The organism is Martinezella sp. CNPSo 3795 (assembly GCF_057784475.1).
In genome coordinates, this window is sequence record NZ_JBXSOQ010000005.1 from 56,659 (window position 1) to 280,807 (window position 224,149).

Sequence of the window (224,149 nt, forward strand, 5' to 3'; positions counted from 1 at the left end):
CGAGACCAGCAAAACGCAAACGGTCGCGAAGGCTGCCAGCCTGCGCCCTGCGTGCCTGATCTGACGGCGAATCCTGCGCCAAAGTCGTCCCTGCCGAACTGCCGCGCATTCAAGCGCCGGCGAAACCGCTGATGATCCGCGCCAGGCGCAATGAGGAGGCGAGGAAAGGCAGCCGTAGCCGTCGATCATGTGATCGAGGCACCGAAGCTCGCTCGTTCATCAAAGTCTATTGCGGACCTGTTTGATGACATGGATACCGGATCGGACCCGGTACGACGGGGCGGCTTCATGCCTGCTGAGAACGAGTCACAATTTTCCCATTCCGACGTTCAGGCTCAATATTTATGGTTAATTCCTTGCCCGAAGGTTAATGACGGAAGAAGGCATGTCTCCTACTGATCTATACTAAATTAGCGATTACTTTCAGATATAGTTTGTCGCCGTGGAAGAACATCGATCGCAAGTCACGAGCAAGCTTCATCCCTTACTACCCAAGGGATAGACAGTTCCGATGTCGCTACGGAGAGAGCAATGATTGTTCTTGGTTTGACCGCCTCGCTGATGGCCAGCTTGACGCTTGCGGCCTTCGTGCTTCTGTCCCGCATCGAAGAGGCGCGCGGCAAAGCTACCCCTCGCATTCTCTAGGCAAGCTTTAACGGACATCTGATATCCGAAATCGGACATATGGCACTTCGCGGCCACACGATGCGAGCGCTGTAGTTCCCGCGGATGGCAGGAGCTAGCTTTGGCCTCAATAGTTCCGTATTAAGCCTCACGATCAGGCACCGAGACTCATCCTTTAATGCTCGACACGACCCATTCCCGAACAAATGCCCAGAAACTTTCGCTGGGCCTCGCCCTTGCGATCATCTTCGGAGTAACGCTCTGGCGCGTGCTCATGTTGCTCCTCAACAGGACGGACCTCTTCGTCGATGAGGCACAATATTGGTTCTGGGGCCAGAATCTGGATTTCGGCTATTATTCCAAGCCGCCGATGATTGCCTGGGTCATCCGCTTCTTCAATACGATCTCCGGCTCGGATTCGACCTTCTGGATCCGCATATCGGCGCCGCTCTTCCATCTTGCCACCGCCCTGATGCTGATGTGCACGACGCGGCGGCTGATCGACGACGAGACCGGACGCGAGATCGCGCCATGGGTCGGCGTCATCTTCATCACGCTGCCGGCTGCCTCGCTTTCCGCCGTGCTGGTATCGACGGACACGATCCAGATCCTGTTCGTGACCATCGCCATCTGGGCTTTTATCGGCCTGACCAGGCGTTCCTCGGTGCTGGAAGCTGTCATCCTCGGTGCCAGCCTCGGCATCGCCTTCCTGACGAAATATTCGGTGCTCTTCCTTCTACCCGGGGTCGGCATTGCCATGCTGACGATGCGTTCGGCGCGTATCGCGTGGCGAGACGTTGCCATTGCCGCCATTATCGGGGCCATCGTCGTTTCCCCCAATCTCTGGTGGAATCTCACCCATGATGCGACGACCATAAAGCACACCGAAAACATCGCCCAATGGAGCAAGAGCGGCGGCGGCAACACCCTGCTGAAGCACATACTCAACGAGCTCAGCTTCTTCGGTGCCCAGTTCGGCGTCGTCGGCCCGGTCGTCTTCTACGCGCTTTTGTGGGCGACGTGGCGATTGATCCGCGGGCAGAGCGACGACCGGGAAAAGCTGCTTTTCTGGCTTTCGGTGCCTGTCGTGGCGCTGATCACGCTGCAGGCCCTACTCGCCAAGGCCTATGCCAACTGGGCCGTCTCGGCCTATGCCGCAGGCACCATTCTCGCCGTCTGGCTGCTCTATCGCCTGACAAAAAAGGGGCTGAGCACCTCGCTGATCATAGGCGCCGTTGTCGCCTTCGTGATCCCGATGCTGACGGTGTTTGCCTATGACATCAGGCTGCCGAACGGCGATCTCGTCATGAAGCGCTATGTCGGCCGCAGCGTCATCAGTGAAGAAATCGCCAATATCGCCACGGAGGCGAAACTGACTGAAATCGTTGCCCAGGACCGCGATATCCTCGCCGATCTCTACTACACGCTGAAAGGCAAGCCGTTCCACATCTATGCCCGCCACTTCGGCGGCTTCCCCGCGAATTATTACGAGCAGGATTTCTCCCTGCCGGTCAGCGTGACCGGTCCGGTCTTGTTCGTCGACAACGATCCGATCGATTGCCCGGAAGGCCAGGCCGAACTCATCAAGAGCTGGTCGCCACCCTATGGCGAGATGAAGGGCAAGACGCTTTATGCCTATCGCGTCCCGGCATCCTGCCTGGCGCCTAAATCGTCGGCAGCGGGTGCGACGGAAAATTAAGAAATCGAGCCGGGACTGTTGACCGGCTCGTGCAACTGCATCATGACAGGCCGCACTAGGAAGACGCTAAGCGTCCTGTTATCATGACCGAACCGCTGGAGTTCGCTCCGGCAAAGGAATGAAGGCATTTTGGACCGTTGAGCCCGCTCGAATTCGGCGCCGCCGACAGCGAAGATAGAGACGACAGGACGCACCGCGCCGGAGCGCGCGTGATCGCCTCGCTGTTCGTCGCATTCTTCGCCTATATCGGATTGGCGCTTGGCGGTGGCATCAACCTTGCCGCGCGCGCCGATGCGGACGCGCTCTCCTCGGGCAAAGACACCCAGCCTCTCTATCTATCACTGCGTGACCCGGTCCGCGGAATCGTCGTTGCCGATCGGCTGGTGACGCCGAAGGCTACATGGCACGATATAGGGCCTGCAACGCTTGCTGCCCTCCCTACCCTCGGATATCCGGCAACCTCGTGGCAATCGTACCGCCCGGATGATGCCACACGGTTCGAATCCCTGGCGTTTCGCGCCTATCTCGCACGTGCGCCTCCAGGCGCGCTCGCCTAAGCGTTTGGCGCAGACGCGCTGAATTTCCGACACGACCTCAAGTCCGCCTGCGGCCAGACCGTCGGCATAAGCCTATTTTCAAGGATAATACCATGCGTACCTCACCATGGCTCGTGGCACTCTATACGGTGATCATCGTCATTGGCTTTCTGATCGCACTGCCGAACGCGCTGCCGCCGTCGGTTCTCAGCAAGATCCCATCCTGGCTGCCTCATAGCCAGGTTTCGCTCGGCCTCGACCTTCGCGGCGGCTCCTATCTCGTTCTCGAAGTCGACGAGAAGGACCTGACGAACGGCCGGCTGCAATCGCTGCAGCAGGACGCGCGCCGCGTGCTGCGCGACAAGAACATCCAGACCCGCTCGATCGTCCGCAATGGCGACCAGATCGTCGTGACGCTCAGCGACGCCTCGCAGAGCAGCGATGCCGTGACGCAGCTGCAGACGCTGGCCAATACGATCACGTCGGGCCTCTCGGCCGGCCAGTCCGATCTCAACATCAAGCCGAATGGCGCGACGATCGCGATGTCCTTCTCGCCGGCCGGTATTTCGGCCAACGTCGATTCCGCCGTTCAGCAGAGCCTTGAAGTCATCCGCAAGCGCGTCGACCAGGTGGGCGTCGCCGAGCCAACCATTCAGCGCGTCGGTCCGAACCGCGTTCTCGTCCAGCTTCCCGGCGCACAGGATCCGTCGCACTTGCGCGAGCTTCTCGGCTCGACCGCGAAGATGTCCTTCCACCTGCTGGCCGATAACGTCGACCCGAACAATCCCGGCCCCGGCGTCACCATCATGAAGGACGAGCAGGGCAACAGCTATCCGGTTCTCGACCGCATCGAACTGTCCGGCGACCGCCTGACGGATGCCCGCGTCAGCTTCGATCCGAACACGCACGAGCCGCTCGTCACCTTCCGCTTCGACAGCGCCGGCGCCAACCGGTTTGCCGAAATCACCCGCGAAAATGTCGGCAAGCCCTTCGCCATCGTCCTCGACAACAAGGTTCTGAGTGCGCCTAATATCCGCGAGCCGATCACGGGCGGCTCGGGCCAGATCTCCGGCAACTTCACCGCAGACAGCGCCACCACGCTTGCAGCCTTGCTGCGCGCCGGTGCCCTGCCGGCCAAGCTCACCGTCATCGAGGAGCGCACCGTCGGCGCCGACCTTGGTAGCGACGCGATCCAGAAGGGCATCTATAGCGGCCTGGTCGGCTTCGTTCTGGTTGCCGCCTTCATCTTCGTGCTCTATGGCGCCTGGGGGATTCTGGCGAATGTTGCCCTGCTCATCCACACAGTCCTGACCTTCTCGGCCCTGACGCTTGTCGGCGCCACGCTGACGCTGCCCGGCATCGCCGGCGTCGTCCTTGGTATCGGCCTCGCGGTTGATGCCAACGTTCTTATCAACGAGCGCATCCGCGAAGAGACCCGCAAGGGCCGCGGCGCCTTCGCCGCCATCGATAACGGCTTCAAGAAGGCTTATTCGACGATCATCGACGGCAACATGACGGCGCTGATTGCCGCCGCCATCCTGTTCTACTTTGGCTCCGGTCCGGTTCGCGGCTTTGCCGTGACCATGGGTCTCGGCCTCATCATCTCGATGTTCACCTCCGTCGCCTTCGTGCGTGTTGTGATGATCGCCATCACCCGTCGTCGCAAGCTGAAGGTGATCAACATCAGGCCGCTGATCCCCTTCAGCCCCTATGACAAGCACATCCAGTTCATGAAGGCCCGATTCTTCGGCGTCACCGTCTCGGCGATCCTGTCGCTCGCCTCGGTGGTCCTGTTCATCCATCCGGGCCTCAACTACGGCGTTGATTTCCGCGGCGGTATCCAGATGTCGGTCAAGACCAAGGACGCGGCCGATCTGGCGACGTTCCGCGAGGGTCTGAACACGCTCGGCCTCGGCGAAATCGCACTGCAGTCCTTCGGCGACAATAACAGCCTCCTTGTCCGCGCCCAGCGCCAGGACGGCGGCGAAGAGGCGCAGACGGCGGCAGTGACCAAGCTTAAAGCCGAAATCGTCAAGATCGACCCGAGCGCGACCATCGAAGGCACCGATGTCATCGGTCCGAAGGTTTCGGGCGAGCTTGCCTGGGCCGGCATCCTGTCGGTCGTGATCGCCAGCCTGGCGATGCTGTTCTACATCTGGTATCGCTTCGAATGGCCGTTCGCGGTCGGCGCCATCGTGACGCTGGTGCTCGACGTCACCAAGGCGATCGGCTTCTTCGCGATCACCGGCCTCGATTTCAACCTGACAGCCATCGCCGCGATCCTGACGCTTGTGGGATATTCGGTGAACGACAAGGTCGTGGTCTATGACCGCATGCGTGAAAACATGCGGCTTTACAAGTCGATGCCGCTGCGCGACATCATCGACAAATCGATCAACGAGACCCTGGCGCGAAGCCTCTATACCAACGCCACCGCCTTCCTGGCGCTGGTGCCGATGGCAATCTGGGGCGGCAGCGCCGTCTCCAGCTTCGCGATCCCGATGGTGTTCGGCATCCTCGTTGCCGGCGCCTCGTCGGTTTTCATCGCGGCACCGATCCTGCTGTTCCTCGGCGACTGGCGCCGCCGTCATGCCAAGCCGGTTGCCAATGATACGGCATCGACAGACGGCAAATCCGGTAAGGACAACAAGCAGATTCCTGCGGCATAATAAATGAAAAGAGGACATGCCCGGCTTCCGGGCATGTCCTCCACCGCCCTACGAAATCGGCGGCATATGCAAAGGCAAGCCCGGACGCGGCGCCGTAATCTTTTCCACGACACCGTTTTCCTGTTCGCTGACGAGCAGATGTTTGCCGTCGACGGTAAAAGCAATATTAGCTGGGCGCGCGCCGTCCGTGCGGATATGACCGGCCATTTTTCCCTCGGCGTCCACCATGGAAATTTCACCCAGGCCGTACATGGCGCAGTAAAGCATGCCACTGCGATCAAAGGCGAGGCCGGCCGGCCCGCGCAGCGCGTTCACGGCGGGCGACGTCATCGACTGGACAAACATTTCCTGCCTGCCGCCAACGACCTGCCGATAGATTTTTCCAGTCAGTGTTTCACTATAATAGAGCAATCCATCGGCATCGAAGGCAATGCCGCTCGCAAAGAGCAGACCGGCTGCGAGGACACGGATGACCCGTCCCTCAGCCGGATCGATCTGATAGACGCAGCCATTGTAAGCCGCCTTGAAGAAATCGGGATGGATGTGGCCGCCTTCGAGAAGATTGGCAAGACGGATGCCAGAATCAGTCATGTAAAGCAGGCCGTCGGGTCCGAAAGCGAGTGCATTCGGATGCAGAAAGGGACCATCCGCGCTACCCTCGATGACTTGCAGGACGCGGCCTTGCGCCGATAATCTGACAAGAGAATTCTCCGGGCCGTTGGCTACCCAGAAACATCCGTCGCCATCGACCGCAATCCCCATCGGCCGGCCGCCGACCCGGCAAAGTTCCTGCGGTACGCCGCTTGTGTCGAAAAGTTTCAGACAGCGGCGACTGGCATCCATTTCCACGACCGCCAGGCGGCCGTCCGGCAAAGCCACGAGGCCGCTAGGCAGACGCAGCCCGGTGGCAATCGTTTCGTTCATGTTTTGAAACCTTCATTCTACGCATTACGAAGCCCCAAAAACTCAAAATGCTGCGCCGGAATGATACATAAGCACGAAGAAGATCCTTTTCGAGCCGGACGAGTGCAAATCCGGATAAGATTCTTGCGCCGGAGGTCACATCCGCGTGCAGGCCCTGTTCATCTTGACAGGCTTTGGCGATTCGGAACATCCATAGAACGTCCCTATATTTCGCGCTTGCGATTCGCCGCATGCCGCGCTCCGCCTGCTGCCGGAGGTACTCAGGAGAGTTGATGACCGCCGCCTATCTGGAAAAGCTGAACCCGGAGCAACGGCTGGCGGTGGAACATGGCACGAGCGGTGACGGCCATATTGCCGGCCCGCTGCTCGTCATCGCCGGAGCCGGCTCCGGCAAGACGAATACGCTTGCCCATCGCGTCGCGCATCTAATCGTTAGAGGTGCGGACCCGCGTCGCATCCTGCTGATGACCTTTTCGCGCCGCGCTGCCGCCGAGATGGGCCGTCGCGTCGAGCGGATCTGCCGCGAGGTGCTGGGGGCCAATGCCGGTATCACCGCCGACGCGCTGGCATGGAGCGGCACGTTCCACGGCATCGGCGCACGTCTGCTCAGGGACTATGCCGAGCAGATCGGCATCGATCCGGCCTTCACGATCCACGACCGGGAAGATAGCGCCGACCTGATGAATCTTGCGCGCCATGATCTCGGCTTCTCGAAGACGGAGAACCGCTTCCCGACGAAGGCGACATGCCTTGCGATCTATTCACGCTCCGTCAATGCGGAAGCGCCGCTCGACGGCGTGCTGCGGGATTACTTCCCGTGGTGCGCCATGTGGGAGCAGCAGCTGCGTGATCTCTTCGCCTCTTATGTCGAGGCGAAACAGGCGCAGAACGTGCTCGATTACGACGACTTGCTGCTCTATTGGGCGCATATGCTGCAAGAGCCGCTGATCGCCGAGGATATCGGCAGCCGCTTCGACCATGTGCTTGTCGACGAATATCAGGACACCAATCGGCTGCAGTCCTCCATTCTGCTGGCTCTCAAGCCCGATGGCCGCGGACTGACCGTCGTCGGTGACGATGCGCAGTCGATCTATTCCTTCCGCGCCGCGACCGTGCGCAACATTCTCGACTTCCCGAAAGCCTTCACACCCTCGGCCGATATCGTGACGCTCGACCGCAACTACCGTTCGACGCAGCCGATCCTTGCTGCCGCCAACGCTGTAATCGATCTCGCCTCGGAGCGCTTCACCAAGAACCTGCGCACCGAACGGCAAAGCACGGAACGGCCGCGGCTAGTGACGGTGCGCGACGAGGCCGATCAGGCGCGCTACATCGCCGATCAGATACTGGAAAATCGTGAGGGCGGCGTAAGGCTGAAGCAACAGGCAGTGCTATTCCGCACCTCCAGCCATAGCGGCCCGCTGGAAGTGGAACTCACCCGGCGCAACATTCCCTTCGTCAAGTTCGGTGGGCTGAAGTTCCTCGATAGCGCTCATGTCAAGGATATGCTGGCGGCGCTTCGCTTCGCCCAGAACCCGCGCGATCGCGTCGCCGGCTTCCGCCTGATGCAGCTCCTGCCCGGCGTCGGCCCCTCCACGGCGCAGCGCGTGCTCGACCAGATCGGCGAAGAGGCAAGCCCGATTACCGCACTCACCGAACTGCCGCCACCGCCGCGCACGGGCGACGACTGGACCGCCTTTGTCGAGACGATGCGGGAGGTCAAAAGCGGCAAGGCCGGCTGGCCGGGGGAAATCGGCCTGGTTCGCCAATGGTACGAGCCGCATCTGGAACGCGCGCATGAGGATGCCGCGACCCGCCAGGCGGATCTCGTCCAGCTCGAACAGATCGCCGCGGGCTACGGCTCGCGCGAGCGCTTCCTCACGGAATTGACGCTTGATCCGCCTGACGCCACCAGCGATCAGGCCGGCGTGCCGCTGCTGGACGAGGACTACCTGATCCTGTCGACTATCCATTCCGCCAAGGGCCAGGAATGGACGAAGGTCTTCATCCTCAACGCCGTCGACGGCTGCATCCCCGCCGATCTCGCGGTCGGATCATCGGCCGAGATCGAGGAGGAACGGCGGCTGCTCTACGTCGCGATGACGCGGGCGAAGGACAATCTCGACCTCGTCATTCCGCAGCGCTTCTTCGTGCACGGCCAGCATGCGCAGGGCGACAAGCATGTCTTTGCCTCGCGCACCCGCTTCATTCCCGCGACCTTGCTGCAGTTCTTCGAGGTTTGCGGCTGGCCGCAGGCACGGGCCGAAAGTGCTGCCGCGATCCGGGCGCGGGAGGTACGCGTCGATGTGGGCGCGCGGATGCGGGGCATGTGGCGGTGAATTTGGCGGTTGTGAGCAGCAGGTCAGGCATGTTTTGTGATGCCGCCTCTTTGTGCGTGGCCCCTCACCCCAGCCCTCTCCCCGCAAGCGGGGCGTGGGGACGACCTCGCCAAGCAGTAGGCGTCTCTTCAAGGTGAAGCCGCTTGGGGCACCAATCCCCCTCTCCCCGCCTGCGGGGAGAGGGCTGGGGTGAGGGGCAATCCGAGATTTCAACTCACTCGATTGTCGCGAGTCATCTTTACTTCGCCTCGCGAAACATCTCGATGATCGCCGAAAAATCGCGACCGCCATTGCCAAGCTTTTCGAAGAGCGCATAAAGCTGCGCCGCCTCCGCGCCCAGGGGTGTCGATGCGCCACTGGAGAGCGCCGCCTCCTGCGACAAGCGCAGGTCCTTCAGCATCAAGGCTGCTGCGAAGCCGGGCTTATAATCATGATTGGCGGGCGACGTCGGCACAGGACCGGGCACCGGGCAATAAGTATTGATCGACCAGCACTGACCAGAGGAAGTCGAGGCGACATCGAAGAGAGCCTGATGAGAGAGGCCGAGCTTTTCGCCAAGCACGAAGGCCTCGCAGACGCCGATCATCGAGATACCGAGGATCATGTTGTTGCAGATCTTCGCCGCCTGGCCGGCGCCGGCATCGCCGCAATGGACGATCTTCTTGCCCATCACCTCGAGCAACGGCTTGGCGGCAGCAAAGCTCTCCGTCGAGCCGCCCGCCATGAAAGTCAGCGTTCCCGCTGCGGCGCCGCCTGTGCCGCCGGAAACGGGCGCATCTAGCGAGAGGCAACCAGCATCACCGGCCATCGCATGCGCCTTGCGGGCGCTATCGACATCGATGGTGGAGCTGTCGATCAACAGCGTCCCCTTGGGCACGGAGCGCAGCACGTCGGTCCAGACGGTGAGGACATGCTGGCCCTTCGGCAGCATGGTCACGACCACCTCTGCATCCGCCAGGGCTTCGGTGAGCACGCTGGCAGGCTTTACCCCCGATGCTTCGGCTGCCTTCAGCACATCATGCGAAAGGTCGAATCCTGTGACGGCGTGGCTGGCCTTGACGAGATTGGCGGCCATCGGCCCCCCCATATTGCCGAGGCCGATGAAGGCGATCCGTGTCATGATGTTTTCCTCCCATGATCGGTTATTTTGCGAAAAGCGGTGGCTGCGCCGGTATGAAGAAGCGGTCGATGGCATCCGTCGTCACTTCGGAGAGGCTCGCCGGCGACCATTTCGGATTGCGGTCCTTGTCGATGACGGCAGCACGCACGCCTTCGTAGAAATCGTGATTATACAATATGCCCTTGCAGGCACCGAGTTCACGATTGAGGCATTCGCCAAGATCGGCGCTCGTTCGCCCTGCCCTGAGAAGCCGCAAGGTCAGCTTCAGGCTGGTCGGCGAGCGGCTGGCGATGACGCCGGCAGCTTCAGCGGCAAACTCTCCGGGCTCACCGGCCAAGGCCTTCAGAATCTCCTCCACCGTGTTTGCCGAAAACGCCCGGTCGATCACATCCCGATTTGCGGCAAGCCGGCTTTCGCTGGCGTCTACCGCCATCGTCCGGATCAGCGCATGCACGTCTGCTGCCGTGGCCGAGGTAGACAATGCCGCAATCGCATCGACCAGAGCCGGCAGTTGCGACGATGCCACACAGTAATCGGCAAAGCCGGCATGGATGACATCGGCGGCGCCGATGGTCAGGCCTGTCAGGCCCATCCAGGTGCCTGCTTCCCCCGGCGCCTGCGGCAGCAGCCAGGTGGCGCCGACATCCGGGAAATAGCCGATGCCGGTTTCGGGCATGGCGAGGCGCGTACGCTCGGTGACCACGCGATGGCTACCATGCGCCGAAAGTCCGACGCCGCCGCCCATGGTGATGCCATCCATCAGCACCACATAAGGCTTGGGATAGCGCGAGATGGCGTGGTTGAGCAGGAATTCCTCGCGCCAGAAGGTTTCCGCTTCATCGGAGCCGTCCTTGCCGCTCTGATGCAGCAGGCGGATATCGCCGCCGGCGCAGAAGCCGCGCTCCCCTTCGCCCAAAACGATGATGCTCGCAATCGCCGGATCGGCGGCGAAATCCGCCAATGCCGGAGCGATGACCCGCACCATCGGCAATGTCAGGCTATTCAGCGCCTTCGGCCGGTTGAGCCTGATGATCCCGGCCGACCCGCGCCGTTCGATGATGACTTCGTCCGTGCTATCCATGCAAATCTCCTGTCCCTGCTGCCATCGATCCTCAGGGATTCATCTGTTGTCGGCAAGGATCATCTCGGCTGCCTTCTCGGCGATCATGATGGTTGGTGAATTGGTATTGCCCGATGTGATCGACGGCATGACGGAAGCGTCGGCGATGCGCAGCCTTGCCAATGCCCTGAGCCGCAGCCGCGGATCAACCACGCTTTGCGCGTCGCCGCCCATGCGGCATGTACCGACCGGATGGAAAATAGTCGTGCCGATATCGCCGGCGGCGCGCTCTAGGTCCGCATCGGTCTCGTAGGTCGGCCCGGGCTTGAACTCCTCCGGTCTGAATCGGGCAAAGGAAGGCTGCGCTACAATCCGCCGCGTCAGACGAATGGAGCGCACGGCGATCTCCCGGTCACGTGCCGCCGAAAGATAATTCGGGCTGATGGCCGGCTGCAGGGCGAAATCGGGGCTGCGCACATGCACCGAGCCGCGGCTTTCAGGTCGCAGATTGCAGACGCTGGCGGTGATGGCTGGAAAAGGGTGGACAGGATCGCCGAATTTGTCGAGCGAGACCGGCTGCACATGATATTGCAGATCCGGCGTTTCCTTGTCCGGCCCGGAGCGCGTGAAGATGCCGAGCTGGCTTGGCGCCATTGCCATAGGGCCTGAACGGCGAACCAGATATTCGAGGCCGATCGCAGCCTTGCCGATCAGCTTGGTCGCCTTCTCGTTCAACGTGGGCACGCCGGTCACCTTATAGGCAAGGCGCAGCTGCAGATGATCCTGCAGGTTCTCGCCGACGGACCGGACCTCGCGGACGACGTCGATACCGGCTTTGCTCAGCACCTCGCCGTTGCCGATGCCTGACAGCTCAAGAATGTGCGGCGATCCGATGGAACCGGCCGATAGTACCGTCTCCTTGTTCGCATAGGCGCGCTTTGCTACGCCATCATGCTGGAACTCGACGCCGGTCACGGCATCGCCCTCGACGATCAGGCGGCGGACCTGCGCCTTGGTATAGACGGTGAGATTGCCGCGCTTCATGGCCGGCCGCAGGAAGGCTTTCGTCGTGTTCCAGCGGATGCCGGAGCGCTGGTTGACGTCGAAATAACCGGAGCCTTCGTTGTTGCCGCGATTGAAATCCGCCGTCTCGGGGATACCGGCCTCCTTGGCCGCGGCCTGGAAGGCGTCGAGCACGGCCCAGCGCACGCGGGCCTTCTCGACCCGCCATTCGCCGCCGGCGCCATGCATCTCATCCTTGCCGCGATAATGATCCTCGGACTTGATGAAATAGGGCAATACGTCGTCCCAACCCCAGCCGGCGCAGCCGAGTTGGCGCCAGAGATCGTAGTCGCGCGACTGGCCGCGCATGTAGATCATGCCGTTGATGGAGGAGCAGCCGCCGAGCACCTTGCCACGCGGATAGTTCAGCGATCGACCGTTGAGACCTGCTTCGGGTGACGTGGTGAAACACCAGTCGGTGCGGGGATTGTTGATGCAATAGAGATAGCCAACCGGGATATGGATCCAGTGGTAATTGTCATTGCCGCCGGCTTCCAGTAGCAGCACCCTGTTGTTGCGATCGGCCGAAAGCCGGTTGGCCAGCACGCATCCGGCACTGCCGGCGCCGATGATGATGTAGTCAAAGCTGTCCATTGGTATGCCCCCTCACCCTAACCCTCTCCCCGAGGGGAGAGGGGACTATTTCGGCATTTGCCTCGGCCCCGTATCCGATCATCGTCAAAGACCGTTCCCCCTCTCCCCTCGGGGAGAGGGCTGGGGTGAGGGGGTGCACAACAAGTACGCATAGGTTTGATCATTACCGCCGATATTCAAACCCCAGCTTCCGTCCCAGCCGCGAGGCATAGAATTCGCCGATAACCCCGCGGCGGAAGAGCAAGACGCAGACCATGAAGACGATGCCGGTGATGATGGTGACGGGGAATTCCGAGGTAGCGAGATAGTTTTCCAGCGTCGCCACGAACCCCGCGCCAAAAATCGGGCCGATCAGCGTGCCGATGCCGCCAAGCAAGGTCATCAGGATGACTTCGCCGGACATCTGCCAGGCGACGTCCGTCAGCGTCGCAAACTGGAAGACCAGTGCCTTGACCGCTCCGGCCAGCCCCGCAAGTGCCGCCGACATGACGAAGGCGCCGAGCTTATAATGCGCGACGGAATAGCCAAGCGAAATCGCCCGCTGCTCGTTCTCGCGGATCGATTTCAGGATCATGCCGAAGGGCGAATTGATGAAACGCCAGATGATCAGCACGCCGATCAGGAAGATCGCGAGGACGAAATAATACATGTTGAAGGAGTTGTTGAGATCGAGGACGCCTAGGAGGTAGCCGCGCGGCACCGACTGAATGCCATCCTCGCCATGGGTAAATGCCGCCTGCAGGCAGAAGAAATAGAACATGTAGGAGAGCGCCAGCGTGATCATGGCGAAATAGATGCCCTGCCTGCGGATGGCGACGAAGCCCATGACGAGGCCGAGCAGCGACGCGCCGGCGACGCCGATCAGGATGCCGAGTTCGGGCGGAAGCCCCCACTCCTTCACCGCATGGGCCGTGAAATAAGCGGCCCCGCCGAAGAAGGTGGCGTGACCGAAGGAGAGCAGGCCGGCATAGCCAAGCAGCAGATTGAAGGCGCAGGCAAACAGCGCAAAGCAGAGCACCTTCATGACGAAGATCGGGTAGATGAAGAACGGCGCCCAGATCAGGCCAACGAGGCCGAGGATCAGCAACAGCTTCTGCACCGAAAGCTTCGGACGCTCCTTGGAACTCAAGCTGATCAATCCAGCCATATCACGCCTCCCGACCGAAGAGACCCGCGGGCCTCAGAAGCAGCACGATTGCCATGATGACAAAGATGACGATGTTGGAAGCTTCCGGATAGAAGACCTTGGTGAGGCCTTCGGCAATCCCAAGCATATAGCCTGTCACGATCGCCCCCATGATCGAGCCCATGCCGCCGACGACCACGACGGCGAAGACGATGATGATCATGTTCGACCCCATCAGCGGCGAAACCTGATAGATCGGTGCTGCGAGCACCCCGGCGAAGGCGGCAAGCGCGACGCCGAAGCCGTAGGTCAGCGTCAGGAGCACCGGCACGTTAACGCCGAAAACCTGGACGAGCGTGGAATTCTCGGTCGCGGCGCGCAGATAGGCGCCAAGCTTGGTCTTTTCGATCAGCAGCCAAGTGCCGATGCAGACGACCAGCGAGGCAATGACCACCCAGCCGCGATAGACGGGCAGGAACATGAAGCCGATATTTCTTGCGCCCGCCAGCTCCGTCGGTACGGCATAGGGTTGGCCGGAGGAGCCGTAGAGATAGCGGAAGGTTCCTTCTATGGTCAGGGCCATGCCGAAGGTGAAGAGCAGGCCATAGAGCGGGTCGACCCTGTAGAGCCTGCGCAGGCAGAACCTTTCCACCAGCGCGCCAAACAGGCCGACGGTCAGCGGTGCCAAAACGAGGGCCGGCCAATAGCCGATGCCGGCATAGGAAAGCAGCAGATAGGCGGTGAAGGCCCCGAGCATATAGAGCGCGCCATGGGCGAAATTGATGACCCTGAGCATGCCGAAGATGATCGCGAGACCAAGGCTCAGCAACGCATAGAAGGAGCCATTGATCAGCCCGATCAGCAATTGACCGAGAAGAGCCTGGGCGGGGATGCCGAATATCGTCGTCATGCTCAGACCCCCAGAACCTTGTGCAGCATATCCATGCGCTCGGAGAGCTCGCCGACCGGGAATTCCGAGATCATCTGGCCGTGATCCATCACATAGAAGCGATCGGCGATGCGGCTGGCAAAGCGGAAATTCTGCTCGACGAGCAAGATGGTCATGCCACGGCCTTTCAGCTTCTGCAGGACTTCGCCGATGCGCTGAACGATGACCGGGGCAAGGCCCTCGGTCGGTTCGTCAAGCAGCAGCATACGGACGCCGGTGCGCAGGATGCGGGCCATGGCGAGCATCTGCTGCTCGCCGCCAGAAAGCCTTGTGCCGACGCTGTTGCGCCGCTCATGCAGATTTGGAAACAGCTCGAAGATCTCGTCGAGCGTCATGCCGCCTGCCGCCACGACCGGCGGCAGCATCAGGTTTTCATAGACGCTGAGCGTGGAAAAGATGCCGCGCTCTTCCGGCACGAAACCGATACCCTGATGTGCCGTCTTGTGCAGCGGCACCTGCATCATGTCCTTGCCGGCAAAGGTAATCCTGCCCTTGCGGGCGCGGACGATGCCGACGATGGTGCGCAATGTCGTCGTCTTGCCGACGCCGTTGCGGCCGAGGATGGTGACGGTTTCCCCCTCGCCCACACGCATGTCGACGCCATGCAGGATGTGACTTTCACCATACCAGGCATTGAGGCCCTGAACGTCCAGAAGCGGCGCCATCGTCAAGCCTCCTCCGTGCCCATATAGGCTTCGCGGACGCGCGGGTCTTTGCTGACCGTCGCATAATCGCCCTGGGCCAGGATTTCGCCGCGCTGCAGCACGGTGACATGATGGCAGATATCGGCAACGACCGAGAGATTGTGCTCCACCATGAGCACAGCCCTGTCGCGCGCCACATCTCGGATGATGGCGGAAACGGTGTTTACGTCCTCCAGCCCCATGCCGGCCATCGGCTCGTCGAGCAGCAGCACCTTCGGATCGAGCGCGAGCGTCGTTGCGATCTCCAGTACGCGCTTGCGGCCATAGGAAAGATCGGCTGCTACAGCATCACGCTCCTTCGACAGACCGACAGAGGCGATGAGCTGTTCGGCGCGGGCATTGAGGCTGTCGAGAGCGGATAGCGGCCGCCAGAACTGGTGGGCAAGATTGTTCGGCCGCTGCAAGGCGACGCGAACATTGTCCAGCACCGTCAAATGCGGGAAGACGGCGGAAATCTGGAAGGAGCGCACGAGACCCATGCGCGCGACCTTGTCGGGTCTTGTCTTGGTAATATCGGTGCCGAGCAGCGTGATCGTGCCGTGCGTCGGCTGCAGGAATTTGGTGAGCAGATTGAACACCGTCGTCTTGCCGGCGCCGTTCGGGCCGATCAGAGCGTGGACCTGGGCATGATGCACGTCGAGATCGACATTCTTGACGGCGGTGAAACCACCGAAATCGCGGCGCAGTCCCCGGGCGGACAAGACCACCCGGGGCTCTTCATGCGGATGTGTCGCTGACATCGCCATGGGCTGTTCCGAGCCCTATTGCTTGACGAGGTCGCAGCCGCTCTTGGCCGGATCGATATAGGCGTCCTTGCCGGGGATCGTCGCCAGCACGTTGAAGTAATCCCACGGCTCCTTGCTGTCTTCCGGCTTCTTGACCTGAAGCAGATACATGTCGTGGATCATGCGGCCATTGGCGCCGACCGTGCCGCCGCGGCCGAAGAAATCATCAACCGGCATTTCATGCAGCTGCTTGGCAACGGCGTCGGTATCATCCGTGCCGGCCTTCTGCACGGCCTTCAGATATTGCATCACGGCGGAATAGGTGCCGGCATGGATCATGTTCGGCATCTTGCCGGTGCGGGCAAAGAAGCGCTTGCCGAATTCGCGGCTCTTGTCGTCGAGGTTCCAGTAGTAGCCTTCGGTCAGCGTCAGGCCTTGCGCCGCCTGCAGCCCGAGGCCGTGCACTTCGGCGAGCGTGAAGAGCAGTGCCGCCAGATGCTGGCCGCCCTGGGTGATGCCGAATTCCGAGGCCTGCTTGATGGCATTCGAGGTGTCGAGGCCGGCATTGGCAAGGCCGATGACCTTGGCGCCAGAGGACTGCGCCTGCAGCAGGAAGGAAGAGAAATCATTGGTCGACAGCGGATGGCGGACGGAGCCGAGCACCTTACCACCGCTTGCCTTGACGAAATCGCTGGTCTGCTGCTCAAGCGAGTAGCCGAAAGCGTAGTCCGCGGTCAGGAAGAACCATGTGTCGCCGCCCTGCTTGACGAGCGCGCCGCCGGTACCGACGGCCAGGGCATGCGTGTCATAGGCCCAGTGGAAGCCATAGGGCGAGCATTGCTTGCCGGTGAGATCGGTGGTCGCGGCGCCGGTGACGATATCGATCTTCTTCTTTTCCTTGGCGACCGCCTGCACGGCGAGCGCGACCGAAGAGGTCGTTAGCTCCATGATGGCATCGACCTTGTCCTGGTCGTACCATTGGCGGGCGATGTTGGAGGCGATATCGGGCTTGTTCTGGTGGTCGGCATCGACGATCTCGATCGGCACACCTAGAACCTTGCCGCCGAAATCCTCGGCGGCCATCTTGGCGGCCGCTACCGACGACTTGCCGCCGAAATCCGCATAGACTCCGGACTGATCGTTCAGAATGCCGATCTTGACGACACCATCGGACGGGCCGGCGGCGAAAGCCGCGGTGCCGGCAAGCAGAAATGCAAGGGACGCAATAAGACTCTTTCGCATATCCTCTCCTCCCAGAGATTTGGCAAAAACGAATCTGTTCAAAATTGGCCAGCCGCTTTCCTCAAAGCGACTTTTCCCGATAGGCAAGATCACGGAATTCGCGCGTTGACGCAAGTCGCGATTGCAACTAATTCCAAACAAGGTCTGTTCATTTTTGAACAGAGGGGGAGGCATGAAGCGCACGCCGCATTTTACCTGGGACGATCTGCAGTTCTTCCTCGCCGTTGCGCGAACGGGGCAACTTTCGACTGCGGCGCGACAGCTGCGTACCAGCCATGCCACGGTCTCGCGCCGTATCGACCGGCTGGAATTCGCCTTGAAGGTCAAGCTCTTCGAGCGCAATCCGCGCGGCTACATGCTGACCGGAATGGGGCAGCGCTTCGTCGATACGGCCGAAAGAATGGAGCAGGAAACCGAGCGTCTGCGGACCGATCTTTCGACGGGATCGGCAGCCCAAGGCGGCGTGGTGCGCATCAGCGCGCCGGAGGGGTTTTCCAATTTCTTCTTCACCGGCGTTCTGCCGGAATTCACTGCGAAACATCCGAACATTTCGCTGGAGCTGATCACCATCCAGCAGATCATGTCGCTCTCGCGCAAGGAAGCCGACATCGTCGTGGTGCTCGACCCGCCGAAGGCGGGACCCTACTTCACCGAAAAACTGACAGACTATCATCTGCAGGTCTACGGATCGCGCGATTACCTTGCCCGCCATCCGCCAATCGAAAGCCGCGACGATCTGCCTGACTTCACCTTCATCGGCTATATCGAGGACATGATCTTCGCGCCGGGCCTGGACTATCTCGATGACGTCCATCCGCGCATCAGGCCGCAATTCCAGAGCTCGAGCATCTTTGCGCAGCTGACGGCGACGAAGAATGGCCAGGGGCTGTGCGTGCTGCCGTTCTTCATCGCCGGCAAACATCCGGATCTGCAGGTCGTGCTACCACATGAGGTGGATCTCAGGCGCCACTACTGGATCACCTGCCACCGCGACCTGCGCCAATCGCCACGCGTGCGCACCGTCATCGATTTTTTGGCGGAAGCCGTACGCAGGAACGCACCGGCGTTTCTGGGCCCCTGGAGAAAAACCGAGAACTGAGATCGCTTCAGGCTATAGCGTGCTCGGGGCAGCATAGATCTTGCCGAGCCCGGCGGCATCGAAGCTCGCCCGCTCGACGAGGCGAAGCTCCCAATCCAGCGACGAACGCACGATCGTTTCCAAGCTGTCGTGTTTTGGAACCCAGCCCAGCTCGCGACGAGCAAGCGTCGCGTCTGCAACAATGCTCGCCATATCGCCAGGCCGGCGCGGAGCGATATGGATACGGAAGGAACGGCCATGGATGCGCATGACCATGTTGAGCACGTCAAGCACGGAATAACCGTGGCCATAGCCGCAATTGGCAACCAGCGAGCGGCCGCCATCGCGCAGATGGCGCAAGGCCACGAGATGCGCCTCAACAAGATCGCTCACGTGGATGTAGTCGCGCACGCCGGTGCCGTCATGTGTCGCGTAATCCGTGCCGTAGATATCCACCTGACGGCGGCGGCCGAGGGCCGCCTCGCAGGCGACCTTGATGAGATGGGTGGCACCATCAGTGGACTGACCAGCCCTTCCCCCAGGATCAGCGCCGGCGACATTGAAATAACGCAGCGCCACATAGCGGAAATCATAGGCCGCGGCGGCATCGCGCAGCATCAGCTCGGACATGAGCTTGGATTGACCATAGGGGGATTCAGGCCGCAACGGCACATCTTCGCTAACCGGTCGATCCGCGGGCTGCTGACCATAGACGGCAGCGGTGGACGAAAAGACGAAATAGCGGATGCCGGCCCTGACGGCGGCGCTCATCAGGGCGCGGGTCTTGCCGGTGTTGTTTTCGTAATAGGCAAGAGGGTCCTCGATCGACATCGGCACGACGGCAGAGCCAGCGAAATGGATGATGGCTTCTATATCGTTCTCGGCGAAAATCGTTTTGAGCAGCGCCTCGTCAGCGACATCGCCGAGATAGAAGCGGGCCGCGGGCGGCACTGCCCAGCGAAAGCCCGTGGAAAGGCAATCGAGAACAACAACGTCCTCGCCCGCGTCAAGCAATCTCCAGACCATGTGGCTGCCGATATAGCCGGCTCCGCCCGTCACCAAGACAGTCATTCTTCGCGTCCCCGCCAAGTCTTATCGGCGATATATGAGGCCGCTTCCCCTGCGAAATTGATTAAAAGCCGGAGGTGGGGCGGGAAAGATTGCGAGAATGGTTAGAGGGGGCTTTCGCAGTTTGATTGGATTTTATGGATTGGGTATGCGACGGCAGGCCTCGCATATATCGGAGAGTGCATACCCCCCTCTGTCACTTCGTGACATCTCCCCCACAAGGGGGGAGATTGGTAACCTGTAGCATCAACCTACCTTAAACCAACTTCGTATCCGCAGAGAGTGAAGCGGATTGTATTGTTAAGGGCGGCTGTAAACTCCCAACGATCTCCCCCCTTGTGGGGGAGATGTCGCGATAGCGACAGAGGGGGGTATCAAAGGTGAGGCAAGCGAGAGGATGCCTTTCGATCGTGGAGCCGGTCGAAGCGAAGCCCTCACAAACTCAAAATATATCTACTCAACCTTTCCGCGGCATCCGCCACCTGCACCGGATCGCGCAGGAAGCAGGCGCGCATGAACAGCTCTCCGCCCAAACCGAAGGCCGTTCCGGGTGCTAGGCCGACGCCGGTCTTATCGACGATGTCAATGGCGGCCTTGCGGCTGTCGGTGACGCCGTCGATCCTGAGGAAGGAATAGAGCGCGCCATCCGGCTTCAGCGTCTGCACGCGATTGGTGGCGATCAGCGCGTCGCAGAGGATGTCGCGCGAGCGAGTGGCCTTTTCGATATTGGAGCGAACGAAATCATCGCCCTCGTTCAGCGCTGCAACCGCGCCTCTCTGCATGAACTGCGCGACGCCGGAAGTCGAATATTGCACGAGGTTTTCGATCACCTGCCCGAGCTCGGCCGGTGCGACGATCCAGCCGACACGCCAGCCGGTCATTGACCAGTTCTTCGAGAAAGAATTGACGAAGAGAATCTTGTCGTCGGCTTCCTTGACATCCAGGAAGCTCGGCGCGCGGCCGCCCGCATAATAGTAGAGCGCATAGATTTCGTCGGCCATGATCCAGAGATCATGCTTGCGCGCCAAAGCGAGGATATCGCGAAGATCCTGATGGGTCGCCGTCCAGCCTGTGGGGTTGGACGGGGTATTGATGAAGAGGCCCTTGGTCTTCGGCGTAATCGCCCCTTCCAGCCGGTTGAGATCGAGCGACCATTTGCCGTGTTCAAACTGTAAGGGTACGGCGACGGAACGGGCGCCTGCGATCTCGAGCGCCGCAGCAATGTTCGGCCAGGCGGGCGACAGATAGACCATCTCGTCGCCGGGAGCGGTGATCGCCTGCACGGACAGCTGGATCGCCTGCATGCCGGAGCCGACGACATAGAAATTCTCCATCGGCAGCGAGGTGCCGAAATGCCGGCCATAATAATCGGCGAGCGCCTGACGCAGCTCGGGAATACCGCGCTGCCAGGTGTAAAAGGTTTCGCCGGCGTTGAGCGAGGCCATGGCGGCGCGGTTGATGAAATCCGGCGTCGGCAGATCGCCCTCACCGACCCAGAGTGGCAGCAGGCCCTCACGGCCGCGGGCATAGTTGACAACTTCCACGATCCCGCTTTCGGGCGCTGCGAGCGCGCGTGGGCTGAGGCTATCTAGTATCGACATGCAAAGTCTCCGGTTTCTGCCTTCATAAAGCAGAGCGGCGGACAAATCCCATGACTTTGCCTTAGTGACCGATCGATTTTGGTGATGAATAAAGCCCCGATCCTTGACGGAACCGGAGCTTTGAAAGAGGTTGAAGCAGGCCTATCAGCGCTTGGCGAGAAGATCGCGGATTTCGGTGAGCAACTGAACGTCGGCCGGCGGCGGAGCTGCCTCGGCAACCTTCTCTTCCTTGCGCTCGAGCTGGGCACGCAGCGTGTTCACGCCCTTGACCATCAGGAAGATGATCCAGGCGAGGATGAGGAAGTTGATGAGGACGGTGATGAAGTTGCCGTAGGCGAAGACCGCCCCCTGGGCACGGGCGGCTGCCAGCGTCGGCGCGTTGACCGCCGAAGAAAGGCCGATGAAATAGTTCGAAAAATCGAAGCCGCCGAAAATCGCGCCGACGATCGGCATGATGATATCGTCAACCAGCGATTTCACGATGCCGCCGAAAGCGCCGCCGATGATCACGCCGACTGCGAGATCCATGACATTGCCGCGGGCGATAAATGCCTTGAATTCATTTAGCATTGAGCAGTCCCCTTCGCGTTGCCGTTGAATTCACTGATGATAATTAGCACCATCTTTTTCCTTATTTTTCAACAGCAAATTGACCAGGAGTCTTGTCCAGGCATGCATATCCCATGATAATTTCACCACATTAGCAACTTTAGGGCGCATATATTCGGCAGCTTGTTCGTCAGTTGCGAGCAACCAAGCCGAGGCCACTGGCTGTACATCAGGGATCTAGGGTCAGTCGTTCGGCATAGTCGGCCGCGCGTCAAGCGCTGACGGCACTCTCCCGCATCACTTCCGCGACGAGCTTGCGAACGTAGTCAGGACCGGGCGCCTGATCGAAGAGAATGCGATAGATGATCGGCGAGATGACGTGATCCATCAGTTCCACCAAAGTCGGAAAGGGCTCGCCAGCCGCCTCCGCCCGCGCAATAAATACGCTTAGTTGGCAGCGTGTATAGGTGCAGCATTTTTCCGCATTTGCGCTATCGGGTACCGCGAGAACATCGCGCAGCAGTTGCCGTCCGACTCCCGAGGCCATTTCATCGGCATATTGCTCGACCCAGGCCTCCAGGTCCTCCCGGGCGCTGCCAATCCTAGCGGGCTCGCCTTCAGGCTGCAGGCGTGAGGCGGCAACATCCGCCAGAAGCTTTTGAAGGTCGCCCCAGCGGCGGTAGATCGTCGACGGCGTGACATTGGCGCGCTGCGCGATCAGCGGGATCGTCACCTCGGCGCGATCCATCGTCGCCAGCATGTCGCGGACGGATTGATGCACGGCCGCTTGCACTCTGGCGCTGCGCCCGCCGGGGCGGGGATTTTCTCTGTAGCCCATAAGCCCTTGCCAATTTTTCCCGTTTTGCGGATCGTGAATGATCCGTGGACATTCACTAACGCAAATTATTTGTTTTTATACATCAGGCGCCCTATATGCGTCTAACGCAATCTTTTAGCTTTAGGTAGGATATAGTCGATGACCGAACTCGATTCCACCGGCAGCGCTCCGATTTCACCAGCCAGACGCCTGGCGCCTTTCTATTATGCCGCAACCAGCGCGCTGTTTTTGGCTGCCTCGTCCGTACCGACGCCTCTCTATCGCCTTTATCAGCAGGCCTTTGCCTTTTCGCCGGTGCTGCTTACGGTGATCTTCGCCGTCTATGCCTTCTCCCTTCTCGCCGCGCTCCTCATCGTCGGCTCGATCTCCGACCATCTCGGCCGTCGGCCTGTGATCTTTGCTTCGATCCTCCTCAATATGGTGGCGATAGTATTGTTTTTAATGGCCAGTGGTTCGGATTGGCTAATTGCCGCCCGCATCGTGCAGGGCTTCGCGACGGGCACTGCCGTCAGTTCCGTCGGTGCCGCGCTTGTCGATCTCGATCCGATCAGAGGATCGATCACCAACAGCCTTGCCCCGCTTGTGGGCATGGCGATCGGCGCGATCGGTACGAGCCTGCTGATCCAGTTCGCGCCGGCCCCGACCGTACTCGTCTATATCGTCACGCTTGCCCTGCTGGCGCTGCAAGCCGCGCTGCTATGGCTGATGCCGGAGACTACGAGCCGAAGGACCGGCGTGCTCGCATCGCTGAAGCCGGAAGTCGCCGTTCCCCAGCAGGCGCGGCGGACGCTGCTAGCGCTGACGCCGATCAATATCGCCGTCTGGGCGCTCGCCGGCTTCTATCTGTCGCTGGTGCCCTCGCTGGTCAGCGCCACGACCGGCAGCACGGCGCCGCTGGTCGGCGGTTCTGTAGTCGGGGCATTGACGATCAGCGGTGCGGCCGCGGTGTTCCTGTTGCGTAAGCGATCCGCCGCCGCGATCATGAAGTTCGGCATACCAACCATGTGCCTCGGCATACTGACCATCATCGCCGGCATGCATGCGGCTGAAGTGTCGATCCTCGCCCTGGGAACTGTGATTGCCGGCTCGGGCTTCGGGGCGGTTTTCCTCGGCACGGTCAGAAGCATCATGCCACTGGCAAAGCCCGACGAACGCGCCGGGCTGCTCTCCGCCTTCTACATCCAGAGCTACCTCGCCTTCAGCGTCCCCGCCATCTTCGCCGGCTTCCTGTCGAAAGCGCTCGGCTTTGCCGAGGCTGCCGATATCTATGCGGTAGCGATCCTTCTGCTCGTGGGTTGGGGCGTCGTTGCGCTGAGGGCGGGGCAAGAGAAGCCATTGAGCAACGCGTAAGCAAAATCTTACGTACTCGCCATTGATCTAGGCTGAACCAATCAACAAAAAAGGGCCGCTCCTGACAGGGGCGGCCCATGATTTGTCGCGAGCAATAGCTCTCCGGTTCAGGCCGCCTTCTTGGCGCCATAGGGATCGAAGCGGCCGTAGAAGGTCTCGCCCTTTGCGGCCATATCCTTCAGAAGCGCTGTGGGCTGGAAATGCGGGCCGTAGGGGGCCGCCAGCTTTTCGCAGAGCTCCACGAAAGCCTTCACACCCATGCCATCGATATAGGACAGCGCACCGCCGGTATAGGGAGCGAAGCCGAAGCCGAGGATGGAGCCGACATCGGCTTCGCGCGGATCGGTGACGATGCCTTCTTCGATGGTGCGGGCAGCTTCCAGCGCGATCGTGACAAGGAAGCGCTGTTTCAGCACGTTGACATCAATCTCATCGGCCTTCTTCTGCGGATAGAGATCCGTGAGGCCCGGCCAGAGCGACTTCTTCGCCGGCTTCGGCGGGTAATCGTAGAAGCCCTTGGAGTTCTTCCGGCCTAAACGACCCTCGCCTTCGACGAGACCGCTGATCAGCTGCATATGACGCGGGTCGACCGCCTTTTCGCCGAGATCGGCAACCGTCGCCTTCAGGATCTTGTAGGACAGATCGATAGCGACTTCATCGTTCAGCGCCAGAGGCCCGACAGGCATGCCAGCCATCTTGGCGGCATTCTCGATCATGGCTGCGGGCACGCCTTCGATCAGCATGTCATAGGCTTCGTGGATATAGCGGAAGACGCAGCGATTGACGAAGAAGCCACGGGTATCATTGACGACGATCGGCGTCTTCTTGATGGCGGCGACATAGTCGAGCGCAACCGCCAGCGCATGGTCGCCGGTTTCCTTGCCGAGGATGACTTCGGTCAGCATCATCTTCTCGACCGGCGAGAAGAAGTGGACGCCGATGAAATCGACCGGGCGCTTGGAATTCTTCGCAAGGCCCGTGATCGGCAGCGTCGAGGTGTTGGAGGCAAAGACGGCGCCGGCCGGCAGCACGGCTTCGACGGCCTCGATAATGGCCTTCTTGACGTCGCGATCCTCGAACACGGCTTCGATGACGAGATCGGCATCTTTGAGATCGGCATAATCGGCCGACGGCGTGATGCGCGAGAGCAGAGCTGCGCCTTCGTCCTGCGTCAGCCTTCCCTTACCGATCGAGTCCTTGACCAGCCCCTCGCCGACGCCCTTGCCCTTGGTTGCGGCTTCGATATCGCGGTCGATAAGCGTGACCGGGATGCCGGCGACAGCCGTGACATAGGCGATGGACGCGCCCATGAAGCCGGCGCCGACGACGCCGACCTTCTTCAGCTCCGTCTTCGGCTGGCCGGCCGGGCGGCGGGCGCCCTTGCCGAGTTCCTGCATGGAGATGAACAGCGAGCGGATCATCGAATAGGCTTCGGTGGTCTGCAGCACATGGGTGAAATAGCGCTGCTCGATCTTCAGGCCGGTATCGAAGGGAACCTGCAGGCCTTCATAGACGCATTTGAGGATGGCGAGCGCTGCCGGATAATTGCCGGATGTCTCGCGACGCAGGATGGCCGGGGCTGCTGGCCAGAGCTGGGCTGCGGCCGGCGTCCAGATGCCGCCGCCCGGTGCCTTGAAGCCCTTTTCGTCCCAGGGGGCGATGGGCTTCAGGCCATCCTTGATCATCTGCTTGGCGGCCGGGATCAGCTGATCCGGCTCGACCACCTGATGCACCAGGTTCATAGCCTTGGCGCGAGCCGCCGTCAGCGACTGGCCCGTCGTCATCATCTGCAGGGCGGATTGCGCATCCGTCAGGCGCGACACGCGCTGCGTGCCGCCGGCGCCGGGGAAGATACCGACCTTGACCTCGGGCAGCGCAATCTTGACGCTCTTGGCGTTTGACGCGACGCGGCCGTGGCAGGCCAGCGACAGCTCGAAAGCGCCGCCCATGCAGGTACCGTTGATGGCCGAAACCCATGGCTTGCCGCAGGTTTCGAGCTTGCGGAACAGGCCGGTCATGCGGCCGACGAGATCGAAGAGCTTCTGCGTGGCAGCGGCCGGATCCTTCGCCTTTTCCTCCTGATAGAAGGAAAACATCGACTTGATCATCGAGAGATCGGCACCGCCGGAGAAGGAGGATTTGCCTGAGGTGAAGACCACGCCCTTGACGGCCGCATCGGCAACCGTGGCATCGATGATGGCGTTCAGCTCCTCGAGGATCTCGGCGGTGAAGACATTCATGGACTTGCCGGGCATGTCCCAGGTAACAAGGGCTATGCCGTCTGCGTCGGTTTCGACGGTGAAATTCGTGTAAGCCATTGGTTTCCCCTCCTCAGACGCGTTCGATGATCGTGGCCGTGCCCATACCGGCGCCGATGCAGAGCGTAACCAGCGCCGTGTTGAGGTCGCGGCGTTCCAGCTCATCCAGCACGGTGCCGAGGATCATCGCGCCGGTGGCGCCGAGCGGATGGCCCATGGCGATGGCGCCGCCATTGACGTTGATCTTGTCATGCTCGATATCGAAGGCTTGCATGTAGCGCAGCACGACGGCGGCAAAGGCTTCATTCAGTTCGAAAAGATCGATGTCGGCAAGCGTCAAGCCGCTGCGCTTCAGGAGTTTTTCGGTGACGTCGACCGGGCCTGTCAGCATGAGCGCCGGGTCGGAGCCGATATTGGCGAAGGCCTTGATACGGCCACGCGGCTTCAGCCCCATGCTTTCACCGCCCGCCTTGGAGCCGAGCAAAACGGCGGCAGCACCATCGACGATCCCGGAGGAGTTGCCGGCGTGATGGACGTAGTTGATGCGCTCGACTTCCGGATGCGCCTGGATGCCGACGGCTTCGAAGCCTCCCATCTCGCCGGGCATCTGGAAGGACGGATTGAGCGAGGCGAGCGCCTGCATATCGGTGCCGGGACGCATGTGCTCATCGCGGTCGAGAATGGTCAGGCCGTTGATGTCCTTCACCGGAATGACCGAATTCTTGAAGTAGCCCTTCTCCCAGGCATTGGCGGCGCGCTTCTGACTTTCGACGGCATAGGCATCGACGTCATCGCGGGAGAAGCCGTATTTCGTGGCGATAAGATCGGCCGAGACGCCCTGCGGCATGAAATAGGCCGGGAAATTGACGGAGGGGTCCATGAACCAGGCACCACCCGACATGCCCAAGCCGACGCGCGACATGCTTTCGACGCCGCCGGCGATGACGATGTCATCAGCCCCTTGAGCGATCTTGGCCGCGCCGAAATTCACGGCATCAAGGCCGGAGGCGCAGAAGCGGGAAATTTGCATGCCAGGCGCCTTGGTGGAATAGCCGGCTTCGAAGGCAGCGCCCCTCGGGATAACGGCGCCTGCTTCCATGACAGGATCGACGCAGCCCATGATGATGTCGTCAACCGTTTCGGTATCGAGGCCGTTGCGGTCGCGGATCGCCTCCAGCGTCTTGGCGGCAAGGCGCACGGAGGGCACTTCATGCAGCGCCCCATCCTTCTTGCCCCGCCCGCGCGGCGTGCGCACGTGGTCGTAAATGAAAACCTCGGTCATGTCTCATCTCCCTGCAGCGGCTGGCGCCGCCTTGATCAAAAGGCTTCCGCCGCCAGTTCCATCATCGTGTCGGCACCGGTTTCGATGCGCGCCTTGCGCAGCGCCGTTTCCGGCATGATGCGCTCCATGTAGAACCGCGCCGTGACAAGCTTGTTCTTCAGATAATCCTCGCGCGCGCTGTCGCCAGCCGCAAGGCCTGCCTGCGCCGCCTTGGCCATCTTCGCCCACATATAGCCGAGAACGACGAGGCCGAAGAGGTGCATGTAATCGGTCGAGCCGGCACCGGCATTGTCGGGCTTGGCCATGGCATTCTGCATGAACCACATGGTTGCGGCCTGCACATCGTTCAAGCCTTTCTTCAGATGCTTGGTGAAGAAAGCCATCTGCTCGTCGCTGCGGTTTTCCTCGCAGAAATCGCCGATTTCCTTGAAGAGAGCCATGACGGCGCGGCCGCCGTTCAGCGCCAGCTTGCGGCCCACGAGATCGAGCGCCTGAATGCCGTTGGCGCCTTCATAGATCATGGTGATGCGGGCATCGCGGACATACTGGCTCATGCCGTGCTCTTCGATATAGCCGTGACCACCGAAGACCTGCTGTGCCATGACGGCATGCTCGAAGCCCTTGTCGGTCAGGACGCCCTTCAGGATCGGCGTCGCCAGACCCAGCATATCGTCAGCTGCCTGGCGGTCCTTCTCATCCGGGGAGCGATGGGCGATATCTGATTTCAGCGCCGTCCAGAGCAGGAAGGCGCGGCCGGCCTCGTTGAAGGCGCGGATCGTCATCAGCGAGCGACGGATATCCGGATGCACGATGATCGGGTCCGCCTTCTTGTCGGGCGCCTTCGGGCCGGAGAGCGAGCGGCCCTGAATGCGCTCGCGGGCATAATTGGCCGCGTTCTGATAGGCGATCTCGGCGATGGAGAGACCCTGCAGGCCAACGCCGAGGCGAGCCTCGTTCATCATCACGAACATGGCGTTGAGGCCCTTGTTCTCCGCACCGATCAGGAAGCCTGTGGCCTCATCATAGTTCATGACGCAAGTGGCGTTGCCGTGGATGCCCATCTTGTGTTCGATCGCACCACAGGAGACAGGGTTGCGATCGCCGAGCGAACCGTCATCCTTGACGAGGAACTTCGGCACGATGAAGAGTGAGATGCCCTTGGTGCCCTCAGGCGCACCTTCGATGCGGGCAAGGACGAGATGAACGATATTGTCCGTCATGTCGTGCTCACCGGCCGAAATGAAGATCTTCTGACCTGATATCTTATAGCTGCCATCAGGCTGTGGCACCGCCTTGGTGCGCAAGAGTCCGAGATCGGTGCCGCAATGCGGCTCGGTGAGGTTCATGGTGCCGGACCAGCTGCCCTCGACCATCTTCGGCAAATAGGTCTGCTTCTGTGCGTCGGTGCCATGCACGAGGATGGCGGCAATAGCGCCCTGCGTCAGGCCCGGATACATCATCAGAGACATGTTGGCGGCGGAGGTATATTCGCCGACGGCGCAGTGCAGCACATAGGGAAGCCCCTGCCCGCCGAATTCTTCCGGCACGGCAAGACCCAGCCAGCCACCTTCGCGATAGGCGCGATAGGCTTCTTTGAAGCCCTTCGGCGTCGAGACGGTGCCGTCGTCATGGCGCACGCAGCCTTCCTGATCGCCGGAATAATTGAGCGGGAAAAGCACCTCTTCCGACATCTTGGCCGCTTCACCGACAATCGCCTCGATCATGTCAGGCGTGGCATCGGCATAACCCGGAAGATTGTTGTAGCGCTCCAGCCCAAGCACATCGTTCAGGACGAAGAGCGTATCGTTCACCGGGGCCTTGTAGACTGGCATTTCTCGAATTCCTCCAATTCGCCGCCGGACCTTGAGATTCCGGCCACTTTCATACTCTTACAAAATATTGACGTTTGCGTAAACGTCAAATTCGTGTCTCGCGGTGAAATTTTAATGAAGCCGATGGGGGGAGAGCATTCTGGATATCGCCGATACCTCCCCTCCGCCCAAGCAAACTGGTGCTGCCTCAGCGCAAGAATATCAGGCGGCGGTACAGCAGAACCAAAATAAAAGGTTAAGACATCAGGCAAACTTAACGAGTTGTTTACCACGTTTCGTAAATTGTACGAGTTGAGCAGCAGTGCTTCGCGTTTCTTCAACTTATGCTTGGAAATCGCGCTGTCTATGCCGCTCTGTTTGAGGAAAGCCAATAGATTTATCCCTTTCCGAACGGCGGGATGCAGACAGCAAGGCGATGCAGCAACGTCTTCTTTCGTCAGCATGACAGCCTGGTGGTCCACAGTTCGAGGCGAGCAAGAGATATGAGCGGATCGCGATCAAATCATACCGGAACCGGTGACTGGACGTCGCTGGATGCTCTGAGCCGCACAATCGAGGGGCTGGAGGCACGCATCGAAGGGCTGATGGGAACCGCCGCCGCGCGCGATACGCGCCAGCGCGCCGCTGCCGGCTATGCGCCTGCTCCCGAACGAGCCGCACCCGAGCGGATGCCGCCCCGCCCCGACCGCGAACAATATGCCAGTCGCACTTACGAGCGCCCGCTCCGCAACGAACGTCACGAGAGCGACCTTCGCTCCGATCCGCTTGCCGAAATCCGTCAGCGCCAGCGCACGCTGGAAGCAAACCGCGAACGTCTGCAGCCACGGCGCGAGGAAATCGCGCATGCAGAACTGCAGCCGGCACGACGTCCGATCGACAGCTATCCCCAGCGCCAGCCGATGCGGGCCGCTGCCGCCGACGCGCCGGTCGATATCGCCCAGGCGCTCGTCAACCTTCGCCAGGATCTGAAGCGCGACATCGCCGATAGCGTGAGCCGCGAAGTCACCGCCTTGCGTGCCGAAATCCGCGATATCCGCGAAAACGCCGAGGACAAGCATTTCGCCGCCGATGTCCGCCAGGACATGGCCAGGCTTGCCGACAGCATCAACCAGCTCGCCGGTCAGCCGGAGACTGCCGGACTGAAAGCAGAATTCGATGAGCTGCGTTCGCTGATGGACGGCCTCGCCCGCGAAGAGTCGCTTCACCATGTCGAGCGTCAGGTGAAGGCGATCGACACGTCGGGCCTGCAGGACGAGCTCGTCTCGCTTGCCTATCGTCTCGATGACATCAAGCAGCATCTCGGCGGCGTGAACGACAGCCCGGCCGTGCATGCGCTGGAAACCAAGCTGCTGACGATCGCGACCGCGATGGAAAGCCTCGGTTCGATGATGCAGCCGCAGGACCAGGCCATGCAGCGGCTGGAAGGCCGCCTCAGCGGCCTTGCCGACCAGATCGACATGATGAGCCGCGATGCGGGCCGGCGTCAGCCTGCCGACGACCTTTCCGGCCGTCTCGAAGCGCTTGCCATGCGCATCGACGAACTCGGCAGCGCCAAGGCCGTCGCCCGCCTCGAGGAGCGGCTGGACCAGCTTTCGTATCTGATGGAACGTTCGCAGAAGGCCACGCCGCAGCCGGAGCTCGTCACCTATCTCGCCGACATCTCCCATAAGATCGATGCGCTGGAACATGGGTCTGTCGGCAACGCGCTGGCCGACCGGCTGGATTATCTCGCTCGCCGCATCGACGAGATCGATTTCCATCCGGCAGCGCCGGCCGCAAGCCTCGACGACAGCATGGCACGCCGGCTCGAAGGCCGCCTCTCCGACATCGCAGCCCGGCTGGAAGCGAGCACTGCCGCTCCGCCGACGGATACGCAGGCGCTGCGCAGTCTCGAAGAGCAGATCGCCCATCTCTCGACATTGCTGACGGCCGAGCCTCGCGCCGGCGGCGATCATCTGCCTCCAGATTTCGATCGCCGCATGAGCGCGATTGAGGACTATATGGCGACCAACGACGAATATATCATCGAAGCGGCCCGCCATGCGGCGGAAACCGTCGTCGAAGCCTATTCGCGCGAAGGCGCAATGGGTCATGGTGCACAGGCGGCCGATATGGCGGCATTGACGGCACTTGCCGAAGACCTTCGTCATCTTGAGGACCTCAGCCGCGCCAGCGACGAGCGCACGCACCGCACCTTCGAGGCTCTGCACGATACCCTGCTGCAGATCGCCGACCGTCTCGATCATATGGAACAGCGCAAGCCGGCGCCCGTCATGCCGGCCGCGACATTCGAAAGCGACGTCTTTGCCGAAGAGGATGCTCCGGCGCTGAGGCCGCCAATGGCCACGCAGCAGAAGGCGGGTCCGATCATCCGCACGATGGCGCCTGCCGAAGCCTCGGTTTCCGCCGAAGTCGCGGTCGCACAGGCGATCGACGCCAACACGAAGGCTGAAATCAAGGCGGCAGCCAAGAAGAGCGGCAAGACCAGCCTGTTTGCCAGCCTCGGCAAGCGCTTCTTCATGCCGGAAAAGGCCGAACCGATCTTTCTGCCGGACCGCCCGGTCATCGAGCAGGCGCCGTCGATCGATCCCGCCGACGTGATGCCCGGCGAAGAGGCCAACGAACTGCTGGAGCCGGGCTCCGGCGCGCCTGACATCAAGAAGATCCTCGAGCGCGTGCGCGCCAGCCAGAACACGTCGCGCAGCGGAAACGCCCGCCAGCCGAGCGAGAACGAACGGGCCGATTATATCGCGGCCGCCCGCCGCGCCGCGCAGGCCGCAGCCATGGAAGTCGACCAGACGCAGCGTTCTGCTCCTGCTTCCAAGAAAGACGCCAAGAGCGGTGCGTTCTCGCGCTTCCGCCGGCCGATTCTGCTTGCATTGGGCGCCGTCATGCTCGCCATCATGGCCTATCCGCTGGCGAACACACTGACACGCGGCCAGAAGGCGCCGACACCGGCCCAGGTATCGACAATGGTCGCGCCTGCCGATAGTACCGCGATCAATACCGTCGCTGCCAACACGAACCCGGCCGCCAGCAATCAGCAGCCTGCTGCAAACCAGGCCGCCGCACCCTCGATTTCCACGACGGAGACGGCGGAAGTCCAGCCTGCACCCACGGCCACCGATCCCGCCGCACCCGCGAATGATCACCTGACGGCAGCTACGCCGCTCGACGGCAACCAGACGGCAAGCGAAGAGTTGGCTCCTGCCGGCAGCGCACCTGCACAGCAGGCCACCGCCTTCGTTCAGACTGAGAACACATCCGCTGTCTCTCCCGCCACCACGCCGGCAGCGCCGGAAATCGCGGTACCCGACGGCATCCAGCCGCCATCGCTCGTCGCTGCCGCTAAATCGGCCGATCCGGTGGCGCTCTTCGAAATCGGCGCACGCTATACGGATGGCCGCGGCGTTGCTGCCGATATGAAGCAGGCTGCAACCTGGTATCAGCTTTCGGCCGACAAGGGTTATGCCCCGGCCCAATATCGCCTCGCCAGCATGTATGAGAAGGGCAACGGCGTCGATCGCGACCTCGTCAAGGCCAAGCAGTATTACGAACAGGCCGCCAATCAGGGCAATGCCAGCGCCATGCACAATCTCGCGGTTCTCTACGCCTCGGGCACAGTAGGACCGCAGGATTATGATAGCGCGGCGAACTGGTTCGTCCGCGCCGCCAACCTCGGCGTCTCCGACAGCCAGTTCAACCTCGCAATCCTCTATGCGCGCGGCAACGGCGTGAAACAGGACCTGCAGGAATCCTACAAATGGTTCGCGATCGCCGCCAAGAGCGGTGACAAGGACGCCGCGCAGAAGCGTGACGAAGTGGCCAACGCCATGAAACCGGCCGATCTCGAAAGTGCGCGTGCCAAGGTCGATCTCTGGAAAGTGCAGTCGGCCGATCCGAAGGCCAACGGCACCGACATCCCCGACGAATGGACCACCGGCAAGGGCGTGAACACGGCCTCGATCGACATGAAGAAGGCGATCCGCAACATTCAGGCCATCCTCAACAAGAATGGCTTCGACGCCGGTGCACCGGATGGCGCCATGGGGGACAAGACGGTAGCCGCCCTGAAGAGCTTCCAAAAGTCCGTCGGCCTGCCGGCGGATGGCCGGGTCACCGATCAAGTGGTCAAGGAGCTGCTCGCCCGCAACAAGTAGCTTCGGGCTTTCGTGCGAAAACGATCAACCAAAATGCCGGCGTCAGCACGCCGGCATTTTGTTTAGGTAGCTCAAAGCTGCCGCATCCCCTGCCAGCACCCACCATTCCGCTATACAGCGTCACAGAAAAGTGGAAAAAGCCGGGTTAGGGTGAATGCGGCAATTCGAAAACTGGGGCAGCTCGGCCTTTCCTAAGGCTCTGGCAATGATTTCAGATTAGAATCCGCCATTTAAGGGGAAATGGGCTTCGGTCACCGCGCCGAAAAGCCTGCAAATGGGAACAAGGCGTGACGATCTATCTGCCGATCGCAGAATTGTCGGTGAATATTTTGATTATTCTCGGCATGGGAGCAGCCGTAGGGTTTCTCTCCGGCATGTTTGGCGTCGGCGGCGGCTTCCTCATCACGCCTCTTCTGATTTTCTACAACATCCCGCCTGTTGTTGCCGTCGCCACCGGCTCCAATCAGGTCGTCGCCTCCTCGGTTTCGGGAGCGCTCAGCCATTTCCGCCGTGGCTCGCTCGACCTGAAACTGGGCTCGATCTTGCTGGCCGGCGGTCTCGCGGGGGCGACGTTCGGCCTCTGGCTATTCGTGCTCTTGCGAAGGCTCGGCCAGATCGACCTGATCATTTCCCTGATCTACGTGATTCTCCTCGGCACCGTAGGCTCGCTGATGCTATGGGAAAGCGTGCGAGCCATGCGCCGCGCAGCCGGCAAACTGCCCCCGGCAACCGGCAAGCCGCGCCATCACAACTGGGTACAGCGGCTGCCGTTGAAACTGCGGTTCAAGAAATCCAAGCTCTATCTCAGCGCCATTCCGGTCATCGGTCTTGGTTTCTTCGTCGGCATGCTGACGCCGATGGGTATCGGCGGCGGCTTCATTCTTGTGCCCGCCATGATCTATCTGCTGCGCGTGCCCACAAATGTCGTTGTCGGCACCTCGTTGTTCCAGGTCATTTTCGTGACGGCCTTTACAACAATCGTCCAGGCAGCCACCAACTATTCCGTCGATATCATCCTGGCCTTCCTCTTGATGGTGGCGGGCGTCGTCGGCGCGCAATACGGCGTGCGTGTCGGCCAGAAGCTGCGCGGCGAGCAATTGCGCGCACTCCTCGGCCTCCTCGTCCTGGCCGTCGGCCTTCGCCTCGTCATCACTCTCGTGGTGACGCCGGCGGACGTTTACTCCGTCGTCATGGAAGGGGTGAGCCGATGAGAGGATTCGGACTGCTCCTTGCCGCCGCATTGCTGCTCACTCCGTTCACCGCGCCGGCGCAAGTGCTGCTCGATCAGCCGACGACCTCGACCACGGCGCGGGAGACGATGGAGATCGGCACATCGACGAGCGAAATCGCCATCACCTCGGACTTCACCGGCGCCGATCTGACGATCTTCGGCGCCCTTTCCAACACCGACCAGCTGCTTCTGGCCATCGGCCAGTACGATATCGTCGTCGTGCTGGAGGGGCCGCGCGAGAATGCAACGGTTCGCAGGAAAGAGCGCGTCTTCGGCATATGGGTCAACACCCGCTCGATGACGTTCGAGCATGTGCCGGAAGCCTATTCGCTCTCGAGCACGCGTGCGGTCGACAATATCACCACGCCGCTCGAACTCAGCGACCGCGGCATTGGCGTCGACCATCTTCCGCTGACGCCGGTCGGCTTCGTCGGCAATGTTGGCGATGTCCCGGAATTCCGCAACGCCTTCCGACGCCTGCAGAAAGCCGGCGGGCTCTATGAAAGCGACCCCGCCGGCGTTCGCTTCGTCAGCTCCTCGCTCTTCAAAGCAACGCTCAGGGTACCCGCCGATGTGCCGAACGGGGTGCATATGGTGCGCGCCTATCTCTTCAAGAGCGGCAAGTTCTTGAGCGAGAAATCGCTGCCGCTGCGCGTCATCAAGACGGGGATAGAGCAGACCATTACCGATGCGGCGCATCAGCGGCCGATCACCTATGGCATTTTCTCGGTGCTGCTCGCCCTCGTCACCGGCTGGGGCGCAAGCTTCATCTTCCGGAAGAACTGATCAACCGCTTTTCCGGCGATTGGCGACCTCGATATACGCTTCGGTCAACCGGCCGAGCACCGAGGGCGTGCCCGGGAGCAGCACCTTGCCGAGATGCTTGGCACGCAACTCCTCCATGAAATCATCCCAGAGCTTTGGGCCGCCATCCTCCAGGAGTTCGGCCCGGATCGACAGCTCCTCGGAAACCGGCAGATGCTTGCGGCCCCAGGCACCCATATGGGCAAAAATGGGCACGAGGTCGATCGACATTTCCGTCAGGCTGTAGACGGCCTTCTGCTTGTGAGTGGGATCGCTTTCGCGGGTCAGCAGACCACGTTCCACCAGTCGCTTCAGCCGATCGGCGAGAATATTGGAAGCAATCCTCTCCTGCGAATTCTGCAGCAACTCGCGAAAATGCCGGCGATTGCCGAACATGATGTCCCTGATGACGATCAGGCTCCAGCGATCACCGAGGATTTCCAGGGTCAAATTGATCGGGCAGCCGGAACGATGCACTGCGTCCATAAGGGCCTCCAAAAGACCGCTTGCATTTTGCTATCAGTACGATTAATTTGCAACTACTTTCTTTTAGCAACTAGTTTTGATTATGGTACGGTTATCACAATGGAGGAAGTGATGAGGAAGCTCGTTATCTGGAATCTCATGACGCTCGACGGCTATTTCGAGGGAACCAAGCCGTGGGACCTTGATTTTCATATGCTCGCCTGGGGCGATGAGCTGGAACATTATGCGACCGAGCTCGGCAAGGAAGGCGATCTGCTGATCTTCGGCCGCAAAACCTATGAAGGCATGGCCGCCTATTGGCCGACCGCGACGGAAGCGCCCGACATCGCCGCCTACATGAACGGTATCGCCAAGATTGCAGCCTCGCGGACGCTCGACAAGGCGGAGTGGAACAATACCCGCGTCGTTGGTGACATCGTCGCTGAGGTGAAAAAGCTGAAGCAAGAACCGGGCAAGACCATGTTCGTCTTCGGCAGCGCTGAAGTGACCGATGCATTGCTCAAGGCGGGGCTGGTCGATGAGCTCAGGATCTGCCTCGTTCCTGTCGTCCTCGGTGCCGGCAATCCGCATTTTAAACCGGCAGCCGACCAGCGCCCGATGAAGCTCATCGGCTCCACGCCCCTCAAAACCGGGGCTGTCATCCTGCGTTACGAACCGGCGAACGCGGCCTAGGCCGAGAGATTGCCGAACCGCACGGAGTAGATGCGGTCGCGGCCCAGCAGGTGCGCAATCAAGCTCTCGCGCTCGAAAAGGCCGGCCATGGCCTTGTGGCGAAGATCGAGGCCGCCGGTCATCACGCCGAAGGCGGGCATCAGCAGGCGGGCGCCATCGGTGGCAAAGCACGGGCGGCGCACCGATTTCTCGCGACGCCGAACGGTGGCCGAGGGATGCAGGTGGCCGGCGATCTCGCCGGCCTGCAACCCGGCCTTTGGCTCATGGCGGAACGTTAAACCACCGTAATGCATCTCATCAACCGAATGGCCGGGGAGATCGACGGTGCCATCCGGATCATGATTGCCGTTGATCCAGATCCATTCGCGGCCGCGCGCCATGTTAACGATCAGGCTGCGAAACTCTTCCGGCAAGTGCTGCGAACCGATCCGATCGTGGAAATTGTCGCCCAGCGACACCACGAGTTTCGGATCATAGCGCGAGATGACGGCGGAGAGGACCGTCAGGGTCGCCAACGTATCGTAGGGCGGCAGCATCATGCCTCGGCGGGCAAAGGCCGCGCCCTTTTCCAGATGCAGATCGGAGACGACGAGAATGCCCGCATCCGGCAGATAGAGCGCGCCGAGCGGATCGCAGACGGCGGCGACGCCATGAATGACGACCTCGACACCCAGCGCACTGGTTGCGCCGTTGCCTTCATTCATATCTCGCGCTAGCGCCAGGCGGTTCATCACCGTAACAATCTACCTTCGTCGTCTGCTTTGCGGCATCTCTATTCCATCGCTTCGCGGATCAGGTCGTCAGCCGCTTCCGCAAGCAGAGAATCGTGAGCCTCGCCCGGTACCGGCACCTTGCCAATTTCCAGCATCACCGGAACGGCGAGCGGAGAAATATGGTCCAGCGCGCGATGGCTGATATGGCCCCTGATTCGCTTCAGCATATCCGCAAGACGGCCAATATCCAAAAGTCCGGTCGCGGCATCCTGCCTCGTTGCCTGCAGCAGGATATGATCGGGCTCGTGGCTGCGCAGCACGTCGTAGATCAGATCGGCCGAGACGGTCACCTGCCGGCCGGTCTTTTCCTTGCCCGGATGCCGGCGCTCGATCAAGCCTGCAATCACGGCGCAATTGCGGAAGGTCCGCTTCAGCAGGAAAGATTCATCGAGCCAGGCTTCGAGATCGTCGCCGAGCATATCCTCGTCGAAGAGATGGGAGAGGCTGAGGCGCCCGTTGGCGATCATCAACCCCATATCCTCCAGACCCCAGATGCCGAGCGAATAATCGGTCGCGACGAAGCCCATGGGCTTGGCGCCGGCGCGCTCCAGCCTTCGGGTCAGCAGCATGCCGAGCGTCTGGTGCGCCAGCCTTCCCTCGAAAGGATAGGCAACCATGTAGGCGCGGCTGCCGCGCGGGAATGTCTCAATCAGAAACTCGTCGCGCTTCGGCAGCAAGGACTTCTCGTTCTGAATTTCCAGCCAATCGCGCACCTGATCCGGCAGGCGGTGCCGCCGGTCCGGATCGGCTATCATCGCGCGCACCTGATCGGCCAGATAGGTGGACAGCGGGAACTTGCCGCCGGCATAGGAGGGAATTTTCGGATCCAGCGAGAAGGCCTGCGACGCGAGGCATTCGCTCTCGCGGATGCCTTCGAAGCGCAGAACCTTGCCGGAAAACAGGAAGGTATCGCCGGGTGACAACTGCTCGACGAAATATTCCTCGACCTTGCCGAGCGGCGCGCCGCCTCTTCCGAGCGAGCCCAGCGCGTTGCGCTTTACCAGGCGGATGTTGAGCATCGCCTCTTCGACGATCGTGCCGAGGTTCAGCCGGTATTGCTGGGCGACCTGCGGATTGGAGACGCGCCAGCGTCCATCCGCCGTCTTGCGGATGCGGGCATAGCGCTCATAAGTCCGCAGCGCATAGCCGCCGGTGGCAACGAAATCGATGATGCGCTCGAAGGTCTCCCAGGAAAGCTCGGCATAGGGTGCTGCACTCTGCACCTCGTCATAGAGTTCAAGCATGTCAAAAGGCTCGGCGCAGGCCATGCCGAGCACATGCTGGGCGAGAACGTCGAGCGCTCCGGCGCCAATGGGCGGTGTGTCCTGCGCGCCGGTATAGTTGGCATCAAGCGCTCCCTGGCATTCCATGACTTCGAAGCGGTTGGCGGGCACAAGGATTGCCTTCGAGGGTTCATCCATGCGGTGATTGGCACGGCCGATGCGCTGGGCAAGGCGGCTGGCGCCTTTCGGCGCGCCGACATGAATGACAAGATCGACGTCGCCCCAATCTATACCGAGATCGAGCGTGGAGGTGGCGACGACGGCGCGCAGCCGGTTCTCCGCCATAGCCGCCTCCACCTTTCGGCGCTGGCCGACATCGAGCGAGCCGTGGTGCAGGGCGATCGGCAGATTGTCGTCATTGGCCGACCATAGCTCCTGGAACAGCATTTCGGCCTGCGAGCGCGTGTTGACGAAGAGCAGCGTCGTGCGATGGGCCTTCAGCTCGCGATAGATATCGGGGATCGCATATTTGGCCGAGTGGCCGGACCAGGGGATGCGCTCTTCCGTCGCAAGGATCGAGATATCGGGCTTGGCGCCACCTTCGACGATGACGAGGCCCGCATGGCGCTCCTCCCCCGGCCGCTGCGCTACCAGCCATTTCTGCAGATCTATGGGGTCGGCAACCGTCGCTGAAAGACCGATGGTCTGCACGCGCGGCGCCAGCTTGCGGATGCGGGCAAGGCCAAGGGACAGCATATGACCGCGCTTGGAGGTGACGAGCGAATGCAGTTCATCGAAGACGATGTATTTCAAATCCTTGAAGAAGCGCTCGGCCTCACGATTGGCGAGCAGCAGCGCCACCTGCTCCGGCGTCGTCAGCAGGATATCGGGCGGGTTGAGCTTCTGCCGCTGCCGCTTGCCGCTCGGCGTATCGCCGGTGCGGTTTTCGACCGTGACAGGCAGGCCCATCTCCGAAACGGGCTTCATCAGGTTGCGCTCGATATCGACCGCCAGCGCCTTCAGCGGCGAGATGTAGAGCGTATGGATGCCGGTGAAGGCCGAACCTGGTGGGATCTTGCCGCGCCGAGTGAGATCCGTCAGCGACGGCAGGAAGCCGGCGAGCGTCTTGCCGGCGCCAGTGGGCGCAATCAGCAGCGTGCTTTCGCCGGCTTCGGCGCGGGCCAGCAGCTCCAGCTGATGCGCACGCGGCTGCCAGCCCTTTTCCGCAAACCAGCGGAGAAAAGGGGCAGGTAAGACAAAGGGGTACTGCGCGTCGATCTGGTCCACGGGCTTCAATGTAATGGATATGCGGCGGATGAGAAGCGGGGAGACTTCGTGTCCTTTCGTTTCAGCGTTTGCGGAGAACGCAATACCCCCCTCTGTCACTGTTGTGACAGAGGGGGGTGTCAGACGTCCGACATATTCAAATGCAGCTTACATGCCGCTCATTTCAAGGGCCTTGACTCCCACCATAATCGTGGATAAAAATTATCTACAATTAGAAAGGCACCAAGATGAAGCTCGGAGACGGCGTCGAACAATCCATCCATTGCGTTGCCATGCTGTCGGGTTTGTCCGATGGCGGCGTGCTCTCGGCTGCGGCGCTTGCGGAATTTCACGGCGTTTCGGTCAGTTATCTTCTGAAGCACCTGCAGGCGCTTTCTGGCGCCGGCATTCTCGATACCGTGCCGGGGCCGAAGGGCGGATATCGGCTGGCGCGCAAGCCGGAGGAGATCACGCTTCTCGATATCGTACTGGCGGCTGAAGGCCCAGCACCCGCCTTCCGCTGCGCGGAAATCCGCCAGCGCGGCCCGAACCCGCTGGAAGGGCGCTACTTCGCCAAGCCCTGCGGCATCAATGCCGCCATGCTGGCAGCAGAACGCGTCTATCGGGCCGAATTGGCAAAGACAACGATCGCCGACGTGCTGACCGACCTCCGGCAGACGGACACGGACGGTGGCATAGCCGCGAGAGGCTGCGCCTTTCTCGAGCTGCATGAACGCAAGACCAGAAACTGAACCTCAATTTAAAACCCAAGGAGAAGACCATGCATCCGCGTTTCAATTTCGCCAAAGCCTCCCCGGACTCCTACAAGGCCGTCGTCGCGCTGGAAAACTTCGTTCAGAGCAGCGGCCTTGAGCGCCGCTTCATTCACCTGATCAAGCTCCGCGCCTCGCAGATCAACGGCTGCGCCTATTGCGTCGACATGCATGTGAAGGAAGCCCGCCACGATGGCTTGAGCGAACAGTGGATCAACCTGATGTGCGTCTGGTGGGAATCGCCAGTTTATGACGACCGCGAGCGTGCCCTGCTTCGGTGGGTCGATTCCGTCACCAAGATCGCCCAGACCGGCATTCCGGATGCCGATTTCGAACCGCTGAAACAGCATTTCAGCGAAGAAGAGATCGTCAAGATCACGGTCGCAATCGGCACGATCAACATCTGGAACCGTCTTGCCGTCGGCTTCCGCTCGCAGCATCCGTTGGATGCGGCAAGCAAGGCTGCCTAGAACCGTTATCATCAAAGCAAAAAGCGCGGGACCGGAATCCCGCGCTTTTCGTTTATCTCCGCCTCGGAAAACCGAGATCGAAATACGTCAGGCAGCAACCGAGCCGAAGCCAGCGGTCGGAACTTCCGAGATGGTCTTCAGAACCTGGGAAGCGATCTGGTAGGGGTCGCCTTGCGAGTTCGGGCGACGATCTTCGAGGTAGCCCTTGTAGTCGTTCTTGATGAACGAGTGCGGAACGCGGATCGAGGCGCCGCGGTCGGCAACGCCGTAGCTGAACTTGTTCCACGGAGCCGTTTCATGCTTGCCGGTCAGGCGCATGTGGTTGTCCGGACCGTAAACAGCGATGTGGGCTTCGAGGTTCTTGTCGAACTGAGCCATGAGTGCTTCGAAATAGGCCTTGCCGCCGACTTCGCGCATGAACTTGGTCGAGAAGTTGCAGTGCATGCCCGAGCCGTTCCAGTCGGTGTCGCCAAGCGGCTTGCAGTGGAACTCGATGTCGATGCCGTACTTTTCGCACAGACGCAGCAGCAGGTAGCGTGCCATCCAGATCTGGTCGGCGGCTTTCTTGGAGCCTTTGCCGAAAATCTGGAATTCCCACTGACCCTTGGCCACTTCGGCGTTGATGCCTTCGTGGTTGATGCCGGCTTCGAGGCAGAGGTCGAGGTGCTCTTCAACGATTTCGCGAGCGACATCGCCGACGTTCTTGTAGCCGACGCCGGTGTAGTACGGACCTTGGGGGGCCGGATAGCCGGATTCCGGGAAGCCGAGCGGACGGCCGTCCTTGTAGAAGAAGTATTCCTGCTCGAAACCGAACCATGCGTCTTCATCGTCAAGGATGGTCGCGCGGCTGTTGGATTCGTGCGGGGTAATGCCATCAGGCATCATGACTTCGCACATGACGAGAGCGCCGTTGGTACGGGCCGGGTCCGGATAGATAGCGACGGGCTTCAGCACGCAGTCGGAGCTGCGGCCTTCGGCCTGCATCGTCGACGAACCATCGAAGCCCCAAAGCGGAAGCTGCTCGAGCGTCGGAAATGCGTCGAATTCCTTGATCTGCGTTTTACCGCGCAGGTTCGGTACCGGGGTGTACCCGTCGAGCCAGATGTACTCGAGCTTAAACTTCGTCATTACGCACCTCATAACAGTTAATCAGGCGAAGTAGGAAAAACTTGGCCGGCGCGCCCGCCGGAAAATTCCTCACTACAAACGGCTGCCAAGAGAGATGCATGTGCCGTGCCAGATCGCATCGACACCTAGCCCGCCAGGCGAGATTTTTATGATTGAGGCGTGTTCGGGCAAGATTTCCCAGTGCCAAGCATCAGATTCTTTTCAAATCGCCGCCATGGCTCCAATCGAGCTGCCAAAGTGTCGCAGGCTCGACCAGGCCCTAAAACGGATTGGAAAATCGGCAGGCCAAAGAAACGGCATCGGCGACACCATCGTCGATTTGCCTATAATTTCATCATTTAGCATTTTTTTTAAGCGAAATGGTGATATTCGTCTTCGGCTTTGCTATATATGAGTTGTCTCTTGAAGCGCGCCCGCTTGAACACCAAAAAGGGAGAGACAAAGAATGGCAATCGGTACTCGGCACGAAACCGCAAAGATCTATCAATTCCCCGTCACGGCCCGCCCCACGGCGCTCAGCCAGCGTCCGAAGGTGAACCTCACCCCGGATATCGGCCCGTCCATTGCGACGGCCGCATTCGATAGCTGGTATCACGAAGCCGCGATCGTCGAATCCGACGAGACCCGCAAGCAGTAGGCTTTAGCTTTACAGCGCTATATAGCGATCCGAGCGATGATTGATCGCGACGAAGAGATTGAGCGCGATTGCGCCGATCACCGAGCAGATGACCACAGCAGGCGTGGTCACCGCAAAAGCGACGGCGAGCACGCATAGGTCGATTGCAAGCTGCACTAGCCCTGCCCTGATGCCGAAACGCTCCTGCAGATAAATCCCCAGAATGCCGACGCCGCCGAGGCTTGCCCGATGGCGATAGAGCGCGAGCAGCCCGAAGCCGAGCAGAATGCCGCCGAGCAGCGCCGACCAGAGCGCGTTGATATGCGCGACATCGAAGAGCAGCGGCTGCAGGTTGGTCAGCAGCGAGGTGAGCGCAATGGCGATGAAGGTCTTTATGGTGAAGACCGGGCCGAGCTGCTTCAGAGACAGATAGAAGAACGGCAGATTGACCACGAAAAAGGCGAGGCCGAAATTCACGCCGATCGCGTAGTGCAGCAGGAAGGCGATGCCGGCGGTGCTGCCGGTTAGAAGGCCGGCGCTTGAAAGGCAAAATAGCCCGAGCGAGGAAATCAGGCTGCCGGAGATGATGCCCTGAACATCCTCAATCCACGAATGCCGGGTCGCGGATGTATTCCAGATACCAAATGCGCTCTTTGCGTTTGCCATGTGATTTCCCCTGGGTTTCAAGGCTTTTTGCTGAAAGCTCAGGCGATAATCAAGCGAAAATACGTAAGTAATGCTGACCTATTTCAAATTCGCAAGATTCGAAATTATCAAGCCGATTTCCGGGTAATGAACAGAATGCCGTGGACCGGTTTTCCGCCATCCATGCGAATGACGCCGCGGGTGAGATCCAGCACCGTAAAGCCGTAAGCGGCCAAAATCCGACTGACATAGGCTTCCGAATGGGCGAACCGTAAGGAATCGCGCAGGACATAGCCGTCCGCCTGCTGTGCATCCTCGACCGAAAACGCAAAGATGGCGCCATCGGCCGAAAGTTTCTGCACGATCGCCGTCACGCCATGCAAATCGCCGAGATACATCAGCACGTCGGCGGCGGTGATCAGATCTGCGCGGCCGGCCTCAAACTCACCACCGAAAATGCCTGACAATTCCGGCTCAAGCGCGAGATCGGCCTGGCCGAGGTGATCGTAGACATTCTTTTCGGCCGCCTTGGCGAGCATGCCCTTCGATAGGTCGTAGCCTTCCAGCCGATCGACCCGGGCGCGGATTTCCGGCCCCAGCAGGCCCGTGCCGCAGCCAAGGTCGATCGCGAGACGGAAATGTTTCGGGATACCCGCCGTTTCGGCAATTAGCCCGGCAAGCTTGCCGGGCACGCTGTAGCCGAGCTTCTCGACGAGCGAGGTTTCGAAGCGGTCGGCGTAGTCGTCGAACAGCCGCTCGACATAGAGGCTCGGCGGCCGGTCCGGCACATCGGCACCGCCGAGAACGGCAAGCTTGAGGCGGGCGCCGAAGACATCGCCTTGATCGAGCATCAGCACTTCGTTCAGCGCCGCGATTGCGCCGGATGCATCGCCGGCCTTCTCGCGATAGGTCGCAAGCGTGAACCAGCCCGCCGCCCAGCGTGGTACCAGCTCCAGCGCCTGCTCCATCAGCTCGGCCGCACTCGCGGGTTCTCCGCTCTCGGCAAGCATCTTCGCATAATCGGCGCGGCGGTCGGCGATGACATCGCCGGAGGAAAGCTGGCTTGGCAGCATGTGTTTCATCCTGTTTGATGCTCGCCTTTGAACGCGGCCATAAAAAAACTCAAGTCCTATTTCAGGCAGGCGCTGGTTTAGGGTGTAAGCTGGGCGAAAGTGCTTGCGAGTCGCAGGTGCCGGCCCTATCTCAGCACCGACCGACTGCCATATGGAGACGTCAGTATGTCCGATCAGGTGAACAGATTCCTTGGCGACTCGCCAGGCAGAACGCTGGTGAAGCTCGTCATCGTGTCGCTCGTGGTCGGCTTCGTGATGAAGTTCTTCGGCTGGCGGCCGCTCGATTTCCTCTATGGCGTCCGTCGCTTCCTGCTCGATCTCTGGCACAGTGGCTTCGCTGCGCTTGGCGAGTTCGGCGATTATGTGCTGCTCGGCGCTTCCATCGTCATTCCCATCTTCATCATACTTCGTTTGTTCAACTACCGCCGCTGACATGACCTCCCAGACACTGAACTGCACGCGCCGCGATGCGCTGCGCCTCGCCGCTCTTGCGCTCACCGCATCCGTCGCAAGCTGCGCCACGCCGCCCGCCCGGATTTCCAATATCCCCGCCAGCGACCAGACTGCCTCCGCCCTGCCGCTCGTCAATGCACTGCGCGCCAAGAACGGCCTGCCACCATTGAAGATCGATACCGCTGCCAGCACCGCCGCCGTCTATCAGGCGAGGCGGATGGCGGATGCCGGCAAGATGGAGCACCTGATCGGCCTCGGCGACGATTTCGGCAAGCGGGTCAAGGCAAGCGGCGTCAAGCTGCCGGCAGCGGAGAACATTGCCGAGGGCCAGCGCGACGTGAATGCGGCGGTGACGGCCTGGATCAATTCGCCGAAGCATTTGCACAACATGCTCGGCAAATATGATGGCCTTGGCGTCGCTCTTGCCTATGCCCCCTCTTCCGGCGACAGGCCTTATTGGTCCATGGTGCTTTCCTCGAACTGAGGAGGCGTAAGGCAACATGGATGTCCAGCAGGAGAGCCGGAAGGTTCTGCCCTTCGACGTGACGCATCGGCTCGTGCTGTCGATCGCGATTCCGATGACGCTCGGCTTCATGACGACACCGCTGCTCGGCCTTGTCGATACGGCCGTCGTTGGCCACATGGGCCAGCCAGACGCGCTGGCCGGGCTTGCGATCGGCGCTGTGCTCTTCGACCTTCTCTTTGCCAGCTTCAATTTCCTGCGCGCCTCGACCACAGGGTTAACCGCGCAGGCCTATGGCCGCCATGACCGTCGCGAACAGCAAGCCGTGTTCTGGCGGGCGCTAATATCGGCGCTTACCTGTGGCATCTTGATCGTCATTCTTTCGCCGCTGCTGCTCTGGATCGGCATTAAGCTGATGGGGCCGGAAGGCGGCATTGCCGACGCAACGCGAACCTATTTCTCCATCCGCATGCTCTCCGGCCCGGCGGCACTTGCCAATTACGCACTCCTCGGTTTCGTGCTCGGCCGCGGCCAAGGCCGTATCGGGCTTTTGCTGCAGACCGTCATCAATGGCGTCAATATGGTGCTCGCCATCCTGCTCGGCTTATACCTTGGCTGGGGTGTCGCCGGCGTCGCCTGGGGTACACTGATTGGCGAAGCAAGCGGCATGCTGCTAGGGCTTGCTATTGTCCTGCGCAGCTTTGCCGGCGAGGAGCGGCCGCCGCGCGTGGAACTGCTTTCCCGCGCCAAACTTACCCAGCTCTTCGCGCTCAATCGCGATATCCTCATCCGCACCTTCGTGCTGATTGCCGCCTTCACGCTGATGACGCGTATCGGCAACAGCTTCGGCGCCGTCATGCTCGCCGCCAATGCGGTGCTGATGAACTTCTTCCTGCTGTCGGGCTATTATCTCGACGGGCTCGCGAACGCAGCCGAGCAGATCACCGGCCGCTCGATCGGCGCCAATTACAGGCCGGCCTTCGAGCGCGGCTTGAAACTGACAGCGCTCTGGTCCTTCGGGCTGGCGCTTGCCGCCGCCATTTTTTTCTTTACGGTTGGGCCGGCGCTGATCCGCCTGCTGACAACTTCCGAAGAGGTGCGCCTCGCTGCGGAGACCTATCTGCCCTGGGCGGCAATCACCGGCCTGACTGGGGCGCTCGCCTTCCTGATGGATGGAGTCTTTATTGGCGCCACATGGTCGCGCGAGATGCGCAACAAGATGCTGCTATCCTTCGGCGGCTATCTCATAGCGCTCGCCGTCTTCGTGCCGACGCTTGGCAATCATGGCCTGTGGATGGCCATGAACGCCTTCCTGCTGTTTCGCGGCATCTTCCTGGCCATGGGCCTGAAGAAGCGGGCGGATCAGACGTTCCGATTCGCCCAGTAGTCCAGCTTGGTATCGCGCAGGTCGCGGATCGAGCCGGCGCGCTCGCGATCGAGCAACTTCGAGAGATCCGCCACGACGCGGCCCGGCAATCCCGGGCCTTCATAGACCATGCAGGAATAAAGTTGCACGAGATCCGCGCCGGCCTTGATCTTCTCCAGCGCCGTTTCCGCTGAGGAAACGCCGCCAACACCGATGATCGGCAGTGCGGCACCGACGCGGCGGCGCATCTTGGCAAGCACCACAGTCGATTTTTCGAAGACCGGCTTGCCGGAAAGGCCGCCTGCCTCTTTCGCCTGACGCTGGTCTTTCAAGCCATCACGCGAGAGCGTGGTGTTGGAGACGATCAGACCGTCGAGCGCATGCGACAATACTTCCGCGGCGATGTCATCCATGCCCTCTTCGGTAAGATCTGGCGCGATCTTGAGAAAGACGGGAATGCGCTTGCCGGCCTTGGCCGCTTCCTCGTCGCGCGCGGCAAGCACGGCCGACAACAGGGCCGACAGGCTTTCGCGCGCCTGCAGATCGCGCAGGCCCGGCGTATTCGGCGAGGAGATATTGGCGGTGAAATAGCGCGCCACGGAATAGAAGCGGCGGATACCGGCGACGTAATCAGCAATTCGGTCGGCACTATCCTTGTTGGCACCGATGTTGACGCCGATGATGCCGTTGCCGCGGATGGCCTTTAGCCGTCGGAATGCTGCCTCATGGCCCTCATTATTGAAGCCGAGGCGATTGATGACGCCTTCGTCTTCGACTAGCCGGAAGATGCGTGGGCGCGGATTGCCCGACTGCGCCTTCGGCGTCACCGTGCCGATCTCGGTAAAGCCGAAACCGAGCTTCAGCAGCGCCTCCGGCACTTCGGCATTCTTGTCATAACCGGCGGCCATGCCGATGGGATTGGCAAATTCGAGCCCTGCCACGGTCTGGCGCAGGCGGGGATCGTTGCGTGTGCGGCAGGTCGGCACGAGGCCGGATTTCAGCGCAGCTATCGACATGCCATGCGCGGTTTCCGGATCGAACAGGAACAGGCCGCGCCGGCCGAAATCGCGAAAGGCGCCAATCATTCCGCCATCTCCGGAAAGGTGTGAGAACCATCTTCACCAATCGGCAACGGCTTTTCCCAGAGCACGGCCGAAAGTGGCAGCGGCGCATAGAGATGCGGGAAGAGATCGCCGCCGCGTGAGGGTTCGAACACCAACTTGTCGCCCAGCGCATCGCCGTCGATCGCGACGAGCAGCAGCCCGGTCTGCCCTGCGAAATAGAGCTCGGCGGTTTTTCGTGCCTGCTTCGCGGTGGAGAGATGAATATAGCCGTCAGTCAGATCGATCGCCGCGCCATGAAAAACGCCGGTTTGTCTGGCTTGCTGCCAGAGCGTGTCCGGCACGATCTTGTAAACCACTGGCATGGCGGTCATCATCCCTCTGTAAAGCTGTCCTGATAGGGCTTTGCACGAAAACATCAGCCGATGTCCACGGTTTCCGTGATGGATTTGGGGTTTAACGCAGAAAATCCGGAGGATGACATGACGAAGGAACTGAAAATCGGTCTCGCAGCCATGCTGGTGCCCACTGCTATTCTTCTCTCCACGCCGGCTCTTTCAGCCGAACCGGATGCCGAACGCTTCCAGCTGGAGCGCAGTGGCGATCATTTCATCCGCCTCGACAAGCACACCGGGGCGATGTCCATCTGCCAGGACCAAAGCGGCAATCTCGTCTGCCGCATGGCCGCCGACGAACGCAGCGCCTATGACGACGAGCTCGACCGGCTGGCCGATCGCGTGACGAAGCTGGAAAAGACCGTTGCCGCAAACAAGGGATCGAGCCTGCCCGACGACGCCGAGATCGACCGTACGCTCGGGATCATGCAGAAATTCATGCGTGGCTTCATGGGCATGGCGAAGGAATTCCAGAACGAGCAGCCGGACGCGAAGCCGCAGCCGCAGAAGACTTGAGACCGCGAAAAACCGCGGGCGAAAGCACGGGGATAAAGGACCGTATTCCTATACCGGTCTTTACTCGCCAAAATGCCTCGGTTAACCTTTTCTGAAGAGCAAAGCGCCGGGCGAGCCGGCGCGGATACCGAGCGGCGATGCTGTCACACGAGCAGATATGGGGTGCGATCGACCGGCTTGCCGAGCGGCATGCCCTGACCCCTTCCGGTCTCGCCCGCCGCGCCGGCCTCGATGCCACCTCCTTCAACAAATCGAAGCGGCTGAGCCAAGACGGACGCCTGCGCTGGCCCTCGACGGAATCGATCGCCAAGATCCTCGATGCGACGGGTGCCAGCCTGGAGCAGTTCCTGAGCTTCATCCGGCCCGCCGAGACGCCGGGCGCTACGACTCCACCAAACGGGATTTTGCCGGCCGGCAACGCCATACCTCTGATCGGCTTTGCCCAAGCGGGCGCAGGCGGCTTCTTCGACGATGGCGGATTTCCAGCCGGTCAGGGCTGGGACATGGTGGAATTTCCCGTCGCTGCCGGGCACAGGACCGGCGCCTACGCGCTGGAGGTGCAGGGCGAAAGCATGTTGCCGCTCTATCGCGACGGGGATATTCTGATTGTCGAGCCAGGTGCTCAGATCAGGAAAAACGACCGTGTCGTCGTGAAGACCCGCGAGGGCGAAGTCATGGCCAAGGTTCTGCTGCGGCAGAGCGCCAAGTCGATTGAGCTTTTGTCGCTCAATCCCGAACACCCCAACCGCAGCTTCGATCTTGCGGATGTGGAATGGATTGCCCGGATCATTTGGGCCAGCCAATAGGAAAGTTTTCTCGTTATGCGTCGTAATATTTGGCTTGCAGGTGCGGCAGGCGCGATCGTCGGTTCTTGGTTGACCCTCGTCGCGATTCAGGTCAGCGAGCGTGGTTTCAGCCTGCCCCACCGAGACCACAGCGACACGACGGCTCAAAGCAAGCCGGCTGTGACTGGGCCGGGCGAGACCGCCAAGGCCGGCACCACACCACCAAAGGCTATAGAAGCACCCAAGCCAGCCGAGACCACGAAGCAGAACGACGCAAATTCAGGTCAGGCGCAATCGGAGGGCCAACCGGTAGCGCAAGCCGCCGGCTCGGCCACGCAAGCAGCGAAGGATAAGGCAACGATCCTCGCCACAGCGTCCCCATCGACAAGCAGTTCCGACGGCAGTCCCGAGCTGTCCGCCGCTGCCATGGCGGCGGCTGCGGCGGCGAGCGATGGCGACGAGACTAAGGCCGCGGAAAACAAGACGGCGGCAGCGCCGCCGGTGACGCAACAGGACGACAAGGTTCCGACCGACGCTGCCCGTTCGAACGACGTATCGACGAAGCCAGAGGAAATCCAAAAGCTGCCGCCTGCGACAGATATGGCGAGCGGCAAGGACGCCGCCACGTCCCAGGCCCAGCAGTCAAGCGAAAACACGCCGGGCAAGGCGGTAGCCGCTTCATCGGAGACTGGGTCTGACGACCAGGCCAAGACCGATCCCATCCCGGACAACCGGATACCGGCCGACCAGATCGACAGGGAGACGGCGGCGGCCGAACATCGAACCCTGCCGCCGGAATTGCCGCGGCAGCAGCCAGCGTCTCAGTCCGAACAGGCAGCACTTGATCCCGCATCCAAGCCGCAGGAGCAGACGACAACGATCGAACTCGTCCGCCCCTTCTCGGATCAGGCCGGCATATTGACCATCACCGGTAGGAGCGTACAGCTCACCGGGATCATTCCGACCGATGTCGATCGAATGTGCACCGGCCCGAGCGGGAAGGACTGGCCCTGCGGCCAAGCCGCGCGCACGGCATTCCGCATGTATCTGCGTGGCCGATCGATCGATTGCGATGTGCCCGATGCCAACTGGAAAGGCACCGTCAAGGGCGCCTGCCGCTATGTCCGCGTCGATCTCAGCGCCTGGCTGGTGCGCTTCGGCTGGGCCGATCCGGAGCCAGGTTCGCCGCTTGCATCGCTCGTCGACGAGGCCAAGCAGAAGAAGCGCGGCATGTATGGCGACGATCCGCGCAAGAATGGAAAATCGACGCTCGGGCCGGCCTTGCCCAAGGAAGATCCGCTCAATCCGATCTGACGTCTTGCTTCAGCCACCACAGCGCCGCGCGTCATATATCGCGCGCAAAGGCCGCTACGGCACTTCCAATCCGCCGCATAATTCCTTAAATCGATTCCGATTCAAGGAATTATGCAGTAACTTTTGCCATGGGACGCGCGACTTTTCAGCTTGCCAAATTCAAAGGACTTCGCCTGTCATGAACAAGCCGCTTTCTGCTCACGAGGCCCTGATCTACGTCATGGTACTGGCCTCGGCCGTCGATCGCACGATGAACGACCGGGAGCTCAGCCGCATCGGGGAGCTCATTCACGCCCTGCCGGTCTTCAAGGGGTTCGACGACGAGAAGCTGATTTCCGTCTCTCGCGATTGCGCCAAGCTTCTTTCGAACAATGAGGGATTGGACATCGTGCTCGAAACCGTGCGCGATACGCTTCCCGCCCGTCTTTATGACACAGCCTACGCCCTTGCCGTCGAAGTCGCTTCGGCCGACCTGTCGGTCAAGGCCGAGGAATTGCGCCTGCTCAGCCTGCTTCGCGACCGTCTCGGCCTCGACAAACTGACTTGTGCGGCCATCGAACGCAGCGCAATCGCCCGTTATCGCAAGGCCTAGAGGCTTTTTCCGAAATTGCGCTAATCAGTAAAGCCCATAGGGAAAATAGCGCAGATAAATTTCCTGCAGCCTGCCATCGCGAGACAGCGTGGCAAGCGCATGGTTGATCGCCGCCGTCAGATCGGCGTCCTGCTGGCGCAGCATGATGGTCATGCCTTCGCCGAGAAATTGCTGTGACAGGTAGGGACCGTCAAAAAGAGCGCAGCATTTTTCCGCCGCCGGCGACGAGACCCAGAAGGAAAGCTGCAGGCCATCGGCAAATGCGGCATCGACCTTGCCGTCCTTGACGGCGGCCAGAAGCCCATCCTTGTCATCGAAGGGCACCGGCTTGATCGCCGGGAAGAAGGCCGTCAGCATTGCCTCATGCACTGTGCCCTTGACGACGCCAACAGGATGTCCCGAGAGCGAGGCAGCTGTCGTGCCGCCGATCAATGCCTTGAGATTGCGCACGAAACGGGCAGGCAACATCAGGAACGGCCGTGAAAAGGCGAAGGTCTTGCGCAGTTCGGGCGTGACTGCAACGCCAGCGATGACGGCATCGCCTTGCGAAGCGGCAAGTGCGCCCTGCAATTCGCCAAAGGGCAAGGCCTGGATCTGGCACTTGTCCGCTATTGCCAGCTCGTCGCAGATCTTGCGCGCCAGCTCGACATGGAAGCCGGTGAGCTTGCCGTTCTGATCGAGGAAATTGAAGGGCGGAAAGTCGATCGACGTCAGGAAGCGCAGTCTGACCAGCGAAGACAGATCCGGCTTCGGCAGGCGCTCACGCGCATCGAACAGGATCGGCAGGCTCGGCGGCTTCGTCTCCTGAGCGGCAAGCGGCAGGGTGCAGGACATGGCGATCAAGGCCGTAAGCGCAAGATGCCGGGCGGCCGACATGATCGAGGAAAGGCAAACACGCATGGTCTGGATCCGGCCTCCGGTCGTGGATGCACATTTCTGGTTTCACGAATCCGATGTAGCAGAGTCATGCCGCAGGGGGAATATCGCGGCCTACTGATGGTCGAAGCGGCTCCGGGATGAGCGGCGTTCGAGCCTTTTACTTTTTCGGCAGAACGAGCCGTTCAATCTTTGCCGATCGGGTGCCGCCCGCCTCCCCGCGCCGCTTCAACAGCCTTGCCGGGGTACCGACATAGATGCCGTAAGGCTCGGTCCTACCCTTGACGACGGCATTCGCACCGATGACGCATCCTTTGGAAATATGGGAGCCACCGAGGATCTTGGCGCCCGCTCCGATCCAGACATCGTCTTCGATGACGATCGGCTTCTTCGTCACGCCCTGAAGACGAATTGGGCGGGAAATATCATCGAAATTGTGATCGAAGGAAACGATCATCGCATGCGCAGCGATGCGTACATCATTGCCTATGACGATCCCGCCGCGGCCCAGCAGAATGCTGTAATCGTTGAAGGAGACGTGATTACCGATCTCGATGCTGCCTTCCTGTGCATCGATGACGACTCCCTTGCGGAAATGCACTCTTTCCCCGATGCGAACGTCGCCGCGCCGCCAGATGATCCTGGTGCCGAGAGGTACTTTCGTGCTGCGGGCAATCTTCAGCGCACCGCTTCGAAAGAGCGCCCTCAGCCTGTAAACCCAAGCTATTCCACGCATTCCGACGCTCCTGACAAGGGGCGCCTGTTTTTGCATGCTTGTCTGGCGGCCACCTGAATGCGTCACAGATGGCGATGCGGCAGCGCAGCCACAAGTGCTGTCCTTGCATTGCTCAGGTGCGCGCAGCAAGACCCGTGATCAATGCAATCACGCCAAAGCCCGCCGCCCCTGCGCATACGGCAGCCCAGCCGCCGAAATCCCATGCCGTGCCGGCGAGCGCCGATCCGAGAGCCCCGCCGAGGAAGAAGATGCCGACGAACAGACCATTGATCCGCCCGCGCGCCTCCGGCTTCAGGAGATTGACGGCACGGCGACCTAAGGTCTGATCGCCGGTGACGCCGACATCGAGCAAGACGGCGCTCATGCCCAGAAGGATCAACAGGGCCACGGAGCTGCCCGAGCGTATTCCACCCACCCAGGCGGCCAGCGCCATCGCGGCAAGCACGATCACATGCGAGGCCAATGTCGCCGTCCGCGTCCATCCCCTGTCGCCCATACGGCCGAAGACGGAGGTCGCCGCGGCACCACCGGCACCCACAAGGGCAAACAGCGCGATGCCGGATTGGCCGAGCGAGAACGGCGGCTGCGCCAGACGCAGTGCGACGGAAGTCCAGAACAGGCTGAAGCTCGCCATCATCAAGGCTGCCGTGAAGGCGCGCAGCCGCAGCACCGGTTCCTCCTGCAAAAGCTTGAAGAGCGAACCGATCAAGGCCCCGTAGCTCGCGCTGATCAGAGGGCGCCGCTCGGGCAGGCGTAGGGCGAGCACAGCGGCGAGGAGCGCAAGCGTTGCGGCGCTCAACGCATAGAAACTTCTCCAGCCCCAGAAATCGGCAATCAGGCTCGCCAGCGGTCGCGAGACAAGAATGCCGACCATGACGCCACTCATGACATTGCCGATCACCCGGCCGCGATGCTCAGGCGGCGCCATCGCTGCCGCGATCGGCACGAGGATCTGGATGGCGGAACAGGCCGCTCCCAGAAGGAAGAGGAAGATCAACAGGCTCCAGCCGGTCGGCGCGAAGGCGGCGGCAACGGCCATGAGCAATGCGGAGAGAAGCATGCGCAACACCAGCTGCCGGTTTTCCATGAGATCCGCCAGCGGCACCAGAAAGAACAGGCCGGCGGCATAACCAAGCAGTGAGGCCATGGCCACCAAGCCGGCGCCGCTTTCGGAAAAGCCGAGCGATGGGCCGATGATGCCGACCAGCGTCTGAGGTGCGAAGAGATTGATGATGATGACGCCGGTCGCGATGGCAAACAACAAGGTCGAGGGAGCGGCCGTTGCTGCGGAAACCGCTTCCTCCGGCTCGCGCGTGACGCATTCGGGGACTTGCGACATGATCTCTCCAATAAATTCTGATAATAAAGGTAGCCATCATTATCGCTTCGTTGCATAATGCGACAACTGAAATGAACTAATAATGATTATGCGAGTTAAGCATGAACATTCATGACCTGGAAGCCTTCGTCGCAGTGGTGGAAACAGGTTCGATCGTTGCCGCCTCCGCGCGCATCAATCTGACCCAGCCAGGCATCACCCGGCGCATACAGAACCTGGAAGACAGTCTCGGCATCGCTCTCCTCGACCGGCAGTCCAAGCCCTTGCGGCCGACGGCGGCAGGACGCGAGGCCTATGAGCATGGTCGCCGGGTATTGCGGTCGCTCGACGATCTCAAGGCCGGCGTTTCGCCCGGCGGCACGATCGGCGGCGAATTCCGTCTCGGGATCATGCCTTATCTCTCCGAAGCAGCCTTATCCGCCCCGCTTGACGAATTGCGCAGCCAGTTTCCGCAATTGACGCTGCGCGTCGTCACCGGCTGGTCGCCGCAACTGATCGAACAAGTCGCTCACAGTCAGCTCGATGCGGCAACCGTCTGCCTGGCGGAAGGGCTGCAGCCGCCGGATAATGTCGTCGGCGAGATGCTCGGAGTCCATGCCGTCATTCTCGTCGCGGCACCGTCGCTGGGCGTCCCCAAGGAACCGAGATTGGAAGATCTCTCCCGCTTCCCCTGGATCATGAACCAGAGCGGCTGCGGCTTTCGCGCCTTCATTCAGCATCGCTTCGAAGCCGAACGCCTGCCCTTCGACGTCGGCGTCGAGGCCATGAGCGCCGATCTCAGAATGTCGCTGGTCGCGCGCGGTCTCGGCATCGGCGTCTTGACGCCGGCCGCACTAGCAGACAGCCGCTGGCGCGATTTGGTCGAAATCGTCGAAGCCCCGGATTTCAGCCCGAAAGTCGTCAACTGGCTGGTGCATCGGCCGCCGGCGGGGCGGCTGGCGCGGCCGATCGCAATTTTTGGGGAAGCGCTGAAGGAAACGCTGAAAACGAAGAGACCGCTTCTGGCGTGAAGATTATGGAGCGGGTGAAGGGAATCGAACCCTCGTATTCAGCTTGGGAAGCTGCTGCTCTACCATTGAGCTACACCCGCCTGACATCGTGAGATGTCCAACAGTTACCGGCCTCTGTCAAGGCCGGTCGGCAATCGATCAAAGCCGGAAGTGCTTGGAGAGCTTCAGGCCCTGTGCCTGGTAGTTCGAGCCGAGGCCGGAGCCGTAGAGGCTGCTTGGCTGTTCCAGCATGTGTTCATAGATCAGGCGACCGACGATCTGGCCATCCTCGAGGATGAAGGGCACTTCGTGGCTGCGCACTTCAAGCACGGCGCGGCTGCCGCGGCCGCCGGCCGGGGCATGGCCGAAGCCGGGATCGAAGAAGCCGGCATAGTGGACGCGGAATTCGCCGACCAGCGGATCGAACGGCGTCATCTCGGCGGCGAAATGCGGCGGCACATGCACAGCCTCGCGCGAGACGAGGATGTAGAATTCATCGGGATCGAGGATCAGCTCGGTGCGGCCGCGGCTATAGAGCGGTTCCCAGAAATCGAAAATATCGTGCTGGGCCTTTTTGTCGACGTCGACGACGGCGGTATGGTGCTTGCCGCGATAGCCGATCAGGCCTTCCTTGTCGCCGGCAAGATCGATCGAGAGCGCGATGCCGCCGCCGGTGATATTCGGCTTCTTGCTGGCGACCAGCGTCTCGCTCTCGTGTAGCGCCAGCAGTTCCGGCTCGGTGAGCAGGGCCTGGCCGACGCGGAAGCGGATCTGCGACAGGCGCGAACCGCGGCGAACGACGATCGGGAAGGTGCGCGGGCTGATTTCGAGATAGAGCGGGCCGGAATAGCCGGCCGGGATCTTGTCGAACTCCTGCGCCCGGTCGGTGATGACGCGGGTGAAGATGTCGAGACGGCCGGTCGAGCTCTTCGGATTGGCGGAGGCCGACATATCCTCGGGTAGATCCAGCCGCTCCATCAGCGGCACAATATAGACGCAGCCCGTTTCCAGCACAGCGCCTTCGGAGAGATCGACCACATGCAGTTTCAGCCGGTCGAGCTTGTCGGCGACGAGATGTGATGGACCGGGCATGAAGCTGGCGCGGACGCGGAAGGCATGCGAGCCGAGCCGCAGGTCAAGGCTTGCCGGCTGGATCTGATCGACGTCCAGTTCTCTCTCGCTCGTCAGCCGCCCCGTTTCAAACAGCGCTGCGATGGCGCGATCGGCCAAAATTCCAGTATTGCGAGCCATCATGCTTCTCTCATAATTTGTCGCAGACAAAACCAAACTCGGGGAATTGACGCAAGCCGTCAACGGCAGTATTGCAACTTATCCCGTGGTGATTTGGCCGGTCGGCTTGCAGCCACGTTAAACAAATGGCTAAAAAGACCGGGGTTGAACCGGTCTGCTTTTGCGACCGGTTTTTTTGTTTTGAAAGTGGTGATGGCATGAGCAAGACTTGGCGCCCCGCAACCCAGCTCGTACACAACGGAACGCTCCGTTCGCAATTCGGCGAGACCTCCGAAGCAATCTATCTGACCCAGGGCTTCGTCTACGACACGTCGGAAGCGGCGGAAGCCCGTTTCAAGGGCGAGACGGACGGCTTTATCTACGCCCGCTACGGCAGCCCCACCAACGACATGTTCGAAAAGCGCATGTGCGCGCTGGAAGGCGCTGAAGACGCCCGCGCCACCGCGTCCGGCATGGCCGCTGTCTCCGCAGCCATCCTTTGCCAGCTGAAGGCCGGCGATCATATCGTCGCTGCCCGCGCCCTCTTCGGCTCCTGCCGCTGGGTGGTCGAGACGCTGGCTCCGAAATACGGCATCGAATGCACGCTGGTCGACGGCCGCTTTACCGAGAACTGGGAAAAAGCCATCCGCCCGAACACCAAGGTTTTCTTCCTCGAAAGCCCGACCAACCCGACGCTGGAAGTGGTCGATATTGCCGCCGTCGCCAAGCTCGCCAACCAGATCGGCGCAAAGGTCGTGGTCGACAACGTCTTCGCCACGCCGCTCTTCCAAAAGCCTTTGGAACTCGGCGCCCATATCGTCGTCTACTCCGCCACCAAACATATCGACGGCCAAGGTCGTTCGCTTGGTGGCGTCATCCTTTCCGACAAGCAGTGGATCGACGAGAACCTGCAGGACTATTTCCGCCACACCGGCCCGGCCATGTCTCCCTTTACCGCCTGGACGCTGCTGAAAGGCATTGAGACGCTGCCGCTGCGCGTTGCGCAGCAGACGGCGAACGCCTCCAAGGTTGCCGATTTCCTCGCCGAGCAGACCAACAAGGTCGCCCGCGTGATCTATCCCGGCCGCAGGGACCATCCGCAGGCCGATATCATCGCCAAGCAGATGAGCGGCGGCTCTACGCTGGTCGCCTTCGAGCTCAAGGGCGGCAAGGAAGCGGCCTTCAAGCTGCAGAATGCGCTGGAGATCGTCAAGATTTCCAACAATCTCGGCGACTCGAAGAGCCTGATCACCCATCCTGCCACCACGACGCACAAGAACCTCACCGACGAAGCCCGCGCCGAGCTCGGCATTTCGCCGGGCACCGTGCGCTTCTCCGCCGGCATCGAAGACAGCGCGGATCTGGTCGAGGACTTCGCCCGCGCGCTCGAGCACGTTTCCGCCTGATATCAATCGAGCCGCCCGGATTTTTCCGGGCGGCTCGACCTGCCCTCATCGGGCAATCTCGCGAGAGATAGGGTAGCTCGTCAGTTAGCGGCCTTGAATTCAACCTGACCGTTGTTCAGAAAGACCATTTTATCGAACAGCTTGAGATCCAGTGGATTCGGCAGGCGGACGTCCGAGAGATCGGGCACTGGTTTCAGCGCCGGATCATAGGAACGGTCGATCTGCGAGACAAAGACGACGATCATGCCTCTGGCGCGCGCAAACGCCTTCAGCGCCCGGACCTGGACCATCAGTTCCGGCTTTTCCCGCTTCTGATCGAGCAGCTGCAGAAAATCGACCACCGCCAATGTGCCGCGCGGCGCCCCGGCCAGCCTCTCGACGATATGATCGGCGCTGATGGCATCCGAATTGTCGAATTCGAACAGATCAGCAAACTCCGCATGATCCGCACCGATCACCGGAAATCGCTCCAGAACCACCTTTTCCGTATCCTCCAGCGTGAAGAAGATACCGCGATTGCCAGCCTTCATGGCTTCGACGGCGAGCCGCAGGCTCATCAGGGTCTTGCCGTGGCCCGGCCGCGCGCCGATCAGCACCAGATCGCCCGGGCTTAAACGCGAATACAGTTCGCTGACAGATACGGCCGTGTTCGTTTTACTTGCAAGCAAGCTCCAGCCTCCAAAGCCTTCGCCAGCCGCGACGCGATCCAGCGCAGCGTGCAAGGGGATTTTCTGCTGGCGAGACAGGAGCCTAGCCTTGCGCTTTAAATGATAAACAGGGGCAGAAAGCCTCATCTAAACCTCCTATTGCGAGCAATGACCGCAACCCCTCCTTATGCCAGGCGCTCAAACAGTCGGTTTTGATATCGACGGCCCCGCATGAAATATACTTTCCCGAATGGAGGGGGGAGGCACGGGCCATGCCAGAATCAGATGATAGCCGAAATGCCTTCCGATGAAAATTGCGGTCACGCCCCCAGGGAACATAAGATGAAATGAGGAATTATATGAGCTGGAGATTTTGATCGGCGGGCTGCAGATATGACGAGCAACCTACAAGTGCACCTTTGGCTGCGGCAAGCGTTTCTTCTCACCAAAAGTGGAGAGAGAGGCTTCATGTCAGAGAATACCAAATGACAGACGATTTGAGATACTTCTTTCGACGTCTCGTTAACCTTCGTTATTAGCTGTAATAGCTAAATGCCGGGAAGGCTCTACCCGTTCACGCAAGTTTTCATCACGCCGTTCCTTGACGGAGCGGGCTGGTTATAGGATACCGCTAGATATCCCGCTCTTGGCGAGGGTGGTGGAATGCGGATAATATGCCGCGGATGTGGAAATGCTGAAGCGGCAGTGAGGCTTGGAGAAGCGCTCGGCGCTTCAGGGCAGTGGCAAGGTATCAGGCATGTATCGCGCCCTAACACGCGACATCGAGGTTGTCGTCGAACCTTTTTATCTGGAGGAGCAATCCGATCCGGACGACGATCGCTATGTCTGGGGATACCGCATCGTCATATCCAACCATTCGAAGAAGGCCGTGAAGCTGGTGACGCGCTACTGGCACATCACCGACATGAATGGCATGGTGGATGAGGTGACGGGGCCGGGCGTCGTCGGCGAGCAGCCGCATCTGAAACCCGGCGATACCTATGAATATTCATCGGGCTGCCCGCTGGATACGCCGTCAGGCATGATGTTCGGCCATTACCAGATGGAAACGGACGACGGAGAGCAATTCCATGTCAAGATCCCCGCCTTTTCTCTGGACACGCCCAACCTGTTGCGCACGCTGAACTGAGCCGACAAAATCGGCAACATCAGGCCGCCTCTATCTCCGACACTTCGAAGCGATACGTCGTAGAGCAGAATTCACAAGTGACGGCGATCTCGCCATTCTCCTGGCTGGCCTCGATCTCCTCGGCCGTGAAGCCCTTCAAGACGCCCTTCAGCTTGTCGCGCGAGCACGAACAGCGGTCATAGACGGCCTTCGGCTCGTAGACGCGTACGCCACGCTCGTGGAACAGGCGATAGAGAAGGCGCTCGGTGCCAACCTGCGGATCCGTCAGCTCATCGGCATCGATGGTTTCCACCAGGCTGCGTGCCTCCGCCCAGGCATCGTCTTCGACATGATCGCGCACGCCGGTATCGCCATCGCCGCCATGCAGGTCCGGCTGACGCATACGCTCGGGCGCTTCGGGCAGGAACTGCGCGATCAGGCCACCGGCCCGCCAGCGGTGACGCGGCTTGCCGTTCTCATCGCGGTCGAAAAGTTCTGCCGCCCCCAGACGCACGCGCGTCGGGATCTGCTCCGACTGGCGGAAATAGGTGCCGGCAATCTCCTCGAGCGAGGCGCCATCAAGCGCGACAATGCCCTGATAGGGCTGGCTGAAACGGCCCTGATCGATGGTGAAGGCGAGGACGCCTTTGCCGAGCAGCTGTTCCGGCTCGGTCCGGCCTTCGGCGACTGCCTTTTCCAGTGCTTCTTCGTCGAAACGGGCATAGGCGCGAACATTTTCCGGCGTCGTGAAATCGGCAACCAGCAGGTCCACGGGTCCGTCGCCCTTGGTCTGCACGGTGAACTTGCCTTCGAATTTCAGCGACGTGCCGAGCAGGACGGTCAGGACGATGGCCTCGGCCAGAAGGCGTGCAACCGGCGTCGGATAGTCATGCCGGGCAAGGATCGCGTCCAGCAGCGGACCGAGCTGTACGGCACGGCCGCGCACGTCCAGACCTTCCACCTGGAAGGGAACGACATGATCGTCACCGGCGAAATCAAACTGACCCAGCGTTGCGGCATTTTCGGCCATTGCTTTACTCCTACTGCGCCCGCGCCCCTGAGACGCGGTTTAATATCTTCAGATCGCGCCCAGGCACCAAGCAAGAATCGACTTTTGCGCATGAAGGCGGTTTTCCGCCTCATCGAAGACAACGGATTGCGGGCCATCGATCACCTCGTCCGTCACTTCCTCTCCGCGATGGGCGGGCAGGCAATGCATGAACAAAGCGTCTTTGCCGGCCTGTGCCATCAAAGCCTTGTTGACCTGATAGGGCTGGAAGACGTTGTGACCGCGTGCCCGGTGCTCCTGATTCATGGAAACCCAGGTATCGGTTACCACGCAATCGGCGCCGGCGACCGCACGGTCTGCATCATGCGAGAGCATGATTTCGGCGCCCTCGTTGCGGGCCCAGTTCAGATAGTGATCCTTCGGCTCAGAACCAAGGGGTACCGCCATATTCATGCGATAGCCGAAGCGTGCCGCACCTTCGATCAGCGAATGCAGCACGTTGTTGCCGTCGCCCGTCCAGGCAAGCGTCTTGCCCTTGATCGGGCCGCGATGCTCCTCGAACGTCATGATATCCGCCATGATCTGGCAGGGATGCGTATCGTCGGTCAGCGCGTTGATGACCGGAACGGTCGCATGTTCCGCTAGCTCCAGCAGGCGCGAATGATCGGTCGTGCGGATCATGATCGCATCGACATAGCGCGACAGCACCTTGGCCGTATCGCCGATCGTTTCGGCGCGGCCAAGCTGCATTTCGGTGCCGGAGAGGAACAGCGTCTCGCCGCCCAGCTGTCGCATGCCGACATCGAACGAAACGCGGGTTCGGGTGGACGGCTTCTCGAAGATCATCGCCAGCATCTTGCCGGCGAGCGGCTTGTCGGCAGTGCCGGCCTTCTGCGCGCTCTTTCGCACGATCGCGTCATCGATGATGTTGCGCAGATCGGCAGCCGGAACGGCAGAGAGGTCGAGAAAGTGTTTCGGAGAAGCCATGTCCTTACCTGTGCTCCAGAAAAAACAATAACGCCCGCGTGGGGCAGGAACGCCCCGTCAGCGGGCGTTGAACTCAAGCCGATTTCTTGGTGCGGGCAGCGCGCGCACGCTCGGCGGCACGCTCCAGGCGGGCAAGACCTTCGCGTGCTTCTTCGGCGGTGACGACCAGCGGCGGCAGAAGGCGGATGACGTTATCGCCGGCCGGCACGCCGAGCAGATGCTCGGCACGGATAGCCTGCAGCAGCTCTGCCTGCGGAATGGCCGCCTTGATGCCGAGCATCAGACCTTCGCCGCGAACGTCCTCGATGATGTCAGGAAAACGATCCTTGAGCGAGGCGAGCCCCTGGCGGAAGACCAGCGAGACATCGCGCACATGCTGCAGGAAGCCTTCGGCAAGCACGATATCGAGAACGGCATTTCCGACCGCCATGGCGAGCGGATTGCCGCCATAGGTGGAACCGTGGGTGCCTGCCTTCATGCCTGAGGCGGCTTCTGCCGTCGCAAGGCATGCACCGAGCGGGAAACCGCCGCCGATGCCCTTGGCGACAGCCATGATATCAGGCTTGATGCCGGCCCATTCATAGGCGAAGAGCTTGCCAGTGCGGCCGACGCCACACTGTACTTCGTCGAGGATCAGCAGCAGGCCATGTTCGTCGCAGATCTCACGCAGCCCGCGCAGGAATTCGTTGGTGGCCGGACGGATGCCGCCCTCGCCCTGAACCGGCTCGATCAGGATTCCGGCCGTCGCATCCGTGATGGCGGCGCGCACGGCATCGAGATCGCCGAATTGTACCTGATCGAAACCCGGTGCCTTGGGTCCGAAGCCCTCGATATACTTCTCCTGGCCGCCTGCGGCGATGGTCGCGATGGTGCGGCCGTGGAAGGCGCCCTCGAAGGTGATGATGTGGAACTTTTCGGGATGCCCCTTGGCGAATTGATAGCGCCGCGCCGTCTTGATGGCGCATTCCAGTGCCTCGGCGCCCGAATTGGTGAAGAATACCTTGTCGGCGAAGGTCGCTTCCGTCAGCCGCTTCGACAGCTTCTCCTGACCGGGCACCTCGTAGAGGTTCGACAGGTGCCAGACCTTGTCGGCCTGGGCCTTCAATTCGGCGACGAGATGAGGATGGGCGTGACCGAGCGAGTTGACCGCGACGCCGGCTGCGAAATCGAGGTAGCGCTCGCCATTTTCGGTGACCAGCCAGACGCCCTCGCCTCGCTCGAACCGTAACGGAGCGCGCATATAGGTGTCATAAAGCGGCGTGGTCTCGGCCATGGCCATATCTCCTGATCACAACTTTAAGGACCGATCGCTTCGATTTGATGAAACGGGTCCGAAAAAATCAAAAATGCCGCCTTGCGGCGGCCCGGGCACTATTGATGTTTTGCATCGCGATGTCAACAAAACTGGCGTTTTAGCAGGTGCGAGATAGCGCTTGCGGGCAAAAGAGATAGGTTCGGCGGCGCCTATTGCAGAAATGCCACGCCTAGGCAGCAAGTTGGGGAAAACCTCGAAATCGATTCCTCAAGATTCTCGCGACTCTTGTCACGGAGTCAGCCTCACACTAGGTTAAAAAGCAATTGCTAGACTGCATGCGGCGGAACTAGTCACCACAATTTTAGAGCGTTTCGCGCCTCGTTCCCATGCGAGGCAATGGTGAGGGATTCTGCCATCGGAAACGCGACAGCGGAGACAGGGCATGAATTGGACAGACGAACGCGTCGAGAAGCTGAAAAAGCTATGGTCCGAAGGGTTGAGCGCCAGCCAGATCGCTGCGCAGCTCGGTGGCGTGAGCCGTAATGCCGTTATCGGCAAGGTGCACCGCCTGAACCTTCCTGGCCGAGCGAAGGCGGGCGGCACGGCAACCGCGACGCGCACGCCAAAGCGCAGTGCCGCGGCTCCCCGCGCAACGACCTACGGCTCGCGCGTCGCTACCCGCACCGTGGTCGCCCGCCAGCAGGGTGCAACCATGCTGAAGGAAGAGATCGAGATAGATTCCGTCAATGAAATTCAGTATCGCCCGGCATCGAACGTCGTCGTTCCGATCTCCCGCCGCCTCGGCCTGACGGAGCTGACGGAACGCACCTGCAAATGGCCGGTCGGGGACCCGCTGAAGGACGACTTCCACTTCTGCGGCAATGACAGCCCGGATTCGTCCCCCTACTGCACCTATCATCAGCGCATGGCCTACCAGCCGGTGCATGACCGCCGTCGCAACAACGGCTGAAAGTTACCGCAAGACAAAGAGAAACGGGCCCCTCGAGGCCCGTTTTTCTATTTCCGCCGCTATTTAGTAACACCCGAGCGGCGAGCCGCTCAGGCTTCCATGGAATAGCCCGCGCCGCGAACGGTGCGGATGACATCCTGCATATTGGAGAAATTGAGCGCCTTGCGCAGACGGCCGACATGGACGTCGACCGTGCGTTCATCGACGTAGATATCGTGCCCCCATACGCCATCGAGCAGCTGCGAACGCGAGAAGACGCGGCCTGGCGAGGACATCAGGAACTCCAGCAGGCGGAATTCTGTCGGCCCCAGCCGGACTTCGCGGCTCTTGCGGTGGACGCGATGGGTTTCGCGGTCCAGCTCGATATCGCCGCAACGCAGCACCGTGGAGAGAACCTCCGGGCGGGCGCGCCGCAGCATCGCCTTGACGCGGGCCATCAGCTCCGGCGTCGAGAACGGCTTGACGACGTAATCGTCCGCGCCGGTCGAAAGTCCGCGCACGCGCTCGCTTTCCTCGCCGCGAGCCGTCAGCATGATGATCGGCAAGCGCTCCGTCTCCGGCCGCATACGCAGCCGGCGGCAGAGCTCGATGCCGGACACGCCGGGGAGCATCCAGTCGAGGATCAGGAGATCGGGGATGCGCTCCTGGAGACGCAGCTCGGCCTCATCACCTCTGAGGATCGTGTCGACCTCGAAGCCTTCGGCCTCAAGATTGTAGCGCAGCAGAACGCTAAGCGCTTCCTCGTCTTCTACAACAGCAACTCTCGGAACCATGCGCCTATGGTCTCCTTTCTTCGCTTCCAGATTATTCCGTCACTGCGCCGACGGTGTTGGCGGTATCGTCCTTCGGGCGCTCGCCTTCCGGCTGAGCACCGGTCGCCATGTAATAGATCGTCTCGGCGATGTTGGTGGCATGGTCGCCGATGCGCTCGATGTTCTTGGCGCAGAAGAGAAGATGCGTGCAGGTGGTGATGTTGCGCGGATCTTCCATCATGTAGGTCAGCATCTCGCGGAAGAGCGAGGTGTACATGGCGTCGATTTCCTCGTCGCGTTCGCGGATCGACACGGCTTTGTCCGGCGAGCGGGTGGCGTAGACATCAAGAACTTCCTTGAGCTGGCTCAGTGCCAGTTCGGAGAGGTGTTCGATGCCACGAGCGAGACGACGCGGCACGCCCGTGCCCTGAACGGCGATGACGCGCTTTGCGGTATTCTTGCCGAGATCACCGACGCGCTCCAGATCGGAGGCGATGCGGATCGAGCCCATGATTTCGCGCAGGTCCGCTGCCATCGGCTGACGACGAGCGATGGTGACGATCGCCTTGTCACCAACTTCGCGCTCGGCATGGTCGAGAACGACGTCGTCGGAGATGACCTTCTGGGCCAGGGCCGCGTCGCTGTTGACGAGAGCGCGTACGCTGTCGCTAACCATCTGCTCGGCCAGGCCGCCCATTTCGGCAATGCGGCGCGTCAGAAACTTCAGGTCTTCGTCATAGGCAGAGAGAATGTGAGTGGAGACCATTTTTCTATCCTCAAGTGAACTGTGTGAAAGGAGCCGCGCGCCTGCCATCATCAACCAAAACGGCCCATGATGTAATCCTGCGTGCGGAAATCGTCGGGATTGGTGAACATCTTATCGGTGTCGTTCTCCTCGACCAGGTGGCCGAGATGGAACATTGCGGTACGCTGCGAGACACGAGCGGCCTGCTGCATGGAATGCGTCACGATGACGATGGTGAAATTCTCCCGAAGCTCGTGGATGAGATCCTCGACCTTGGCGGTTGCGATCGGATCGAGCGCAGAGCACGGCTCGTCCATCAGGATCACCTCCGGGCTGACCGCAACGGCGCGCGCGATGCAGAGGCGCTGCTGCTGGCCGCCCGACAGGCTCGTGCCGGCGTCATGGAGCCGATCCTTCACCTCACCCCAGAGACCGGCCTTCTGCAGACTGGTTTCGACGATATGCTCGAGATCGGCCTTCGAGCGATGCAGGCCATGGATGCGCGGGCCGTAGGCGACATTCTCGTAGATCGACTTCGGAAACGGGTTGGGCTTCTGGAAGACCATGCCGACGCGGGCGCGCAATTCCACGACGTCGATGCTGTCGTCGTAGACATCCTGATCGTCGAGCGTGATCTTGCCGGTGACGCGGCAGGTCTCGATCGTATCGTTCATGCGGTTGAGGCAGCGCAGGAAGGTGGACTTGCCACAGCCGGAAGGGCCGATCAGAGCCGTGACCGTATTGGCGCGGATCTTCAGATTGACGTCGAAGAGCGCCCGCTTGTCGCCGTAGAACACAGAAACGTCCTGGCCGATCATCTTGTAAGGGATCGTCGTCATCTTCTTGGCCAAGGCTCTTTCGCTGGCAGCTTCCGTCATCATGTTCATTTCGTGCGCCCTCCCTTACCAGCGCCGCTCGAAGCGGCGGCGCAGCAGGATGGCGCCGATGTTCATCGCGACGAGGAAGAAGAGGAGCACGATGATGGCGCCGGACGTCCTTTCGACGAAGGCCCGCTCGGCTTCGCTCGCCCACATGTAGATCTGCACCGGCAGCGCCGTCGAGGGATCGAGCGGCGATGCCGGATAATTGGCAACGAAGGCGACCATGCCGATCAGAAGCAGTGGCGCGGTCTCTCCGAGCGCATGGGCAAGCCCTAGGATCGTGCCCGTCAGAATGCCAGGCATCGCGAGCGGCAGAACATGATGGAAGACCATCTGCATGCGCGATGCGCCAAGACCGAGCGCTGCGCTGCGGATCGACGGCGGCACTGCACGCAAGGCGGAGCGCGTGGCGATGATGATCATCGGCAGCGTCATCAGGCTCAGTACAAGGCCGCCGACCAGCGACGCCGAGCGCGGCAGCCCCATCATGTTGATGAAGACCGAGAGACCCAGCAGGCCATAGACGATCGAGGGGACAGCAGCGAGATTGTTGATGTTGACCTCGATCAGATCCGTCAGCCGGTTCTTCGGTGCGAACTCTTCCAGATAGATCGAGGCGGCAACGCCGACCGGCAAGGCAAGTACGAGAACGGTCAGCATCAGGTAGAGCGAGCCGATCAGCGCGACACCAAGCCCGGCGGCTTCCGGCCGGCTCGAATTGCCCGACAGAAAGAGACCGCTGTTGAAGGCCTTATGAAGCGCGCCGCTTTCGCTGAGTTGCTTCATCCATGCGACCTGGCGGTTGGAAATCTTGCGATCCTTCTCGCTGACGGTCAGATCGATCTGCCCCTTGTTGGCGGAATCGATGTTGGCGCTGGCCCGGAATGTGACGCTCTGTGTCGTCCCTATGATAGAGGGGTTGGCAACGACTCTGTCGCGCAACACGATCCTGGCGCTGTCCGACACCATCGCCATCGCCTCGCGTACAAGCGTGCGATTGGCCGGATCGATGCCAAGCGCTTTCACCAACGCATCGCGCACCAGTACGGGGTAATTGGCAGCGATCAGCACCTTCGGATCGTTCATGCGCTTACCCGTCGGGTCGATTACCTTCTCGGTGAATTCGATCGGCAAGGTGATCGAAGTCTGGACAAAGGCGGTATAACCAGTGCGGACCACGGTCGAGACCAGGATGATAAGGAAGACGAGACCGAAGATGACGGCGGTCATCCCATAGGCGCGAAAGCGACGCTCGGCGGCATAGCGCCGCTTGATGCCGATATCTCGGTGCACAGACGCACCCGGCGTCAGACCGCGCGGCATGTTGAGCTGAGAGGAAGATACGACGCCGCTCATTCGTATTGCTCCCTGTATCGACGGACAATGTAGAGCGCATAGACGTTGAGGCACAGCGTCAGGCAGAACAGCGTGATGCCGAGGGCGAAGGCGACGAGCGTCTGCGGCGAGGTGAATTCCAGATCGCCGGTCAGCTGATTGACGATCTTCACCGTGACCGTCGTCATCGGCTCGAAGGGATCGAGCTGCATGCGCGCGGCAACGCCTGCGGCCAGCACCACGATCATGGTTTCGCCGATCGCCCGCGACGCGGTCATCAGCAGCGCGCCGACGATGCCGGGAAGAGCGGCCGGCAGCAGGACGCGCTTGACCGTTTCCGAGCGGGTGGCGCCGAGGCCGAGCGAGCCGTCGCGCAGCGACCGCGGCACGGCCATGATGATATCGTCCGACAGCGAGGAGACGTAAGGGATGAGCATAACGCCCATGACGAAGCCAGCCGTCAAAACGCTCTGCGCCTCGATGAAGCTTCTGTAGTTTCCGGTCATAAGCCCGTCGATCTCGGCGGAGATATCGCGCAGGAAGGGGCCGACTGTGACAAGGGCGAAGAAGCCGTAGACGATCGTTGGAATGCCGGCCAGAACCTCCAGCATCGGCTTGGCGATGGAGCGAACGCGAGCCGAGGCATATTCGGCCATGTAGATCGCGGCGAACAGGCCGATAGGCACGGCAAAGAGCATGGCGACGAAGCCGATATAGACCGTACCTGCCAGGAGCGGGATCAGACCGAAGGTGCCCGAGGTCTGCGCGCCGGCGCCGGTGAAGCGCGGGTCCCAGACGGTACCGAAGAAGAACTCGCTGGCCGGCACCATACTGAAGAAACGCGCCGCTTCCGAAAGCATGGAAACGACGATGCCGACCGTTGTCAGCACCGCGATGGAGGAGGCAACGATCAGGGCTCCGAGGATGACTTGCTCGACCCGGTTGCGGGCGCGAAAACGCGGCGCAATCGCGTGAAGGCCATGGGCCGCGCAAAGCAACGACAGGACGATCGCCGCCGCCGCCATGACCATGCGGCTCAATTCGCGCATGCCATTATATCTATTCGCGGCCTCGATCATGTAGCCCGTGGGGCGTACGGCGAGTGGAACGCCCTTCTGCGCCAGCAGCAACTGAAGATCGGCCTTGCCGCCATCGACATCGGCAAGCTCCTGGCTATCGAGCATGCGCATGCCGCGGGCGATGCTGCGCACCATGCCGTAGCTGAGATTGAGCTCAGCCGGCGGCAGAGACTGAACCTCCTCGGGAAAGGATTTGGTCACCAGGCGGTCGATGACGATGGGACTGACGATCAGCCAGGCGCAGATGAGCGCCAGGGGCGGAAGTACCGCCCATATGGCGGCATAGGCACCGTGATAGCCGAGCCGGGAATGCATGGACGAAGACCTGCCGCCCGACAGCGCGGCCGCCCTCACCCGCCCCAGCACGAAAGCGGAGGCGCCGAAGACCGACAAGCAGAGCAGCAGCAGCGATACACTCATTCCCATTCCCCGGCGAACCCCGGGGCAGCGGAAAGCCGCACCGGTGCCCGACCCTTCAGCAGTCACATGATCTTCCCGCCCGCGAAGTCCTTGCGGATCTGGTCGCGCTCAGCATCCGGCGCCGGCACGAGGCCATATTCCGCCAGCGGGCCGTCCGGTCCGATCATCTGATCGCTCGTGAAGAAATCGACATATTCCTTGAGCCCCGGGACGACACCCAGATGGGCTTTCTTGACGTAGAAGAACAGCGGTCGCGATACCGGATAGGTGCCATCGGCGATCGTCTGGCCCGAGGGTACGATGCCGCTGACGGTGGCGACCTTCAGCTTGTCGGCGTTGTTCTGGAAGAAATACAGGCCGAACACACCGATGCCATGCTTGTTGGCATTAATGCGGGCCAAGGTCTCGGGATAGTCGCCATCGATATCGACTGCGGCGCCATCCTTGCGCACGGCAATGCATTTCTTCGCCTGCTGAGCGGCATCCGAGAATGCTGCCTTGATGACATCGGCCGCGCCGGAAGCCTTGCAGCCGGCAGCAAGCACCTTCTCTTCGAAAACTTCGCGCGTGCCATGCTTCTCGCCCGGAATATAGGCGGCGATTTCAAAATCCGGCAGCGATGGATTGATCTCAGACCACTTCTTATAAGGATTGGCGACGAGCTTGCCGTCGACGACGACCTCGGCAGCAAGCGCCTTGTAGAGATCGACCGGTTCGAACCTGATATCCGGATTGCTCTTGTCGAAGGCAAAGACGATGCCGTCATAGCCGATCTTGACCTGCTGGATGTCAGCGACACCGGCAGCCTTGCAGGCTGCGACTTCGCTGTCCTTGATCGGACGAGAGGAATTGGCAATGTCGATCGAATCCGTTCCCACACCCTTGCAGAATTCCTTCAGGCCGGCTCCGGAGCCGCCGGACTCGACCACCGGGGTCTTGAAGTTGGTGAAGGTCTCGCCGAAAGTTTCGGCCACGATCTTGGCATATGGGAATACGGTCGATGAACCGGCGATCTGAATTTGATCGCGAGCGGTTGCAGTGCCGGCAAGGGCAACCGATGCAACCAGCGCAAGAATGGATATTTTCAAAGCATTCACAACGAATCCCCCTGATGAGCTTTGAAGAGCGCCGAGGTGGAGGCCACATCCACTTTTTCAGCAGTCCATTCTTACTGGCGAAAACACCGCCCTTTTATGTCAGGCGAGTGAAACAATTATGACAGGCTATATGCCTGATATAATTTGGATAAATCGCCACCTAAACCGGGGCAGGTAGAGCTTGTCAGAAGCGAACCGTAAAGTCGGTTCCCTTTCCGACTTCCGACTTGACGATCAGTCTGGCGCGATGGCGGGTCAGAATGTGCTTGACGATGGCAAGCCCGAGACCGGTTCCCTTCTTGGACCGGCTATCCTCAACGTTAACGCGATAGAAGCGCTCGGTCAGGCGCGGCACATGTTCTGCGGGTATCCCCGGCCCCTTGTCCGAGACGACGACCTCGACGGCCTGGCCGGCACCGTTCAGCAGCGAAACCTCGACCGACTTGCCTTCCTGGCCGTATTTGCAGGCATTCTCGATCAGGTTTTCGAAGACCTGCACCAGCTCGTCGCGATCGCCCAATACTTCCACCTTGCCCGCCGGCAAATGCAGATTGATGCTGACATCGAGATCACCGGCCAGCGGCAACAGGGAGTCTCGCACGTGGCCGAGCAGGGGCACCAGATCCACCTTCTGATCCGGCGCGATATGCGACTTCAGCTCCAGGCGCGACAGCGACAGGAGGTCGTCGACCAGCCTGCTCATGCGCGTCGTCTGATCGAGCATGATGCCGAGGAAACGCTGCTGCGCCTTCGGATCGGCTTTGGCAGGTCCCTGGATCGTCTCGATGAAGCCTCGCAGCGACGCCAGCGGCGTGCGCAATTCGTGGCTGGCATTGGCGACGAAATCGGATCGCATGCGGTCGATGTGGCGCAGCTCCGATATGTCGCGGAAGGAGAGCAGGAAGAGCGCATCTTCCTGCCTGTCGATCTCCGGCAGATCAATCGGCGCGATGCGGACGACATAGACCCGTTCCGAAGGCAGGCGCTCGGAGTGCTCGATCTGGTTCGGCGTATTGGTCGCGATGGTCTCGCGCACCATGTCGAGCAGACCCGGCGAGCGCAGCTTGGAGGAAATATGTGCGCCGATCGGAAAGGCACCGAAGGCTTTTTCGACGGCCATGTTCTGCACCAGCACCGATGCCTCTCGGTCGATGATCAGCACTGGCATATCGAGTGCTGCCAGTCCTGCAAAGGCGGTGCGGAGCAGGGCTTGCGCATCAACGGACGGAGTCTCGGCCTGCGACGGAACCTCGACCCGCTCGACGAGCGGCGGGCGAAGCAGTGTGACGATCATGACAATCGCCCAGATCCAGAATACGGCGCCGGTATTGATGCCTTCAAACAGGGCGAGTGCGGCAATCAGCGTCGCCAGAACCAGGATGGCGCTCTCCTGCCGCAGCCGAACTGCCAACCTCCTGACAAATGACCATTCGTCTTCCAACTGCGCCGTCCTTCGCCTGCCATCATGGAACGCTGGATTCCGCGTCTTATCTGCGATTCATGACAGAAGTATTCGGCTCTATCCACAGAAGCCAGTAACTGACAAAAATAAATGTAGCCGGCAAAGGAGGGTAGCCGTAAAGGGCTTGAAACTATTGAACAAAAGCTCCAGTTTCCTGGCCAAGCTTTTTTACCGCTGCCAGCGGTAGGGTTAACGCCGTGTAAACAGCCGAGGAGCCGACATATGGGGGAGAAGACAGAAAGCCGGGCAGTAGAGTTGGATATCCATGGCATCAAGCGCATATTCGATGTCGATGACCCCGTGCTCCCAAGCTGGATCGAAGACGAGGCGCTGACCTCGGGCGGCTATCCCTACAAGAAGAAGCTGAAGGAAGACGAATATCTCGACGAGCTGAAAGCGCTGCAGATCGAACTCATCAAGGTGCAGTTCTGGCTGCAGGCGACCGGCAAGCGAGTGATGGCGCTCTTCGAGGGGCGTGACGCCGCCGGCAAAGGAGGCTCGATCGCCGCGACGTCAGCCCATATGAACCCCCGTCTGGCGCGCGTGGTGGCGCTGACGAAGCCGACCGATCGCGAGGCCGGCCAATGGTATTTCCAGCGCTATGTCGCCCAGTTCCCGACGGCGGGCGAATTCGTGCTCTTCGACCGCTCATGGTACAACCGCGCTGGCGTCGAACCGGTCATGGGCTTCTGCACGCCGCAGCAATACGAGCAGTTCCTAAAGCAGGCCCCAAGGATGGAAAAGCTCATCGTCCAGGACGACATCTACTTCTTCAAATTCTATCTCGATATCGGCCGGGAGATGCAGCTGAAGCGCTTCCACGACCGGCGCCACGATCCGCGCGCCGTCTGGAAACTCTCCTCGATGGATATCGCCGCCCTGCCGAAATGGAAGGACTATAGCGAGAAGCGCGACCGCATGCTGAAGGATACGCATACGGACCACGCACCCTGGACTGTCCTCCGCGCCAACGACAAGCGGCGCGCACGCCTAAATCTTATCCGTCACATTCTGCTGACGCTCGACTATGACGGCAAGGACAAGGAAGCCATCGGCAAGGTCGACGACAAGATTCTCGGCATGGGATCGGATATCCTTGCCTGACGAGGTCGAGGCATCGCCCCGGGGTTATTGCCCGGGCAGGACGCGGATGGCGTAGATATTGATGCCGCGGGCCTTGCCATCGACATCGCTGTTGATGATGAGGCGTCCCGAACCCGTCGGCGCCATGGCGCGATCGAACTTGACCTGGAACAACGAATCCGTTTTTTGCCGGCTGACGGTGAAACGGTGCCGGCCGCAACGACCGAGAGAACCGAAATCGCACTCCACGGTGATCTGCGTCGGCGCATCCGAGGTGGACTGCAATGTCAGCGCGACCGTCGAAGCCTTGCCGGCCATCTGCTGCAACACATTGACGGGCACCTCGACCGAGCCACTGCCGTCCGGACCGCTGCTAAGCGAGGTCAGCCTCACGGCCGGCCCTTCGTTTTCCGATACATTCTCGGCCTTCGATTGCGAGCCGGTCGTCACCTTCGGCGCGTCGGTGGGCTTCAATACCTCCAACCATTCCGCGGAGAAGCTGTTCTGCGGATCGATGGTCGCAAGGCCCGGATTGACCGGACCGCTATTGTCGTCCTGGTCCGAGGTATCGTCATCGTTGCTGTTGCCGCTGAAATCCTGCGAATCGACATGCGCCGGCGGATTGGGCACACTCGTATCCCTCTGGGATGCAGACATGAGCAAGCCCGAGGTCTTGATCCACCAGGCACCGACGCCGAGGAAGGCCAGCAGAATGCAGAAGACGAGCAGGCGCGAGAAGAACTTGCGCGGCTTGCGGCGCACGGCCGCCCGCTCCGGCTTGAAATTCATCGACCGCGGCGGCGGCGCATCAGCCGTCGGACGCACATCACTGTCCGCCCCGAGATGATCGGCCGGGCCGGCGCGCATATCGCCGAAATCGTCTTCACGTGCCGCCAGCTCGGTCGAGGTCGGCTCGGGCGGAACGGCCGGGCCTGCCGACGTTGGCGGATCACGTGTTTCTCCGCGCACGCTCATGACAGGCTCCTGCGGTCGTGCCGCTGCCTGCCTTGCATCGGACCTGGGTACGGAAGGAGAAACATGCGGAGCATCCAGCTCCGGTGAAACCGGCATCGCCTGCATGGGGCGGGCGCGTTCGTCGGCCTCAATCTCGCGGATCGTCGCCTCCAGACGCTGACGCTGGGCTGCAATGACGTTGATATCGGTAATGTCCTGCTTGCGAAGGCCGGCTTCCAGAGCCTGACGCGCCGATTGATAGATGCGAGCGCGAATTTCCGGATTGGCGCGATCAGACCGATCCAAGGCGCTTCTGATAGCCGTTTCTAATCCGCTCACATCCGATCCTTTACGCTCACTCGCAACATACGCGCATACTCTACCGATAAGGCAGCCATATTTTCATCATCCGTTAACCGGATTCGGTAACGCCCCGTTTTGCAATACGCAAGCCTCCGGCATGGGCTAAGGGCACTCGGGCGGGGATAAACGGCAAAGACGACGCAAATGGGGTGGAGGTGAGGCAGTGGGCAGTAGGCAGTAGGCAGTAGGCAGTAGGCAGTAGGCGAAGGTATCGGACCGGGGCGGTCAAGCGCTATTACTGTTGCCTGTTGCCTATTGCCTATTGCCTACTGCCTTTCCCTGCCTCTTCCACCCTCTTCCCCTCTCGATAGACATCTGCTATCCCTTTTGACGTTTTCGTAAACGTCAAAAGGGATGATGTTCATGGCCCTCCCCTCCATCCTGACCGAGCGTCTGCGCCTGCCGGTTGTGGCTTCGCCGCTTTTCATTATCTCGCACCCCGCTTTGACGCTCGCGCAATGCAAGGCCGGCGTTGTCGGCTCCTTTCCGGCGCTGAACGCACGTCCGGAAAGCCAGCTCGACGAATGGCTTGCCATGATCACAGAGGATCTTGCCGCACACAATGCCGCAAATCCGGACCGTCCGGCAGCTCCATTTGCGGTCAATCAGATCGTCCATACGTCGAACAAACGCCTCGAGCACGATCTGATGCTTTGCGTGAAATACAAGGTGCCGATCGTCATTTCCTCGCTCGGCGCCGTGCCCGAGGTGAACGCCGCCGTGCATTCCTATGGCGGCATCGTACTGCATGACATCATCAACAACCGGCATGCCAATTCGGCGATCCGCAAGGGTGCGGACGGGCTGATTGCCGTCGCTGCCGGCGCCGGCGGCCATGCCGGCCAGCTTTCGCCCTTCGCGCTGGTGCAGGAAATCCGCGAATGGTTCGATGGGCCGCTGCTCCTGGCCGGCGCCATCGCCACCGGCGGCGCCGTCCTGGCCGCCCAGGCGTCCGGCGCCGATCTTGCCTATATCGGCTCGCCGTTCATCGCGACGGAGGAGGCCCGTGCGGTTGACGCCTACAAGCAGGCGATCGTCGAAGGTTCCGCCGCCGATATCGTCTATTCCAATTATTTCACCGGCGTTCTTGGGAATTATCTGAAGCCCTCCATTCGCGCCGCCGGCCTCGATCCGGACAATTTGCCAGAGGCCGATCCTTCCAAGATGGATTTCGAGGCCGCCACGACCGGCGTGAAGGCCTGGAAGGATATCTGGGGGGCCGGCCAAGGTATCGGCGCCGTCAAATCCATCCAGCCCGTATCCGCCCTCGTCGACAGGCTTGAGAGAGAATACCGACAGGCGCGCGCCCGACTGGCACTTTGATCGGACGCGAAAGGCGGTATTTTTTCACAAGCATCTCGCTTTTTTGCCAATTGGCAATTTGAGCGCTTGAAATCTCGCCACATAGACTGTATCAGCGCCATGCAAATCGCGGGGCCGAACCGAATGCTCCGCAGAATGCCGCTTTAGCTCAGTCGGTAGAGCACATCATTCGTAATGATGGGGTCACGTGTTCGAGTCACGTAAGCGGCACCACTTATCCTGTCTGCCCCGAATACCCTCAACTCTATTCCAGGCATCGCCAGTCCTCAGCAAGTTCGCCCGCGCCGTCGACCAAATTTGCCGCGAGAAGTATCGATCCTGGCGTGATTGGTCAGCGCCCCACTCAGGCGCGATTTTGCTGATATCGCAGGCGTGCGGGCGAAGATTGATCACATATGCCTCAAAGCGGCCGGCGGATTAAGAAAGTTAAATGCGCGCCCAGTGGCAAAAGGGCCAAAACAGCCTCTGCCTTGACGGAGTCTGCTATCATGAACATCGTGCCGCACTTCTCTCCCATCCGCGTCATTCGCAACGGTTCCGGTGAAGCGAAGTCCGTAGGCTCGGCCGAGGAAGTCTGGAAGACGCTTCTCGATGACTGGCCTTCGGAGGAAGGCGACTGCTTTCTGTCGGCATTGCTCATCTGCATCGACGTCCAGCGCGGCTGGCGAGCGCCTGAGGAAGCGCGCGTCGCCTTCATTGCCGCAGCGGCCGAAGCGGGAGTTCCCTTGCTGTCGTGACGGCGCGGATCCGGCCGACGGGGCTGCGGAACATTCCAGCCAACGGCACGTTGACCGCGGAAGGAGAAACTCATGGCCCAATGGTGGAGCAAACCCGTAATCGTCGAGACCCGCAAAACGGGCGACCGGCTGGTGATATCGAATGCGGAACGCGCCATGGAATACATGGCGAAGGAGTGGCCGACGCTCGAGGACGGGCAAGCCTACAGAACCGCCAGAAAAGCGCTGCTGGACGCGCATGAGGGTAAGCTTGACGCGGAGAAAGCCAGGGAGGCCTTCATCGCGGCTTTGCAGGAAGGCGACATCTTTATTTTCGAGGATTGAGCCTGCATCGGCCCATGATCGGCCGGTCGGCCGCTGCAATCATCTCATGTCAGGCGCCGAACGGCAGCGGCCTTATTGAGCCCGCATCGGCGACGGGGGTGCCTGCCGATCATAGGCCATGACACCCAAAGCGCGGCGCGATCTTTCAGATTCGCTTTTCGCGCTTCAGATCTTTGATTTTGCGCATGTCATTGTCGCAAAACCGCTGCGCATTTTTACGCGACATGCTTCAAAGCCGTTTCAGCGAGAACGAAAAATGCCCGTGGGATTCCAAGGTCATGTATTCGAACTGCCAATGGAAATCCTTGCAGAACTTGGTGCAGGCTTCGACCACGCCATATGGAATGGCATCGACGACATTGCCGGTGCAGAAGTCGTGGCCGGCAATGCGGCCGTCCTGCTTGACCTTGAAGTGGCTGATCTGCAGTTCCTCCAGAGTCGTCTCGTAGCTGTGATTGGTGTCGACATAGACCCAATCGAAAAAGCTGTTGGGAAATTCAGAAAGCCGGACGGTGGAGTAGCCCTGGACGATGCGCAGGCGGCCTTGATCCAATGCGCCGCGGAATTTTGACCTGATCTGCTCCAGGCCCTCCTGATAGCGGGGCGTATCCCACGCGTCGATCAGGTAAAGCTCTCGCGGCGCGTTCTTTTCAAAAATCTCGGCGGTGAAATCGCCGAAAGCCGCGCCGATCTCGGCGCAGACGCCGCCATGCGGCAGGCGGTGCAGCAGCTCGCCGCGATCGGGCAGCAGTCGGGCATTTTCCATGTGATGCAGGCCGAGCTGCGTATGCGGCATGCCGCTCTTGTACTGAAATCTCGAGTCGCGCGTTTGCATTTGGCAGCGGATACCTTCGATATTGGCTGAAGGGCAGATCGCATGGACGACCTGCTTCTGGACCGTGGGTGCTGTAAGTCTTGGCATTCATGGCTTGCGTCAGGCATTCGAGCCGATCGCAAATGCCGGCCCGCGAGACGGCCCCCTCTTTCGAAACGCTCCATCGACGGCTGTAAATGGGTCGGCCGCCGGCAACGAAACAGCTTTCGCGCGCAATCCGTTGAATGCATGCGATTAGCACAACCAAAGATTCAGCTTTTGGTGGTTCCGTGCGCCTTAGGATCATATTCTGGGGATGCATCATGAAAATTGCCGTTGGCGTGGCGACATGCGGTCGCAAGGCGATTCTGAGGGCGATGATCGAGAGGCTTGCCGGACAGGCGCGCAAGCCGGATCATCTCTTCCTGTGCCCGGTCAAGAGTGACGACATCGACACGGAACGCTTAGGTTCTGCGCCTTTTCCGGTGACGATCGTCTCCTCACCGCAGGGAAGCTGCCCGCAGCGCAATGCCATCATCGATGCGGCCGTCGGCATGGATGTGGTCGTATTCTTCGATGACGATTTCTTCCCGGCAACGAACTATCTCGCAGAAACGGAAGCCCTGTTCGAGGCGGATGAGGAGATCGTCGTGGCGACCGGCGAAGTCGTCCGCGACGGTATCCTTGGACCGGGCCTGACGGCGGACGAGGCGGACGAGGCGCTCGCAGCCGATGCCACTCCCTTTCCGGCGCCAACGATCGAGGACACGCACAACGCCTATGGCTGCAACATGATTTTCCGCCGGAAGCAGATGCTCGCAAACGGCATCTATTTCGACGAGGATCTGCCGCTCTATGCCTGGCAGGAGGATGTGGATCTGTGCCGGCGGCTGCGTCCTTTCGGCAAGATCGTCAAGTTCAATCGCCTGCGCGGCGTCCATCTCGGGGTCAAGGCCGGGCGCACATCGGGCCTGCGCCTCGGATACTCCCAGGTCGCCAATCCGCTCTATCTCGTCAAGAAGCGCTCGGTCTCGCTGAAATGGGCGCTGAAGCTGATGGGCGGCAATATCGCCTCGAATGTTGTCGGCTCCGTCAACCCACCGCCCTATGTCGACCGGCGCGGCCGCCTGCAGGGCAATCTCCTCGCGGTCGGCCATCTGCTGAGCGGATCGCTCGATCCCAAATACATCAATCGGATGTGAACGCCGCGATCCAGCAAGAATCTCATGCGCGATAAAAATTGAAGTTCGGCGTTCGGATGAACCTGTTCCGTGGTAATGGTTGAAACCGGCCGCACATCCGGTGGCGTCCGTTATTCTCCATCCGTATTGAACATCGCTTCAAGGACATCTCCATGATTCACGTACTCGCCATCCTCACCGCCCATCCCGGCAAGCGCGCCGAAGTGCTCGAAGCGTTCCAAGCGAATGTTCCGGCCGTCCACGCCGAAGACGGCTGCATCGAATATACCGCCGTCGTGGATGTCGAAGGGGCCGATCCGGCCTTTGGGCCTGACACCTTCGTCGTGGTCGAGAAATGGGAAAGCCTGGCGGCGCTGAGGGCGCATGCCGCTTCCGCGCATATGGCCGCCTACGGCGAGAAGGTGAAGCATCTGATGGCCGATCGCGCCGTTCACGTCCTGAACCCGGCGTGAACCTGTCGCTGCCGGACAGCTTCTGATGTCATCATGAAACGGCGCCCCGGAGGCGCCGTTTTGCCAGCGGCCAGGCCGTCAATTGTGCGAGAAGTGCGGCTGGCTGTAATAGCGCCAGTGGCCACCGCCGCCGTGCCATCCGCGATGGCCGCCGGCATACCAGCCGTGATGGTATCCGCGCCCGCCATACCAACCGTGGTGGTGGCGATAGCCGCCATAGCCGCCGAAAACACCGAATACCCCTAAGGGGTAGTAGGGCTGGTAATAACCGTAATAGGGTCGATCATAGCCATAATACGGCGCGTAATAGCCGTAATATGGGCGATAGTAGTGATGGCGGTAATAGTAGTGGTGATGATAATACCGATGGACGACCATCCGATGGTGGTGCCCATGGTGATGGGGACGCGCCTCGGCATAGGTTGCCGGCAACACGACCATACCTAGCGCAACCAGCGCTGTTGCCAGAATTTTCATTTCCAGCCTCCTTCAATGCCGGACGTAAACGCTACTCGTATTACTCGCGTCCTCCGGACGATATAGTAAACGCAACAGCGCCTTCGAAAGTTCCGTTATCCCTTGGAGAGCAGGCGTTTTCGCGACATCGCCATAGGTCCGCCGAAGCACGATCACGCGCTTGCCGGCCGATGGTTTCAACCGGCATCGTCAAGACGGAATGAGGAGGACGCAAGGGATGGGACAGTCGCAAAAACGGCGCCCCAAGGCGCCGTTTTCATACCTGTCCGCAGCCATCAGGCATGCGAGAAATGCGGCTTGCTGTGCCAGCGATGATGGCGATGTCCATGCCGCCATCCTTCGTGGCGATGCCAGCCATGATGATGAGGGCGATAGTCGCGATGGTGATGTTGATGCCAGCGGTGGTGGTGATGATCACGCGCCTCGGCATAGGTAACGGGTAGAACAATAATGCCTAATGCGACGAGCGCAGTTGCAAGAATTTTCATCTATGGTCTCTCCTTGGGTGCCGAACGAGCCCCCCGGCTGCGTACGCCCGGACTAACCTAACCCACCTAAACGCGAATATGCTACGTTTGTTCCGCTACCCGCGAGACGACAGCCGCTTTCGTGCCGTTCCCATCTCTCCAACCAGTTCACGAACCGCCTGCTGGATCAACCGGCAGGCTTCCACCGAGGCTTTGCGGCCGTTATGGGCGAGATGATAGGACAGCGGCAATATCTCATCCGGATCGACGATGCGGACCTTGTCGGCAATCGGAATGGCGCTGACGCGGCCGAGAAACGAGACGTAGCCGTGATTGGCAACGAGGTCGACGATGACGGGCAGCGAGTCGGCCGAGGTAATGTCGCGGCCGCGAAACCGGCGGCGGTCGCGACTGTCATAGCCGAAGGCCGTCGCGGCATTACCGATACCGGTCCGGGGGCTCGGCACGCAGAGCGGATGATTTTCGACGAGCGCGGCGAATGTCTGCTCCGTGCTGTCGGGCGGGGCGATCGCCACCATGTCCGTGGCGATCAGTTCCACATGTTCGAAGGCATCGAGGCCGAAGACGGAATCGACGATGGCGACATCGATACGGCCTGATCGAAGCGCCTCGCGCAGATCATCGGCCGTCATCAGCATTAGCGACAGCATGTTGCGGTTGCCGCCGATGTTCCAGCGCGACACCAGGCTTGCAAGCGAGCGGGCGACCCAGCTTTCCGAACCGGTTGGAATGATCGAGCCGATGCGGACCGCGCGTGCAGTGCGCTGAAAGCGCTCGTCCGCCGTCGATTTCATCTCGTCCCAGGCCTGCGCAATGGCGGAGAGAATGGCGTGAACCTGCTGTCCGGCCTCCGTCAGCACGGAGCCTTGCGCCTGCCGCGCGAACAGGCGGCAGCCGAACAATTCCTCCAGATTGGCGATCTGCAACGAAAGCTGCGGCTGGCCAAGACGCAGGCGGCGGGCCGCCCGATTGATACTGCCCTGATCGGCAACCTCCAGAAAGCGTTCTATGGTGGCGATCTTCAGCGGCAGGCGCGCGGCCCATTGGTCATAGTCCCCGGGCGCCGGCGGCTCCTTCACCAGGGTGGAAAGCTGACGCATGCTCGCGAGAATAGGTTGCAGGCCCTTTTGAACCTTCGAACTCGCCAGAAGGGTTGCAAGCTCGCCGGAGGCGCGCTCGACAAGCTTCATGGCCAGCTCGGTCTCTAGCCGGCGCAACGCGCTTGAGACGGTCGAAGCGGAAAAAGACAGCCGCCGCGCGGTCTCCCTCACCGAGCCGACGGAGAACACCATATCGGCTATGAACAATGCGCCGAGATACAAATCAGATCTCCTCAGCGGCAGCGCGCATCCTGGCTCGACCGCAGCAATATCAACAATATCCCGACGATATGATGTGTTCTCGAAAAAAGATATCCCTAAGCCGAAAAGCGACGGCTATCGTTTCCTTGCCGCCTTACCGATCCAGCCGCAAAAATGAGATCGGAACAGCGCCAAACGGGTAAGGGGAACAAAAACAAACGCACTTGCCCCCGAAAAAAGAAATCCAATTTCGCGCGAATGTCGAGTACGCTCGTCATAATCGCGCGACTGCAACGGGTATCCGAAGCACATCGACTTTTCCGCGATGAGCGCTACCTGCCTGAAGCAGCCACGAATTCGCCTGTGGGCTAGCCGCCCGCTCCAAGCCTGCCTGTCCGGACTGCGGCCCTTCAAGGCGGCGCGGGCAAGCAGAAGAACGATTTAACGGGGTACAAAGGGAAACATCATGTTCAAGAAGCTTGCACTTGCCGCCACGCTGACGGCTCTCCTTGCCAGTGGCGCCAGCGCCGCCGACGTCGTCGTCTCCTCGAAGATCGACACCGAAGGCACGCTGCTCGGCAACATCATCCTCGCGGCGCTCAATGCCAACGGCATCAAGGCGCAGGATCGCATCGCTCTGGGCACGACGCCGGTCGTGCGCAAGGCGATTACCGCGGGCGAAATCGACATCTATGCCGAATATACCGGCAATGCCGGCTTCTTCTTCAACAAGGCCGACGATGCGGCCTGGAAGAACCTGCAGCAGGGCTACGATCTGGCCAAGAAGCTGGATTATGACGCCAACAAGATCGTCTGGCTGACGCCCTCGCCCGCCAACAACACCTGGGCGATCGCCGTGCGCAGTGACGTCGCCGGCCCGGCCAAGTTGAAAACCATGTCGGACTTCGGCAAGTGGGTTGCTGGCGGCGGCTCTGTGAAGATCGCAGCCTCTTCTGAATTCGTCAATTCGCCGGCAGCCCTGCCGGCCTTCGAAACCACCTACAGCTTCAAGCTGAAGCCGGATCAGGAAGTCGTGCTTTCGGGCGGCGATACTGCGGCGACGATCAAGGCTGCTGCCGACCAAACCAACGGCGTCAACACGGCGATGGTCTATGGCACCGACGGCGCCATCGAAGCCGCCGAACTGACCGTGCTCGAGGACGACAAGAGTGTGCAGCCGGTCTATGCGCCGACGCCGATCATCCGCGAGGCTGTGCTGAAGGCCAATCCGAAGATCGAAGAGGTTCTGGCTCCGATCTTCAAGGGTCTGACCGCCGACGTGCTGCGCAAGCTCAACGGCCGCATCCAGGTCGATGGCGAGCCGGCCAAGGCTGTTGCCGAATCCTACCTCAAGGATAATGGCTTCCTGAAATAAGGCATTGACGCTGCTCTCGAGCATGATGCCGAAAAGTGTCAACGGTTTTCGGACGACATCATGCTCTACTCCTCTGGTTCCGGAGCGGATTCAGATTTTAGGTCTAGCAGACCTAAAATCATCCGTTCCGGCGGCTCCATTTTGATAAGGTGGAGCCGCGGACATTCGAATGGGCATGATCTTGTCCGAACCCGCCTTGAATTCTGGGCTCATGCGCTGACGGAGCTTGCCTGATGGAAGATGCGCTAGCGGTCCGCAGAGTGGACCGTCTCGGAGTGGTATTGGTGGCCGGCGGCGTGCTGGCAACGGCCTGGATGCCGTTCATCATCGTCAAGGCAAACCGCATCGCCGCCGGCAAGCCACAACTGCTGACGCAGCTTCTTGCCCAGCCGTCGGCCCTATGCCTGCTGGTCCTTCTGGCCGCAGCCGCGCTCGCCGCGCTTTTCCTGCGCAACCAGGTCATTCGCCTCGGGATCGCAACACTCGCGATCGCCATGCTGATCGTAACCCTCGGACTGGTCTCGACGGCCGCAACGCCTGCGGGCAGCACCGTGGCACGTATTACGCCCGGCGGCTGCTTCTGGGTGCTGCTCGCCGTCGTGGGATTGATGATTTCGGACGCGCTGGTCAAGCTGCGGCTGACACCCTGGTTGCGGGTCGCGGCGCTGGCTGTTTATGCAGCGCTGCTTGCCGTCGTCCTGCGCTCCGGCCTGCTCAACAATCTCTCGATCATGAAGGAATACGCCAACAATGCCGACAAATTCTGGCATGAGGCGCTTAACCATGTCTTCCTGTCTCTGGGCTCGGTCGCCATCGCCATCGTGCTGGCGCTGCCACTCGGCATCTTCTGCTATTGGCAACCTGGCATCCGCGCCGTGGTGCTGCGAGCGCTGAGCCTGGTGCAGACCATCCCCAGCCTTGCCCTCTTCGGCATTCTCATGCTGCCGCTCGGCTATATCGCCGCCAACGTGCCTTTCGCCGCCGAGATCGGCGTCAAAGGTATTGGCGTGGCGCCGGCGCTGGTAGCGCTCGTCATCTATTCTCTGCTGCCGATCGTCGCCAATACGGTCGTCGGCCTTGCCGGCGTCGACCCTTCCGTGCGCGATTCCGCCGCCGGCATGGGCCTAACGCGCCGGCAGATCCTGACCGGCATCGACCTGCCGCTCGCCTTCCCCGTCATCCTCACGGGCATCCGCATCGTGCTGGTACAGGCAATCGGCCTCGTCACCGTGGCGGCATTGATCGGCGGCGGCGGCTTCGGTCTTTTCATCTTCCAGGGCATCGGCCAGACGGCCAATGACCTGGTGCTGCTCGGCGCCGTGCCGACGGTCTTTCTCGCCTTCTCATCGGCCGTCATCCTCGATGCGGTCATCGACAGCATCCGGGGACAACGCGCATGACCAGCATGATCGAGCTCAAGGGTGTCACCAAGCGGTATGGCAACGCAACGGTCGTCGACAATGTCAGCATGAGCATGGAGAAGGGCACAATCACCGTCATCGTCGGCACCTCCGGCTCCGGCAAATCGACGCTGATGCGCATGATCAACCGGCTGGTGCCGATATCGGGGGGCCACATCTCCGTTGCCGGCGAGGACATCATGAATGTGCCGGCGACCGAGCTTCGCCGCCGTATCGGCTATGCCATTCAGGGGCACGGGCTCTTTCCGCATCGCACCGTTGCGCAGAATATCGCTACCGTCCCCGAGCTGCTCGGCTGGGAAAAGACGCGCATCGACGGCCGTGTCGAAGAGCTCCTCAATCTTTTCCATCTCGACCCCGGCACCTTTGCCGGCAAATATCCAAGCCAGCTTTCCGGTGGCCAGCAGCAGCGCGTCGGCGTCGCACGCGCGCTTGCAGCGGAACCGGAATTGCTGCTGATGGACGAGCCCTTCGGCGCACTCGACCCGGTCATCCGCGGCAAGGCGCAGGACGACCTGCTCGCCATCCAGAAGCAGTTCGGCACGACCATCGTCCTTGTCACCCACGATATGGACGAGGCCTTTCATCTCGGCGACCAGATCGCCGTCATGAGCGGCGGCAAGCTGCTGCAATGTTCCGAGCCTGAGAAAATCCTGACCGAGCCGGCCGATCCCTTCGTGCAGCAACTGACCGGCACATCCGACCGTGCCTTGAAGCTGATGTCCCTGCTGCCGCTGAAGGAAAGCATGCAGCCGCCGCGGCCGGGCCTAGGCTACAGCCTGCCGCAAACCCTCAATCTTCGCGACGCTTTGGCCGAACTGATCTGGCAGGGCGCGGACGAGGCGACGGTCGAGGACGAGCGCAAGGTGCCCGTCGGCTCGATCTCGATCCAGCACCTGATCGAGCTGGGCCGCAAAGCATGAAATTTCTCGCCGCCAATCTCTTTCGCCTCCTGGCTCTGGCGCTGCTGCTGGTGATGCTCTTCCGTCCGGAATGGCTGATACCTGTTCTGGCACCGCTGACCAAATTCGGGGCGTCTCCGATCTATACGCAGAACAGCCTACCGAGCCTGGCGCTCAGCCATCTCGAGCTGATCCTTGTCTCGATCGCCGCAAGTGGGATCTTGGCCGTGCTTGGCGGTATCTTCGTCACGCGGCCGATCGGCGCCGACTTCCTGCCGCTGTCGCGAGCGATCGCCAATGCCGGCCAGACCTTCCCGCCGGTTGCCGTGCTGGCGCTTGCGATCTCAACCACCGGCTTCGGCGCCGTCCCGACATTCATCGCGCTGTTTCTCTACGCGCTGCTGCCGATCTTCGAGAACACGGTCGCAGGCTTGCAGCAGGTACCCGCCTCGGTGCTCGATGCCGCCGACGGCATGGGCATGAGCGGCTGGCAGCGGCTCTTCCGCGTCGAGCTGCCGCTCGCCCTGCCGCTCATCATCGAAGGGCTGAAAATCGCGACCGTGATCAATATCGGTACGGCGACGATCGGCTCCACCGTCGCCGCCAAGGGGCTGGGTGAAGTCATCATCGCCGGGCTCATCAATGACAACACCGCCTTCATCTTGCAGGGCGGCCTGATCGTCGGCCTCATGGCGGTGCTGATCTATGACGGCATGGAGATGATCGAGCGGTCGGTCACCAGCAAGATCGGCCTTCAACCTCATTGAGGTCGACGCCGATCACAGCTCCCCATCCTTGCCCTCGCCTGACGGCAAGGATGCGCCCGGCAGATAAAGCAGGACCGGCCTGATTTCGTAGATGGCTGTCGGATTGGCGCGGCGCAACTCGCGCGCGGCCTCCACCGCGCCCTCAATCGTCGGAAAATCGACGACGTAGAAGCCCAGCAGTTGCTCCTTGGTTTCTGCAAACGGTCCATCGATCACCATTCCCGCACCTGGCCCCCGCAAAGTGACGGCGTTTTGGGTCGATCCGAGACGCGCAGCCGGCCCCAGCGATCTCTGCGCGACCATGCGGTCATTGATCTCCAAAAGCTCCTTCATGAGCGCGGTATCCTCCTCCTTGCTCCAGGATTCGACGATACTTTCCTCGTGGTAGGCCAGAATGGCGTAGTACATGGATTCTCCCCCTTGAGCCCTATACGTGAGCGCCGGGAGTTAAGCAGACCGATCGCAATCCGGGAACCCCCGGATCTATGCTCGGCTGGAGATATGGCGAGTTTCCCCATGCTTGCCTTCACTGGCTGCCGATGGCATTGGCTGCAATGATATGTCCCGACGATTTATGGAGGCACCGATGGCCAAGATGATTCACTCGATGATCCGCGTGCTGAACGAGGCGCGCTCGATCGAATTCTACGACAAGGCTTTCGGCCTGAAGGTTGCCGACCGTATTGCCTTCGAGACCTTTACCCTGGTCTATCTCAGCAATGCCGAGACCGGCTTCGAGCTGGAATTGACCATCAATCAGGGCCGCATCGAGCCTTATGCGCAAGGGGATGCCTACGGCCATCTCGCGGTTTCAGTTTCGGAACTGAAGGACGAGCATGCGCGTATGACCAAACTCGGGCTCAACCCCGGCAAGATCATCGAACTCAATCGTGATGGGAAGCTTTTTGCATTGCTGTTCTTCGTCACCGACCCCGATGGTTACAAGATCGAGGTGGTGCAAAGGCTTGGGCGGTTCAACTAGCCCAAACAGGGAGCAAGCCCCGCATCGGCGGGGCATCCGGCAGTTCCGCCAGCGCGCTCACATCCAATAGGGCGGCACGCCAAAATAATCGTGGCTCTTGTGGCCATGATTCTTATGGTCGTGGTCGTCCTTGGCAGCGAAGCGGCACGCCTTTTCGATGTCATTCTTGGTCATGCTGACGCGATAGCCATCAATGTGGGCATCGTAGCGCAACTTCTCCCACGGCAGCCGGTAGTGCTCCTGGCCGATGCCGAAGAAACCGCCGAAGCTCAGAATGACGAAAGCGATGCGTCCATCACTTTTTTCCAGCATCAGCCGCTCGATATGACCAATCTGTTTGCCGTCCGAGCCGTACACTCTCGACCCTTCGACGCGATCGCAGGCGACCAGCATCGACATGTCCTTGATGTAAAGGTCACGACCCGAAAAATCGGCACTCTCTTTATGCATATGCGCACCTCCTTTTGGATACGCGTCACATAAACTATGGAGCGTCCGATCTGCTCTTTGGGGCAGCACGATGCTCCGATGGGTTTAAACCCATGGCGCTATTAACGCTCCGTTGTCATAAAAGTTCCAGTACTTTTTTCAAGATTGTAAAAAAACGTGAGCGCAAGACGATTATTGACGTTTACGTCAAGGTTATTGTAGCGTCGGTTTCGCTCCAATGATTTAGTTGAGAGCAAAGACTGCGGCGATGTGAAAAGCGGGAGACTTTTTGATCGTCCAATGACACTCTGCATAGCCGCCGCATATGACGGCGGGGCGTGGTGATGGTGCGTAGAGGAGGAAATGCGCATGAATTCAGTCTCCGCTCCTTCGGATAGACCGCAGGTCAAGAAAATATGGCTCGCCTCCTATCCGGATATCGTACCGGCGGAGCTGCCGCCGCTGGAACATGCATCGCTCGCCGAACTGCTGGAGGAAAGCTGCGCGCGCTATGCCGACAGACCCGCCTTCACCAGCATGGGCAAATCCATCACCTATCGCGATCTCGATCTGCAGACGCGCAAGATTGCCGCCTGGTTGCAGAGCCTCGGCCTGCAGAAGGGTGATCGCGTTGCCGTCATGATGCCGAACGTGCTGCAAAATCCGATCGCAGTTTATGGCATTCTTCGTGCCGGGCTCGTCGTCGTCAACGTCAACCCGCTCTACACGCCACGCGAACTCGAACATCAGCTGCGCGATTGCGGCGCCAAGGCGATCTTCGTTCTGGAAAACTTCGCCCATACGGTCGAGCAGGTTCTGGCCCATACGGATGTGCGCCATGTCGTCGTCACCGCGCTCGGCGACATGCTCGGCGCCAAGGGTCACATTGTCAACTTCATCGTCCGTAAAGTGAAGAAGCTGGTTCCAGCCTGGTCCATTCCCGGCCATCGCAGTTTCAAGAGCGTGATCGCCGAGGGCTCGCGTCTGCCCCTGAAGCTATCGGAACTGACCGGCAGCGACATCGCATTTCTGCAATATACCGGCGGCACGACCGGCGTCGCCAAGGGCGCGATCCTTACCCATGCCAATCTGCTCGCCAACCAGCTGCAATTGCTGCTCTGGCTCCAATCCGCCTATATCAACAAGCCGCGCCCGGAGCAGCTGACCTTTGTCTGCGCCTTGCCGCTCTATCATATCTTTGCGCTGACGGTGAATTCGCTGATGGGCATGTCGCTCGGCGGCCATAATGTGCTGATCGCCAATCCACGCGACATACCGGCCTTCATCAAGGAGCTCGGCAAATACAAGTTCGACATGTTCCCCGGCCTGAACACGCTATTCAACGCGCTGATGAACAATCCGGAGTTTAGCAAACTCGACCTGTCCAATACCGCAACGCTTGCCGGCGGCATGGCGGTGCAGCGGCCCGTCGCCGAACGGTGGCAGAAGATGACGGGCGCCTGGATCACGGAGGGCTACGGCCTTTCCGAGACGTCGCCGGTTGCCAGCGCCAATCGTTTCGACAGCCCGGAATTTACCGGCACGATCGGCCTGCCGATCACGGGTACGGATTTCGATATTCGCGACGAGAACGGCAATTCCCTGCCGCTTGGCGAAGTCGGCGAAATCTGCATTCGCGGGCCGCAGGTCATGGCAGGCTACTGGAAGCAGCCGGCAGAGACCGCGCGCGTGATGACGCCGGACGGCTTCTTCCGCAGCGGCGACATGGGCTTCATGGACGAGCGCGGTTATACTAAGATCGTCGATCGCAAGAAGGATATGATCCTGGTCTCGGGCTTCAATGTCTATCCGAACGAGATCGAGGAAGTCGCGGTCATGCATCCGGGCGTTCTTGAGGCCGCGGCAATCGGCGTGCCCGACCCGCATTCCGGTGAAGCGGTGAAGCTCTTCATCGTCAAGAAGGATCCGGCTTTGACGGAGGCCGACGTCAAGGCTCATTGCGCGGAAAACCTTACCAACTACAAGCGTCCGCGCTTCATTGAATTCCGCACCGAACTGCCGAAATCGAATGTCGGCAAGATCCTGCGCAAGGAGTTGCGCGGCTGACATAATTCGATGTCATTCAGGAAGCCGCTCGTGCTTTTTCACGAGCGGCTTTTTTCGTTTTGGGCGATAGGTGAACTTGATTTACGCCCTACATAGGGAATAGTTTTCGCGACCAATCTCAAAGCGCTTGGCCCGGTTTTGAAGGCCAGCAGCGCGAACCGCAAGGAGCCTCCCATGAACGCCCTCGTCGACCAACTGAAGAGCACCGCATCGGCAACGAAGGCCACGGATATTCGCGCCGCCTTCGCCGCCGATCCGAAACGCTTTTCCCGCTTCAGCGCCTCGTTCGACGATCTGTTGATGGATTACTCCAAGACGGCTGTTAACGACGATATCCTCGCCCTGCTCGAGAAGCTCGCAGCCGAGGGCGGCGTTGCCGCCAAGCGCGAGGAAATGTTTTCCGGCGTCGCGATCAACTTCACCGAAAATCGCGCCGTTCTGCACACTGCGCTGCGCAACCGCTCGAACAAGCCGGTGCTCGTCGATGGCAAGGATGTCATGCCTGATGTCAACGCGGTTCTGGCCGCGATGGGCAAGTTCGCCGACGGCATCCGCTCGGGCGCACTCAGGGGCTCGACGGGCAAGGCGATCACCGATGTCATCAACATCGGCATCGGCGGCTCCGATCTCGGGCCGGTCATGGCAACGCTGGCGCTCGCCCCCTACCACGACGGCCCGCGTTCGCACTTCATCTCGAATATCGATGGCGCCCATATCGCCGATATCCTGAAGCTCGTTAAGCCGGAAACGACGCTCTTCATCGTTGCTTCGAAGACCTTCACGACCATCGAGACGATGACGAACGCCCAGACGGCGCGCAAGTTCATCGCCGACGCGCTCGGCGAAGCTGCCGTGCAGCATCACTTCGCCGCCGTTTCGACGGCGCTCGATAAGGTCGCCGCCTTCGGTATCGACAGTGAACGCGTCTTTGGCTTCTGGGATTGGGTTGGCGGCCGCTATTCGATCTGGTCGGCGATCGGCCTGCCGCTGATGATCGCGATCGGCCCGGAAAACTTCGGCAAATTCCTCGATGGCGCGCATGCGATGGACAACCATTTCCGCCAGGCGCCATTCAAGGAAAACCTGCCGATGCTGCTCGGCCTTATCGGCTTCTATCACCGCAACGTGCTCGGCTATCCGACGCGTGCGATCCTGCCCTATGACCAGCGTCTCTCGCGCTTCCCGGCCTATCTGCAGCAGCTGGATATGGAATCGAACGGCAAGGGTGTCACCATCGACGGCACGCCGGTCGAAGGCAATTCCGGCCCGGTCGTCTGGGGCGAGCCCGGCACCAACGGCCAGCACGCCTTCTATCAGCTCATCCATCAGGGTACGAGCATCATCCCGGCCGAATTCATGATCGCCGCCAACGGCTTCGAGCCGGAGCTGCGCCACCAGCACGACCTGCTGATGGCCAACTGCCTGGCACAGTCGGAAGCGCTGATGAAGGGCCGCACCTTCGAGGAAGCCAAGGCTCAGCTCACCTCCAAGGGCATGGACGACAAGAAGGCTGATTTCATCGCGCCGCACCGCGTCTTCACCGGCAACCGCCCGTCGATCACCTTCGTCTATGACAAGCTGACGCCCTTTGCGCTCGGCCGCCTGATCGCGCTTTACGAACATCGCGTCTTCGTCGAGGGCGTGCTCTTCCGCATCAACTCCTTCGACCAATGGGGCGTCGAGCTCGGCAAGGAACTGGCAACAGGCCTGCTTCCGGTCATCGAAGGCAAGGAAAGCGCCGCCGGCCACGATTCCTCGACGCAAGGGCTGGTGGCAGCGCTCGCAAGCCGCGCGAAGTAAGCTGATTATCCACCTCCTCCTTGACGGGGGAGGTCGCCGCAAGGCGACGGGTGGGGGTGATTGAGCTCTCCGCATCGGAACGACCAAAGGATCACCCCACCTCGGCATGACGTGTCGACCCTCCCCTCAAGGGGAGGGTTTTGCTGGCTGAACGCTCTATCCAAATATGTCGTGAAAGTACCCCCCTCTGTCAGCTTCGCTGACATCTCCCCCACAAGGGGGGAGATCATTGGGAGTTTGCCGCGCGCTCCGCAAACAAAGCAAGCGCAGTCGGTTCGATATCAGCTTGAGGTGATGAAGCGCCGCGAATTACCGATCTCCCCCCTTGTGGGGGAGATGTCACGACAGTGACAGAGGGGGTGCAGTACTCTCCCCGCTTCCGAAAGCCGATAAACGATTACAGCCCGATCTCATGTGCCCAGGGCGGATTTGCACCCGCGCGCGACACAGTCACCGCCGCAGCCTTGGCGCCCAGAGCAAGCGCATCCTGCAACGCCTTCTCGTTCAGCGATGCCACCTGCGCCTTGGTCAGCAGATTGTTCATCTTCAGCGATGCCAGGATGCCGGCATCGAAGGTATCACCAGCCCCGACCGTATCGACGACAGTGACGCGCTCGCTCGGCACCGAGACCTTCAGCGACTTCGTATAGCCGGTTGCGCCTTCGGCACCCTTGGTGATGACGACGAGCTTGGCGCCCTGGTTCAGCCAATGGGCGGCGAGTTCGTCGTGATTGCCAGCAATACCGAACCATTCCAGATCCTCATCGGAGAATTTGAGAATGTCGGACATGGCAGCCATCCGGCTGATGCGACCCATATGAGCCGCCTTGTCCTTGATGAAGCCCGGACGAATGTTCGGATCTAGCGAGATGACGCGGCTCTGGTGCTCGCGCTTCATCAGCGCCTCATAGGTCGCGCCGCAGGGATCGGGGATGAGGCTGATCGCACCGAAATGCAGAGCTTCGCAATCAGTACCGAGCGTCGGGAGATCCGCCTCGGTGATCATGCGGCCAGCCGTGCCTTCATCGTAGAAGGCATAGGTCGCCTGACCATTGACGAGCTTGACGAAAGCAATCGTGCTTGGACGCGGCGTGATGGCGCAATAGCTGAAATCCACCTTGGCGGCCGACAACGTGTCGCGCAGGATTTCGCCCATCATGTCATCGGCAATGCCGGTGAAGAAGCCCGTGGGAATGCCGAGACGACCAAGCGCGATCGCAGTGTTGAAGATCGCGCCGCCGGCGTAAGGGGCGAAGCCCTTCTCACCCAGCGTCGTATCCCGCGGCAGCATATCGATCAAAGCTTCGCCACAGCACAATATCATTCCGGCCTCCCAAAGAGCGCGTCTGTCTTATCCAGTTACATAAATCGATTAGATAGATTCAATGCAAAAGCAAAGTGTCAGTTTGTCGGCAGCTCCGAAATGCCGCCATTCCAGCCGGACCAGGCGAGCGGCGCATTGAGAAAGGCCTCGACTTCTTCCAGCGTCTTGTCGTCGAACAGCTTCTGCTCCTTGGCGACGGCGAGCACTTCGCGCCAGGTCGTGATGTATTGCAGGCTGACTTTCCGGTTGGCAAAGCGTTCGACCGCCTCGGGAAAGATGCCGTAATAGAACAGCGCCATGCCGTGATCGACGATGCCGCCAGCCGCACGAATGGCGTCGATGAAGGTGAACATGCTGCCGCCAGCCGTCGTCAGATCCTCGATGACGAGCACGCGGGCGCCCTCCTTCATGTCGCCTTCGATCTGGGCATTGCGGCCATGGCCCTTCGGCTGCTTGCGCACATAGATCATCGGCAGGTTCAGGCGCTCGGCGAGGAAGGCGGCAAAGGGGATGCCCGCCGTCTCGCCGCCGGCGACGCAATCGAACTGCTCGAAGCCGACATTGCGAACGATGAGGCTTGCGGCGAAGTCCATGACTGTCGAGCGGATGCGCGGATAGGAAATCAGCTTGCGGCAATCGATATAGACAGGACTCGCCATGCCGGACGCGAATTTGTAGGGCTTGTCGGCATTGAAGTGGACCGCCTTGATCTCCCAAAGCATCCTGGCCATCAGCTCGGCCATGACAGTGCGATCGGTGAATATCATCTGGGTCATACGAGGCCTCCTTCGCGAGCGCTAATGTTCCAGCGGCAATAGCAGCAAGCGGCCCGAGTTTCCAGACGTATGAAAGCTTTTGCCAATATCCTCTCGGCTGGCGCCCGCAGGGCGAGCCGAAGCAATCAGCGCAGTATACCAAGATCGGCAAGAAGCATGGCCTTGAACAGCTCGATGACCTTATCGCCTTCTTCTCTTTCGATCGAAATCGCATAGCGCACCGCGGCCGCGACGAGCTGCATGGTCAATCGGGCCGTTCTTGCAAGTTCGGAATCGTCGCGCTCCGGCCATAGGCGTTTTAGGACGGTCAGAAACGCCTGCGAATGCCATTCCATGTCTTCAGCATCGACCTGCTGCAGCAGCTTGTCGGCCTGAGTGGCATGCCAAATGTCGCGCATGACCGGCTCATTGAGAAACATGGCGTAGTAGCCATCGACAACGCGGCCAAGAGCGGATTGGAGCTGATCGCGGCTCTTGATCGTCGCCAACTCATCCTCGACGCATTGCCTGCCCTGCTCGTTGAAGCGCTCAGCCAGCACGCGGATGATCGCCGTCTTGTCGGGGAAATATTGGTAGAGCGAACCGAAGGAGACGCCTGCCTTTTCGACGATCTCGCCCATGCGTAGCGCATCGCTGCCGTTTTTCGCAATCAGCTCGGATGCCACCGAAAGGATGAGGTCGACGCGCTCGCGGCCGCGCTGCTGGCTGGGTATGCGTCGTGGTGTGCCCGCCTCATCCTTGCTGCGCCTGCGTCTCGCGATCAGTTCCCGCGCCATACCATTCCCCGCCTGTGCCTGTTGACAGGCAATATAAGAGAGTTTATCACATTTCGCAAATGAGAGAATTTATCACGTTTTGCGCTGGAGGAGCTTGAAATGCAGATCTCGACAATTGCCATCATCGGTGGATTGGGAAAAACCGGCGGCCGGGTCGCCGAGCGGCTGAAAGAGCGCGGCATCGCGGCTCGCGCAGCCTCCCGCTCAACGACACCACGCTTCGATTGGCAGGACCGCAGCACATGGCGGCAGGCACTGGAAGGCGCTTCTGCCGCTTACGTCACGTTCCAGCCGGACCTTTCGGTCGATTGGGCGGCAGAAACCATCGGCGCTCTGGCAAAAGCCGCTATCGAGGCTGGTGTGGAACACATCGTGCTGCTTTCCGGGCGTGGTGAAGACGGAGCCGTTCGCAGCGAGGAAAAACTCAAGGCCAGCGGCATCGGCTATACGGTGCTGCGCGCCAGCTGGTTCAACCAGAATTTCAGTGAGGGCGCCTTCGTGGACGGCCTTTTGCAGGGCAAGCTCGCTCTACCGGCCGGCGATGTCCCTGAGCCTTTCATCGACGCAGACGACATCGCGGATGCGGCCGTCGAATGTCTTATCGATCCGCGTCATCGCAACCAAACCTACGAACTGACGGGACCCCGCGCTTTAACCTTCCGTCAGGCGGTTTCCGAAATCGCGACGGCTTCGAACAGGCCCATAGAATACGAAACGGTTCCGATCGACGCCTTTATCGCCGAGATGACCGCCTACGGCCTGCCGCGAGCGACGACGGACCTTCTGCATGAGCTTTTCACGCAGGTTCTTGATGGCCGCAATTCACCTGTCATGCACGGCATAAGCCAGATCCTTGGCCGACAGCCTAAAGATTTTTCCGATTACGCCCGTGAAACCGCCGCAACCGGCATCTGGAGTGTCCAGTCATGACTTTTCCGATCACGAATATCGCCCTCGTCATCGCAGCACTCTGCAGCGGCCTTCTCGCCGGCGTCTATTTCGCCTTCTCGACGTTCGTTATGCAGTCCCTCGCCCGCCTTCCGGTCGATCAAGGGATTGCTGCCATGCAATCGATCAACGTTACGATCGTGCGTTCGCCCTTCATCGTGTTGTTCCTGCTGACGGCCGCGCTGTCGCTCTTCATCGCCGTTATGGCCATCATCCATTGGCGAGGCAGCGTGAGCGTGATGATGCTCACGGGCGCCGCGCTCTATATCGTCGCGAGCTTTCTTTCGACCATGGTGTTCAACGTGCCGCTGAACGACGCGCTCGACAAGATCGATGGCCATTCAGCCGAGGCGGTACAATTTTGGTCGACCTATCTCAGCGACTGGATGCGATGGAACCATGTGCGCACGGTCGCCTCGCTGCTCGCCGCATGCGCCTTCGTGAAGGCCATGTTCTGAAAACCTGGAAACGATCGGGCACCAGCCAAAGCGACCGGCTAGACAGCCCGCAGATAGGCCGCGACCTCCACACGGTTGCGGCCGTTTCGTTTTGCTTCGTAAAGCGCCTTGTCGGCGGCACGTAACACATCGTCGAAGCCGAGCCCTTTGGCAGTGCCGGTCGCGATACCGGCACTGACGGTGCAGGCGAGAGATTTGTCTTCGATGCTGATCGCCCGTGCTGCAAAGGCATCGCGCACCCGCTCGGCGACCTGCTCGGCCCGGCCCGGCAGCATATTGTCAAGCACGAGCGCGAACTCCTCGCCGCCGAGGCGGGCCACAGTGTCGGACGACCGCAGGCCGAAGGAGAGCTCCTCCGCGAAAAGCTTAAGCACAAGATCGCCGGCAGCATGGCCATGTTGATCGTTGATCGTCTTGAAGCGGTCTATATCGAAAATGATGACAGCCATCGAGGGACCGAAGGACCGGCGGCCGTAGAGATCGAACAGCGCGCGGCGATTGAGCAGCCCGGTCAGGGCATCGGTGATCGCCTCCTGACGATGAAATGCTGCTTGGCGCCACTGGTGCAAAGCGAGGGATAGAGCCCCGATCCCGGTCATTCCGGCGATGCAGACGGCGAGGCTGACATCCTCCGCCCAGTTATCCGGCGCATGACCGAGCACGAGCTTACCATCGGCAATCAGCACGGCCGCGCATAAGGCAAAGGAAATCGCCGTCAGCGTGTAAAGCGCCGTAATGCCGTAAAGCGGCGTCGGCGCCTCGCGCCGGCTGAGCCAATATTCGCGCGCCGTCAGAAGCAGCAGCACGCAGATGACAAGATTATCAGCGATGAAAGCCAGACCGTCGTAACCGACAAGCATCGGTCCGATCGATACTGTCATGCCAGACAAGCAACCAAGGGCAAAGCGGATCTTGGAAAGGCGACCCTTGCGAAACTGATAACCCGCCACCCATATCGTCGCGAAGCCGAGGAAGAATAAGACGAACGTCAAAATGGCGAAAATCGGCCTGGGATGGTCAACATAGGCGCCATAGGTGAAGATGCCACCGACGATAGGCACAAGACCGGCAGAACACGTCAGGAGGAAGGTATCGGGCCGACGCGAAAACCAGCTTCCGACCAACGTGACCGCCAGGCATGAGGCGGAAACGCCGAGGGCCAGAAGAAGCGAGTTGTAATCGACCAGCATCATGCTCTTTCAACGGTTTGGTTTCTACCGCAGGGGATTGCTGCCACGCTAGGCCGTCAGGGGTATCAAATTAGTTACGGCAAATAATAAAGAAAATGTATTTCAACAAAATATACGTTTCAAATCCCGGCACACACCAATGGAGTGTCGCAATACGTCTTATATATTTATATTTACTTATGTAGATTAGTCTGAAATTAAATCTCGACGTCCCAGTGCAAAGGGAACATCGGGTCGAAGACGGTGACCGGACCGGCGCCAGTTTCGATCTTTGCCGGGAAGGTTACAGCCTCGGGCCGACGCACGAGGGTAATACTGTCCTCGTTGACCGGCAGGCCGTACCAGGCTGGGCCGTTCAGCGAAGCAAAGGCTTCGAGCCTGTCCAGCGCGCCTTCCTGCTCGAAGACATGGGCAAGGCAGCTCATGGTGTTGATCGATGTATAAATGCCGGCGCAGCCACAGGCGCATTCCTTCAGCGGATCGACATGCGGAGCCGAATCCGTGCCGAGGAAGAATCTGGTATCGCCGCTCGTTGCAGCCGCACGCAGCGCCAGGCGATGGCTTTCGCGCTTGGCGACCGGCAGGCAATAATAATGCGGGCGGATGCCGCCGACGAGGATGGCGTTGCGGTTGATGATCAGGTGATGCGTCGTGATCGAGCCGGCGAGGTTGGCCTTTGCCGATTTGATGTAGTTGATGCCATCTGACGTGGTCACATGCTCCATCGTGACCTTCAGTTCCGGCAAGCGCTGGCGCAAGGGATTGAGCACGGTTTCGATGAACACGGCCTCGCGATCGAAAATATCCACTTCGGGCGTCGTGACCTCGCCATGAACGCAGAGCGGCAGACCAATCTTCGCCATGCGCTCCAGCACGGGCATTGCCTTGTTCAGATCGCGCACGCCGCCATGCGAGTTGGTCGTCGCGCCGGCCGGATAGAGTTTGACGGCGGTGATAAGGCCGCTCTTCTTGCCCTCTTCGACGTCGTCGGGGCTGGTGTGTTCGGTAAGATAAAGCGTCATAAGCGGTTCGAACCGATCGCCCGCCGGCAATGCCTTTAGGATGCGCTCGCGATAGGCCGTCGCATCCGCCGTGGTCACGACCGGCGGCACGAGATTGGGCATGATGATGGCGCGGGCGAAATGCCTGGAGGTATCAGCAATCACACCCTCTAGCATGGCTCCGTCACGCAAATGCAGATGCCAGTCGTCAGGACGGCGGATGGTAAGCTTTTGCATGGGCGCGACCTCTGGAAATGTGAGCGCAATCTCGTCAGGAAACCGTCTCGGCTTCTTCGGGATCGTGCTCTTTGATATCGCGCTTCGATAGCACCATACGCCCCCGCAAAACAATCCGCGACGGCGCTTAAATGATAGATGGTCAATCCTGCACGATGTCGATGGTGACGTCGGCCGGGCGGCGGTTCTCCAGAATCAGCCGGCCATTCGGCAGGTCGTTGCCATAGACCTTGGCATGAGCGGCCTCCTCATCGAGCTTGTAGCCCCGCCAGCGTGCCCATAGCCGCTCTTCCAGCACTTCCATCGGCGGGGCGAGCATGATCGAATAATCGAACATGCCTTCCAGTTCCGCCCATTTTCCCTGGCTGAACAGCAGATAATTGCCCTCGATGACGATGAAGCGATGATCGGCCGAGACGATGCGGGCAGAGGCGATCGCAATCTCCCGCGAACGGTCGAAGACCGGCACGAGGACTTCCTGATCGGCTGCGCGCACGGCCTTGACGATATCGAGGAAGGCGCGCACATCGAAACTGTCAGGCACGCCCTTCCGTTTCAAAAGTCCCTTCTCGATCAGGACGGCATTGTCCATATGAAAGCCGTCCATCGGCAGGACTTCGGCGCTCTCGCCCCTCGCCTTCAAGGCCTTGGCAACATTGTCGGCCAGGGTGGACTTGCCGGCACCGGGAGGGCCGGCAATCGCGACCAGGAATCGTTTCCTGTTGCCGGCGCGTGCGATGATCTCGCCGGCAACATCGTCAAGAGAGACGCTCATGCAGCAACATTCTCGACCGGCGGGGCTTTGGCGCCGGTCATGAAAGCAACAGCATCGGACATGGAATAATCCTTGGGATTGATGACGGTCAGGCGTCGTCCCAGGCGATGGATGTGAATACGGTCCGCAACCTCGAAGACATGCGGCATATTGTGCGAGATCAGGACGATCGGCAAGCCGCGGGCGCGTACGTCGAGGATGAGTTCGAGAACCTTGCGGCTTTCCTTGACGCCAAGGGCGGCCGTCGGTTCGTCCATGATGACGACCTTGGAGCCGAAGGCGGCGGCACGCGCCACGGCGACACCCTGGCGCTGGCCGCCGGATAGCGTTTCCACCGCCTGGTTAATGTTCTGGATCGTCATCAGACCGAGCTCAGAGAGCTTGTCGCGGGCGCGCTTTTCCATAGCCGGGCGGTCGAGCATCCGGAACACGGAGCCGAGAATGCCCGGCCTGCGCACTTCGCGGCCTAGGAACATGTTGTCGGCGATCGAGAGCGCCGGCGACAGAGCCAGGTTCTGGTAGACCGTTTCGATGCCGGCCTCCCGCGCCTCCATGGGCGAGCGGAAGTGAACGGGCTTGCCTTCCAGCTTGATCTCGCCCTCATCGGGGGTGACCGCGCCGGAGATCGCCTTGATCAGCGAGGACTTGCCGGCGCCGTTATCGCCGATCACGGCAAGGATCTCGCCGGGATAGAGGTCGAAATCGGCATTGTCGAGGGCGGTCACGCGGCCATAGCGCTTCACGAGACCGCGGGCAGTGAGGATGGGTTCGACGGTCGTGGTCATGCCGATACCTTTCTGATCCATTGATCGATCGCGACGGCGCCGATGATGAGCACGCCCGTCAGGAGCACCTTCCACTGCGGATCGGCGCCGAGCATGTTGAGGCCCATGGAAACGACACCGACGATCATGGCGCCGAAGAGCGTGCCGAGGATCGAGCCGCGGCCGCCGAAGAGCGAGATGCCGCCGATCACGGTTGCTGTGATTGCCTGAAGATTGAAATCGGTCACCGCGGAAGACGGCGAGACCGACCCGTTGCGGCCGATGGAGACCCAGGCGGCAAGCGCTGCGATCAATCCCGAGACGCCATAGACGGCAAGAAGCACTTTCTTGGTCTGGATACCGGCGAGTTTCGCCGCTTCCGGATCGTCGCCGACGGCATAGACATGCCTGCCCCAGGCGGTGTGATTGAGGACATACCAGAGGCCGATGACGAGGAGCACCATGGCGATGACGCCGAGGGTGAGCACGGCACCGCCGACGCGGAAGCTCGCTGCGAAAAGATGCAGCAGCGGCGCCTTTTCATCGACATCGGTGTCGCGGATGGTTTCATTGGCCGAATAGATGAAGTTCGTCGCCATGACGATATTCCACGTGCCAAGCGTCACGATGAACGGCGGCAGCTTCATATTGGCGACAAGGAAGCCGTTGAGCAGCCCGCAGATGCCGCCCACGACCAGGCCGGCGACGATTGCTACAGGTGTCGGCAAGCCGTATGTCACGGCGACATTGCCCATGACGACCGAGGAGATGACCATGATGACGCCGATCGAGAGATCGATGCCGGCGGTCAGGATGACCAGCGTCTGGGCCGCGCCGAGAATGCCGACGATGGCGATCTGCTGCAGGATGAGCGTCAGCGTATAGGCGGAAAAGAACCTCCCGCCAATCGCGATACCAAAGATCACGATCGCCAGCACCAGGACGATCAGCGGCACCGCCGCCGGCGTCGAATGCAGAAAGTGCTGCACGCGCTTCAAAAGAGAGACATCGTTGTGCTCGAACGAAGCGACGTTCTTGTCGCTGCCGTCGAGAACACGTTCGAATTCCTGTGCTCCGGACATAATTATTCCTCCGCCACCGCGCACATGCGCGGAAACCGCCGGCTGTTGGGGGCCAGCCAGGATCTGAGCCCGACCGACGTGACTGTTGCGATTGTCTTCTCCCTGTCAAAGAGCCGCGCCATGAGGCGCATGACGCGGCTCCGAAGGGACTATATCACATTCATGAGGGGCTTAGCCCCAGCACTTGTTGAGACCTTCCTTGGTGTCGATGGACTTCAGACCGGAGACCGGCTTGTCCGTCACCAGGGAAACACCGGTGTCGAAGAAGGTCTTGCCTTCGGTCGGCTTCGGCTTCTCCCCCGAGTCGGCGAACTTCTTGATCGCCTCGACGCCGAGGGCCGCCATCATCAGCGGATACTGCTGCGCAGTCGCGCCGATTACGCCATCCTTGACCGACTTGACGCCCGGGCAACCGCCGTCGATCGACACGATCAGCACCTGCTTTTCGAGGCCGACGGCCTTCAAAGCCTGATAGGCGCCGGTTGCAGCCGGCTCGTTGATCGTGTGGATGACGTTGATGCTGGAATCCTTCTGCAGAAGGTTTTCCATGGCCTTGCGGCCGCCCTCTTCGTTACCGTTGGTGACGTCATGGCCGACGATGCGCGCATCGGTTTCGTCACCGATCTTGTTCGGATCCTTCGGGTCGATGCCGAAGCCGATCATGAAGCCCTGGTCGCGCAGAACGTCGACCGACGGCTGCGACGGCGTCAGATCGAGGAAGCCGATCTTGGCGTCTTTGGCCTTGTCGCCCAGCGTTTCCTTGGCCCACTGGCCAACGAGTTTGCCGGCGAGCAGATTGTCCGTGGCAAAGGTGGCGTCGGCCGCATCGGCCGGCTCAAGCGGAGTGTCGAGCGCGATGACCAGCAGGCCGGCATCGCGTGCCTTCTTGACCGAGGGAACGATGCCCTTGGTGTCGGAGGCGGTGATCAGGATGCCCTTCGCGCCATCTGCGATGCAGCTCTCGATCGCAGCAACCTGGCTTTCGCTATCGCCATCGATCTTGCCGGCATAGGACTTCAGCGTCACGCCGAGTTCCTTGGCCTTGGCGGTCGCGCCCTCTTTCATCTTGACGAAGAAGGGATTGGTATCGGTCTTGGTGATGAGGCAGGCGGATACGCCGGCAGCCTTCGCAGGTGCGGCAAAAGCAACGCCGAGCGCCAGGGCGGCGACGGCGGCGGAAATAACAGATTTCTTCATTCAATCCTCCCGATGTTTAAAAGCCGGACCTTCCGGCAGCCCCGGGCCTCAACCCGGCTTGAAGACGCGCCATGCCTGTCGGATTATTTCCAGTGAACCTCCTCCACGGCCATATGCGCATCTCCTACCCCCATATCTGAACCTAAAGATTTCCAGCTGTCAATAAATAAATCGGATTGAATTATTAATTCGATGTGGCATTCTTGAAAAAAATCAGGCATGGCCATGATGGAAGGAGCAGGCCCATGTCTCTCGTGCGGGACCCGGAGGACACACCCACAACACCGGCGATTCTCGACCCCTCCGGGGGCGCGAACCAGCTTGGCGTGCGCGCCCATAACGAGCGGCTCGTGCTTTCGCTCGTTCGCCGTCACGGCGCGCTGTCGAAGGCCGATATCGCGCGGCGCAGCGGGCTTTCGGCGCAGACAGTCTCCGTCATCATGCGCGCGCTGGAGAAGGACGGGCTGCTATCCCGCGATGCTCCGGTGCGCGGCCGTGTCGGCCAGCCATCCATTCCCATGCGGCTCAACCCGGATGCGGTGCTCTCCTTCGGCGTCAAGATCGGCCGGCGCAGCGCCGACCTTGTGTTGATGGATTTTGTCGGCGGTATCAGGATGCAGCTGCATCAGACCTACCCATATCCGCTGCCGCAAGACATCATCGCCTTCGTCACGGCCGGCATCAGGGAATTGGAGGGACGCCTCCATGATGACCAGCGCCGCAAGATTGCCGGAATGGGCGTCGCGGCACCTTTCGAGCTCTGGAATTGGGCCGAGCAGGTAGGTGCCCCGCCCGGTGCGATGGATGCCTGGCGCGGCTTCGATCTGAGAACCGAAATCGCTTCGCGCGTCGCTTACCCTGTCTTCCTGCAGAACGACGCCACCAGCGCCTGCGGTGCCGAGCTGGTCTTCGGCGTCGGCCCGCATTATCCTGATTTCGTCTATTTCTTCATCGGTTCCTTCATCGGCGGCGGCATCGTCCTCAATTCATCCGTCTTTGTTGGCCGGACCGGGACGGCCGGCGCGCTCGGCCCTCTGCCCGTGCGCGGCCGCAACGGCGAGAACCGGCAGCTTCTGGAAATCGCCTCGATCTTCGTGCTGGAAAACCTATTGCGGGATCACGGTTTCGATCCACGCCCTCTCTGGTATTCGGCGGATAATTGGATCGATTTCGGCGAGCCGCTGGAGATCTGGATCCAGGATACGGCCAAGGCACTGGCACAGGCGATCGTCGCCTCTGCCTCCGTTCTTGATTTCAGCGCTGCCGTCATCGATGGCGGCTTCCCCGGCTGGGTGCGGGAACGCGTGGTGCGCGCAACCATCAAGGCAGCGGCGGAACTGGATCTTCAGGGTGTCGTCATGCCCGAGATCATCGAGGGCGCCGTGGGGCCGCAGGCCCGCGCCATCGGCGGCGCCAGCCTGCCGATCTTCGCGCGCTACCTCATCGACCAAAACGTTCTTTTCAAGGAGATTGAGCATGCTGAAGGGCATTGACCCGCTGTTGAGCCCGGAACTTCTGGCGACGCTACGCGCCATGGGCCACGGCGACGAGATCGCCCTTGTCGACGGCAATTATCCCGGTCTCGAACATGGACGCCGCCTCATCCGCCTCGACGGCCATGGCGTCATTCCCGTGCTCGATGCAGTGCTAAGCGTGCTGCCGATCGACGATTTCGTGCCGCAGGCGATTTTCCGGGCAACCGTCAAGCAGGACCGCGATGCCGTCGACCCCGTTCATGCGGAGATGATCGAGTGCTGTGCCCGTCATGTGCCAGATATGAATGTCGTGCCGCTACTGCCGGCGGAATTCTACGAGCGGGTGAAGCAGGCACATGCGCTGATCCAGACCAGCGAGCCCCGGCTCTATGGGAATATCATTCTGCGCAAGGGTGTGATTTATCCAGCAAAATAGCAGGCCCGCCGCTCATCCGGCCTTCGGCCACCTCTCCCCGCATGCGGGGAGAAGGAGATGGGCGCAACCGCAGCCTTCCTTCCCACACTTTACTCAGACGAGGATACAGGACTAGTCCCCTCTCCCCGCCTGCGGGGAGAGGGTTAGGGTGAGGGGCGAAACTCTCATAGATGGCAGAAGCTAATCATCCGCCTACCCTCAAATATCTCCAGCTGAAGGCCCCCAGACATCCGTCATGGCAAAACCTTCCGCCATCGGGTCGAAGGGATCGAGCGCCACCTGGCTCAAGCCAAAGGTGAAGCCGCGGCCGGTGATGGTCGGGATGACGGCCGGCTTGCCGGCAACTTCGGTCTCCGCCAGCAGGCCTACCTCGAACTCCGAACCGATGATCGAGCGGGATTTAAAGACATCGCCGACCTTGGCCTTGCCGCGGGCATGCAGCGTCGCCAGATTGGCGGAATTGCCGGTGCCGCAGGGCGAACGGTCGGCGCGGCCGGGCCACATGGTCGTGCAGGTGCGGATCGCGCCATCGGCGTCGATATCGCGGAACATGACATAGGCGACGCCGGAAATTGCGGGAATTTCCGGGTGGACCACGGTCATCGCCCGGTTGATCGCTTCCTTGAGGATCATGCCGGCCTGCACGAGGGCGGCTGCATTGGCCTTTTCGATCTTCAATCCGATCTGGCCGACATCAACAAGCGCATAGAAAATCCCGCCATAGCAGAGATCGAGCTTGATCCTGCCCCATTGCGGCGTCTCAAGCTCGACATCCAGCTCATGCACAAAGGACGGCACCATAGTCAGACGCACCTTTTCGCAGCGGCCGTCGCGGCAGGTCGCAGTCGCGCGCACGAGACCGGCGGCCGTATCGAGCGTGACGACGGTTTCAGGCTCCTTCATCTCGACAATGCCGGATTCGAGCAAAGCGGTGGTCACGCAGATGGAGTTCGAGCCGGAGCTTGCATGTGCCTGATCCGGCTGCAGGATGATGAAACCGGCATCGGCTTCAGGATGCTTAGCCGGCAACAGCAGGTTGACGGAGCCGATCGGCGCACCGCGCGGCTCCAGCACAAGGAAGCGCCGCAGTTCCTGACCCTTCGGATCCGTGTTCAGCCAATGCAGCTGCTCGGCAATGCTGTTGCCGGGGATTTTTGGGACGCCGCCGATGGCAACCTTGCCGATTTCACCTTCGCAGTGGACATCCAGCAGCTGGATTGTGCGCTTCCATCTCATTTCACAGGCTCCCATCGGACGTGTTGCGTCATGTCGCCGCCAACGCAGGCATTCTGGAGGGTAAACCGAGCGAGCGCCATGCACACCCCTCTGATATATCAGATCGAGCGGCGTGGCTATGGCGTTTTGCGGCGGCGCTGAAACGCCTCCGCTGAGGGACATGCCGCGACAGCGCTATTGCTTCAATGCGTCGCCGACATTGTTGCCGGTCGCCTCGACGCTATCGCCGAGCGAGCCGACGGTATTGTTCGCCGACGCACCGACGCGACGCCATTGCTCGCCGTAATTCGCCCGCGTCCGAGGATCGAAAATGGCAATCGGAGCGCTGACGGCAGCACCTGCGACACTGCCGACCGTCTGGGCAGCACCCATGGCGACCGCGCCGACGGCATCGCCGATGCCGACATCGGAATCGGTGATCGTCTGGCCCTCAATCAGCCGCGCGCCGATCAGCTTCACCACTTCCGGGCTTTCGGCGAACTTGCCGTGATTGAGGCCATCGCCAGTCTTGAGCTTGGTGAGATCCAGCACGGTGATCCCCTGTTTTTCCAGCTCGCTGCGATAGGGTTCAGCCGTCGGATCGATCTGGCCGAGGCGATCGATATTGCCGGAGATGCGCCGCGACAGCGAAAGCGCGCGGTCATCCCGCGAGACGAACAGCGTGAAATGCGGCTTGTCCTTGCCGAGTGCCGCGAACTGCCTTCCGAAGACATCGACGTCGAGATCGGGCGACGCCAGGATGACGTTCTTGATCTTCGGCGCGACGCGGCCATTGCGGATCGCCATCTGCCGCAGCGATTCGACCGCGAGCCAACTGCCCATCGAATGCGCCATGACGGTGATGTCGCCGACAGCCGGATCGGCCGCAACGCGACGCAACAATTCCTCAAGCGAGTCGCGGGAATAGTTGGTGCTCTCCTTGTCGTAGGCATAATCGAAAATGCTGGCGCGCGACGGCCAGGTGAACACGATCGGCGCGACGTCGGCGTGCGAATCGTGAACGATCTGCGCGAAGCGGTAGACGGCATCCTCGTAGCGGTTGTTGAAGCCATGCACGAAAATCAGCACACGCTTGTTTTTCGGCAGTTCCGCATGCACCCAGGCTCGCCCGTCCGCCTCCGTCGCCAAAGGCTTGACGGCCGTCGTGACGAAATTCTTCAACGGATCGCCTGGCAGACGGCTCGGCCACTGCACCTGACCGACCTTGCGATTGGCCTCCGGCGGAATGGAAACACTGACGGCATCCACCTTGAGCCCCGGCCCGCGCTCGCCGGAAAACAGAATGGCCGGGTCCTTGTCCGGCAGGCGTGTCGTCGCGACGAGGAGATCGACCTTGGATGTGCCAGGCACGTTTTCACTGATGGGCTGCATAACCCCGATGGGACGGCCGCATCCGGCCAGCGACAATGTGGCAACGACAGCTACAGTTCGGAAAAACAGCTTTCCCCATCGGTCCGAACCCGCCATGCGCTGCATCATGCAACCCTTCCTTACCGCCGTAACGTCGCGCCACTCTACGCATGCATGTCCACGGCGCAAGCGACTCCAGCGGTTCTTTGGCTCATGACGCAATGCTAATTCGCGACAGCATTGCAAAGGCGCAACGCAATCATCCAACACCGCTAACTGATGATCCGACTGGAAATAAAAAAAGAGCCCGATGCGGGAGGAGGATGCATCGGGCTCTTGATCCGGATTGGCAACTGGGAGGAGGAGTGTTGCCAATCATTGAAGGAGCGCTGGGAGGAGGAGTGCGCTGCCTTCGAGGGATTAGATATAATGCTCGTGACAGCATGAACAGATCATCTTTCGCATTGCAGCAATGCAATGAGCGCATTGCTTTCTCCGCAGATGCCAAAAATATCGCATAGCCACGGCATTTCCGAGGTTCCAACGCCTATTTTGCAGTCGTTATCGACCTAAATCCTGAGATTCACATGATTGTGATCGGCGTTTCTGCATGGGAAAGCACCCTCGCCGACGCTTGTCCGGTCAGCAACCGCCGACCGGACGAACGAATTTCGGCTTATGCGGCCTTGAAGGCTTTCTTGCCCTCGGCATCGAGCGCAGCAAACTCCTCGTCGGATAGAACGATATCCACCGCTGCGGTGTTTTCTTCGAGGTGCTTGACCTTACCGGTTCCAGGAATCGGCAGCATTACGGGGCTGCGCTTCAGCACCCAGGCAAGTGCGATCTGGCTCGGAGCAGCATTGTGCTTCTTCGCGATGGTATCGAGCAGCGAGCCTTCCTTGGCGAGGTCGCCGGCGGCCAGCGGGAACCACGGGATGAAGCCGATGCCGTGCTTTTCGCAATAGTCGAGCACGTCTTCGCTGGTGCGATCGACCAGATTGTAACGGTTCTGCACCGTCACGACCTTGAAATGCTTCGAAGCGGCTTCGATGTCGGCAACGGAGACCTCGCTCAAGCCCGCATGACGGATGATGCCGTCATTTAGCAGCGATTTCACGGCATCGAATTGCTCCGCCGCCGGCACCTTGGAATCGATGCGATGCAATTGCCAGAGATCGATGCGATCGACGCCGAGGTTGCGCAGGCTCTTGTACGCCTGCTGGATCAGATATTCAGGACGACCCACGGGCACCCAGACATTCGGGCCGGTTCGGGTCAAACCGCCTTTGGTCGCGACCACGAGGCCATGACCGTAGGGATGGAGAGCCTCCTTGATCAGACGTTCGGAAACATCCGGACCATAGGAATCGGCCGTATCGATGAAATTGATGCCGAGTTCCGGCAGGCGCCTCAGCGTACGGACGGCTTCGTCATGATCCTCTGGCTCACCCCAGATACCGGCGCCGGTAATGCGCATGGCGCCGAAACCGAGACGATGAACGGGAAGGTCACCGCCGATCTTGAACTGACCGGACTTGGCTGCGTCGAATTCTGACATGGTTATAGTCCCTTTTGCTGATCTGAAATGTAGCTGGCGTTTCCGGCATCCGAGGGGAGCCGAGATTCGAGGGGCAAATCGAGGGTTTCGCGAGGGAGAGATACAGTCGCGATCCGATACTAGATGGGTCTGCATCGCGGCATATGCAATGCATCGATACGCGATGCGTCGCGACCGATCAGGACGGTTTCCCTTAGTCTAGCCAGGTGCCATCATGTACGCCGTTGCACCTGTTTGCCGAGATCGGCAAGCGTGGCCCAAAGCTCATCGAAGAGGTTACGAGCGAACTGCTCTACGGAAACATCCTGCGGAGATTGCATCCAGCGCTCGCTGCCGATGCGCAGCATCGTCACGACCGCGGCCGCAAGCATGCCAAGACGAAGACGCTCCTCCTCGCTGCCGCTGCCACGGGCAAACAGTGCATCCGCAAGCTTCTTCTCCAGCTTGGCATATTTGAGTTGGTCGCGTGCTTGAAGCGTCGGCGTATTGTGAATCAGGGCAGCCAGAGCAAGGCTCTGCGGATCGGCGATGGCAGCACGAAGGGCAGAATTGACAGCCCTCTCGATGACGTCGACGATCGAAGCATCTTCGGGCTGGGCCGCGACCGCGCCGATCAGCTCGCGGGCAAAACCATCCTGCCAGGCGGTGACTACATCTTCTTTGCTGGGGAAATAATCGAAGAAGCTGCGCTTGGAAACATCGGCAGCTTCCGTGATGTCCTCGATGGTGGTGGCCTCGAAGCCACGATCGAGAAACAGCCGCAAGGCGGCGGATTCGATGCGTTCGCGGGTTTGACGACGCTTGCGTTCGCGCCGGCCTTCCTTCACCGCGCCATCGACATCCGGCTTTTTCGCCATCCGCTACCCCCGGAACTCACTTCGGGCCGCCCCAAATCGGCCTTGCCGGCTTCCGGCGCTTAGGCGCTGATTCCGGCATTCTCTCCGGTGCTACGATATTTGGAGCCAGCAATCGAGAGCTCCAGAGGATTTTGCCGCGATATCCTGTAGACGCCGGCCGGCGGAATGTTGCGCACCGTACCGCCGATGCGCTTTGCCGTAAGCCCCAGGCTTTCAAGGATCGGTTTCTGCACCGGACAGCGCGGGCCGTAGGTGAACTGATAGAAAGCTCCTCCCGGCTTCATCGTTTCAAAGGCGCCACCGACAATGGCCACCACCTTGGAGGGCGGCATGGACAGCAGCGGCAGGCCGCTGATGACGGCGCCGAAAGGCGCGTCATCGAAAAGTCCGCATCGGCCGAGCTGCGCCGCATCCATATGCACCACCCGCGCCGCCGGAAAACGCTCCCGCAGGCGGACAGCGAACTCCTCGCCGAATTCGACGAGTGTCAGCGCACTTTCGGGGACGCCACGCGCCAGCAGCGCCCGCGTGAATACGCCGGTGCCCGGACCAAGTTCGAGGATCGGACCATCGAACGGCTCGATCTCCTGGGTCATCAGCCTTGCCAGCCTCTCACCGGAGGGCGCCACAGCCGCAACACGCAGGGGATCGCTGACCCAGGAGCGGAAGAACTGCACAAAATCAGCGCATGAGGTCTTTGTCGTCATTCCGCAAATCCAATCTTCGGTCACATAATTTTATGAGGGCCGAACAGCGTGGCAATTCGAAGGCATGCCACGCCATTAGACCGTCGAAAGCCATTGATATGCAAGCATCATCGCATATTTTGCACTTACATATTTTCATTTATTGCAAACTTGCATTTAGTGTAGAAATTACCAGATACAATGGGCAATGCCAAAATCTCTTCACAGGAGCTCCGCAATGCCAGACTGGACAATAAAAGATATTCCGCCGCAGACGGGCCGCATCGCAGTCATTACCGGCGCCAACAGCGGTATCGGCTACGAAGCAGCAAAGGCTCTGGCAGGAGCCGGCGCAAAGGTCGTCATCGCCTCACGAAACGAGGCCAGGGCCAATGAGGCACTCGCCAAGATCCGTGCGGCGACACCGGGCGCAGACGTGACATTCGAAGCGCTTGATCTTGCCAGCCTCGATTCCGTCGCGCGCACGGCAACCCGCATCGGAGATAGACTGCCGCATATCGATCTGCTCATCAACAATGCCGGTGTCATGGCCATCCCGGACCGGCATGAGACCGAAGATGGTTTCGAAATGCAGATGGGCGCCAATTATATCGGCCATTTCGCCTGGACGATGCGGCTGTTGCCAAAGGTTTCTGCTGCGGAAAATCCGCGAGTGGTCACGGTGAGCAGCCTGGCGCATCGCAGCGGCAGGATCAATTTCGACGATCTGCAGTGGCGCAAGCGCTATCGTCCCTGGCCCGCCTATTGCCAATCGAAGCTGGCAACGCTGCTGTTCAGCCTGGAGCTCGATCGCATCGCCCGCGCCGAAGGCTGGAAGCTGAAAAGCGTTGCCGCTCATCCCGGCTATGCCGCGACCGGCCTGCAGACCACGGGTCCGCGCATGGGCCGTGATCGGGCCGGCGGTCTCGAAATCGCGACAAAATTGCTGGGGCCGTTTCTATCGCATACGGCAGCAGCCGGCGCCCTCCCGAGCCTCTTTGCGGCCACCTCGCCTACGGCGGAAGGCGGCGCCATGTATGGCCCGAACGGTTTCTATGAGCTCAAAGGTCCGCCGGTGCGTGCCAAGATTGCCGCTCATGCCCGTGATCAGGCGATCTGGCGGCGGTTGTGGGACGTCTCCGAACAGTTGACCGGTTGAAGACAGCCTTCCCGCGACAGTCTGAAAAGAAATCCCCCTCCGCGAAACGGAGAGGGATTTCGATCCATTTCGTATTACGGGCTGACGCACTGGCGGCGCGGACCATTGGTCGGCTGATAGGTATTGTCCGACGCACGATAGGTCTTGTAGCGGCTTGCACACCAGCGGACATGCGCACTGCCGCGCGGCGGCTGCGAAACGGCTCCGCCAATGATCGCGCCGGCGGTGAAGGCGGCCATCGGATACCACCAGCCACCATGACGCCGGTAGCCCGGACGGTGATAGCGATAGCCGCGATGGCCATGCCAATAACCCGGGCGATGATGCGGACGGTAGTGAGGACGATAATGCGGACGGTGACGCCCGCGATAGTGCCTGTTGTGGTGGCGATATTGAACTTCGGTCAGGCCAGCGAGCTGATTGTCGGTCTGCTGGATTGCCGGCTGGATCAGCGGCTGAATCGGTGCAGCGGCCGCGGGGTCGAAAGACACTACCGCAAGCAGGGCGCTCAGGGCAGTCACTGTTACGGTTGTCAGGAATCGTTTCACAGCTCTTCTCCTCCTATCGAGTCGTAATACTGATGAACAACGCGCAATGATTGAAAATCTTTCACAATATTATTGCTTGCGCAAGTACATGCCGCACGATAGGTATATAGATAGGAAGCCTATCTATCTAGATGTGAACGAGTCTATCGATGAGCAAAGCCGACCGTCATCACGGAATCGAGGAAGCCTACGCGCTGGCCGAGGTGTTGCGTCCTGCCCTCCATCGCCTGCATCGACAATTGCGGCGCGAGAGCGACGAGGCCGGACTGTCGCCGCTGCATGCCTTGTTGCTCGTCGCCATCATGCGCCAGCCGGGCATCGGCGTTGCCGAATTGGCGCGGATGGAGAAGCTGCGCGGACCGACGATTTCAGGGCATGTGAAAGCCATGGAGCGGGATGGCCTCATCGCCCGTTCGGAACCGGACCCGAGCGACCGGCGCCGCAATGGTCTGGTGGCGACGGAGAAAGGTGAGGACATCATCCGCAGCCTGAAACGGCGGAGAACCGACTGGCTCGCCTCCGAACTCGCCAAACTGTCGCCGCAGCAGCGTGACGCCATTCGTGCCGCAATCGAACCGCTCATGGAGATCGGACAATGAATACCGCTCGCCCGAATGTTGCCCCACCATCCGCTCCGGCGGCAGGCGACCCGCCCGATCGTCGCGAGATTCGCGCCGTCATCCTCGGACTGATGATCGTTCTCGGCCTCGGCGCCATAGACCAGAGCATCGTCGCGACGGCGCTGCCGCGTATCGTCAGCGATCTCGGCGGGCTGACGCACCTCTCCTGGGTGGTCAGCGCCTATGTGCTCGCCTCAACCAGCACCATGCCGCTCTACGGCAAGCTCAGCGACCAATATGGCCGGAAGCCGATGATCTATGCGGCGATCCTCATCTTCCTTCTCGGCTCGGTGCTGAGCGGCATCGCGCAGACGCTGCCGCAGCTCATCATCTTCCGGGCGATCCAGGGTATCGGCGCCGGGGGATTGCTGCCGCTGGCCCAGATCATCATCGGCGATATCGTGCCGCCAGCCAGACGCGGCCGCAATCAAGGTTCGATCGCAGCCGTCTTCGCCATCTGCAGCGTCATCGGCCCGATCGCCGGTGGCGTCATCACCGATCTCCTGTCATGGCACTGGATCTTCTACGTCAACCTGCCGATCGGCGCCGTCGCGCTCGTTATGATCGGCCGGGCACTGAAGCGGCCGCATCAGGCGCGCAGCCGCCGCATCGACTATCTCGGCGCGGCGCTGCTGACCAGCTGCACGACCAGCTTCCTGCTGGTGCTGGCCCTCGGCGGCAATGAATGGTCCTGGAATTCGCCTGAGATTTTCGGGCTTTCCGCCCTTGCGTTCGTTCTCTTCGTCTTTTTCATTCTGCATATCCGGCATGAACCAGAGCCGGTGCTGCCGCCCGATCTCTTCCGCAACCGGCTGTTCGTCGTCGCCTGCACCGTGCTCGCCCTGACCTTCATGGGAATGCTGGGCGCAAGCCTCTTCTTTCCGCTGTTCTTTCAGATGGTCATGGGGGTCAGCCCATCGCATTCCGGCCTGCTCACCGGCCCGCTGATGATCGGCGTCGTCATCTCCTCCATGGTCAACGGTCGGGTGCTGCTGCATCGCTTCGGGCGCTACAAGCCGGCGCAGCTCTGCGGTCTCAGCCTCGCAACCGCTGCCTTCGCCGTACTCGCCTGGGCTGCAGCCACCAGTCAGGGCTTCTGGATCATCGAGCCGACGGTCTTTGCACTCGGCCTCGGTCTTGGCCTCGTCATGCCCACAATGACGATCGCGGTGCAGAATGCCCTGCCCCTAGCCCATCGCGGCGTGGGAACGGCGACGCTCGCCTTCTTCCGCTCGCTCGGCGGCCTTATCGGCGTTACCGGCTCCGGCGCCATCCTTGCCTATCGCGTTCAGAACGCTGGCGGCGCGCTGGATGGGATGCATGTATCGTCCTTGACCGAGGCTGGCATGAAACAGCTCGCTACGGTCTCTCCCGAGGCTCATGCCGCCGCGATAGCACTCTATCGTCACGCGATCGCCATGACCTTCGCAACGGGAACAGCCATCGTGGCGCTGGCGCTGATCGTGCTGTTGTTTCTGCCGGAATTGCCGCTGAAGATGGAGCATGGGCCGGAAAAGGCACGCCCAAGCTGAGCTGCGCACAATATGGCCACGGAAGCAGTAGTCCGGCGTCCCCATGCTTATTCGCAGGGACGCCCGCTTCGCTGGGTTCTGAAGAGTGCGTCAACTCTGCAGCTTACGCTGAGCTTCCGCTTTGCCGTCCTCGGGCAGGTCCATGTTGTGCATGACGGCGATCGACCAGACATCGTGTTCGCGCACGATCACCATGTTGATCAGCCCATGGCGTTCAGGCCATTCATTCCCTTGCGGATCGCGCGCGCCCGTCATGCTCCAGTGAATGTCGAGTGCGGCAACATCGGAGCGGATAGGACGCATTTGGGTTTTGGTGGCTTTGAGCTGACTGTCCTTGAACATCGTCTCGAATATGGGCCTATGAAACTGCTCGATCGATGATCGGCCCGTTGCCTTCATTCCAAATACGTTCGTGAAATCGGCGTCTTGCGCAAATATCGCGGAAAAGGCGCTGGCATCGTGGCTATTCCATGCGGCAACGAACGCATCAACGATTTGTTGCGCGGCCTGTCCAACGTCCGGATGCAGTGACATCTCACACTCCCTCCTTTAGTATGAATACCATACTATATGGCAACCGGACTTATTTGGAAATATGGTAACACCCTACACGCAATCACTTCTGCTCTACGCCTACCAGGCTTCCGCACAGGCGCTCATCCAGACACTGCACGAGCGCGGTCATCCAGCCATCAGACCGAAGCATGGCGCAGTCTTTGCCAATATTGATGAAGAAGGAACCAGAGCCAGCCTACTTGCCGAAAGGGCGGGCATGGGCAAGGCCGCAATGGGCGAACTGATCGATGACCTGGAACGTCTTGGCTATGTCAAGCGGGTGCCGGTTCCTACGGACAGGCGCGCCAAGCTCGTCACCGCCAGGCCGGAGGCGCGGCAGGTGATGCAAATCGTTCACGAATTTAACGACGGGATCGAACGGCAATATCGTGAGCTGTTGGGAGAGCAAGCCTATCAGATATTGCGCACCGCCCTGCGGACCATCGCGGCAAAGGAGGACATACAGCCCAGAATTCGTTAAGGCAAAGAAGCAGGCAGATATTCAGGCGGCGCAACATCGCTGACAGCGCCGACCGCGCAGCGGCATGGACATCACAGGCTATTGCGAATGCTTGCGCAGGTCGAAGCTAAGACATGTCGCGCAGAAGTGTTCGGCGGCTTTGCTGCAGCGACTGCGCAATATCAAAGACCCAACGCGCGAGAAGCGAATCTCAAGGATCGCGATACGCTTTAGATAAGAAGATGCCAAGCTTGTTCTGGAATAGTGAAAAAATGGCGCACCCGAAGAGATTCGAACTCCTGACCCCCAGATTCGTAGTCTGGTGCTCTATCCAGCTGAGCTACGGGTGCGTGGCCGAAACGGAAGAAACCGTTGGCGTGGGCGGTTCTCTAAAGCCTCCCTTGAGGGAATGCAAGTGGATTTCTGAAAAAGATCGCGATTTTCGTGCATATTGACGCCAAGCAGCTGAAAACAATCAGTTTTCTTGGAGGCTTCTGCTGCGATAGTCATCGAGGGATACCGGGCGGTCGGGAATTTCGATGCGAAACTGCGTGCCGGCCGCCGGTTTTTCGACGAGCGCAATGGTGCCGCCATGGGCAAGGACGAGTTCACGGGCGATTGCCAGGCCAAGGCCGGTGCCGCCCGAGCGGGCTGAACCACGGAAAGCCGTGAACAGGTTCTCTCGCGCCTTTTGCGGCATGCCCGGCCCCGTATCGTCGACGGTAATGCTGACGACACTGCCGATTCGATGCGCCGAAACCGTGATCCGCCTGACGCTGTCGGGCTCCGCCTCGCCGAAAGCGATCAGCGCCTGATGGGCGTTGCGGCAAAGATTATGAATGACGCGGAACAGCTGCTCGCTGTCGGCATCGACCTCCAGGTCAGGGCTGAGCTGTTCGATGAACTCGATGCCGCTATCCGGATCGATCGCCAGAATATCGCGGACCTCCTCGACAAGCTCGAATATGCGAATCTTGCGCCGGCGCGGCGCCGATTCGGAGGTCTGGCCAAAGGAAAGAACTTCGGTCGTATAGCCGACGGCACGATCGATGGTGCGCAGCAGCTTCGGGGCGAAGCGCTTGACCATCGGGTCATCGACATCGACCAGGCGGTCCGACATCAGCTGCGCGGCCGAGAGAATATTGCGCATGTCATGGTTGATCTTCGACACGGCAAGGCCGAGGGCGGCAAGATTTTTCTGTTGCTTCAGCGTCTTCTGCAGCTGCGATTGCATCGAGGCCAAATGGCGTCCGGCAACAGCAAGCTCATCGCCGCCCTTGTCGGGAACGAGAACGCGGCCGGGATCCTCCGGATCATCGGAATAGGCCTGCATGCTGTCCGTCAGCCGGCGGATGGGACGAATCATCATGCGGTTGATCGCAAAGAAGATCAGTGTTGCGGTGAACAGCGAGATGAGAATGGACACGAAGAAGACGCTGGTCGAATAGGCAAGCATCGCATTGCGGAGACGTGTATCCTTCAGCACAACCTCGATACCGGTGTTGGCATCGCCGCCGACGGGGCCGAACACGCGGATGATGCGATTGCCGCCGAACAGCAGCGTATCGAGCGCATCCTTGATGGCGGTGAGCTGCGACACGTCGCTGAGATCGTATTTCTCATCGACAGAGGCTGGCATCTCGACCGTCGCCAGCAGGCGCGACGTGCCGTCCTTGCGCAGGACGATGGCCCGCGTGCCAGTCGCCATCAGCGTCTCCTTTTGCAGAGCACGCGGCAACTCGGCCGGCTGCAGGCCGTCGATGACGATGGCGGCGGCGGCGGCGGTGTTCAGCCGATCCTCCAGCCATCGCAGCCGCATGTTGGCGACCGACGGCACGAAGATCAGCACTTCCGCCAACGAAATGAAAACGACGGTGAGAATGAGAAGCTTGCCGGAGAGGCCGCCGAAAATGCCTGTGGGACGGCAAAGCTGGGACAGGCGGCGTTTTTCAACCTTGCCGTCCTTTACGGCACCCTTATCCTGCCCACTGTCCATTTCAATTGTCCCGCTTCGCCGCAAAGCGATCTGATGCGACCTGATCGAAACTAGATAATAGGCGATTGTCGGCTTTTTTCCAATCGGCTCCGGATTTTGGCACAAGACCAAGGCCGGCAACGATGCCCAAGCGCCGCAACCAGCCTCATATTGGTGAGATCAGATCGGCAGGATCAGAACTCTTCCCAGCCCTGCGCAGCGGCAGCCGGAGCAAGCGCTCCTCCGCCAAATGCAGTCGCGACTCTGTCGATCATGCGCCGGGCCGGCGAAGCAGCCGGGCGATGCGTCTCGGGGCGCGCTGGAACGGGAGCGGAAACATTGGCTGCGTCGACCTTGAAGCGCGAAACGAGGTGGACAAGGCCATCCGCCTCGGCTGCCAATCGATGGGTCGCGGCCGAGGTTTCCTCGACCATGGCGGCGTTGCGCTGTGTGACTTCGTCCATCTGGTTGACGGCGTTGTTGACCTCGGACAGGCCAGTTGCCTGCTCGCGCGCCGCCGTTGCGATCGAGTGTATGTGGTCGTTGATCTTGAGGACACGCGCTTCGATGGACGACAGCGCCTCGCCGGTCGCCTGCACAAGCTTGACGCCGATCTGCACCTCGCCACCGGACTTGCCGATCAAGGCCTTGATATCCTTGGCAGCTGTTGCGGAGCGCTGCGCAAGCTCGCGTACCTCCTGGGCAACTACTGCGAAGCCCTTGCCTGCCTCGCCGGCACGTGCGGCCTCGACGCCCGCATTCAATGCCAGAAGATTGGTCTGGAAGGCGATATCGTCGATCACACCGATGATCTGGCTGATCTCGCCCGATGCCTGCTCGATGCGTCCCATGGCGTCGATAGCGTTACGCACGACCGTGCCGGAACGGGCCGCATCGTCCTTGGCTTCGCTGACCATGACACTGGCTTCGCGCGCCCGCTCCGTGGAATTCTGCACGACGGAGGTGATCTGATCGAGCGCCGCCGAGGTCTCTTCCAGGGCGGCCGCCTGCTGTTCGGTGCGCTTGGAGAGGTCGTCGCTGGCGTGGCGGAGCTCGTTGGTGTTGGAGTTGATCGAACCAGTGGTCGCGCGTACCTCGCTCATGGTGCTCTTCAGCGTCGCAAGCGTCGTATTGACGTTCTGCTGCAGCTCGGCAAAGGCGCCCTGGAATTCGCCCTTCATCGCCTGGGTCAGATCTCCGTCAGCCAGGCTTGCAATGACGCGGCGGACCTCGCCGATTCCCGTGTCGACGCTGATCAGGAGCTCGTTGACGTTGCGCGCGAAGCGGTTGAGATTGACGTCACCGTAGTCCTTCTCGATGCGCTGGCTGAAATCGCCGGCTGCCGCGGCAGAAACTGCGAGAGACATGCTCGATTGAAGCTCGTCGCTCTTGGCGCGCATGGCTGTTTCTTCGGCATTCATGCGGCGCACGGCATTGCCGTTTTCCTTGAAGACGTCGACGGCCGCGGCCATCTCGCCGATTTCGTCCCGGCGGCCGGCAAACGGCACCTCGATATCGAACTGGCCGTTGGCGACATTCTTTATCGCATCCGTCACCTTGCGGATCGGGCGGCTCAGGTGGACGGTTCCGATATAGGCTCCGAGGCCGACGCCCGCCACGATACCGGCAATCATGATGCCGAGGACGACCCACAGGACGTTGCTATGAAAAGCTGCAATCTCGGCTTCGGCTTTCGCCAGCTCCGCCTTGTCGGTCTGGACGATCGCATCGATCTCGGCCTGGAAAGCCTTGCGGTTGGCGCGGTTCGCCTCGTTGTTGCCCTGCTTGCCGGCGGCGTCCGGGCCATCGGTCACGCCGAGCCTGGCCGTTTCCGTGCGAAAGACGCGGAACTCCTGGGCGCGGGCCTGCAGCTTTGCGAATTCGGGCTTCTGCATCTCCGGCACCAGAGGCGCCCAGCTCGTCAGCACCTTGTCGATTTCGTCGAGATCGGCCATCAGCCCATCGGCAAAGGGTTTGGAATCCTTTGCCGCGGCAGCGGCATAGATGCCGCGCGCCTCCATGACCACTGCGGTCACGTAGCGATTCAGGCGCTCGCCCATGTAAGCGCGGCTCGCCGTCTGCTCATAGCTCTGTAATTTCTGGTCATATTGATGCAACGCATAGAGGGCAGTGGCGCCAATCAGAAGCGCCGCCCCGGCCATGACAGATACAAGCAGATTTATTTTGCCGCGAATTTTCACAATACCCCTCCGGCGCAGATCCCATCCCCCATAAATCGATGGGTTTTACGACATAGAGCTAGATATCGGCTAAAATCATTAACGTTATATTGAAGTATTTTTAATCTAAACGTACGGCATTCCTAACTATACTTTCCATATATTTTAGAATATCCTCAATCTATATTTAAGGTTGCGCACATTCCGGCGAGCATTGCCGCCAAAGCACGTTGCCGCGGCCGATTGGCGCGAATTTGCCTGATTTCAAGGAATCTGCGCTCCTATAATTGACTTCCGGGGCCTTGATCCGTATAAGCCCGCGCACGTCCGGTCATGGAGCCTGCTTTTGCGGGCCAAGTCCGTTCGCCATAATCAACAACGCTCCTTGCTATTCAAAGCAAAGCTCAAGAAGGGCCGCACTCCGCGGTGTTTAAATAAATGAAGCGTACCTACCAACCATCCAAGCTTGTCCGCAAGCGTCGTCACGGCTTCCGTGCGCGTATGGCCACCAAGGGCGGCCGCGCGGTTCTTTCCGCTCGCCGTAACCGCGGCCGCAAGCGTCTTTCGGCCTAAGGGCCGAAGTGCCCGATAATCCAGGATGGCGGGCAAATTGACGAATGAACGACCCAAAAAGACTGTCGGGCGGCTGAAAAGCCGGCCGCAGTTTCTTGCAGTCCGCGAAGGCGAGAAGCGCAGAGGCAGCTTCTTTCTCATCGAAATGCTGGATCGCAAGACCGCCGACGCCGAACCCCGCGTCGGTTTTACCGTCACCAAAAAACATGGCAACGCGGTGGAGCGCAACCGCATGCGGCGCAGGCTGAAAGAAGCCGTGCGGCTTCACGCCGGATTTGCAATGCAGCCCGGACACGACTATGTGGTTGTCGCGCGACGCGAGGTGCTGACCGCGCCTTTCGAAAAACTGGCGAGCGAACTCGTAAGCCGCATCGAAACCAGGCCGAAACACCGGCGGTCGGAAAAGGACCGCTCCAGGAAAGTATGATGGAAAACAACCGCAATTACTTCATTGCAATTGCACTGTCTGTGCTGATTGTTCTCGGCTGGCAGTTTTTCTACATGAACCCGCGCCTTGAAGCGCAGCGTCAGGCCGAGCAAGCCGCCAAGCAGCACCAGCAGGCGCAGCAGGCCCAGACGACGCAGCCAGCTCCCGCGGGCACTGCGGTCAACGGTTCGCTGCCGGCGAATGGCCAGACGACCTCGGCGGTCCTCACCCGTGACCAGTCCGTCGAAAAGACCGCATCCGCGCGCGTTGTCATCGATACGCCGGCCCTTGCCGGCTCCATCAACCTGGAAGGCGCTCGCCTCGACGATCTCCGTCTGAAGGCCTATCACGAGACGGTCGACAAGAGCAGCCCGATCATCACCCTGTTCAGCCCGGCCGACACCAAGGACGGCTATTTCACCGAACTCGGCTATGTTGGCAGCGATGCGACCGGCGCAGTCCCAGGCCCTTCGACCCTGTGGAAGCTCACGAGCGGCGACAAGCTGACCGACAAGACGCCGGTGACACTGTCCTACACCAATGACAAGGGCATCACCTTCAGCCGCACGATCTCCGTCGACGATCGCTATATGTTCACGATCACCGACAAGATCGCCAACGCCAGCCAGGCGCCGATTGCACTGTCGAGCTATGGCCGCGTCACCCGCTACAACAAGCCCGAGACGCCTTCCGCCTACGTCCTGCATGAAGGCTTCATCGGCGTTATCGGCGATGACGGCCTGATCGAGACCAAGTACGCGTCTACCGAAAAGGAAGCCACGACGCCCGCCAAGGCGACCGGCGGCTGGCTCGGCATGACAGACAAGTATTGGGCTGCAACCATCGTGCCGCCGCAGTCGACCGCTTATGACGCCCGCTTCTCGCATTTCGCGGATGGCACGCCGCGTTACCAGGCAGACTACAAGCAGGATGCGATCACGGTTGCCCCCGGTCAGTCGATCGACCTGAAGAACCTCGTCTTCGCCGGCGCCAAGGAAGTTCCGGTCATCGACCGCTATGAGACCAGCTATTCGATCCCGCGCTTCGACCGCCTGATCGACTGGGGCTGGTTCTATTTCATCACCAAGCCGATGTTCAAGCTGATGGATTTCTTCTTCCGCTACTTCGGCAATTTCGGCGTCGCCATCCTCTGCACCACCATCGTCGTCAAGGCGCTCTTCTTCCCGCTCGCCAGCCGGCAATATGCCTCCATGGCGAACATGAAGCGCGTGCAGCCGAAGATGGAGGAGCTGAAGGCCAAGTTCGGCGACGACCGCATGGCCCTGCAGCAGGCGACCATGCAGCTCTACAAGGAAGAGAAGATCAATCCGATCGCGGGTTGCTGGCCGGTGCTCTTGCAGATCCCGATCTTCTTCTCGCTCTACAAGGTGATCTACATCACCATCGAAATGCGCCATGCGCCGTTCTTCGGCTGGATCCAGGATCTTTCCGCGCCGGATCCGACCTCGATCGTCAACCTGTTCGGCCTGCTGCCGTTCGCGGCTCCGACCTTCCTGCATCTCGGCGTCTGGCCGCTGATCATGGGCGTCACCATGTTCCTGCAGATGCGCATGAACCCGACGCCGCCCGATCCGACGCAGGCGATGATCTTCAACTGGATGCCGCTGGTATTCATGTTCATGCTGGCAAGCTTCCCGGCCGGACTCGTGATCTACTGGGCCTGGAACAACACGCTCTCGGTCATCCAGCAGTCGATCATCATGAAGCGCCACGGCGTGAAGGTGGAGCTCTTCGACAATCTGAAGGGCCTCTTCAAACGAAAACCGGCACCATCGAAATGACGACAAAAGCCCTGCTCCGGTGGGGCTTTTTCTTTATCCGGCGGAGGTGCGATCGACGCGACCTCCAGCACCGATACGCCGCCCATAATGGTCATCGCAATGCTGCGATGGAAGATAGCGCAACGATGGAAAGCCCGCCGAGAGCGGCCGTGACGGCGAGTGACGGCGTAATGCCGATATTCTCCATCGCGAAGGCCAGAGCGAACGGGGCAAGAGCTGAAAGGATCAGCCGCGCCGCCATCATCTTCCCCTGAAGCTTCCCGTAGCCGTCACTGCCGAAAAGATGCAGAGGCAGCGTGCCGGTGACGATGCTGAGGAGGCCGTTGCCCATGCCGAAGATTATCGCGAAGGCCATGGCGCCGGGCACGGAGGGAGCCGAAAGCAGAAGCACCAGCAGCCCGCCCGGAATCAGCGTCGAAGCGATCACGGCCAGATGGAGTGCTGGCAGGTTCTTGCCGAACACCATATTGGTGAGGCGGCTGCCGACCTGCGATGGGCCGAAGAGCGTCCCTACGAGAACCGCGGTCGCACTAAGACCAAGGCCGGACAGCAGCGGCACCAGATGCACCAGAACGGCCGAACTGACCAGCGACATCAGCGAAAAACCCGTAACCATGATTGCAAAGCCAAGGCGACGGCGAGCAGGTGGCAACACACCCTCTACGCGCCGAGCTACGGTCGATGCCTTCACCCCGCGCGAGACTCCCTGATGCGACAACCAGGCGTGGATTGGCAGGCAGATACAGAGGTTGAGCACGGCGAAAGCCAAATAGACGTTCTGCCATGTGAGATGCGCATGAAGTGCCGTGGTCATCGGCCAGAAGATTGTCGAGGCGAATCCGCCGATCAGCGTCAGATAGGTAATACTGCGGGAGGCGACCTGCGGTCGGATTTGCACGAGCAGCGCAAAGGCCGCGCCATACTGGACCAGGTTGGCGGAAGCTTCGATCGCAACAAGCGCAGCGACATAGGCTGCCTTGTTGGGTGCAAAGGCACAGGCGGCCAGGGCGACAGCCGCCATGAGGGAGCCGATCGTCATCACCCGGGCGGCGCCGAGCCTGTCGAACAGCACGCCGAGCCACGGTGCGGTGAGGCCGCCGATCAGAAGCGCGACCGACAGCGCACCGAAAACCCATTCACTCGACCACGCGAACTGCGCGACCATATCGGGCGCGAGGATGCTGAAGCTGTAGTAGAGAGTGCCGTACCCGATGATCTGCGTGATGCCGAGCGCAAGCACTGCAAGAAGAGGCACCCGTTCAGACAAGGCGCTTGCCGTCAGCATCGAGAACCTGCTCGCCATCTTCCTTGGCGAACGGGCCTTTATGCGTATCGGGCAGGATATCCAGGACGACTTCCGAAGGCCGGGCCAGACGCGTGCCCATGGGCGTGACGACGAACGGGCGGTTGATCAGGATCGGATCCTTCAACATGGCATCGAGCAACTGGGCATCGGTCAGGTCCGGATTGTCGAGGCCGAGTTCGGCATAGGGCGTGCCATTTTGGCGGATCGCCTGCCGGACAGTCAAACCCGCATCGGCTATCATCTTGATGAGATCATCGCGACTTGGGGGATTGCTCAGATATTCGATGACGGTGGGCTCGATGCCGGCATTACGGATCATCGCCAGCGTGTTGCGCGAGGTGCCGCAGTCTGGATTGTGGTAGATCGTGACATCCATGGTCATGGGGCAAGTTCCGTTTCAGCGAGAGTTTGAGGATTGCGGGCTTCCATCAGTAGCCAGCTCGCGAGCAACACCGCCAGCAATGCGCCGAGGATTTCCGCGACGATGAAACCCGGCAGATCGACAGGACGGATGCCGGCGAAGGTGTTCGTCAGCGAGCGGGCGATTGCGACAGCCGGATTGGCGAAAGAGGTGGAAGCGGTGAACCAGTAGGCAGCCGTGATGTAGAGGCCGACCAGCCATGCCACGGCGTCGGCGCGAAACCGCAGGCCGGCGAGGATGAAGAAGACAAGGCCGAAGGTGGCCGTCACCTCGGCCAGCCATTGCGCGCCGCCGCTGCGAATGGTGGTCGAGGCCTGCAGCAACGGCAGTTCGAACATGGCATGCGCAAGGATCGTTCCCAAAATCCCGCCAAGGATCTGGGCGACGACATAGCCCGAAGCCGACATCGCGGTCAGCTCGCGGCGTATCGCAAAGACCAGCGATACGGCCGGGTTGAAGTGAGCGCCGGATATCGGCCCCAGGACGGTGATCAGCACGACGAGGATCGCACCCGTAGGCAGCGTATTGGCGAGCAGAGCAAGCGCCGTATCGGTTGTCAGCCTGTCCGCCATGATGCCCGAACCGACCACCGTCGTGACCAGAAGACCCGTGCCCAAGGCCTCCGAGACAAGACGGCGCGAAAGCGGAAAAAATGTCATGGTTTCAGGCCCGAGATCAGCATATTCATGGAACGTTTCTCGCAGCTGGTACGCAGCAGGCAGCGACTTGCGTCGCCGGCGCGCAGACCTCCGGGTGCCCCGCGCAGCAGTCTTCCATCAGGAAGCGGACGAGACCTCCGAGCACATGGTAGTTGGCGGTGTAGACGATAGAGCGGGATTCCCGTTGCTGGCCAATGAGGCCGGCCCGATCCAGTTCCTTCAGATGGAACGAGACATTCGAGGGCGATACGCCGAGCTTCTCCGCAATCGCGCCCGCAGCCATGCCGTCAGGACCGGCAACGACGAGCATGCGGACGATCTGCAGGCGGGTCTCCTGAGAGAGAGCGCCGAACGAAGCGAGGGCTTGACCTTCATCCATATTTCAATAATCCTTGAAACGTTGAAATATGGAGTACCTCAAATGAGTGCGATCGACAAGACCCCAGCTTCGGATATCAGCATCGGCGTTCTGCTTGAGACCTTGGCCGCTTCCCGCGATCTGCCCCTTGTATTCCGTTATAACGGACGGCCGGTGAGGCCAGGCTATCATGTCACAGAAGTCAAAGCCGGGCAGTTTTCGGCACTGGACTGCGGGGCCAATCCGGAAACATGGGCGGAGATTTTCGTGCAGCTTTGGGATATCGACGAAGGCAACCGCACGCATATGCCAGCGGGCAAATTCGCCGCTATCATCCGCAAAGTTTCCGAGCACGTCCAGCTCGACGGTTCCGCAAGGCTGACCTTTGAGGTAAGCGACGGGATGCAGCCCATGCAGCTCTACTGCGCATCGACTCCCGCTATCGGTAACGGTGCGGTGCATGTCAACCTCATTCCCCGCGCAGCTAGCTGCAAGCCACGTGACCGGTGGCTGGTCGCTCAAGCGGCCGCTTGCTGTGGCCCAGCAAATGCCGTCACGTGTTGCGGTTAGCCATTACCGACTCTTTGAGGCGGCATCGAAGCTCGGCGGCACGAAGCCAAATGCCGATCCAAACTTGACTTTCGCGGATAAAACCTCGAAGCCAATCCACTCATTCAAGCAAAAGACTGAGTAAATGGCAGATCAGACGACAAAAGACGACAAGCCGCTTTTCGGGCGTCCGTGGATTTTCATCCGTGGCGTGCCGTCGATGAAATTTCTGCCGCCGGAAGGGCCGCCGGAAATTGCTTTTGCCGGCCGCTCCAATGTCGGCAAGTCGTCGCTGATCAATGCCCTGGTCGGGCATAAGGGCCTGGCGCGTACCTCGAATACGCCGGGGCGCACGCAGGAGCTCAACTATTTCGTTCCCGACGGCTTTTCCGGCGAGGGCGGCGATCTGCCGCCGATGGCTCTGGTCGATATGCCGGGCTACGGTTATGCCGAAGCGCCGAAGGATCAGGTCGATGCCTGGACGAAGCTCGTCTTCGACTATCTGCGCGGGCGCACGACGCTGAAGCGCGTCTATGTGCTGATCGACAGCCGCCACGGTATCAAGAAGAACGATGCGGAGGTCCTGGACCTTCTCGACAAAGCTGCCGTTTCCTATCAGATCGTGCTGACCAAGACCGACAAGATCAAGGAAGCAGGCATACCGAAGCTGCTAGCCGATACCGCTGAAAAAATCCGCAAGCGCCCCGCCGCTTATCCCGGCATCCTCGCCACCTCATCGGAAAAAGGCGCTGGCCTTCAGGAATTGCGCGAGGCCATTGGCCTGACGGTCGGCATCCAGGTCTGAAGACCGACCGGTCGAATGAGGCCGCCGCCCCCGACCCCGCATAAGGCGACGGCGGCCGTGTTGCCGCTAAGGATTACATCTTCGGCAACAACACCTTGTCGACGACATGAATCACACCGTTCGACTGCTTGACGTCGGCGATGCTGATATGGACAATGCTGCCGGCTTCGTCGGTCAACGTCAGCTTGCCGCCCTTGTCCACGGCCTTGATCGTGCAGCCGCCGACCGTCTTCAGATCGTATTCGCCGCCCTTGCTCATTGCCCATTTCTTGATGGCGGCGGCCATGTCATCACCGGCGACGACGTGGCAGGTCAGCACCTTGACCAGCTTCTCCTTGTTCTCGGGCTTCAGCAGGGTTTCGACCGTGCCTGCTGGCAGCTGCTTGAAGGCTTCATTGGTCGGAGCAAAGACGGTGAATGGGCCTTTGCCTTCGAGGGTATCGACGAGGCCGGCCGCCTTGACGGCTGCGACCAGGGTCGTGTGATCCTTGGAATTGACGGCATTCTGGATGATGTTCTTGCTGGCATACATCGCAGCACCGCCCACCATCGGGTCCTTGGCATAGGCTAGGCTGCTTGCGGCCGACAGGATTGCGGCAGCGGCGGCAATGCGAAACACAGTCTTGATCATAACGTACCTCTTCCTCTCTGTTGCCCCGATCAGGCCGGGTCGAAAGAAGATACGGAGCATGCTGTCAGGGAGTTTCAGCCGCGATCGTTTTTCGGGAGGCGAAATTCCTCAGGGCAAATGGATCGTGCCGGAAGCAACCACATCGCCCGTTGGTTTGCCGGTCGGCGAGCCGCCAAAGGGCTCGACACTGACGGCGATGATGGCGCCTTCAGTCAATTTGGCGTGAAGTTCCGGCGACAAGACGATTTCCCCATCGCCGGTCGGTGGCAGTATGCCCAGCGCCTCGGCGGGATCGCTGCCGCGAATCAGCCAGAGCTCCAGCGATTTCTCCTCGGGTTTGCCGGCGGCGACCGGCGTAATTTTCAGGCGCCCATTGGCGACGTCGTAATTGGCGAGGAGATTGAAGGGACTGTTCTGGCCGGAAAGGGATGCGGTGAGCTGCTTGCCCGGGCTCGTGCGCAAGCCGCCTTCATTCGTGATGGCGAAGACGAGTACGCCGGCCGCCAAGAACAGCGAGCCGAAGGCGACCGAGCGCCACAGCATCAGCGAATTCCAGAGATGGGCGCCGAACGCCGCTTCGCCGAAAATCCGCTTTTCGATCTTCGGAAATACGGCGGCCGCAGGCGTCACCGCCTCATATTCCTCGTTGAATTCCGAGAGATTCTGCTCCCAGCGGCTGACGATTGCGGCGAACTGCCGGTCGCTGCGCATGCGGCGCTCGACCTTCTGCCGGTCTTCCAGGGAAAGCACGCCAAGCACATATTCTCCGGCCAGGACTTCATCGCGGGAGCGGCCTCCCTTGCTTTGATCGGGCGTACTCATCGGTCCATGCACTCTCTCAGTCTGATTAGGCTTCGGCGCAGCCAGGTGCGCATAGTATTCAATGGCACAGCGTGTTGGTCGGCGAGCTCCTGGTAGCTCAAGCCCTCGACATAGGCGCTGCGAACAGCCCGCGCACGATCAGCTTCCAACTCTTCCATGCACCTGTCAATCCGCCTTCCCTCTCCCTTCACGATTGCTTGCTCTTCGGGGCCGGGTTCCAGGTCGGCGAGATCGTAAGCGCTGTCTATTTCGTCAGCTACGGGCTTGCGGGCACGGACGAAATCGATGGCGCGATTGCGCGCGATCGTCATCAGCCAGGCCATTGCCGGCCCTTCCGCAACAGCAAATTGCTCGGCCCGCTGCCAGACCTTGATATAGACCTCCTGCAAAACCTCTTCAGCATCCGCCTTGTTGCCAACGATGCGCAGGCAAACACCGAGAAGTTTCGGGCTGGTACGCTTGTAGAGTGCGGCAAAGGCTTTCTGGTCGCGCATGGCAATGCGGCCAATCAGCGCTTCCGTCTCCTCGCTCGCCATCCAAATCCCCGGGGTACAACGCCTGCACCATCTTTAGAAGAAAACTCCGCCTCGGCAAACGCATCCGCACCATCAATTTCGGCGACGCTAATGTGACATAGCGTCAACGAAAGTGCAGCGCGATCTTTCAGATGCACTTTTCGCGCTTTAGGTCTTTGGTTTTTCGCATATCGTTGTCGCAAAACCGCTGAACACCTTTGCGCGACATGCTTTAATCCCGAGATCATTATTCCCTCTGTCAAAAACTTGAGATAAAAGGCCGCGATCAATTTCGAAGGGTGCACCATGTCCGAAGCCCAAAGCGAACTCCAAGCCAACCTGCTCGCACAGGCGCTGCCCTATATGCAGCGTTACGAAAACAAGACCATCGTCGTGAAATATGGTGGTCATGCCATGGGCAATGTCGAACTTGGCAAGGCCTTTGCGGCCGATATCGCGCTCCTGAAGCAGTCCGGCGTCAATCCGATCGTCGTCCATGGCGGCGGCCCTCAGATCGGCGCCATGCTGACGAAGATGGGCATCGAATCGAAGTTCGAAGGCGGCTTGCGGGTCACCGACCAGAAGACGGTCGAGATCGTCGAAATGGTGCTCGCCGGCTCGATCAATAAGGAAATCGTCGCGCTGATCAACCAAACCGGCGAATGGGCGATCGGCCTTTGCGGCAAGGACGGCAACATGGTCTTCGCCGAAAAGGCGCGCAAGACCATCAAGGACCCCGATTCCAACATCGAACGCGTACTCGATCTCGGTTTCGTCGGCGAAGTGGTCGAAGTCGATCGCACGCTGCTCGATCTGCTTGCCAAGTCCGAGATGATTCCGGTCATTGCCCCGGTCGCCCCCGGCCGCGACGGCGCGACCTATAACATCAACGCCGATACCTTTGCCGGCGCGATCGCAGGTGCGCTCAGTGCCACGCGCCTGCTTTTCCTCACGGATGTTCCCGGCGTCCTCGACAAGCAGGGCCAGCTCATCAAGGAATTGTCCGTCGCCCAGGCCCATGCGCTGATTGCCGACGGCACGATTTCCGGCGGCATGATTCCGAAGGTCGAGACCTGCATCGACGCCATCAAGGCCGGTGTTCAGGGCGTCGTTATCCTCAACGGCAAGACAGCCCATTCCGTGCTGCTCGAGATCTTCACCGAGCGCGGTGCGGGCACGTTGATCGTTCCCTGATAGGGCACACTCATTGAGAAAATTCAGGCGCTCCGCAAACAAGATTGCGAAGCGCCGAGGGCTCGTCAGGACGGCCGATAGATCGCTTCGGCCTCGCTTTTCAGCATTCCCATGACCGAACGATAGGGAGCCGGCCCATAGCTGATGCGGCTGACACCCAGCCTTGCCATGGTCTCATTGTCCGGCGTGGTCGGCCGCACCATAATGTTAACAGGCAAAGGCGAGCGTTCGCAGAGGGCGCCGATCAAATCCGGTTCGACCAGGCCCGGCGCGAAGAAACCGCTGGCACCGGCCTCGGCAAAAGCATCGGCGCGCTGAAAGGCATCGTCCAGCAGCAGCTGATGATGCGCCGTATCGCTTTCCTGCAGGAAAAGATCGGTACGAGCGTTGATGAACAAGGGCATTTCCCGGCGATCGGCCATCTCGCGGATGGCGCGGATGCGTGCTGCCTGCGTTTCGATAGGATGAACGCCCTGGCCGCCGATCACCTGATCTTCGAAATTGATGCCGATGGCGCCGTGATCCATGATCTTTTCGACATTGGCAGCGACTTCCTCAGGCTCGACGGCATAACCGCCCTCGAAATCGACCGATAGGGGCAATGGGCTCGTCACCGAAATCAGCCTGGCGGTCACCGCCAGCAGCGATAGCGGGATTGCTTGGCCGTCTCCGAAACCATTGGCAGCGGCGACCGACCAACTCCCCGTTGCAAGCGCCTTGGCGCCGGCTTCAGTGACAGCCTTGGCAGAGCCCGCATCCCAAATATTGAAAAGGATCAGCGGCTCACCCTTCTTGTGCAGCCGCGCGAATTCTTGCGCCTTTTCCACCTGACTCATCGCATCCCCTCCGAAAAGTCCGGCCGGGTGATTTCTCCTCCGCGACCCAAAAGAGCGTAAGCTCTCCCTCACATGGCAAATAGAGTAAAACCCCGGAAATCAATGGTAAAATCATAGCCGGCATTAGATCGCACGGCAATCTCCCCAAAATGGTTGAGATGCGGCAGCATGAATATTTCCCTTCCCCCGTCCGGAGCGGGCGTGCCATAAGACAGGCATGAGCCAGACAAAAACACTATCCGAGCCAGCCGATTTCTCCCACATCCGTGATTGGGTATTCGATCTCGACAACACGCTCTATCCGCATCATGTCGATCTCTTCGCGCAGATCGATAAGAACATGACGGCTTACGTCTCCGCCCTTCTGCACATGGAGCGCGAAGAGGCCCGCAAGCTGCAAAAGCAATATTATCTCGATCACGGCACGACGCTGCAGGGTTTGATGATCCATCACGGCATCGACCCCAACGACTTCCTGGAGAAAGCGCACGCGATCGACTATTCGGCGCTGACGCCGCAGCCGGAGCTCGCCGCCGCCATCAAGGCACTGCCGGGACGCAAGTTCATCTTCACCAATGGCAGCGTCAAACACGCCCAGGCGACGGCCGGTGCACTCGGCATCCTCGATGGCTTCGACGATATTTTCGATATCGTCGCGGCTGACTATGTGCCGAAGCCTGCCGGCAGCACTTACGACAAATTCATGAGCCTTCATCGCGTCGATACGAAGAAGGCCGCCATGTTCGAGGACCTGCCGCGCAATCTCACGGTACCCAAAGCGCTCGGCATGAAGACGGTACTTCTCGTACCGCAAAATCTCGAGACGACCATCGTCGAATGGTGGGAACGGACCACCGGCGAAGACGACCACATCGACTACGTGACCGACGACCTCACTACCTTCCTGAAAGCGCTGGTTTAACTGTTCATTAGGACGTGGTTACCAAAGTTTCATGCGCCTTACAGAGGTTTAATTCGTCGTTTTCGACCGCCAGCCGTATCGTTTGACCATTCCTCGACACGAAAGGAAAAACGATGAACGGGAAAAAACTTCTTTTGGCCGGACTTTCCGCAACCCTGCTTCTCGGCGGTGCCGCACAGGTGGCGCTCGCTGCTTCGCGTGACGGCGATGGTGGGGGCAGGCATCATCATCACGGCCGCTGGCACAGACCGCATATTTCGCCAGAAGTCCTTTACGTGCGCATGCTGAAGGAATTCGGCAATCCCGGTGACACGAAGCTCACCAAGGATGAGGTCAAGGCTGGCGTCGACAAGATCTTCGACCAGATCGACGTGAACCACGACGGTGAGATCACCCCCGGCGAATATCGCGCCTACCGCCAGGAGCAGATGAAGCAGTGGCGAGCCGAACATGCCAAAGCTGAGGGCGACAAGGCTCAAGATGGCCAGGCTCAGGGCGGCGATCAGACTCAAAGCAATCAGGCTCCGGCCGACCAGTCCAAGAGCGATCAGGCTCAAAACGACAATGACAACGACAAGGGTGGCGAAGCCCATCGCCATCACAGACCGCATGGCCGCTTCATGCACGAAGCTATGGTCTTCCGCTTTGCCGATACCGATCAAAGCGGCCAGATCAGCAAGAAGGAGGCCGAAGACGCCATGAACAAGCTCTTCGACCGGCTGGATCGCAATCATGATGGCGTCGTCAACCTTGACGACATGCCGGGCCGCCCGCTGCTCTAAGCCGATCGCTCCGGCAACAAACCCATGAACAAAGGCCCGCCCTCGCCCAAGCGACGGCGGGCTTTTCGTTATCAGTGCCCGTTGTCGTGCTCGTAGAAATCGGCGACGATCTTCCAGGCCTCGTCGGCGGTATCGACGAAGCTGATAAGGTTCACATCGTCCGGCGCGATGGTGCCGAACTCCGCCAGCGCATCGAAATTGATGATGCTGCGCCAGAACTTTTCACCAAAGAGAATGAGCGGCAGGCGCTCCATACGGCCGGTCTGGATGAGCGTCAGGCATTCGAACAGTTCGTCGAGCGTGCCGAAGCCGCCCGGGAACACCGCGATCGCCTTAGCTCGCACCATGAAGTGCATCTTGCGGATCGCGAAATAATGGAAGTTGAAGCTGAGTTCCGGCGTCACATAGGCGTTCGGCGCCTGCTCGTGCGGCAACACAATGTTGAGGCCGATCGAGGGCGCGCCTTCTTCTGCCGCGCCGCGATTGCCCGCTTCCATCACGCCAGGGCCGCCGCCGGTGACGACGACGTACTCATGGAAGTCGAAGCCGGCGGAATAGCGCGAGCAGAGTCGGGCGAACTTGCGCGCCTCCTCGTAATAGACCGATGCGGCTTCGAGATTGGCGCGCTGCACGTCATTGCGAGCAGCCCAGGCATTGGTGCCGGGGGCGGGAATACGTGCGCCGCCGAACATCACGACAGTCGACTTGATGCCGCGCTCGGTCAGCGACATTTCGGTCTTCAGCAATTCCAGCTGCAGGCGGATGGGCCGCAATTCCTCACGGCAGAGGAAATCCTCATCGGCATAGGCAAGCCGGTAGGATGGCGACATCGACTGCGGCGTGCGCGGCACCGACTCGGCCCGCTGCTTGTCCGCCGAGCTCGTCTTCAACGGGTCCCAAACCCCGTCCTTGCGCCTCAGCCTGCCGTTCTTCCCCTTGCTCATCTACTCATGCCTTTCAAATCGATCATGACGGGCAGTTTCCGTCCGCGAACGGAAATAGCCAAGCTCTTGCATATGCCCCTACAACGCCTTGAATCCAAGCTCAATCGGCGCGGAAAAGACATTCCATTTTCGGCATGCATGCTATAGGACCAATCGACCGCATCCGGAGCTTTATCCGGAAAACACGATAGGCCCTGACGTTGTAAGGAATTCCCATGAGCGCTACCGATCTCGCCTCCCTCGAAAAGTCCATCGAGGCTGCCTTCGACAATCGCGACAATGTGAACACGTCGACGCGCGGCGAAGTCCGCGATGCCGTCGAAACGGCGCTCAATCTCCTCGATAGCGGCAAGGTTCGCGTGGCCGAACGTGGTGCCGATGGCAACTGGACCGTCAACCAGTGGCTCAAGAAAGCGGTTCTGCTCTCCTTCCGCCTCAACGACATGAAGATCGTCGAAGGTGGCTCCGGCGGCGCCACCTGGTGGGACAAGGTTCCCTCGAAGTTCGAAGGCTGGGGTGAGAACCGCTTCCGCGAAGCGGGTTTCCGCGCCGTGCCGAACGCAGTCGTACGTCATTCCGCCTATATCGCCCCCAACGCCATCCTGATGCCGTCCTTCGTCAATCTCGGCGCTTATGTCGGCGAAGGCACCATGGTCGACACCTGGGCGACGGTCGGCTCCTGCGCTCAGATCGGCAAACATGTGCATCTTTCCGGCGGCGTCGGCATCGGCGGTGTGCTGGAGCCGATGCAGGCCGGCCCGACCATCATCGAAGACAATTGCTTCATCGGCGCCCGCTCCGAAGTCGTCGAAGGCTGCATCATCCGTGAAGGCTCCGTGCTTGGCATGGGCGTGTTCATCGGCAAGTCCACCAAGATCGTCGATCGCGCCACCGGCGAGATCACCTATGGCGAAGTTCCGCCATATTCGGTCGTCGTCGCCGGCTCTCTGCCGAGCGGCAACGCCATGGCAAACGGCCAGCCGGCCCCGAGCCTCTATTGCGCCGTCATCGTCAAGCGCGTTGATGAAAAGACCCGCTCGAAGACCGGCATCAACGAGCTGCTGCGCGACTAATCTCGCAAAATTTGGGAAGCGCGGTTGCCATATCGCGCTTCCCTCATGCTTGCCGGGTGAGCATGCCTGTGCGATTGCTGGAATCGCGGCAAAGATTTTCGAGTCGTCACCGATCCTTTGCCATCGCTTTGCCATTTCCCGCCGGATAAGTTGCCTCCGATGACTGTTACCAATCCCATTACGAACCTGCAGACTCTGATCCGCTGCGCCTCCGTCACCCCGGCCGAAGGCGGCGCGCTGACCGCGCTTGCCGATATGCTGCAGCCACTCGGCTTCAAGATCGATCGCATGACGGCGAGCGAGGCGGGAACGCCCGATATAGAAAATCTCTATGCGCGGCTCGGCACGGACGGACCGCATCTGATGTTTGCCGGGCATACGGATGTGGTGCCGGTCGGCGATGCCGCTTCGTGGAGCCACCCGCCCTTTGCCGCCGAGATCGCCGATGGCGAGCTTTTCGGCCGTGGCGCCGTCGACATGAAGGGCGGCATCGCCTGCTTCGTGGCAGCGGTTGCGCGTCACATCGAGAAGCATGGCAGACCCGCCGGCTCAATCTCCTTCCTGATTACCGGTGACGAAGAAGGACCCGCGATCAACGGCACCGTGAAGCTGCTGCAATGGGCGGCCGAGCGCGGCGAGACATGGGATGCCTCCCTCGTCGGCGAACCGACCAATCCTGACCGGCTCGGCGACATGATCAAGATCGGTCGCCGCGGCTCGATTTCCGGCACCATCACCGTCCACGGCGTTCAGGGCCATGCCGCCTATCCGCACCTTGCCGACAATCCCGTGCGAAGCCTTATCAAGCTGACGGAATCGCTGCTCGATCCCCCCTTCGATGCCGGCACGGACAATTTCCAGCCGTCGAACCTCGAAGTGACGACGATCGACGTCGGCAATACCGCCACCAATGTCATTCCCGCCAAGGCGACTGCTACCTTCAACATCCGTTTCAACGACACCTGGACCGCCGATACGCTGAAGGCGGAAATCCTGGCGCGCCTGGATGCGGCCGCCGCCGACCAGACGTTGCGGCCCGGGCGTCCGCCGGCGAAATACGACATCGTCTGGTCGGAGCGCCCGAGCCAAGTCTTCCTGACGCGAAACAATGCGCTGATCGCCTCGCTCTCCTCTGCCATCGAAAACATCACCGGTCAAAGGCCGGCGCTGTCGACCACCGGCGGCACGTCCGATGCCCGCTTCATCAAGGACTACTGCCCCGTCGTGGAATTCGGGCTTGTCGGCCAGACCATGCATATGATCGACGAGCGTGTGGCGCTCTCGGATCTCGAAACGCTGACCGGGATCTACCAGACCTTCATCCAGCGCTGGTTCGAGAATGCCGAGCTTTAAGGAAGTCCAATACTACCTGTCCGGCCTGTGGCTGCTGATCCGGATGGATGCACGCGGCTTCCAGTATCTGGACATATCGGACCGCGGCATGATGCGCTCCTTCTGGGCAATTCTCTGGTGCTTGCCGTCGATCGGCATTTCATGGCTGTGGTGGCAAAGGGCCTATCTGACCGCCATGCCGCCGGAGACATCGACGGGCCTTGCTTTCTTTCTGCGCCTGGCCTTGGTCGAATTTGCGAACTGGTTGATCCCGCTCGTGCTTGCTGGCGTGTTGCTGCTGATTTTTCGCTTCGGCGACAAGTTCACGCCGATCGTTGTCGTCGTGAACTGGCTTGGCGTGCCGACATCCTATCTCAATGCGCTGCTCATCGCCTTGATCGCCTTCGTTCCCGGATCCAGCGGGTTGGCGGCGCTGCTGTGGCTGGCACTGATGATGGCGATCATCTTTTCGCTGGCGCGCATGCTCAGAATGATCTGCGGTACGCATCCGCTCTTCATCGGCACGCTGACGCTGGTGCTGCTCATTCCGACCATGCTGCTGACGGACTTCCTGCAGCGCTTCCTCGGCGTCTATCCGCCGGGCTGAGGCAATCGCGTTCTAACGGTTGACGACCTCACCATCTTCCTTGATAAAAGGGCCGATGCCCGGGTTCGGCAGGATATCGAGCACGAGTTCGGAGGGGCGGCAGAGGCGCGCGCCTTTCTCCGTCACCACGATCGGGCGGTTGATGAGGATCGGGTGTTCCATCATCCGGTCAAGCAGCTGATCGTCGGTGAGATCGGGATTGCCGAGACCGAGTTCGTCATAGGGCGTTCCCTTTTGGCGGAGAAGATCACGAACCGTCAGGCCCATGGCGGCAATGAGCTCCACCAGCCGTTCGCGGCTGGGCGGCGTTTTCAGATATTCGATAACGACGGGTTCTTCGCCGGACTGGCGGATCATCGCCAGCGTATTGCGAGAGGTGCCGCAGGCGGGATTATGATAGATCGTCACCGTCATCGATATCCTCCCCTTCACTGCCGGCCGAACCGGCACCGTCACGATAATCCACCTGCATGAAATAGAGCCCATCTGGTGGGGCGACAGGGCCACAGGCCTTGCGATCCTTGGCTTCCAGTGCCGCGCGCACATCCTCGGGTGTCCATTTGCCCTCGCCCGCGAGCTTCAACGTGCCGGCGAAGGAGCGGATCTGATTGTGCAGGAAGCTCTGCGCCGTGGCACGGATCTCGATCAGTTCGCCGCTGCGCATCACGTCCAGCCGGTCGAGCGTACGCACCGGGCTGTTTGCCTGGCAATGCGCGGAGCGAAAGGTGGTGAAATCATGCCGTCCCACAAGGGTCTGCGCCGCGGCGTGCATGACCTCATGATCCATATCCTTCGGCACCCACCATGCACGCCCGGCTTCCAAAGCCAAAGGTGCGCGGCGGGCGACGATACGGTAAAGATAGTGGCGGCGGATGGCCGAGAAGCGTGCATCGAAGCTTTGGTCGACCTCGACGATATCGAGAATGGCGATGCGGTCACCGGCCATCCTCAGATGGGCATTGAGCGCATTGCGCAGGGTGTAAATCTTCCATTCCTTGGAGAGGTCGGCATGCATGACCTGACCCATGGCATGCACGCCGGAATCGGTACGTCCCGCCCCGCGGATCGAAACGGTTTCGCCGGTCAAGGACAGGATGGCGCCTTCGATCGCACCCTGCACGGAGGGACCGTTTTCCTGGCGCTGCCAGCCGACATAGGGAACGCCGTCATATTCGACGGTCATTTTGTAACGCGGCATCAGGCTTGCTCCGAGGCGAGCACGGTGCCCAGCGAGATCGGCGTGCCGCGCAGGAAATCCGCCGCCGCCAAAGGCTTGCCGCCGGCCTTCTGCAACTTCGTGAGCCTGATGGCGCCGGAGGCGCAGGCAATGACGAGATCCTCTGTCAGCACCTGGCCAGGCGCTCCATTACCATCGGCCAATTCCGAACCCAGCACCTTGATGCGCTCGGGACGACCGGCGATTTCGGCCTCGAACCAGGCGCCGGGAAAAGGCGACAGGCCGCGAATATGATTGTGAACATCGGCTGCCGACTTGCCGAAATCGATGCGCGTTTCACCCTTGTCGATCTTTGCGGCATAAAGAACACCCTCGGATGGCTGCGCGGTCAATGGCAGCTCATCGTGCTCCAGCTTGTTCATGGCCTCGGCCATGGCTTTTGCGCCGACGAGCATCAGCTTGTCATGCAGTTCACCCGCGGTCATGGCGTCACCGATCTCGACTTCGCGTGTCAGCGCGACCGGGCCGGTATCCAGCCCCTTGTCCATCTTCATCACCATCATGCCGGTCTTGGCGTCGCCAGCCATGATCGCCCGTTGGATAGGGGCTGCCCCGCGCCAGCGCGGCAGTAGGGAGGCATGGCCGTTGTAGCAGCCGAGACGCGTGCCCGACAGAATTGCCTCCGGCAGCAGCAGGCCATAGGCGACGACGACGGCGACATCGGCATGCAGATCGCGAAAACGCTGGCGTTCGTCGGGATCTTTGAAATTGACCGGCGTGAACACTGGCAGCCCCAACAGCTCAGCCGCTTGATGCACCGGCGATTTCTGCAGATCCAGCCCTCGCCGGCCGCCGGGGCGCGGCGGTTGCGTATAAACGGCACGAATCTTATGTCCGGCATCGATCAGGGACCGCAATGTCGGCACGGAGAATTCGGGCGTTCCCATAAAGATGATATTGAGCGACATGCGATCCATCCGGCTAAGATATCAGGTTTCGAATGACCCCGCGGTGATGGCACGCGCCATCGGGGTCCGACGCTAGCCGCCTTCAAACGGGTTTATGAGCTTGAGATCAAGCCCCTCGAAGTCTTTTGTGTTGCGCGTCGCCAATGTCGCGCCGTTCGCAAGGCAGATGGCGGCGATCATGGCGTCCTTCGTTTCCATCCTTCGCCCAATCTTGTGGCGCTGAGCGGAGATTACTCCGTATTGATGGGCAGCATTGCTCGAAAATCCCAGAACGCGGCCCGAAAACTCTGCCTCTATCGCGTCCAGCTCCGCAATCAACGCCGCCTTGCGCTTCCCGTCAGCCAGGAGCTCCAGTCCGAACCTGATCTCGCCGATGGTGATGGTTGTCAGAAAAACGGCCTCGATGGCGACGCTATCAAGCCAGGACAATATGCGTTCACTATGCAGCCGCCCTTGCAGCTCCGATACGACATTCGTGTCCAGAACGATCATGCGCACGCCACGGGGCTAGTCGAAATGGGGCGGTTCGCGATCCGGCGCATTTCGAAACGTGTTGATCGCCTCAATTTCTTCTTCGCTCAGCTTTTCTACGCCGAGAACAACTCTCAATCGCTGCCCCGCCGACTCGCTTCCATCCCGCTCGCGCCCGAGCGACTGACGCAGCAGTTCGATCGCCTCATCCGAGAGGCTGCGGCCATGCCTGCTGGCATTGGCCTGCAACTGCTTCTTCAAGCTGTCCTCGATGCCGCGCAACAACAGATCGCCCATTCGCGCCTCCATTTGATATCAATGATATCATAGGCATCTCAGGCCGATCTTTCAATGGCCGGGGACTATAGAGCCTTCGACTTGGCGGCCTTGGTGAACTTCTTGATGACCATGTCGCGCTTCAGGCGGGAAATATAGTCGATGAAAAGCACGCCGTTCAGGTGGTCGATCTCATGCTGCACGCAGGTCGCCAGCAGACCATCGGCCTCGGTGAGCTGCTCCTTGCCGTCGCGGTCCAGATGCTTGACGGTGACGCGTGCGGGGCGCTCCACCTCGGCGTAGTAATCCGGAATCGAGAGGCAGCCTTCCTCATAGACCGAGCGCTCATCCGAAGACGCGACGATCTCCGGATTGATGAACACCAGCGGCTTCTTCTCTTCGCCTTCGCGCGCGACATCGATGACGAGCATGCGGCGGGGAACGCCGATCTGGATCGCCGCAAGGCCGATGCCCGGCGCGTCATACATGGTTTCCAGCATGTCGTCGGCGAGGCGCTGAATTTCGGTATCGATCTGCTCGATGGGCTTCGAAGCCTGGCGGAGCAGCGGGTCGGGCAAAATGATAAGTGGCTTGATCGTCATGACGTTTCCCATAACGCATCTTGTTGTGCGATGGAATCGCCAAGATGGCGGTGAGGCAGTGTTTTTTCAACGGCAGCGATCCAAACGGCCACGGATGGCCTCGAAATTTTGTTCACGGTTTGATCTGGATATTCACAACGATTTTGCTATGCTTGCGCGAAGAACTTCATCAGCGCGCCAGGTTTCATGTCTTTCATCATCTTCGGCCAAGCCATTTCCACGGTCCAGCTTCTGACCGGCCTCGTTTTCCTGCTTGCGATCGCAGTCATCGTCCTTTTCGTCCGCGGCAGGGCGCAGGCGGAGGACGATGAGCTCGATGCCGAGCATACGATGGCGGCGCTGCTGCGGTCGCAGGCGGAGATGCAGGGACGGCTTGCCACCATGGCGGAAGTCTTCGGCTCCAGACAGGCCGAGCTCAATCAGGCCATCGGCCAGCGTCTCGACGGGATGTCGCAGCGGATGACGGCGACCATCGGCGAGCAGACGCGCTCGACCCATGAGAATCTGCGTCGCCTGCAGGAAAGGCTTGCCGTCATCGATGCCGCGCAGACCAATATCCAGACGCTGGCAAAGGATGTCGTCGGCCTGCAGGCCATCCTTTCCAACAAGCAGACGCGTGGCGCCTTCGGCCAGGCACGCATGGAAACCATCATCGCCGATGGACTGCCGATGGGCGCCTATGCATTCCAGGCGACGCTATCGAACGGCTCGCGGCCGGACTGCACTGTTCGCATGCCCAATGGCTCGCCGCCGCTCGTCATCGATGCCAAGTTCCCGCTGGAGGCCTGGAACGCCATTCGTGCTGCCGCCAATCCCGATCAAGGCCGGATCGCGGCCCAGCAATTCCGTAGGGATTTGGAGCTGCATATTCGCGACATTGCCGAGAAATACCTCATTCCCGGCGAGACGCAGGATACGGCCTTTCTCTTCGTGCCGTCCGAGTCGATCTTCGCCGAGATCCACGAGAATTTCGAGGCGATCGTGCAGAAGGCCCAGCGCGCCCGCATCGTCATCGTCTCGCCCTCGCTGCTGATGCTGTCGATCCAGGTCATTCAAGCCGTGCTGAAGGATCAGCGCATGCGCGAGCAGGCTCATGTCATCCAGAGCGAAGTCGCGCATCTGATGGACGACCTCTCGCGCCTGGATGAACGCGTGCGCAAGCTGCAGGGTCATTTCGCCATGGCGCAGAAGGATGTCGACATGATCGTCACCTCGGCCGACAAGCTGGCAAGGCGCGGAGAGCGCATAGAAGCGCTGGAATTCGAGACGGCGAAAGAGCCCGCCAAGACACGCGCGGAAGAGCGGCCCAAGCCGGTCGACAACCGCACGAGCCAACTCAAGCTCAGGGTGGTTGACGAAGACTGATCGCTTCGGCAGTGTCGCGCCCAATCGATGCATGATCCGAAAAGACAAAGGCAGCCTTCGGGCAGGATCATGCAGACGCAACACCCAGGGCAGGATATCGCATGATCACTATTTTCGGCTCCATCAACATGGACCTCATCGCCACCACGGATCGTTTGCCGAAGCCAGGCGAAACGGTTGCCGGCAACGGCTTTTCCACGGTCGCCGGCGGCAAGGGCGCCAATCAGGCGCTGGCTGCCCGGCGGGCCGGCGCGACAGTGCGCATGAGCGGTGCCGTCGGCAATGACGGCTTTGCGGAACCCGCGCTGGACCTGCTTCAGACGGCAGGCACGGATCTTTCCACTGTCCGGTGGGTGTCCGAGCCGACCGGTACCGCTCTCATTCTCGTCGGCGGCGACGGCGAGAACATGATCGCAGTCGTTCCCGGTGCCAACGGCACGAATACGGCCGAACACGCAACAGCCGCCGTGGCGGCCCTGAACCCCGGCGATACGTTGATGCTGCAGTTTGAGATCCCGGTCGCAGCCGTCGAAACCGCGCTCAACGCCGCGAAGGCAAAGGGCGTGCGCACAGTGCTCAATCTTGCTCCTCTGATCCCGGAGGCTGCCCGCCTCGGCCGCCTTGCCGATATCGTCATCGCCAACGAGACCGAATTCGAGAGACTGGCCGGCCAGGACAACATGTCGGCATCCGAGCGCGAGGCTGCCCTCGTTCGCCTGCACGGCGAAACCGGCCAGACGCTAATCGTCACGCTCGGCGGCGACGGCGTCATCGCCATCCGCGACGGCGAGCTTTCTCGCGCCAAGGGTCTCGTGATCGAGCCGGTGGACACCGTCGGTGCCGGCGACACCTTTTGCGGCTATTTTGCCGCAAGCCTCGATCAGGGCCTGGATTTCCACGCCAGCCTGCGCCGTGCCGCCGTTGCCGGTTCGCTGGCCTGCCTGAAGTCGGGCGCACAGCCTTCCATACCGGTTGCCAGCGAAGTCGCCGAAAAGCTTTAAAGCTAAAATTCCATAAGCATTGCGAAGCGCAATTAATTAAATTTTTGCGCTTCCGCATCATTCTCCTCTGGCCTGGCGCGCATGACCTTCCACACGCGGCAGGAATTCTCACGGCGGCTCCATGACAGGGCCATCCTGCGCCGACCTTGCATTCGGATAATGTGTATCCGACGCATCGCTTTTTCGAGGAAATGATGTTCATCTTTCGTATGAAGTCGCTTGCGGCCAAACTCATCTTGGTCACTGGACTGGCGATCGCACTCGTTCTGCTGATTTCCAATTTTCTGCTGATTTCTCAAACCCGCGATCGCGTCGAGACGCTGACGATGGATCAGGCGAATACCGAGGCCAAGTCCATTTCCAATGAGATTGCGGCAAATGTCGGCGAACTGGCGAGCGCCGCCCGCTCCATGGCTGGTATCCTCGGCCGCGGTCACGAAGGTCACACCTTCGATCGCAAAGGCATCATCAATATCCTCAAGGCGAATGTCGAACAGAATGCTTTTGCCTTCGGCAGCTGGTTCTGCGAACAGCTCGGCACCTTCGACGGTAAAACGACGGAGCTTGCCAACAACAAGGATCAGGGTGTCAACGACAAAGGCGCCTTTACACCCTATTGGTCAAAGACCAAGGATGGCGGCATCCAATTCTCCACGTTCGATAACGATTATACCGCTGCCTGGTGGAAGCTCGCCGCCACGAGCGGCAAGGGCGCAATCACCCCGCCCTATATGGCCGAAGGCACAGACGTTCCGACGACCATGAGCTCGATCGCCTACCCCGTCATGTCGGGCGGCAAGCTGATCGGCGTCGCAGGTGTCGACATCTCCCTTGCTTCGCTTTCCACTAAGCTTCAGAAGCTGCAGCCGTTCGGCACCGGCCGCGTGCTGCTCGTTTCGCAGGATAACAAGTGGTTGGTCGCGCCGAACGCGAACCTGCTGATGAAGGACTATAATGGTTCCGGCGCCGACACCATCAAGGCCGCGCTGACCTCCTCGTCCGCAAGCATCCTCAGAAACCTCTCCGAAGACGGTAGCGAAGAATTCGACCGTGTCGTCTATCCCTTCGCCGTTCCCGGCCTGAACGCCACCTGGGTCGTTCTGATCGACGTTCCGCACAGCGCAATTGCAGCGCCGGTCCGGGATCAGACCTATATGATGATCGTCTCCGGCTTCATCGTGCTGGCTGCAGTCATGTTGGCGCTCTATGCCGCCGTGCGCGGCTTCGTTCAGAAGCCACTTGCCGGTCTTGTCGCAAGCGTCAATCGCCTCAGCACCGGCAATTATGCCGAACCGGTCGCCGGCCAGGCCGGCGCAGACGAAGTTGGCTCGGTCGCCAAGGCTCTGGAAGGTTTCCGCTTTGCGCTTGCCGACACCAAGCGTCTCGAAAGTGAAGCCAACGACCAGCGCCTGGCTGCCGAGGGCGAACGCCGCCGCTCGGAGAGCGAACGCAACGAGAGCGTCGCCCTGCAGCGCCATATCGTCAGCATTCTCGGCCAAAGCCTCGCTGAGCTCTCCAAGGGCAACCTCACTCAACGGATCACGGACGATTTCCCCGGCGAATATGCCCAGCTCAAGCAGGACTTCAATGCCGCGCTGGCGAGCCTCGAGGAGACGGTTCATACCGTCAATGTCAGCGTCGGCAATATCGGCAGTGGCACGGGCGAAATCAGCAACAGTGCCTCGGACCTCGCCCGCCGCACCGAACAGCAGGCGGCAAGCCTGGAAGAGACTGCGGCAGCCCTCAACGAGCTGACCGCGCAGGTCAATTCCAGCGCCGAAAATGCACGCACGGCGGCCAGCAGCGTCAATGCCGCATCAGAGGATGCCGAGCATTCCGGCGAGATCGTGCAAAAGGCTATCGCCTCCATGCACGGCATCGAGCAATCGTCGCAGGAGGTGTCGCGCATTATCGGCGTTATCGACGAAATCGCCTTCCAGACCAACCTTCTGGCACTCAATGCCGGCGTGGAAGCGGCCCGTGCCGGAGAGGCCGGCAAAGGCTTTGCCGTTGTCGCGCAGGAAGTGCGCGAGCTGGCCCAGCGCTCGGCCAATGCCGCCAAGGAGATCAAGACTTTGATCAACGCCTCGGCGGGACAGGTCAAGGAAGGCGTCGATCTTGTCGGCCGCACGGGCGATGCCCTTCACAAGATTGCCCAGCAGGTCATGGAGATCAACGGCTTGATCCGTCAGATCTCCGCTTCCGCGAGCGAGCAGGCGATCGGCCTGAAGGAAATCAACTCGGCCATGAACCAGATGGATCAGGTCACTCAGCAGAATGCCGCAATGGTCGAGGAAACCACCGCTTCGAGCGTCGCGCTTGCCGAGGAAGCCCAATCGCTCAGAGCGCTCGTTGCACGCTTCCGCACCGGCCGTGCTGCCCAGGACAACGCCAGCGCATTGCGGGCGACTGCTCAGCAGATGCGGGCTCCGGTTACACCGCGCAGACCGGCAGCGGCCGTTAGTGCACCGGCACGTAAAGCAATTCCGCAGACCCAGGGCGCCAATGCACTCGCCCAGGACGAATGGGAAGAGTTTTGAACTATCGACTAAATGAGATGCAAAAGGCCGCCGGATCGCTCCGGCGGCCTTTTGCATAGATCTTGATCAGATGCGAGCGAAGCGCTCCGTCAGAAGCGCGAAGAAGCCATCGGCATCGACATCGCGCATGACCTTGGCGTTGCGCTTGCGGTCGGTAACGTGCCACCAGTCGACGACGGTCATGCCGACGGTCAGTTCCGATGTCACCTCGATCTCGACATTGCATTCGCGACCCTTGAAGAGCTCAGGCTTCAGAAGGTAGGCGATGACGGTCGGGTCATGCAGCGGACCGCCGTCCGAACCGTATTTCTCGATATCGAAGCGCTCGAAGAATTGCAGCATTTCGACCATGGCGTTGGCAGGCGGCGTGCCGACGGCGGCGATGCGCTCGACGCGATCTTTTCGCGTCAGCAGCTTATGGGTGACATCGAGTGGCATCATGACGATGGGAACGCCCGAACGGAACACGACATCTGCCGCCTCCGGATCGACATAGATGTTGAACTCGGCGGCCGGCGTGATGTTGCCGCCCTCGAAGAAGCCGCCGCCCATCATCACGAGCTCGCGCACGCGGCCGACGATGTCAGGCGCTTTTTGGAAAGCCATTGCGATATTGGTCAGCGGCCCGAGCGTGCAAAGGGTCACGGCGCCTTCCGGTTCCTTGCGCAGCGTGTCGATGATGAAATCGACGGCGTGGCCCGGCTGCAGTTCCATTGTCGGCTCGGACAGTTCGGGGCCATCGAGGCCGGTCTTGCCATGCACATGTTCGGCCGTGACCAGTTTGCGCTTCAGCGGCGCATCAGCGCCGGCAAACACCTTGACGTCGCGGCGATTGCAGAGCTCGCAGACGATGCGGGCGTTGCGGCTGGTCAGCGGCAGCGGCACGTTGCCGGCAACCGTCGTGATGCCGAGCACCTCGATCTCCTCGCGGCTGCCGAAGGCGAGAAAGATCGCCGCAGCGTCATCCTGACCGGGGTCGGTATCGATGATGATTTTTCTAGGTTCGGTCATGTCTTCAACTTTCCTCCGGTGCAGATCGACAGGCTTTGTCGCGGGTCCGGTCCGGCTTTGTCAAGCGCTCGCTCGTCATGTCACAAAACGATTTTTCACCACGGAATTCGATCTCGCAAATGCGAAGACCTCATGGCTTGCACTCGCAGGCGCGTACTCCCATATTAGGGACAACCGGGTGCTGAAGATCAGGTCCGGAACGGTCGCTTGACACCCAGGGACTTTGAGACGATGAGCCGGACGACTCCCTTTGCCAGCCCGCTGCTTCTGGGCTTCGACACTATGGAAAAGACGCTTGAGCGGATTGCCAAGGTCAGCGACGGTTACCCTCCCTATAATATCGAAAGAATGCGCGCGGACCGCCTGTCGGGCGAGCCGGAACGTCTGCGCATCACGCTGGCGGTCGCCGGCTTTTCCGAGGATGAGCTTGATGTCACCACGGAAGAGAACCAGCTGCTGATCCGCGGACGTCAGATGGAGCAGGGCGAGCGCGACTATCTCTACCGGGGCATCGCTGCCCGGCAATTCCAACGTGTTTTCGTCCTTGCCGATGGCATGCAGGTGCTCGGCGCCACGCTGAAGAACGGTCTGCTCTCCGTCGATCTCATTCGGCCGGAACCGGACCGCGTGGTAAAGAAAATTAACATTTCGGTCTCACAGTAGAACAACGGCCTAGAGCCGCATGATTCAGGCCGAATCGGTCTGAAGTCTGAATCGGCTCTAGAATCAAAGAACTAGAGCACGACGTCACCTAAAAGCCGCTCACACTTTTGGTCATCATGCTCTGGAGCCGTTGGTCCCTCATACTGGAGGTACGAGCATGTTGTTAAAAGAAGCCACCGCCCGCCTGACCCAATCCGAACTTGCCAATATCGGCACCGGTGAGGTCGCCTACATCAGAAAAATGGATTGGTCCGAAGTATCCCGCTGCTTCCCGGAAGCGCCCGATATAGATCCAGATGTGGATCTCTGGGCGCTTTTTGGCGCCGACGGCACCCCGATCCTCTTGACGGATAATCGTTCCAGCACCTTCTATCGTGCTGCCGAGGACGAATTGAAGACGGTCAGCTTGCACTGACCATGAGCGTCGCCCGACGGTGAACGTCACCGTCCGCAAGGACCGCATCGAACCGGCCCCACCTGGCAACGCGCGCGCATGATCCAGACCGCCCAACGGCGGTCGTCACGCAGGATAGTGTGAATATTTCAATCTGAAATTCTCGCCCGTCATTGGGCGATCAGACCCTCTTGAAGGTCAGATAGGCCGACGAGCGCCCTTCGCGCCTGGCCTTCGCTTCGTAGCGCGTGCTCGGCCAGCCCTCATAGGGCGTCAGCCAGTCGGCGGCGTTCTGCGCGGTCCACTCGAAGCCGCCATGCGCCTGGCAATGCTGCAGCGTCCAATTGACGTAGGTGTCGATATCGGAGGCGAAGCAGAAGAGCGCGCCGGGCTTCAGGACGCGATGGAAGCGGGCAAGATTCACCCGAGAGACGAAACGGCGCTTCCAGTGCTTCTTCTTCGGCCAGGGATCAGGATAGAGCAGATCGATCTGATCTAGGCAGCCGTCAGGCAGCCAATCCAGTACCTGCGTCGCGTCGTCATTGTAGACGCGAATATTGCGTGCACCGGCGTCGTCGACGCTAGCAAGCAACTTCTGCATCGAGTTGACGAAAGGTTCCACGCCGATGAAGCCGGTCTTTGGCTGCTCCAGCGCCCGGTGAATCAGATGCTCTCCACCGCCGAAACCGATTTCGAGGCGCAGACGCTCGGTCGGCACCGGGAAAAGGTCGTTCAGCGGCTGCGGCGCCGGGGCGGAAAGGTCGACGATGAACTGCGGCAGCAATGCTTCCAGCTTTTCAGCCTGCTGGCCGCGCAAGGCTTTACCCTTGCGCCGGCCGAAGAATGCTTCCGTCGCCCGCGACCGGCGCTCGGTATCGATCATGCGGCTTCCCGAAGCTTTACGGCGTCCTTGAGAGCCTTCACCAGGTCCGTACGCTCCCAGGAGAAGGAACCGTCACGGCCAGCCTTGCGGCCGAAGTGACCGTAAGCCGAAGTCTTGGCGTAGATCGGCTTGTTGAGGTCGAGGTGGCGGCGGATGCCGGTCGGCGAAAGATCCATGTTCTTGCGGATGGCCGCTTCGACCTGGTCCTCGGTGACGCCTTTGCCCGTGCCGTGCAGATCGACATAGATCGACAGCGGCTGTGCCACGCCGATGGCGTAGGACAGCTGGATCGTGCAGCGGTCGGAAAGACCGGCGGCAACGACGTTCTTTGCGAGGTAGCGCGCAGCATAGGCCGCGGAACGGTCGACCTTGGTCGTGTCCTTGCCCGAGAAGGCACCGCCGCCATGCGGGGCTGCGCCGCCGTAGGTGTCGACGATGATCTTGCGGCCGGTGAGGCCGGCGTCGCCGTCCGGACCGCCGATGACGAACTTGCCCGTGGGATTGATGTACCACTTGCAATCGGAGGCGATCTTCAGGTCGCCGAGCGCTTCGATGATGTAGGGCTCGACGACGGAGCGAACTTTCTTCGAATCCCAGCTGTCGTCGAGATGCTGGGTGGACAGCACGATCGAAGTGACTTCGGAGGGCTTGCCGTCGACGTAACGGACCGTCACCTGGCTCTTGGCGTCCGGGCCGAGCTTGGCAACTTCACCATCGCCCTTCTTGCGGGCGGTAGCGAGCAGCTGCAGAATCTTGTGCGAATAGTAGATCGGCGCCGGCATGAGATCAGGCGTTTCCTTGCAGGCGTAGCCGAACATGATGCCCTGGTCGCCAGCACCTTCGTCGCCCTGCTGGTCGGCGGCATTGTCGACGCCCTGGGCGATATCGGCAGATTGCGAATGCAGGAGCACGTCGATGCGGGCCTTCTTCCAGTGGAAGCCGTCCTGCTCGTAGCCGATATCCTTAATGGCGCGGCGTGCGGCAGCCTTGAACTTCGAAGGATTGATGACGTCGTTGCCATCCTTGTCCTTCTTCATCAGGCTCGGCGGCAAACGCACTTCACCGGCGATGACGACGCGATTGGTGGTGGCAAGGGTCTCGCATGCAATGCGCACGGTCCATGGGTTTACGCCGGTCTTTGCAGCCTCGCGGTAAACCAGATCGACGATTTCATCGGAAATGCGGTCACAAACTTTATCCGGGTGACCTTCGGCAACAGACTCACTCGTAAACAGATAATTCGCGCGCATGCGGGATTCCCCTCAAAGAACAAATCTCTGCTTTTGATATTCGTCTCCGCCTCGAAAAACAAGCCGCACAAGGACATAAATATATCTTTATATCCCCGTTCAAGTGATAAAATTTTGCCGTAAATAGCGAAAAGGCGGCCAAAATGACCGCCTCTCGACTTTGTCGGTTTAACCCCGCTTCGAAGGGTTATTCGGCATCCGCCTCGGCCGCGAGCGCCTTGACCAGCTCGACAACCTTGCGTCGGACCTTGCCATCGGAAATTTTCACGAAGGCGCGGTTGAGCTGCAATCCTTCGGAAGACGACAGAAAGTCGACGACGTAGTTGGAGCTGGACGCCTCTGCCATGCCGCCCGCACCGGCCGCGTGTTCGCCCGGCGCATCCTCGAAAAAGAAGGAAACCGGGACATTGAGGATGCTGGAGATATTCTGGAGGCGGCTGGCGCCAACGCGGTTGGTGCCTTTTTCGTATTTCTGGATTTGTTGAAACGTGATTCCGAGGCTTTCGCCGAGCTTCTCCTGGCTCATGCCAAGCATCGTGCGGCGGAGGCGTATGCGGCTACCGACATGAATGTCGATGGGGTTCGGCTTCTTTTTATTCTCAATCATCATTTTACCCTAACATAGGTTGAATTCAGGACCTGCCACCCGGTACCCTTCACCACCCCTATAACGCCACGTTGCAGCCGACGCCCCCAAGGCCTCCAGTCTACGTTCGAAAGGCGGACATCTAGCACTATGCAATTTTAGGGTTTTTTGGTCAATTCACCCTGAAAATAAAACCCATGCGCGAAATCACGGCAATCATGCCGACTGCTCCGATGATCAACCAAAAGTATGTTTTTCTGGCTTTATCGTCGATGCGCGATACGGTTGCGCCACCCAAAGTAGTATCTATAAAGCCTTGCTGATTATAATCGATACCGGAAAGCACCCGTCCGTGTGCATCAACAAATGCTGAAATGCCGGTATTGGCGCTTCGAATCAACGGCAGCCCCTGCTCCACCGCCCTCACCCTTGCCTGCTGGAAATGCTGGTATGGGCCAGGCGTATCGCCGAACCAGCCGTCGTTCGTGACGTTCAAGATGGCGTCGGCCTGCTGGATCTCCGGAGTCATCTCGTTCGGAAAAATGATCTCGTAACAGATCAGCGGATAGAATTTCAGGCCATCCGGCATGCTCAGCAATTCCCGTTTGGCGGCCGCTGAAAACCCTCCCGGCAGTTCCACGACGTTCTCGATGCCGAGATAGCTCAGAATGTGCTCGAAGGGCACGTATTCGCCGAAGGGGACGAGATGGGTCTTGTCGGACGCACCGATGATCTGTCCGCGACCGTCGATGACATAGATCGAATTGTAATAGCGCGGCTCGACTCCCGGCCCCATGTCTTCGACGCGGACGGCGCCGGTGATCAGGATCTGATCGTCTTCGAGCTGATCGGCAATCCGCGCCAGCGCATCGCGGTTATCGGTGAGGATGAAGGGCACGGCCGTTTCCGGCCAGACAATGATGTCGGGCCGTTTGCCGCCATTGGCAGGCGGCTGGACCGAGAGCGCCAAATGCTTGTCGAAGATGGCGGCACGGTCGGCGGCCGTATCCATCTTGGTTTCCTGGTCGATGGACGGCTGAACGATACGTACCACAGGTGCCGTCTTGGCATCGGCCAACGGCGCTTCCGGCTGGCCCAATGCGTAATAACCATAACCGAAATGAGCGGCGGCGATGAGGACAGCAAGGCCGATCGCCGGCACCCGCCCCTGGCGCGTGCCGAGCAGCGCAGGTGTCGCAAAGACGAAGACGGCAAGCACGGTCACTCCGAGCACGCCGACGACATGCGCCGACTGCATCATCAGCGGAATGGGCATGGCGCCATAGCCGATTGCATTCCAGGGAAAGCCGGTGAAAAGAAAGCTGCGCAGCCATTCCAGGATACCGAAACTGAAGGCAAGCGCGGCGATACGCCCCATGCCGTCGGACCAGAGAACCCGTGCAAGCACGGTCGCGACGCCGTAAAAGACGGCCAGAAAGGCCGGCAGGCCGAGGATTGCCAGCGGCAGCGCCCAGGCGAACTCATCGGCATCGATCAGCAGCGCATGGCCGAGCCACCAGAGGCCGGCGACAAAATAGCCGAAGCCGAACAGCCAGCCGGTGAAGAAAGCCGGCCAGAGGCGCCCGAGCAGACCGCTATCCGGGCCGGCAGCAACGCCATCCAGCAGCCAGACGAGCAGCGTGAACGAGACGAACATTGCCGCGAAGAAGCCGAAAGGCGGCAGCGCCAGCACGCCGATGGCACCGGCCAAGACCGTAAGCAACGCACGTTTGAAACCCCAGACGAGGATCACCCTGCCCGAAAGCCATTCCATGCGTCAGCTCCGTCCAATCGCGAATCAATTGGGCGCAGTCTTTCAAAAATGCAGCGATTTGTCCCGCTCTCACGCCATTTATTGGCGGGCGGCGTCACGCTCGGCCCGCGTTTCTTCGGCGATCGTTTCCGGTGCCGGCAAATCGCGCTCCGGCGTACCGGCATCGCCTTCCAGCTTGACGGTCGGGCGGCGGCGGGCGGCGTGACGCTTACGCGTGATGCGCACCCGCTTGATGCGGCGCGGATCGGCATCGAGAATATGGAATTCGAAACCGGGAAGCGCCTGCACCAGCTCGCCACGCACCGGAATGCGGCCCAGCGCGGAGAAGATCAGGCCGCCGAGCGTGTCCACCTCGTCCACCTGCTCGGCGATGTCGAAATCCGGACCGATCGCGGCTGCGATCTCCTCCAGCTCGACACGGGCGTCGGCTACGAAGACATCCTCGGAGACGCGCTTGAACATCACTTCTTCGTCGTCGTGCTCGTCATCGATATCGCCGACGACCATTTCGACGATGTCCTCATGCGACGCCAGGCCGTCCGTGCCACCGTATTCATCGATGACGAGGGCCATCTGCGTTCGGTTGACCTGCATGCGGCGCAGGAGATCGGAGGCAAGCATCGAAGGCGGCACGAACAGGATCTTGCGGATGATACCAGCCTCGACCAGCGTCTTCTGCAGATCGACCCGCGACAGATCGAAGTTCGGCTTGGCCGAGCGTGCCGGCTTTTCGGCTGCAGGTGCAGCCGTTGCAGCAGCCGCCGACTTAGCACTGCCGCTGCGGCGCTTGTTGCGGGCCTGTTTGGCGACATAGGACAGCAGGTCGCGGATATGCACCATGCCGCGCGGATCATCGAGCGTGTCGGCATAGACGGGCATGCGCGAGCGGCCGCTTTCCTCGAAGAGGATCATCAGCTCGCCGATGGTGATGTTCTGATCCACGGCCTCGATATCGGCGCGCGGCACCATGACATCCTCGACGCGCACCTCGCGGAAGCGCAGGATGTTGTGCAGCATTGCACGCTCATCGGGCGAAAAGGCATCATCACCGGCAGCGTTGGTCATCAACGCGTCGGCAAGGTCCTCGCGCAAGCGGGCGGCGTCCTGCGCCGGGCGCAGAATCCGCGCGGCACGTGCCCAGAATGAAGAGTGGGATCGCTTGCCGTTGCTACTACTGCCTACCTCGTCGGAGGAGGCTGCGTCGGCTCCGTCTTTGGCCTCGGGGGCCGATCTTGTCGTAAAGTCGCTCATTGTTCCTGGTCAGACAGGGTTCAGATCAAATGGGGTCTTGTCCCGCATAGGGATCAGATAGGCCAAGACTAGCCAAAATGCGAGTCTCCAGCCCCTCCATTCTTTCGGCTTCGCTATTATTCATATGGTCGTAGCCGAAGAGATGCAAGAAACCATGCACCATCAAATGCGTCAGATGGTCGTCAAAACTCTTTTCGAGATCCACCGCCTCACGCTCCACCGTCTCCCTGGCGATGATGATATCGCCCAGCATCGGGCCGGGCTTACCGCCCGGTTCGAGCGGAAAAGCTGGAAAGGACAGAACGTTCGTCGCCTTGTCCTGAGAGCGCCATTCCGCATTGATCTCGCGGATCGAAGCGTCGTCAGTAAAGACCAGCGACAATTCAGGGGCCATTTTTGGAAATGGCTGCTTCTCGTGCTTCTTGAGATAATTTGCAGCTTCGCCCAGCACCCGCTCGGCAAGCGACTGCAACATCTCTTCGGAGGGCCAATCGCCCTCCTCCACGCTGATCTGTATATCGAGTTCGGCCATGAGCTTTCGTAACCGCAGATCAGATCTGCGGATCGCTTTCCTCTGCCTTTGCGGCATAGGTGGAATCGTAGGCCCGGACGATGCGCGCCACCAGCGGATGGCGGACGACGTCCGTATCCTTGAAGCGGACGATGGTGATGCCCTCGACGCCATCCAGCAGCTGCAGCGCTTCCACGAGGCCGGATTTGACGCCGCGCGGCAAGTCGATCTGGCTTGGGTCGCCCGTCACAATCATCCGCGAGTTCTCGCCGAGACGCGTCAGAAACATCTTCATCTGCATGGATGTCGTGTTCTGCGCCTCATCGAGGATAACGGCGGCATTGGAGAGCGTGCGGCCACGCATGAAGGCGAGCGGCGCGATCTCAATGACGCCTGCCGTGATAGCACGCTCGACCTTGTCGCCGGGCATCATGTCGTAAAGCGCGTCATAGAGCGGGCGCAGGTATGGATCGACCTTTTCCTTCATGTCGCCAGGCAGGAAGCCGAGCCGCTCGCCGGCTTCGACGGCCGGGCGCGACAGGATGATCTTTTCAACGGCACCGCGCTCCAGAAGCTGGGCGGCGTGCGCGACGGCGAGATAGGTCTTGCCCGTACCGGCAGGTCCGACACCGAGGACGAGCTCGGACCGCTCCAGCGCCCGCATATAGGCATCCTGGGTCGGCGTCCGCGCAATGATCGTCTTCTTGCGCGTTGAAATCTGCGCCATCGTCAACTTGGCTTTTCTCTCCATGGTCGGCAGCGTCAATTGGTCGTCGGCGGCAACCGCCATGCGGATTGCCCCTTCCACATCGGAACGCTCCACATTGCCGCCTTTTTGCAGCTTGTCATAGAGATAATCGAGCGTGCGGCGTGCCTGATTGGTGGCCAGCACATCGCCTGTGATGACGACGGAATTGCCGCGAGCACGCGCATCAATGCCGAGGCGCTCCTCAAGCAGCTTCAAATTCTGGTCGAACTGCCCGAAAAGCTCACTGGCGAACCGATTATTCTCGAACGTCAGGGTGAAGTGATTGGCGTCGCTCGCGGTGCGGGGCTGGCGCGATGAAGAAGAAACCAATTCCTGTCCGTTCAAGCGGTGCGGCTCCTTGTGCCCGTCCGGAACCTAGAGCAATTCAGCAAAAAGGCTGTTGGTGCTGGTTCCGGTGATTCGTACGTTAATAATGTCACCGATTTGCGATGCTTTTGCATCAACATTCACAGACTGCAGCCAGGGAGAGCGTCCAATCAACTGGCCCGGCATCCGGCCCGGCTTTTCCAGAAGGATATCCACTGTTTTGCCCACACAGGCCTCGGCAAACGCATGCTGCTGCTTCAGCAACAATGCCTGCAAACGCTCCAGCCGCTCGGTCTTGACCTCTTCGGGCACCTGATCCTTCAATTCCGCGCCGGGTGTGCCCGGCCGCGTGGAATATTTGAACGAGAAGGCCTGTGCATAATTCACCTCCTCGATAAGCTTCAGTGTATCCTCAAAATCCTGGTCTGTCTCCCCCGGGAAGCCGACGATGAAATCGCCCGAAAGAGCGATATCCGGGCGTGCAGTGCGGATCTTCTCGATGAGCGTCAGATATTCCGCGGCCGTATGCCGCCTGTTCATCGCCTTCAGGATGCGGTCGGAGCCCGCCTGAACGGGCAGATGCAGATAGGGCATCAGCGTGCGCAGGTCGCGATGGGCGCCGATGAGGCGGTCGTCCATGTCGCGCGGGTGGCTGGTCGTGTAGCGCAGGCGTGCGAGGCCGGGGATCTCTGCCAGGCGATAAAGGAGATCGCCGAGGCTCCAGGCTTCGCCCTTTGGGCCGATGCCGTGCCATGCGTTGACGTTCTGGCCGAGCAGCGTGATTTCGCGCACGCCGCCATCGACCAGCTTCTCGGCCTCTTCGACGATCTGCGCGACCGGGCGGGAGACTTCGGAGCCGCGGGTATAGGGAACGACACAGAAGGTGCAGAACTTGTCGCAGCCTTCCTGCACCGTCAGAAAGGCAGTGACGCCGCGGGCACGTATCTTCGTCTTCTCTGCGATCGGCAGGTGTTCGAACTTGTCCTCGATCGCGTATTCGGTATCGACGACGCGCTGGCCTTCCTTGGCGCGACGCAGCGCGTCCGGCAGGCGATGATACGTTTGCGGGCCGATGACGACATCGACGGCAGGCGCGCGGCGCAGGATTTCCTCGCCCTCGGCTTGCGCGACGCAGCCAGTGACGCCGATCATCATCTCGCGGCCGTCGGCGGCCTTGCGCTTCTTCATTTCGCGTAGGCGGCCAAGCGCGGAATAGACCTTTTCGGCCGCCTTCTCGCGGATGTGGCAGGTGTTCAAAAGGACGAGATCGGCCTCCTCCATGTCCTCGGTCGGCTCATAGCCGTCGCGGGAAAGGGCATCGCTCATCCGCGTGGAATCATAGACGTTCATCTGGCAGCCGTAGGTCTTGATGAAAACCTTGCGGCTGTTGGAGCCATCGCGGGGACCGAGCTGCAAAGCGTCGGCCGCCGGGGCGTCGAGGGTTAGGCTGTCCTTGGTCATGGGCCGCTATGTAGTGGCTTTTGCTTTCGGAGAAAATGGAAAAGTTGGAATCACCTGGAAATCAGGCGATCTCGCGCCCGAGCAGGCGGCTTGCGAGCATATTGCGGATACGCCGCGCAATGGTGGCGCTCACTTCCTTGCGATTGGTGCCGGCGCGATAATCTACCGCCTCGCCAAAGCAGACGTCGACATCGATGGCACCGCACTGGATGATGCCTTTCAGATGCGGCACGAGCTCGATATCGCCAGGCCATGCCGTCAGCGGGCGATAATAGCGGCCCATGGGCGTTCCATGGACGTGGGTATAGGCGACCGCGACCGGCTGGACATGTACGACGCCGTCGGGCGCTTTCGGCAGGGCGGCAGCGGCCGCGCCGAACAGCGAGGACTTGACTTCGAGCAGGCGATTGCCATCCGAAGTCGTGCCTTCGGGGAAAAGCACCATGATCTCGCCGTCTCCCATACGGTCGGCGATTTCGTTCACCTGCGCGCCGGTCTTGCGCTTTTGCTCGCGCTCGACGAAGACGCTTTTCTGCCACTGCGCGAAAAGCCCGAAGATCGGCCAGTCCCGCACTTCCGACTTGGCGATGAAGGAGACATCGGCCACTGCTGAAAGCACGAGAATATCGAGCCAGGACGAATGGTTGGAGGCCAGCATGAGAGGCCGGCTCGTCTCCATCTTGCCGATCACATGGATGCGGACACCAAGCCAATAGCATACGATGCGATGCCAGTAGCGCGGCAGATAGCGCCGGAGCTTCCAGTCAAAGCGCAGACAGAGGATCTGCAGCGGCAGCATCACCGCGCTGACGACACAAATAACCACGGCGGCACAGCCGATGCGCAGCCAGGTCATCAAATCGCTCGCTCCTGCATGAAAGCCTTCACGTCAACCTTCGTCCTTCTTCAGCGGGATGCCGTAAAGCTCCAGCCGGTGGTCGACGAGTTTGAAGCCGTGTTCGCGGGCGATGCGCTCCTGGAGCGCCTCGATCTCCGGCGAGTGGAATTCGATCACTTGACCGCTCTTCAGGTCGATCAGATGGTCGTGGTGCTCTTCCGGCACGGTCTCGTAGCGGGAGCGCCCATCGCGGAAATCGTGGCGGGCAAGAAGGCCGGCGTCCTCGAACAGCTTGACGGTGCGGTAGACCGTGGAGATCGAGATTTTCGCATCCACTTCCACCGAGCGGCGATAGAGCTCCTCGACATCCGGGTGATCGCCGGAGCTCTCGATGATGCGCGCAATGACCCGGCGCTGCTCCGTCATGCGCATGCCGCGCTCGGCGCAAAGCTCCTCCAGGGATTTTACGGCGTCTTCCATCAATCGCTGTCTTCGGTCCAAATGAACTGTGACAAGGGACTAGCGAAGAACGCGGCGCATGACAAGCGCCGTCGATTTCTGTCCGTTTTCGCCGGCATAATAGGCCTTGCGCTCGCCGACCGTCTCGAAACCGAGCTTGCGATAGAGGCCGAGGGCCGGCTGATTGCTGCCGTCGACTTCGAGAAACATAGTTTCGCCGCCGCGATTGCGAGTTTCACGCAACGCCGCCTGCATGAGGCGCCAGCCAAGGCCGGAGCGTCCGAGTTTGGCATTGACGGCGATTGTCAGGATTTCGCCCTCGCCCGCCACATGCCGGGCCAGCACGAAGCCGGGAAGCGCCTTTTTAAGGATGGCATTGGTCTGGCGGGCAACGAAGCCGAAGGTGGTCTCCTGCGAAAGGAGACCCTGAAATTCAGTTTCGTCCCATACCCGCGGGAAGCGTTCGCCATGCAGGAGCGCCACTTCGGCGCAATCCTTCAGTTCCATCGGGACGATTTCGTATTCGGCTTTCAAGGTCAGATAGGATTCGAGCATGTCTATTGCCTGGCAACTGCGTATCCGGCCTGCGGTCTGGCATCGGGTCCGCGAAGATAAAGCGGCTTCGGCTTTTCGCCGGCAGGCTTGCCAGCGCCCAGCCGGGCGACGATGGCAATCGGAAATGCGTCTGGCCGCTCCGCAGGCGGCGCGTCGCTCAACCGGGCGACGGCCGTTCCGGTGACGATGCCATCGAATGCGCCGGCGATTGCCCGCGCTTCATCGATCGTCACGGCTCGAGCCTCGTCCAGCGGGTTGCCATCGGCAGCGAAGCTCTGGAGATAGATCTCCTCGCGCTTGGCATCGATGGCAGCCAGAACCGACTTGCCCGGATTCTGCGCTCTGGCGGTCGCGGCCATGACCTCGAGGGTCGTGACGCCAACCGCTGGAACATTGAGGGAAAGTGCAAAACCACGCGCGGCTGCAACGCCAATGCGGATGCCGGTGAAGGAACCGGGGCCGACGGTCACGACAACACGCTCAATGGCCGAAAGCGTCACACCGGCTTTCGCCAGCGCCTCGTCGACAACGTGCATCAGATGCTCGGCATGCCCCCGTCCGATCGTTTCCGTGACCTCCCCCATCACAGAATCACTGCCGCTATCATACACAGCGGCAGCGCAATCCACACCTGCCGTGTCGAGCGCCAGTACGATCATGTCAATTTTTCCGCTAGGCCGGGATTAGACGGCTTCGACTTCCTGCACTTCCGGAACGAAATGGCGCAGCAGGTTCTGCACGCCATGCTTCAGAGTTGCCGTGGAAGACGGGCAGCCCGAGCACGATCCCTTCATGTTGAGGTAGACCTTGCCGTCACGGAAGCCGCGGAAGGTGATGTCGCCGCCATCCTGGGCAACGGCGGGACGAACGCGGGTATCGAGCAGCTCCTTGATGGTCAGCACGATGGCCTCGTCACCTTCATCGAAGAATTCGCCACCGGCATCCTGCACTTCGGAGAGAACGGATGCCGAGCCCATGACCGGCTTGCCGGACATGAAGTGCTCCATGATCGAACCGAGGATGGCGGGCTTCAGATGCTGCCATTCCTGATTTTCCTTGGAGACGGAAATGAAGTCATAGCCGAAGTAAACGCCGATCACGCCCGGGATTTCGAAGAGGCGAGCAGCGAGCGGCGAAGCTTCGGCTTCCTCGGCGCTGCGGAACTCGGCCGTGCCGTTTTCCATCACCACTTTGCCCGGCAGGAACTTGAGGGTCGCGGGGTTCGGCGTCGCTTCGGTCTGAATGAACATCTTGATCTCCATGCGGCGGGCAGACGCCCGATCCCGACTTTAGAATATTTCAAAAGAAAATAGGCCTTTTGGCCATTCTATTCAAGAGAGTGTTTCTCAAGAAATGGCACACGCGATCAACTCAGCGCGTCGATTTCCTCATTGCTCAGCGTATCCGGGAGCACCGTCACCGGGATCGGGAAAGCAGCGGCACGACCGGCGATCGACGAGACGAGCGGGCCTGGGCCTTCCTTGGCGGAACCGGCGGCAAGCACGAGAAGAGCGATATCTCGATCCTCTTCAATCACGGCATTGATCTGCTCGGCGGCAGCACCCTCGCGGATGACGATTTCAGCGTCGATACCGATGTTTTCGCGCACGGTTTGCGCAGCCTTTGCGGTTGCGGCCTCGGCCTCCTCGCGCGCTTCCGCCCGCATGATCTCCTCGACCCCAAGCCATTGCTGGAAGTCGCCCTCGGGGATCACATAGAGCAGCACGAGGCCGCCATTGGAATTCTTGGCGCGCCGGCCGGCATAATGGACGGCGCGCTGGCATTCAGGCGTGCCGTCGATGACCGCCATGAACTTGCGGCGATGACCTTCGAGCCGTGAGAGACGTTTTGAAACCATGCGGCGACTCTGACACCCGAAGGCGGCGTTTTGCAAGCCCCCGTTTGGGACCGAGAGGCTTGCATGACGATATCATCAATAGAGAAAGCCGATAATGTCGCGAATCTGCTTCATGGTCACGTCGGCGCGGGCGCGGGCACGGGCGCTGCCATCGCGCAGAACGGCGTCGATATGGCCAGGGTCGGCCATCAGGCGGCGCATTTCCATCGTGATCGGCGAGAGCACATGCACGGCGAGATCGACTAGCGCCGGCTTGAAGACCGAGAATTGCTGACCGCCGAATTCCGAGAGAACGTCAGCCTTCGACTTGTCGGCAAGCGCCGCATAGATGCCGACCAGATTGTCGGCTTCAGGCCGGCCGGCAAGACCGGCGATTTCGCTCGGCAAGCCATCCGGATCGGTCTTGGCCTTGCGGATCTTCTTCGAGATGTTTTCCTCGTCGTCGAGCAGGTTGATGCGCGAGAGGTCCGATGCGTCGGATTTCGACATCTTCTTCGTGCCGTCACGCAGCGACATGACGCGCGGCGCCGGGCCATCGATCAGCGGCTCGACCATCGGGAAATAGGCATGCACCGGCTCGTCGCCGACGGTGATGTCGATGCCGTAGCCCGTGCGGCGAATATGCTCCATGTAGTCCAGATTGAATTTCATGGCGATGTCGCGGGTCAGCTCCAGATGCTGCTTCTGGTCGTCGCCGACCGGGACATGGGTGGCGCGATAGAGCAGAATGTCCGCGGCCATCAGGCTCGGATAGGCGTAAAGGCCAAGCGATGCCTGTTCGCGGTCCTTGCCCGCCTTGTCCTTGAACTGCGTCATGCGGTTCATCCAGCCGATGCGCGCGACGCAGTTAAAGATCCAGGCAAGCTCAGCATGGCCGGGCACGGCCGACTGATTGAAGACGATGTGCTTTTCCGGATCGATGCCGGCGGCAAGGAAGGCCGCGGTGATCGAACGCGTCTGGTTCGGCATGTCCTCATGGACCAGCTGCGCCGTCAGCGCATGCATGTCGACGACGCAGTAGATGCAGTCGTTATTGGCCTGCAGGGCCACGAACTTGCGGATTGCGCCGAGATAGTTGCCGAGGTGGAGGTTGCCGGTGGGCTGAACGCCCGAGAATACGAGCGGCTTGAATTCGGTCATGTCGTCCTCAAAAGGCTTGTGGAGGGCCTGGGCGAGTGGCTCTCGACCCCTGGTTTCGAGCGGCTTATGCACGGCGGATAGGTTGGGATCAAGAGGTTATATGGGCAGTCTCAGGAAGAATGCTGGATCAGGTCCCAGGTGTTGCCGTAGGGATCGGCAAAGACCGCGACCGTACCATAGACTTCATGGCGCGGTTCCTCCAGAAAATGCACGCCCTTTGCCTTCATAGCTGCATGATCGCGGGCGAAATCATCGGTCTTGAGGAAGAAGCCGACGCGGCCACCGGTCTGGTTGCCGATCGCCGCGCGCTGGCTGTCGCTGGCGGCCTGGGCGAGCAATAGCGCGGCGCCCTCGGTGCCTTTCGGTCTGACCACGACCCAGCGCTTGCCCTCCGGCTGCACCTCGTCGGCCAAGCACTCGAAGCCGAGGGCATCGCAATAGAAGGCTTTCGCGCGATCATAGTCATCGACGACGAGGGCGACGAGGAAGAGAGATTGGGGCATGGGGACTCCGTGTTATTTCCTGGCGCGCAGCATTAACTACGATTCTCGGCTCGAAATAAAAACCTATAAAACGGATTCAATCTCGCACCGTTCGATCAGGCGAAGGAGCCTTTGTTATTCCCCGTTCGCCACCTCGGCATCTGGAGCGGTCGCGGCCCGCTTGCGCTTCAAATTGCGGCGTACCATGCCCAAATCCACGCCGCCGATCAGGAAGGCGACAATGAAATACACCGCCATCGCAATCAATATGAGCAAGCCCAGGATGCCGGTTTTGATGAGCAGCGACGAGCTCCCCCCCAGAAGCGGCTCCCAGCGATCAGACAAATATACGATAACGCCGCCCATGACGGCGGAGGATACGAGCAGCATCACAGTGCGGCGCGCCAGCGACCATTCCCAGGCGAGATGTCCGCGGCGATAGAGTGTGACGAAGAGCTGCACGGCGTTCAGCCATCCGGCAACCGCCTCAGCGAGCGCAATGCCGCGTTCGGCCAGCACCGGGAAAAGCAAGATGGACAGCGCCGAATTGACGGCGACGGCGACCGCCGTGTAGCGCATCGGCGATTTCGTATCTTCGCGGGCATAAAAGCCGGGCTGCAGTGCTTTAATCAGCACGAAAGCCGGCAGGCCAAGGCCGAAGATTGCGAGGATGGAGCCGACCAGCTTTGTATTTTCCGAGTTAAAGGCGCCGCGCTCGTAAAGCACGCGGATGATATCGTCAGAGAGCAGCCAGAGGGCAATAGCGGCCGGCAGGGTCAGGAACAGCACAAATTCGATCGAGCGGTTCTGGATATTGGCAGCTTCCTTGATATGGCCTGATTTCAGCGAGCGGGCTAGTTCCGGCAGAAGCACGATTCCGACCGCGACGCCGACGACGCCGAGCGGCAACTGGTAGATGCGGTCTGCATATTGCAGGGCGGCGATCGCGCCTTCCTTGCCCGAGGCAATTGCCTGGCCGATCACCAGATTGATCTGAGTGACGCCGCCGGTGATGGCCGCCGGGATCGCAAGAAGCAGGAGCCGTTTGACATTGGGCGTGAAGCGCGGAAAGCGCAGACCGATACTGATGCCGGCATGACGCACGCCGATATAGACGACCGCCAGCTGCAGCACGCCTGCCACCAGTACCGACCAGGACAAGTACCAGGCTGTGCTCAGCGGATCGGCGCCGTAGTAGATCGCATAGAACAGCGCACTGATCATCACTAGGTTTAGGAAGATCGGAGCCACGGCGGCAGCGAAGAAATGATGCAGCGAGTTCAGCATGCCGCTCATCATCGCCGTCAGCGACATCGACATGAGATAAGGGAACATCACGGCGGCCAACCGGACCGTCAGATCGAATTTCTCGGCATCGTCGGCGAAACCAGGTGCGATGACCCAACGCACCAGGAGCGGCATGGCTAGTTCCATGACGATAGTGATCAACAGCAGGACCGAGAAGAGAACGCCGAATACTTCCTCGGAAAACCGCTTGGCGCCGTCGATGCCATTCGCCTCGATCTCTTTTGCAAAAAGCGGCACGAAGGCGGCGTTGAAGGCGCCTTCGGCAAACAATCGGCGGAAGAGATTCGGAAAGCGGAAGGCGGCGTAGAAGACGTCGGCCATCGGCCCGGTGCCGAGGGCAGCGGCCATCAGCGTTTCGCGGGCGAAGCCGAAGATGCGGCTGCCGAGCGTCGCGCCACCGACCGTGATGAATTTCTTGACTAGGCTCATGCGGCTGAACCGGCTTTCTTCTCAGTGTCTGACTTTTCGACGGCGACGCCGCGCGTGGCGGCGGGCGCGATGATGCCGGAGGGCATGCGCTCGCGCATTTCATCCTCTTCGCCGGCCATGACGGCTTTCAGGCGGGCGGTGATATAGGCTCGCCTGTTCTCGTTGGAAATCTTCTGGCCTACCAGGTCGGCGACATAGAAGGTATCGATGACCTTTTCGCCGAAGGTGGTGATCCGCGCAGACTGGATATCGAGAGACAGGTCCGAAAGAACGGCCGTGATTTCCGACAGCAGGCCTGGGCGGTCGAGGCATTCGACCTCGATGACCGTGAACTTGTTGGAGAGGCTGTTGGTGATGATGACCGACGGCGGGATGACGAAAGCCTTATTCTTGCGGCGGTTCTTCGTGCGCGTCGCGATGACCTCCGGTAGCCGCTTGCGGCCGGCCAGCACGTCCTCGATCATCTTGCCGATGGTGCCGGCGCGGCGCAGTTCGTCGGCATCATCAGGAAATTCGCGGCTGACATGGATGGTGTCGAGCGCGCGGCCATCCGATGTCGTGAAGATCTGCGCATCGGCGATATTAGCGCCCGCAGCAGCGCAGGCGCCGGCAATCACGGTCAAAAGACGCGGATGGTCAGGCGAGAGCACGGTGATCTCGGTGATGGCGTGGAAGCTGTCGGTGCGCACCATGGTGGCGAGGACTTTGCCCGCCTTGTCGGATTCACGCATGAACTGCGTATGGCGGACCTGATCTTCCAGCGGCACGGACAGCAGATAGGGCTGATAGTGCAGCTTGACGTAGGCCTTGCGCTCCTTCTGGCTCCAATCCGCGAGTGCGTGTTCCAGCGCTTCGGCAGCGGCTTCGGCGCGTTCCTTGCGCGAGACTTCGGAGAAACCTCCTGACAGCAGCAGCTCGGTTTCATAATAGAGCGTGCGCAACAGTTGGCCTTTCCAGCCGTTCCAGACGCCGGGGCCAACGGCGCGGATATCACAGACGGTCAGGATCAGCAGCATCTTCAACCGGTCAAGCGACTGCACCCGGTCGGCGAAATCGATAATGGTCTTGCGGTCGGTCAGGTCGCGCGTCTGAGCGACCATCGACATGGTCAGATGTTCCGCGATCAGCCAGACCACCAGCTCCGTCTGCTTGGGCGAAAGGCCAAAGCGTGGGCAGAGCTTGCGTGCAACTGCGGCGCCGGCTTCCGAATGGTCCTCCTCGCGGCCCTTGGCAATATCGTGCAACAGGACGGCGACATAGAGCGCGTCGCGATCCTCGATGCCAGGCATCAGCTTGTTGGTCAGCGGATGGATATCCTCGGCCTTGCCCTTGTCGATCTCCGATAGCACCTCAACGGCGCGGATCAGATGCTCGTCCACCGTATAGTGATGATACATGTTGAACTGCATCATCGAGACGATCTTGCCAAATTCCGGAATGAAGCGGCCGAGCACGCCGGCCTCGTTCATGCGGCGCAGGATGAGTGCGGGATCGCGCTTCGAGGTGAGGATGGAGAGGAAGAGCCGGTTCGCCTCCTCGTTCTCGCGCAGATCGTTGTCGATGAGGTTCAGCGAGCGGGTGACGCGCTTCAACGCGTCCGGATGGAATTCCAGCCCATTGATATCGGCAACGAAGAACAGCCGGATAAGGCTGACCGGATCGCGCTTGAAGACATCGGGATTGGCAAGCGCGATGCGGCCGCGGTCTTCGACGAATTCGACGGTGCCGGGGATCTTGCGCGAGCGGTTGGCAAAACGGCTGATGACGCCGGTGAGCCCCGGCGTGGCTTTCGCCTGCTGGTCCTCCAGTGCGGCGCAGAGGATGCGGGTGAGATCGCCGACATCCTTGGCGACAAGGAAATAATGCTTCATGAAGCGCTCGACGGCCGAAAGGCCCGGGCGGGCGTTATAGTCGAGGGCTGCGGCGATATCGCGCTGGATATCGAAGGAAAGCCGCTCTTCCGCCTTGCCGGTCAGGAAATGCATATGGCAGCGCACGGCCCAGAGGAAATCCTCGGCCTTCTCAAAGAGACGATATTCCTGTTTCGAGAGCACGCCGAGCTTTACCAGCTCGGCTGGATCGCGGACGTGATAGTAATATTTCGAGATCCAGAACAGCGTGTGCAGGTCGCGCAGGCCACCCTTGCCTTCCTTGACGTTGGGCTCGACGAGATAGCGGGTGTCGCCCGCCTTGCGGTGGCGCTCGTCACGCTCGGCGAGCTTGGCGGCGATGAATTCCGGGCCGGTATTGGTGACGATCTCCTTGTCGAAACGGGCTTGCAGCTCGCGCTCCAGCGCGATGTTGCCGCAGATATAGCGGGTTTCGAGAATGGCGGTGCGCACCGTCATGTCGGACTTGGCCTCTCGGATGCACTCCTCGACCGTGCGCGTGGCGTGGCCGACTTTGAAGCCCATGTCCCACAGCATATAGAGAATGAATTCGACCGCCTTGTGCGTCTCGCTCTCCGGCTTCGGCCGGAAGAGGAAGAGAAGGTCGATATCGGAGCCCGGCGCCAGCGTATCGCGGCCATAGCCGCCGACGGCGGTGACGGAGAAGGCGCCGGCCTGCTTCGGATAGACGTGATGGACGGTGAAATCGTAGAGGACGGTGATGATCTGGTCCTGCAGCCAGGAAATCCGGTGCGCGCAATTAAGCCCGCTGCCGTCGGCGATCAGCAACCGCCGCGCTTCTTCCCGTCCATCCTGGCTTGCCTTTTTCAACAGCGCCAGCAGTGCGGAGCGCTCTTCATTCTTATCCAGGCCGCGTTTGGTGAGGGTCTCGCACTCCGCCTTCAGCGCGGATACATCGAGAATGGTCGAAAAATCGATATGATGCGTTTCCATGCTCTGCCGATCGGCTTTCTCTTCGCTGACCGCGGTCCGTTGCCGGCGCGCCCGTCTTTTCGTCTGCATGCGCTATAGCCTCTTTGCCCAGCGATTGACACAGGCATTCTACGCCCGCATCCCCAAAGCCAGCTGGAGCCGATCATCTCGAATCGATGATCCGTCAAGATTTCTATCGGGCCAAGGTTGACGAAGCGTGACGGCCATCGACGCAGAAATCGGCAGTTTTAGGGCCTTGCCGGCTCAAGTGCCCGTCTGAGCTCGTTCAAACTATATAGTATGTTTCGCGATTGAGCGCCGATCTGCGTCACCATTTCGCGCTCGCATTCCCAATAACCGGCCTTGGCGATCTTGGAGCAGATATCGGAAATGCGGCTGCAGGACAGCGTGATATCGAGCAGGCCCCGATCGGATTCACAGTCCGGGGCTTCGCCCTCGCCGCAGATCTTGCCGCGCGCGGCGATCGGAGAGAAGCGCTCACCCAGAATGCGGACTTCGGCGAGAAGAACTTCGAGATACATCATATTGCCTTTGGAATATCGCCTGCGGTCAACTGGTCTTGGTAAGCGTTTTCTTCAGTTCATAGAGTACATCCAGGGCGGCTCGCGGCGTCAGATCGTCAAGATCGAGCGTTTTCAGCCGTTCCTCAACCTTGGACGGCTCGCGCCGGCCAACGGCTTCCTCCCGGCGGACGGCCACCTGGAAGAGGGGGAGATCATCAATGAGCTGGCTTGCCGGATTCTTGCGGTCGGCATCTTCAAGCCGCGTCAGGACATCGCGGGCGCGCGCCACAACGGAAGCCGGCAGACCGGCGAGTCGCGCCACCTGGATACCGTAGGAGCGATCGGCAGCCCCCGGCCCAACCTCGTGCAGGAAGATGACATCGCCATCCCATTCCTTGACGCGCATGGTGGCATTGGAAAGCCGGCCGAGCTTTTCCGAGAGCACGGTCAGCTCGTGGAAATGCGTGGCGAACAGACCGCGGCATCGGTTGGCTTCATGCAGATGCTCGACGGCTGCCCATGCGATCGAAAGACCGTCGAAGGTCGCGGTGCCACGACCGATCTCGTCGAGGATGACGAGGGAGCGTTCCGTTGCCTGGTTGAGGATCGCCGCCGTCTCGACCATCTCGACCATGAAGGTCGAGCGGCCACGGGCAAGATCATCGGAAGCGCCGACGCGCGAGAAGAGCCGGTCGACGATACCGATATGGGCCGAAGCGGCGGGCACGAAGGAGCCCATCTGCGCTAGAATAGCGATCAAAGCATTCTGGCGCAGGAAGGTGGATTTACCGCCCATGTTCGGGCCGGTCAGGAGCCAGATCGCGCCATCCTTGCCGTCGGCTTTCGGCGAAAGATCGCAATTGTTGGCGACGAACGGACCGCCGGCCTGACGGCGCAGCGCCTGTTCGACGACTGGATGACGGCCGCCTTCGATCGCGAACATGCGGCTGCCGTCGACGACGGGCCGGCAATAGGCCTGCTCCTCGGCAAGCAGTGCAAGCCCCGCCGCGACATCGATCACCGACAACGCGCGGGCGCCGGTCTTGATCGCCTCGGCAGCAGCCACAACGGCCGCAACCATGCGGTCGAAGGCCTCGAGTTCGATCGCCAGCGCCTTGTCGGCGGCATTGGCAATGCGGCTTTCAAGATCGGCAAGTTCTGTAGTGGTGAAGCGCATGGCATTCGCCATGGTCTGGCGATGGATGAAGCGCGCCTTGGCTTCGCTGGTGTCCGTCATCGGACCGGCATTGCCGGCGGTGACCTCGATAAAGTAGCCGAGCACATTATTGTGCTTGATCTTCAGCGACTTGATGCCGGTTTCCTCGGCATATTGCAGCTGCAGGCCGGCGATGACGCGGCGCGACTGGTCGCGCAGTGCCCGCACTTCATCCAGCTCGGCATTCGCCCCTTCCCGCAGGAAACCTCCGTCGCGCTTCAGCAGGGGCAGCTCGTCGGCAAGATTCGCCGCAAGCATGGCTTCGAGATCAGCCGGTAAAGCTTTCAGTCCGTCCAGTGCGGCGGCAAGCTCTTCCGGCAGCAAGGCGCCATCGAGAAGCCGGGCAAGATCGGCCGCCGCCGCCAGCCCCTGACGGATCGCCCAGAGATCGCGCGGGCCGCCACGATCGAGCGCAAGGCGCGACAGGGCGCGCGGCATGTCGGGCACATGCTTCAATGCCGAACGCAGATCGCTGCAGAGCGATGGCTCCTCGGTCAGAAAGCCGATCGAATCCAACCGTTCGTTGATACGGGCAGGGTCGGTCAGCGGCGACATCAGCCGCTCGGCAAGAAGGCGGGCACCGCCGCCGGTCACGGTACGGTCGATCGCCTTCAGCAGCGAACCGTTGCGATCGCCGGAGAGCGTGCGAACCAGTTCGAGATTGGCACGCGTGGCGGGATCGATGAAAAGTGTCGAGGCGCCGCTTTCGCGCTCCGGCAATCCCAGCGGGGGCCGCTCGGCGAGCTGGGTTTTTTCGACATAGGCAATTGCAGCGGCAGCCGCAGCCAATTCGGCGCGGCTGAACGTGCCAAAACCATCGAGTGTCGACACGCCGAAGTAACGCGTGATCCGTCCCTCGGCGCTGGCGCTGTCGAAGAGCACCGCCGGCTGCGGAACAGCGGTCCGGCCGAGGATATCGAAAACGGGCTTCAGCTCCGGATCATGAAACATCGTATCCGGCAGGATCAGTTCTCTCGGATCGATGCGCAGGATATCGGCGAGCAGCCGCGACGTCTCCGTTTCTGCAAGACGGAAGACGCCTGTCGAAATATCGATCCAGGCAAGCGCCAGCTGCGGCTCGGCGCCACCGCGAATACGGGTGAGCGCCATCAGATAATTGGATTCCGAGGGCGAAAGCAGCTTTTCTTCGGTGATCGTACCCGGCGTCACCAGGCGCACGACATCGCGCCGCACCACCGATTTGCCGCCGCGCTTTTTCGCTTCGGCAGGATCCTCCACCTGCTCGCATACAGCAACGCGAAAGCCGAGACCGATCAGTTTCTGCAGATAATCATCGGCAGCGTGAACCGGAACGCCGCACATCGGGATGTCCTGCCCCATGTGCTGGCCGCGCTTCGTCAGCGTGATGCCGAGCGCACGCGACGCATCGATGGCGTCTTCGAAGAACAGTTCGTAGAAGTCGCCCATGCGATAGAACAGCAGCGAACCGGGATTGTTCGCCTTGATCTCGATATATTGCTCCATCATCGGAGTGGCCGAGGCACGGCTTTCCTCCGAGGCAAGCTCGGCGGCCGAGAAAGCATCGATGCTGGCGTTAATACGTTCGTTCACGGAGGTGCAGTTTTTCCAAAAAAATGAGGTGCCACCCTATCCGCGCGCCGCTATAGAAGACAACAGCTATCGGACAAGAGGGACCGGTCGCCCACAGGAGGTTTGGAGGAACAATGGCTGACAGCAAGAGCAAGTCGCGTCCAGGAACGGGGATCACCGATCAGGAAGCACTGGACTTCCACAAGAACGGGCGCCCCGGCAAGCTTGAGATCAACCCGACCAAGCCGATGGCGACACAACGCGATCTTTCCCTTGCCTATTCGCCCGGTGTCGCCGTTCCCGTAAAGGCGATCGCTGCAGATCCGGCCACCGCCTACGACTATACTTCGCGCGGCAACATGGTCGCCGTCATTTCGAACGGCACAGCCATTCTCGGCCTCGGCAATCTCGGCGCACTCGCCTCCAAGCCGGTCATGGAAGGCAAATCGGTGCTGTTCAAGCGCTTCGCCGACGTCGATTCGATCGATCTCGAGATCGACACCGAGAATGTCGACGAATTCATCAATTGCGTGCGCTATCTCGGCCCCTCCTTCGGCGGCATCAATCTTGAAGATATTAAGGCACCCGACTGCTTCATCATCGAGCAGCGCCTGCGCGAGCTCATGGATATCCCCGTGTTCCATGACGACCAGCACGGAACCGCCATCATCGCCGCTGCCGGCCTCATCAACGCGCTGGAGCTGACCGGCCGCGACCTGAAGACCACCAAGCTCGTCTGCAACGGCGCCGGCGCTGCCGCCATCGCCTGCATCGAGCTGATCAAGTCGATGGGCTTCGCCCCGGACAACATCGTCCTTTGCGACACCAAGGGCGTGATCTACCAGGGTCGCAGCGAAGGCATGAACCAGTGGAAGTCGGCACACGCCGTCAAGACCGACAAGCGCACGCTGGCGGAAGCAATGAAGGGCGCCGACGTCGTGTTCGGCCTGTCGCAGAAGGGCGCCTTTTCCGAGGATATGATCCGTTCTATGGCCGACCGGCCGATCATTTTCGCCATGGCCAATCCCGATCCGGAAATCACGCCGGAAGAAGTCGCCCGCATCCGCGACGACGCCATCATGGCGACGGGGCGTTCGGACTATCCGAACCAGGTCAACAACGTTCTCGGCTTTCCCTATATCTTCCGCGGCGCGCTCGATGTGCGCGCCACGACCATCAATGACGAGATGAAGATCGCCGCCGTCAACGCGCTGGCGAGCCTTGCGCGCGAAGACGTGCCTGACGATGTCGTGGCAGCCTATCAGGGCGCGCGGCCGCGCTTCGGCGCGCAGTACATCATCCCTGTGCCCTTCGACCCGCGCCTGATCTCGGCCATTCCGGTGGCTGTCGCAAAAGCCGCGATCGAGAGCGGCGTCGCACGCCGCGAAATTGCCGACATGGCCGCCTATGCGCGCGAACTCTCTGCCCGGCGCGATCCGATCGCCTCAACACTGGCACAGCTCTACGAGCGTGTCCGCCGGCACCAGAAGCGCATCGTCTTTGCCGAGGCGGAAGAAGAGCAGGTCATGCGCGCCGCCCTCTCCTACGCCAATCAGGGGCTTGGCACCGCCATCCTGCTCGGCCGCGAGGATCTGATCCAGGCAACCGCCGAGCGCGCCGGCATCGATCTCAACCGCCCAGGCCTCGAGATCGTCAATGCCCGCATCTCGAAGCGCGGTGATGCCTATATCGATTATCTCTATGCCCGGCTGCAGCGCCAGGGCTACCTGCATCGTGACGTGACGCGCCTGATCCACAACGACCGCAATCATTTTGCCGCGTGCATGGTCGCACTGGGCGATGCCGACGGCATGGTGACGGGCGTGACGCGCAACTATTCGACTGCGCTCGGCGATGTACGCCGCTGCATCGACGCCAAACCGGGACACCGGGTCATCGGCATATCGATCGTGCTTGCCCGCGGCCGAACCGTCTTCGTTGCCGATACCGCCGTGCATGACATGCCGACCTCCGAAGAACTGGCCGATATCGCCGAGGAAGCTGCCGGCTTCGCCCGGCGCATGGGCTATGAGCCGCGCGTCGCCATGCTCGCTTATTCCACCTTCGGCCATCCCCCAGGCGAACGTTCCGAGCGGGTGCGTGAAGCGGTTAATATTCTCGACAAGCGATACGTCAACTTTGAATTCGACGGCGAAATGGCGGCCGACGTGGCGCTTGACCGCAAGCTCATGGAAAGCCTCTATCCCTTCTCGCGGCTTTCCGGACCGGCAAACGTGCTTGTCATGCCCGCCTTCCACTCTGCGGCGATCTCCACCAAGATGCTGCAGGAGCTCGGCGGCTCCACGGTCATCGGGCCGCTGCTCGTAGGTCTCGACAAGCCGGTGCAGATCACATCGATGGGCGCCAAGGATTCCGATATCGTCAACATGGCCGCCATCGCGGCTTATGGCGCGGGCTCGTAACCACTACCCCATAAGACTGAGCCGGCGACCCAACAAAGGTGATGGGCTGCCGTATCAATTCGGTGTAAAATAGGGGGATGAGTGAAGCTCAGGTCCTGTTCGGAGTGCTGCGCCATTCAGCGCAGCCTGACATTGTCGATGCTATCGAGCGGCTCGTTCTTGAGGCACCCGACCGCAAGCTCAACCGTGTGAATGCGCTCGCCTTTGCGGCAGGCCACGGCTTCGATGAAGAACAGGCCGTCAATGCCTTTCTGCACGCCTCGCGCCTCGGCCTGTTCGAGATGTCGTGGAATGTTCTTTGCCCCGGCTGCGGCGGAGTGTTGGATGCTAATACTTCACTCAAAACTGTGCAGAGCGATACCTATAACTGCACGCTTTGCGCCGCCGGATACGAGCCGACGCTCGACGAGATGGTCGAAGTCACCTTCACCGTCAGTCCACGCGTGCGCCACATAGAAGCGCACAATCCGCACGACCTGCCGCCGCTCGAATATTTCCGCCAGATTTATTGGGGCTCAGGTATCGACCTTCCCGACGAGGGTTACGAAGAAAAAGTCGATCAGTTCGTTTTGGAATCCCTGGAACTGCCGCCGGGCGAGAAAGCGGTCATATCGCTTCAATTGCCGGCGGAATTCACCATCATCTTCGAGCCGGTCACGCATGCGGCGCAATTCCTCGACGTGAAGGGAGAACCATCGAAGGAGCGGCAGGCTCTCTCGCTCGTTTTCGATCGCATGCATCGCCATAGCGAGGCCATAGAATTGCGGCCCGGCCCGCTACGCGTCCAGATGGAGAACCACACGGACCTTCGCGTGCTGCCATCGATCTGCGTGGCCAACGACGCTCTTCACACGCTGCTTGGACAACGCCGGCCATTTCTGACCGCCAAGCGCCTGCTTTCCAACCAGACCTTCCGTGACATCTATCGGACGGACACGATTGACATCGATCAGCGGCTGAAGATCACCAGCCTGACCTTTCTGTTCACCGACCTGCGCGGTTCGACGGAATTATACGAAAGGGTTGGCGATCTTGCGGCCTTCGATCTGGTCAAAACGCATTTCGGCATCCTGCATGAGATCGTGGCGGCAGAGGCGGGCGCGGTCGTCAAGACGATCGGCGATGCGGTCATGGCAACCTTCCCGACCCCGGACCGGGCGCTCACTGCGGCGATGCGGATGCGAGAGGCCATGCTCAACCTCAACGAAGAGCGCGGCAACGACGACCTTCTCCTGAAAATCGGCATCCATGAGGGGCCGTGCATCGCCGTGAGCCTGAACGAACGACAGGATTATTTCGGGCAGACGGTCAATATCGCATCCCGCGTCCAGCACCTCGCCACGTCACGCGAGATCTTCGCCACCAGCTCGGTGCTCGATCATCCTCGCGCTGCCGAACTGATGACAAGGCGCGGCCTCACGCCGCAATCGCATCATGTCGCGCTGCGCGGCATCACGGATGCGATCGATATTTTCGCGATCCCTTGATAGTCCTCAGCTGGCGAAGCGACCGGCATCCGCGCCGTAATAATTCACGTAGCGGTTGGAAATGCTGGCGATCGGCAGGACGATCAGAACGTCCGTCGTGTTGAAGGCCTGATCGACCACGGCGGTCGAGCCGACCATGGCGCCGAGACGCAGATAGCCCTTGATCAAGGGCGGCAGCGACATCAGCGCCTTCTTCGGATTGACGGCCTCGACCGGCATCAGATCCATGTTGCGTGCCAGCGATGGCAGCGCACCGACGGCCCATTCGTCCTTGGCGAGAACATTGTGATAGAGGAAGGAAAGCGCCAGCGCATGCTGCTCCGGCAGAATGCCCGGGAAGGATGCGCAACCGAACATGGCGCCCATGCCATGCTTCAGCGCATAGGCCCAATTGCCCTGCCAGAGCAGTTCCACCGTACGCTTGTTGCGGTAATCCGGCAGCACGCAGGAACGGCCGAGCTCCATGAAGCGCTTATCGGGATGACGGGCGAGCAGCGCATCGATGTCAAATTCCGATGAGGAATAGAAGCCGCCATTGGCCATGGCCACTTCCTGGCGCAGCAGGCGATAGGTGCCGACGATCTGGTCTTCCGGATCGCCCTCAAGCGAGCGGTCCAGCACCAGAAGATGGTCGCAAATGTCGTCCCAGCTGTCGACATCACGCTGACGACGCATGGCGTCAGCCGGCAGTTGCGCGTTCATCTCTTCGACGAAAACGCGGTAGCGGACGGCCTGAGCGGCATCGATTTCGCGCGCCGTGCGGGCAAGGCGCGTTTCGAGATTTCCGATGCGTCCAAGCACATCGCTGGCAACTGGCTCAACCGTTGCCTTTGAAGACTGAACCATTTCGCCCTGAGCTTCGCGATTCAAAATTTCGATGGACATGGCGATTCTCCCCCTGCGGGCCGATATAGCGCCATAAACCAAATTCGTGCGACAGGAAAGTGACACGCAGCTTGGCTAAAAGCAAGAACCGTGCCCGTTGCAATTTTTCGAATGGACGCGCCATCCCCAACTTAGCGAGGACGATTGCCATAAGTTGAGCCATGTCAACCGCCGCTATCAAGCATTGATGAGCCGGCTTTGCAATTTTCATCCGCAGATAGCCGATGATTTCTAGGCGCGTTCGAAGACCGATCTCGACAGGCCGCGTAGCGCGGCCGTCAGCTTTTCGGGATCGACCGGCTTGACGATGACGGCATCGGCTCCGGCCAACAGTGCCTGACGACGTATCGAATCGCGGCTGTCCGCGGTCAGCACTATGATCGGAAGCGGCGGCAGGCCATGCCTGCGCTCATGAGCGCGCAATTGCGCAAGCACAGCCGCACCCGTACCGCCCGGCATGTTGAAATCCGTCACCAGCACCTCCGGCCGCGCTTCGCCGTCTTCGGTGCGGGCTCGAAGACCATCGAAATCCTCGACGAGGCGAACCCTGTGGCCAGCCTTGGAGAGCATGGCCCGGACCAGCATCGCATTGACCGGGTCATCCTCACCCAGCAGAATATCGAGCGCGCGGTCTTCCGACTCTGGTGTCGTTATGCCGATCTCGGAGACTGCCTCGATCAAGGCTTCGCGCTTTTCCATACCGCGCATGCGGCCTCTCAGCACATCGATCAGCGACTGTTCGCGCAGCGGCCGGATGAGCCAGGCGTCGAAAAGGTCGAGCGGATGGGTGTTGCGCTCCTCGGGATTGACCAGGAAGATCTTGCGCAGCCTTGGCACCGCAAGCGCATTTCCCTCGCTGAAGTACCAGGGCGCCATGCGATGGTCGACGATGAGATCCGTCCAGACCCCGCCCTCGCCCATCGGAAACGAAGGCAGCAGGTCATCCATGTCGCCCGGGCCGATCAGCCGGCAATGGCCGCCAAGGGTCTGGATGGTTCGCATGATGGCCGTGCTTGCCGCCCCTTGGGGAGCCAGCAGCAGGATACGAGATCCCCTAAGCATGGTATTGCGCCGATCGTATCCGTCTTCGCCGGCAATCAGGCCGACCGGGAAGGAGATGACGAATTCGCTGCCCTCGCCGCGCTCGCTGGCAACGCTGAGCCCGCCGCCGAATTCGCGCAGGATGCGGGCGGAGATTGCAAGGCCAAGGCCGGTGCCGGCGCTTCTTTCCACCGTGGTGCCGGCCTGCTCGAATTCGCCGAAGACGCGGGCCTGTTCTTCTTCGGTCATGCCGGGACCGCTATCGCGCACCGATATCGTCAAATCCGGGCCGTTGAGGTCGACACTGACAAGCACACCGCCGGTCTGGGTGAACTTCACCGCATTGCCGATGACGTTGAACAGGATCTGGCGCAGCCGGGCTGGATCGAATTCCATGCTCTCGGGAACGTCGGCCGCAACGCTCGCGGCAATTTCGATGCCCTTCTCATGGGCTCGATGCGCAAGCATCTCGATGACGCCTTCCAGCAGCGGCCGCAAAGCCTCCGTGCGCGGATGCAACTGGAAGCGACCGACTTCGATCGTGGAGAAATCAAGGAGATCTTCGACCAGCTGCACCAGCGCGTGACCCGACTGACGAATGCCCGTCAGGTAATTTGCCTGCTCCAGGGTCAGCGGCGTCTGGGCAAGCAGATGGTTCATGCCGAGAATGCCCGACAGCGGCGTGCGGATCTCATGGCTGACGGTAGCGAGCAGCCGGGATTTGGCAGCGCTGTTATATTCGGCCTTCAATCTCGCGTCTTCGCGCAGGCGGGCTGCCTGCCGCTCCTCCGTCACGTCGCGCGCGATGCTCTGTATGCATAATTGCCCGGTCGTCGCATCGCGGAACATGACATCGTGCCAGGCGAAGATGCGCCGGCCCTCGGGTGTCGCGATTTCCGCATCCTGATGCTTCGCATCGGTGACGGCACGGAATACGAGGCCAGCTTCTTCCAGCGTCAGGCCTTCGGGGTGCGACCTTCCGGTCAATCTGCTGAAGGTGGCGTTGGCGTGCAGAATCCGGCGATCGATACTGCGCGTGACCGCGATGTCGCCAAGCGCATCGTGGACGGTGGCAAGGAGGCTGGTGCTTTCCTTGTGCTCCCATAGGCGATCGTGATCGCTCTCGCTGAAATCAGCAGCGTCAATCTCGGGCTCGCGCGCAGCGCCTCGCGTTTTGACGATGCCGACGGCTGCCAGCGCAAGGGCTGCGAGGCCAAGAAAGCCTAAAAGCACCAGAGGACCTCCGGCGAAGCCGATCGCGAGAAAGGCGGCCCCGGCCACAAGACCGCCACCATTCAGCCAATGGCTTTGCAGCCACCAGGCTTGCGCAGGCGGCGCCGAGTGCCGGCCTGCCTCACGCGATACGGTCGATTTTGCAAGCGACGACTCGTCGGCGGCCGACCCATCGATCGGTCCCGTTTGATCGTGAACTGCCGCCGCGGCAAGCTTTTCCTGCAAATCTGCCAGAGTGCTCATGCAGTCTGGCTAACATGGGCATTCTTCCTGATGCCTTCAGGGATTCGCTAGAATTTTAAACTTTTGCCTTTTTGGGCATCAGAAGCTCGTCGAGAATGACGCAGCCTGCCCCGACGGTGATGAAACTGTCGGCAAGATTGAAAACCGCGAAAGACCATGTCTGCGTATGAAACAGGATATAATCGATCACGTGACCGTAGAGAAAGCGATCAAGCAGATTGCCGAGCGCGCCGGCAATGATCAGGGCAAAGCCCATATGCGCGAGCCAGCGATGATCGGGCGTGCGCCGCCAGAGCCACAGCACGAAGGCGACGATGACGAGCCGCATCCCGACGATGAACCAGCCGTCCATGCCCGAAAGCATGGAGAAGGCCACGCCTAGATTATAGGTGCGATAGAGCGCCAGCATCGGAATGACCGGCACCATCTCCTGCAGCGGCAGCCAATGATCCACCATAATCTTGATGGCCTGGTCGAGAATGACCGCAACCACGATGAAGATCAGGATCGGCAGGGGCCGTGAAAACAGGGCCGGCTTTGCAGTCGGCTGCTCATGGGTCTCGCTATCGGTCATCGGGTCTCGCTCAGGGTCAGGATATGGCGGCGTGCTTCGAACAGCATGACTGCCGTCGCGACCGCCAGATTGAGGCTATCCGCGCGGCCGGCCTGCGGGATACGGGCGAGCGCGTCGGCCTCTTTCGCCAGGGCATCCGGCAAGCCGGACTGCTCGTTACCCATCAGGATGACGACGGGCTTCTTCTTGTAATCGATGGTGCGGTAATCGACGGCGCCCGCCAGATGGGTGGCGACGACAGCGACACCGGCCGTCTTCTTCCAGATCAGAAACTCCTCCGGCGTCGCTTTAACGACAGGAACGGCAAAGACCGAGCCCATGGTGGCACGCACGGTTTCCAGCGAAAACGGATCGGTCGTTTCTCCGACGAGGATGACACCGGAAGCGCCGGCCGCATCGGCAGTGCGGATGATGGTGCCGAGATTGCCGGGATCGCGCACGCGATCGAGCGCCACCCAGGTCTCGCCCGCCTTCGGCTTGACGTCGCGAAGCGGCCGCCAGCGCTGCTCGAAGACGCCGACCACCATCTGCGGATTGTCGCGGCGTGTAATGGAGCCAATGACCTTTTCGCTGACCTCCAGCACCAGCCCGCCGGCCGCGACCGTCTTGGCGGCGACCTGTTCGACGAGAGGCTTGCCCTTGGCGGCCTTGGCGTAAACAAGCGTGCGGATCGTCCAGCCGAGCTCGAGCGCATCGATGACGAGCTTCAGTCCTTCGGCCAGGAAGGCGCCGCTTTCCTCGCGAGACTTCTTGACCGTCAGCGCCTTGATATCCTTGACGATCGGATTGGCAAGCGAGGTAACCTCTTTGACCTGTCCGACCTTGCGCGGGCCGTCACTACGAAAATCCTGGTTCATTTCGGCACCCAGCGGCTGAAGAGAGAGGTGGAAAGCGCCCTGCCCGGCGTGCGGCCATCGAGGCCGGCCTCGCGGATGACGAGTTCGCCGGATTCGACGGCGCCGCCGGCACCGCGCATCGTCTCGCGCATCAGCTCATGTATAGAATAGAAGCTGGCTCGGATGGAATAGGCCGTCAGCACCAGGCCGAGCGCCTTCGGCGACAGGATCTCGCGGCAGATATCGAGCATCAGCGGCAAGTGTTCGAACAGATGCCAGACCTCGCCATTCGGGCCGCGGCCGAACTTCGGCGGGTCGGTGAGAATGATGTCGTATTTGTTGCCGCGCCGCTCCTCGCGCAGGATGAACTTCATCGCATCCTCGCAGATCCAGCGGATCGGCAGTTTTTCCATGCGGCCCAAAGCCTGGTTTTCGCGCGCCCAGCCGATCGCCTTCTTCGAAGCGTCAACATGCGTCACTTCAGCCCCGGCAGCAGCCGCCACCAGGGAGGCGACGCCGGTGTAGCCGAATAGATTCAGGACCTTCAGTGGCCGTTGCGCCGCCTCGACCTGCTCCTTCATCCATGCCCAGTGCACGATCTGCTCCGGGAAGACGCCGACATGGCGAAATGCGGTGAAGCGACCGAGAAAATCGACACCGAGCAATTGCAGCGGCCATGTCTCGCCGAGCGCCTCGCGCGGAAAACGCCAGCGGCCCATGCCGTCCTCATCGGTATCGCCGGTGAAGATCGCATCGGCATTATCCCAGATATGCGCGGCAAGCGACGGCGGCCACAGCGCCTGTGCCTCAGGCCGGACGATGCGGTAGGGACCGTATTGCTCGAGCTTGAGGCCATTGCCGCTGTCGATCAGGTGGAAATCACCGGCACCGAGCGATTCCAGGATAACTGGCACGCGCTCCGGCGGACGCTCACCGGTTCGGGCGATCAGCGGGCGTTCCGGCGCGGCGACGGCAGGTGCTGCAGAACGCGACTCGGCAACACGCTCGCCATGATCGCGCGGAGGCTTGGCTGGCCTTGAAGCATGCGCGGGCTTTGCCGGCGGCTTGCCGGGCATGTCACGCCGGGGTTTCGCCCCAAGGCCGCCCGTATTTTTCTGGCCGGGCCGGCTTTCCCTATGTTTCACCATGCTTATCTCAAAATTGATATGTGCGTGCAAATAGCATCTGGCCGCCACTTGGCAAAGCGCTTTCCGATCTGCGATGATCCATGCACAAAATGTCACATTGGGAGGATTGTGCATGGACATGACCGGTGAGGAACGGATCGCAGCACCCAGAGACGCCGTTTGGGCTGCGCTGAACAATTCCGAAATCCTCAAACAATGCATTCCCGGCTGTCAAAGCCTCGACTGGGTCTCCCCGACGGAGCTGACGGCAACCGTCAAGCTGAAGATCGGCCCCGTTTCGGCTTCCTTCAACGGCGAGGTCAAGCTTTCCAACATCAATGCGCCGGAAAGCTATACGATCTCGGGAGAAGGAAAGGGCGGCATTGCCGGCTTTGCCAAGGGCGGCGCGGACGTCATACTCAAGGAAGACGGCAACGAGACCATCCTGCAATATGAGGCGAAGGCGCAGGTCGGCGGCAAGATCGCGCAGCTTGGCTCCCGCCTGGTCGATTCCAGCGCCAAGAAGCTGGCGCAGCAGTTTTTCGCCGATTTCACCGCTGCCATCAACGGCCAGGCGAGCGCCTGATTGCCAGCGGAATATTTCGGCCCCATATAGTCGATCATGACATCGAAATTCGAGACCTGGGCCGTCCGGCCTGCACGCGAACGGGACATGCAGCAGCTTGCGGAGATCTATCTCCGTGTCCGTCGCGAAACGTTCCTATGGGTCGATCCCGGCCATTTCGCCCTCGAGGATTTCGCCATTCATACCAATGGCGAACGCCTGTTCGTCTGCGAGGACGGGCATGGTGTAATTGCCGGCTTTGCCGCAGTCTGGGAGCCGGATGACTTCATCCATATGCTGTATGTTCTACCGGCCTTCCAGGGCCGCGGCGTCGGCAAGGCACTGCTTGCCGGCCTGCCGGATTGGCCTCGGCGTCGCTACCGGCTGAAATGCCTGGTCAAAAACATCCGCGCCATGGCCTTTTATAGGAGGCTCGGCTTCGAGATCGTCGGCGACGGCGCCTCGCCGGAGGGCGACTATAAAGAGATGCGGCTCGCCGACTTCACGTCACTTTGACGGCAGCTGCCCGGCGATTTCTTCGGCACGCGTGCGATGCTTATCGGCTTCGGCCTGCCAGCGCACCGCTTCCCGCGACTGATTGCGGGCACGTTTGCGATGCTTTCCCTGATTGAACCAGGTGACCGCGGCCCCGACGATCATACCGAGGATCAGCGCCACAAATAGCAAAACGAACAGCGGCGCATTCAGCGACAGCACCTGATCTTCCGGTCGGAACGGATTGAGGGCCAATGTCACGGATTGCCTGTTGGCGACGCAGAATATGATGAGGATGATGCCGAGCGGCAGCAATATCAGCAGATTGACGATCTTCTTGGCCATTGCGCAGCTCCTTTGTCCGCGGCCATGGATGTCCCGCACCCAAGCCGCCTTCAGCCGCAGAATAGAAAAGAGGCGGCTGAATTCAAGTGCCACCGCGTCGCGGCACAATCATGTCCGACAACTATTTCCGTCGGCGCATTTGGGGAAACTCGACCGGACTGGCCCGATCAGTTGTCGTCTTCCTCATCGTCGCCGGCGCCCGGATTCAGGCGCTCGCGCAATTCCTTGCCGGTCTTGAAGAAGGGAACCCATTTTTCTTCGACGAAGACCGTATCGCCGGTGCGCGGGTTGCGACCGGAGCGTGAAGGCCGGTTTTTGACGGAAAAAGCACCGAAGCCGCGAAGCTCAACCCGGTTTCCCGCTGCGAGCGCATCGGTGATCTCATCCAAGACAGCATTGACGATATTTTCGACGTCGCGGTGATAGAGATGCGGGTTGCGGGCGGCAACAATCTGCACCAGTTCCGACTTGATCACAGCTATCCCCTTAAATCATTGATTTATCAATTGGCTGCACCCTGCCAAACAGAAAGCAGGCCGTCAAGAAACAACTTATCGGTCATGATTTTCTGGAGACTCTCTCCTTTAATAAAATCATCATAACCGAGACGATTTAGCAACCAGGAAGCGGCACCCGGCCAAAAGAAGGACGAAGTTTTGTCTTCCGGCTTCCAATCGACGATCGGCAGATCCTTCTTGACCTTGCGCGTTTCGAGATAGGCGAGGATTTCGTCCTCGCCGCCGAGTGTGTCGATCAGCTTGTTCTGAAGCGCCTGGCGGCCGGTGAAGATGCTGCCGTCGGCAAGCTTCAGCACTTCGTCGCGCGACAGCTTGCGGCGATCCGCCACCAGATCGACGAACCAGCCATAGCTATCCATGACCATGTTGCGGATCATGTTCTTGGCGTCTTCGCTGGCAGGATGGAAGGGCGACGGTTCGGCCTTCAGCGGTGCCGACTTGATCTCATCGAGCGAAACGCCGACCTTGTCGAGCAGGTCCTTGACCTGCGGATACTGGAAGATGACGCCGATCGACCCGGTGATGGAGGTATCGCCCGCAACGATATCATCGCCGGCTGTCGCTATCATGTAGCCGGCAGAAGCTGCGACGGTGCGGATGTCCGATACGACCGGCTTCTTGGCGGCGACGGCGCGGATTGCCTTGAAGATGCGTTCGCCGCCATAGGTCGTTCCGCCGGTCGAAGAGATCGACACGATCAGCGCCTTGACCTGATCATTGTCGCGGATCTTCTTCAGCCGCTCCAGCAGCTCCGGATCATCCTGAATGAGCCCGGAAATCTTGACGCGGGCGATCTGCGGGCCCCGCGCATCCGGCAGGTCGGCCGAAACAAAGCGATAAAGCGCAAAACCCAATGCCACAAGGAGCAAAACGGCAACAATGCGCCAGAAACCAACCTTGCGGCGCAATTGTCGCCGATCCGCGATTGCAGAACTGTCCATCACGCCTTATTTCTCCCTGCAACAAATTGAAAGCGCCACAAACCGGATGTATGACACCTTGAAACGGGCACAATCCTTAGAGAAAAGCGTTTCCCGTTTTCGATGTCGTCGACGGACGCCGCTCTGCTGGTTCATGAGATAGGACATCGCCCGACCTGATGAAACCGGCTTATGGTATATTTTTCTGCTAAAATTCGCCTACAGCAGGAAAAAATCCATATTGGCAAGCCAGTGCAATAATGCGAAACGATCCGATAGGCTTTTTGGCACAGCCTCGCATAGCGTGAATGCGGTTCTCCGGATCATAAAAGACGGACCTGTTGCATGCTCAATACGATCGAGCCCCCCGGCGAGGCAATACGCTCGGTGCCGGAACGGAACGCGTATAAAGACGCGATTTTCCATTCTAACCGCGTAAAGCGGCTCAGGGTGCTGCTGCCGCTTGCCGCCATCATCATCTCGCTCCTTTTTATTGCCGTCTCCGTCATCCGCGCCTATCTGCCGGCAAACATCCAGATCGAGGGCGCCAAGATCGAGGATGGCAAGGTCGTCATGGAACGCCCCGCCATTGCCGGGCGCAACAAGGACGGTATCAACTACTCGCTGCTTGCCGAAAAAGCGCTTCAGGATATCAAGAATCCCAACATGATCACGCTCAAGACCATCAAGGCATCAATGCCGGTCAATACCGACGTGATCGCCCATGTTACGGCCGCGAGCGCGGATTTCGACCGCCAGGCCGATACACTGAAGCTGACCGAGCCCTTTACCATCCTGATGGACAACGGGCTGCACGCCGAATTCAAGACCGCCTTCCTGGATGTGAAGAAGGGGGACCTTTCCAGCCAGGACGAGGTTGCTATCACCCGCGGTGGTATGTCGGTTGTTGCGCGTTCGCTCAAGATGACGGATAAGGGGAGCGTAATCGAATTCGACGGGCAGGTTCGGATGAACATCGAACCTGCCGCTCTCCATAATTCAGATAGCCAACAGAAGCCGGGCGGTTCATGATAAAGTATTGGCCTAATTCAATTTTCAATTCCGGCTTGCGCAAGGCCGGCCTTCTCTGTGCTTTTGGCGCAGCCGCCTTCTTTGCGGCCGCAAGCGCCGGCGCGCAGTCGACGACCAGCTCGATGCCGGGTCTTGCCCTCTCCAAGGATCAACCGATCCAGATCGAAAGCGACAAGCTCGAGATCCATGACCAGGAGAGCCAGGCGGTCTTCACCGGCAATGTCAAGGTGGTCCAGGGCACCACGACCATGCAGGCCGGCAAGATGACGGTCTTCTATAAGAAGAAGCAGGCAGGAGATGCCAAGCAGCCCGACAATCCGGTCGCCAAGGCTGCCAAGGAGCAGAACCAGTCGCTCGTGTCGGGCGATGCCAACATCGACCACATTCTGGTCACCGACAAGGTCTACCTCGTTTCCGGAACGCAGACGGCGACGGCGGAGGACGGCTCCTTCGACATGGCCAACCAGCTTGCGATCCTCAAGGGCAAGAAGGTGGTTCTGACCGACGGACCGAATGTTTTCACAGGCTGCCAGCTCACCGTGCATATGGCGACGGGTGAAGCACAGCTGGATTCCTGTGGCGGTCGCGTCCAGATTCAGCTCGACCCGAAGTCGCAGCAAGTGCAGCAACAACAACAAAAGAAAAACTGATACCGGCCCCCTCGTGACGACATCGACCACATCCACCTTGCCCGGCGTGCCCGGGCCGTCTTCTGCGGCATCGAGCGCACCGGCCGCGGACAAGGCACGCTATAAGGGCACGCTGATCGCCCGGGGCCTCACCAAGACCTACCGGACGCGACGTGTCGTCAACGGTGTTTCGCTGGTGGTGCGCCGCGGCGAGGCAGTCGGGCTGCTGGGGCCGAACGGCGCCGGCAAGACGACGTGCTTCTACATGATCACCGGACTGGTACCGGTCGATGAAGGCACGATCGAGATCGACGGCAACAATGTTACCTCGATGCCGATGTATCGCCGGGCGCGGCTCGGTGTCGGCTACCTGCCGCAGGAAGCCTCGATCTTCCGTGGACTGACCGTGGAAGAAAACATCCGCGCCGTGCTCGAAGTCCACGAAAGGGACAAGACGAAGCGGGAGCGCAAGATCGACGAATTGCTGGAGGAATTCCACATTCGCAATCTGCGCAGCGTGCCGGCGATCGCGCTTTCAGGCGGCGAGCGGCGGCGCCTGGAAATCGCCCGCGCGCTGGCCACCGATCCGACCTTCATGCTGCTCGACGAACCTTTTGCCGGCGTCGACCCGATCTCGGTCGCCGACATTCAGAACCTCGTGCATCACCTGACGGCGCGCGGCATCGGCGTGTTGATCACGGACCACAATGTGCGCGAGACGCTCGGCCTGATCGACCGCGCCTATATCATCCATGCGGGTGAAGTCCTCACCCATGGCAGGGCGAACGACATCGTCAGCAATCCTGAAGTACGCAAGCTGTATCTGGGTGACAATTTCAGCCTCTGATAGGCTGAAATTCCTTCCTCCCATCCGCCAATATTAGCGAATGCTACCGCGCGCCGGAAATTTACTTCGGCTTCACAGTTCCGCTTGACCAAATCCAATAAAAAAGCAATTTTTGGGCCAGTTGGAATTTCGCGAGAATTTTAGTGAAAAGAGGCGCGGATTCCCGAGGAGTTCAAGGGGAGTCCCGCGTCCGCCATGGCATTATCGGCCAATCTTTTCCTGCGCCAAAGCCAGAGCCTGGTGATGACACCGCAACTGATGCAATCCATCCAGTTGCTGCAGATGACGCATTTCGAGCTCACGCAGTTCATCGCACAGGAAGTCGAAAAGAACCCGCTGCTGGAATTTGCGTCAAATGACGAGGATATAGGCAGCGGCGGCGATCGCGAGGCCAGGGACGAACGCTTCGAGACCATGGAAGAAGCCCATGGCGAGGATGGCTCCGAACGCAATGCCGGCGATCTTGCGAGCGACTGGTACGAGAGCGACAATACCGGCAACGCCAACCGGCTAAGCGACGAGCTCGACACCAATTTCAGCGACGTCTTTCCCGATGACGGCAACCCGCAGCGCGCCGATGCGCCGGAGCTGCTCAGCCAGTGGAAATCCATGCCCGGCGGCGATGCCGGTGAAGGCTACGACCTGGACGATTTCGTCGCGGGCCAGGTGTCGCTGCGCGATCATCTCAACGAACAGATTCCCTTCTCTCTTCCCGCCATGGGCGACCGGCTGATCGCCCAGCATCTCGTCGACCAACTCGACGACTGTGGCTATCTGCGCGGCGAACTCGGTGAGACGGCCGAACGCCTCGGTGCGACGCCTGCCGACGTCGAGCGCGTGCTGGAGGCCCTACAGCAACTCGATCCGCCCGGCGTGTTTGCCCGCTCCCTCAGCGAATGCCTGGCAATCCAGCTCCGGCAGAAGGATCGCTTCGATCCCGCCATGGAGCGGTTGATCGAGAATCTCGAGCTGCTTGCCCGGCGCGATTTCGCCACGCTGAAGCGGCTCTGCGGCGTCGATGAGGAAGACCTGCTCGACATGATGGCGGAAATCCGCCAGCTCAACCCGAAGCCCGGCAGCGGTTTCGAAACAGACATATCGGAGGCGATCATGCCCGATATCGTCGTGCGTCCCTCTGCGGACGGTAGCTGGCTGGTAGAACTCAATCCCGATGCGCTGCCGCGGGTATTGGTGAGCCAGTCCTATTTCGCCTCCGTCTCCAAGACCAGCCAGGACCATGCCTTTCTTTCGGAATGCCTGCAGAATGCCAACTGGTTGACCCGCAGCCTGGACCAGCGCGCCAAGACGATCATGAAGGTGGCAAGCGAGATCGTGCGGCAACAGGACGCGTTCCTACTGCATGGCGTCGACCATCTGCGGCCGCTCAACCTGAAAACCGTGGCGGATGCCATCAAGATGCATGAATCGACGGTCAGCCGCGTGACCTCGAACAAGTACATGCTGACGCCACGCGGGCTGTTCGAGCTCAAATATTTCTTCACGGTTTCGATCGGCGCCGTCGAGGGCGGAGACAGCCATTCTGCAGAGGCCGTGCGCCACAAGATCCGTCTGCTGATCTCGAACGAGAGCCCGGATGCGGTCCTCTCCGACGACGATATCGTCGATACGCTGAAGAAGGGCGGGATAGAGCTTGCTCGCCGCACGGTTGCAAAGTACCGCGAAGCCATGAACATCCCCTCCTCCGTGCAACGGCGCCGAGAGAAGCGGGCTCTAGCCAAAGTTTCTGGTTTCTGACGGCCGGCAACCTTCAACCACCGGATGTCAAACTCCTAACGGTCCGTTAAGATGCAGTTGACTTTCGTATGAGGCAGGGCTAGAAGCCCGCCGCAATCGCTGCAGGACAGCACGACCATGAAACTTATCCCCACCATCCAAAAGGCGGTCGATATACGCAATTTGCCTTTGACTGCGTGAAGTGCTTGGATGAGCTTGAGGCTTGGCGTAAACTGATACGCGCAATAACCACTACAAGAAGGGAAACTCCATGAGTGTGCGTGTCTCCGGTAAACATATGGAAATTGGCGACTCCTTCCGTCAGCGGATCGAGGACCAGATCGGTATGGCCGTGACCAAATACTTCGACGGGGGGTATTCGGGTCAGGTAACTGTGCAGAAGTCCAGTTCGCGTTTTGCGGCCGATTGCAAGCTTCACCTCGATAGCGGTGTCGTATTGCATGCTGCCGGCGAAGCCATGGATCCGCAGCTTGCTTTCGACGCTGCCTCCGAGCGCATCGAAAAGCGTCTGCGTCGTTACAAGCGCAAACTCAAGGACCATCAGGCAGGCAACCACGTGAACGGTCAGGCGGAAGTCGCCTATACCGTCATGGACGGCGTTCCCGATGACGACGAGGAGATCCCTGCCGACTTCGCGCCGGCAATCGTCGCAGAGAGCACGAAACAACTGAAAACCATGTCGGTGGCGACCGCCGTGATGGCGCTCGATATGACCGACGAGCCGCTGCTGCTCTTCCGCAGCCCCGGCAACGAACACTTGAACATCGTCTACCGCCGTCAGGACGGCAACATTGGCTGGATCGACGCAGCCAATATCAAAGGCTGAGAATAGAAGATAAGCGGCGGCTGCGCATCATCGCAGCTGGCCGCCGCTTGCCCGTCATCGGTTCTCGGCGACACGAAGGATAAAGAGAATGGCATTGGCAGATTTGCTACAGCAAGATGCGATCATCCCCGCCTTGAAGGCAAATTCCAAAAAACAACTGCTTCAGGAGCTGGCCGCCAAAGCCTCCAAGCTCACCGGACTGCCCGAGCGCGAAATCTTCGATGTCGTGCTGCAGCGCGAGCGCCTCGGCTCCACCGGCGTCGGCAACGGCATCGCCATTCCGCACGGCAAGCTTGCCAGCATCAAATCCATTGCCGGCATTTTCGCGCGCCTTGAAGCGCCTGTCGATTTCGAGGCGCTGGACGACCAGCCCGTCGATCTCGTCTTCCTGCTGCTCGCACCTGAAGGTGCCGGCGCGGACCACCTGAAGGCGCTCTCGCGCATCGCCCGCGTTCTGCGGGACCAGGATCTCGTCGCGAAGCTCCGCGCCACCGATTCCGCCACCGCCATCTACGCCTTCCTCAACGAAGAGCAGGCATCCAACGCCGCCTAACCGCTTGGATTACACTGGACCAAGGCAAAAATAAGAGCCGGATGATCCGAGATCGTCCGGCTCTCTTCTTTTATTGGCGTTGCCAAAAAAGATCAGGCGTCTTTCTCGTCCAGCGGGCTGTTGGCGCCCTGCTCGGCATTTTCGACGATCTTCGGGCCACCCTTGGCGACGCCGACCATGGCCGGGCGCAGAACGCGGTCGCCGATGACGAAACCGGCCTGCACCACCTGGACGACAGTGTTGTTCGGCACTTCCGGGTTCGGCACTTCGAACATGGCCTGATGGAAATTGGGATCGAACTTCTGCCCGATCGGCTCGAGCTGACGCACACCGTGACGCTCAAGGGCCGAGAGCATTGAACGCTCGGTCATCTCGACACCTTCGATCAGCGTCTTCAGGCCGGCATCGGCGCCATCACGGGCGTCGGCCGGAATGGCATCCAGCGTGCGGCGCAGGTTGTCGGCCACCGAGAGCATGTCGCGGGCAAAGCTTGCCACGGAATAGGACTTTGCATCCTTCACGTCGCGCTCGGTGCGGCGACGGAGGTTGTCCATCTCGGCAGCAAGGCGAAGGTAGCGATCACGCAGTTCGCCGTTCTCGGCCTTCAGCAGCTCAACCGGATCTGGCTGAGACGGCTCGGCTGCATCAACGGTTTCCGCTGCATCCTGCGCGAAATCCGCTGACGTGTCAGCCGCCGTGGCGTCAGGTCCGGTTTTTGTTGTTTCGTCGGTCATGACGGTCTCCGAATTGCTTGGTCTTTGGATGTGCCCGATATCGAGGTTTGGCCGGAAAAAATCAAGGCTTTGTCGAGAAGAACAGCCAAATCCTGGCTTTGCGGCGGCGGCAATACGGCTCGCCGCTCCCGGACGCTGTTCAAGACGTCGACTGTTCAGCCCTCCTTCCCGGTGGTATGCTGAACTGCATCTCAGCACAGCGTGAGGTGACATCAATGTCTAATGGCAAATCCCTTTCAGGCAAGTGTTTCTGTGGCGCGGTGGAAATCGCAGTCGATGGCGAGCCAATGGCGATGGGTTACTGTCATTGCGACTCCTGTCGGGAATGGTCGGCAGGGCCGGTCAATGCCTTCTCGCTCTGGCCGCCGGAAGCCGTTCACATCACCAAGGGCGCGGACAAAATCGGCAGTTATCAGAAAACCGAAAAGAGCGTGCGCAAGTGGTGCACGGTCTGCGGCGGCCATCTTTTAACCGAGCATCCGCCGTGGGGCGTCACGGACGTCTATGCGGCAGTCCTTCCCGACCTCGATTTTCAGCCTGTCATGCATGTCAACTACGAGACAACAGTGCTGCATCTGAGAGACGGGCTGCCAAAGCAGAAGGACTTTCCAGCCGAGATGGGCGGATCTGGAACCTTGCTTCCCGATTGACCGCAGCAGCTAAATCCGCTCCTCAGATTCCAGGCCGCGACAGCCGCGAAATCAGCTGGGCGGTATAATCGACCATGGGCACGATGCGCGCATAATTCAGCCGCGTCGGGCCGATAACGCCGACCGCGCCGACGATGCGATCGTCCTCGTCGCGATAGGGTGCGACGATGAGCGAGGAGCCGGACAGTGAGAAGAGCTTGTTTTCCGAGCCGATGAAGATGCGCACGCCCGGTCCGCTCTCGGCAAGATTGAGGATCTCGATGAGGCTGTCCTTCTTTTCGAGATCATCGAAGAGGAGGCGCAGGCGATCCAGATCCTCCGCGCCGCCGATTTCGGCCAGCAGGTTGGAGTGGCCACGCACGATGAGCTGTGTCGGCTTGCCGTCGTCATCGCCGCCGGACCAGACGGCAATGCCGCGCTCGACCAGCTGATGCGACAGGCTGTCCAGCTCCTGGCGCACGCTTTCCTTGAGGCTCTGCAATTGCCGCCGCAATTCCGGCATCGTCTGCCCGGTCATATGGGCGTTGAGGAAGTTGGCGGCCTCCGTCAGCTGCGACGAGGTCGTGCCGGCCGGCAGCTCGATGATGCGGTTTTCCACTTGATCGTGCTCGCCGACGAGCACGGCGAGCGCCTTGGTCGGCTCCAGCCGGATAAATTCCACATGCTTGAGAACGGGATCGCTCTTGGAGGTAATGACGAGCCCGGCACCGCGCGAAATGCCCGATAGCACCCGGCTTGCTTCCGACATCATCGATTCCACCGGCTGGTCACGATTGCCGCCGCGCACCTGCCGATCGATATTGGCTCGATCCTCGGCGGAGAGATCCCCGACCTGCATGAAAGCATCGACGAAGAAGCGCAGACCGACCTGAGTCGGCAAGCGCCCGGCGCTCACATGCGGCGAATAGATGAGTCCCAGCTCCTCCAGATCGCTCATGACATTGCGCACGGAAGCCGGCGACAGCGACATGGGCAGCAGGCGTGAAAGATTGCGCGAGCCCAGGGGCTCGCCATTTTCCAGATAGCCTTCGACGATGCGGCGGAAGATTTCCTTGGAGCGTTCGTCCAGTGCAGCAATGACATCCGAGACCGACGATGTCGTGAATACCATTTCGCTGTCAGATCCATTCCGTTGAGCCTTAGGCAAAATATAATCATTCAGTTAGCAATGGCAAAAGGGAAAAATGTCGCCGTCGCCGCTGAGCGTCTTTGCGGCCTGCTTTTCCTTTGCAAAAGCGGCCTGCGGGTCGTAGAAGCGGTCAACGAACATTCAGGAGAGTGGAATGCGGCCTTCAGGCAGAAAAACCGACCAGATGCGCAAGGTGTCGTTCGAGCGCAATTTTTCCAAGCATGCGGAAGGCTCCTGCCTGGTGAAATTCGGCGATACGCATGTGCTCTGCACGGCAAGCCTGGAAGACAAGACGCCGCCATGGCTGCGCAACAGCGGCAAAGGCTGGGTCACGGCGGAATACGGCATGCTGCCGCGGGCAACCGGCGAGCGCATGAAGCGCGAGGCTGCGGCCGGTAAGCAGGGTGGTCGCACGCAGGAGATCCAGCGGCTCATCGGCCGCTCGCTGCGCGCCGTCGTCGACCTCAAGGAATTGGGCGAGCGCCAGATCACCGTCGACTGCGACGTCATCCAGGCCGATGGCGGCACACGCACGGCCTCTATCACCGGCGGCTGGATCGCGCTCTATGACTGCCTGAAGTGGATGGAAAGCCGCAACATGGTCAAGGTCGAGCGCGTGCTGAAAGATCACATCGCCGCTATCTCCTGCGGTATCTTTGCCGATCAGCCTGTCATCGATCTCGACTATCTTGAGGATTCCTCGGCGGAGACCGACGCCAATTTCGTCATGACCGGCAAGGGCGGCATCGTCGAGATCCAGGGAACGGCTGAGGGCGCGCCCTTCAGCGAAGAAGAATTCGCCACGCTGATGCATCTGGCCAAAAACGGCATTGCCGAACTGGTGGAGCTGCAGAAGCAGGCCATCGCCTGAGGATATCAACGAATGCGGAGCGTGCAGCCTGCCCCTCATCCGGCCTATCGGCCACCTTCTCCCCGTCGAGACGGGGAGAAGGGGCAAGGCGCACCTGCCGTCATCTCTCAGCTTCGCGGGAATCGGGAGGCGCCCATATATGAGGTCGTTCCCTCGCCCCGCGAGCGGGGAGAGGGTGAGGGGCTAATCCGTTGAGCAATGCGACACTCACAGGCGTTCTTGAAACTGCCCTCTATGCAGACGATCTCGATGCCGCCGAAGCCTTTTATAGCGGCGTACTCGGGTTGAAGAAGATATCGCGAGGCGGCAACCGCCACGTCTTCTATCGCTGCGGGCCGGGTGTGCTCCTGATCTTCAACAGTGAAGAAACGGTCAAGCCGCACGAGCTGGGCGCCCTGCCCGTGCCGCCGCATGGGACTAAGGGTCATGGTCACGTTTGCTTCCGTGTCGATGGCAACGATATCGAGGCCATGGCCGAGAGGCTGAAGGCTGCCGGTGTCGATATCGAAGCCGATTTTCACTGGCCGAATGGCGGCCGTTCGATCTATTTCCGCGATCCGGCCGGCAACAGTCTGGAATGCGCCGAACCCCGCATCTGGGGCCTATGACAGGACAGCACATGCGCAAGCTCGATACTAAGACTATCGTCGTCGCCAGCCACAATGCCGGCAAGATCCAGGAAATCCGCGATCTGATCGGGCCGCTCGGCTTTACCGCCAAGTCCGCCGCCGATCTCAACTTCATCGAACCGGACGAAACGGGCACGACCTTCGAAGAAAATGCGACGATCAAGGCGCTGGCCTCCGCCAATGCCTCCGGCCTGCCGGCACTCTCGGACGATTCCGGTCTGGTTATCGATGCACTCGGCGGCGATCCCGGCGTCTATACGGCCAATTGGGCGGAGACGGCTGACGGGACGCGTGACTTCGCCATGGCCATGCGGAAGGTCGAAACCGCCCTGGAAAAGGCCGGCGCCACCACGCCGGAGAGCCGCACGGCCCGCTTCGTCAGCGTGCTCTGCCTTGCCTGGCCCGATGGACATACCGAGCTTTTCCGCGGCGAAGTGGAAGGCACGGTCGTCTGGCCGCCGCGCGGCAGCCAAGGCTTCGGCTACGACCCGGTCTTCCAGCCGGAGGGATACCAGACCACATTCGGCGAAATGAGCGCCGAGCAAAAGCATGGCTGGAAGCCCGGCGACGAGCAGGCGCTGTCGCACCGCGCCCGCGCCTTCAAGATCTTTGTCGAAACCTGCCTGGAGGCGTAAGCTAATCCCGTGGAAATCGTGGACACACAAGATCTGATGCACGGGGCGCAATTGCTGCCCGATACCGGCGAACCCGGTTTCGGCGTCTATGTGCATTGGCCCTTTTGCGCGGCTAAGTGTCCCTACTGCGATTTCAACAGCCATGTCCGCCATCAGCCTGTCGATCAGGAGCGCTTTGCCGCCGCCTTTCTGAAGGAAATGGCGACGATGCGCATGATCAGCGGCCCGAAGACAGTGACAAGCGTCTTCCTCGGCGGCGGCACGCCGTCGCTGATGAAGCCGGAAACGGTCGGCGCAGTGCTCGATAGCATTGCTAGGACATGGCATGTGCCTGATGGTATCGAGATCACCATGGAAGCTAATCCGTCCAGCGTCGAAGCGGAGCGCTTTCGCGGCTATCGCGCCGCTGGCGTCAATCGCGTGTCGATGGGCGTGCAGGCGCTGAACGACCGCGACCTGAAATTCCTCGGACGTCTGCACAATGTCGAGGATGCGCTGAAGGCGATCAGGCTGGCGCGCGAGATCTTTCCGCGTATGTCCTTCGACCTCATCTATGCTCGCCCGAACCAGACCGCCGAGGAATGGGAGCGCGAGCTAAAAGAGGCAATCTCCTATGCGGTCGATCACCTCTCGCTCTATCAGCTGACGATCGAGGAAGGCACGCCCTTCTACGGCCTTCACAAGGCCGGAAAGCTGATCGTGCCCGATGGCGATCAGTCGGCGCTGCTTTATGAAGCGACGCAGGAAATCACCGAGCGCGAGGGCATGCCGGCCTATGAGGTCTCCAATCACGCGCGCCCCGGCGCCGAGAGCCGGCACAATCTCACCTATTGGCGCTACGGAGACTATGCAGGCATCGGCCCCGGCGCCCACGGCCGCCTTACCAGAGGCCCGCAGAAGCTGGCGACCGCGACCGAGCGCAAGCCTGAGAGCTGGCTCGAGATGGTCGAGCGCGACGGCCACGGCATGGTCGACCAGGAAATGCTTGGGTTTGACGAACAGGCCGACGAATTGCTGCTGATGGGCCTGCGGCTGCGGGAGGGCGTCGATCTCGCCCGCTGGCAGCAGCTTTCCGGCCGCGATCCCGATCCGCGGCGCGAGGCGTTTTTACTGGAACACGGCTTCATAGAGCGGATCGGCAATTCCCGCCTGCGCTGCACGCCGGCGGGAATGCTGGTTCTCGACTCGGTCGTCGCCGATCTCGCCTGCTGACCACTTTCCCCTCGAGAGGGGCGTCACGAAGCGGCGGATGGGGGTGATCCCGCATGTGAGATGATGACTCGGCTGTTGACGAGATCGCCCCCTCTCCCCGTCAAAACGGGGAGAGGGCTGGGGTGAGGGGCACCTTCTATTTCATATGCAATGGCCCTACCCTCGAGGGAAGGGTGAAGAGGCGGCCATCGATTGCCGCCAGACCCACCGCGATCAGTGCCATGCCGATGAAATGCTTCGGCTGCAGGCTTTCGCCGAGAATGAGCGCGCCGAGCAGTATGGCGCTGACGGGGATCAGGAAAGTCACCAGCATCAGATTGGTGGCGCCGGCCGTCGCCAGGATGCGGAAGAACAACACATAGGCGATGGCGGTCGACAGGATGGCCAGGCCGGCCAGCGCCGCCCAAGTCTCGGTGGACGGCATTGCCAGCGTCCACGGGCGATCGACGAAGAGCGCGATTGGCAGCAGCATTATCGCCGAGCCCGTAACCTGACCGGCGGCCGGAATGATCGGTGCCAGCCCCATGCGGCGGAAGCGCCGACCGAAAATACCGGCGAGTGAGTAGCTGAAAGCAGCGCCCAGCACAGCCAGCTGCGCCAGCACGTTGGAACCGAGGCTCGTCAGCACCGAGGGGCCGATCATCAGGGCCACGCCGACAAAGCCGACGATGACGCCGAGCAGGCGGTTGCCGGTCATCTTCTCATCCTCCGTCAGGAAATGGGCGACGACGACGGCGAAGAGCGGCGTGGTGGCATTGAGGATGGAGGCAAGCCCGCTGGCGATATGGGTTTGCCCCCAGACGATCAGCAGGAAGGGAATGACATTGTTAAGGAAGCCCATGCCGAAGAAGGCGAGCCAGGTCTGACGGTCCTTCGGCATCGCATGTCCGGTGGCACGCACGATGACATGCAGAGCAATAGCGGCGAGTGCGACGCGCGCCGTGACGATGGTGAAGGGCGGCAGTTCACGCACCAGAATGCCGTTGAACAGGAAGGAGCCGCCCCATAGGACGGATAGCCCCACCAGCATGCTCCATTCGACCGCGCCCATGGATTTCTGTGCCATCTGATCATCTCCAGCATCAGCTGATTGAGTTTTACTTATTTGTTGCCAATCGCGACATGATTGCCAACCACCGTAATTGCTGGAATAATCGCTCTATATGGAGGCTCTGGCAAACGAGTCTTTTTCGAATTATGGTTTAGCTGAGCTCAATCATCATGGATCAACTGCCATCCCTTTCGGCGCTGCGCGCCTTCGAGGCCTCCGCCCGGCATCTCAGCATGACGCTGGCTGCAGGCGAGCTGCGTGTGACGCCAGGCGCCATCAGCCTGCAGATCCGCGACCTCGAAAGCAGCCTCGGGGTACGGCTTTTCGAGCGGCGAGCCCGCAGCCTGGCGCTGACGAGTGAAGGCGCCGAGTATTTCGCGACAATGCGAACGGCCTTCCGCCTCATCCGCGAGGCGACAGCGGCCTTGGCGATGCGCGCCAAGGATACGGTGCTGACCCTTACCTGCACTGCCGGCTTTGCCACGCACTGGCTGGTGCCGCGGCTGCGGCGCTTCGAGGAGGCCCATCCCGATATCGACCTGCGCATCAGCGCTTCCTATCGCATGATGGATTTCCAGCGGGATGGGATCGACATTGCCATTCGCCACGGCCTCGGCGGTTACGAGGGCCTGGCAAGCGAGAGATTTCTCGATGACGAATATGTTCCGGTCTGCACGCCGGAAATGGCAGCGGCGCTTGGCCCCTCTCCCGCTGTCGATGACTTGGCCGGCCTGACGCTGATCCACGATGTCTATCGGCGCGACTGGGAGCTCTGGCTGAAGGCGGTCGGCGCCACGCGGGTGGATGCCATGCACGGACCGGTCTTCACCGATGGCATGGGCGCTTATCACGCCATGAAGGCAGGCCTCGGCATCGCGCTGATGCGCCGGTCCTTCGTGGAGCAGGAGCTGGCTGAGGGCACGCTCGTTGCGCCTTTCCCGACCGGATTTGCGAGCGCGCTTGCCTATCATCTCGTCTATCAGCCGGGTGCGCTGGAAAGGCCGGCCGTCGCGGCCCTGCGCGCCTGGTTATTTTCAGAGGTATCGCGCACGACGCCGCCGACCTAAAGTGCGCTTGGAGCGCAAAAAGAAACGGCCGGCGATCAAGCCGGCCGTAGACTATGTGGTGAATGCCGATCGCTCGGCTTACTCGTTGATGAGGCGCTTCAGCAGCTCGATCTCGTGCGACAGCTTGCTGTCGCCGGCGATCAGTTCCTCGATCTTGCGCACCGCATGCAGAACGGTGGTGTGATCGCGGCCACCGAAGCGACGGCCGATTTCCGGAAAGGAACGCGGCGTCAGCGTCTTCGACAGGTACATGGCGATCTGGCGTGGCTTTACAATGACGCGCGTGCGGCGGTTCGAAACCAGTTCCTGGCGCGACACATTGTAGTGGCGGGCGACGATGCGCTGGATGTCCTCGATGCGGACGCGGCGCGGCTCGCCGGAGCCGACCAGATGCGCCAGCAGCTCGTCGACGCGCTCGACCGTCAGGTTCGGCTCAAAGGAGCGGCGGAAGATAAGCTGGTTGAAGGCTCCTTCCAGCTCGCGGCCGCTGGCGGTGACATTGCGGGCGACATGCGAGAGGATTTCGGCCGGGATTTCCAGCGACGGATCATCCTGACGGGCAGCATCGAGACGGCGCTTGAGGATCTCAAGGCGCATTTCATAGTCCGGCGCCTCGACTTCGATCGCTACACCGCCCTGCAGGCGCGAACGAACGCGGGGATCGAGCGATTCCAGCTCCCAGGGAGCGCGATCGGCAGCAACGACGACCTGCTTGGCGCTGTCGAGCAGCATGTTCAACAGATGGCAGAACTCGTGCTGGATCATCTTGCCCTGCAGGAACTGCATGTCGTCGATGATGAGCAGGTCGATATTGCGCAGCGAGTCCTTCAGCGTCAGCGCGTCATTATCGCGGATAGCGGTTGCGAAGCGCCACATGAAGTATTCCGCCGTCAGATAGACGACACGCAGGCCGCGCGGGTTCTGCACCGCTGCATTGGCGATCGCCTGCAGCAGATGCGTCTTGCCGAGACCAACGGTCGCATGGACGAAGAGCGGATTGAAACGCACGGCGCCGGAGCCGGCTTCGGCGATGGTCTTTGCCGCGGCAAGGCTGACGCGGTTCGAGCTGCCTTCGACGAACGTATCGAAGGTAAAGCGGGAATCGAGCGGAGACCCGAAAAGCGGCGCACCGGCCGTTGCAGGCCGCGCAGCCGCAGCCGCGCTCACGGCCTGGGCGACGACCTGGCCCGCCGGCTGAGCGACGGCGCGACGGATCGGCGCGACAGCCGTTTGATCCGGCACCGCCGGCTGCTCATCGGCGCATGGCTTCGCGCCCTGCCGGGTCGCGGTGCGCACCAGAATTTCGACTTTGAGGATCTCGGCATCCTCAGCCTGGAACAGGCTGGTGATGAGATCGAGATAGCGATTGTTGATCCAGGACTTCAGAAATGTCGTCGGGACCGTGAGGCGAACGACGCTCTTCGATACCGAATGAAGCTTGAGCCGCGCAAACCAGCTGGCATAGACATCGGGTCCGACCTGAGCCTTCAAGCGCGCGCTGACGCGCTCGAACAAGTTACTTTGCGCCACGTCACCCTTTTCCCCCGCCGCTTCTAAGCAAACCGCACCGAACGCCTGCGCATTGTCCCCATTTTCCAACGCACCCGTCGCCCTCGTATGTATCTGCATATAGTGCCGCCTTCCACAGTCTCTTTATAGGGCGGGAGCACATCACTGCCGCCCTTGGTTCTTCGCCATGGCATGACGGTCACGCTCGTTGTCCAAGCTGCGCCGCATACCGGTTCATCAGCCACGCCCGGCCTGCGGGCTTTACAGGAACACTGTGGCAAAAACCGCTCTTTAAAGCAGCCTTCGTCTCGGCGTCTGTAACCGGAGCATCAATCGGCCCTCGTATTCCGACTGACCGCTCCAATGGCTGTCAATTTTTCTCCCCTCCCCGCAGCCACGCCAATGATTTGGGCCGCAAAGGACAGACAAGCTTCCTCGTTCCGCAAGCGTCGCCGCTTCCGGTTCTTACTCGTCAACTGTTTGAAAAAACGGAACTGAACTGCTCCGTCACAAGAGACAAAACCACCTCCACCGCCATACGTGACGGTGTTTGCCGAAGCCGTTTAAGGTGAGATCCGCGCCCCTTGTTGAAATCCATTTAGGCAGGATCGAAGGCAGATATCAACGATGAATTTTACACAAAATTAAGAGGCGGCCATTGACTCCGGAGGCCATTTTTGACTGTCACAAGCCCTTCAAAAAAGAATCGCTGTTGAATCAAAGAGATTCCTGTCGAACGCGATTCCCACAGCTTTCAAAAGAAAAAAAATAAAAAATCCCTTGACTCAGTTGTGAGCCGGCAATGCGTCATGCAGATCACCCAGCGCTGGGATATCCTGCCGCAACCCTTTGTTTCCAAAGGTATATTTCTGTCACGTCAATGACATGATCGACCGGCCATTTTTGGCAATGCGGCATTTTTTTGGCCGAATCCAAAAAGCCCGGCGCGAGGGCCGGGCTTAACTCTAACGATTAAATCGTTAACGAAAGATTATACAGTCGGGGCCGAAAGGGCCTTCACACGCTTGGCAAGACGCGAAACCTTGCGGGAAGCGGTGTTGGCGTGAAGCACGCCCTTGGTGGCTGCGCGAGCCAGTTCCGGCTGAGCAGCAACGAAAGCTGCCTTTGCGCGATCTGCATCACCCGATGCGATGGCTTCTTCGACCTGGCGAACGAACGTGCGAACGCGCGAGCGACGAGCCTTGTTGACATCGGTGCGGCGGGCGATCTTGCGGGTCGCTTTTTTCGCCGAGGTAGTATTGGCCATGTATGCCTCTCTTAGAATTCGAACAAAACTCCATCCTTGCGGCGCGGGCCCCATGGCCACTTCATCCAGCAATGCGGGAGCAATTGCGGAAAACCAGAGCGGCTTTCCAAACTGTGGCGGGCATATAACCGGAATGAGCCGCGGCGTCAACGCGGATTCTCGCCAAACCCGCGTAATTCCTGAATCCCGACCCTTAGCGGTTCTTGAAGGACGGCTTGCGCTTCTCAACGAAGGCCGCCATGCCCTCCTTCTGATCCTCTGTGGCAAACAGGCTATGGAACAGGCGGCGCTCGAAACGCAACCCTTCCTCAAGCGTGGTTTCGAAAGCGCGGTTGACCGCTTCCTTGGCCATCAGCACCGAGGGCCGCGATAGCGATGCGATCTTGGCGGCGGCGGCCAGCGCTTCGTCCAAGAGCTTGTCCGCCGGCACGACGCGCGCCACGAGGCCGGAACGTTCCGCCTCTGCCGCATCCATCATGCGACCGGTCAATACCAGGTCCATCGCCTTCGCCTTGCCGACCGCGCGCGTGAGTCGCTGTGAGCCGCCCATGCCAGGGATGACGCCGAGCGTGATTTCCGGCTGGCCGAATTTGGCGGTCTCCGAGGCGATGATGAAATCGCACATCATCGCCACCTCGCAGCCGCCGCCGAGCGCGAAGCCGCTGACCGCCGCGATAACGGGCTTGCGGGCATTGGCGATCTCGGCCCAGCCGCTGAAGAAGTCATTCTTGTAAGCGTCGACGAAATCGAGCGACTGCATTTCCTTGATGTCGGCGCCGGCGGCAAAGGCCTTTTCCGAGCCGGTGAGCACGATCGCGCCGATGGCATCATCGAGATGAAAAGCGGCATAGGCCTGCTTTAATTCGGAGAGGACCGTTGAATTCAGCGCATTCAGCGCCTGCGGCCGATTGATCCTGATGAGACCGACGGCCCCATGTGTTTCGACGATGAGGGTTTCGTAAGCCACGTCTCTCTCCCTTTTACCAGCTTTGGACCTTCAATCAGCCTTGGCAGGAAGCGCAGTAGAAAGAAGAGCGCCCCGCCTGGACGATGCGACTGACCGTACCGCCGCAACCGGGCGTACTGCAAGGCTGGCTTTCACGATCATAGACGGAAAAGGAATGCTGGAAATAGCCGAGCGAACCGTCCGTCTGGATATGATCGCGCAACGACGAACCGCCTGCGGCTATCGCATCGGCAATGACCTCGCGGATCGCCTCGACCAGCGCCAGCAGCGCTTCGGTCGGTTTGCCGGTATCCATAACCAGCGTGCCGGCGGCACGCAACGGCGACAGGTGAGAGCGCCACAGCGCCTCGCACACATATATATTGCCGAGACCGGCGATGTTCTTCTGGTCCAGCAGCGCGCTCTTCAGCGGCTGCGCCTTGCCGGCGAAACGCTTAGCCAGATAATCGGCATCGAGTTCATTACCCGTGGGTTCCGGCCCGAGATCGCGGAAGAAGGGATGGCTGGCCATCTCGGTCCGCCTGACCATGTCCATGAAGCCAAAGCGACGTGGGTCGTTATAGATGACGCGTGCATCACCGCCAGCGCTCGCCAGATGGAAGACCACATGATCGTGCTTCTCGTCCTTGGAACGGGGATGATGGAATTCGCCCGGCGTTCGCGCCTCCCGACCGGCTTCGACCCGAAACGAACCGGACATGCCGAGATGCGCGACGATCGTCTTGCCATCATCGAGATCGATCAGCAGGTATTTCGCACGGCGCGACAGCGACGCGATGCCGCGGCCCGAAGCGGCCTCAGCGAAATCGACAGGGAAAGGAAAGCGCAGATCGTTGCGGCGCAGCTCCAATTCCTTGAGAACCGCACCTTCCATGGAAGGTGCCAGCCCGCGTCTGACGGTTTCGACCTCTGGTAATTCCGGCATGGCTATCCATCTTTATGTTTCAACCGCTTATGATCTGAGCTATAGGCCAAAGCATTGCGGCTGTTGATCTGGCTGATGAGATAGCGTGGCAAACGCGATTTCGCTATGGTCCGCCGCTGAATACTGCATAATTCCTTAGACCGGAATCGATTTAAGGAGAGAATTGTGCAGCAAGTTTAAAGTGTTACAGCGACCCTTGCGCGCCATAAATGACGCGCGGCGCTGTAATGTAACGGAGTTGAGCCGATGGCAGACAGCCGCACCTCCGCCGATGGCGGCATGGAAACATCCTATGGCTTCCGCGAAGTAGCCGATGGTGAAAAGCAGGGCCTCGTCAACGAGGTGTTCCACAAGGTCGCCAAGCGCTACGACGTCATGAATGATGTCATGTCCATGGGCATGCATCGCGCCTGGAAGGATGCGATGGTCGCGGCGCTCAACCCGCGCAAGGATCCCGCCTACAAGGTGCTCGATGTTGCCGGCGGTACGGGCGATATCGCCTTCCGTATCGTCGAGGCCTCGAACCGGCTGGCGCACGCGACGGTGCTCGACATTAACGGCTCGATGCTGGGCGTCGGTGCCGAACGCGCTGAAAAGAAGAAGCTCTCCGACAATCTCACCTTCGTCGAGGCGAATGCCGAGGAACTGCCTTTCGAGCCGAATTCCTTTGACGCTTATACGATCGCCTTCGGCATCCGCAACGTTCCGCATATCGATGTGGCATTGAAGGAAGCCTATCGCGTGCTGAAGCGCGGCGGCCGGCTGCTCGTGCTCGAATTCTCCGAAGTCGATCTGCCGCTGCTCGACCGCGTCTACGACGCCTGGTCCTTCAACGCCATTCCGAAGTTCGGCAAGGCGATCACCGGCGATGCCGAGCCCTATCAATATCTAGTGGAATCGATCCGCAAGTTCCCGAACCAGCAGGACTTCGCGACGATGATCCGCGAGGCCGGCTTCTCGCGCGTGAGCTTCACCAATTACACCGGCGGCATTGCCGCGCTGCACTCCGGCTGGAAGCTCTGAAGCATGATATCCAGTCACCCGATCCGGCTTTTGGCCTCCATGTTCCGAGACCTTGAGACGATATGAGTGCTTTCAGCGCATATTTCGGCCTTGTTCGGGTCGGCTGGGTGCTCGTGCGCGAAGGCGTGGTCATGGCGCTGCCATCGGAAGGGCTGCCGCCCTCCGTCAGCCTTGCCAAATCCTTCGTCAGCATCTTTGCCCGCCGGAAGGCGAAGAGCCAGGCCCGCAGCGACCGGCTTGCCCAGGCAGTCGAGCGGCTCGGGCCTTCCTATGTGAAGATCGGCCAGTTCCTGGCGACTCGACCCGATGTCGTCGGCGTCGACATGGCGAACGACCTGTCGAAGCTTCAGGACAGGATGGCTTTTTTTCCGCACACTATGGCGACGGCAGCGATCGAGGCGTCGCTCGGGCGGCGGATCGACGATCTCTACGCCAGCTTCGGCGAGCCGATTGCCGCCGCGTCGATAGCGCAGGTGCATCCGGCGGAGGTCGACACGGCCGAAGGGCGCAAGCGCGTTGCCGTCAAGGTGGTCCGGCCTGGCGTGCGCCAGCGCTTTTCCAACGATATCAAGGCAATGTATCTCGTGGCGGGTATGCAGGAGCGGTTCATGCCCTCCAGCCGGCGCCTTCGGCCCGTGGAAGTGACCAAGACGCTCGAGCAGACCACGAAGGTCGAGATGGATCTGCGGCTGGAAGCCGCCGCGCTCTCCGAGATCGCCGAAAACACCGAGAAGGATCCCGGCTTCCGCGTTCCGAAGGTCGACTGGGAGCGTACCGGCCGCGACGTCATCACCATGGAGTGGATCGACGGCGTGAAGATGTCCGACGTCGAGGGCTTAAAAGCCGCCGGACACGATCTCAATGCACTCGCCGATACGCTGATCCAGTCCTTCCTGCGCCATACGCTGCGCGACGGCTTCTTCCATGCCGACATGCACCCCGGCAATCTCTTCGTCGATCCCACCGGCATGATCGTCGCAGTCGACATGGGCATCGTCGCCCGCCTGGGAAAGAAGGAACGCCGCTTCCTCGCCGAAATCCTGTACGGCTTCATCACCCGCGATTATGTCCGGGTGGCCGAAGTGCATTTCGAAGCCGGCTACGTACCTGCCCATCACAATACCGAGAGTTTTGCGCAGGCCATCCGTGCCATCGGCGAGCCGATCCATGGCCAGCCGGCCGAAACCATCTCCATGGGCAAGCTTCTGACCCTGCTCTTCGAAGTGACCGAACTCTTCGACATGGAAACGCGGCCCGAGCTGGTGATGCTGCAGAAAACCATGGTCGTGGTCGAGGGCGTATCGCGCATGCTCAATCCGCGCTTCAACATGTGGAAAGCATCCGAACCGGTGGTCGGCGACTGGATCCGCACCAATCTCGGCCCGAAGCGGATCATGACCGATCTGAAGGATGGTTTGAAGGCAGCTGTGAAGCTCGCCGAAGCCGCGCCTGAGATTGCGGCCAAGACCGAAAAATTCCACCACGAACTGCTGCATATGAGCGAAAACGGCCTGCGTTTCGATCCGCAGACCGCCGAAGCGATCGGCAAGGCCGAGGCCAAGCACAGCCGCTCCGGCCGCTTCGCACTTTGGGTGATTGCGCTGACGCTGCTTTACATCGCCTGGCATCTTGGCTGATCGCCAAGCTTTCTGATGCTTCTCTCTCGCCTCGGCCGAAATAGCTTGGCCGGCGCGGGAAGCCGCATGCGCGCGCAAACATAGAGTTGCGCGATGTGCGCACTCGTCTCAAAATCAGTCTGTCCGGCACTGATCAAGGTGTTCGTCATTTGGGATATCCCATTGACGATAAGGCTCGCATAGCCTTGCAAAAAAGGAGAACAGCAGAGATGGAGCGTCAGAGAGCCGGCATCGAACTCACCGGACAACCCCTTGGGTTCAGCGATCTGGTGCGGATCGGCGCGGGGGCGGTGCTGCCGTCGGCATCGGAAAGCGGCATGGCGCGGGTGCGACTGGCGCGCAACGTTCTCGAAAGCACCATTCAATCGGGCATGCCGGTCTACGGCTCGACAACGGGTGTCGGAGCCATGAAAGATGTCGAATGGTCCCCCGAGGATCTCGATGCCTTCAATCTCGGTCTCGTGCGCGCCCATCATTTCGGCACAGGCGCCCCCTTCTCCATGTCGGTCGTCCGCAATGCCATGGCGATCCGCGTCAACACGGCTCTCACCGGTCAGGTCGGTTGTTCGCAAGAACTGATCGAAGCCTATCTGCAGCTCTTGAGCTCGGATGTCATTCCCGTCGTCAGGCGCACGGGCTCGATCGGCTGCGCGGATATCGGTCTGATGGGCCAGATCGGCGCGGTTCTGACTGGCGTTGGCGAAGCCGTCTATCGCGGCCGGCGCATGCAGGCTGCCGATGCCTTCGATGCCGCCGGTATCGCTCCCGTCAGGATGATGCCCCGCGACAGCCTGGCCTCGCTCAGCGTCAATGCGGTCAGCTTCGCAGCCGCTGCAGAGACGACCCGCAACGCCGCCGCCTCGATCCGCGTGCTGCTTGCGACTGGCATGATGGCCGCTGGCGCGCTCGGCGCCTCTCGCGATCCGTGGATTTCCGTGCGCCATGTCGGCACCGCGCGCGAAGCCCTGATCGGTGCCTGGCTCTGTAACGCCTCGGAAGAATGGCCCTGGCCGGTCGCCACCCATGTGCAGGACCCGCTCAGCCTGCGCATGATCGCCCAGGTCTTCGGCGCCGTCATCGAAAATCTCCTGACCGCCGGCCACAAAATTCTGGCCGCGACCGGCCGTTCGGATGACAACCCGGTCATCGTCGACGGTCGCGTGATGACCTCAGGCGGCTCTCTTCCGCTCGATGTCACCGTGCTTCTGGAAGCGGCGGTCATCTGCATGGCCCATGCCGCCCGCAACGCCTTTAATCGCTGCGTCCTGCTCGGCAACGGCCAGCGGCGCGGCCTGCCCGTCAATCTGGTGCCCGAAGGCAGGATCGCGACCGGCTTCGGCCCCATCATCAAGCTCGCCGGCGAGATCTTCTCGCGCGTTCTCTCCATGTCCAATCCGGTCTCGGCGCAGTCGCTGGTGGTTGCGGCGGGAATGGAAGACGAGGCCGCCTTCCTGCCGCTGGTCATCGAACGTTTCGAGCGGCAGATGCGGGCACTGAAGCGTCTGGCCGCCCTTGAGGCCCTGCTTTCGGCACAGGCAATGGACATTCTCGGCGACAAGCCGGAAGGCGTGGCGCGCATGCTCTACGACGTCGTGCGCAAGCATGCCGACTTCTATGTCGTCGACCGTCCCCTTTCGGCCGAAGTCGAGGCGATCGAGGAGGAGCTCGGCTCGGAGTCCTTCGTCTCTGACTTGATCGCCCACAAGCCGATCATCGCCTATGATGACTTCTTCGCGCTCGGCTCGCTGGAGCGGGTCGAAGAGCGGCTTTATCGCGACACCATTGCCATCTGAACCAACCGACGAGCGAGGGAATGCGCATGGCCGATTTCGATCTTGTTCTGCAAGGCACTGTGGTTCTGCCTGAACGCATCGTGGAAGCCGGCTATGTCGCCGTGCGTGACGGCAAGATCGCCGAGATCGGCATCGGCGTGCCTCCGGCCGCGCGCGAGCGGCATCTGCTCGGCAAGGCGCTGATCCTGCCTGGCGCAATCGACGCGCAAGTGCATTCGCTCTCTCAGAAGGATCAGGAGGATTTCGTCTGGTCGACGCGCTCGGCAGCTGCCGGCGGCGTCACCACCATCGTCGACATGCCCTATGACGAAGGCAATCTCGTCTGCTCGGCAGCGGCGGTGAAGAAGAAGATCGACCATGCCGCGCCGCAATCGCGCGTCGACTTTGCTCTTTATGGCACGGTCGATCCGGAAGAAGGCCCGGCGCGCATCGCCGAGATGGTCGAGGCCGGTGTCGCCGCCTTCAAATTCTCCACCTTCGGCACCGACCCCAAGCGTTTCCCGCGCATTCCGCCCGCCCTGCTCGATGCGTGCTTTGCCGCCATCGCGCCCACGGGCCTGACAGCCGGCGTGCACAACGAGGATGACGAAGCAGTCCGCACCTACATGGAGCAGGTTAAGGCGAGCGGTATCACCGACTATCGCGCTCACGGCCTGTCCCGCCCGCCAATCACCGAACTGCTTGCCATGCACACGATCTTCGAGACGGGCGCAGATACCGGCTGCCCAGCGCATGTCGTGCATTGCTCGCTCGGCCGCGGCTATGACATAGCCCGCGCCTATCGCCGCGACGGCTTCGAAGCGACGGTCGAGTGCTGCATCCATTACCTGACGCTCGATGAGGAAAACGATGTGCGGCGCCTTGGCGGTAAGGCGAAAATTAATCCGCCGATCCGCCCCCGCGCCGAAGTGGAAACCTTGTGGCGCAAGGTGGCGGAGGGCAATGTCTGGCTCGTCTCGACCGATCATGTCAGCTGGTCGGAAAACCGCAAAACCAATCCGGATATGCTGGCGAATGCTTCCGGCGTGCCGGGACTGGAGGTCATGGTGCCGCTCTTCGTAAAGGGTGCTCTGGAGCGCGGCGTGCCGCTGACCTGGGCGGCGAAGCTGATGGCGGAAAACCCAGCTAAGCATTTCCGCCTCGACCATATCAAAGGCGCGCTGACGCCGGGCAAGGACGCCGATATCGTCGTTCTGGAACCGCGCGAAACGATCTATGACGCGGCGGCCAGCGGCAATAACGTCGTCGGCTGGAGCCCCTATAACGGCATCCGCCTGCCCTGGACTGTGTCCGCCGCCTATCTTAGAGGCAAGCAGATCACCGAGGGACAGAAGGTGCTGGCCGAACCCGGCTCCGGCAGCTTTGTCCGTCCCTTGCCTCGCCAAGTCATTGCCGGAGATGCAGCCTGATGACCGAAACCAAGCGCCACAACCTGCCCGTAAACGCCGATCGCATCGCCGAGGATATCGATGCGCTGGCAAGGATTACCGATCCGGGCCACCCGTGGACCCGCCGCGCCTTCTCGCCGCTCTTCCTCGAAGGGCGCGCCTATATCGAGGCACGGATGAAGGCGGCAGGGCTTGAGACCCGCATCGACGCCGCCGGCAATCTGATCGGCCGGCGTACCGGCGCCAAGCCTGGCCTCGGAACGATCCTTGTCGGCTCGCATTCCGACACCGTGCCCGACGGGGGCCGTTTCGATGGCATTGCCGGCACGATCGCAGCGCTCGAAGTTGCGCGCTCCTTGAAGGATCGCGGCATCGAGCTCGACCATGATCTGGAAATCGTCGATTTCCTCGCCGAAGAAGTCAGCATCTTCGGCGTCTCCTGCATCGGCAGCCGCGGCATGACCGGGCAGATCCCCGAGGCGTGGCTCTCCCGCGTGAGCGGCGACCGCACGCTTTCTGAAGGAATTGCCGAAGTCGGCGGTGATCCCTCCGTGCTGCTCTCCCAGAAGCGGCCGGATCTCGCCGGCTTCCTGGAGCTGCATATCGAGCAGGGCCCGGTGCTGGAAGCCGAGAACAAGGATATCGGCATCGTCACCGCGATCGCCGGCATCACCCGCATCGAAATCACCGTGGAAGGCCGCGCCGATCATGCCGGCACGACGCCGATGGACCGCCGTGCAGATGCGCTGGTGGCGGCCTCGCAGCTCGTCCTCGATATTCGTCAACGCGCGGCGGAGCAGGCGAAAACGCCGGGCCATTTCGCCGCGACCGTCGGCGAATTCCGCATCGAGCCGAATGCCGCCAATGTCGTGCCATCCAAGGTCGTGCTGTTGATCGACGGCCGCGCCGAAATCCGCCGCGACATGGAGGATTTCCTGGCCTGGATTGACGGTGAGGTGAAGACCATCGCCGCCGATTATGGCGTGACGATCAACCCGCCGGTGCGTGTCTCCGACAACATGCCGACGCCGGGCGCTCCGGTACTGCTCGAAACGCTCGAACGCGCCTGCGAGACTGTCGGCGCCAAACATCGCCGTATGGCCTCCGGCGCCGGTCACGACACGGCCTGGATCGCTAAGGTCGCGCCGGCCGCCATGATCTTCGTGCCCTGCAAGGAAGGCCGCAGCCATTGCGCCGAGGAATGGGCCGAGAAGGACGACATCGCCATGGGCGCCGCCGTGCTTTTCGAAGCGGTGCGCGACATGGACAAGAACCTCAAACAGAACCGGGAGTAGCCGATGGGACGCATACTCGTTGCCAAGGATGTGGAAGCGGCCGTCAAGGGCGGCTCCGTTTACGCCGCAGGCGGTGGCGGCTGGGCCGATCATGGCCGCATGCTGGGCTATGCAGCCGTCAATGTCGGCAAGCCGGAGCTGGTGTCAATCGACGAATTGAACGACAATGACTGGATCGCCACGGCTGCCGCCATTGGCGCGCCGGCCTCCACCACCCCCTGGGAAATGCAGGGCATCGACTACGTCAAGGCCGTGCAGCTCCTGCAGGACGAACTTGGCGAGAAGCTTTCCGGCCTGATCATCGGCCAGAATGGCAGATCCTCCACGCTGAACGGCTGGCTTCCATCGGCGATCCTCGGAACGAAGGTGGTGGACGCCGTGGGCGATATCCGTGCTCATCCCACGGGCGACATGGGCTCGATCGGCATGGCCGGCTCGCCGGAGCAAATGATCCAGACCGCCGTCGGCGGCAATCGCGCCGAGAACCGCTATATCGAACTGGTCGTGAAAGGCGCGACGGCAAAGATTTCGCCGATCCTGCGTGCGGCCTCCGATCAATCCGGCGGCTTCATCGCCTCCTGCCGCAATCCGCTGCGCGCCTCTTACGTCCGTACGCATGCGGCGCTCGGCGGCATCTCCATGGCGCTTTCGCTCGGTGAAGCGATCATCGAGGCGGAAAAGAAGGGTGGCAGCGCGGTCATCGACGCCATCTGCAAGACAACAGGCGGCCATATCCTGGCCGAAGGTACGATCACAAAGAAGGACGTCGTCTACACGAAGGAAGCCTTCGACATCGGCACCATTACGGTCGGCAGCGGCGACAAGGCCGTCATCATGCATGTGATGAACGAATACATGGCCGTCGAGGATGCCGGCGGCAAGCGCCTGGCAACCTTCCCTTCCGTCATCACCACGCTGTCGCCGGAAGGCGAACCCTTGAGCGTCGGCCAGCTGCACGAGGGTATGACGGTCTTCATCCTGCATGTACCGATGGATATCATTCCGCTGTCTGCCAGCGTGCTCGACCCCACGGTCTATCCCTCTGTCGAAAAAGCCATGGGTATCGAGATAGCGAAATACGCTCTGACCGCCAAGAAGAACTGACGGGAAAGCTTGGAAGCGCGGGAGGCGCAGATGGCTCGCGACGCAGGTCTTGAAGAATTGCTGAGAGAAGAGCTCGGGCGACGGCCCGGGCTCAGGGAGAAAGGAATGTTCGGCGGCTGGGCCTTTCTGCTCAATGGCCATCTCATGTGCGGCGCCCGTGATGATGGGATGCTGATCCGCCTTGGCAAAGGCAACGATGCCTGGGCGCTGGAGCAGCACGACGTCAAACCCATGCAGTTGGGCGGCCGGAAAATGCTGGGATGGGTGCGCGCCGGGCCGGACGCCTATGGCAATGACATGCTGCGCAAGCGGCTGCTTCTGGCTGCGCTGGACTTCGTCGAAGGCCTGCCGCCGAAGTGAACGCGTATTGAAGAACACTCCTCTTCTCCCCAGCGGGGAGAAGATGTCCGTCAGGACAGATGAGGGGGTGAGCGACTAAGGAGCGAACGTCTGAGCGGTACGCGAAGACGATATGTGCCGCATCGCCCCCCTCATCCGACCCTTCGGGCCACCAACCGGGGTCGAGCCACGGGTCTCGACCCGTCCTTCGAACCCCCGCTGGGGAGAAGAAGAGACTATCAAACAAGAGGAAAAGCAATCATGCCGAAAGCCAATCCACGTCACCCGAAATTCCCCATCCCGGGCGGGCCGGAGCTGCGTGCCAAGGGCTGGCGACAGGAGGCCCTGTTGCGCCTGCTCGAAAACGTGCTTTCGGTCGGTGAAGATCCCGACAATCTCGTCGTCTACGCCGCGCTCGGCAAGGCAGCGCGCAACTGGGCGGCGCATAAGGGCATCGTCAAGGCGCTGACCGAAATGGATGAGAACCAGACCCTGCTCATCCAGTCGGGTAAGCCGATCGGCCTGATTCGCACGCATGACAAGGCGCCGCTCGTCATCATGGCGAATTGCAACATCGTCGGGCAATGGGCGAAGGCGGAGGTGTTCTACGAGCTGCAGCGCAAAGGCCTGATCTGCTGGGGCGGCCTGACGGCAGGCGCCTGGCAATATATCGGCAGCCAGGGCGTCATCCAGGGGACTTACGAAATCTTCATGCGCATCGCCGAGCGCCGCTTCGGCGGCGACCTCTTCGGTCGTTTCGTGCTGACAGCCGGCCTCGGCGGCATGGGCGGCGCGCAGCCGCTCGCCGGACGCATGGCGGGGGCTGCGATCCTCTGCATCGATATCGATGCCGATCGCGCCAGGAAGCGCCAGGAAATCGGCTATCTGCAGGAAATCGCACCCGATCTCGATTCCGCGCTGGCGATGATCGACGCCGCCGTCAAGGAAAAGCGGGCGTTTTCCGTCGGCCTCGTCGGCAATGCGGCCGAGATCTATCCAGAGATCGCGCGACGCGGCATCGTGCCCGATATTGTCACCGACCAGACCTCGGCGCACGATCTCGTCTATGGTTACGTGCCGAAGGGCATGAGCCTGCAGCAAGTTCGGGATCTCCGCGATGACGGCCAGGGCCAGCTCATGGCGGCCAGCCGCGCCTCGATCGTCGAACACGTGAAGGCCATGCTGGACTTCCAGAAAAAAGGCTCCGAAGTCTTCGACAACGGCAACCTGATCCGCACACAGGCGAAGGAAGGCGGCGTTGCGAACGCCTTCGATATTCCGATCTTCACCGAAGCCTATCTCAGGCCGCTCTTCTGCCGTGCCATCGGGCCCTTCCGCTGGATGGCGCTTTCAGGCGAGGAAAGCGATATCGCGCGCATCGACGATCTGCTGCTGGAAATGTTCCCGGACAACAAGATCATCACGAACTGGATCAAGCTTGCCCGTCAGCACGTGCCTTTCGAAGGCCTGCCGGCACGCATTGCCTGGCTCGGCCATGGCGAGCGCACCGCCCTTGCCCGTCGCGTCAACGAGCTCGTGGCGAGCAGCGAACTCAAAGGTCCGATCGCCTTCTCACGCGACCATCTCGACGCCGGCGCCATGGCGCATCCGAACATCATGACCGAGCGCATGAAGGACGGCTCCGACGCGATCGCCGACTGGCCGCTGATCGACGCCATGATGCTCTGCTCGTCCATGGCCGATCTCGTCGTCGTCCATTCCGGCGGCGGCGGCTATGCCGGCTATATGACGAGCTGCGGCGTCACCGTGGTTGCTGACGGTACGGCTGCCGCCGACGAACGGCTCGACCACGCGCTGACCAACGACACGGCACTCGGCGTCATGCGTTATGCCGATGCCGGCTATGAGGAAGCGCTTGATGAAGTTGCGAAAAAGGATGTGCCCTATATCCGTTTGGGATAGGCGCGTCTGTTCTTAGCGGCACCGAAAGACTATGGTCCGGGCAATTCAAAATGAGTTGAGAGTTGCCCGTGATCCCCTGGACCTTGCTTGACACTGCGAAAATCCCTGGCGGCGGTGAGCTGCGCCTGAAGCAGCGCGGCCAGGAATTTTCCATCATGCTCGGCACCAACGAGCTGATGAACAGCCGCCTGAGCGGCTCCGAGCGCGCGCTAGCCAGTCTTTCCTGCGAGAAGATCAAGGGCCGGAAGGCGCCGCACATCCTGATCGGCGGCCTCGGGATGGGCTTTACCCTGCGCGCTGCCCTCGGCGAACTCGGTGCGGACGCCAAGGTCACGGTCGCGGAACTGGTTCCGGCTGTCGTGACCTGGGCACGCGGGCCGATGGCAACGGTCTTCGACGGCTGCCTCGATGATCCGCGCGTCGCCATTCATGAAGGGGATGTGCGTCCACTCATCCGCGCTCGCAAGGCGGCCTACGACGCCATCCTGCTCGATGTCGACAACGGGCCGGATGGCATCACATCCGAAGCCAATGACGGCCTTTACGATTATCAGGGCCTGAAAGCGGCGCGCGATGCGCTGCGTTCCGGCGGCGTCCTCGCCGTCTGGTCTTCGGGACCCGACGACCGCTTCACACGGCGGCTGCGCGACAGCGGTTTTGCCGCCGAGGTGGTCAATACGCGCGCCAATGGCAAGACAGGCGCGCGCCACGTCATTTGGCTCGCGACAAGATCGGGATCGTAACGCCTCGAATTGAAATCAGACCTGAGATGCTATATATCAATGTCATATCTCAAGGGAGTTATGGCATGGACACCGCAAAGATCTTCTGGTCCGGCCGCTCGCAGGCCGTGCGCTTGCCGAAGGAATTCCGCCTCGACGGCGAGGAAGTGCGCATCCGCCGGCAGGGAAGGGCAATCATTCTGGAGCCGATCGCCGAAGATTGGGACTGGCTGGAAGCCGTAACAGGACCGGTCGATGATGACTTTGTAGAAGCAGCGACCGAGCAACCGGCTGAGCAGCAACGCCCCGAGTTGGATATATTCAAGTGAAATATCTTCTCGACAGCAATGCCGTCATCGCGCTGATGAAAGGACACCCGGGCTTCGTCAGCGAGCTTCGCAGGCACAAGCCGCAGGATTTCGCCATTCCGGCCATCGTCGCACACGAGCTGTTTTATGGTGCCTATAAGGGGCAGCGCGTTTCCGACAATCTGGCACGTGTCGATGCCTTGCAATTCGAGACGCTGGATTTCGATAAGCAAGATGCCCGTGTAGCCGGCCAAATTCGCGCAAGCCTTGCGTCCCGCGGCACCCCGATCGGGGCCTATGACGTTTTGATCGCGGGACAAGCGGTCGCCCGCGATCTGATCCTGATTACGCGTAATGTTAGGGAATTTGGACGGGTTCAAAAGCTGCGTTTCGAAGACTGGGAGTCCTTGCCGAGCGGCTAAAGATAGCGCGTTTCCTCTGGCGCGCGATCGAAGCGGTCGTCGCGGCCATCGAAGTAGCCGACTGGAAGCGAGGCGAGTTCCTCGTCGGTGGCGTCATCCAGGCAGCTAATGCTGATCGCATAGAATTTTCCGCCGAGGGCCGGATTTTCACCCCAGTTGAAGGAGCTGATGCCGCAAGTCTTGCAGAAGAGGTGATGCAGGATGCGCGGGCCGAACTGATATTCGCCGATGCTGTCCTCGCCCGAGATCAGACGGAAATCGGCGGGCGTGGCGACAGCCAGCCAATTGCGCTTCTTCTTGCAGATCGAGCAATTGCATTTGAAGGTGCCGCCCTGCAGATCGAGATCGGCTTCGTAAGCGACGGCACCGCAATGGCAGCTTCCGTGATAGGTCTTTTTCATCACTCTCATCCTTCCCTTGAGGTGGCTTCTGCGTAAGCGACATATTTGTCGAGCGCCTGTTCCCAGCCGCCGGTCTGAAGCTTCAGCTCTCTGTCGTCAGGCAATTCGGCCTTTCGGAAGACAAGGCGCGTCTTCTCGCCAAGCTCATGGAATTCCACGGTCACCTGCATCGGATGTTCGGCCCTACCCTCCTGATTTTCCCAGGCGAAGGTGAAGACGAGGCGCTCGGGCGGTACGATCTCCAGATAGCGGCCATGGCTCCAATATTCCTTGCCCTCCGGTGTCAGAATGCAGTGCCGCCAGGCGCCTCCTTCCCGCAGGTCGACAAAGACGGATGGCGCCGTCATGTTCTGGGGCGCCCACCAGCGCACCATATGCTCCGGCTCCGTCCAGAGACGGAACAGCAAGTCGCGCGGTGCGGCTATTTCGCGGGTCAGCACGATCTCGCGTAGCGGCCGCATGCTGCCGCCCTCAATTGCTGGGGTCATCCATTCCTCCCTTTTGCAATAGCGCCGCATAGGCTTCCAGGCGATCGAGATTGTCGTTCCAGAACTGCCTGTAGCTTTCCAGCCAGTCATCCACCTGCCGCAGCGGCTTGGGCTCCAGCCGGCAGGGTCGCCATTGCGCTTCCCTTCCCTTCGAAATCAGGCCGGCTCTCTCCAGCACCTTCAGATGCTTGGAAACGGCGACCAGCGACATATCGAAGGGTTCGGCCAGTTCCGAGACGGATGCCTCACCGGTCGCCAGCCGCGCCAGGATCGCCCGGCGGGTAGGATCGGCAAGAGCCGAGAGGGTTGTGCTCAATGTGTCCATACGACTCAATAAACCATGAAGTTAATTAACTTATTGGTTTAATATATGGCGCAAGCAAACGATGTCAAGAAGGGCTTTCTGACGCCCGATCTCAGGGAATGACGTTGGACACTTCGATCAGGTTTTGATCGGGGTCGCGGAAATAAACCGAGAGAATGGGGCCGGTCGCGCCGGTTCGGCGCACCGGGCCCTCTTCAATTACAACGCCCTCTGCCTGCAAGTGAGCAATGACCTCATCCAGAGGCGTTGTGCTGATGAAGCAAAGATCGGCCGAGCCCGGTGTCGGCCGTTCAGCCTTAGGCTCGAATTCATGTCCGGCGCGATGCAGATTGATCTTCTGATTACTGAAGGTCAGGGCCTTGCGGCCTTCCCCGAAAGTTTCAACGCCCATTCCGAGGACACGGGCATAGAAATCGCAAGTCTCCTCGATGCTTGCGACAGTGAGCACCAGATGATCGAGATGGTCGATAAGGATCATGACGGCTCCCCGGCCTCAACGGCGCGCCAGCTTGGCGACGACAAGGGCGCTGACGAGACAGAGTGCCAGCATGACGAGGATGAAGGCAACCACGGCATTCCAGCCATCGGCAAGCCAGAAATAGCCTCCGACCGAGCCCGCAATGCTGGAGCCGAGATAATAGGCCAGCAGGTAGAGCGAGGAGGCATGGCCCTTGAAGCCATGGGCCAGCCGCCCCACAAGCGCGCTGGCAACGGAATGGGTCATGAAGAAACCGATCGTCACCAGGATGATGCCGAGAATGATCAGCGGCAAGGAGCTGGACAGCGTCACCGCCGCCCCGAGCGCGGCGATCAGCACGCCCACCGGCAGCACGACGAAATGGCCGATGCGATCGCCGAGCAGGCCAGCCGCCCAGGACGCGACGATGCCGAAGAGATAGGCGGTGAAGATCAGGCCTAATTCAGTCTGGCTGAGATCATAGGGGTCAGCGACCAAACGGAAGCCGGCATAGTTATAGACGGTGACGAAGGAGCCCATGACGAGAAAGCCGATGGCGAAGAGCAGCGGCAGCGCCGCATTGCTGAAGTGACCGCCCCAGGCCTTCAGGTGGAAGGCAACATCAAAACCCTTGCGCGGGGTGAAATTGCGCGAAGGCGGCAGGAGATAGAGGAAGCCGACGGCGGCGACAAGGCCGAGAATGCCGACCGTAGCCAGCGCCGGCCGCCAACTCAGATATTCGGCGATCGTACCGGTCACCACGCGCCCGGCCATGCCGCCAAAGGCGTTGCCGGCGATATAGAGGCCCATGGCGCCGCCGAGGCCGCGCGGTTCGATTTCCTCGGCCAGATAGGTCATGGCGACAGCTGGCACGCCGCCCAAGAGAAAGCCCTCAAGCGCGCGGACGGCGAGAAGCATATGCCAGCTCGGCGACACCGCGCAGACGATCGTACAGATGGCCGCGCCGAGCAGCGAAATGAACATCAGGCTGCGGCGGCCGAGGCTTTCGGAAACGGCGGCGGCGCCGAAGATCGCGAAGGCCAGGAAGCCGGTCGAAAGCGACAGCGACAGCGAGCTTGCTGCCGGCGTGACACCGAAATCTTCGGAGAAGATCGGCATCAGCGGCTGGACGCAATAGAGCAGCGAGAAGGTGGCGAAACCGGAGAGAAACAGCCCAATGGTCGCGCGGCGGAAGGCAGGCGTGCCGCGCGTTAGAAACTGGCGGGTCTCGGCCGGCGGCTCGTTCCTGACGAGCGTCAATTCGGGGCGGGAGGGAACTTCGGACGCAGTGGTTTGCTGCTGACTTACGGCGCGAAACATTGGTGGCACCTGACCTTTCTTGCCCTGGAATCTAGCCAGACCAGCTCCATTAGTCCAATATATGGAACAGGCGATCTTAATAGCTTTTGGAGATAGCGATGGAATTGCGTCATATCCGCTATTTTCTGGCGCTGGCGGAAGCGGGAAACTTCACCCGCGCGGCGGCCAATCTCGGCATCGGCCAGCCGCCGCTCAGCCAGCAGATCCGGGACCTGGAAAACGAGGTGGGCGCGCAACTGTTCCATCGCGTGCCGCATGGCGCAGAATTGACGGCAGCCGGCGAGGCTTTTCTGGCCGAGGCGAGGACGGCGATCGATGCGGCGGAAAAGGCGAAGCTCGCGGCCCAGCGCGCCAATCGCGGCGAGATCGGCCGCCTGTCGCTCGGCTTCACCGCCTCCTCCGCCTTCAACACCATCGTGACATCAACCATTCGCGAGTTTCGGCGACACTGGCCGGAAGTGCGGCTGTCACTCACAGAGATGAATACCAATGCGCTGATGGAGCGGCTGATGCGCGGCGAGATCGACGCGGCATTCATTCGCCCAGGCCTTGAAGACCCCAGAGACGTACGCCTGAAGCGCTTTGCCGACGAACCGATGCTGATCGCGCTGCCGGCCCATCATCCGCTGGCGAAAAAGGAACGCGTCCCGATCGCGGCGCTCGCGGGCGAACCCTTCATCCTCTTCCCGCGCATGGTGGGGCTCAGCCTCTACGACGATATCGTTGGTGCTTGCCGCGAAGCCGGCTTCGACCTCGTGGTGACGCAGGAAGCGCCGCAGATCCCCTCCGTCGTCAATCTTGTCGCCGCAAACTTGGGCGTTTCCATCGTTCCGGCTTCGATCGCACAGATCAAGCTCGACGGCGTGGCCTATCGGCAAATCGACGGGCCGCGGGTCGTGGCGCGGCTCGGCCTTGCCAGCCTCAAGGCGCAGCGATCGCCTGTTATCGCCAACCTCATGAGCCTGATTGCGTAATTACTTGTTTTCACGCAATTCCGGACGCAAAACCGCTTCACACTTTTACTGGAATTGCTCCCTGCTCCCAATAAGGCGGATCGCCGAACGCCTTCTTCAGATGATCGGCCATTGCGCGCAGCTTGGCCGAGGGATTGCGCCCTTCCGGATGGGCCATGAAGATGAATTCCGGTTCCGGCCGGTAGCCGACGTCGATCTCGACAAGCCGCCCCTCCCTCACCGAGGGCCCGGCAATGAAGGCCGGCAGCAAGGCGATACCGAGCCCGGCAATCGCTGCATCGTGGAGGACATCGCCATTGTTGACGCCCAGCGCCAGCTTCGCACGAATGACGACGGCGCCCTCTGGTCGCTCGAAACGCCAGTCCGCGACGCCGCGATTGGTATAGAAAATCCCGCGGTGATCCTCAAGATCGGAGAGCGACGTGGGTTTGCCGTGACGACTGAGATAATCCGGCGAGGCCACGAGAAGGCGGCGGCTGCGGGCGAGCTTCCAGGCGATGAGGCGCGAGTTGGCGATCAGGCCGTGGCGAATGATCGCATCATAGCCATCCGAGGCGGCGTCGACGCGACGGTCGTCGAGATCAAGCGTCAGCTCGATCTCTGGATGATCGGCGAGAAACGGATAGAGGGCCGGCCCCAGATGCAGGCGGCCGAAGGTGACGGGTGCAGCGATGCGCAGAGGCCCCATCAGCGTGCCGCGCCGCTCGGCAAGATCGGCCGCCGCCTCGCGAACCTCCTGCGCGATGCGGGTGGCGCGCTGCAGGAAGGCGGCGCCATCCTCCGTCAGCGTCAGCTTGCGGGTCGTGCGATGAAGCAGGGTTGCCCCCAATGCTTTCTCCATTTCCGACAGGCGCTCGCTGACCACGGATTTCGACAGGCGCAGGCGTCGCGCCGCCTCGCTGATCGAGCCGGCCTCGGCTACGGTCACGAATGTCACGATCCCGTCGATCTTCAGCATCGTTCGGAAACTCCGAATTCGAATTCCTCTTTTTGAAGACTAATCCGAACGATCGGAAAAGGCCATCTTCCTCGTATCGGACAAACCGAAAGACACGTCCTCACACAGGAGATGGAACAATGAACCGTTTGAATGGAAAAGTCGCAATCATCACCGGCGCCAGCTCCGGCATCGGCCGCGCCACGGCAAAGCTCTTTGCCGCCGAAGGCGCAAAGGTTGTCGTCGGCGCTCGCCGTGTTGCAGAGCTGGAAAGCCTTGCCGCTGAGATCAAGGCGGCCGGCGGAGAAGCAACCGTCTTGGCCGGCGATGTGCGCTCGGAAGACTATCACAAGGCGCTGGTCACCCTTGCAGTCGAGCGTTACGACAAGCTTGATATTGCCTTCAACAATGCCGGCACGCTCGGCGAGGCCGGTCCCAGCACCGAGGTTTCGGAGGCAGGCTTTTCCGAAGCGCTGACGATCAACCTCACCGCGTCCTTCCTAGCCGCCAAGCACCAAATCGGCGAAATGATCAAGCACGGCGGTGGTTCCGTGATTTTCACGTCGACCTTTGTCGGCCACACGGCCAGCTTCCCGGGCGTCGCCGCCTATGCCGCCAGCAAATCCGGCCTGATCGGCCTGACGCAAACGCTCGCCGCCGAATTCGGCCCGCAGAATGTCCGCGTCAATGCCCTCCTGCCAGGCGCGGTCGATACCGATATGTATCGTGATATGAACAACACGGCCGAAAAGCAGGCTTTCATAACCAATCTGCATGCGCTGAAGCGCGTCGCCGGCCCGGAGGAGATTGCCCGCTCGGTCCTTTATCTAGCCTCCGATGACGCAAGCTTCGTGAGCGGCACGGCATCGCTCGTCGACGGCGGCCTGTCGATTACGCGAACCTGACCGAGTGTTTTGCCGACGCAATGATCGCGCCGGCAGCTTCGGAACGCGGACATGATCCCGCGACATATGAAACGGTTGCGAGATCATGTCGCCGGAATGCTTTGCATGAGCCGCGAATTCTATTCCCCCACGGCTTTCCGCTCAGAACATCGTATTGCTGTTCTTCGAGGTCTCGGGGATCGGCTGCACCGAGTCCCAATGTTCCTGGATCTTGTTGTCCTCGACGCGGAAGATATCGACGATGGCGCTGCCGCGGTCGCCCGGCTGGCGAATGGCGTGGACGCGCAGGATCACATAATCGCCATCGACCATCACGCGCTTGATCTCGCTCTTCGACTGCGGATAGTTTTTCTTTAGGTACTCCAGGAAACCGCGCAGGCCTTCGGGGCCATCGGCGGCAAGAGGATTATGCTGGATGTACTTGCCGAGATACCTGGAAGCCGCGTCGAAATCCTTGTCGTTCAGCGCCTTCTGGTAGAAGTCCAGAACGATTTCCTTGTTCTTCTGCTCCTGTGGTGAATAGGCACGCTCGGCAAAGGCCGGCATGGCGGCAGTCATGATTGGCAGGGCGATGACCGCGACTTTCATCAGTTTCAAAGCGTTGCTCCTTTGGTCGTTAACACGTTCACTTTCGTCGAGGGCGAAGATGCCCGCAAATGACAAGTCGGTGATGCCGGCGTGATCATTGGCTGCAAATAGCCAAAAAATCCGATCGCCCGCATCGCAATCACCGACACGCCGAGCTCGATGGAAGCACGCGGCGATTGCCTATGACACACCAAAGGCTTAGGCTTGTCGGCAAAAGAACAGGCGACGGGTTCAGGCATGGTTCTCGCAGGAAAGCGCATCCTTCTCATTATCTCCGGCGGTATCGCGGCCTATAAAAGCCTCGATCTCATCCGCCGGCTGCGCGAGCGCGGCGCAAGCGTCCGGCCGGTCATGACGGCCGGTGCGCAGCAGTTCATCACGCCGCTTGCCGTCGGCGCGCTGGCCGCCGACCATGTCTTCACCGATCTGTTTTCGCGAGAGGACGAGCAAGATGTCGGCCATATCAGGCTGGCGCGCGACTGTGATCTCGTGCTGATCGCGCCAGCGACTGCCGATCTGCTCGCCAAGATGGCGAACGGGCTGGCCGACGATCTCGCCTCGACCATATTGCTCGCCACCGACCGGGCAGTCCTCGCAGCCCCCGCGATGAACCCGAAGATGTGGGCCCATCCCGCCACCAGGCGCAACGTCGAAACTCTACGCAGCGACGGCATCGCCTTCGTCGGTCCTATGACCGGCGAAATGGCCGAGAGCGGCGAGAGCGGCGCTGGCCGGATGGCGGAGCCGCTCGATATCGCCGCCGCCGTCGAGCGTCGGCTGGATGACGGCACCAAGCCGCTTGCCGGCAGGAAGGCGGTCGTCACCTCCGGGCCGACGCATGAACCGATCGATCCCGTGCGCTACATCGCCAACCGCTCGTCAGGACGGCAGGGCCATGCCATCGCAGCGGCGCTTGCTGCGCTCGGCGCCGATGTCACGCTCGTCTCCGGCCCGGTCACCATACCCGATCCGGTCGGTCTCAACGTGATCCACGTCGAACGGGCAGACGAGATGCGCGATGCCGTTCTGGCTGCTCTGCCGGCCGATATCGCCGTCATGGTGGCCGCGGTCGCGGACTGGCGCGTCGCTTCCGCTTCCGATCAGAAGATCAAGAAGCATCCAGGCGAATCGATCCCAACGCTGGCGCTCACCGAAAATCCGGACATATTGAAAACCGTCGGCCATCATACACAGCGGCCGAAACTCGTCATCGGCTTTGCGGCCGAAACCCAGGATGTCGAGAGCAATGCCCGTGCGAAGCTGGAGCGCAAGGGCGCCGACTTCATCGTCGCCAACGACGTCTCGCCCGCAACCGGCATCATGGGCGGCACGCGCAACCGCGTGAAGATTATCAGCCATCACGGCGTGGAGCAGTGGCCGGATCTCGACAAGGATGAGGTGGCGGTGCGGCTGGCGGCGCTGATATCGGAACAGCTCAAGCAGGAATAGCAGCCGGCGTCCGGATCTCTCCGGCGGCATGCTCTTCCGGCTGGAAGGGCGTGACATGGACGCCCGTATCGTCGATCAGAACGGCGCTGCCATCGGGGATCTCGCGCCAGGCATCGACATCGTCGTTCAGCGGCTCCGACACGAGGCAATAGCCTGACCCGACCGGAGAGGCATACAGCGTCGGCGCCTTGCGATCGGTCGCATAGCGGATGGCGTAGAGCGACTTACCGTCGGAGAAGGCCGCCGTGAAGCGCACCAGTACCGAACCCGTCAGATGCAGCGACAGGCCTTCGACGAAGCCGATGGTCTGAGCGATCGCCGCCGTCGGATTTGTCATGAGACCGAATTGCATCGCCAGCAGGAACAGGAGCTCGGAATCGGTGGTGCCGCTGCGGGCATGGAACAGCCGGTCGTCGAGCATGGCTTCCATCGGCCGGCGCAGGCGGTCGAAATTGGAAATCTGGCCGTTGTGCTGGAATGACCAGTTCTCGAAAACAAAGGGATGGCAATTGTCGCGGCGTGTGCCGCCGCCTGTGGCAGCACGGACGTGGGCGAGGAAGAGCGGCGAACGGATCTGCCGCGCCAGGCTCTTCAGATTGCAATCGGACCAGGCCGGCAGGATATCGCGGTAACGGCCCGGTTCCGGCCGATCGCCATACCAGGCGATGCCGAAGCCGTCACCATTGGTCGCCGTCTTGGCGCGCGTGGCGCAATGGGATTGTTCGATCAGGGAGTGGGCGGGCGAAGACACCAGCTCCTCCAGATAGAGGGGGTCTCCACGATAGGCTGCCCAGCGACACATGCGTCTTCTACTCCGATTCCCGCTGTCTTTCTGTCCCGCGGGAGAATGGCAAATCCAGAGCGTGATGCCGAAAAGTGTAGGCGGTTTTCGGACGACATCACGCTCTACTTCTTCGATTCCAGAGCGGCTCAGATTTTAGGTCGAGCCGACCTAAAATCATCCGGCTCTAGGACGATTGTTTATGCGGAATGGGTAATAAAGTCTTAATTTTCCATCCCGTGCAGCGCAAGATGACAGATATTTGACGCTTCGTCCGTTCACGTTTCGCATCGCAACATTTTCTTCGTGAAGGCCGCTACGGCAGGGCTCTGCTCGAGATGCGGCGGGCAACACATTTCACTGCGACAATAAGTGTGAAGCTCCCCGAGGCCGTGCCTCTTGCATCAAGTCAAATTTGAGCTACGTTAAGCTTGTCTGAAACGTAACGAAAGGAAGGTGATCCAATGTCTAGTGAGATTTCGGTCTTTGTATACGGCATGGAAATGGTTGTGAGCGTTGCGAGGCAGCCCTCGCTCTGATCAACACCTTCCCGAAGCGTTCGCCGCTTCAGGTCAGTTACGGGCCAAAGCTCATGGGGGGTCGCTTAAGGCGGCCCCTTTTGATTTTGAGCTGTTATTTTTTGCCTTGCCAAACGAGAAGAGCGCCTTAGCTAACCCAGCATGTCTTCTCAGGAACAGCCCGAACAGGGTGAAGCCAAACAGAGGCCGCTGAACGAGCCGGCCCTTACCGCACTCTCATTGTATCCGCAGGACTGGGCCTTGTTCCTCGATATTGACGGAACCCTGCTCGATCTCGCCGAAATGCCGGAAGCGATCGTCGTGCCCGACTATCTGCCCGGCACGCTGCATGCGCTCTCTCGTCAGCTTGGAGGCGCACTCGCCTTGGTGACGGGCCGCGCCATCGAATTCGTCGATCCCCTTTTTGCCCCATTCCGCTTTCCCGTCGCCGGCTTGCATGGCGCGGAACGCCGCGATGCGGCGGGACGGCTGCGGCGCGCGCATATTCCGCCTGCCTTCCAGGAGATGAAGCAGGTCATTCGGCACGAAGCGCTCGCCTGGCCCGGCGCCATTGTCGAGGACAAGGGGGCTGCGGTCGCGGTTCACTTTCGGCACGCACCCGCATACGAGGCCGAAATCGGCGAAGTCATGCAACGCCATCTGGAGGAAGCCGGTCCCGATTGGAATCTGCAGCGCGGCAAGATGGTCCTCGAAATCTGCCCTTCCCACGCCAGCAAGGGACATGCCGTCGAGGCGTTTCTTGCCGAAACGCCCTTCGAAGGGCGCCGCCCGGTCGCGATCGGCGACGACGTGACCGACGAGACGATGTTTGCCGCCGCCAACCGTCTCGGCGGCCAATCCGTGCGCATCGGCGATGCCAACGGAAAAACGCTTGCGCGTGCATCCATTGGCTCGCCTGCGCGTTTAAGAGACGTGCTGGGAACACTCGTCAAGTAATCCGTCGATCACATCGACACCGATCCCAGCCTTCTCGAAAGGAAGTTACCGTTGAGTCGTCTCATCATCGTTTCCAACCGCGTTTCCGTGCCCGATCACAAGGGCGCAGCAGCTGCGGGCGGCCTTGCCGTGGCGTTGCAGGCAGCCCTTGCCGAGCGCGGCGGCATCTGGATGGGCTGGTCCGGCAAATCGAGCGGCGACGTCGAGCCTGAGCCGCTGCAGATGACGCAGGACGGCAACATCACCTATGCGCTGACCGATCTTACCCAGACCGATGTCGAGGAATATTATCAGGGCTTTGCCAACCGCGTGCTCTGGCCGATCTGTCATTACCGGCTCGATCTCGCCGAATATGCCCGCAAGGAAATGACCGGCTATTTCCGCGTCAACCGCTTCTTTGCCCACCGGCTCGCACCGCTGATCGAGCCTGACGACATTATTTGGGTGCACGACTATCATCTCATTCCACTGGCGGCAGAGCTGCGGCAGATGGGCTTGAAGAACCGTATCGGCTTCTTCCTGCACATTCCCTGGCCGCCGGCGGATGTCGTGCTTGCCATGCCGGTGCATGAGGAGATCATGCGTGGCCTTTCTTCCTACGACCTGCTCGGTTTTCAGACGGACCATGATCTTGAGAACTTTGCAGGCTGCCTGAAGCGCGAGGGAATGGGCATCGAGAAAAGCCCCGGCCATTTCAGCGCGCACGGTCATGACTTTCGCGGCGGCGCCTATTCGATCGGCATCGAGACGGCGGGCTTTGCCGAATTTGCCCGCAGGGCCGCGTCGCATAGCATGGTGCAGAAGGTGCGGCAAAGCATTGAAGGCCGCGACCTGATCCTCGGCGTCGACCGGCTCGATTATTCCAAGGGCATCACGCAGCGCATCGATGCCTTCGAGCGCTTCATTACCAACAATCCCGCGCATCGGCGCAGCGTCACCTATCTGCAGATCACGCCGAAATCTCGCTCGGAAGTGCCGGAATATGAGGCGATGCAGCACGCGGTCGCCGAACAGGCCGGCCGGGTCAACGGTGCGATCGGTACGGTCGATTGGGTGCCGATCCGCTACATCAACCGCTCGATCAGCCGCCCGATCCTGGCCGGCCTCTACCGGCTTGCGAAGGTCGGGCTGGTGACTCCCTTGCGCGACGGCATGAATCTGGTCGCCAAGGAATATGTCGCGGCGCAAGACCCGGACAATCCCGGCGTGCTGGTGCTATCCCGCTTTGCCGGGGCGGCGCGCAAGCTAAAAGGTGCTCTGCTGGTCAACCCCTATGATGTCGACGGCACCGCCAATGCGCTGGCGCGCGCCATCAACATGCCGCTGCAGGAGCGGCAGGAACGCTGGCGCGGCATGATGGATTATCTGCTTGAAAATGACGTATCGCGCTGGTGCGAGACGTTTCTTGCCGATCTTACGGCGGAATAGAGCATGATGATCATCCGGTGGCGGCTTCGGTGAGCAGCCATTGCGCCAGCCGCTCCGCCTGCGGGTTCGCGGCGGCCGGCGGCAGCAGCCAATAACCGCGCTCCGGCGCCTCCAGCATCGGGCCGGCCGTCACTAGCGTCCGGGCGGCAAGCAGAGAATCGACAAGGCCCATCCAGCCAATGGCAACGCCCTGCTCGCTGAGCGCTGCCTGCACAACCAGCGAATAGGTGTTGAAGCGCAGATCGCCGCGGCCGGCATAGGCGTCGCGGGCAATGCCGAAGGCAGAAAGATAGCTTTCCCAGTCGAACCAGGGCGATGGCATCTCCGAATCGAGATGGACGAGCGTGGTGCCTGCGAGCTGCGAGGGATCGGTGAACGGGCCGTGACGCTCCGCGAAACCCCTGGTACAGATCGGCACGACCTTTTCCGGCAAAAGCAAGGTGGCGGCGGGACCGAATTCGCTGCGCGTGCCGAAGAAGACGGCGATATCGCCACTTTCCGGCGCGCCACGATCCAGCCGCTGTGTGGCGACGATCTGGATATCCACTTCTGGGTGAAGCAACCGGAACGCATGCATGCGCGGAATGAGCCACAGCGCGGAAAAAGCATAATCCGTGCGCAGGCGAACGGATGGCCGTTCCGCCTCGGCGCGGAAACTGCGCACCAGATGGTCGACGCTGCCGACGGATTTTTCGACGATCTCGAACAGGCGCTGCCCTTCCGGCGAGAGCACAACGCCGCGATGCTGGCGGCGAAACAGGGGCACACCCATCTGCTCCTCGATGCGGCGGATCTGATAGCTGACGGCCGGTTGCGTCAGGCCAAGCGCTGCAGCGGCGCCGGAGAGGCTGCCGGAGCGGCCCACTTCCAGAAATATCCGCAGCCAACCGAGATCGACAAAACGTTCAGCCATAAAATTTCCTTTTGGCATCTATCGAAAAATGCCTGCTTCACAGCGGCGACTCTAGTGATGTTCAATAAAATAATCCAATAACAAGAGGGAACTTTCGTCATGCGCATGTCTGCAATGGGCCGGCTCGCCGCCGGCGCTCTTCTTTCCGTCCTTTCCCTTGCCGGCATCGCCCGGGCTGATGGCGACAGCTGCAAGACGATCCACCTTTCGGACCCCGGCTGGACCGATATCACCTCGACCAACGGCGTGACCGGCGTGCTCTTAACCGCGCTCGGCTACGAGCCCGACATCAAGACGCTCTCCGTGCCCATCGGCTACCAGGCGATGAAGACAGGCGAGATCGACGTTTTCCTCGGCAACTGGATGCCGGCGCAGAAGGCCTTCGTCGACGATCTCAACAAGGCGAAGGCAGCCGAAGTGCTAAACCGTAACCTTCAGGGCGCGAAGTTCACGCTCGCCGTTCCTACCTACGTCGCCGACAAGGGCATCAAGGATTTTTCCGACCTGCAGAAGTATGGCGACGATTTCGGCCGCAAGATCTACGGCATCGAGCCGGGCGCGCCCGCGAATGCCAATATCCAGAAGATGATCGACGCTAACGACTTCGGCCTGAAGGGTTGGGAACTGGTGGAATCGAGTGAGCAGGCCATGCTGTCGCAAGTGGAGCGCGCATCGAAGGACAAGCAGGCGATCGTCTTCCTCGCCTGGGCGCCGCATCCGATGAACGAGCGCTTCAAGATCGCTTATCTTTCCGGTGGCGATGTCTATTTCGGCGCGAATTACGGCGGCGCCGAGGTCTACACGCTGGCGCGCACCGGCTGGTCGGCGCAATGCCCGAACGCCGCCAAGCTCTTCCATAACCTAACCTTCGACATCGGCATGGAGAATTCGCTGATGGGATCGATCCTCGGTGGCGAGAGCGCCAAGGATGCGGCCACTGCCTGGCTGAAGGCGCATCCGGACGCCTTGACGCCCTGGCTTTCCGGCGTCACCACTATCGACGGCAAGCCTGGCCTCGAGGCCGTCAAAGCCGCCATCGGCCTCTGACCCGCAAGAAAGACATCTGCATGTCCCGCCCAAATATCCTTATCCTCATGGTCGATCAGTTCAACGGGACGTTCTTCCCCGACGGCCCGGCCGAGTTCCTGCATGCGCCGGTCCTGAAGGCCCTGGCGAAGCGCTCCGTTCGCTTTGCCAATAGCTATACGGCAAGCCCGCTCTGCGCGCCGGCACGCGCCTCCTTCATGTCCGGTCAACTGCCGAGCCGTACGCGCGTCTATGACAATGCCGCCGAATTCTGCTCGGACATTCCGACGTTCGCCCACCATCTGCGCGCCGCCGGCTACCAGACAGCACTCTCTGGCAAGATGCATTTCGTCGGTCCGGATCAGATGCACGGTTTCGAGGAGCGGCTGACGACGGACATCTACCCCGCCGATTTCGGCTGGACGCCGGACTATACGAAGCCCGGCGAGCGCATTGACTGGTGGTATCACAATCTCGGTTCCGTGACCGGGGCAG

General features: G+C 60.7%; 222 protein-coding genes, 3 tRNA genes and 1 riboswitch (2 of these 226 running past the window's edge). Of the genes, 97 read left to right on the forward strand and 128 right to left on the reverse strand.

The window, feature by feature from the left end; translation table 11 throughout:
- Positions 1-82: the 5' portion of a globin-coupled sensor protein gene (locus AC13QY_RS15915; protein ID WP_113351216.1), read on the reverse strand. The gene continues 1,565 nt to the left of window position 1, outside the view; the window shows 82 of its 1,647 coding nt (coding positions 1-82); the start codon lies at positions 80-82; its stop codon lies beyond the left edge, outside the window.
- 720 nt (positions 83-802) lie between these two features.
- Between AC13QY_RS15915 and AC13QY_RS15920 the strand changes: the two genes are divergently transcribed.
- The 3 genes from AC13QY_RS15920 (at position 803) to secD (ending at position 5,528) form a co-directional block, all read left to right on the forward strand.
- On the forward strand, positions 803-2,323 hold the full coding sequence (locus AC13QY_RS15920) for a glycosyltransferase family 39 protein (RefSeq protein ID WP_113351217.1): 1,521 nt from the start codon (positions 803-805) through the stop codon (positions 2,321-2,323).
- Positions 2,324-2,460: 137 nt separating this feature from the next.
- Positions 2,461-2,880: a hypothetical protein gene (locus tag AC13QY_RS15925; RefSeq protein ID WP_113332065.1), complete on the forward strand. Its 420-nt coding sequence runs from the start codon at positions 2,461-2,463 to the stop codon at positions 2,878-2,880.
- A 92-nt stretch (positions 2,881-2,972) separates the two neighbouring features.
- On the forward strand, positions 2,973-5,528 hold the full coding sequence (gene secD, locus AC13QY_RS15930; RefSeq protein ID WP_113351218.1) for a protein translocase subunit SecD: 2,556 nt from the start codon (positions 2,973-2,975) through the stop codon (positions 5,526-5,528).
- Positions 5,529-5,576: 48 nt separating this feature from the next.
- Here the strand turns inward: secD and AC13QY_RS15935 are convergent, their stop codons facing one another.
- A complete protein-coding gene (locus AC13QY_RS15935; protein ID WP_113332063.1) occupies positions 5,577-6,452 on the reverse strand; it encodes an SMP-30/gluconolactonase/LRE family protein in 876 nt (291 codons plus the stop codon).
- Positions 6,453-6,724: 272 nt separating this feature from the next.
- Here AC13QY_RS15935 and AC13QY_RS15940 point away from each other — a divergent pair, with 272 nt between their 5' ends.
- Positions 6,725-8,791 (forward strand): ATP-dependent helicase, encoded by a 2,067-nt coding sequence (locus tag AC13QY_RS15940; RefSeq protein ID WP_113351219.1) that lies wholly within the window; start codon positions 6,725-6,727, stop codon positions 8,789-8,791.
- A gap of 238 nt (positions 8,792-9,029) precedes the next feature.
- On the opposite strand, the gene mmsB is transcribed toward AC13QY_RS15940, so the two are convergent.
- From mmsB to AC13QY_RS15980, 8 genes are all read right to left on the reverse strand, one after another.
- Positions 9,030-9,911: a 3-hydroxyisobutyrate dehydrogenase gene (gene mmsB / locus AC13QY_RS15945; protein WP_113351220.1), complete on the reverse strand. Its 882-nt coding sequence runs from the start codon at positions 9,909-9,911 to the stop codon at positions 9,030-9,032.
- A gap of 22 nt (positions 9,912-9,933) precedes the next feature.
- Entirely contained in the window at positions 9,934-10,992 is a 1,059-nt protein-coding gene (locus AC13QY_RS15950; RefSeq protein ID WP_113351221.1) for an enoyl-CoA hydratase/isomerase family protein, read from the reverse strand.
- 39 nt (positions 10,993-11,031) lie between these two features.
- Positions 11,032-12,627, reverse strand: coding sequence for a GMC family oxidoreductase (locus AC13QY_RS15955; RefSeq protein WP_113351222.1), 1,596 nt, complete (start codon positions 12,625-12,627; stop codon positions 11,032-11,034).
- Positions 12,628-12,790: 163 nt separating this feature from the next.
- On the reverse strand, positions 12,791-13,774 hold the full coding sequence (locus AC13QY_RS15960; RefSeq protein ID WP_113351223.1) for a branched-chain amino acid ABC transporter permease: 984 nt from the start codon (positions 13,772-13,774) through the stop codon (positions 12,791-12,793).
- A gap of 1 nt (position 13,775) precedes the next feature.
- Entirely contained in the window at positions 13,776-14,663 is an 888-nt protein-coding gene (locus AC13QY_RS15965; RefSeq protein ID WP_113351224.1) for a branched-chain amino acid ABC transporter permease, read from the reverse strand.
- A 2-nt stretch (positions 14,664-14,665) separates the two neighbouring features.
- Positions 14,666-15,367 (reverse strand): ABC transporter ATP-binding protein, encoded by a 702-nt coding sequence (locus AC13QY_RS15970; RefSeq protein WP_112724523.1) that lies wholly within the window; start codon positions 15,365-15,367, stop codon positions 14,666-14,668.
- Between the two features lie 2 nt (positions 15,368-15,369).
- A complete protein-coding gene (locus AC13QY_RS15975; protein ID WP_113351225.1) occupies positions 15,370-16,152 on the reverse strand; it encodes an ABC transporter ATP-binding protein in 783 nt (260 codons plus the stop codon).
- A gap of 15 nt (positions 16,153-16,167) precedes the next feature.
- Complete coding sequence (locus AC13QY_RS15980; RefSeq protein ID WP_113351226.1) at positions 16,168-17,373, reverse strand: ABC transporter substrate-binding protein; 1,206 nt, start codon at positions 17,371-17,373, stop codon at positions 16,168-16,170.
- Between the two features lie 172 nt (positions 17,374-17,545).
- On the opposite strand from AC13QY_RS15980, the gene AC13QY_RS15985 reads away from it, so the two are divergent.
- Positions 17,546-18,472, forward strand: a complete 927-nt coding sequence (locus tag AC13QY_RS15985; protein WP_113351227.1) for a LysR family transcriptional regulator — start codon at positions 17,546-17,548, stop codon at positions 18,470-18,472.
- A 12-nt stretch (positions 18,473-18,484) separates the two neighbouring features.
- Here the strand turns inward: AC13QY_RS15985 and galE are convergent, their stop codons facing one another.
- The 4 genes from galE to AC13QY_RS16005 all read right to left on the reverse strand — a co-directional run bounded on the left by galE (position 18,485) and on the right by AC13QY_RS16005 (position 22,507).
- The gene (gene galE, locus AC13QY_RS15990) at positions 18,485-19,522 is read right to left on the reverse strand and encodes a UDP-glucose 4-epimerase GalE (RefSeq protein WP_113351228.1); all 1,038 of its coding nucleotides are present in this window, start codon (positions 19,520-19,522) and stop codon (positions 18,485-18,487) included.
- 431 nt (positions 19,523-19,953) lie between these two features.
- Entirely contained in the window at positions 19,954-21,120 is a 1,167-nt protein-coding gene (locus tag AC13QY_RS15995) for a pyridoxal phosphate-dependent aminotransferase (RefSeq protein WP_113351229.1), read from the reverse strand.
- A 144-nt stretch (positions 21,121-21,264) separates the two neighbouring features.
- Positions 21,265-21,690, reverse strand: coding sequence for a large conductance mechanosensitive channel protein MscL (gene mscL / locus AC13QY_RS16000; RefSeq protein WP_069611273.1), 426 nt, complete (start codon positions 21,688-21,690; stop codon positions 21,265-21,267).
- 250 nt (positions 21,691-21,940) lie between these two features.
- Positions 21,941-22,507 (reverse strand): TetR/AcrR family transcriptional regulator, encoded by a 567-nt coding sequence (locus AC13QY_RS16005; protein WP_113351230.1) that lies wholly within the window; start codon positions 22,505-22,507, stop codon positions 21,941-21,943.
- 138 nt (positions 22,508-22,645) lie between these two features.
- On the opposite strand from AC13QY_RS16005, the gene AC13QY_RS16010 reads away from it, so the two are divergent.
- Positions 22,646-23,857 (forward strand): MFS transporter, encoded by a 1,212-nt coding sequence (locus AC13QY_RS16010; protein WP_113351231.1) that lies wholly within the window; start codon positions 22,646-22,648, stop codon positions 23,855-23,857.
- Between the two features lie 107 nt (positions 23,858-23,964).
- Here AC13QY_RS16010 and AC13QY_RS16015 read toward each other — a convergent pair whose 3' ends face one another.
- From AC13QY_RS16015 to AC13QY_RS16025, 3 genes are read right to left on the reverse strand one after another with little or no spacing between them, the layout of a single operon-like run.
- Entirely contained in the window at positions 23,965-26,175 is a 2,211-nt protein-coding gene (locus AC13QY_RS16015; RefSeq protein ID WP_488493652.1) for a 3-hydroxyacyl-CoA dehydrogenase NAD-binding domain-containing protein, read from the reverse strand.
- A 13-nt stretch (positions 26,176-26,188) separates the two neighbouring features.
- Positions 26,189-27,397 carry an acetyl-CoA C-acetyltransferase gene (locus AC13QY_RS16020; RefSeq protein ID WP_113351233.1) on the reverse strand — a complete coding sequence of 403 codons (1,209 nt, stop codon included), beginning with the start codon at positions 27,395-27,397 and terminating at the stop codon, positions 26,189-26,191.
- A gap of 35 nt (positions 27,398-27,432) precedes the next feature.
- Complete coding sequence (locus AC13QY_RS16025) at positions 27,433-29,229, reverse strand: acyl-CoA dehydrogenase C-terminal domain-containing protein (RefSeq protein ID WP_113351234.1); 1,797 nt, start codon at positions 29,227-29,229, stop codon at positions 27,433-27,435.
- A gap of 482 nt (positions 29,230-29,711) precedes the next feature.
- Here AC13QY_RS16025 and AC13QY_RS16030 point away from each other — a divergent pair, with 482 nt between their 5' ends.
- From AC13QY_RS16030 to AC13QY_RS16040, 3 genes are all read left to right on the forward strand, one after another.
- A complete protein-coding gene (locus AC13QY_RS16030) occupies positions 29,712-33,389 on the forward strand; it encodes a peptidoglycan-binding protein (protein ID WP_152095556.1) in 3,678 nt (1,225 codons plus the stop codon).
- Between the two features lie 287 nt (positions 33,390-33,676).
- Complete coding sequence (locus AC13QY_RS16035) at positions 33,677-34,600, forward strand: sulfite exporter TauE/SafE family protein (RefSeq protein WP_113332044.1); 924 nt, start codon at positions 33,677-33,679, stop codon at positions 34,598-34,600.
- Complete coding sequence (locus AC13QY_RS16040; protein WP_113351236.1) at positions 34,597-35,406, forward strand: TIGR02186 family protein; 810 nt, start codon at positions 34,597-34,599, stop codon at positions 35,404-35,406. Before AC13QY_RS16035 ends, AC13QY_RS16040 begins: the two co-directional genes overlap by 4 nt.
- Here AC13QY_RS16040 and AC13QY_RS16045 read toward each other — a convergent pair whose 3' ends face one another.
- Positions 35,407-35,910, reverse strand: a complete 504-nt coding sequence (locus AC13QY_RS16045) for a winged helix-turn-helix transcriptional regulator (RefSeq protein ID WP_113351237.1) — start codon at positions 35,908-35,910, stop codon at positions 35,407-35,409. It abuts the gene before it with no gap.
- A gap of 111 nt (positions 35,911-36,021) precedes the next feature.
- On the opposite strand from AC13QY_RS16045, the gene AC13QY_RS16050 reads away from it, so the two are divergent.
- Positions 36,022-36,582 carry a dihydrofolate reductase family protein gene (locus tag AC13QY_RS16050; RefSeq protein WP_488493653.1) on the forward strand — a complete coding sequence of 187 codons (561 nt, stop codon included), beginning with the start codon at positions 36,022-36,024 and terminating at the stop codon, positions 36,580-36,582.
- On the opposite strand, the gene pdeM is transcribed toward AC13QY_RS16050, so the two are convergent.
- The gene (gene pdeM / locus AC13QY_RS16055; protein ID WP_488493654.1) at positions 36,579-37,313 is read right to left on the reverse strand and encodes a ligase-associated DNA damage response endonuclease PdeM; all 735 of its coding nucleotides are present in this window, start codon (positions 37,311-37,313) and stop codon (positions 36,579-36,581) included. The genes AC13QY_RS16050 and pdeM overlap by 4 nt on opposite strands.
- Positions 37,314-37,354: 41 nt before the next feature.
- A complete protein-coding gene (locus tag AC13QY_RS16060; protein ID WP_488493655.1) occupies positions 37,355-39,865 on the reverse strand; it encodes a ligase-associated DNA damage response DEXH box helicase in 2,511 nt (836 codons plus the stop codon).
- A 227-nt stretch (positions 39,866-40,092) separates the two neighbouring features.
- Between AC13QY_RS16060 and AC13QY_RS16065 the strand changes: the two genes are divergently transcribed.
- Positions 40,093-40,596 carry an RrF2 family transcriptional regulator gene (locus AC13QY_RS16065; protein WP_113332039.1) on the forward strand — a complete coding sequence of 168 codons (504 nt, stop codon included), beginning with the start codon at positions 40,093-40,095 and terminating at the stop codon, positions 40,594-40,596.
- Positions 40,597-40,625: 29 nt separating this feature from the next.
- Positions 40,626-41,087, forward strand: coding sequence for a carboxymuconolactone decarboxylase family protein (locus AC13QY_RS16070; RefSeq protein WP_145633403.1), 462 nt, complete (start codon positions 40,626-40,628; stop codon positions 41,085-41,087).
- An 87-nt stretch (positions 41,088-41,174) separates the two neighbouring features.
- Here the strand turns inward: AC13QY_RS16070 and AC13QY_RS16075 are convergent, their stop codons facing one another.
- Positions 41,175-42,215, reverse strand: a complete 1,041-nt coding sequence (locus AC13QY_RS16075) for a glutamine synthetase beta-grasp domain-containing protein (protein WP_113351242.1) — start codon at positions 42,213-42,215, stop codon at positions 41,175-41,177.
- Positions 42,216-42,660: 445 nt separating this feature from the next.
- Between AC13QY_RS16075 and AC13QY_RS16080 the strand changes: the two genes are divergently transcribed.
- Entirely contained in the window at positions 42,661-42,852 is a 192-nt protein-coding gene (locus tag AC13QY_RS16080) for a DUF2735 domain-containing protein (protein WP_015338743.1), read from the forward strand.
- A 9-nt stretch (positions 42,853-42,861) separates the two neighbouring features.
- On the opposite strand, the gene AC13QY_RS16085 is transcribed toward AC13QY_RS16080, so the two are convergent.
- Positions 42,862-43,497 carry a YitT family protein gene (locus tag AC13QY_RS16085; protein WP_488493656.1) on the reverse strand — a complete coding sequence of 212 codons (636 nt, stop codon included), beginning with the start codon at positions 43,495-43,497 and terminating at the stop codon, positions 42,862-42,864.
- Positions 43,498-43,604: 107 nt separating this feature from the next.
- Complete coding sequence (locus AC13QY_RS16090; protein ID WP_488493657.1) at positions 43,605-44,549, reverse strand: class I SAM-dependent methyltransferase; 945 nt, start codon at positions 44,547-44,549, stop codon at positions 43,605-43,607.
- 165 nt (positions 44,550-44,714) lie between these two features.
- Between AC13QY_RS16090 and AC13QY_RS16095 the strand changes: the two genes are divergently transcribed.
- From AC13QY_RS16095 to AC13QY_RS16105, 3 genes are read left to right on the forward strand one after another with little or no spacing between them, the layout of a single operon-like run.
- A complete protein-coding gene (locus AC13QY_RS16095) occupies positions 44,715-44,981 on the forward strand; it encodes a DUF6460 domain-containing protein (protein ID WP_069611256.1) in 267 nt (88 codons plus the stop codon).
- 1 nt (position 44,982) lies between these two features.
- Complete coding sequence (locus AC13QY_RS16100; RefSeq protein ID WP_113351245.1) at positions 44,983-45,486, forward strand: CAP domain-containing protein; 504 nt, start codon at positions 44,983-44,985, stop codon at positions 45,484-45,486.
- 16 nt (positions 45,487-45,502) lie between these two features.
- A complete protein-coding gene (locus tag AC13QY_RS16105) occupies positions 45,503-46,852 on the forward strand; it encodes an MATE family efflux transporter (RefSeq protein ID WP_113351246.1) in 1,350 nt (449 codons plus the stop codon).
- Here AC13QY_RS16105 and AC13QY_RS16110 read toward each other — a convergent pair.
- Together AC13QY_RS16110 and AC13QY_RS16115 are read right to left on the reverse strand one after the other, a co-directional pair.
- Positions 46,828-47,916 (reverse strand): quinone-dependent dihydroorotate dehydrogenase, encoded by a 1,089-nt coding sequence (locus AC13QY_RS16110; protein ID WP_113351247.1) that lies wholly within the window; start codon positions 47,914-47,916, stop codon positions 46,828-46,830. The genes AC13QY_RS16105 and AC13QY_RS16110 overlap by 25 nt on opposite strands.
- On the reverse strand, positions 47,913-48,269 hold the full coding sequence (locus AC13QY_RS16115; RefSeq protein ID WP_113351248.1) for a DUF952 domain-containing protein: 357 nt from the start codon (positions 48,267-48,269) through the stop codon (positions 47,913-47,915). Before AC13QY_RS16115 ends, AC13QY_RS16110 begins: the two co-directional genes overlap by 4 nt.
- Before the next feature lie 105 nt (positions 48,270-48,374).
- On the opposite strand from AC13QY_RS16115, the gene AC13QY_RS16120 reads away from it, so the two are divergent.
- From AC13QY_RS16120 to AC13QY_RS16135, 4 genes are all read left to right on the forward strand, one after another.
- Positions 48,375-48,803 (forward strand): hypothetical protein, encoded by a 429-nt coding sequence (locus AC13QY_RS16120; RefSeq protein WP_113351513.1) that lies wholly within the window; start codon positions 48,375-48,377, stop codon positions 48,801-48,803.
- 137 nt (positions 48,804-48,940) lie between these two features.
- Entirely contained in the window at positions 48,941-49,609 is a 669-nt protein-coding gene (locus AC13QY_RS16125) for a S24 family peptidase (protein ID WP_113332030.1), read from the forward strand.
- Between the two features lie 15 nt (positions 49,610-49,624).
- Positions 49,625-50,902 (forward strand): hypothetical protein, encoded by a 1,278-nt coding sequence (locus tag AC13QY_RS16130; RefSeq protein WP_113332029.1) that lies wholly within the window; start codon positions 49,625-49,627, stop codon positions 50,900-50,902.
- A gap of 178 nt (positions 50,903-51,080) precedes the next feature.
- Complete coding sequence (locus AC13QY_RS16135) at positions 51,081-51,494, forward strand: tellurite resistance TerB family protein (RefSeq protein WP_015338732.1); 414 nt, start codon at positions 51,081-51,083, stop codon at positions 51,492-51,494.
- Between the two features lie 24 nt (positions 51,495-51,518).
- Here the strand turns inward: AC13QY_RS16135 and AC13QY_RS16140 are convergent, their stop codons facing one another.
- The 3 genes from AC13QY_RS16140 to AC13QY_RS16150 all read right to left on the reverse strand — a co-directional run bounded on the left by AC13QY_RS16140 (position 51,519) and on the right by AC13QY_RS16150 (position 54,445).
- Entirely contained in the window at positions 51,519-52,328 is an 810-nt protein-coding gene (locus tag AC13QY_RS16140; protein ID WP_233788613.1) for a transporter substrate-binding domain-containing protein, read from the reverse strand.
- 202 nt (positions 52,329-52,530) lie between these two features.
- Complete coding sequence (locus AC13QY_RS16145) at positions 52,531-53,106, reverse strand: acyltransferase (RefSeq protein ID WP_488493658.1); 576 nt, start codon at positions 53,104-53,106, stop codon at positions 52,531-52,533.
- 112 nt (positions 53,107-53,218) lie between these two features.
- On the reverse strand, positions 53,219-54,445 hold the full coding sequence (locus AC13QY_RS16150) for an MFS transporter (protein WP_113351253.1): 1,227 nt from the start codon (positions 54,443-54,445) through the stop codon (positions 53,219-53,221).
- 101 nt (positions 54,446-54,546) lie between these two features.
- Here AC13QY_RS16150 and AC13QY_RS16155 point away from each other — a divergent pair, with 101 nt between their 5' ends.
- Complete coding sequence (locus AC13QY_RS16155) at positions 54,547-55,455, forward strand: LysR family transcriptional regulator (RefSeq protein ID WP_113351254.1); 909 nt, start codon at positions 54,547-54,549, stop codon at positions 55,453-55,455.
- A 6-nt stretch (positions 55,456-55,461) separates the two neighbouring features.
- Here the strand turns inward: AC13QY_RS16155 and AC13QY_RS16160 are convergent.
- Both AC13QY_RS16160 and AC13QY_RS16165 read right to left on the reverse strand, forming a co-directional pair.
- Positions 55,462-55,535, reverse strand: a tRNA-Gly gene (locus AC13QY_RS16160).
- 58 nt (positions 55,536-55,593) lie between these two features.
- A complete protein-coding gene (locus AC13QY_RS16165) occupies positions 55,594-56,688 on the reverse strand; it encodes a 2'-deoxycytidine 5'-triphosphate deaminase (RefSeq protein ID WP_069611245.1) in 1,095 nt (364 codons plus the stop codon).
- 72 nt (positions 56,689-56,760) lie between these two features.
- Positions 56,761-56,839, forward strand: a riboswitch (SAM riboswitch).
- A 43-nt stretch (positions 56,840-56,882) separates the two neighbouring features.
- On the opposite strand from AC13QY_RS16165, the gene AC13QY_RS16170 reads away from it, so the two are divergent.
- Positions 56,883-58,070 carry an O-succinylhomoserine sulfhydrylase gene (locus AC13QY_RS16170; protein WP_488493659.1) on the forward strand — a complete coding sequence of 396 codons (1,188 nt, stop codon included), beginning with the start codon at positions 56,883-56,885 and terminating at the stop codon, positions 58,068-58,070.
- 80 nt (positions 58,071-58,150) lie between these two features.
- On the opposite strand, the gene AC13QY_RS16175 is transcribed toward AC13QY_RS16170, so the two are convergent.
- Entirely contained in the window at positions 58,151-58,864 is a 714-nt protein-coding gene (locus AC13QY_RS16175; RefSeq protein ID WP_488493660.1) for a DNA helicase, read from the reverse strand.
- Between the two features lie 610 nt (positions 58,865-59,474).
- Here AC13QY_RS16175 and apaG point away from each other — a divergent pair.
- Positions 59,475-59,867: a Co2+/Mg2+ efflux protein ApaG gene (gene apaG, locus AC13QY_RS16180; RefSeq protein ID WP_113332090.1), complete on the forward strand. Its 393-nt coding sequence runs from the start codon at positions 59,475-59,477 to the stop codon at positions 59,865-59,867.
- A gap of 19 nt (positions 59,868-59,886) precedes the next feature.
- Here apaG and AC13QY_RS16185 read toward each other — a convergent pair whose 3' ends face one another.
- The 3 genes from AC13QY_RS16185 to AC13QY_RS16195 all read right to left on the reverse strand — a co-directional run bounded on the left by AC13QY_RS16185 (position 59,887) and on the right by AC13QY_RS16195 (position 63,115).
- Positions 59,887-60,876, reverse strand: a complete 990-nt coding sequence (locus tag AC13QY_RS16185; protein WP_113390039.1) for an Hsp33 family molecular chaperone — start codon at positions 60,874-60,876, stop codon at positions 59,887-59,889.
- A 48-nt stretch (positions 60,877-60,924) separates the two neighbouring features.
- The gene (gene argF, locus AC13QY_RS16190) at positions 60,925-61,842 is read right to left on the reverse strand and encodes an ornithine carbamoyltransferase (protein ID WP_069611241.1); all 918 of its coding nucleotides are present in this window, start codon (positions 61,840-61,842) and stop codon (positions 60,925-60,927) included.
- 73 nt (positions 61,843-61,915) lie between these two features.
- Complete coding sequence (locus AC13QY_RS16195; RefSeq protein ID WP_113332020.1) at positions 61,916-63,115, reverse strand: aspartate aminotransferase family protein; 1,200 nt, start codon at positions 63,113-63,115, stop codon at positions 61,916-61,918.
- 424 nt (positions 63,116-63,539) lie between these two features.
- Between AC13QY_RS16195 and AC13QY_RS16200 the strand changes: the two genes are divergently transcribed.
- Positions 63,540-64,067: a GcrA family cell cycle regulator gene (locus tag AC13QY_RS16200; RefSeq protein WP_113332019.1), complete on the forward strand. Its 528-nt coding sequence runs from the start codon at positions 63,540-63,542 to the stop codon at positions 64,065-64,067.
- 89 nt (positions 64,068-64,156) lie between these two features.
- Here the strand turns inward: AC13QY_RS16200 and phoB are convergent, their stop codons facing one another.
- The 7 genes from phoB to phoR form a co-directional block, all read right to left on the reverse strand.
- Positions 64,157-64,840, reverse strand: a complete 684-nt coding sequence (gene phoB / locus AC13QY_RS16205) for a phosphate regulon transcriptional regulator PhoB (protein WP_004128368.1) — start codon at positions 64,838-64,840, stop codon at positions 64,157-64,159.
- Between the two features lie 31 nt (positions 64,841-64,871).
- Positions 64,872-65,585: a phosphate signaling complex protein PhoU gene (gene phoU, locus AC13QY_RS16210; RefSeq protein WP_015338719.1), complete on the reverse strand. Its 714-nt coding sequence runs from the start codon at positions 65,583-65,585 to the stop codon at positions 64,872-64,874.
- A 50-nt stretch (positions 65,586-65,635) separates the two neighbouring features.
- Entirely contained in the window at positions 65,636-66,451 is an 816-nt protein-coding gene (gene pstB / locus AC13QY_RS16215) for a phosphate ABC transporter ATP-binding protein PstB (protein WP_113332018.1), read from the reverse strand.
- Positions 66,452-66,466: 15 nt separating this feature from the next.
- Positions 66,467-67,801, reverse strand: coding sequence for a phosphate ABC transporter permease PstA (gene pstA / locus AC13QY_RS16220; RefSeq protein WP_371864868.1), 1,335 nt, complete (start codon positions 67,799-67,801; stop codon positions 66,467-66,469).
- On the reverse strand, positions 67,798-69,279 hold the full coding sequence (gene pstC / locus AC13QY_RS16225) for a phosphate ABC transporter permease subunit PstC (RefSeq protein WP_145633434.1): 1,482 nt from the start codon (positions 69,277-69,279) through the stop codon (positions 67,798-67,800). The genes pstA and pstC overlap by 4 nt, the downstream gene beginning before the upstream one ends.
- Positions 69,280-69,341: 62 nt before the next feature.
- Complete coding sequence (locus tag AC13QY_RS16230) at positions 69,342-70,376, reverse strand: substrate-binding domain-containing protein (RefSeq protein ID WP_113390036.1); 1,035 nt, start codon at positions 70,374-70,376, stop codon at positions 69,342-69,344.
- Between the two features lie 184 nt (positions 70,377-70,560).
- A complete protein-coding gene (gene phoR, locus AC13QY_RS16235; RefSeq protein ID WP_145633438.1) occupies positions 70,561-71,817 on the reverse strand; it encodes a phosphate regulon sensor histidine kinase PhoR in 1,257 nt (418 codons plus the stop codon).
- 243 nt (positions 71,818-72,060) lie between these two features.
- Here phoR and ppk2 point away from each other — a divergent pair, with 243 nt between their 5' ends.
- Positions 72,061-72,942, forward strand: a complete 882-nt coding sequence (gene ppk2 / locus AC13QY_RS16240; RefSeq protein ID WP_113332014.1) for a polyphosphate kinase 2 — start codon at positions 72,061-72,063, stop codon at positions 72,940-72,942.
- 24 nt (positions 72,943-72,966) lie between these two features.
- Here ppk2 and AC13QY_RS16245 read toward each other — a convergent pair whose 3' ends face one another.
- A complete protein-coding gene (locus AC13QY_RS16245; RefSeq protein WP_488493661.1) occupies positions 72,967-74,214 on the reverse strand; it encodes a serine/threonine-protein kinase in 1,248 nt (415 codons plus the stop codon).
- Between the two features lie 387 nt (positions 74,215-74,601).
- On the opposite strand from AC13QY_RS16245, the gene AC13QY_RS16250 reads away from it, so the two are divergent.
- From AC13QY_RS16250 to AC13QY_RS16265, 4 genes are all read left to right on the forward strand, one after another.
- Positions 74,602-75,561 (forward strand): NAD(P)H-dependent flavin oxidoreductase, encoded by a 960-nt coding sequence (locus tag AC13QY_RS16250; RefSeq protein ID WP_269244451.1) that lies wholly within the window; start codon positions 74,602-74,604, stop codon positions 75,559-75,561.
- Between the two features lie 137 nt (positions 75,562-75,698).
- A tRNA-Thr gene (locus tag AC13QY_RS16255) sits at positions 75,699-75,774 on the forward strand.
- A gap of 275 nt (positions 75,775-76,049) precedes the next feature.
- Positions 76,050-76,298: a DUF982 domain-containing protein gene (locus AC13QY_RS16260; RefSeq protein WP_162746365.1), complete on the forward strand. Its 249-nt coding sequence runs from the start codon at positions 76,050-76,052 to the stop codon at positions 76,296-76,298.
- Positions 76,299-76,370: 72 nt separating this feature from the next.
- Complete coding sequence (locus AC13QY_RS16265) at positions 76,371-76,622, forward strand: DUF982 domain-containing protein (RefSeq protein ID WP_069611230.1); 252 nt, start codon at positions 76,371-76,373, stop codon at positions 76,620-76,622.
- A 229-nt stretch (positions 76,623-76,851) separates the two neighbouring features.
- Here AC13QY_RS16265 and AC13QY_RS16270 read toward each other — a convergent pair whose 3' ends face one another.
- Entirely contained in the window at positions 76,852-77,457 is a 606-nt protein-coding gene (locus AC13QY_RS16270) for a class I SAM-dependent methyltransferase (RefSeq protein WP_069611385.1), read from the reverse strand.
- A gap of 302 nt (positions 77,458-77,759) precedes the next feature.
- Here AC13QY_RS16270 and AC13QY_RS16275 point away from each other — a divergent pair, with 302 nt between their 5' ends.
- Together AC13QY_RS16275 and AC13QY_RS16280 are read left to right on the forward strand one after the other, a co-directional pair.
- Complete coding sequence (locus AC13QY_RS16275; protein ID WP_488493662.1) at positions 77,760-78,638, forward strand: glycosyltransferase family 2 protein; 879 nt, start codon at positions 77,760-77,762, stop codon at positions 78,636-78,638.
- A 152-nt stretch (positions 78,639-78,790) separates the two neighbouring features.
- The gene (locus tag AC13QY_RS16280) at positions 78,791-79,090 is read left to right on the forward strand and encodes a putative quinol monooxygenase (RefSeq protein ID WP_113332009.1); all 300 of its coding nucleotides are present in this window, start codon (positions 78,791-78,793) and stop codon (positions 79,088-79,090) included.
- 78 nt (positions 79,091-79,168) lie between these two features.
- On the opposite strand, the gene AC13QY_RS16285 is transcribed toward AC13QY_RS16280, so the two are convergent.
- The 3 genes from AC13QY_RS16285 to AC13QY_RS16295 form a co-directional block, all read right to left on the reverse strand.
- Positions 79,169-79,567 (reverse strand): hypothetical protein, encoded by a 399-nt coding sequence (locus AC13QY_RS16285; RefSeq protein WP_210252932.1) that lies wholly within the window; start codon positions 79,565-79,567, stop codon positions 79,169-79,171.
- A gap of 256 nt (positions 79,568-79,823) precedes the next feature.
- Positions 79,824-79,985 (reverse strand): hypothetical protein, encoded by a 162-nt coding sequence (locus AC13QY_RS16290; RefSeq protein ID WP_162746364.1) that lies wholly within the window; start codon positions 79,983-79,985, stop codon positions 79,824-79,826.
- A 165-nt stretch (positions 79,986-80,150) separates the two neighbouring features.
- The gene (locus tag AC13QY_RS16295; protein ID WP_488493763.1) at positions 80,151-81,347 is read right to left on the reverse strand and encodes a LysR family transcriptional regulator; all 1,197 of its coding nucleotides are present in this window, start codon (positions 81,345-81,347) and stop codon (positions 80,151-80,153) included.
- Between AC13QY_RS16295 and AC13QY_RS16300 the strand changes: the two genes are divergently transcribed.
- The 5 genes from AC13QY_RS16300 to AC13QY_RS16320 all read left to right on the forward strand — a co-directional run bounded on the left by AC13QY_RS16300 (position 81,244) and on the right by AC13QY_RS16320 (position 85,821).
- On the forward strand, positions 81,244-81,534 hold the full coding sequence (locus tag AC13QY_RS16300; protein WP_233788618.1) for a hypothetical protein: 291 nt from the start codon (positions 81,244-81,246) through the stop codon (positions 81,532-81,534). The genes AC13QY_RS16295 and AC13QY_RS16300 overlap by 104 nt on opposite strands.
- A 288-nt stretch (positions 81,535-81,822) precedes the next feature.
- Positions 81,823-82,731 carry a glycine betaine ABC transporter substrate-binding protein OsmF gene (gene osmF / locus AC13QY_RS16305; protein ID WP_069611224.1) on the forward strand — a complete coding sequence of 303 codons (909 nt, stop codon included), beginning with the start codon at positions 81,823-81,825 and terminating at the stop codon, positions 82,729-82,731.
- A gap of 233 nt (positions 82,732-82,964) precedes the next feature.
- Positions 82,965-84,131: an ABC transporter permease gene (locus tag AC13QY_RS16310; RefSeq protein ID WP_113390034.1), complete on the forward strand. Its 1,167-nt coding sequence runs from the start codon at positions 82,965-82,967 to the stop codon at positions 84,129-84,131.
- Positions 84,128-85,075, forward strand: coding sequence for an ABC transporter ATP-binding protein (locus tag AC13QY_RS16315; protein WP_113351273.1), 948 nt, complete (start codon positions 84,128-84,130; stop codon positions 85,073-85,075). The genes AC13QY_RS16310 and AC13QY_RS16315 overlap by 4 nt, the downstream gene beginning before the upstream one ends.
- The gene (locus AC13QY_RS16320; RefSeq protein WP_113351274.1) at positions 85,072-85,821 is read left to right on the forward strand and encodes an ABC transporter permease; all 750 of its coding nucleotides are present in this window, start codon (positions 85,072-85,074) and stop codon (positions 85,819-85,821) included. Before AC13QY_RS16315 ends, AC13QY_RS16320 begins: the two co-directional genes overlap by 4 nt.
- A gap of 12 nt (positions 85,822-85,833) precedes the next feature.
- Here the strand turns inward: AC13QY_RS16320 and AC13QY_RS16325 are convergent, their stop codons facing one another.
- Positions 85,834-86,229, reverse strand: coding sequence for a YciI family protein (locus AC13QY_RS16325; RefSeq protein ID WP_113390033.1), 396 nt, complete (start codon positions 86,227-86,229; stop codon positions 85,834-85,836).
- A gap of 178 nt (positions 86,230-86,407) precedes the next feature.
- Here AC13QY_RS16325 and AC13QY_RS16330 point away from each other — a divergent pair, with 178 nt between their 5' ends.
- On the forward strand, positions 86,408-86,803 hold the full coding sequence (locus tag AC13QY_RS16330) for a VOC family protein (protein WP_113332087.1): 396 nt from the start codon (positions 86,408-86,410) through the stop codon (positions 86,801-86,803).
- Positions 86,804-86,860: 57 nt separating this feature from the next.
- Here AC13QY_RS16330 and AC13QY_RS16335 read toward each other — a convergent pair whose 3' ends face one another.
- On the reverse strand, positions 86,861-87,253 hold the full coding sequence (locus AC13QY_RS16335; protein WP_095433862.1) for a PRC-barrel domain-containing protein: 393 nt from the start codon (positions 87,251-87,253) through the stop codon (positions 86,861-86,863).
- A gap of 348 nt (positions 87,254-87,601) precedes the next feature.
- Here AC13QY_RS16335 and AC13QY_RS16340 point away from each other — a divergent pair, with 348 nt between their 5' ends.
- Both AC13QY_RS16340 and pgi read left to right on the forward strand, forming a co-directional pair.
- A complete protein-coding gene (locus AC13QY_RS16340; RefSeq protein WP_113351277.1) occupies positions 87,602-89,299 on the forward strand; it encodes a long-chain fatty acid--CoA ligase in 1,698 nt (565 codons plus the stop codon).
- A 174-nt stretch (positions 89,300-89,473) separates the two neighbouring features.
- Positions 89,474-91,099: a glucose-6-phosphate isomerase gene (pgi, locus tag AC13QY_RS16345; RefSeq protein WP_113332001.1), complete on the forward strand. Its 1,626-nt coding sequence runs from the start codon at positions 89,474-89,476 to the stop codon at positions 91,097-91,099.
- A gap of 397 nt (positions 91,100-91,496) precedes the next feature.
- Here the strand turns inward: pgi and AC13QY_RS16350 are convergent, their stop codons facing one another.
- The 3 genes from AC13QY_RS16350 to AC13QY_RS16360 form a co-directional block, all read right to left on the reverse strand.
- On the reverse strand, positions 91,497-92,423 hold the full coding sequence (locus AC13QY_RS16350; protein ID WP_113332000.1) for a carbohydrate kinase family protein: 927 nt from the start codon (positions 92,421-92,423) through the stop codon (positions 91,497-91,499).
- A gap of 77 nt (positions 92,424-92,500) precedes the next feature.
- Positions 92,501-93,199, reverse strand: a complete 699-nt coding sequence (locus AC13QY_RS16355) for an orotate phosphoribosyltransferase (protein WP_113331999.1) — start codon at positions 93,197-93,199, stop codon at positions 92,501-92,503.
- A 125-nt stretch (positions 93,200-93,324) separates the two neighbouring features.
- Complete coding sequence (locus AC13QY_RS16360) at positions 93,325-93,975, reverse strand: TetR/AcrR family transcriptional regulator (protein WP_113390030.1); 651 nt, start codon at positions 93,973-93,975, stop codon at positions 93,325-93,327.
- A gap of 99 nt (positions 93,976-94,074) precedes the next feature.
- Here AC13QY_RS16360 and AC13QY_RS16365 point away from each other — a divergent pair, with 99 nt between their 5' ends.
- Together AC13QY_RS16365 and AC13QY_RS16370 are read left to right on the forward strand one after the other, a co-directional pair.
- Complete coding sequence (locus tag AC13QY_RS16365; protein ID WP_113390029.1) at positions 94,075-94,905, forward strand: NmrA family NAD(P)-binding protein; 831 nt, start codon at positions 94,075-94,077, stop codon at positions 94,903-94,905.
- On the forward strand, positions 94,902-95,381 hold the full coding sequence (locus AC13QY_RS16370) for an anthrone oxygenase family protein (RefSeq protein WP_113331996.1): 480 nt from the start codon (positions 94,902-94,904) through the stop codon (positions 95,379-95,381). The genes AC13QY_RS16365 and AC13QY_RS16370 overlap by 4 nt, the downstream gene beginning before the upstream one ends.
- A 38-nt stretch (positions 95,382-95,419) precedes the next feature.
- Here the strand turns inward: AC13QY_RS16370 and AC13QY_RS16375 are convergent, their stop codons facing one another.
- From AC13QY_RS16375 to AC13QY_RS16400, 6 genes are all read right to left on the reverse strand, one after another.
- Positions 95,420-96,571, reverse strand: coding sequence for a GGDEF domain-containing protein (locus tag AC13QY_RS16375; protein WP_113332086.1), 1,152 nt, complete (start codon positions 96,569-96,571; stop codon positions 95,420-95,422).
- A 197-nt stretch (positions 96,572-96,768) separates the two neighbouring features.
- On the reverse strand, positions 96,769-97,809 hold the full coding sequence (pyrC, locus tag AC13QY_RS16380; protein WP_488493663.1) for a dihydroorotase: 1,041 nt from the start codon (positions 97,807-97,809) through the stop codon (positions 96,769-96,771).
- A 142-nt stretch (positions 97,810-97,951) separates the two neighbouring features.
- Positions 97,952-98,584 (reverse strand): nucleoside triphosphate hydrolase, encoded by a 633-nt coding sequence (locus AC13QY_RS16385; protein ID WP_113331994.1) that lies wholly within the window; start codon positions 98,582-98,584, stop codon positions 97,952-97,954.
- Positions 98,581-99,390: an ATP-binding cassette domain-containing protein gene (locus AC13QY_RS16390; protein ID WP_173002500.1), complete on the reverse strand. Its 810-nt coding sequence runs from the start codon at positions 99,388-99,390 to the stop codon at positions 98,581-98,583. The genes AC13QY_RS16385 and AC13QY_RS16390 overlap by 4 nt, the downstream gene beginning before the upstream one ends.
- Positions 99,366-100,430: an ABC transporter permease gene (locus AC13QY_RS16395; RefSeq protein ID WP_113331993.1), complete on the reverse strand. Its 1,065-nt coding sequence runs from the start codon at positions 100,428-100,430 to the stop codon at positions 99,366-99,368. Before AC13QY_RS16395 ends, AC13QY_RS16390 begins: the two co-directional genes overlap by 25 nt.
- A 171-nt stretch (positions 100,431-100,601) precedes the next feature.
- Positions 100,602-101,627, reverse strand: coding sequence for a sugar ABC transporter substrate-binding protein (locus AC13QY_RS16400; protein ID WP_113331992.1), 1,026 nt, complete (start codon positions 101,625-101,627; stop codon positions 100,602-100,604).
- Between the two features lie 245 nt (positions 101,628-101,872).
- Here AC13QY_RS16400 and AC13QY_RS16405 point away from each other — a divergent pair, with 245 nt between their 5' ends.
- Positions 101,873-103,120 carry an ROK family transcriptional regulator gene (locus AC13QY_RS16405; protein WP_488493664.1) on the forward strand — a complete coding sequence of 416 codons (1,248 nt, stop codon included), beginning with the start codon at positions 101,873-101,875 and terminating at the stop codon, positions 103,118-103,120.
- The gene (locus tag AC13QY_RS16410) at positions 103,104-103,538 is read left to right on the forward strand and encodes an RbsD/FucU family protein (protein WP_113331990.1); all 435 of its coding nucleotides are present in this window, start codon (positions 103,104-103,106) and stop codon (positions 103,536-103,538) included. Before AC13QY_RS16405 ends, AC13QY_RS16410 begins: the two co-directional genes overlap by 17 nt.
- 198 nt (positions 103,539-103,736) lie before the next feature.
- On the opposite strand, the gene AC13QY_RS16415 is transcribed toward AC13QY_RS16410, so the two are convergent.
- The 5 genes from AC13QY_RS16415 to AC13QY_RS16435 form a co-directional block, all read right to left on the reverse strand.
- A complete protein-coding gene (locus AC13QY_RS16415; RefSeq protein ID WP_145322336.1) occupies positions 103,737-104,774 on the reverse strand; it encodes a 4-hydroxyproline epimerase in 1,038 nt (345 codons plus the stop codon).
- A 174-nt stretch (positions 104,775-104,948) separates the two neighbouring features.
- A complete protein-coding gene (locus AC13QY_RS16420; RefSeq protein ID WP_371864871.1) occupies positions 104,949-106,241 on the reverse strand; it encodes an alpha/beta hydrolase in 1,293 nt (430 codons plus the stop codon).
- 559 nt (positions 106,242-106,800) lie between these two features.
- Positions 106,801-107,682 (reverse strand): aldo/keto reductase, encoded by an 882-nt coding sequence (locus AC13QY_RS16425; RefSeq protein WP_488493665.1) that lies wholly within the window; start codon positions 107,680-107,682, stop codon positions 106,801-106,803.
- Positions 107,683-107,894: 212 nt separating this feature from the next.
- Positions 107,895-108,539 (reverse strand): TetR family transcriptional regulator, encoded by a 645-nt coding sequence (locus AC13QY_RS16430; protein WP_488493666.1) that lies wholly within the window; start codon positions 108,537-108,539, stop codon positions 107,895-107,897.
- Positions 108,540-108,598: 59 nt separating this feature from the next.
- On the reverse strand, positions 108,599-109,246 hold the full coding sequence (locus tag AC13QY_RS16435) for a class I SAM-dependent methyltransferase (protein ID WP_113390021.1): 648 nt from the start codon (positions 109,244-109,246) through the stop codon (positions 108,599-108,601).
- Positions 109,247-109,463: 217 nt separating this feature from the next.
- Here AC13QY_RS16435 and AC13QY_RS16440 point away from each other — a divergent pair, with 217 nt between their 5' ends.
- Entirely contained in the window at positions 109,464-110,384 is a 921-nt protein-coding gene (locus AC13QY_RS16440) for an oxidoreductase (RefSeq protein WP_113390020.1), read from the forward strand.
- Positions 110,385-110,458: 74 nt separating this feature from the next.
- On the opposite strand, the gene AC13QY_RS16445 is transcribed toward AC13QY_RS16440, so the two are convergent.
- Complete coding sequence (locus AC13QY_RS16445) at positions 110,459-110,791, reverse strand: BA14K family protein (protein ID WP_233788615.1); 333 nt, start codon at positions 110,789-110,791, stop codon at positions 110,459-110,461.
- 290 nt (positions 110,792-111,081) lie between these two features.
- Here AC13QY_RS16445 and AC13QY_RS16450 point away from each other — a divergent pair, with 290 nt between their 5' ends.
- On the forward strand, positions 111,082-111,531 hold the full coding sequence (locus AC13QY_RS16450; protein WP_113330027.1) for a MarR family winged helix-turn-helix transcriptional regulator: 450 nt from the start codon (positions 111,082-111,084) through the stop codon (positions 111,529-111,531).
- Positions 111,528-113,084 carry an MDR family MFS transporter gene (locus AC13QY_RS16455; RefSeq protein ID WP_113390018.1) on the forward strand — a complete coding sequence of 519 codons (1,557 nt, stop codon included), beginning with the start codon at positions 111,528-111,530 and terminating at the stop codon, positions 113,082-113,084. The genes AC13QY_RS16450 and AC13QY_RS16455 overlap by 4 nt, the downstream gene beginning before the upstream one ends.
- A gap of 90 nt (positions 113,085-113,174) precedes the next feature.
- Here AC13QY_RS16455 and AC13QY_RS16460 read toward each other — a convergent pair whose 3' ends face one another.
- On the reverse strand, positions 113,175-113,618 hold the full coding sequence (locus AC13QY_RS16460; RefSeq protein WP_113330025.1) for an SgcJ/EcaC family oxidoreductase: 444 nt from the start codon (positions 113,616-113,618) through the stop codon (positions 113,175-113,177).
- A gap of 61 nt (positions 113,619-113,679) precedes the next feature.
- Between AC13QY_RS16460 and AC13QY_RS16465 the strand changes: the two genes are divergently transcribed.
- The gene (locus tag AC13QY_RS16465) at positions 113,680-114,120 is read left to right on the forward strand and encodes a MarR family winged helix-turn-helix transcriptional regulator (RefSeq protein WP_113330024.1); all 441 of its coding nucleotides are present in this window, start codon (positions 113,680-113,682) and stop codon (positions 114,118-114,120) included.
- A gap of 252 nt (positions 114,121-114,372) precedes the next feature.
- Here AC13QY_RS16465 and AC13QY_RS16470 read toward each other — a convergent pair.
- The 3 genes from AC13QY_RS16470 to AC13QY_RS16480 all read right to left on the reverse strand — a co-directional run bounded on the left by AC13QY_RS16470 (position 114,373) and on the right by AC13QY_RS16480 (position 118,275).
- Positions 114,373-114,449 (reverse strand) — tRNA-Arg (locus tag AC13QY_RS16470).
- Positions 114,450-114,574: 125 nt separating this feature from the next.
- Complete coding sequence (locus tag AC13QY_RS16475; RefSeq protein WP_269245556.1) at positions 114,575-116,095, reverse strand: sensor histidine kinase; 1,521 nt, start codon at positions 116,093-116,095, stop codon at positions 114,575-114,577.
- 173 nt (positions 116,096-116,268) lie between these two features.
- On the reverse strand, positions 116,269-118,275 hold the full coding sequence (locus tag AC13QY_RS16480; protein ID WP_113351292.1) for a methyl-accepting chemotaxis protein: 2,007 nt from the start codon (positions 118,273-118,275) through the stop codon (positions 116,269-116,271).
- A 417-nt stretch (positions 118,276-118,692) separates the two neighbouring features.
- Between AC13QY_RS16480 and rpmH the strand changes: the two genes are divergently transcribed.
- Genes rpmH through yidC form a run of 3 tightly spaced genes read left to right on the forward strand, consistent with a single transcriptional unit; the run spans position 118,693 to position 121,056 of the window.
- Positions 118,693-118,827, forward strand: coding sequence for a 50S ribosomal protein L34 (rpmH, locus tag AC13QY_RS16485; protein ID WP_041677194.1), 135 nt, complete (start codon positions 118,693-118,695; stop codon positions 118,825-118,827).
- A gap of 25 nt (positions 118,828-118,852) precedes the next feature.
- The gene (gene rnpA / locus AC13QY_RS16490) at positions 118,853-119,254 is read left to right on the forward strand and encodes a ribonuclease P protein component (RefSeq protein WP_015338668.1); all 402 of its coding nucleotides are present in this window, start codon (positions 118,853-118,855) and stop codon (positions 119,252-119,254) included.
- Entirely contained in the window at positions 119,254-121,056 is a 1,803-nt protein-coding gene (gene yidC / locus AC13QY_RS16495) for a membrane protein insertase YidC (protein WP_113330022.1), read from the forward strand. Before rnpA ends, yidC begins: the two co-directional genes overlap by 1 nt.
- Before the next feature lie 91 nt (positions 121,057-121,147).
- On the opposite strand, the gene arsK is transcribed toward yidC, so the two are convergent.
- Genes arsK through AC13QY_RS16515 form a run of 4 tightly spaced genes read right to left on the reverse strand, consistent with a single transcriptional unit; the run spans position 121,148 to position 123,821 of the window.
- Positions 121,148-122,341 (reverse strand): arsenite efflux MFS transporter ArsK, encoded by a 1,194-nt coding sequence (gene arsK, locus AC13QY_RS16500; RefSeq protein WP_113351293.1) that lies wholly within the window; start codon positions 122,339-122,341, stop codon positions 121,148-121,150.
- Positions 122,316-122,744, reverse strand: coding sequence for an arsenate reductase (glutaredoxin) (gene arsC / locus AC13QY_RS16505; protein WP_113330021.1), 429 nt, complete (start codon positions 122,742-122,744; stop codon positions 122,316-122,318). The genes arsK and arsC (AC13QY_RS16505) overlap by 26 nt, the downstream gene beginning before the upstream one ends.
- Positions 122,741-123,442: an MIP/aquaporin family protein gene (locus AC13QY_RS16510; RefSeq protein WP_113351294.1), complete on the reverse strand. Its 702-nt coding sequence runs from the start codon at positions 123,440-123,442 to the stop codon at positions 122,741-122,743. Before AC13QY_RS16510 ends, arsC (AC13QY_RS16505) begins: the two co-directional genes overlap by 4 nt.
- A 25-nt stretch (positions 123,443-123,467) precedes the next feature.
- Positions 123,468-123,821 (reverse strand): ArsR/SmtB family transcription factor, encoded by a 354-nt coding sequence (locus AC13QY_RS16515; protein WP_113330020.1) that lies wholly within the window; start codon positions 123,819-123,821, stop codon positions 123,468-123,470.
- A gap of 42 nt (positions 123,822-123,863) precedes the next feature.
- On the opposite strand from AC13QY_RS16515, the gene AC13QY_RS16520 reads away from it, so the two are divergent.
- Positions 123,864-124,370, forward strand: coding sequence for a DUF6428 family protein (locus AC13QY_RS16520; RefSeq protein ID WP_113351295.1), 507 nt, complete (start codon positions 123,864-123,866; stop codon positions 124,368-124,370).
- A 124-nt stretch (positions 124,371-124,494) separates the two neighbouring features.
- Positions 124,495-125,154 carry a ribosome biogenesis GTP-binding protein YihA/YsxC gene (gene yihA, locus AC13QY_RS16525; protein ID WP_113231905.1) on the forward strand — a complete coding sequence of 220 codons (660 nt, stop codon included), beginning with the start codon at positions 124,495-124,497 and terminating at the stop codon, positions 125,152-125,154.
- Between the two features lie 73 nt (positions 125,155-125,227).
- On the opposite strand, the gene AC13QY_RS16530 is transcribed toward yihA, so the two are convergent.
- The 3 genes from AC13QY_RS16530 to AC13QY_RS16540 form a co-directional block, all read right to left on the reverse strand.
- Entirely contained in the window at positions 125,228-125,785 is a 558-nt protein-coding gene (locus AC13QY_RS16530) for a fasciclin domain-containing protein (RefSeq protein WP_113351296.1), read from the reverse strand.
- Between the two features lie 108 nt (positions 125,786-125,893).
- Positions 125,894-126,607: an anti-sigma factor gene (locus AC13QY_RS16535; RefSeq protein ID WP_092715039.1), complete on the reverse strand. Its 714-nt coding sequence runs from the start codon at positions 126,605-126,607 to the stop codon at positions 125,894-125,896.
- The gene (locus AC13QY_RS16540) at positions 126,604-127,143 is read right to left on the reverse strand and encodes a sigma-70 family RNA polymerase sigma factor (protein WP_113330016.1); all 540 of its coding nucleotides are present in this window, start codon (positions 127,141-127,143) and stop codon (positions 126,604-126,606) included. Before AC13QY_RS16540 ends, AC13QY_RS16535 begins: the two co-directional genes overlap by 4 nt.
- 285 nt (positions 127,144-127,428) lie before the next feature.
- Here AC13QY_RS16540 and argB point away from each other — a divergent pair, with 285 nt between their 5' ends.
- Complete coding sequence (gene argB / locus AC13QY_RS16545) at positions 127,429-128,316, forward strand: acetylglutamate kinase (RefSeq protein ID WP_015338657.1); 888 nt, start codon at positions 127,429-127,431, stop codon at positions 128,314-128,316.
- Between the two features lie 65 nt (positions 128,317-128,381).
- Here the strand turns inward: argB and AC13QY_RS16550 are convergent, their stop codons facing one another.
- Positions 128,382-129,152, reverse strand: a complete 771-nt coding sequence (locus AC13QY_RS16550; RefSeq protein ID WP_095433830.1) for an isocitrate lyase/PEP mutase family protein — start codon at positions 129,150-129,152, stop codon at positions 128,382-128,384.
- 217 nt (positions 129,153-129,369) lie between these two features.
- Between AC13QY_RS16550 and AC13QY_RS16555 the strand changes: the two genes are divergently transcribed.
- Together AC13QY_RS16555 and AC13QY_RS16560 are read left to right on the forward strand one after the other, a co-directional pair.
- Positions 129,370-130,074, forward strand: coding sequence for a pyrimidine 5'-nucleotidase (locus tag AC13QY_RS16555; protein ID WP_113351297.1), 705 nt, complete (start codon positions 129,370-129,372; stop codon positions 130,072-130,074).
- 113 nt (positions 130,075-130,187) lie between these two features.
- A complete protein-coding gene (locus tag AC13QY_RS16560; RefSeq protein ID WP_113351298.1) occupies positions 130,188-130,856 on the forward strand; it encodes a calcium-binding protein in 669 nt (222 codons plus the stop codon).
- Positions 130,857-130,927: 71 nt separating this feature from the next.
- Here AC13QY_RS16560 and AC13QY_RS16565 read toward each other — a convergent pair whose 3' ends face one another.
- Positions 130,928-131,800, reverse strand: coding sequence for an LOG family protein (locus AC13QY_RS16565; protein ID WP_113351299.1), 873 nt, complete (start codon positions 131,798-131,800; stop codon positions 130,928-130,930).
- Positions 131,801-132,015: 215 nt separating this feature from the next.
- Between AC13QY_RS16565 and dapD the strand changes: the two genes are divergently transcribed.
- The 3 genes from dapD (at position 132,016) to AC13QY_RS16580 (ending at position 134,812) form a co-directional block, all read left to right on the forward strand.
- Complete coding sequence (gene dapD / locus AC13QY_RS16570) at positions 132,016-132,873, forward strand: 2,3,4,5-tetrahydropyridine-2,6-dicarboxylate N-succinyltransferase (protein ID WP_113351300.1); 858 nt, start codon at positions 132,016-132,018, stop codon at positions 132,871-132,873.
- 159 nt (positions 132,874-133,032) lie between these two features.
- On the forward strand, positions 133,033-134,226 hold the full coding sequence (gene dapE / locus AC13QY_RS16575) for a succinyl-diaminopimelate desuccinylase (RefSeq protein ID WP_113351301.1): 1,194 nt from the start codon (positions 133,033-133,035) through the stop codon (positions 134,224-134,226).
- Positions 134,213-134,812, forward strand: a complete 600-nt coding sequence (locus tag AC13QY_RS16580) for a hypothetical protein (protein WP_113330009.1) — start codon at positions 134,213-134,215, stop codon at positions 134,810-134,812. The genes dapE and AC13QY_RS16580 overlap by 14 nt, the downstream gene beginning before the upstream one ends.
- A gap of 12 nt (positions 134,813-134,824) precedes the next feature.
- On the opposite strand, the gene arsC (AC13QY_RS16585) is transcribed toward AC13QY_RS16580, so the two are convergent.
- From arsC (AC13QY_RS16585) to def, 6 genes are all read right to left on the reverse strand, one after another.
- On the reverse strand, positions 134,825-135,226 hold the full coding sequence (gene arsC / locus AC13QY_RS16585; protein ID WP_113330008.1) for an arsenate reductase (glutaredoxin): 402 nt from the start codon (positions 135,224-135,226) through the stop codon (positions 134,825-134,827).
- Positions 135,204-136,010 (reverse strand): tRNA pseudouridine(38-40) synthase TruA, encoded by an 807-nt coding sequence (gene truA / locus AC13QY_RS16590; RefSeq protein ID WP_113351302.1) that lies wholly within the window; start codon positions 136,008-136,010, stop codon positions 135,204-135,206. The genes arsC (AC13QY_RS16585) and truA overlap by 23 nt, the downstream gene beginning before the upstream one ends.
- A complete protein-coding gene (gene fmt, locus AC13QY_RS16595; protein ID WP_113351517.1) occupies positions 136,010-136,957 on the reverse strand; it encodes a methionyl-tRNA formyltransferase in 948 nt (315 codons plus the stop codon). The genes truA and fmt overlap by 1 nt, the downstream gene beginning before the upstream one ends.
- Before the next feature lie 72 nt (positions 136,958-137,029).
- Positions 137,030-137,449 carry a type II toxin-antitoxin system VapC family toxin gene (locus tag AC13QY_RS16600; RefSeq protein ID WP_113330006.1) on the reverse strand — a complete coding sequence of 140 codons (420 nt, stop codon included), beginning with the start codon at positions 137,447-137,449 and terminating at the stop codon, positions 137,030-137,032.
- 15 nt (positions 137,450-137,464) lie between these two features.
- The gene (locus AC13QY_RS16605; protein ID WP_113351303.1) at positions 137,465-137,725 is read right to left on the reverse strand and encodes a FitA-like ribbon-helix-helix domain-containing protein; all 261 of its coding nucleotides are present in this window, start codon (positions 137,723-137,725) and stop codon (positions 137,465-137,467) included.
- 65 nt (positions 137,726-137,790) lie between these two features.
- Positions 137,791-138,306 (reverse strand): peptide deformylase, encoded by a 516-nt coding sequence (def, locus tag AC13QY_RS16610; RefSeq protein WP_095433821.1) that lies wholly within the window; start codon positions 138,304-138,306, stop codon positions 137,791-137,793.
- A 186-nt stretch (positions 138,307-138,492) separates the two neighbouring features.
- On the opposite strand from def, the gene AC13QY_RS16615 reads away from it, so the two are divergent.
- The 3 genes from AC13QY_RS16615 (at position 138,493) to AC13QY_RS16625 (ending at position 143,212) form a co-directional block, all read left to right on the forward strand.
- Positions 138,493-139,671: a DNA recombination protein RmuC gene (locus AC13QY_RS16615; protein ID WP_113351304.1), complete on the forward strand. Its 1,179-nt coding sequence runs from the start codon at positions 138,493-138,495 to the stop codon at positions 139,669-139,671.
- A gap of 101 nt (positions 139,672-139,772) precedes the next feature.
- Positions 139,773-140,672 (forward strand): ribokinase, encoded by a 900-nt coding sequence (locus tag AC13QY_RS16620; protein WP_488493667.1) that lies wholly within the window; start codon positions 139,773-139,775, stop codon positions 140,670-140,672.
- A 194-nt stretch (positions 140,673-140,866) separates the two neighbouring features.
- Positions 140,867-143,212: a methyl-accepting chemotaxis protein gene (locus AC13QY_RS16625; RefSeq protein ID WP_152093766.1), complete on the forward strand. Its 2,346-nt coding sequence runs from the start codon at positions 140,867-140,869 to the stop codon at positions 143,210-143,212.
- A 66-nt stretch (positions 143,213-143,278) separates the two neighbouring features.
- Here AC13QY_RS16625 and AC13QY_RS16630 read toward each other — a convergent pair whose 3' ends face one another.
- Positions 143,279-144,223, reverse strand: coding sequence for a nucleoside hydrolase (locus tag AC13QY_RS16630; protein ID WP_152093767.1), 945 nt, complete (start codon positions 144,221-144,223; stop codon positions 143,279-143,281).
- 231 nt (positions 144,224-144,454) lie between these two features.
- Between AC13QY_RS16630 and AC13QY_RS16635 the strand changes: the two genes are divergently transcribed.
- Both AC13QY_RS16635 and AC13QY_RS16640 read left to right on the forward strand, forming a co-directional pair.
- Positions 144,455-144,886: an Hsp20 family protein gene (locus tag AC13QY_RS16635; protein WP_113351307.1), complete on the forward strand. Its 432-nt coding sequence runs from the start codon at positions 144,455-144,457 to the stop codon at positions 144,884-144,886.
- Between the two features lie 157 nt (positions 144,887-145,043).
- Positions 145,044-145,301: a BQ00720 family protein gene (locus tag AC13QY_RS16640; protein WP_069611167.1), complete on the forward strand. Its 258-nt coding sequence runs from the start codon at positions 145,044-145,046 to the stop codon at positions 145,299-145,301.
- Positions 145,302-145,461: 160 nt separating this feature from the next.
- Here the strand turns inward: AC13QY_RS16640 and trmB are convergent, their stop codons facing one another.
- The 20 genes from trmB to mutS form a co-directional block, all read right to left on the reverse strand.
- Positions 145,462-146,163, reverse strand: coding sequence for a tRNA (guanine(46)-N(7))-methyltransferase TrmB (trmB, locus tag AC13QY_RS16645; protein ID WP_113330001.1), 702 nt, complete (start codon positions 146,161-146,163; stop codon positions 145,462-145,464).
- The gene (metK, locus tag AC13QY_RS16650; protein WP_269245550.1) at positions 146,160-147,413 is read right to left on the reverse strand and encodes a methionine adenosyltransferase; all 1,254 of its coding nucleotides are present in this window, start codon (positions 147,411-147,413) and stop codon (positions 146,160-146,162) included. The genes trmB and metK overlap by 4 nt, the downstream gene beginning before the upstream one ends.
- A 187-nt stretch (positions 147,414-147,600) precedes the next feature.
- A complete protein-coding gene (locus AC13QY_RS16655; protein WP_041677790.1) occupies positions 147,601-148,020 on the reverse strand; it encodes a helix-turn-helix domain-containing protein in 420 nt (139 codons plus the stop codon).
- Positions 148,021-148,171: 151 nt separating this feature from the next.
- Complete coding sequence (gene lnt, locus AC13QY_RS16660) at positions 148,172-149,773, reverse strand: apolipoprotein N-acyltransferase (RefSeq protein WP_269245549.1); 1,602 nt, start codon at positions 149,771-149,773, stop codon at positions 148,172-148,174.
- A 78-nt stretch (positions 149,774-149,851) separates the two neighbouring features.
- Positions 149,852-151,024 carry a hemolysin family protein gene (locus tag AC13QY_RS16665; RefSeq protein WP_269245548.1) on the reverse strand — a complete coding sequence of 391 codons (1,173 nt, stop codon included), beginning with the start codon at positions 151,022-151,024 and terminating at the stop codon, positions 149,852-149,854.
- Between the two features lie 25 nt (positions 151,025-151,049).
- Complete coding sequence (gene ybeY, locus AC13QY_RS16670) at positions 151,050-151,556, reverse strand: rRNA maturation RNase YbeY (RefSeq protein ID WP_269245547.1); 507 nt, start codon at positions 151,554-151,556, stop codon at positions 151,050-151,052.
- A gap of 19 nt (positions 151,557-151,575) precedes the next feature.
- The gene (locus AC13QY_RS16675) at positions 151,576-152,628 is read right to left on the reverse strand and encodes a PhoH family protein (RefSeq protein ID WP_069611161.1); all 1,053 of its coding nucleotides are present in this window, start codon (positions 152,626-152,628) and stop codon (positions 151,576-151,578) included.
- Positions 152,629-152,658: 30 nt separating this feature from the next.
- On the reverse strand, positions 152,659-154,071 hold the full coding sequence (miaB, locus tag AC13QY_RS16680) for a tRNA (N6-isopentenyl adenosine(37)-C2)-methylthiotransferase MiaB (RefSeq protein ID WP_113351312.1): 1,413 nt from the start codon (positions 154,069-154,071) through the stop codon (positions 152,659-152,661).
- 61 nt (positions 154,072-154,132) lie between these two features.
- Entirely contained in the window at positions 154,133-154,930 is a 798-nt protein-coding gene (gene olsA, locus AC13QY_RS16685) for a lyso-ornithine lipid O-acyltransferase (protein ID WP_488493668.1), read from the reverse strand.
- A gap of 30 nt (positions 154,931-154,960) precedes the next feature.
- Positions 154,961-155,389 carry a Fur family transcriptional regulator gene (locus tag AC13QY_RS16690; RefSeq protein WP_095433808.1) on the reverse strand — a complete coding sequence of 143 codons (429 nt, stop codon included), beginning with the start codon at positions 155,387-155,389 and terminating at the stop codon, positions 154,961-154,963.
- Positions 155,390-155,428: 39 nt separating this feature from the next.
- Entirely contained in the window at positions 155,429-155,923 is a 495-nt protein-coding gene (locus AC13QY_RS16695; RefSeq protein ID WP_113329994.1) for a GNAT family N-acetyltransferase, read from the reverse strand.
- 2 nt (positions 155,924-155,925) lie between these two features.
- Positions 155,926-156,582, reverse strand: coding sequence for a tRNA (adenosine(37)-N6)-threonylcarbamoyltransferase complex dimerization subunit type 1 TsaB (gene tsaB, locus AC13QY_RS16700; protein ID WP_113351314.1), 657 nt, complete (start codon positions 156,580-156,582; stop codon positions 155,926-155,928).
- 24 nt (positions 156,583-156,606) lie between these two features.
- On the reverse strand, positions 156,607-157,173 hold the full coding sequence (locus AC13QY_RS16705; RefSeq protein WP_069611377.1) for a NifU family protein: 567 nt from the start codon (positions 157,171-157,173) through the stop codon (positions 156,607-156,609).
- A gap of 116 nt (positions 157,174-157,289) precedes the next feature.
- Positions 157,290-157,781: a universal stress protein gene (locus AC13QY_RS16710; RefSeq protein WP_095433804.1), complete on the reverse strand. Its 492-nt coding sequence runs from the start codon at positions 157,779-157,781 to the stop codon at positions 157,290-157,292.
- A 75-nt stretch (positions 157,782-157,856) separates the two neighbouring features.
- A complete protein-coding gene (trpS, locus tag AC13QY_RS16715) occupies positions 157,857-158,921 on the reverse strand; it encodes a tryptophan--tRNA ligase (protein ID WP_112722011.1) in 1,065 nt (354 codons plus the stop codon).
- A gap of 110 nt (positions 158,922-159,031) precedes the next feature.
- Positions 159,032-159,424 carry a VOC family protein gene (locus AC13QY_RS16720; RefSeq protein WP_113351315.1) on the reverse strand — a complete coding sequence of 131 codons (393 nt, stop codon included), beginning with the start codon at positions 159,422-159,424 and terminating at the stop codon, positions 159,032-159,034.
- 114 nt (positions 159,425-159,538) lie between these two features.
- Complete coding sequence (murJ, locus tag AC13QY_RS16725) at positions 159,539-161,140, reverse strand: murein biosynthesis integral membrane protein MurJ (protein WP_113329991.1); 1,602 nt, start codon at positions 161,138-161,140, stop codon at positions 159,539-159,541.
- Positions 161,137-164,052: a [protein-PII] uridylyltransferase gene (locus AC13QY_RS16730; RefSeq protein ID WP_113351316.1), complete on the reverse strand. Its 2,916-nt coding sequence runs from the start codon at positions 164,050-164,052 to the stop codon at positions 161,137-161,139. The genes murJ and AC13QY_RS16730 overlap by 4 nt, the downstream gene beginning before the upstream one ends.
- Positions 164,053-164,210: 158 nt before the next feature.
- Positions 164,211-164,504, reverse strand: a complete 294-nt coding sequence (locus tag AC13QY_RS16735; protein ID WP_092714992.1) for a hypothetical protein — start codon at positions 164,502-164,504, stop codon at positions 164,211-164,213.
- Between the two features lie 28 nt (positions 164,505-164,532).
- Positions 164,533-167,190, reverse strand: coding sequence for a DNA mismatch repair protein MutS (mutS, locus tag AC13QY_RS16740; protein WP_371864872.1), 2,658 nt, complete (start codon positions 167,188-167,190; stop codon positions 164,533-164,535).
- A gap of 197 nt (positions 167,191-167,387) precedes the next feature.
- On the opposite strand from mutS, the gene AC13QY_RS16745 reads away from it, so the two are divergent.
- Together AC13QY_RS16745 and AC13QY_RS16750 are read left to right on the forward strand one after the other, a co-directional pair.
- A complete protein-coding gene (locus tag AC13QY_RS16745) occupies positions 167,388-169,676 on the forward strand; it encodes an NADP-dependent malic enzyme (RefSeq protein WP_113351318.1) in 2,289 nt (762 codons plus the stop codon).
- A gap of 77 nt (positions 169,677-169,753) precedes the next feature.
- The gene (locus AC13QY_RS16750; protein ID WP_113351319.1) at positions 169,754-171,163 is read left to right on the forward strand and encodes an adenylate/guanylate cyclase domain-containing protein; all 1,410 of its coding nucleotides are present in this window, start codon (positions 169,754-169,756) and stop codon (positions 171,161-171,163) included.
- Positions 171,164-171,169: 6 nt separating this feature from the next.
- Here the strand turns inward: AC13QY_RS16750 and olsB are convergent, their stop codons facing one another.
- The 5 genes from olsB to AC13QY_RS16775 form a co-directional block, all read right to left on the reverse strand.
- Complete coding sequence (gene olsB, locus AC13QY_RS16755; protein ID WP_113329985.1) at positions 171,170-172,048, reverse strand: l-ornithine N(alpha)-acyltransferase; 879 nt, start codon at positions 172,046-172,048, stop codon at positions 171,170-171,172.
- Positions 172,049-172,279: 231 nt separating this feature from the next.
- On the reverse strand, positions 172,280-174,565 hold the full coding sequence (locus AC13QY_RS16760) for a PAS domain-containing hybrid sensor histidine kinase/response regulator (RefSeq protein ID WP_113351320.1): 2,286 nt from the start codon (positions 174,563-174,565) through the stop codon (positions 172,280-172,282).
- Positions 174,566-174,620: 55 nt separating this feature from the next.
- Positions 174,621-175,139, reverse strand: a complete 519-nt coding sequence (gene lspA, locus AC13QY_RS16765) for a signal peptidase II (RefSeq protein WP_069611144.1) — start codon at positions 175,137-175,139, stop codon at positions 174,621-174,623.
- Positions 175,136-175,996: a TrmH family RNA methyltransferase gene (locus tag AC13QY_RS16770; protein ID WP_113351321.1), complete on the reverse strand. Its 861-nt coding sequence runs from the start codon at positions 175,994-175,996 to the stop codon at positions 175,136-175,138. Before AC13QY_RS16770 ends, lspA begins: the two co-directional genes overlap by 4 nt.
- On the reverse strand, positions 175,993-177,120 hold the full coding sequence (locus AC13QY_RS16775) for a class I SAM-dependent methyltransferase (RefSeq protein WP_269245559.1): 1,128 nt from the start codon (positions 177,118-177,120) through the stop codon (positions 175,993-175,995). Before AC13QY_RS16775 ends, AC13QY_RS16770 begins: the two co-directional genes overlap by 4 nt.
- Before the next feature lie 115 nt (positions 177,121-177,235).
- On the opposite strand from AC13QY_RS16775, the gene AC13QY_RS16780 reads away from it, so the two are divergent.
- Both AC13QY_RS16780 and AC13QY_RS16785 read left to right on the forward strand, forming a co-directional pair.
- Entirely contained in the window at positions 177,236-177,688 is a 453-nt protein-coding gene (locus AC13QY_RS16780; RefSeq protein WP_113329981.1) for an SRPBCC family protein, read from the forward strand.
- Positions 177,689-177,724: 36 nt separating this feature from the next.
- Entirely contained in the window at positions 177,725-178,183 is a 459-nt protein-coding gene (locus AC13QY_RS16785; protein WP_113351323.1) for a GNAT family N-acetyltransferase, read from the forward strand.
- On the opposite strand, the gene AC13QY_RS16790 is transcribed toward AC13QY_RS16785, so the two are convergent.
- The 3 genes from AC13QY_RS16790 to sppA all read right to left on the reverse strand — a co-directional run bounded on the left by AC13QY_RS16790 (position 178,175) and on the right by sppA (position 179,966).
- The gene (locus AC13QY_RS16790; protein WP_069611376.1) at positions 178,175-178,507 is read right to left on the reverse strand and encodes a LapA family protein; all 333 of its coding nucleotides are present in this window, start codon (positions 178,505-178,507) and stop codon (positions 178,175-178,177) included. The two genes, AC13QY_RS16785 and AC13QY_RS16790, sit on opposite strands and share 9 nt — an antisense overlap.
- A 167-nt stretch (positions 178,508-178,674) precedes the next feature.
- A complete protein-coding gene (locus AC13QY_RS16795; RefSeq protein ID WP_015338608.1) occupies positions 178,675-178,983 on the reverse strand; it encodes an integration host factor subunit beta in 309 nt (102 codons plus the stop codon).
- A gap of 26 nt (positions 178,984-179,009) precedes the next feature.
- Positions 179,010-179,966: a signal peptide peptidase SppA gene (gene sppA / locus AC13QY_RS16800; RefSeq protein WP_113351324.1), complete on the reverse strand. Its 957-nt coding sequence runs from the start codon at positions 179,964-179,966 to the stop codon at positions 179,010-179,012.
- Positions 179,967-180,290: 324 nt separating this feature from the next.
- Here sppA and lptC point away from each other — a divergent pair, with 324 nt between their 5' ends.
- The 6 genes from lptC (at position 180,291) to ptsN (ending at position 185,587) form a co-directional block, all read left to right on the forward strand.
- Entirely contained in the window at positions 180,291-180,977 is a 687-nt protein-coding gene (lptC, locus tag AC13QY_RS16805; protein WP_113329978.1) for an LPS export ABC transporter periplasmic protein LptC, read from the forward strand.
- On the forward strand, positions 180,974-181,627 hold the full coding sequence (locus AC13QY_RS16810; RefSeq protein ID WP_113351325.1) for an LptA/OstA family protein: 654 nt from the start codon (positions 180,974-180,976) through the stop codon (positions 181,625-181,627). The genes lptC and AC13QY_RS16810 overlap by 4 nt, the downstream gene beginning before the upstream one ends.
- Positions 181,628-181,664: 37 nt before the next feature.
- Positions 181,665-182,453 (forward strand): LPS export ABC transporter ATP-binding protein, encoded by a 789-nt coding sequence (lptB, locus tag AC13QY_RS16815; RefSeq protein WP_208409503.1) that lies wholly within the window; start codon positions 181,665-181,667, stop codon positions 182,451-182,453.
- A 195-nt stretch (positions 182,454-182,648) separates the two neighbouring features.
- Entirely contained in the window at positions 182,649-184,208 is a 1,560-nt protein-coding gene (gene rpoN, locus AC13QY_RS16820; protein WP_113351326.1) for an RNA polymerase factor sigma-54, read from the forward strand.
- Between the two features lie 250 nt (positions 184,209-184,458).
- Positions 184,459-185,034 (forward strand): ribosome hibernation-promoting factor, HPF/YfiA family, encoded by a 576-nt coding sequence (gene hpf, locus AC13QY_RS16825; RefSeq protein WP_095433787.1) that lies wholly within the window; start codon positions 184,459-184,461, stop codon positions 185,032-185,034.
- An 88-nt stretch (positions 185,035-185,122) separates the two neighbouring features.
- Complete coding sequence (ptsN, locus tag AC13QY_RS16830) at positions 185,123-185,587, forward strand: PTS IIA-like nitrogen regulatory protein PtsN (protein ID WP_113329975.1); 465 nt, start codon at positions 185,123-185,125, stop codon at positions 185,585-185,587.
- A gap of 92 nt (positions 185,588-185,679) precedes the next feature.
- Here ptsN and grpE read toward each other — a convergent pair whose 3' ends face one another.
- Positions 185,680-186,321, reverse strand: a complete 642-nt coding sequence (grpE, locus tag AC13QY_RS16835; protein WP_112722001.1) for a nucleotide exchange factor GrpE — start codon at positions 186,319-186,321, stop codon at positions 185,680-185,682.
- A gap of 215 nt (positions 186,322-186,536) precedes the next feature.
- Between grpE and AC13QY_RS16840 the strand changes: the two genes are divergently transcribed.
- Positions 186,537-186,971 (forward strand): GFA family protein, encoded by a 435-nt coding sequence (locus tag AC13QY_RS16840; RefSeq protein ID WP_488493669.1) that lies wholly within the window; start codon positions 186,537-186,539, stop codon positions 186,969-186,971.
- Between the two features lie 22 nt (positions 186,972-186,993).
- On the opposite strand, the gene hrcA is transcribed toward AC13QY_RS16840, so the two are convergent.
- Positions 186,994-188,082 carry a heat-inducible transcriptional repressor HrcA gene (hrcA, locus tag AC13QY_RS16845; protein ID WP_069611131.1) on the reverse strand — a complete coding sequence of 363 codons (1,089 nt, stop codon included), beginning with the start codon at positions 188,080-188,082 and terminating at the stop codon, positions 186,994-186,996.
- 172 nt (positions 188,083-188,254) lie between these two features.
- Here hrcA and rph point away from each other — a divergent pair, with 172 nt between their 5' ends.
- The 4 genes from rph to hemW all read left to right on the forward strand — a co-directional run bounded on the left by rph (position 188,255) and on the right by hemW (position 191,447).
- Positions 188,255-188,971, forward strand: a complete 717-nt coding sequence (gene rph / locus AC13QY_RS16850; protein WP_015338597.1) for a ribonuclease PH — start codon at positions 188,255-188,257, stop codon at positions 188,969-188,971.
- A gap of 191 nt (positions 188,972-189,162) precedes the next feature.
- On the forward strand, positions 189,163-189,579 hold the full coding sequence (locus tag AC13QY_RS16855; RefSeq protein WP_113329973.1) for a VOC family protein: 417 nt from the start codon (positions 189,163-189,165) through the stop codon (positions 189,577-189,579).
- Between the two features lie 11 nt (positions 189,580-189,590).
- Positions 189,591-190,235, forward strand: coding sequence for an RdgB/HAM1 family non-canonical purine NTP pyrophosphatase (rdgB, locus tag AC13QY_RS16860; protein ID WP_113351329.1), 645 nt, complete (start codon positions 189,591-189,593; stop codon positions 190,233-190,235).
- A gap of 36 nt (positions 190,236-190,271) precedes the next feature.
- The gene (hemW, locus tag AC13QY_RS16865) at positions 190,272-191,447 is read left to right on the forward strand and encodes a radical SAM family heme chaperone HemW (protein WP_488493764.1); all 1,176 of its coding nucleotides are present in this window, start codon (positions 190,272-190,274) and stop codon (positions 191,445-191,447) included.
- Between the two features lie 136 nt (positions 191,448-191,583).
- Here the strand turns inward: hemW and AC13QY_RS16870 are convergent, their stop codons facing one another.
- The gene (locus AC13QY_RS16870; RefSeq protein WP_152095587.1) at positions 191,584-192,513 is read right to left on the reverse strand and encodes a DMT family transporter; all 930 of its coding nucleotides are present in this window, start codon (positions 192,511-192,513) and stop codon (positions 191,584-191,586) included.
- A 155-nt stretch (positions 192,514-192,668) separates the two neighbouring features.
- Here AC13QY_RS16870 and gcvA point away from each other — a divergent pair, with 155 nt between their 5' ends.
- Entirely contained in the window at positions 192,669-193,565 is an 897-nt protein-coding gene (gene gcvA, locus AC13QY_RS16875; protein WP_488493670.1) for a transcriptional regulator GcvA, read from the forward strand.
- Between the two features lie 78 nt (positions 193,566-193,643).
- Here the strand turns inward: gcvA and dnaA are convergent, their stop codons facing one another.
- The 4 genes from dnaA to mutM form a co-directional block, all read right to left on the reverse strand.
- Positions 193,644-195,194 carry a chromosomal replication initiator protein DnaA gene (gene dnaA, locus AC13QY_RS16880; RefSeq protein WP_069611125.1) on the reverse strand — a complete coding sequence of 517 codons (1,551 nt, stop codon included), beginning with the start codon at positions 195,192-195,194 and terminating at the stop codon, positions 193,644-193,646.
- An 871-nt stretch (positions 195,195-196,065) separates the two neighbouring features.
- Positions 196,066-196,341: a 30S ribosomal protein S20 gene (gene rpsT / locus AC13QY_RS16885; RefSeq protein WP_152093784.1), complete on the reverse strand. Its 276-nt coding sequence runs from the start codon at positions 196,339-196,341 to the stop codon at positions 196,066-196,068.
- A gap of 193 nt (positions 196,342-196,534) precedes the next feature.
- Complete coding sequence (locus AC13QY_RS16890; protein WP_113329969.1) at positions 196,535-197,308, reverse strand: enoyl-CoA hydratase; 774 nt, start codon at positions 197,306-197,308, stop codon at positions 196,535-196,537.
- Between the two features lie 34 nt (positions 197,309-197,342).
- Positions 197,343-198,233: a bifunctional DNA-formamidopyrimidine glycosylase/DNA-(apurinic or apyrimidinic site) lyase gene (gene mutM, locus AC13QY_RS16895; protein ID WP_152093785.1), complete on the reverse strand. Its 891-nt coding sequence runs from the start codon at positions 198,231-198,233 to the stop codon at positions 197,343-197,345.
- A 246-nt stretch (positions 198,234-198,479) separates the two neighbouring features.
- Between mutM and ubiE the strand changes: the two genes are divergently transcribed.
- The 11 genes from ubiE (at position 198,480) to AC13QY_RS16950 (ending at position 210,187) form a co-directional block, all read left to right on the forward strand.
- Positions 198,480-199,256, forward strand: coding sequence for a bifunctional demethylmenaquinone methyltransferase/2-methoxy-6-polyprenyl-1,4-benzoquinol methylase UbiE (ubiE, locus tag AC13QY_RS16900; protein WP_113329967.1), 777 nt, complete (start codon positions 198,480-198,482; stop codon positions 199,254-199,256).
- Positions 199,257-199,318: 62 nt separating this feature from the next.
- Positions 199,319-200,893 (forward strand): 2-polyprenylphenol 6-hydroxylase, encoded by a 1,575-nt coding sequence (ubiB, locus tag AC13QY_RS16905; RefSeq protein ID WP_488493671.1) that lies wholly within the window; start codon positions 199,319-199,321, stop codon positions 200,891-200,893.
- A gap of 209 nt (positions 200,894-201,102) precedes the next feature.
- Positions 201,103-202,686, forward strand: coding sequence for an aromatic amino acid lyase (locus tag AC13QY_RS16910; protein WP_113329965.1), 1,584 nt, complete (start codon positions 201,103-201,105; stop codon positions 202,684-202,686).
- A 26-nt stretch (positions 202,687-202,712) separates the two neighbouring features.
- The gene (ertD, locus tag AC13QY_RS16915; protein ID WP_152095589.1) at positions 202,713-204,095 is read left to right on the forward strand and encodes a hydantoin-5-propionate amidohydrolase; all 1,383 of its coding nucleotides are present in this window, start codon (positions 202,713-202,715) and stop codon (positions 204,093-204,095) included.
- Positions 204,095-205,369 carry a Zn-dependent hydrolase gene (locus tag AC13QY_RS16920; RefSeq protein ID WP_145633549.1) on the forward strand — a complete coding sequence of 425 codons (1,275 nt, stop codon included), beginning with the start codon at positions 204,095-204,097 and terminating at the stop codon, positions 205,367-205,369. The genes ertD and AC13QY_RS16920 overlap by 1 nt, the downstream gene beginning before the upstream one ends.
- Before the next feature lie 3 nt (positions 205,370-205,372).
- On the forward strand, positions 205,373-206,473 hold the full coding sequence (gene ertC / locus AC13QY_RS16925; RefSeq protein WP_488493672.1) for a thiohydantoin desulfurase: 1,101 nt from the start codon (positions 205,373-205,375) through the stop codon (positions 206,471-206,473).
- A gap of 30 nt (positions 206,474-206,503) precedes the next feature.
- The gene (locus tag AC13QY_RS16930) at positions 206,504-206,833 is read left to right on the forward strand and encodes a TfoX/Sxy family protein (RefSeq protein WP_488493673.1); all 330 of its coding nucleotides are present in this window, start codon (positions 206,504-206,506) and stop codon (positions 206,831-206,833) included.
- Between the two features lie 240 nt (positions 206,834-207,073).
- The gene (gene ertB / locus AC13QY_RS16935) at positions 207,074-208,735 is read left to right on the forward strand and encodes a thiourocanate hydratase (protein WP_113329961.1); all 1,662 of its coding nucleotides are present in this window, start codon (positions 207,074-207,076) and stop codon (positions 208,733-208,735) included.
- Positions 208,736-208,803: 68 nt separating this feature from the next.
- Complete coding sequence (locus tag AC13QY_RS16940; protein ID WP_113329960.1) at positions 208,804-209,478, forward strand: spermidine synthase; 675 nt, start codon at positions 208,804-208,806, stop codon at positions 209,476-209,478.
- Between the two features lie 65 nt (positions 209,479-209,543).
- Complete coding sequence (gene vapB / locus AC13QY_RS16945) at positions 209,544-209,786, forward strand: type II toxin-antitoxin system antitoxin VapB (RefSeq protein WP_113329959.1); 243 nt, start codon at positions 209,544-209,546, stop codon at positions 209,784-209,786.
- A complete protein-coding gene (locus tag AC13QY_RS16950) occupies positions 209,783-210,187 on the forward strand; it encodes a type II toxin-antitoxin system VapC family toxin (RefSeq protein WP_113329958.1) in 405 nt (134 codons plus the stop codon). Before vapB ends, AC13QY_RS16950 begins: the two co-directional genes overlap by 4 nt.
- Here the strand turns inward: AC13QY_RS16950 and AC13QY_RS16955 are convergent.
- The 5 genes from AC13QY_RS16955 to AC13QY_RS16975 form a co-directional block, all read right to left on the reverse strand.
- A complete protein-coding gene (locus tag AC13QY_RS16955; RefSeq protein ID WP_113329957.1) occupies positions 210,184-210,588 on the reverse strand; it encodes a GFA family protein in 405 nt (134 codons plus the stop codon). The two genes, AC13QY_RS16950 and AC13QY_RS16955, sit on opposite strands and share 4 nt — an antisense overlap.
- Positions 210,589-210,593: 5 nt before the next feature.
- Entirely contained in the window at positions 210,594-211,076 is a 483-nt protein-coding gene (locus tag AC13QY_RS16960; protein WP_113329956.1) for an SRPBCC family protein, read from the reverse strand.
- Entirely contained in the window at positions 211,060-211,401 is a 342-nt protein-coding gene (locus AC13QY_RS16965) for an ArsR/SmtB family transcription factor (RefSeq protein ID WP_113329955.1), read from the reverse strand. Before AC13QY_RS16965 ends, AC13QY_RS16960 begins: the two co-directional genes overlap by 17 nt.
- A 91-nt stretch (positions 211,402-211,492) precedes the next feature.
- The gene (locus AC13QY_RS16970) at positions 211,493-211,879 is read right to left on the reverse strand and encodes a VOC family protein (RefSeq protein WP_113329954.1); all 387 of its coding nucleotides are present in this window, start codon (positions 211,877-211,879) and stop codon (positions 211,493-211,495) included.
- Positions 211,880-211,894: 15 nt separating this feature from the next.
- The gene (locus AC13QY_RS16975) at positions 211,895-213,178 is read right to left on the reverse strand and encodes an MFS transporter (protein WP_488493674.1); all 1,284 of its coding nucleotides are present in this window, start codon (positions 213,176-213,178) and stop codon (positions 211,895-211,897) included.
- Between the two features lie 98 nt (positions 213,179-213,276).
- On the opposite strand from AC13QY_RS16975, the gene AC13QY_RS16980 reads away from it, so the two are divergent.
- Complete coding sequence (locus tag AC13QY_RS16980) at positions 213,277-214,152, forward strand: LysR family transcriptional regulator (protein ID WP_488493675.1); 876 nt, start codon at positions 213,277-213,279, stop codon at positions 214,150-214,152.
- A 37-nt stretch (positions 214,153-214,189) separates the two neighbouring features.
- Here the strand turns inward: AC13QY_RS16980 and AC13QY_RS16985 are convergent, their stop codons facing one another.
- Positions 214,190-215,110 carry a LysR family transcriptional regulator gene (locus AC13QY_RS16985; protein ID WP_488493676.1) on the reverse strand — a complete coding sequence of 307 codons (921 nt, stop codon included), beginning with the start codon at positions 215,108-215,110 and terminating at the stop codon, positions 214,190-214,192.
- Between the two features lie 119 nt (positions 215,111-215,229).
- Here AC13QY_RS16985 and AC13QY_RS16990 point away from each other — a divergent pair, with 119 nt between their 5' ends.
- Positions 215,230-215,994, forward strand: coding sequence for an SDR family oxidoreductase (locus tag AC13QY_RS16990; RefSeq protein WP_488493677.1), 765 nt, complete (start codon positions 215,230-215,232; stop codon positions 215,992-215,994).
- Between the two features lie 141 nt (positions 215,995-216,135).
- Here AC13QY_RS16990 and AC13QY_RS16995 read toward each other — a convergent pair whose 3' ends face one another.
- Positions 216,136-216,582 (reverse strand): nuclear transport factor 2 family protein, encoded by a 447-nt coding sequence (locus tag AC13QY_RS16995; RefSeq protein ID WP_488493765.1) that lies wholly within the window; start codon positions 216,580-216,582, stop codon positions 216,136-216,138.
- A 5-nt stretch (positions 216,583-216,587) separates the two neighbouring features.
- On the reverse strand, positions 216,588-216,821 hold the full coding sequence (locus tag AC13QY_RS17000; protein ID WP_162746316.1) for a hypothetical protein: 234 nt from the start codon (positions 216,819-216,821) through the stop codon (positions 216,588-216,590).
- On the opposite strand from AC13QY_RS17000, the gene coaBC reads away from it, so the two are divergent.
- Complete coding sequence (gene coaBC / locus AC13QY_RS17005; protein WP_113329948.1) at positions 216,820-218,031, forward strand: bifunctional phosphopantothenoylcysteine decarboxylase/phosphopantothenate--cysteine ligase CoaBC; 1,212 nt, start codon at positions 216,820-216,822, stop codon at positions 218,029-218,031. The genes AC13QY_RS17000 and coaBC overlap by 2 nt on opposite strands.
- On the opposite strand, the gene AC13QY_RS17010 is transcribed toward coaBC, so the two are convergent.
- Positions 218,018-218,833 carry a class II glutamine amidotransferase gene (locus AC13QY_RS17010; RefSeq protein ID WP_152093800.1) on the reverse strand — a complete coding sequence of 272 codons (816 nt, stop codon included), beginning with the start codon at positions 218,831-218,833 and terminating at the stop codon, positions 218,018-218,020. The genes coaBC and AC13QY_RS17010 overlap by 14 nt on opposite strands.
- Positions 218,834-219,492: 659 nt before the next feature.
- On the opposite strand from AC13QY_RS17010, the gene otsB reads away from it, so the two are divergent.
- Both otsB and otsA read left to right on the forward strand, forming a co-directional pair.
- Positions 219,493-220,287, forward strand: coding sequence for a trehalose-phosphatase (gene otsB, locus AC13QY_RS17015; protein ID WP_113351354.1), 795 nt, complete (start codon positions 219,493-219,495; stop codon positions 220,285-220,287).
- Between the two features lie 51 nt (positions 220,288-220,338).
- Positions 220,339-221,715, forward strand: a complete 1,377-nt coding sequence (otsA, locus tag AC13QY_RS17020) for an alpha,alpha-trehalose-phosphate synthase (UDP-forming) (RefSeq protein ID WP_113329945.1) — start codon at positions 220,339-220,341, stop codon at positions 221,713-221,715.
- Between the two features lie 10 nt (positions 221,716-221,725).
- On the opposite strand, the gene AC13QY_RS17025 is transcribed toward otsA, so the two are convergent.
- Positions 221,726-222,628 carry a choline sulfate utilization transcriptional regulator gene (locus AC13QY_RS17025; RefSeq protein WP_113351355.1) on the reverse strand — a complete coding sequence of 301 codons (903 nt, stop codon included), beginning with the start codon at positions 222,626-222,628 and terminating at the stop codon, positions 221,726-221,728.
- A 99-nt stretch (positions 222,629-222,727) separates the two neighbouring features.
- Here AC13QY_RS17025 and AC13QY_RS17030 point away from each other — a divergent pair, with 99 nt between their 5' ends.
- Positions 222,728-223,675 carry a choline ABC transporter substrate-binding protein gene (locus AC13QY_RS17030; RefSeq protein ID WP_488493678.1) on the forward strand — a complete coding sequence of 316 codons (948 nt, stop codon included), beginning with the start codon at positions 222,728-222,730 and terminating at the stop codon, positions 223,673-223,675.
- A 20-nt stretch (positions 223,676-223,695) separates the two neighbouring features.
- Positions 223,696-224,149: the beginning of a choline-sulfatase gene (betC, locus tag AC13QY_RS17035; RefSeq protein ID WP_488493679.1), read on the forward strand. Its footprint extends 1,061 nt past the window's final position; only the first 454 of its 1,515 coding nucleotides appear in the window; it begins with the start codon at positions 223,696-223,698; the stop codon falls past the right edge of the window.

Coding starts and splice junctions, on each gene's coding strand:
- AC13QY_RS15920 (WP_113351217.1), top strand. CDS start 803: ATGCTCGACACGACCCATTCCCGAACAAATGCCCAGAAACTTTCGCTG.
- secD (WP_113351218.1), top strand. CDS start 2,973: ATGCGTACCTCACCATGGCTCGTGGCACTCTATACGGTGATCATCGTC.
- AC13QY_RS15935 (WP_113332063.1), bottom strand. CDS start 6,452: ATGAACGAAACGATTGCCACCGGGCTGCGTCTGCCTAGCGGCCTCGTG.
- AC13QY_RS15940 (WP_113351219.1), top strand. CDS start 6,725: ATGACCGCCGCCTATCTGGAAAAGCTGAACCCGGAGCAACGGCTGGCG.
- mmsB (WP_113351220.1), bottom strand. CDS start 9,911: ATGACACGGATCGCCTTCATCGGCCTCGGCAATATGGGGGGGCCGATG.
- AC13QY_RS15950 (WP_113351221.1), bottom strand. CDS start 10,992: ATGGATAGCACGGACGAAGTCATCATCGAACGGCGCGGGTCGGCCGGG.
- AC13QY_RS15955 (WP_113351222.1), bottom strand. CDS start 12,627: ATGGACAGCTTTGACTACATCATCATCGGCGCCGGCAGTGCCGGATGC.
- AC13QY_RS15960 (WP_113351223.1), bottom strand. CDS start 13,774: ATGGCTGGATTGATCAGCTTGAGTTCCAAGGAGCGTCCGAAGCTTTCG.
- AC13QY_RS15965 (WP_113351224.1), bottom strand. CDS start 14,663: ATGACGACGATATTCGGCATCCCCGCCCAGGCTCTTCTCGGTCAATTG.
- AC13QY_RS15970 (WP_112724523.1), bottom strand. CDS start 15,367: ATGGCGCCGCTTCTGGACGTTCAGGGCCTCAATGCCTGGTATGGTGAA.
- AC13QY_RS15975 (WP_113351225.1), bottom strand. CDS start 16,152: ATGGCGATGTCAGCGACACATCCGCATGAAGAGCCCCGGGTGGTCTTG.
- AC13QY_RS15980 (WP_113351226.1), bottom strand. CDS start 17,373: ATGCGAAAGAGTCTTATTGCGTCCCTTGCATTTCTGCTTGCCGGCACC.
- AC13QY_RS15985 (WP_113351227.1), top strand. CDS start 17,546: ATGAAGCGCACGCCGCATTTTACCTGGGACGATCTGCAGTTCTTCCTC.
- galE (WP_113351228.1), bottom strand. CDS start 19,522: ATGACTGTCTTGGTGACGGGCGGAGCCGGCTATATCGGCAGCCACATG.
- AC13QY_RS15995 (WP_113351229.1), bottom strand. CDS start 21,120: ATGTCGATACTAGATAGCCTCAGCCCACGCGCGCTCGCAGCGCCCGAA.
- mscL (WP_069611273.1), bottom strand. CDS start 21,690: ATGCTAAATGAATTCAAGGCATTTATCGCCCGCGGCAATGTCATGGAT.
- AC13QY_RS16005 (WP_113351230.1), bottom strand. CDS start 22,507: ATGGGCTACAGAGAAAATCCCCGCCCCGGCGGGCGCAGCGCCAGAGTG.
- AC13QY_RS16010 (WP_113351231.1), top strand. CDS start 22,646: ATGACCGAACTCGATTCCACCGGCAGCGCTCCGATTTCACCAGCCAGA.
- AC13QY_RS16015 (WP_488493652.1), bottom strand. CDS start 26,175: ATGGCTTACACGAATTTCACCGTCGAAACCGACGCAGACGGCATAGCC.
- AC13QY_RS16020 (WP_113351233.1), bottom strand. CDS start 27,397: ATGACCGAGGTTTTCATTTACGACCACGTGCGCACGCCGCGCGGGCGG.
- AC13QY_RS16025 (WP_113351234.1), bottom strand. CDS start 29,229: ATGCCAGTCTACAAGGCCCCGGTGAACGATACGCTCTTCGTCCTGAAC.
- AC13QY_RS16030 (WP_152095556.1), top strand. CDS start 29,712: ATGAGCGGATCGCGATCAAATCATACCGGAACCGGTGACTGGACGTCG.
- AC13QY_RS16040 (WP_113351236.1), top strand. CDS start 34,597: ATGAGAGGATTCGGACTGCTCCTTGCCGCCGCATTGCTGCTCACTCCG.
- AC13QY_RS16045 (WP_113351237.1), bottom strand. CDS start 35,910: ATGGACGCAGTGCATCGTTCCGGCTGCCCGATCAATTTGACCCTGGAA.
- AC13QY_RS16050 (WP_488493653.1), top strand. CDS start 36,022: ATGAGGAAGCTCGTTATCTGGAATCTCATGACGCTCGACGGCTATTTC.
- pdeM (WP_488493654.1), bottom strand. CDS start 37,313: ATGAACCGCCTGGCGCTAGCGCGAGATATGAATGAAGGCAACGGCGCA.
- AC13QY_RS16065 (WP_113332039.1), top strand. CDS start 40,093: ATGAAGCTCGGAGACGGCGTCGAACAATCCATCCATTGCGTTGCCATG.
- AC13QY_RS16070 (WP_145633403.1), top strand. CDS start 40,626: ATGCATCCGCGTTTCAATTTCGCCAAAGCCTCCCCGGACTCCTACAAG.
- AC13QY_RS16075 (WP_113351242.1), bottom strand. CDS start 42,215: ATGACGAAGTTTAAGCTCGAGTACATCTGGCTCGACGGGTACACCCCG.
- AC13QY_RS16080 (WP_015338743.1), top strand. CDS start 42,661: ATGGCAATCGGTACTCGGCACGAAACCGCAAAGATCTATCAATTCCCC.
- AC13QY_RS16085 (WP_488493656.1), bottom strand. CDS start 43,497: ATGGCAAACGCAAAGAGCGCATTTGGTATCTGGAATACATCCGCGACC.
- AC13QY_RS16090 (WP_488493657.1), bottom strand. CDS start 44,549: ATGCTGCCAAGCCAGCTTTCCTCCGGCGATGTCATCGCCGACCGCCGC.
- AC13QY_RS16095 (WP_069611256.1), top strand. CDS start 44,715: ATGTCCGATCAGGTGAACAGATTCCTTGGCGACTCGCCAGGCAGAACG.
- AC13QY_RS16100 (WP_113351245.1), top strand. CDS start 44,983: ATGACCTCCCAGACACTGAACTGCACGCGCCGCGATGCGCTGCGCCTC.
- AC13QY_RS16105 (WP_113351246.1), top strand. CDS start 45,503: ATGGATGTCCAGCAGGAGAGCCGGAAGGTTCTGCCCTTCGACGTGACG.
- AC13QY_RS16110 (WP_113351247.1), bottom strand. CDS start 47,916: ATGATTGGCGCCTTTCGCGATTTCGGCCGGCGCGGCCTGTTCCTGTTC.
- AC13QY_RS16115 (WP_113351248.1), bottom strand. CDS start 48,269: ATGATGACCGCCATGCCAGTGGTTTACAAGATCGTGCCGGACACGCTC.
- AC13QY_RS16120 (WP_113351513.1), top strand. CDS start 48,375: ATGACGAAGGAACTGAAAATCGGTCTCGCAGCCATGCTGGTGCCCACT.
- AC13QY_RS16125 (WP_113332030.1), top strand. CDS start 48,941: ATGCTGTCACACGAGCAGATATGGGGTGCGATCGACCGGCTTGCCGAG.
- AC13QY_RS16130 (WP_113332029.1), top strand. CDS start 49,625: ATGCGTCGTAATATTTGGCTTGCAGGTGCGGCAGGCGCGATCGTCGGT.
- AC13QY_RS16135 (WP_015338732.1), top strand. CDS start 51,081: ATGAACAAGCCGCTTTCTGCTCACGAGGCCCTGATCTACGTCATGGTA.
- AC13QY_RS16140 (WP_233788613.1), bottom strand. CDS start 52,328: ATGTCCTGCACCCTGCCGCTTGCCGCTCAGGAGACGAAGCCGCCGAGC.
- AC13QY_RS16145 (WP_488493658.1), bottom strand. CDS start 53,106: ATGCGTGGAATAGCTTGGGTTTACAGGCTGAGGGCGCTCTTTCGAAGC.
- AC13QY_RS16150 (WP_113351253.1), bottom strand. CDS start 54,445: ATGTCGCAAGTCCCCGAATGCGTCACGCGCGAGCCGGAGGAAGCGGTT.
- AC13QY_RS16155 (WP_113351254.1), top strand. CDS start 54,547: ATGAACATTCATGACCTGGAAGCCTTCGTCGCAGTGGTGGAAACAGGT.
- AC13QY_RS16165 (WP_069611245.1), bottom strand. CDS start 56,688: ATGATGGCTCGCAATACTGGAATTTTGGCCGATCGCGCCATCGCAGCG.
- AC13QY_RS16170 (WP_488493659.1), top strand. CDS start 56,883: ATGAGCAAGACTTGGCGCCCCGCAACCCAGCTCGTACACAACGGAACG.
- AC13QY_RS16175 (WP_488493660.1), bottom strand. CDS start 58,864: ATGAGGCTTTCTGCCCCTGTTTATCATTTAAAGCGCAAGGCTAGGCTC.
- apaG (WP_113332090.1), top strand. CDS start 59,475: ATGTATCGCGCCCTAACACGCGACATCGAGGTTGTCGTCGAACCTTTT.
- AC13QY_RS16185 (WP_113390039.1), bottom strand. CDS start 60,876: ATGGCCGAAAATGCCGCAACGCTGGGTCAGTTTGATTTCGCCGGTGAC.
- argF (WP_069611241.1), bottom strand. CDS start 61,842: ATGGCTTCTCCGAAACACTTTCTCGACCTCTCTGCCGTTCCGGCTGCC.
- AC13QY_RS16195 (WP_113332020.1), bottom strand. CDS start 63,115: ATGGCCGAGACCACGCCGCTTTATGACACCTATATGCGCGCTCCGTTA.
- AC13QY_RS16200 (WP_113332019.1), top strand. CDS start 63,540: ATGAATTGGACAGACGAACGCGTCGAGAAGCTGAAAAAGCTATGGTCC.
- phoB (WP_004128368.1), bottom strand. CDS start 64,840: ATGGTTCCGAGAGTTGCTGTTGTAGAAGACGAGGAAGCGCTTAGCGTT.
- phoU (WP_015338719.1), bottom strand. CDS start 65,585: ATGGTCTCCACTCACATTCTCTCTGCCTATGACGAAGACCTGAAGTTT.
- pstB (WP_113332018.1), bottom strand. CDS start 66,451: ATGAACATGATGACGGAAGCTGCCAGCGAAAGAGCCTTGGCCAAGAAG.
- pstA (WP_371864868.1), bottom strand. CDS start 67,801: ATGAGCGGCGTCGTATCTTCCTCTCAGCTCAACATGCCGCGCGGTCTG.
- pstC (WP_145633434.1), bottom strand. CDS start 69,279: ATGAGTGTATCGCTGCTGCTGCTCTGCTTGTCGGTCTTCGGCGCCTCC.
- ppk2 (WP_113332014.1), top strand. CDS start 72,061: ATGGGGGAGAAGACAGAAAGCCGGGCAGTAGAGTTGGATATCCATGGC.
- AC13QY_RS16250 (WP_269244451.1), top strand. CDS start 74,602: ATGGCCCTCCCCTCCATCCTGACCGAGCGTCTGCGCCTGCCGGTTGTG.
- AC13QY_RS16260 (WP_162746365.1), top strand. CDS start 76,050: ATGAACATCGTGCCGCACTTCTCTCCCATCCGCGTCATTCGCAACGGT.
- AC13QY_RS16265 (WP_069611230.1), top strand. CDS start 76,371: ATGGCCCAATGGTGGAGCAAACCCGTAATCGTCGAGACCCGCAAAACG.
- AC13QY_RS16270 (WP_069611385.1), bottom strand. CDS start 77,457: ATGCAAACGCGCGACTCGAGATTTCAGTACAAGAGCGGCATGCCGCAT.
- AC13QY_RS16275 (WP_488493662.1), top strand. CDS start 77,760: ATGAAAATTGCCGTTGGCGTGGCGACATGCGGTCGCAAGGCGATTCTG.
- AC13QY_RS16280 (WP_113332009.1), top strand. CDS start 78,791: ATGATTCACGTACTCGCCATCCTCACCGCCCATCCCGGCAAGCGCGCC.
- AC13QY_RS16285 (WP_210252932.1), bottom strand. CDS start 79,567: ATGAAAATTCTGGCAACAGCGCTGGTTGCGCTAGGTATGGTCGTGTTG.
- AC13QY_RS16300 (WP_233788618.1), top strand. CDS start 81,244: ATGGCCAGCTCGGTCTCTAGCCGGCGCAACGCGCTTGAGACGGTCGAA.
- AC13QY_RS16295 (WP_488493763.1), bottom strand. CDS start 81,347: ATGGTGTTCTCCGTCGGCTCGGTGAGGGAGACCGCGCGGCGGCTGTCT.
- osmF (WP_069611224.1), top strand. CDS start 81,823: ATGTTCAAGAAGCTTGCACTTGCCGCCACGCTGACGGCTCTCCTTGCC.
- AC13QY_RS16310 (WP_113390034.1), top strand. CDS start 82,965: ATGGAAGATGCGCTAGCGGTCCGCAGAGTGGACCGTCTCGGAGTGGTA.
- AC13QY_RS16315 (WP_113351273.1), top strand. CDS start 84,128: ATGACCAGCATGATCGAGCTCAAGGGTGTCACCAAGCGGTATGGCAAC.
- AC13QY_RS16320 (WP_113351274.1), top strand. CDS start 85,072: ATGAAATTTCTCGCCGCCAATCTCTTTCGCCTCCTGGCTCTGGCGCTG.
- AC13QY_RS16325 (WP_113390033.1), bottom strand. CDS start 86,229: ATGTACTACGCCATTCTGGCCTACCACGAGGAAAGTATCGTCGAATCC.
- AC13QY_RS16330 (WP_113332087.1), top strand. CDS start 86,408: ATGGCCAAGATGATTCACTCGATGATCCGCGTGCTGAACGAGGCGCGC.
- AC13QY_RS16335 (WP_095433862.1), bottom strand. CDS start 87,253: ATGCATAAAGAGAGTGCCGATTTTTCGGGTCGTGACCTTTACATCAAG.
- AC13QY_RS16340 (WP_113351277.1), top strand. CDS start 87,602: ATGAATTCAGTCTCCGCTCCTTCGGATAGACCGCAGGTCAAGAAAATA.
- pgi (WP_113332001.1), top strand. CDS start 89,474: ATGAACGCCCTCGTCGACCAACTGAAGAGCACCGCATCGGCAACGAAG.
- AC13QY_RS16350 (WP_113332000.1), bottom strand. CDS start 92,423: ATGATATTGTGCTGTGGCGAAGCTTTGATCGATATGCTGCCGCGGGAT.
- AC13QY_RS16355 (WP_113331999.1), bottom strand. CDS start 93,199: ATGACCCAGATGATATTCACCGATCGCACTGTCATGGCCGAGCTGATG.
- AC13QY_RS16360 (WP_113390030.1), bottom strand. CDS start 93,975: ATGGCGCGGGAACTGATCGCGAGACGCAGGCGCAGCAAGGATGAGGCG.
- AC13QY_RS16365 (WP_113390029.1), top strand. CDS start 94,075: ATGCAGATCTCGACAATTGCCATCATCGGTGGATTGGGAAAAACCGGC.
- AC13QY_RS16370 (WP_113331996.1), top strand. CDS start 94,902: ATGACTTTTCCGATCACGAATATCGCCCTCGTCATCGCAGCACTCTGC.
- AC13QY_RS16375 (WP_113332086.1), bottom strand. CDS start 96,571: ATGCTGGTCGATTACAACTCGCTTCTTCTGGCCCTCGGCGTTTCCGCC.
- pyrC (WP_488493663.1), bottom strand. CDS start 97,809: ATGCAAAAGCTTACCATCCGCCGTCCTGACGACTGGCATCTGCATTTG.
- AC13QY_RS16385 (WP_113331994.1), bottom strand. CDS start 98,584: ATGAGCGTCTCTCTTGACGATGTTGCCGGCGAGATCATCGCACGCGCC.
- AC13QY_RS16390 (WP_173002500.1), bottom strand. CDS start 99,390: ATGGATCAGAAAGGTATCGGCATGACCACGACCGTCGAACCCATCCTC.
- AC13QY_RS16395 (WP_113331993.1), bottom strand. CDS start 100,430: ATGTCCGGAGCACAGGAATTCGAACGTGTTCTCGACGGCAGCGACAAG.
- AC13QY_RS16400 (WP_113331992.1), bottom strand. CDS start 101,627: ATGAAGAAATCTGTTATTTCCGCCGCCGTCGCCGCCCTGGCGCTCGGC.
- AC13QY_RS16405 (WP_488493664.1), top strand. CDS start 101,873: ATGTCTCTCGTGCGGGACCCGGAGGACACACCCACAACACCGGCGATT.
- AC13QY_RS16410 (WP_113331990.1), top strand. CDS start 103,104: ATGCTGAAGGGCATTGACCCGCTGTTGAGCCCGGAACTTCTGGCGACG.
- AC13QY_RS16415 (WP_145322336.1), bottom strand. CDS start 104,774: ATGAGATGGAAGCGCACAATCCAGCTGCTGGATGTCCACTGCGAAGGT.
- AC13QY_RS16420 (WP_371864871.1), bottom strand. CDS start 106,241: ATGGCGGGTTCGGACCGATGGGGAAAGCTGTTTTTCCGAACTGTAGCT.
- AC13QY_RS16425 (WP_488493665.1), bottom strand. CDS start 107,682: ATGTCAGAATTCGACGCAGCCAAGTCCGGTCAGTTCAAGATCGGCGGT.
- AC13QY_RS16430 (WP_488493666.1), bottom strand. CDS start 108,539: ATGGCGAAAAAGCCGGATGTCGATGGCGCGGTGAAGGAAGGCCGGCGC.
- AC13QY_RS16435 (WP_113390021.1), bottom strand. CDS start 109,246: ATGACGACAAAGACCTCATGCGCTGATTTTGTGCAGTTCTTCCGCTCC.
- AC13QY_RS16440 (WP_113390020.1), top strand. CDS start 109,464: ATGCCAGACTGGACAATAAAAGATATTCCGCCGCAGACGGGCCGCATC.
- AC13QY_RS16450 (WP_113330027.1), top strand. CDS start 111,082: ATGAGCAAAGCCGACCGTCATCACGGAATCGAGGAAGCCTACGCGCTG.
- AC13QY_RS16455 (WP_113390018.1), top strand. CDS start 111,528: ATGAATACCGCTCGCCCGAATGTTGCCCCACCATCCGCTCCGGCGGCA.
- AC13QY_RS16460 (WP_113330025.1), bottom strand. CDS start 113,618: ATGTCACTGCATCCGGACGTTGGACAGGCCGCGCAACAAATCGTTGAT.
- AC13QY_RS16465 (WP_113330024.1), top strand. CDS start 113,680: ATGGTAACACCCTACACGCAATCACTTCTGCTCTACGCCTACCAGGCT.
- AC13QY_RS16475 (WP_269245556.1), bottom strand. CDS start 116,095: ATGGACAGTGGGCAGGATAAGGGTGCCGTAAAGGACGGCAAGGTTGAA.
- rpmH (WP_041677194.1), top strand. CDS start 118,693: ATGAAGCGTACCTACCAACCATCCAAGCTTGTCCGCAAGCGTCGTCAC.
- rnpA (WP_015338668.1), top strand. CDS start 118,853: ATGGCGGGCAAATTGACGAATGAACGACCCAAAAAGACTGTCGGGCGG.
- yidC (WP_113330022.1), top strand. CDS start 119,254: ATGGAAAACAACCGCAATTACTTCATTGCAATTGCACTGTCTGTGCTG.
- arsK (WP_113351293.1), bottom strand. CDS start 122,341: ATGCTGACGGCAAGCGCCTTGTCTGAACGGGTGCCTCTTCTTGCAGTG.
- arsC (WP_113330021.1), bottom strand. CDS start 122,744: ATGACCATGGATGTCACGATCTACCACAATCCAGACTGCGGCACCTCG.
- AC13QY_RS16510 (WP_113351294.1), bottom strand. CDS start 123,442: ATGACATTTTTTCCGCTTTCGCGCCGTCTTGTCTCGGAGGCCTTGGGC.
- AC13QY_RS16515 (WP_113330020.1), bottom strand. CDS start 123,821: ATGGATGAAGGTCAAGCCCTCGCTTCGTTCGGCGCTCTCTCTCAGGAG.
- AC13QY_RS16520 (WP_113351295.1), top strand. CDS start 123,864: ATGAGTGCGATCGACAAGACCCCAGCTTCGGATATCAGCATCGGCGTT.
- yihA (WP_113231905.1), top strand. CDS start 124,495: ATGGCAGATCAGACGACAAAAGACGACAAGCCGCTTTTCGGGCGTCCG.
- AC13QY_RS16530 (WP_113351296.1), bottom strand. CDS start 125,785: ATGATCAAGACTGTGTTTCGCATTGCCGCCGCTGCCGCAATCCTGTCG.
- AC13QY_RS16535 (WP_092715039.1), bottom strand. CDS start 126,607: ATGAGTACGCCCGATCAAAGCAAGGGAGGCCGCTCCCGCGATGAAGTC.
- AC13QY_RS16540 (WP_113330016.1), bottom strand. CDS start 127,143: ATGGCGAGCGAGGAGACGGAAGCGCTGATTGGCCGCATTGCCATGCGC.
- argB (WP_015338657.1), top strand. CDS start 127,429: ATGTCCGAAGCCCAAAGCGAACTCCAAGCCAACCTGCTCGCACAGGCG.
- AC13QY_RS16550 (WP_095433830.1), bottom strand. CDS start 129,152: ATGAGTCAGGTGGAAAAGGCGCAAGAATTCGCGCGGCTGCACAAGAAG.
- AC13QY_RS16555 (WP_113351297.1), top strand. CDS start 129,370: ATGAGCCAGACAAAAACACTATCCGAGCCAGCCGATTTCTCCCACATC.
- AC13QY_RS16560 (WP_113351298.1), top strand. CDS start 130,188: ATGAACGGGAAAAAACTTCTTTTGGCCGGACTTTCCGCAACCCTGCTT.
- AC13QY_RS16565 (WP_113351299.1), bottom strand. CDS start 131,800: ATGAGCAAGGGGAAGAACGGCAGGCTGAGGCGCAAGGACGGGGTTTGG.
- dapD (WP_113351300.1), top strand. CDS start 132,016: ATGAGCGCTACCGATCTCGCCTCCCTCGAAAAGTCCATCGAGGCTGCC.
- dapE (WP_113351301.1), top strand. CDS start 133,033: ATGACTGTTACCAATCCCATTACGAACCTGCAGACTCTGATCCGCTGC.
- AC13QY_RS16580 (WP_113330009.1), top strand. CDS start 134,213: ATGCCGAGCTTTAAGGAAGTCCAATACTACCTGTCCGGCCTGTGGCTG.
- arsC (WP_113330008.1), bottom strand. CDS start 135,226: ATGACGGTGACGATCTATCATAATCCCGCCTGCGGCACCTCTCGCAAT.
- truA (WP_113351302.1), bottom strand. CDS start 136,010: ATGCCGCGTTACAAAATGACCGTCGAATATGACGGCGTTCCCTATGTC.
- fmt (WP_113351517.1), bottom strand. CDS start 136,957: ATGTCGCTCAATATCATCTTTATGGGAACGCCCGAATTCTCCGTGCCG.
- AC13QY_RS16600 (WP_113330006.1), bottom strand. CDS start 137,449: ATGATCGTTCTGGACACGAATGTCGTATCGGAGCTGCAAGGGCGGCTG.
- AC13QY_RS16605 (WP_113351303.1), bottom strand. CDS start 137,725: ATGGGCGATCTGTTGTTGCGCGGCATCGAGGACAGCTTGAAGAAGCAG.
- def (WP_095433821.1), bottom strand. CDS start 138,306: ATGACGATCAAGCCACTTATCATTTTGCCCGACCCGCTGCTCCGCCAG.
- AC13QY_RS16615 (WP_113351304.1), top strand. CDS start 138,493: ATGTCTTTCATCATCTTCGGCCAAGCCATTTCCACGGTCCAGCTTCTG.
- AC13QY_RS16620 (WP_488493667.1), top strand. CDS start 139,773: ATGATCACTATTTTCGGCTCCATCAACATGGACCTCATCGCCACCACG.
- AC13QY_RS16625 (WP_152093766.1), top strand. CDS start 140,867: ATGTTCATCTTTCGTATGAAGTCGCTTGCGGCCAAACTCATCTTGGTC.
- AC13QY_RS16630 (WP_152093767.1), bottom strand. CDS start 144,223: ATGACCGAACCTAGAAAAATCATCATCGATACCGACCCCGGTCAGGAT.
- AC13QY_RS16635 (WP_113351307.1), top strand. CDS start 144,455: ATGAGCCGGACGACTCCCTTTGCCAGCCCGCTGCTTCTGGGCTTCGAC.
- AC13QY_RS16640 (WP_069611167.1), top strand. CDS start 145,044: ATGTTGTTAAAAGAAGCCACCGCCCGCCTGACCCAATCCGAACTTGCC.
- trmB (WP_113330001.1), bottom strand. CDS start 146,163: ATGATCGATACCGAGCGCCGGTCGCGGGCGACGGAAGCATTCTTCGGC.
- metK (WP_269245550.1), bottom strand. CDS start 147,413: ATGCGCGCGAATTATCTGTTTACGAGTGAGTCTGTTGCCGAAGGTCAC.
- AC13QY_RS16655 (WP_041677790.1), bottom strand. CDS start 148,020: ATGATTGAGAATAAAAAGAAGCCGAACCCCATCGACATTCATGTCGGT.
- lnt (WP_269245549.1), bottom strand. CDS start 149,773: ATGGAATGGCTTTCGGGCAGGGTGATCCTCGTCTGGGGTTTCAAACGT.
- AC13QY_RS16665 (WP_269245548.1), bottom strand. CDS start 151,024: ATGAGCGACTTTACGACAAGATCGGCCCCCGAGGCCAAAGACGGAGCC.
- ybeY (WP_269245547.1), bottom strand. CDS start 151,556: ATGGCCGAACTCGATATACAGATCAGCGTGGAGGAGGGCGATTGGCCC.
- miaB (WP_113351312.1), bottom strand. CDS start 154,071: ATGACCAAGGACAGCCTAACCCTCGACGCCCCGGCGGCCGACGCTTTG.
- AC13QY_RS16690 (WP_095433808.1), bottom strand. CDS start 155,389: ATGGAAGACGCCGTAAAATCCCTGGAGGAGCTTTGCGCCGAGCGCGGC.
- AC13QY_RS16695 (WP_113329994.1), bottom strand. CDS start 155,923: ATGCTCGAATCCTATCTGACCTTGAAAGCCGAATACGAAATCGTCCCG.
- tsaB (WP_113351314.1), bottom strand. CDS start 156,582: ATGATCGTACTGGCGCTCGACACGGCAGGTGTGGATTGCGCTGCCGCT.
- AC13QY_RS16705 (WP_069611377.1), bottom strand. CDS start 157,173: ATGTTCATTCAGACCGAAGCGACGCCGAACCCCGCGACCCTCAAGTTC.
- AC13QY_RS16710 (WP_095433804.1), bottom strand. CDS start 157,781: ATGGTTTCAAAACGTCTCTCACGGCTCGAAGGTCATCGCCGCAAGTTC.
- trpS (WP_112722011.1), bottom strand. CDS start 158,921: ATGACCGAATTCAAGCCGCTCGTATTCTCGGGCGTTCAGCCCACCGGC.
- AC13QY_RS16720 (WP_113351315.1), bottom strand. CDS start 159,424: ATGCCCCAATCTCTCTTCCTCGTCGCCCTCGTCGTCGATGACTATGAT.
- murJ (WP_113329991.1), bottom strand. CDS start 161,140: ATGAGCCTAGTCAAGAAATTCATCACGGTCGGTGGCGCGACGCTCGGC.
- AC13QY_RS16730 (WP_113351316.1), bottom strand. CDS start 164,052: ATGCAGACGAAAAGACGGGCGCGCCGGCAACGGACCGCGGTCAGCGAA.
- AC13QY_RS16735 (WP_092714992.1), bottom strand. CDS start 164,504: ATGTATCTCGAAGTTCTTCTCGCCGAAGTCCGCATTCTGGGTGAGCGC.
- mutS (WP_371864872.1), bottom strand. CDS start 167,190: ATGATGGAGCAATATATCGAGATCAAGGCGAACAATCCCGGTTCGCTG.
- AC13QY_RS16745 (WP_113351318.1), top strand. CDS start 167,388: ATGGCTGACAGCAAGAGCAAGTCGCGTCCAGGAACGGGGATCACCGAT.
- AC13QY_RS16750 (WP_113351319.1), top strand. CDS start 169,754: ATGAGTGAAGCTCAGGTCCTGTTCGGAGTGCTGCGCCATTCAGCGCAG.
- olsB (WP_113329985.1), bottom strand. CDS start 172,048: ATGTCCATCGAAATTTTGAATCGCGAAGCTCAGGGCGAAATGGTTCAG.
- AC13QY_RS16760 (WP_113351320.1), bottom strand. CDS start 174,565: ATGAGCACTCTGGCAGATTTGCAGGAAAAGCTTGCCGCGGCGGCAGTT.
- lspA (WP_069611144.1), bottom strand. CDS start 175,139: ATGACCGATAGCGAGACCCATGAGCAGCCGACTGCAAAGCCGGCCCTG.
- AC13QY_RS16770 (WP_113351321.1), bottom strand. CDS start 175,996: ATGAACCAGGATTTTCGTAGTGACGGCCCGCGCAAGGTCGGACAGGTC.
- AC13QY_RS16780 (WP_113329981.1), top strand. CDS start 177,236: ATGGACATGACCGGTGAGGAACGGATCGCAGCACCCAGAGACGCCGTT.
- AC13QY_RS16785 (WP_113351323.1), top strand. CDS start 177,725: ATGACATCGAAATTCGAGACCTGGGCCGTCCGGCCTGCACGCGAACGG.
- AC13QY_RS16790 (WP_069611376.1), bottom strand. CDS start 178,507: ATGGCCAAGAAGATCGTCAATCTGCTGATATTGCTGCCGCTCGGCATC.
- sppA (WP_113351324.1), bottom strand. CDS start 179,966: ATGGACAGTTCTGCAATCGCGGATCGGCGACAATTGCGCCGCAAGGTT.
- lptC (WP_113329978.1), top strand. CDS start 180,291: ATGCTCAATACGATCGAGCCCCCCGGCGAGGCAATACGCTCGGTGCCG.
- AC13QY_RS16810 (WP_113351325.1), top strand. CDS start 180,974: ATGATAAAGTATTGGCCTAATTCAATTTTCAATTCCGGCTTGCGCAAG.
- rpoN (WP_113351326.1), top strand. CDS start 182,649: ATGGCATTATCGGCCAATCTTTTCCTGCGCCAAAGCCAGAGCCTGGTG.
- hpf (WP_095433787.1), top strand. CDS start 184,459: ATGAGTGTGCGTGTCTCCGGTAAACATATGGAAATTGGCGACTCCTTC.
- ptsN (WP_113329975.1), top strand. CDS start 185,123: ATGGCATTGGCAGATTTGCTACAGCAAGATGCGATCATCCCCGCCTTG.
- grpE (WP_112722001.1), bottom strand. CDS start 186,321: ATGACCGACGAAACAACAAAAACCGGACCTGACGCCACGGCGGCTGAC.
- AC13QY_RS16840 (WP_488493669.1), top strand. CDS start 186,537: ATGTCTAATGGCAAATCCCTTTCAGGCAAGTGTTTCTGTGGCGCGGTG.
- hrcA (WP_069611131.1), bottom strand. CDS start 188,082: ATGGTATTCACGACATCGTCGGTCTCGGATGTCATTGCTGCACTGGAC.
- rph (WP_015338597.1), top strand. CDS start 188,255: ATGCGGCCTTCAGGCAGAAAAACCGACCAGATGCGCAAGGTGTCGTTC.
- rdgB (WP_113351329.1), top strand. CDS start 189,591: ATGCGCAAGCTCGATACTAAGACTATCGTCGTCGCCAGCCACAATGCC.
- hemW (WP_488493764.1), top strand. CDS start 190,272: ATGCACGGGGCGCAATTGCTGCCCGATACCGGCGAACCCGGTTTCGGC.
- AC13QY_RS16870 (WP_152095587.1), bottom strand. CDS start 192,513: ATGGCACAGAAATCCATGGGCGCGGTCGAATGGAGCATGCTGGTGGGG.
- gcvA (WP_488493670.1), top strand. CDS start 192,669: ATGGATCAACTGCCATCCCTTTCGGCGCTGCGCGCCTTCGAGGCCTCC.
- dnaA (WP_069611125.1), bottom strand. CDS start 195,194: ATGCAGATACATACGAGGGCGACGGGTGCGTTGGAAAATGGGGACAAT.
- rpsT (WP_152093784.1), bottom strand. CDS start 196,341: ATGGCCAATACTACCTCGGCGAAAAAAGCGACCCGCAAGATCGCCCGC.
- mutM (WP_152093785.1), bottom strand. CDS start 198,233: ATGCCGGAATTACCAGAGGTCGAAACCGTCAGACGCGGGCTGGCACCT.
- ubiE (WP_113329967.1), top strand. CDS start 198,480: ATGGCAGACAGCCGCACCTCCGCCGATGGCGGCATGGAAACATCCTAT.
- ubiB (WP_488493671.1), top strand. CDS start 199,319: ATGAGTGCTTTCAGCGCATATTTCGGCCTTGTTCGGGTCGGCTGGGTG.
- AC13QY_RS16910 (WP_113329965.1), top strand. CDS start 201,103: ATGGAGCGTCAGAGAGCCGGCATCGAACTCACCGGACAACCCCTTGGG.
- ertD (WP_152095589.1), top strand. CDS start 202,713: ATGGCCGATTTCGATCTTGTTCTGCAAGGCACTGTGGTTCTGCCTGAA.
- AC13QY_RS16920 (WP_145633549.1), top strand. CDS start 204,095: ATGACCGAAACCAAGCGCCACAACCTGCCCGTAAACGCCGATCGCATC.
- ertC (WP_488493672.1), top strand. CDS start 205,373: ATGGGACGCATACTCGTTGCCAAGGATGTGGAAGCGGCCGTCAAGGGC.
- AC13QY_RS16930 (WP_488493673.1), top strand. CDS start 206,504: ATGGCTCGCGACGCAGGTCTTGAAGAATTGCTGAGAGAAGAGCTCGGG.
- ertB (WP_113329961.1), top strand. CDS start 207,074: ATGCCGAAAGCCAATCCACGTCACCCGAAATTCCCCATCCCGGGCGGG.
- vapB (WP_113329959.1), top strand. CDS start 209,544: ATGGACACCGCAAAGATCTTCTGGTCCGGCCGCTCGCAGGCCGTGCGC.
- AC13QY_RS16955 (WP_113329957.1), bottom strand. CDS start 210,588: ATGAAAAAGACCTATCACGGAAGCTGCCATTGCGGTGCCGTCGCTTAC.
- AC13QY_RS16960 (WP_113329956.1), bottom strand. CDS start 211,076: ATGACCCCAGCAATTGAGGGCGGCAGCATGCGGCCGCTACGCGAGATC.
- AC13QY_RS16965 (WP_113329955.1), bottom strand. CDS start 211,401: ATGGACACATTGAGCACAACCCTCTCGGCTCTTGCCGATCCTACCCGC.
- AC13QY_RS16970 (WP_113329954.1), bottom strand. CDS start 211,879: ATGATCCTTATCGACCATCTCGATCATCTGGTGCTCACTGTCGCAAGC.
- AC13QY_RS16975 (WP_488493674.1), bottom strand. CDS start 213,178: ATGTTTCGCGCCGTAAGTCAGCAGCAAACCACTGCGTCCGAAGTTCCC.
- AC13QY_RS16980 (WP_488493675.1), top strand. CDS start 213,277: ATGGAATTGCGTCATATCCGCTATTTTCTGGCGCTGGCGGAAGCGGGA.
- AC13QY_RS16985 (WP_488493676.1), bottom strand. CDS start 215,110: ATGCTGAAGATCGACGGGATCGTGACATTCGTGACCGTAGCCGAGGCC.
- AC13QY_RS16990 (WP_488493677.1), top strand. CDS start 215,230: ATGAACCGTTTGAATGGAAAAGTCGCAATCATCACCGGCGCCAGCTCC.
- AC13QY_RS16995 (WP_488493765.1), bottom strand. CDS start 216,582: ATGAAAGTCGCGGTCATCGCCCTGCCAATCATGACTGCCGCCATGCCG.
- coaBC (WP_113329948.1), top strand. CDS start 216,820: ATGGTTCTCGCAGGAAAGCGCATCCTTCTCATTATCTCCGGCGGTATC.
- AC13QY_RS17000 (WP_162746316.1), bottom strand. CDS start 216,821: ATGCCTGAACCCGTCGCCTGTTCTTTTGCCGACAAGCCTAAGCCTTTG.
- AC13QY_RS17010 (WP_152093800.1), bottom strand. CDS start 218,833: ATGTGTCGCTGGGCAGCCTATCGTGGAGACCCCCTCTATCTGGAGGAG.
- otsB (WP_113351354.1), top strand. CDS start 219,493: ATGTCTTCTCAGGAACAGCCCGAACAGGGTGAAGCCAAACAGAGGCCG.
- AC13QY_RS17025 (WP_113351355.1), bottom strand. CDS start 222,628: ATGGCTGAACGTTTTGTCGATCTCGGTTGGCTGCGGATATTTCTGGAA.
- AC13QY_RS17030 (WP_488493678.1), top strand. CDS start 222,728: ATGCGCATGTCTGCAATGGGCCGGCTCGCCGCCGGCGCTCTTCTTTCC.